General features: G+C 61.9%; 213 protein-coding genes, 1 tRNA gene and 2 pseudogenes (1 of these 216 cut by a window edge). 109 read left to right on the top strand and 107 right to left on the bottom strand.

The features are described 5' to 3' along the window. From F1609_RS01085 to F1609_RS01070, 4 genes are all read left to right on the top strand, one after another. Nucleotides 1-495, top strand: partial view of a GNAT family N-acetyltransferase gene (locus tag F1609_RS01085; RefSeq protein WP_167073827.1) — the 3' portion only. 93 nt of this gene lie to the left of the window's left edge; 495 of the gene's 588 nt are visible here — the last part of the coding sequence; its start codon lies off the left edge, out of view; the stop codon is at nucleotides 493-495. A 1-nt stretch (nucleotide 496) separates the two neighbouring features. Next, entirely contained in the window at nucleotides 497-1666 is a 1170-nt protein-coding gene (locus F1609_RS01080; RefSeq protein ID WP_167073825.1) for a vWA domain-containing protein, read from the top strand. A 129-nt stretch (nucleotides 1667-1795) separates the two neighbouring features. Beyond that, nucleotides 1796-2971 (top strand): cation:proton antiporter, encoded by a 1176-nt coding sequence (locus tag F1609_RS01075; protein ID WP_167073823.1) that lies wholly within the window; start codon nucleotides 1796-1798, stop codon nucleotides 2969-2971. 1 nt (nucleotide 2972) lies between these two features. Next, nucleotides 2973-4094 (top strand): YbdK family carboxylate-amine ligase, encoded by a 1122-nt coding sequence (locus F1609_RS01070; protein ID WP_167073821.1) that lies wholly within the window; start codon nucleotides 2973-2975, stop codon nucleotides 4092-4094. 124 nt (nucleotides 4095-4218) lie between these two features. Here F1609_RS01070 and F1609_RS01065 read toward each other — a convergent pair whose 3' ends face one another. Together F1609_RS01065 and F1609_RS01060 are read right to left on the bottom strand one after the other, a co-directional pair. Next, nucleotides 4219-5229 (bottom strand): gamma-glutamyl-gamma-aminobutyrate hydrolase family protein, encoded by a 1011-nt coding sequence (locus F1609_RS01065; protein WP_167073819.1) that lies wholly within the window; start codon nucleotides 5227-5229, stop codon nucleotides 4219-4221. 68 nt (nucleotides 5230-5297) lie between these two features. Continuing rightward, complete coding sequence (locus F1609_RS01060; protein WP_229421538.1) at nucleotides 5298-6089, bottom strand: response regulator; 792 nt, start codon at nucleotides 6087-6089, stop codon at nucleotides 5298-5300. Nucleotides 6090-6285: 196 nt separating this feature from the next. Between F1609_RS01060 and F1609_RS01055 the strand changes: the two genes are divergently transcribed. The 4 genes from F1609_RS01055 (at nucleotide 6286) to parC (ending at nucleotide 13609) form a co-directional block, all read left to right on the top strand. Next, nucleotides 6286-8283, top strand: a complete 1998-nt coding sequence (locus tag F1609_RS01055) for a DNA topoisomerase IV subunit B (protein WP_167073815.1) — start codon at nucleotides 6286-6288, stop codon at nucleotides 8281-8283. 191 nt (nucleotides 8284-8474) lie between these two features. Further along, the gene (locus F1609_RS01050; RefSeq protein ID WP_167073813.1) at nucleotides 8475-10184 is read left to right on the top strand and encodes a molecular chaperone HscC; all 1710 of its coding nucleotides are present in this window, start codon (nucleotides 8475-8477) and stop codon (nucleotides 10182-10184) included. Further along, nucleotides 10181-11209, top strand: coding sequence for a J domain-containing protein (locus tag F1609_RS34175; protein WP_196785385.1), 1029 nt, complete (start codon nucleotides 10181-10183; stop codon nucleotides 11207-11209). The genes F1609_RS01050 and F1609_RS34175 overlap by 4 nt, the downstream gene beginning before the upstream one ends. Nucleotides 11210-11287: 78 nt before the next feature. Further along, nucleotides 11288-13609, top strand: a complete 2322-nt coding sequence (parC, locus tag F1609_RS01040; protein WP_167073811.1) for a DNA topoisomerase IV subunit A — start codon at nucleotides 11288-11290, stop codon at nucleotides 13607-13609. A 141-nt stretch (nucleotides 13610-13750) separates the two neighbouring features. Here parC and F1609_RS01035 read toward each other — a convergent pair whose 3' ends face one another. Both F1609_RS01035 and F1609_RS01030 read right to left on the bottom strand, forming a co-directional pair. Beyond that, nucleotides 13751-14227, bottom strand: coding sequence for a hypothetical protein (locus F1609_RS01035; protein WP_167073809.1), 477 nt, complete (start codon nucleotides 14225-14227; stop codon nucleotides 13751-13753). Between the two features lie 241 nt (nucleotides 14228-14468). Beyond that, nucleotides 14469-15875, bottom strand: a complete 1407-nt coding sequence (locus F1609_RS01030; protein WP_167074504.1) for an IgA Peptidase M64 — start codon at nucleotides 15873-15875, stop codon at nucleotides 14469-14471. A 145-nt stretch (nucleotides 15876-16020) separates the two neighbouring features. On the opposite strand from F1609_RS01030, the gene F1609_RS01025 reads away from it, so the two are divergent. From F1609_RS01025 to F1609_RS01015, 3 genes are all read left to right on the top strand, one after another. Beyond that, nucleotides 16021-16449 carry a Fur family transcriptional regulator gene (locus F1609_RS01025; RefSeq protein ID WP_167073807.1) on the top strand — a complete coding sequence of 143 codons (429 nt, stop codon included), beginning with the start codon at nucleotides 16021-16023 and terminating at the stop codon, nucleotides 16447-16449. Between the two features lie 146 nt (nucleotides 16450-16595). Next, nucleotides 16596-18689, top strand: coding sequence for a TonB-dependent siderophore receptor (locus F1609_RS01020; protein WP_167073805.1), 2094 nt, complete (start codon nucleotides 16596-16598; stop codon nucleotides 18687-18689). Nucleotides 18690-18697: 8 nt separating this feature from the next. Next, nucleotides 18698-19843, top strand: coding sequence for an acetyltransferase domain-containing protein (locus F1609_RS01015; protein ID WP_167073803.1), 1146 nt, complete (start codon nucleotides 18698-18700; stop codon nucleotides 19841-19843). A gap of 56 nt (nucleotides 19844-19899) precedes the next feature. On the opposite strand, the gene F1609_RS01010 is transcribed toward F1609_RS01015, so the two are convergent. After that, a complete protein-coding gene (locus tag F1609_RS01010; protein WP_167073801.1) occupies nucleotides 19900-21135 on the bottom strand; it encodes a cyanophycinase in 1236 nt (411 codons plus the stop codon). 186 nt (nucleotides 21136-21321) lie between these two features. Between F1609_RS01010 and F1609_RS01005 the strand changes: the two genes are divergently transcribed. Then, entirely contained in the window at nucleotides 21322-22440 is a 1119-nt protein-coding gene (locus F1609_RS01005; RefSeq protein WP_167073799.1) for a succinylglutamate desuccinylase/aspartoacylase family protein, read from the top strand. Beyond that, nucleotides 22437-23822: a YfcC family protein gene (locus F1609_RS01000; RefSeq protein WP_167073797.1), complete on the top strand. Its 1386-nt coding sequence runs from the start codon at nucleotides 22437-22439 to the stop codon at nucleotides 23820-23822. Before F1609_RS01005 ends, F1609_RS01000 begins: the two co-directional genes overlap by 4 nt. Before the next feature lie 176 nt (nucleotides 23823-23998). Here the strand turns inward: F1609_RS01000 and F1609_RS00995 are convergent, their stop codons facing one another. Next, a complete protein-coding gene (locus F1609_RS00995; protein ID WP_167073796.1) occupies nucleotides 23999-24424 on the bottom strand; it encodes a GNAT family N-acetyltransferase in 426 nt (141 codons plus the stop codon). Between the two features lie 157 nt (nucleotides 24425-24581). Here F1609_RS00995 and argH point away from each other — a divergent pair, with 157 nt between their 5' ends. The 6 genes from argH (at nucleotide 24582) to F1609_RS00960 (ending at nucleotide 33454) form a co-directional block, all read left to right on the top strand. Further along, nucleotides 24582-25979 carry an argininosuccinate lyase gene (gene argH / locus F1609_RS00990; protein ID WP_167073794.1) on the top strand — a complete coding sequence of 466 codons (1398 nt, stop codon included), beginning with the start codon at nucleotides 24582-24584 and terminating at the stop codon, nucleotides 25977-25979. A 112-nt stretch (nucleotides 25980-26091) separates the two neighbouring features. Continuing rightward, nucleotides 26092-26676, top strand: a complete 585-nt coding sequence (locus F1609_RS00985) for a TRAP transporter small permease subunit (protein WP_167074502.1) — start codon at nucleotides 26092-26094, stop codon at nucleotides 26674-26676. A 32-nt stretch (nucleotides 26677-26708) separates the two neighbouring features. Next, nucleotides 26709-28451: a TRAP transporter large permease gene (locus tag F1609_RS00980; RefSeq protein WP_167073793.1), complete on the top strand. Its 1743-nt coding sequence runs from the start codon at nucleotides 26709-26711 to the stop codon at nucleotides 28449-28451. 5 nt (nucleotides 28452-28456) lie between these two features. Further along, entirely contained in the window at nucleotides 28457-29680 is a 1224-nt protein-coding gene (locus F1609_RS00975; protein WP_308609335.1) for a M24 family metallopeptidase, read from the top strand. Nucleotides 29681-29887: 207 nt separating this feature from the next. Further along, entirely contained in the window at nucleotides 29888-32044 is a 2157-nt protein-coding gene (locus F1609_RS00965; protein WP_267876759.1) for a DUF1800 domain-containing protein, read from the top strand. A gap of 9 nt (nucleotides 32045-32053) precedes the next feature. After that, nucleotides 32054-33454 carry a DUF1501 domain-containing protein gene (locus F1609_RS00960; protein ID WP_167073789.1) on the top strand — a complete coding sequence of 467 codons (1401 nt, stop codon included), beginning with the start codon at nucleotides 32054-32056 and terminating at the stop codon, nucleotides 33452-33454. A 139-nt stretch (nucleotides 33455-33593) separates the two neighbouring features. Here F1609_RS00960 and paaZ read toward each other — a convergent pair whose 3' ends face one another. Genes paaZ through paaA form a run of 12 tightly spaced genes read right to left on the bottom strand, consistent with a single transcriptional unit; the run spans nucleotide 33594 to nucleotide 45338 of the window. Then, a complete protein-coding gene (gene paaZ, locus F1609_RS00955) occupies nucleotides 33594-35645 on the bottom strand; it encodes a phenylacetic acid degradation bifunctional protein PaaZ (RefSeq protein ID WP_167073787.1) in 2052 nt (683 codons plus the stop codon). Nucleotides 35646-35669: 24 nt separating this feature from the next. Then, nucleotides 35670-36266 carry a phenylacetic acid degradation protein PaaY gene (gene paaY, locus F1609_RS00950; protein ID WP_167073785.1) on the bottom strand — a complete coding sequence of 199 codons (597 nt, stop codon included), beginning with the start codon at nucleotides 36264-36266 and terminating at the stop codon, nucleotides 35670-35672. A 10-nt stretch (nucleotides 36267-36276) separates the two neighbouring features. Beyond that, nucleotides 36277-37491 carry a 3-oxoadipyl-CoA thiolase gene (gene pcaF, locus F1609_RS00945; protein ID WP_167073783.1) on the bottom strand — a complete coding sequence of 405 codons (1215 nt, stop codon included), beginning with the start codon at nucleotides 37489-37491 and terminating at the stop codon, nucleotides 36277-36279. A 14-nt stretch (nucleotides 37492-37505) separates the two neighbouring features. After that, the gene (gene paaK / locus F1609_RS00940) at nucleotides 37506-38822 is read right to left on the bottom strand and encodes a phenylacetate--CoA ligase PaaK (protein ID WP_167073781.1); all 1317 of its coding nucleotides are present in this window, start codon (nucleotides 38820-38822) and stop codon (nucleotides 37506-37508) included. 21 nt (nucleotides 38823-38843) lie between these two features. Next, nucleotides 38844-39287, bottom strand: a complete 444-nt coding sequence (gene paaI, locus F1609_RS00935; RefSeq protein ID WP_167073779.1) for a hydroxyphenylacetyl-CoA thioesterase PaaI — start codon at nucleotides 39285-39287, stop codon at nucleotides 38844-38846. A gap of 3 nt (nucleotides 39288-39290) precedes the next feature. Further along, entirely contained in the window at nucleotides 39291-40838 is a 1548-nt protein-coding gene (gene paaH, locus F1609_RS00930; protein ID WP_167073778.1) for a 3-hydroxyacyl-CoA dehydrogenase PaaH, read from the bottom strand. Between the two features lies 1 nt (nucleotide 40839). Further along, nucleotides 40840-41631 (bottom strand): 2-(1,2-epoxy-1,2-dihydrophenyl)acetyl-CoA isomerase PaaG, encoded by a 792-nt coding sequence (paaG, locus tag F1609_RS00925; RefSeq protein WP_167073776.1) that lies wholly within the window; start codon nucleotides 41629-41631, stop codon nucleotides 40840-40842. 25 nt (nucleotides 41632-41656) lie between these two features. Beyond that, entirely contained in the window at nucleotides 41657-42733 is a 1077-nt protein-coding gene (gene paaE / locus F1609_RS00920) for a 1,2-phenylacetyl-CoA epoxidase subunit PaaE (protein WP_167073774.1), read from the bottom strand. 8 nt (nucleotides 42734-42741) lie between these two features. Continuing rightward, nucleotides 42742-43272 carry a 1,2-phenylacetyl-CoA epoxidase subunit PaaD gene (gene paaD / locus F1609_RS00915; RefSeq protein WP_167073772.1) on the bottom strand — a complete coding sequence of 177 codons (531 nt, stop codon included), beginning with the start codon at nucleotides 43270-43272 and terminating at the stop codon, nucleotides 42742-42744. After that, the gene (paaC, locus tag F1609_RS00910) at nucleotides 43272-44036 is read right to left on the bottom strand and encodes a 1,2-phenylacetyl-CoA epoxidase subunit PaaC (RefSeq protein WP_370661585.1); all 765 of its coding nucleotides are present in this window, start codon (nucleotides 44034-44036) and stop codon (nucleotides 43272-43274) included. The genes paaD and paaC overlap by 1 nt, the downstream gene beginning before the upstream one ends. Then, nucleotides 44033-44317 carry a 1,2-phenylacetyl-CoA epoxidase subunit PaaB gene (gene paaB / locus F1609_RS00905; protein WP_054268390.1) on the bottom strand — a complete coding sequence of 95 codons (285 nt, stop codon included), beginning with the start codon at nucleotides 44315-44317 and terminating at the stop codon, nucleotides 44033-44035. The genes paaC and paaB overlap by 4 nt, the downstream gene beginning before the upstream one ends. A 34-nt stretch (nucleotides 44318-44351) precedes the next feature. Continuing rightward, complete coding sequence (gene paaA / locus F1609_RS00900; protein WP_167073770.1) at nucleotides 44352-45338, bottom strand: 1,2-phenylacetyl-CoA epoxidase subunit PaaA; 987 nt, start codon at nucleotides 45336-45338, stop codon at nucleotides 44352-44354. Nucleotides 45339-45538: 200 nt separating this feature from the next. On the opposite strand from paaA, the gene paaX reads away from it, so the two are divergent. The 3 genes from paaX (at nucleotide 45539) to F1609_RS00885 (ending at nucleotide 48041) form a co-directional block, all read left to right on the top strand. Continuing rightward, entirely contained in the window at nucleotides 45539-46501 is a 963-nt protein-coding gene (paaX, locus tag F1609_RS00895; protein WP_167073768.1) for a phenylacetic acid degradation operon negative regulatory protein PaaX, read from the top strand. A gap of 92 nt (nucleotides 46502-46593) precedes the next feature. Further along, nucleotides 46594-47679 (top strand): TRAP transporter substrate-binding protein, encoded by a 1086-nt coding sequence (locus F1609_RS00890; RefSeq protein WP_167073766.1) that lies wholly within the window; start codon nucleotides 46594-46596, stop codon nucleotides 47677-47679. 101 nt (nucleotides 47680-47780) lie between these two features. After that, a complete protein-coding gene (locus F1609_RS00885; RefSeq protein WP_166887362.1) occupies nucleotides 47781-48041 on the top strand; it encodes a DUF2442 domain-containing protein in 261 nt (86 codons plus the stop codon). Nucleotides 48042-48095: 54 nt separating this feature from the next. On the opposite strand, the gene F1609_RS00880 is transcribed toward F1609_RS00885, so the two are convergent. Further along, nucleotides 48096-48500, bottom strand: coding sequence for a GFA family protein (locus F1609_RS00880; RefSeq protein WP_167073764.1), 405 nt, complete (start codon nucleotides 48498-48500; stop codon nucleotides 48096-48098). 149 nt (nucleotides 48501-48649) lie between these two features. On the opposite strand from F1609_RS00880, the gene F1609_RS00875 reads away from it, so the two are divergent. Both F1609_RS00875 and F1609_RS00870 read left to right on the top strand, forming a co-directional pair. Further along, on the top strand, nucleotides 48650-49795 hold the full coding sequence (locus F1609_RS00875; protein ID WP_167073762.1) for a M14 family metallopeptidase: 1146 nt from the start codon (nucleotides 48650-48652) through the stop codon (nucleotides 49793-49795). Between the two features lie 114 nt (nucleotides 49796-49909). Then, the gene (locus F1609_RS00870) at nucleotides 49910-50524 is read left to right on the top strand and encodes an OmpW/AlkL family protein (RefSeq protein ID WP_167073760.1); all 615 of its coding nucleotides are present in this window, start codon (nucleotides 49910-49912) and stop codon (nucleotides 50522-50524) included. A gap of 49 nt (nucleotides 50525-50573) precedes the next feature. Here the strand turns inward: F1609_RS00870 and F1609_RS00865 are convergent, their stop codons facing one another. The 3 genes from F1609_RS00865 to pmbA form a co-directional block, all read right to left on the bottom strand. After that, the gene (locus tag F1609_RS00865) at nucleotides 50574-51221 is read right to left on the bottom strand and encodes a glutaredoxin family protein (RefSeq protein ID WP_167073758.1); all 648 of its coding nucleotides are present in this window, start codon (nucleotides 51219-51221) and stop codon (nucleotides 50574-50576) included. Nucleotides 51222-51279: 58 nt separating this feature from the next. Then, nucleotides 51280-52365: a TRAP transporter substrate-binding protein gene (locus F1609_RS00860; RefSeq protein ID WP_167073756.1), complete on the bottom strand. Its 1086-nt coding sequence runs from the start codon at nucleotides 52363-52365 to the stop codon at nucleotides 51280-51282. A gap of 188 nt (nucleotides 52366-52553) precedes the next feature. Next, a complete protein-coding gene (gene pmbA, locus F1609_RS00855) occupies nucleotides 52554-53906 on the bottom strand; it encodes a metalloprotease PmbA (protein ID WP_167073754.1) in 1353 nt (450 codons plus the stop codon). 92 nt (nucleotides 53907-53998) lie between these two features. Between pmbA and yjgA the strand changes: the two genes are divergently transcribed. From yjgA to F1609_RS00825, 6 genes are all read left to right on the top strand, one after another. Beyond that, complete coding sequence (gene yjgA, locus F1609_RS00850) at nucleotides 53999-54619, top strand: ribosome biogenesis factor YjgA (protein ID WP_167073752.1); 621 nt, start codon at nucleotides 53999-54001, stop codon at nucleotides 54617-54619. Next, nucleotides 54597-55247 (top strand): molybdopterin adenylyltransferase, encoded by a 651-nt coding sequence (mog, locus tag F1609_RS00845; RefSeq protein WP_167073750.1) that lies wholly within the window; start codon nucleotides 54597-54599, stop codon nucleotides 55245-55247. Before yjgA ends, mog begins: the two co-directional genes overlap by 23 nt. Beyond that, nucleotides 55244-55912 carry an alpha/beta hydrolase gene (locus F1609_RS00840; protein ID WP_167073748.1) on the top strand — a complete coding sequence of 223 codons (669 nt, stop codon included), beginning with the start codon at nucleotides 55244-55246 and terminating at the stop codon, nucleotides 55910-55912. Before mog ends, F1609_RS00840 begins: the two co-directional genes overlap by 4 nt. Nucleotides 55913-56012: 100 nt before the next feature. Then, the gene (locus tag F1609_RS00835; RefSeq protein ID WP_167073746.1) at nucleotides 56013-56279 is read left to right on the top strand and encodes a hypothetical protein; all 267 of its coding nucleotides are present in this window, start codon (nucleotides 56013-56015) and stop codon (nucleotides 56277-56279) included. Between the two features lie 10 nt (nucleotides 56280-56289). Then, a complete protein-coding gene (locus tag F1609_RS00830) occupies nucleotides 56290-57390 on the top strand; it encodes a saccharopine dehydrogenase family protein (protein ID WP_167073745.1) in 1101 nt (366 codons plus the stop codon). A gap of 48 nt (nucleotides 57391-57438) precedes the next feature. Next, nucleotides 57439-57636 carry a hypothetical protein gene (locus tag F1609_RS00825; RefSeq protein ID WP_167073743.1) on the top strand — a complete coding sequence of 66 codons (198 nt, stop codon included), beginning with the start codon at nucleotides 57439-57441 and terminating at the stop codon, nucleotides 57634-57636. A gap of 215 nt (nucleotides 57637-57851) precedes the next feature. On the opposite strand, the gene F1609_RS00820 is transcribed toward F1609_RS00825, so the two are convergent. Beyond that, entirely contained in the window at nucleotides 57852-58310 is a 459-nt protein-coding gene (locus F1609_RS00820) for a hypothetical protein (protein ID WP_167073741.1), read from the bottom strand. A gap of 394 nt (nucleotides 58311-58704) precedes the next feature. Between F1609_RS00820 and F1609_RS00815 the strand changes: the two genes are divergently transcribed. Together F1609_RS00815 and F1609_RS00810 are read left to right on the top strand one after the other, a co-directional pair. Then, nucleotides 58705-59466: a hypothetical protein gene (locus F1609_RS00815; protein ID WP_167073739.1), complete on the top strand. Its 762-nt coding sequence runs from the start codon at nucleotides 58705-58707 to the stop codon at nucleotides 59464-59466. 46 nt (nucleotides 59467-59512) lie between these two features. After that, nucleotides 59513-59764 (top strand): hypothetical protein, encoded by a 252-nt coding sequence (locus F1609_RS00810; RefSeq protein ID WP_167073737.1) that lies wholly within the window; start codon nucleotides 59513-59515, stop codon nucleotides 59762-59764. 176 nt (nucleotides 59765-59940) lie between these two features. Here the strand turns inward: F1609_RS00810 and F1609_RS00805 are convergent, their stop codons facing one another. After that, nucleotides 59941-60495, bottom strand: a complete 555-nt coding sequence (locus F1609_RS00805; RefSeq protein ID WP_167073735.1) for a carboxymuconolactone decarboxylase family protein — start codon at nucleotides 60493-60495, stop codon at nucleotides 59941-59943. A gap of 132 nt (nucleotides 60496-60627) precedes the next feature. On the opposite strand from F1609_RS00805, the gene F1609_RS00800 reads away from it, so the two are divergent. After that, on the top strand, nucleotides 60628-61950 hold the full coding sequence (locus tag F1609_RS00800; RefSeq protein WP_167073733.1) for an aspartate aminotransferase family protein: 1323 nt from the start codon (nucleotides 60628-60630) through the stop codon (nucleotides 61948-61950). Between the two features lie 17 nt (nucleotides 61951-61967). Here F1609_RS00800 and F1609_RS00795 read toward each other — a convergent pair whose 3' ends face one another. The 3 genes from F1609_RS00795 to F1609_RS00785 form a co-directional block, all read right to left on the bottom strand. Continuing rightward, a complete protein-coding gene (locus F1609_RS00795; protein ID WP_167073731.1) occupies nucleotides 61968-63554 on the bottom strand; it encodes a CVNH domain-containing protein in 1587 nt (528 codons plus the stop codon). A gap of 215 nt (nucleotides 63555-63769) precedes the next feature. Continuing rightward, on the bottom strand, nucleotides 63770-64621 hold the full coding sequence (locus tag F1609_RS00790) for a fumarylacetoacetate hydrolase family protein (RefSeq protein WP_167073729.1): 852 nt from the start codon (nucleotides 64619-64621) through the stop codon (nucleotides 63770-63772). 77 nt (nucleotides 64622-64698) lie between these two features. Then, on the bottom strand, nucleotides 64699-65547 hold the full coding sequence (locus F1609_RS00785; RefSeq protein ID WP_167073727.1) for a c-type cytochrome: 849 nt from the start codon (nucleotides 65545-65547) through the stop codon (nucleotides 64699-64701). Nucleotides 65548-65641: 94 nt separating this feature from the next. Here F1609_RS00785 and F1609_RS00780 point away from each other — a divergent pair, with 94 nt between their 5' ends. Genes F1609_RS00780 through F1609_RS00765 form a run of 4 tightly spaced genes read left to right on the top strand, consistent with a single transcriptional unit; the run spans nucleotide 65642 to nucleotide 69832 of the window. Beyond that, nucleotides 65642-66022, top strand: coding sequence for a c-type cytochrome (locus F1609_RS00780; RefSeq protein WP_370661584.1), 381 nt, complete (start codon nucleotides 65642-65644; stop codon nucleotides 66020-66022). Next, a complete protein-coding gene (locus tag F1609_RS00775) occupies nucleotides 66019-66981 on the top strand; it encodes a cytochrome c oxidase subunit II (protein WP_167073723.1) in 963 nt (320 codons plus the stop codon). Before F1609_RS00780 ends, F1609_RS00775 begins: the two co-directional genes overlap by 4 nt. After that, complete coding sequence (ctaD, locus tag F1609_RS00770; protein WP_167073721.1) at nucleotides 66978-69497, top strand: cytochrome c oxidase subunit I; 2520 nt, start codon at nucleotides 66978-66980, stop codon at nucleotides 69495-69497. Before F1609_RS00775 ends, ctaD begins: the two co-directional genes overlap by 4 nt. A 2-nt stretch (nucleotides 69498-69499) precedes the next feature. Next, nucleotides 69500-69832: a hypothetical protein gene (locus F1609_RS00765; protein ID WP_167073719.1), complete on the top strand. Its 333-nt coding sequence runs from the start codon at nucleotides 69500-69502 to the stop codon at nucleotides 69830-69832. On the opposite strand, the gene F1609_RS00760 is transcribed toward F1609_RS00765, so the two are convergent. Together F1609_RS00760 and F1609_RS00755 are read right to left on the bottom strand one after the other, a co-directional pair. Further along, nucleotides 69829-71175, bottom strand: coding sequence for a PQQ-dependent sugar dehydrogenase (locus tag F1609_RS00760; protein ID WP_167073717.1), 1347 nt, complete (start codon nucleotides 71173-71175; stop codon nucleotides 69829-69831). The genes F1609_RS00765 and F1609_RS00760 overlap by 4 nt on opposite strands. A 95-nt stretch (nucleotides 71176-71270) precedes the next feature. Further along, a complete protein-coding gene (locus F1609_RS00755) occupies nucleotides 71271-72644 on the bottom strand; it encodes an MFS transporter (RefSeq protein ID WP_167073714.1) in 1374 nt (457 codons plus the stop codon). A gap of 287 nt (nucleotides 72645-72931) precedes the next feature. Here F1609_RS00755 and F1609_RS00750 point away from each other — a divergent pair, with 287 nt between their 5' ends. Next, nucleotides 72932-73414 (top strand): cache domain-containing protein, encoded by a 483-nt coding sequence (locus F1609_RS00750; protein ID WP_307730485.1) that lies wholly within the window; start codon nucleotides 72932-72934, stop codon nucleotides 73412-73414. Between the two features lie 184 nt (nucleotides 73415-73598). On the opposite strand, the gene F1609_RS00745 is transcribed toward F1609_RS00750, so the two are convergent. After that, a complete protein-coding gene (locus tag F1609_RS00745) occupies nucleotides 73599-74984 on the bottom strand; it encodes a KamA family radical SAM protein (protein ID WP_167073712.1) in 1386 nt (461 codons plus the stop codon). 278 nt (nucleotides 74985-75262) lie between these two features. Here F1609_RS00745 and F1609_RS00740 point away from each other — a divergent pair, with 278 nt between their 5' ends. After that, a complete protein-coding gene (locus tag F1609_RS00740; protein WP_167073710.1) occupies nucleotides 75263-76975 on the top strand; it encodes a methyl-accepting chemotaxis protein in 1713 nt (570 codons plus the stop codon). Nucleotides 76976-76998: 23 nt separating this feature from the next. Here the strand turns inward: F1609_RS00740 and F1609_RS00735 are convergent, their stop codons facing one another. Next, nucleotides 76999-77562: a DNA-3-methyladenine glycosylase gene (locus F1609_RS00735; protein WP_167073708.1), complete on the bottom strand. Its 564-nt coding sequence runs from the start codon at nucleotides 77560-77562 to the stop codon at nucleotides 76999-77001. A gap of 221 nt (nucleotides 77563-77783) precedes the next feature. Between F1609_RS00735 and F1609_RS00730 the strand changes: the two genes are divergently transcribed. The 4 genes from F1609_RS00730 (at nucleotide 77784) to F1609_RS00715 (ending at nucleotide 82218) form a co-directional block, all read left to right on the top strand. Continuing rightward, complete coding sequence (locus F1609_RS00730) at nucleotides 77784-78650, top strand: HDOD domain-containing protein (protein WP_167073706.1); 867 nt, start codon at nucleotides 77784-77786, stop codon at nucleotides 78648-78650. 51 nt (nucleotides 78651-78701) lie between these two features. Then, nucleotides 78702-79883, top strand: a complete 1182-nt coding sequence (locus F1609_RS00725) for a tetratricopeptide repeat protein (RefSeq protein WP_229421536.1) — start codon at nucleotides 78702-78704, stop codon at nucleotides 79881-79883. An 84-nt stretch (nucleotides 79884-79967) separates the two neighbouring features. Continuing rightward, complete coding sequence (locus F1609_RS00720) at nucleotides 79968-80534, top strand: cysteine hydrolase family protein (protein WP_167073704.1); 567 nt, start codon at nucleotides 79968-79970, stop codon at nucleotides 80532-80534. A gap of 73 nt (nucleotides 80535-80607) precedes the next feature. Next, entirely contained in the window at nucleotides 80608-82218 is a 1611-nt protein-coding gene (locus F1609_RS00715; RefSeq protein ID WP_167073702.1) for an alkaline phosphatase D family protein, read from the top strand. Here F1609_RS00715 and F1609_RS00710 read toward each other — a convergent pair. From F1609_RS00710 to F1609_RS00680, 7 genes are all read right to left on the bottom strand, one after another. Next, entirely contained in the window at nucleotides 82215-83987 is a 1773-nt protein-coding gene (locus F1609_RS00710; RefSeq protein WP_370661583.1) for an ABC transporter ATP-binding protein, read from the bottom strand. The genes F1609_RS00715 and F1609_RS00710 overlap by 4 nt on opposite strands. Further along, on the bottom strand, nucleotides 83984-84550 hold the full coding sequence (locus F1609_RS00705) for a TlpA family protein disulfide reductase (protein WP_167073700.1): 567 nt from the start codon (nucleotides 84548-84550) through the stop codon (nucleotides 83984-83986). The genes F1609_RS00710 and F1609_RS00705 overlap by 4 nt, the downstream gene beginning before the upstream one ends. Then, nucleotides 84550-85071: a MauE/DoxX family redox-associated membrane protein gene (locus F1609_RS00700; RefSeq protein ID WP_167073698.1), complete on the bottom strand. Its 522-nt coding sequence runs from the start codon at nucleotides 85069-85071 to the stop codon at nucleotides 84550-84552. The genes F1609_RS00705 and F1609_RS00700 overlap by 1 nt, the downstream gene beginning before the upstream one ends. Next, nucleotides 85068-85952 carry an SDH family Clp fold serine proteinase gene (locus tag F1609_RS00695; protein ID WP_167073696.1) on the bottom strand — a complete coding sequence of 295 codons (885 nt, stop codon included), beginning with the start codon at nucleotides 85950-85952 and terminating at the stop codon, nucleotides 85068-85070. Before F1609_RS00695 ends, F1609_RS00700 begins: the two co-directional genes overlap by 4 nt. Then, on the bottom strand, nucleotides 85949-86947 hold the full coding sequence (locus F1609_RS00690) for an ATP-grasp domain-containing protein (RefSeq protein ID WP_167073694.1): 999 nt from the start codon (nucleotides 86945-86947) through the stop codon (nucleotides 85949-85951). Before F1609_RS00690 ends, F1609_RS00695 begins: the two co-directional genes overlap by 4 nt. A gap of 70 nt (nucleotides 86948-87017) precedes the next feature. Beyond that, nucleotides 87018-87194, bottom strand: a complete 177-nt coding sequence (locus F1609_RS00685; protein WP_167073692.1) for a hypothetical protein — start codon at nucleotides 87192-87194, stop codon at nucleotides 87018-87020. Between the two features lie 89 nt (nucleotides 87195-87283). Continuing rightward, a complete protein-coding gene (locus F1609_RS00680; protein WP_167073691.1) occupies nucleotides 87284-87460 on the bottom strand; it encodes a hypothetical protein in 177 nt (58 codons plus the stop codon). Nucleotides 87461-87683: 223 nt separating this feature from the next. On the opposite strand from F1609_RS00680, the gene F1609_RS00675 reads away from it, so the two are divergent. After that, entirely contained in the window at nucleotides 87684-87878 is a 195-nt protein-coding gene (locus F1609_RS00675; RefSeq protein ID WP_167073689.1) for a type II toxin-antitoxin system VapB family antitoxin, read from the top strand. A 28-nt stretch (nucleotides 87879-87906) separates the two neighbouring features. Here the strand turns inward: F1609_RS00675 and F1609_RS00670 are convergent, their stop codons facing one another. Beyond that, nucleotides 87907-88464 carry a DNA-deoxyinosine glycosylase gene (locus F1609_RS00670; RefSeq protein ID WP_167073687.1) on the bottom strand — a complete coding sequence of 186 codons (558 nt, stop codon included), beginning with the start codon at nucleotides 88462-88464 and terminating at the stop codon, nucleotides 87907-87909. A gap of 79 nt (nucleotides 88465-88543) precedes the next feature. Between F1609_RS00670 and F1609_RS00665 the strand changes: the two genes are divergently transcribed. From F1609_RS00665 to F1609_RS00655, 3 genes are all read left to right on the top strand, one after another. Continuing rightward, nucleotides 88544-88990 (top strand): Mpo1 family 2-hydroxy fatty acid dioxygenase, encoded by a 447-nt coding sequence (locus F1609_RS00665; RefSeq protein WP_167073685.1) that lies wholly within the window; start codon nucleotides 88544-88546, stop codon nucleotides 88988-88990. 71 nt (nucleotides 88991-89061) lie between these two features. Then, the gene (locus F1609_RS00660; RefSeq protein ID WP_167073683.1) at nucleotides 89062-90024 is read left to right on the top strand and encodes a DMT family transporter; all 963 of its coding nucleotides are present in this window, start codon (nucleotides 89062-89064) and stop codon (nucleotides 90022-90024) included. Next, nucleotides 90021-90512: a GNAT family N-acetyltransferase gene (locus tag F1609_RS00655; protein WP_167073681.1), complete on the top strand. Its 492-nt coding sequence runs from the start codon at nucleotides 90021-90023 to the stop codon at nucleotides 90510-90512. The genes F1609_RS00660 and F1609_RS00655 overlap by 4 nt, the downstream gene beginning before the upstream one ends. Before the next feature lie 240 nt (nucleotides 90513-90752). On the opposite strand, the gene F1609_RS00650 is transcribed toward F1609_RS00655, so the two are convergent. The 8 genes from F1609_RS00650 to F1609_RS00615 all read right to left on the bottom strand — a co-directional run bounded on the left by F1609_RS00650 (nucleotide 90753) and on the right by F1609_RS00615 (nucleotide 101402). After that, nucleotides 90753-92270 (bottom strand): ABC transporter permease/substrate-binding protein, encoded by a 1518-nt coding sequence (locus F1609_RS00650; protein WP_370661582.1) that lies wholly within the window; start codon nucleotides 92268-92270, stop codon nucleotides 90753-90755. Nucleotides 92271-92288: 18 nt separating this feature from the next. Then, on the bottom strand, nucleotides 92289-93512 hold the full coding sequence (gene hutI / locus F1609_RS00645) for an imidazolonepropionase (protein ID WP_167073679.1): 1224 nt from the start codon (nucleotides 93510-93512) through the stop codon (nucleotides 92289-92291). A 3-nt stretch (nucleotides 93513-93515) separates the two neighbouring features. Continuing rightward, nucleotides 93516-94100 carry a HutD/Ves family protein gene (locus F1609_RS00640; RefSeq protein WP_167073677.1) on the bottom strand — a complete coding sequence of 195 codons (585 nt, stop codon included), beginning with the start codon at nucleotides 94098-94100 and terminating at the stop codon, nucleotides 93516-93518. Then, nucleotides 94097-95482 carry a formimidoylglutamate deiminase gene (locus F1609_RS00635; protein WP_370661581.1) on the bottom strand — a complete coding sequence of 462 codons (1386 nt, stop codon included), beginning with the start codon at nucleotides 95480-95482 and terminating at the stop codon, nucleotides 94097-94099. The genes F1609_RS00640 and F1609_RS00635 overlap by 4 nt, the downstream gene beginning before the upstream one ends. Continuing rightward, on the bottom strand, nucleotides 95479-96267 hold the full coding sequence (hutG, locus tag F1609_RS00630; protein WP_167073675.1) for an N-formylglutamate deformylase: 789 nt from the start codon (nucleotides 96265-96267) through the stop codon (nucleotides 95479-95481). The genes F1609_RS00635 and hutG overlap by 4 nt, the downstream gene beginning before the upstream one ends. Before the next feature lie 45 nt (nucleotides 96268-96312). Further along, nucleotides 96313-97863, bottom strand: a complete 1551-nt coding sequence (gene hutH / locus F1609_RS00625) for a histidine ammonia-lyase (RefSeq protein ID WP_167073673.1) — start codon at nucleotides 97861-97863, stop codon at nucleotides 96313-96315. Nucleotides 97864-97888: 25 nt separating this feature from the next. After that, nucleotides 97889-99601 carry a urocanate hydratase gene (hutU, locus tag F1609_RS00620; protein WP_167073671.1) on the bottom strand — a complete coding sequence of 571 codons (1713 nt, stop codon included), beginning with the start codon at nucleotides 99599-99601 and terminating at the stop codon, nucleotides 97889-97891. A gap of 130 nt (nucleotides 99602-99731) precedes the next feature. Further along, nucleotides 99732-101402, bottom strand: coding sequence for an amidohydrolase (locus tag F1609_RS00615; RefSeq protein ID WP_167073668.1), 1671 nt, complete (start codon nucleotides 101400-101402; stop codon nucleotides 99732-99734). Between the two features lie 218 nt (nucleotides 101403-101620). On the opposite strand from F1609_RS00615, the gene F1609_RS00610 reads away from it, so the two are divergent. Beyond that, nucleotides 101621-102304, top strand: a complete 684-nt coding sequence (locus tag F1609_RS00610; protein ID WP_167073666.1) for a transposase — start codon at nucleotides 101621-101623, stop codon at nucleotides 102302-102304. A 43-nt stretch (nucleotides 102305-102347) separates the two neighbouring features. Here the strand turns inward: F1609_RS00610 and F1609_RS00605 are convergent, their stop codons facing one another. Then, on the bottom strand, nucleotides 102348-103043 hold the full coding sequence (locus F1609_RS00605; protein ID WP_167073664.1) for a 2OG-Fe(II) oxygenase: 696 nt from the start codon (nucleotides 103041-103043) through the stop codon (nucleotides 102348-102350). Next, entirely contained in the window at nucleotides 103040-104143 is a 1104-nt protein-coding gene (gene ada, locus F1609_RS00600; RefSeq protein WP_167073662.1) for a bifunctional DNA-binding transcriptional regulator/O6-methylguanine-DNA methyltransferase Ada, read from the bottom strand. The genes F1609_RS00605 and ada overlap by 4 nt, the downstream gene beginning before the upstream one ends. Before the next feature lie 150 nt (nucleotides 104144-104293). Between ada and hutC the strand changes: the two genes are divergently transcribed. From hutC to F1609_RS00565, 7 genes are all read left to right on the top strand, one after another. Next, a complete protein-coding gene (hutC, locus tag F1609_RS00595; protein ID WP_167073660.1) occupies nucleotides 104294-105013 on the top strand; it encodes a histidine utilization transcriptional repressor HutC in 720 nt (239 codons plus the stop codon). A 136-nt stretch (nucleotides 105014-105149) separates the two neighbouring features. Next, complete coding sequence (locus F1609_RS00590; protein WP_167073658.1) at nucleotides 105150-109109, top strand: ABC transporter substrate-binding protein; 3960 nt, start codon at nucleotides 105150-105152, stop codon at nucleotides 109107-109109. A gap of 118 nt (nucleotides 109110-109227) precedes the next feature. After that, complete coding sequence (locus F1609_RS00585; RefSeq protein WP_167073656.1) at nucleotides 109228-109707, top strand: response regulator; 480 nt, start codon at nucleotides 109228-109230, stop codon at nucleotides 109705-109707. 188 nt (nucleotides 109708-109895) lie between these two features. Continuing rightward, entirely contained in the window at nucleotides 109896-110222 is a 327-nt protein-coding gene (trxA, locus tag F1609_RS00580) for a thioredoxin TrxA (RefSeq protein WP_126076315.1), read from the top strand. Nucleotides 110223-110368: 146 nt separating this feature from the next. Next, nucleotides 110369-111631 carry a transcription termination factor Rho gene (gene rho, locus F1609_RS00575; RefSeq protein ID WP_054268339.1) on the top strand — a complete coding sequence of 421 codons (1263 nt, stop codon included), beginning with the start codon at nucleotides 110369-110371 and terminating at the stop codon, nucleotides 111629-111631. A gap of 266 nt (nucleotides 111632-111897) precedes the next feature. Continuing rightward, complete coding sequence (locus F1609_RS00570; protein WP_054268338.1) at nucleotides 111898-112167, top strand: type B 50S ribosomal protein L31; 270 nt, start codon at nucleotides 111898-111900, stop codon at nucleotides 112165-112167. 91 nt (nucleotides 112168-112258) lie between these two features. Further along, nucleotides 112259-113980 (top strand): ArnT family glycosyltransferase, encoded by a 1722-nt coding sequence (locus F1609_RS00565; protein WP_167073654.1) that lies wholly within the window; start codon nucleotides 112259-112261, stop codon nucleotides 113978-113980. A 28-nt stretch (nucleotides 113981-114008) separates the two neighbouring features. Here F1609_RS00565 and F1609_RS00560 read toward each other — a convergent pair whose 3' ends face one another. Beyond that, on the bottom strand, nucleotides 114009-115073 hold the full coding sequence (locus F1609_RS00560) for a DUF418 domain-containing protein (RefSeq protein WP_167073652.1): 1065 nt from the start codon (nucleotides 115071-115073) through the stop codon (nucleotides 114009-114011). Nucleotides 115074-115529: 456 nt separating this feature from the next. Here F1609_RS00560 and F1609_RS00555 point away from each other — a divergent pair. From F1609_RS00555 to F1609_RS00530, 6 genes are all read left to right on the top strand, one after another. Further along, a tRNA-Leu gene (locus tag F1609_RS00555) sits at nucleotides 115530-115616 on the top strand. Between the two features lie 175 nt (nucleotides 115617-115791). Further along, entirely contained in the window at nucleotides 115792-117006 is a 1215-nt protein-coding gene (locus tag F1609_RS00550) for a tyrosine-type recombinase/integrase (protein ID WP_167073650.1), read from the top strand. Nucleotides 117007-117029: 23 nt separating this feature from the next. Continuing rightward, nucleotides 117030-117410 carry a hypothetical protein gene (locus F1609_RS00545; RefSeq protein WP_167073648.1) on the top strand — a complete coding sequence of 127 codons (381 nt, stop codon included), beginning with the start codon at nucleotides 117030-117032 and terminating at the stop codon, nucleotides 117408-117410. A 77-nt stretch (nucleotides 117411-117487) separates the two neighbouring features. Further along, on the top strand, nucleotides 117488-117706 hold the full coding sequence (locus tag F1609_RS35310; protein ID WP_167073646.1) for a helix-turn-helix transcriptional regulator: 219 nt from the start codon (nucleotides 117488-117490) through the stop codon (nucleotides 117704-117706). After that, nucleotides 117703-120177 (top strand): DUF3987 domain-containing protein, encoded by a 2475-nt coding sequence (locus F1609_RS00535; RefSeq protein ID WP_167073644.1) that lies wholly within the window; start codon nucleotides 117703-117705, stop codon nucleotides 120175-120177. The genes F1609_RS35310 and F1609_RS00535 overlap by 4 nt, the downstream gene beginning before the upstream one ends. 179 nt (nucleotides 120178-120356) lie before the next feature. After that, complete coding sequence (locus F1609_RS00530; RefSeq protein WP_167073642.1) at nucleotides 120357-120707, top strand: hypothetical protein; 351 nt, start codon at nucleotides 120357-120359, stop codon at nucleotides 120705-120707. A gap of 780 nt (nucleotides 120708-121487) precedes the next feature. On the opposite strand, the gene F1609_RS00525 is transcribed toward F1609_RS00530, so the two are convergent. Next, on the bottom strand, nucleotides 121488-123293 hold the full coding sequence (locus F1609_RS00525; protein ID WP_167073640.1) for an AAA family ATPase: 1806 nt from the start codon (nucleotides 123291-123293) through the stop codon (nucleotides 121488-121490). Nucleotides 123294-123475: 182 nt separating this feature from the next. Here F1609_RS00525 and F1609_RS00520 point away from each other — a divergent pair, with 182 nt between their 5' ends. From F1609_RS00520 to F1609_RS00485, 8 genes are all read left to right on the top strand, one after another. Then, nucleotides 123476-124045 (top strand): recombinase family protein, encoded by a 570-nt coding sequence (locus tag F1609_RS00520; RefSeq protein ID WP_167073638.1) that lies wholly within the window; start codon nucleotides 123476-123478, stop codon nucleotides 124043-124045. Nucleotides 124046-124227: 182 nt separating this feature from the next. Continuing rightward, the gene (locus tag F1609_RS00515; protein ID WP_167073636.1) at nucleotides 124228-125757 is read left to right on the top strand and encodes an Eco57I restriction-modification methylase domain-containing protein; all 1530 of its coding nucleotides are present in this window, start codon (nucleotides 124228-124230) and stop codon (nucleotides 125755-125757) included. Next, nucleotides 125750-126682, top strand: a complete 933-nt coding sequence (locus F1609_RS00510; RefSeq protein ID WP_167073634.1) for a BsuBI/PstI family type II restriction endonuclease — start codon at nucleotides 125750-125752, stop codon at nucleotides 126680-126682. Before F1609_RS00515 ends, F1609_RS00510 begins: the two co-directional genes overlap by 8 nt. Nucleotides 126683-127233: 551 nt before the next feature. Beyond that, the gene (locus F1609_RS00505) at nucleotides 127234-129519 is read left to right on the top strand and encodes a type VI secretion system Vgr family protein (RefSeq protein ID WP_167073632.1); all 2286 of its coding nucleotides are present in this window, start codon (nucleotides 127234-127236) and stop codon (nucleotides 129517-129519) included. Further along, complete coding sequence (locus tag F1609_RS00500) at nucleotides 129519-130709, top strand: DUF2169 family type VI secretion system accessory protein (protein WP_167073630.1); 1191 nt, start codon at nucleotides 129519-129521, stop codon at nucleotides 130707-130709. Before F1609_RS00505 ends, F1609_RS00500 begins: the two co-directional genes overlap by 1 nt. After that, nucleotides 130706-132652, top strand: a complete 1947-nt coding sequence (locus tag F1609_RS00495) for an HNH endonuclease (RefSeq protein ID WP_167073628.1) — start codon at nucleotides 130706-130708, stop codon at nucleotides 132650-132652. The genes F1609_RS00500 and F1609_RS00495 overlap by 4 nt, the downstream gene beginning before the upstream one ends. Before the next feature lie 2 nt (nucleotides 132653-132654). Next, nucleotides 132655-133110, top strand: coding sequence for an SMI1/KNR4 family protein (locus F1609_RS00490; RefSeq protein WP_167073626.1), 456 nt, complete (start codon nucleotides 132655-132657; stop codon nucleotides 133108-133110). A 2-nt stretch (nucleotides 133111-133112) separates the two neighbouring features. Next, on the top strand, nucleotides 133113-133490 hold the full coding sequence (locus F1609_RS00485; RefSeq protein ID WP_167073624.1) for a hypothetical protein: 378 nt from the start codon (nucleotides 133113-133115) through the stop codon (nucleotides 133488-133490). A 1039-nt stretch (nucleotides 133491-134529) separates the two neighbouring features. Here F1609_RS00485 and F1609_RS00480 read toward each other — a convergent pair. Beyond that, nucleotides 134530-135204, bottom strand: coding sequence for a hypothetical protein (locus tag F1609_RS00480; RefSeq protein WP_167073622.1), 675 nt, complete (start codon nucleotides 135202-135204; stop codon nucleotides 134530-134532). Between the two features lie 195 nt (nucleotides 135205-135399). Here F1609_RS00480 and F1609_RS00475 point away from each other — a divergent pair, with 195 nt between their 5' ends. After that, nucleotides 135400-135642 carry a helix-turn-helix domain-containing protein gene (locus tag F1609_RS00475; protein ID WP_167073619.1) on the top strand — a complete coding sequence of 81 codons (243 nt, stop codon included), beginning with the start codon at nucleotides 135400-135402 and terminating at the stop codon, nucleotides 135640-135642. 479 nt (nucleotides 135643-136121) lie between these two features. Here F1609_RS00475 and F1609_RS00470 read toward each other — a convergent pair whose 3' ends face one another. Continuing rightward, on the bottom strand, nucleotides 136122-136406 hold the full coding sequence (locus F1609_RS00470) for a hypothetical protein (protein ID WP_167073617.1): 285 nt from the start codon (nucleotides 136404-136406) through the stop codon (nucleotides 136122-136124). 271 nt (nucleotides 136407-136677) lie between these two features. Here F1609_RS00470 and F1609_RS00465 point away from each other — a divergent pair, with 271 nt between their 5' ends. From F1609_RS00465 to F1609_RS00430, 8 genes are all read left to right on the top strand, one after another. Continuing rightward, nucleotides 136678-137796: a PEP-CTERM sorting domain-containing protein gene (locus F1609_RS00465; RefSeq protein ID WP_167073615.1), complete on the top strand. Its 1119-nt coding sequence runs from the start codon at nucleotides 136678-136680 to the stop codon at nucleotides 137794-137796. A gap of 338 nt (nucleotides 137797-138134) precedes the next feature. Continuing rightward, nucleotides 138135-138593, top strand: coding sequence for a CsgE family curli-type amyloid fiber assembly protein (locus tag F1609_RS00460; RefSeq protein ID WP_167073612.1), 459 nt, complete (start codon nucleotides 138135-138137; stop codon nucleotides 138591-138593). Between the two features lie 48 nt (nucleotides 138594-138641). Beyond that, on the top strand, nucleotides 138642-139073 hold the full coding sequence (locus tag F1609_RS00455) for a curli assembly protein CsgF (protein ID WP_167073610.1): 432 nt from the start codon (nucleotides 138642-138644) through the stop codon (nucleotides 139071-139073). Beyond that, entirely contained in the window at nucleotides 139070-139951 is an 882-nt protein-coding gene (locus tag F1609_RS00450) for a CsgG/HfaB family protein (protein WP_167073608.1), read from the top strand. The genes F1609_RS00455 and F1609_RS00450 overlap by 4 nt, the downstream gene beginning before the upstream one ends. Beyond that, on the top strand, nucleotides 139948-140481 hold the full coding sequence (locus F1609_RS00445) for a hypothetical protein (RefSeq protein ID WP_167073606.1): 534 nt from the start codon (nucleotides 139948-139950) through the stop codon (nucleotides 140479-140481). The genes F1609_RS00450 and F1609_RS00445 overlap by 4 nt, the downstream gene beginning before the upstream one ends. Nucleotides 140482-140518: 37 nt before the next feature. After that, nucleotides 140519-141283 carry a hypothetical protein gene (locus F1609_RS00440; RefSeq protein WP_167073604.1) on the top strand — a complete coding sequence of 255 codons (765 nt, stop codon included), beginning with the start codon at nucleotides 140519-140521 and terminating at the stop codon, nucleotides 141281-141283. Between the two features lie 78 nt (nucleotides 141284-141361). After that, a complete protein-coding gene (locus F1609_RS00435) occupies nucleotides 141362-142324 on the top strand; it encodes a hypothetical protein (RefSeq protein ID WP_167073602.1) in 963 nt (320 codons plus the stop codon). Between the two features lie 75 nt (nucleotides 142325-142399). After that, nucleotides 142400-143440: an RNA methyltransferase gene (locus tag F1609_RS00430; RefSeq protein WP_167073600.1), complete on the top strand. Its 1041-nt coding sequence runs from the start codon at nucleotides 142400-142402 to the stop codon at nucleotides 143438-143440. 48 nt (nucleotides 143441-143488) lie between these two features. Here the strand turns inward: F1609_RS00430 and F1609_RS00425 are convergent, their stop codons facing one another. Beyond that, a complete protein-coding gene (locus F1609_RS00425) occupies nucleotides 143489-144274 on the bottom strand; it encodes a substrate-binding periplasmic protein (RefSeq protein WP_167073598.1) in 786 nt (261 codons plus the stop codon). A 205-nt stretch (nucleotides 144275-144479) separates the two neighbouring features. Here F1609_RS00425 and F1609_RS00420 point away from each other — a divergent pair, with 205 nt between their 5' ends. Beyond that, nucleotides 144480-145490 carry an Rpn family recombination-promoting nuclease/putative transposase gene (locus F1609_RS00420; RefSeq protein ID WP_167073596.1) on the top strand — a complete coding sequence of 337 codons (1011 nt, stop codon included), beginning with the start codon at nucleotides 144480-144482 and terminating at the stop codon, nucleotides 145488-145490. 50 nt (nucleotides 145491-145540) lie between these two features. Here F1609_RS00420 and F1609_RS00415 read toward each other — a convergent pair whose 3' ends face one another. From F1609_RS00415 to F1609_RS00395, 5 genes are all read right to left on the bottom strand, one after another. Next, complete coding sequence (locus tag F1609_RS00415; RefSeq protein ID WP_167073594.1) at nucleotides 145541-146686, bottom strand: glycosyltransferase family 4 protein; 1146 nt, start codon at nucleotides 146684-146686, stop codon at nucleotides 145541-145543. Nucleotides 146687-146717: 31 nt separating this feature from the next. Next, a complete protein-coding gene (locus F1609_RS00410) occupies nucleotides 146718-147866 on the bottom strand; it encodes a glycosyltransferase family 4 protein (protein WP_370661580.1) in 1149 nt (382 codons plus the stop codon). Next, nucleotides 147863-148798 carry a GDP-mannose 4,6-dehydratase gene (locus F1609_RS00405; protein WP_370661579.1) on the bottom strand — a complete coding sequence of 312 codons (936 nt, stop codon included), beginning with the start codon at nucleotides 148796-148798 and terminating at the stop codon, nucleotides 147863-147865. Before F1609_RS00405 ends, F1609_RS00410 begins: the two co-directional genes overlap by 4 nt. A 10-nt stretch (nucleotides 148799-148808) precedes the next feature. Further along, on the bottom strand, nucleotides 148809-149855 hold the full coding sequence (gene gmd / locus F1609_RS00400) for a GDP-mannose 4,6-dehydratase (RefSeq protein WP_166877806.1): 1047 nt from the start codon (nucleotides 149853-149855) through the stop codon (nucleotides 148809-148811). 322 nt (nucleotides 149856-150177) lie between these two features. Continuing rightward, the gene (locus tag F1609_RS00395) at nucleotides 150178-152490 is read right to left on the bottom strand and encodes an NADP-dependent malic enzyme (RefSeq protein WP_167073590.1); all 2313 of its coding nucleotides are present in this window, start codon (nucleotides 152488-152490) and stop codon (nucleotides 150178-150180) included. Between the two features lie 305 nt (nucleotides 152491-152795). Between F1609_RS00395 and F1609_RS00390 the strand changes: the two genes are divergently transcribed. Continuing rightward, nucleotides 152796-154016 (top strand): hypothetical protein, encoded by a 1221-nt coding sequence (locus F1609_RS00390; RefSeq protein ID WP_167073588.1) that lies wholly within the window; start codon nucleotides 152796-152798, stop codon nucleotides 154014-154016. 87 nt (nucleotides 154017-154103) lie between these two features. After that, complete coding sequence (gene thiL / locus F1609_RS00385; protein WP_167073586.1) at nucleotides 154104-155072, top strand: thiamine-phosphate kinase; 969 nt, start codon at nucleotides 154104-154106, stop codon at nucleotides 155070-155072. Nucleotides 155073-155087: 15 nt separating this feature from the next. Here thiL and F1609_RS00380 read toward each other — a convergent pair whose 3' ends face one another. From F1609_RS00380 to F1609_RS00370, 3 genes are read right to left on the bottom strand one after another with little or no spacing between them, the layout of a single operon-like run. Next, a complete protein-coding gene (locus F1609_RS00380) occupies nucleotides 155088-157673 on the bottom strand; it encodes an EAL domain-containing protein (protein WP_167073584.1) in 2586 nt (861 codons plus the stop codon). After that, a complete protein-coding gene (locus F1609_RS00375; RefSeq protein ID WP_167073582.1) occupies nucleotides 157670-159697 on the bottom strand; it encodes a sensor histidine kinase, YfiR-like protein-associated in 2028 nt (675 codons plus the stop codon). Before F1609_RS00375 ends, F1609_RS00380 begins: the two co-directional genes overlap by 4 nt. Next, on the bottom strand, nucleotides 159694-160275 hold the full coding sequence (locus tag F1609_RS00370) for a TOL_0243 family YfiR-like periplasmic protein (protein WP_167073580.1): 582 nt from the start codon (nucleotides 160273-160275) through the stop codon (nucleotides 159694-159696). Before F1609_RS00370 ends, F1609_RS00375 begins: the two co-directional genes overlap by 4 nt. A 321-nt stretch (nucleotides 160276-160596) precedes the next feature. Between F1609_RS00370 and F1609_RS00365 the strand changes: the two genes are divergently transcribed. The 5 genes from F1609_RS00365 (at nucleotide 160597) to F1609_RS00345 (ending at nucleotide 163871) form a co-directional block, all read left to right on the top strand. Continuing rightward, nucleotides 160597-161079 carry a CinA family protein gene (locus tag F1609_RS00365; RefSeq protein WP_167073578.1) on the top strand — a complete coding sequence of 161 codons (483 nt, stop codon included), beginning with the start codon at nucleotides 160597-160599 and terminating at the stop codon, nucleotides 161077-161079. A 130-nt stretch (nucleotides 161080-161209) separates the two neighbouring features. Next, on the top strand, nucleotides 161210-161941 hold the full coding sequence (locus F1609_RS00360) for a P-loop NTPase family protein (RefSeq protein ID WP_167073576.1): 732 nt from the start codon (nucleotides 161210-161212) through the stop codon (nucleotides 161939-161941). A gap of 6 nt (nucleotides 161942-161947) precedes the next feature. Then, nucleotides 161948-162463, top strand: a complete 516-nt coding sequence (locus tag F1609_RS00355) for a hypothetical protein (protein WP_167073574.1) — start codon at nucleotides 161948-161950, stop codon at nucleotides 162461-162463. A 68-nt stretch (nucleotides 162464-162531) separates the two neighbouring features. Next, nucleotides 162532-162849, top strand: coding sequence for an ArsR/SmtB family transcription factor (locus F1609_RS00350; protein WP_166898040.1), 318 nt, complete (start codon nucleotides 162532-162534; stop codon nucleotides 162847-162849). After that, nucleotides 162846-163871, top strand: a complete 1026-nt coding sequence (locus tag F1609_RS00345; RefSeq protein ID WP_167073572.1) for a cation diffusion facilitator family transporter — start codon at nucleotides 162846-162848, stop codon at nucleotides 163869-163871. Before F1609_RS00350 ends, F1609_RS00345 begins: the two co-directional genes overlap by 4 nt. On the opposite strand, the gene F1609_RS00340 is transcribed toward F1609_RS00345, so the two are convergent. The 6 genes from F1609_RS00340 to F1609_RS00315 all read right to left on the bottom strand — a co-directional run bounded on the left by F1609_RS00340 (nucleotide 163868) and on the right by F1609_RS00315 (nucleotide 168121). Next, nucleotides 163868-164359 (bottom strand): hypothetical protein, encoded by a 492-nt coding sequence (locus F1609_RS00340; protein WP_167073570.1) that lies wholly within the window; start codon nucleotides 164357-164359, stop codon nucleotides 163868-163870. The two genes, F1609_RS00345 and F1609_RS00340, sit on opposite strands and share 4 nt — an antisense overlap. After that, nucleotides 164356-165012, bottom strand: a complete 657-nt coding sequence (locus F1609_RS00335) for an SMI1/KNR4 family protein (RefSeq protein ID WP_167073568.1) — start codon at nucleotides 165010-165012, stop codon at nucleotides 164356-164358. Before F1609_RS00335 ends, F1609_RS00340 begins: the two co-directional genes overlap by 4 nt. Then, nucleotides 165009-165557, bottom strand: coding sequence for a hypothetical protein (locus F1609_RS00330; protein ID WP_167073566.1), 549 nt, complete (start codon nucleotides 165555-165557; stop codon nucleotides 165009-165011). Before F1609_RS00330 ends, F1609_RS00335 begins: the two co-directional genes overlap by 4 nt. Nucleotides 165558-165666: 109 nt before the next feature. Next, on the bottom strand, nucleotides 165667-166599 hold the full coding sequence (cysK, locus tag F1609_RS00325) for a cysteine synthase A (protein ID WP_167073564.1): 933 nt from the start codon (nucleotides 166597-166599) through the stop codon (nucleotides 165667-165669). Between the two features lie 28 nt (nucleotides 166600-166627). After that, on the bottom strand, nucleotides 166628-167203 hold the full coding sequence (locus F1609_RS00320) for an FKBP-type peptidyl-prolyl cis-trans isomerase (RefSeq protein ID WP_229421532.1): 576 nt from the start codon (nucleotides 167201-167203) through the stop codon (nucleotides 166628-166630). 60 nt (nucleotides 167204-167263) lie between these two features. Continuing rightward, on the bottom strand, nucleotides 167264-168121 hold the full coding sequence (locus tag F1609_RS00315; protein WP_167073562.1) for a tRNA threonylcarbamoyladenosine dehydratase: 858 nt from the start codon (nucleotides 168119-168121) through the stop codon (nucleotides 167264-167266). A gap of 82 nt (nucleotides 168122-168203) precedes the next feature. Between F1609_RS00315 and pdxH the strand changes: the two genes are divergently transcribed. Continuing rightward, entirely contained in the window at nucleotides 168204-169409 is a 1206-nt protein-coding gene (pdxH, locus tag F1609_RS00310) for a pyridoxamine 5'-phosphate oxidase (RefSeq protein ID WP_167073560.1), read from the top strand. 50 nt (nucleotides 169410-169459) lie between these two features. After that, nucleotides 169460-170716, top strand: a complete 1257-nt coding sequence (locus F1609_RS00305; protein ID WP_167073558.1) for a class I SAM-dependent methyltransferase — start codon at nucleotides 169460-169462, stop codon at nucleotides 170714-170716. A gap of 80 nt (nucleotides 170717-170796) precedes the next feature. Here the strand turns inward: F1609_RS00305 and F1609_RS00300 are convergent, their stop codons facing one another. The 5 genes from F1609_RS00300 to msrA form a co-directional block, all read right to left on the bottom strand. After that, a complete protein-coding gene (locus F1609_RS00300) occupies nucleotides 170797-171153 on the bottom strand; it encodes a hypothetical protein (RefSeq protein WP_167073556.1) in 357 nt (118 codons plus the stop codon). A gap of 131 nt (nucleotides 171154-171284) precedes the next feature. Next, nucleotides 171285-171824, bottom strand: a complete 540-nt coding sequence (locus tag F1609_RS00295; RefSeq protein WP_167073554.1) for a hypothetical protein — start codon at nucleotides 171822-171824, stop codon at nucleotides 171285-171287. 324 nt (nucleotides 171825-172148) lie between these two features. After that, the gene (locus F1609_RS00290) at nucleotides 172149-174485 is read right to left on the bottom strand and encodes a hybrid sensor histidine kinase/response regulator (protein ID WP_229421530.1); all 2337 of its coding nucleotides are present in this window, start codon (nucleotides 174483-174485) and stop codon (nucleotides 172149-172151) included. 6 nt (nucleotides 174486-174491) lie between these two features. Then, a complete protein-coding gene (locus F1609_RS00285; protein WP_167073552.1) occupies nucleotides 174492-175541 on the bottom strand; it encodes an HD domain-containing phosphohydrolase in 1050 nt (349 codons plus the stop codon). Nucleotides 175542-175557: 16 nt separating this feature from the next. Then, a complete protein-coding gene (gene msrA, locus F1609_RS00280) occupies nucleotides 175558-176097 on the bottom strand; it encodes a peptide-methionine (S)-S-oxide reductase MsrA (protein WP_167073550.1) in 540 nt (179 codons plus the stop codon). A gap of 143 nt (nucleotides 176098-176240) precedes the next feature. Between msrA and F1609_RS00275 the strand changes: the two genes are divergently transcribed. The 3 genes from F1609_RS00275 (at nucleotide 176241) to F1609_RS00265 (ending at nucleotide 178761) form a co-directional block, all read left to right on the top strand. Beyond that, nucleotides 176241-176750 carry a flavin reductase family protein gene (locus tag F1609_RS00275; protein WP_167073548.1) on the top strand — a complete coding sequence of 170 codons (510 nt, stop codon included), beginning with the start codon at nucleotides 176241-176243 and terminating at the stop codon, nucleotides 176748-176750. Between the two features lie 99 nt (nucleotides 176751-176849). Next, the gene (locus tag F1609_RS00270; RefSeq protein WP_167073546.1) at nucleotides 176850-178046 is read left to right on the top strand and encodes an acyl-CoA dehydrogenase; all 1197 of its coding nucleotides are present in this window, start codon (nucleotides 176850-176852) and stop codon (nucleotides 178044-178046) included. A gap of 403 nt (nucleotides 178047-178449) precedes the next feature. After that, nucleotides 178450-178761 carry a hypothetical protein gene (locus tag F1609_RS00265; protein WP_167073544.1) on the top strand — a complete coding sequence of 104 codons (312 nt, stop codon included), beginning with the start codon at nucleotides 178450-178452 and terminating at the stop codon, nucleotides 178759-178761. A gap of 46 nt (nucleotides 178762-178807) precedes the next feature. Here F1609_RS00265 and F1609_RS00260 read toward each other — a convergent pair whose 3' ends face one another. The 13 genes from F1609_RS00260 to F1609_RS00200 all read right to left on the bottom strand — a co-directional run bounded on the left by F1609_RS00260 (nucleotide 178808) and on the right by F1609_RS00200 (nucleotide 191839). After that, entirely contained in the window at nucleotides 178808-179488 is a 681-nt protein-coding gene (locus F1609_RS00260; RefSeq protein WP_187362884.1) for an OmpW/AlkL family protein, read from the bottom strand. Nucleotides 179489-179523: 35 nt separating this feature from the next. Beyond that, nucleotides 179524-180903: an SGNH/GDSL hydrolase family protein gene (locus F1609_RS00255; protein WP_167073542.1), complete on the bottom strand. Its 1380-nt coding sequence runs from the start codon at nucleotides 180901-180903 to the stop codon at nucleotides 179524-179526. A gap of 212 nt (nucleotides 180904-181115) precedes the next feature. Continuing rightward, nucleotides 181116-182666: an alpha/beta hydrolase family protein gene (locus tag F1609_RS00250; protein WP_167073540.1), complete on the bottom strand. Its 1551-nt coding sequence runs from the start codon at nucleotides 182664-182666 to the stop codon at nucleotides 181116-181118. Nucleotides 182667-182677: 11 nt separating this feature from the next. Further along, complete coding sequence (locus F1609_RS00245; protein ID WP_167073538.1) at nucleotides 182678-183709, bottom strand: L-threonylcarbamoyladenylate synthase; 1032 nt, start codon at nucleotides 183707-183709, stop codon at nucleotides 182678-182680. Then, entirely contained in the window at nucleotides 183706-184887 is a 1182-nt protein-coding gene (locus F1609_RS00240) for a 5-(carboxyamino)imidazole ribonucleotide synthase (RefSeq protein WP_167073536.1), read from the bottom strand. Before F1609_RS00240 ends, F1609_RS00245 begins: the two co-directional genes overlap by 4 nt. Next, nucleotides 184884-185384 carry a 5-(carboxyamino)imidazole ribonucleotide mutase gene (gene purE / locus F1609_RS00235; protein ID WP_167073534.1) on the bottom strand — a complete coding sequence of 167 codons (501 nt, stop codon included), beginning with the start codon at nucleotides 185382-185384 and terminating at the stop codon, nucleotides 184884-184886. Before purE ends, F1609_RS00240 begins: the two co-directional genes overlap by 4 nt. Nucleotides 185385-185386: 2 nt before the next feature. After that, a complete protein-coding gene (locus F1609_RS00230) occupies nucleotides 185387-186283 on the bottom strand; it encodes a phosphoribosylaminoimidazolesuccinocarboxamide synthase (RefSeq protein WP_167073532.1) in 897 nt (298 codons plus the stop codon). A 17-nt stretch (nucleotides 186284-186300) separates the two neighbouring features. Beyond that, nucleotides 186301-186660, bottom strand: coding sequence for a GFA family protein (locus F1609_RS00225; protein ID WP_167073530.1), 360 nt, complete (start codon nucleotides 186658-186660; stop codon nucleotides 186301-186303). 103 nt (nucleotides 186661-186763) lie between these two features. After that, nucleotides 186764-187828 (bottom strand): class II fructose-bisphosphate aldolase, encoded by a 1065-nt coding sequence (gene fba, locus F1609_RS00220; protein ID WP_167073528.1) that lies wholly within the window; start codon nucleotides 187826-187828, stop codon nucleotides 186764-186766. Nucleotides 187829-187984: 156 nt separating this feature from the next. Then, a complete protein-coding gene (gene pyk / locus F1609_RS00215; RefSeq protein ID WP_167073526.1) occupies nucleotides 187985-189433 on the bottom strand; it encodes a pyruvate kinase in 1449 nt (482 codons plus the stop codon). Nucleotides 189434-189481: 48 nt separating this feature from the next. Continuing rightward, nucleotides 189482-190687, bottom strand: coding sequence for a phosphoglycerate kinase (locus F1609_RS00210; protein WP_167073524.1), 1206 nt, complete (start codon nucleotides 190685-190687; stop codon nucleotides 189482-189484). Nucleotides 190688-190749: 62 nt separating this feature from the next. Next, nucleotides 190750-191079, bottom strand: coding sequence for an AzlD domain-containing protein (locus tag F1609_RS00205; RefSeq protein ID WP_167073522.1), 330 nt, complete (start codon nucleotides 191077-191079; stop codon nucleotides 190750-190752). Further along, nucleotides 191072-191839 (bottom strand): AzlC family ABC transporter permease, encoded by a 768-nt coding sequence (locus F1609_RS00200; RefSeq protein WP_167073520.1) that lies wholly within the window; start codon nucleotides 191837-191839, stop codon nucleotides 191072-191074. The genes F1609_RS00205 and F1609_RS00200 overlap by 8 nt, the downstream gene beginning before the upstream one ends. Nucleotides 191840-192051: 212 nt before the next feature. Between F1609_RS00200 and F1609_RS00195 the strand changes: the two genes are divergently transcribed. The 5 genes from F1609_RS00195 (at nucleotide 192052) to F1609_RS00175 (ending at nucleotide 195448) form a co-directional block, all read left to right on the top strand. Beyond that, nucleotides 192052-192246, top strand: a complete 195-nt coding sequence (locus F1609_RS00195) for a zinc-finger domain-containing protein (protein WP_099874977.1) — start codon at nucleotides 192052-192054, stop codon at nucleotides 192244-192246. A 47-nt stretch (nucleotides 192247-192293) separates the two neighbouring features. After that, nucleotides 192294-192719 (top strand): YybH family protein, encoded by a 426-nt coding sequence (locus F1609_RS00190; RefSeq protein WP_167073518.1) that lies wholly within the window; start codon nucleotides 192294-192296, stop codon nucleotides 192717-192719. A 61-nt stretch (nucleotides 192720-192780) separates the two neighbouring features. After that, entirely contained in the window at nucleotides 192781-193737 is a 957-nt protein-coding gene (locus F1609_RS00185) for a YheT family hydrolase (RefSeq protein WP_229421588.1), read from the top strand. Continuing rightward, nucleotides 193730-194326, top strand: a complete 597-nt coding sequence (locus tag F1609_RS00180) for a DUF2946 family protein (RefSeq protein WP_167073514.1) — start codon at nucleotides 193730-193732, stop codon at nucleotides 194324-194326. The genes F1609_RS00185 and F1609_RS00180 overlap by 8 nt, the downstream gene beginning before the upstream one ends. Nucleotides 194327-194422: 96 nt before the next feature. Continuing rightward, nucleotides 194423-195448, top strand: coding sequence for an Rpn family recombination-promoting nuclease/putative transposase (locus F1609_RS00175; RefSeq protein ID WP_167073512.1), 1026 nt, complete (start codon nucleotides 194423-194425; stop codon nucleotides 195446-195448). 106 nt (nucleotides 195449-195554) lie between these two features. Here F1609_RS00175 and F1609_RS00170 read toward each other — a convergent pair whose 3' ends face one another. Beyond that, nucleotides 195555-197147 carry a beta-barrel assembly-enhancing protease gene (locus F1609_RS00170; RefSeq protein ID WP_502572658.1) on the bottom strand — a complete coding sequence of 531 codons (1593 nt, stop codon included), beginning with the start codon at nucleotides 197145-197147 and terminating at the stop codon, nucleotides 195555-195557. Nucleotides 197148-197237: 90 nt separating this feature from the next. Between F1609_RS00170 and moaC the strand changes: the two genes are divergently transcribed. Continuing rightward, nucleotides 197238-197732, top strand: a complete 495-nt coding sequence (gene moaC / locus F1609_RS00165) for a cyclic pyranopterin monophosphate synthase MoaC (protein ID WP_167073510.1) — start codon at nucleotides 197238-197240, stop codon at nucleotides 197730-197732. Between the two features lie 138 nt (nucleotides 197733-197870). Next, complete coding sequence (locus tag F1609_RS00160) at nucleotides 197871-198854, top strand: site-specific integrase (protein ID WP_167073508.1); 984 nt, start codon at nucleotides 197871-197873, stop codon at nucleotides 198852-198854. A 244-nt stretch (nucleotides 198855-199098) separates the two neighbouring features. Here F1609_RS00160 and F1609_RS00155 read toward each other — a convergent pair whose 3' ends face one another. The 4 genes from F1609_RS00155 to F1609_RS00140 form a co-directional block, all read right to left on the bottom strand. Beyond that, complete coding sequence (locus F1609_RS00155) at nucleotides 199099-199392, bottom strand: hypothetical protein (RefSeq protein WP_229421528.1); 294 nt, start codon at nucleotides 199390-199392, stop codon at nucleotides 199099-199101. A 417-nt stretch (nucleotides 199393-199809) separates the two neighbouring features. Beyond that, nucleotides 199810-200262: a hypothetical protein gene (locus F1609_RS00150; protein WP_167073506.1), complete on the bottom strand. Its 453-nt coding sequence runs from the start codon at nucleotides 200260-200262 to the stop codon at nucleotides 199810-199812. Between the two features lie 29 nt (nucleotides 200263-200291). Continuing rightward, a complete protein-coding gene (locus F1609_RS00145) occupies nucleotides 200292-200513 on the bottom strand; it encodes a hypothetical protein (protein ID WP_167073504.1) in 222 nt (73 codons plus the stop codon). Nucleotides 200514-200540: 27 nt separating this feature from the next. After that, nucleotides 200541-200846 (bottom strand): hypothetical protein, encoded by a 306-nt coding sequence (locus F1609_RS00140; RefSeq protein ID WP_167073502.1) that lies wholly within the window; start codon nucleotides 200844-200846, stop codon nucleotides 200541-200543. Nucleotides 200847-200870: 24 nt separating this feature from the next. Here F1609_RS00140 and F1609_RS00135 point away from each other — a divergent pair, with 24 nt between their 5' ends. Beyond that, complete coding sequence (locus F1609_RS00135; protein WP_167073500.1) at nucleotides 200871-201302, top strand: transcriptional regulator; 432 nt, start codon at nucleotides 200871-200873, stop codon at nucleotides 201300-201302. A 537-nt stretch (nucleotides 201303-201839) separates the two neighbouring features. On the opposite strand, the gene F1609_RS00130 is transcribed toward F1609_RS00135, so the two are convergent. From F1609_RS00130 to F1609_RS00120, 3 genes are all read right to left on the bottom strand, one after another. Then, on the bottom strand, nucleotides 201840-202556 hold the full coding sequence (locus F1609_RS00130) for a hypothetical protein (protein WP_167073498.1): 717 nt from the start codon (nucleotides 202554-202556) through the stop codon (nucleotides 201840-201842). A gap of 35 nt (nucleotides 202557-202591) precedes the next feature. Then, nucleotides 202592-202855, bottom strand: coding sequence for a hypothetical protein (locus F1609_RS00125; RefSeq protein ID WP_167073496.1), 264 nt, complete (start codon nucleotides 202853-202855; stop codon nucleotides 202592-202594). Between the two features lie 401 nt (nucleotides 202856-203256). Continuing rightward, complete coding sequence (locus tag F1609_RS00120) at nucleotides 203257-203583, bottom strand: H-NS histone family protein (protein ID WP_167073494.1); 327 nt, start codon at nucleotides 203581-203583, stop codon at nucleotides 203257-203259. A 363-nt stretch (nucleotides 203584-203946) separates the two neighbouring features. On the opposite strand from F1609_RS00120, the gene F1609_RS00115 reads away from it, so the two are divergent. From F1609_RS00115 to F1609_RS34385, 9 genes and pseudogenes are all read left to right on the top strand, one after another. After that, complete coding sequence (locus F1609_RS00115; protein ID WP_167073492.1) at nucleotides 203947-204906, top strand: DUF932 domain-containing protein; 960 nt, start codon at nucleotides 203947-203949, stop codon at nucleotides 204904-204906. A gap of 75 nt (nucleotides 204907-204981) precedes the next feature. Continuing rightward, complete coding sequence (locus F1609_RS00110; RefSeq protein ID WP_167073490.1) at nucleotides 204982-205983, top strand: YqaJ viral recombinase family nuclease; 1002 nt, start codon at nucleotides 204982-204984, stop codon at nucleotides 205981-205983. 107 nt (nucleotides 205984-206090) lie between these two features. Beyond that, nucleotides 206091-207023 carry a recombination directionality factor gene (locus F1609_RS00105; protein ID WP_167073488.1) on the top strand — a complete coding sequence of 311 codons (933 nt, stop codon included), beginning with the start codon at nucleotides 206091-206093 and terminating at the stop codon, nucleotides 207021-207023. A gap of 657 nt (nucleotides 207024-207680) precedes the next feature. Beyond that, a complete protein-coding gene (locus tag F1609_RS00100) occupies nucleotides 207681-209522 on the top strand; it encodes a type I restriction-modification system subunit M (protein ID WP_167073486.1) in 1842 nt (613 codons plus the stop codon). Further along, nucleotides 209519-210868 carry a restriction endonuclease subunit S gene (locus tag F1609_RS00095; protein ID WP_167073483.1) on the top strand — a complete coding sequence of 450 codons (1350 nt, stop codon included), beginning with the start codon at nucleotides 209519-209521 and terminating at the stop codon, nucleotides 210866-210868. The genes F1609_RS00100 and F1609_RS00095 overlap by 4 nt, the downstream gene beginning before the upstream one ends. 52 nt (nucleotides 210869-210920) lie before the next feature. Next, on the top strand, nucleotides 210921-212651 hold the full coding sequence (locus F1609_RS00090) for a DUF262 domain-containing protein (RefSeq protein ID WP_167073481.1): 1731 nt from the start codon (nucleotides 210921-210923) through the stop codon (nucleotides 212649-212651). Nucleotides 212652-212656: 5 nt separating this feature from the next. Continuing rightward, entirely contained in the window at nucleotides 212657-215758 is a 3102-nt protein-coding gene (locus F1609_RS00085; protein WP_167073479.1) for a type I restriction endonuclease subunit R, read from the top strand. Nucleotides 215759-215796: 38 nt separating this feature from the next. Next, nucleotides 215797-216366, top strand: a complete 570-nt coding sequence (locus F1609_RS00080) for a hypothetical protein (protein ID WP_167073477.1) — start codon at nucleotides 215797-215799, stop codon at nucleotides 216364-216366. A 443-nt stretch (nucleotides 216367-216809) separates the two neighbouring features. Further along, nucleotides 216810-217328: pseudogene (locus F1609_RS34385) on the top strand (HEPN domain-containing protein); the annotation flags it as partial. 89 nt (nucleotides 217329-217417) lie between these two features. Here the strand turns inward: F1609_RS34385 and F1609_RS00070 are convergent. From F1609_RS00070 to F1609_RS00060, 3 genes are all read right to left on the bottom strand, one after another. Then, nucleotides 217418-217735 carry an H-NS histone family protein gene (locus tag F1609_RS00070; protein WP_167074474.1) on the bottom strand — a complete coding sequence of 106 codons (318 nt, stop codon included), beginning with the start codon at nucleotides 217733-217735 and terminating at the stop codon, nucleotides 217418-217420. A gap of 485 nt (nucleotides 217736-218220) precedes the next feature. Further along, nucleotides 218221-220818 carry a phage/plasmid primase, P4 family gene (locus F1609_RS00065; protein ID WP_167073475.1) on the bottom strand — a complete coding sequence of 866 codons (2598 nt, stop codon included), beginning with the start codon at nucleotides 220816-220818 and terminating at the stop codon, nucleotides 218221-218223. Nucleotides 220819-221896: 1078 nt separating this feature from the next. Next, nucleotides 221897-222733 carry a DUF6387 family protein gene (locus F1609_RS00060; RefSeq protein ID WP_167073473.1) on the bottom strand — a complete coding sequence of 279 codons (837 nt, stop codon included), beginning with the start codon at nucleotides 222731-222733 and terminating at the stop codon, nucleotides 221897-221899. Nucleotides 222734-222940: 207 nt separating this feature from the next. Here F1609_RS00060 and F1609_RS00055 point away from each other — a divergent pair. Beyond that, a pseudogene (locus F1609_RS00055) lies at nucleotides 222941-223078 on the top strand (cyclic pyranopterin monophosphate synthase MoaC); the annotation flags it as partial. A gap of 96 nt (nucleotides 223079-223174) precedes the next feature. Here the strand turns inward: F1609_RS00055 and F1609_RS34380 are convergent. From F1609_RS34380 to F1609_RS00005, 10 genes are all read right to left on the bottom strand, one after another. Further along, nucleotides 223175-223618, bottom strand: a complete 444-nt coding sequence (locus F1609_RS34380) for a pilin (protein WP_167073472.1) — start codon at nucleotides 223616-223618, stop codon at nucleotides 223175-223177. A gap of 375 nt (nucleotides 223619-223993) precedes the next feature. Beyond that, a complete protein-coding gene (locus F1609_RS00045; RefSeq protein WP_308609332.1) occupies nucleotides 223994-224449 on the bottom strand; it encodes a pilin in 456 nt (151 codons plus the stop codon). 569 nt (nucleotides 224450-225018) lie between these two features. After that, entirely contained in the window at nucleotides 225019-225474 is a 456-nt protein-coding gene (locus tag F1609_RS00040) for a pilin (protein ID WP_187362883.1), read from the bottom strand. Nucleotides 225475-225677: 203 nt separating this feature from the next. Further along, nucleotides 225678-226271, bottom strand: a complete 594-nt coding sequence (locus tag F1609_RS00035; RefSeq protein ID WP_167073470.1) for an FHA domain-containing protein — start codon at nucleotides 226269-226271, stop codon at nucleotides 225678-225680. Nucleotides 226272-226359: 88 nt separating this feature from the next. Then, nucleotides 226360-227241: a succinate--CoA ligase subunit alpha gene (sucD, locus tag F1609_RS00030; RefSeq protein ID WP_099874964.1), complete on the bottom strand. Its 882-nt coding sequence runs from the start codon at nucleotides 227239-227241 to the stop codon at nucleotides 226360-226362. Between the two features lie 15 nt (nucleotides 227242-227256). Next, nucleotides 227257-228429, bottom strand: a complete 1173-nt coding sequence (gene sucC, locus F1609_RS00025) for an ADP-forming succinate--CoA ligase subunit beta (protein WP_167073468.1) — start codon at nucleotides 228427-228429, stop codon at nucleotides 227257-227259. A 74-nt stretch (nucleotides 228430-228503) separates the two neighbouring features. Then, nucleotides 228504-229070: a DUF2889 domain-containing protein gene (locus F1609_RS00020; RefSeq protein ID WP_167073466.1), complete on the bottom strand. Its 567-nt coding sequence runs from the start codon at nucleotides 229068-229070 to the stop codon at nucleotides 228504-228506. A 411-nt stretch (nucleotides 229071-229481) separates the two neighbouring features. Further along, entirely contained in the window at nucleotides 229482-229679 is a 198-nt protein-coding gene (locus F1609_RS00015; RefSeq protein WP_167073464.1) for a hypothetical protein, read from the bottom strand. A gap of 84 nt (nucleotides 229680-229763) precedes the next feature. Further along, on the bottom strand, nucleotides 229764-230198 hold the full coding sequence (locus F1609_RS00010; protein ID WP_167073463.1) for a hypothetical protein: 435 nt from the start codon (nucleotides 230196-230198) through the stop codon (nucleotides 229764-229766). A gap of 107 nt (nucleotides 230199-230305) precedes the next feature. Then, nucleotides 230306-230686 (bottom strand): DDE-type integrase/transposase/recombinase (locus F1609_RS00005; protein WP_167073461.1); only part of this gene is annotated, 381 nt, incomplete at its 5' end.

Below are 230686 nucleotides of genomic sequence, written 5' to 3'. Positions count from 1 at the left end.
AGCGACGGCGAACTGTGGAACATCCGCGTCACCTCGGTGCCGGAACCGCACAACGTGGAGCAGTACATCCGCCACGCGCTCGAGATGCCCGACCGGCTGGCGTTTGCCGTGATCGACGCCTCCAGCGGGCTTGTGATGGGTTCGACCAGCTACCACGACATCTTGCCCAAGGTCGACCGGCTCGAGATCGGCTGGACCTGGTACGCCAAAAGCCGCCAGCGCAGCCATGTCAATACCAGCTGCAAACTACTGCTGCTCTCGCACGCCTTCGACACGCTCGGCTGCGCGGTGGTCGGCCTGCGCACCGATAACTTCAACCACGCCTCACAGGCGGCCATCGAACGCCTCGGCGCCAAAAAAGATGGCGTGATCCGCCACAGCGCCGTGCGCCGCGACGGCACCGTGCGCGACACCGTCATGTACAGCATCGTGCGCGGCGAATGGTCCGAAATCAAGTCGCACCTGCACTACCAGCTGCAGCGCGCGGGAGCCTGATGTGCTGATCGACTTCTTCTTTACCCTCAAGGACGCCAGGATCCCGGTCACGATCAAGGAGTTCCTGACCTTGCTCGAAGCGATGGAGCGCAATGTCGTCGGCGCCTCCATGGACGACTTCTATTATGTAGCGCGCCTGACCCTGGTCAAGGATGAAGCCCACTACGATAAATTCGACCGCGCCTTTGCCCAGTACTTCAAGGGCATCAACGCCGCCTTCGAGACCAATGCCGCCATTCCGCTCGACTGGCTGGTCAAGCGCATGGAGCGCGAACTGTCGGACGAACAGAAACGCCAGCTCGAAAAATTCGGCTACGACAAGCTGATGGACCGCCTGAACGAACTGCTCAAGGAACAGAAGGAGCGGCACGAAGGCGGCAGCAAGTGGATCGGCACCGGCGGCACTTCGCCGTTCGGGAACGGCGGCACCAATCCGGAGGGCGTGCGCATCGGCGGCAAGGGCGGCAACCGCACCGCGGTCAAGGTGTGGGAGCAGCGCGCCTACCGCGACTACGACGCCGAGCGCGAACTGGGCACGCGCAACATCAAGGTGGCGCTGCGCCGCCTGCGCAAGTTCGCGCGCGAAGGCGCCGAGGACGAACTGGCGCTCGACGCCACCATCCACGCCACCGCCAACAACGCCGGCTTCCTCGACATCAAGATGCGGCCCGAGCGCCGCAACAAGGTCAAGGTATTGATGCTGCTGGACGTGGGCGGCTCGATGGACGACCATATCGAACGCACCGAAGAACTGTTCTCGGCGGCCAAGACCGAATTCAAGAACATGGAGTTCTTCTACTTCCACAACTGCGTCTACGATTACCTGTGGAAGAACAACCGGCGCCGCAACGCCGAGCGTTTTCCGACCTGGGACATCCTGCGCAAGTACCCGGCCGACACCAAGCTCATTTTCGTCGGCGACGCCACCATGAGCCCTTACGAAGTACTGCATCCGGGCGGCTCGGTCGAATACAACAACGAAGAAGCCGGCGCCGCGTGGCTGGCGCGCTTTTGCAATGCCTTCCCCAAATTCGCCTGGCTCAATCCCGAGCCGGAAGGCGTGTGGCAGTACCGCCAGTCGATTGCGGTGATCCGCCAGATTATGAGCAACCGCATGTTCCCGTTGACGATCGAGGGCCTGGAGCGCGCCATGCGCACCCTGAGCAAATAGCCCTGGGTGGCGCTACCCGGAGCGCATGCTTGCGTTTTGGGTAACATTTTTCGTTATGCGGAATCGTGCGCGCGGGCTCGTCTTGTAGAATCTTGGCGCACCCATCGACCGGTGGAACGAAAGGAATTCATGCCCGATCTGCTGACGATCCTCACCAATCTCTCCTGGCCTTTTGCGATCTGCATCGCCTGGATGGCCGGCGAATTCGGCAAGCGCTGGACCGGCCTGCCGCGCATCAGCTTTTACGGCATTGTCGGTTTTGCGCTGGCCAGCACCCAGATCGGCGTACTGCCGGCCACCAGCGGCGGCACCATCCTGCTGATGGCCGACGTGGCCTTCGGCTTGATCCTGTTCGAACTTGGCTACCGCATCAACCTGCGCTGGCTGCGCACCAATCCCTGGTTCGCCATGGCCTCGCTGGTCGAAGCGCTGGGCACCTTTGTCGCCGTGTATTTCGTCGCCCTCTGGTTCGGCGTGACCACCATGACCGCGCTGATGCTCGCCTCGCTCGCCATGTCCACCTCGCCCGCCACGGTGGTACGCATCATCAATGAACAGCGCAGTTCCGGCCAGGTGACCGAGCGCGTGCTGCACCTGTCCGCGATCAACTGCGTGCTGTCGGTGTTTACATTCAACGTGATCGTCGGCTTCTGGATCTTCCACAGCTCGGCGGACATTGGCGACGCCACCATCAGCAGCCTGGTTGCGCTCTTGATCTCGGGCGTGGTCGGCGCCGTGTTCGGCGTGGTGGTGCCGGCGCTGCTGCGCCACCTGGGCAACCTGTCGCAGGACGCCACGGTCGCTTTCGCGCTGGCCGTCATTCTGCTGGTCTCGATCACCTACACCATGAACCTCTCGCCGGTGGTGGCCACGCTGGCCTTCGGCCTGACGGCGCGCCACCGCAGGGTGGCCTTCAGCGGCGCACAGCGCAACTTTGGCGCACTGGGCGAACTGCTCACCGTGCTGCTGTTCGTGTACGCCGCCTCGACCCTGGAATGGCGCGAAGTGCTCGCCGGCGGCGCACTGGCGTTCGCCGTCGTGATCGTGCGCCTGATGACCAAGACCCTGGGCGTGACGGTGTTCTCGCAACTGTCCGGCATTTCGTGGCGCAAGGGCGCGCTGACCGGCCTGGCGCTCGCGCCGGTATCGGTGTTCGTGATTTTGCTGCTCGAGCATGCGCGCCTGCGCGGCATCGACATACAGGAGCTGAGGTCGATGGCCGCGGTCACCATGCTGCTCGAAGTATTCGGCCCCATTATCATCCAGCGCGCCCTGATCTGGGCCCGCGAAACCACGGAGGCCTGAGATGGCGCTTGAACCGTTTGCCAATTCCAAGGCACTGACCTTTGGCGTGGAACTGGAGCTGCAATTGGTCAGTCTGTCGGACTTTGACCTGACCGCCGCCAGTCCCGACCTGCTGCACCTGCTCGCGCAAAAACCCTTTCCGGGCAATGTGACGCCCGAAATCGCCGAGAGCATGATCGAGATTAATTCGAGCGTGCATTCGAGCCACCTGCCGCTGCTGGCCGAACTGCTGGAAATCCGCGACATCCTGGTGGCGGCGGGCGACCGCCTCAATATCGGCTTGTGCGGCGGCGGCACGCATCCGTTCCAGCACTGGTCGGAGCAGAAAATCTATCCCAAGCAGCGCTTCCAGGAACTGTCGTCGCTGTACGGCTACCTAGCCAAGCAGTTCACGGTGTTCGGGCAGCACGTGCACATCGGCTGCGCCTCGGGCGACGATGCAATGTTCCTGCTGCATTCGCTGAACCGGTATATTCCGCACTTCATCGCGCTGTCGGCGTCGTCGCCGTTCGTGCAGGGGCATGACAGCCTGTTCGATTCGGCGCGCCTCAATTCCGTGTTCGCGTTTCCGATGAGCGGACGTGCGCCGTTCACCCTGAGCTGGGACGAATTCGCCAATGTCTATTTTGCGAAGATGGAAGGCACCGGCATCATCAAGAGCATGAAGGATTTTTACTGGGATGTGCGGCCCAAGCCGGAATACGGCACCATCGAGCTGCGCGTGTGCGACACGCCGCTGACGGTGGAACGGGCGGCGGCGCTGGCCGGGTATTTGCAGGCGCTGTGCCGGCACCTGCTGGAGCGGCGCGAAGAGCCGCCGGTGGAAGACGACTATCTGGTGTATAACTTCAACCGCTTCCAGGCGTGCAGGTTCGGGTTGGATGGGGCGATTACGCATCCGAAAACCTACGAGACCATGTCGCTGCGCGAGGATATCCTGACGACCCTGCGCAAGATGGAGCCGCATGGCGAGGCGCTGGGGAGCCTGGGGGCGCTGCGGCATTTGTCGACGGCGGCGCAGGAGGCCAGCGACGCGACGTATTTACGAAGGCAGTATGAGGAACAGGGGAGCGCCGAGGGGATGGTGAATGCGGCGATCGGGCGGTTCAGGGGCAAGCGCTAGCCTGTCCACACCCCATTAGCCGGTGCGCCGTCTCCCCCGCGCAGGCGGGGGCCCATAGCACCTATGAGCAGCGGTGCTATAGACCCCCGCCGAGGGCCGCCTTGGCGCGGGGGAGACGGTAAAGCTACAACCGCGTCTCGCGCGCCGCCCGCAAGAATTCATCCAGGATCGGCGTGCAGTCCAGCAGATCGACCCCACCGGCCCGGTGAAACTCCGGGTGCCACTGCAATCCCATCACGAAATTCGCCCTTTGATACCGGATCGCTTCGATGATCCCGTCCGGATCGGACATCGCTTCCACCACCACATCGCGCCCCAGGTCCTTGACCGCCTGGTGGTGAATCGAGTTCACGACCGGCCGCCGCACATCCGGGAACATGCGTCCCAGCGACGACCCGGACGGAAAAATCACCTTGTGCCGGTGCGCGTCGTAATCGCTGTGCACGTGCGCGTGCGCGGCCGGCACATTGGTCGCCACGTCCTGGTACAAAGTCCCTCCGAATGCCACGTTGATCAACTGGCACCCGCGGCAGATGCCCAGCACCGGTTTACCCGCATCGACGAATTCGTGCAGCAGTTCGAGCTCGTACACATCGCGCGCGCGGTCGCCGCTCCATTCGGGCCGGGTCGGCGTTTCGGAATAGGTTTGCGGCGACACGTCGGCCCCGCCCTGCAGCACCAGCCCGTCGAGATGGCGCGCGTAATGGCGCAAGGTGATGTTACTCGGATGGAGCAGGCCGTTGGTATTGACCGTCGGGATCATAAACACCAGCACATCGCGCGACATGACCCACTGCGCGATCGACTCTTCCAGGTACTGCAAATTCTTGCTGCGCAGTCCCGTCGATCCGGGCTCGGGATGGAAAATGCGCGCCGAGACGCCGATGCGCAAGGTACGGCGCATGAAGTCGCGGCCGATCTTGTCGCGCAGGTTGCGCCAGCGCGAAGCGATCACGCGGCGCGCCAGGGCCAGCGGCGTGTCGCTGTCTTTCTGGTAGCGCGGCAGGGCGTCGGCGGCGCGGCGGTCGGGAACGCGGGGGGCGTGAACACCGCCGTCGGCATCCGTTCCGGGCACGGGCGCGGGGACAGGATCGGGTACAGCGGCTGGCAACAGGGGCTTGTCGGTATCGGGCATGCCTTAAATATAGCGCTCCCATGCGGGCGCACGATTCAAAGTTGTAACAAAATTGTGACTAACACGTCCTAGGGCGGCAGCGACAGCAGCTTTTTCAGTGCCCCCAGCAGATGACGGTCGGCCATCGGTTTGTCGAGCAGGCCGCGCACTCCGGCCGCGCGCGCGCGCGCCGTATCGTAGCCGGAGGCCTGGTTCACCAGCAGCACCACGGCGATCCGCTCGGCCCCGTCCTGGCGCTTGATCTCGCTGCACAGCGCATACGGATCGACGCCGGGCGTGGAGGTATTGATCATCACCACCGCCACCGGCGTCTCGGCGCACAGGCGCAGCGCCGCCGCCGCGCTCTCGGTCCATTCCACCGCCACCTGGTGCGGCGCCAGCAGGCGCGCCACATGGTCGCGCAGCGCGCCGCGCTTGTCGACGATGAGCACCGCGCCGCCCGGGGCCTGGCGCCGCATCTTGATAAAGTCGGCCGGGTCGGTGATGTCGAGATCGAGGCGGATGCGGCGGCGCCGCTCGTGCTGCGGCGCCGCCGCCGGCGCCGGCGCGTTATTGACCGCCTCGGCGCGCTTGCGCCCCATCTCGGCGAGCAGCTTGAACATCTGGAACATGTCCAGTGGCCGCGACAGCTGCGCACAAGGAAAATCCATCCCGGCCGAGCCGATCACCATGCCGGGACGGAGCGCGTCCGGCTGCCACGCCAGCAAGGCGGCCAGCGCGCTCAGGTCGTCGCCGTTGGCGATCATCAGGTCCGGCTCTTGCAAACTGTCGCCCAGCAGGCAAGAATACGACGGCCCGTCGCGCGGGGGATGCGCGAGCGCCGTCCCCAGCTCGGCCCCTTCGGAAGAAGGAAAGCCCAACAGGCGAACACTCAGAGACTGCCTTTTTGCATGCATTTTTATTAACTTATGGAATTGTTTTGACCACACCTGTTGGCGTGCGTACAAATCTAACCACAATTGCCCGGGCTGGCAAGTACATTCAGCGCGCTCAAATTTGGCTTCTTTTCCGGCTGACAAGATAGAATGCGCAGGCATCCGCATAAAGAACTTAGATATGGCCACCAAAAAACCTGCATCCGACTACAGCGAATCCTCCATCCGGGTCCTCAAGGGACTCGAACCCGTCAAACAGCGTCCGGGCATGTACACCCGCACGGAAAATCCGCTGCACATCATCCAGGAAGTGATCGACAACGCCTCCGATGAAGCGCTCGGCGGCCATTGCAAGAACATCGGCGTGACGGTCAATGCGGACGGCTCGATCATGGTCGAAGACGACGGCCGCGGCATCCCGGTCGGCCTGCATCCTGACGAAGGCGTGCCGACGGTGGAAATCGTCTTTACGCGCCTGCACGCGGGCGGCAAATTCGACAAGGGTTCGGGCGGCGCGTATGCCTTCTCGGGCGGCTTGCACGGGGTCGGCGTGTCGGTCACCAACGCGCTCTCCTCGCGCCTGGAAATCACGGTCTGGCGCAAGGAAGACAACGGCAACGGCTTGCACAAGATGGTGTTCGCCGACGGCGAGGTGATCGAGCCACTGGCCTCGATCCCGGCACCGCGCGACGGCAAGAAGAGCGGCACCCGCGTGACCGCCTGGCCGAACCCGAAGTATTTCGACTCGCCCGCGATCTCGCAGGTCGAGCTTGCGCGCCTGCTGCGCTCCAAGGCGGTGCTGCTGCCCGGCGTGACGGTCACCCTGACCATCGCCAAGACCGGCGACGTGACCACCTGGAAGTACGACGAAGGCCTGCGCGGCTACCTCAATGAAATGCTCGCGCAAAGCACCAACGGCGACACCGTGATCCCGGTGTTCGAAGGCGCCCAGTACTCCAACGGCGAGTCGGACGGCTTTGCCGAAGGCGAAGGCGCGGCCTGGGTGGTGGCGTGGACCGAAGAAGGCGCGGTGGTGCGCGAATCGTACGTGAACCTGATTCCCACCTCGAACGGCGGCACCCACGAATCGGGCCTGCGCGACGGGCTGTTCGGCGCGGTCAAGAGCTTCGTCGAGATGCACGCGCTGCTGCCCAAAGGCGTCAAGCTGATGCCCGAAGACGTGTTCGCGCGCGTCTCGTTCGTGTTGTCGGCCAAGGTGCTCGACCCGCAGTTCCAGGGCCAGATCAAGGAACGCCTGAACTCGCGCGACGCGGTGCGGCTGGTCTCGACCTTCGCCAAGCCACCGCTCGAACTGTGGCTGAACCAGCACGTCGAATACGGCCGCAAGCTGGCCGAACTGGTGATCCGCCAGGCCCAGTCGCGCCTGCGTTCGCTGCAAAAAGTGGAAAAGAAGAAGTCCTCGGGCGTGGCGGTCTTGCCGGGCAAGCTGACCGATTGCGAATCGAGCGACATCGGCCGCAACGAACTGTTCCTGGTCGAGGGCGACTCGGCGGGCGGTTCGGCCAAGATGGGGCGCGACAAGGAATTCCAGGCCATCCTGCCGCTGCGCGGCAAGGTGCTCAACTCCTGGGAAACCGACCGTGACCGCCTGTTCGCCAACAACGAGATCCACGACATTGCCGTGGCCATTGGCGTCGACCCGCACAGCGTGGGTGACACGCCGGACCTGTCCGGCCTGCGTTATGGCAAAATTTGCATCCTGTCGGATGCGGACGTGGACGGCTCGCACATCCAGGTACTGCTGCTGACCTTGTTCTTCAAGCACTTCCCGGCCCTGTTCGCGCCTGGCCACATCTGCGTGGCGCGCCCGCCGCTGTACCGGGTCGACGCCCCGGCGCGCGGCAAGAAGCCGATCCAGAAACTGTACGCGCTCGACGATGGCGAGCTGGTGGCGATCCAGGACAAGCTGATGAAAGAAGGCCTGAAAGAAGGCAGCTGGAGCATTTCGCGCTTCAAGGGTCTCGGTGAGATGAACGCGGAACAACTGTGGGAAACCACGATGAACCCGGATACACGGCGTTTGCTGCCGGTATCGCTGGGCGACTTCAGCCACATCGACGCCTCGGCGCGCTTTAACATGCTGATGGGCAAAGGCGAAGCCGCCGCCCGCCGCGCCTGGATCGAAGAACACGGCAACGAAACCGAAGCCGACATCTGATGTTGTTGCAAAGCCGGTGAAAAATTGGGGTCAGACCCCGGTTTTTCACCGGCTTTGCAACAGTTAGTGCACTTTCTGATTGAGTTGTAAAACCGGCTGTCGCGACGCTGGCGATATGTTGCAAAACCGGGGACAGACCCCGGTTTTGCAACATATCGCCGGTCTCCGGCAGCACAAACGGACACTGAACCATGATTATCGGAATCGACCTCGGCACCACGAATAGTCTCGCGGCAGTGTGGCGCGACGGCAAGGCGCACCTTATTCCCAACGCATTGGGCAGCTTTCTCACGCCGTCCTGCGTCGGCATGGATGACGATGGCACCGTGCTCACCGGCGAAGCGGCGCGCGCGCGCCTGCAGACCCACCCGCACATGACGGCGGCGCTGTTCAAGCGCTACATGGGCAGCGAGCGCGAAACCCAGCTCGGGGCGCGCAAGTTCCGTCCCGAGGAATTGTCGTCGATGGTGCTGCGCTCGCTGAAGGAAGACGCCGAAGCCTGGCTCGGCGAACCAGTCACGGATGCCATCATCACCGTGCCCGCCTACTTCAGCGACGCCCAGCGCAAGGCGACCCGGGTGGCCGGCCAGCTGGCGGGCTTGCGCGTCGAGCGCCTGCTCAACGAGCCGACCGCCGCGGCGCTGGCCTACGGCATCCAGGACACCAAGCGCGAAACCAAATTCCTCGTCTTCGACCTGGGCGGCGGCACCTTCGACGTCTCCATCCTCGAACTGTTCGAAGGGGTGATGGAAGTGCGCGCCACCGCCGGCGACAATTTTTTGGGCGGGGAGGATTTTGCCAGCGTGCTGGTGGACGCCTTCCTGTCGCGCAGCGGCCTGTCCAAGGACTTGAACGGCACTGAACTGAACGGCACCCAGCGCCAGCGCCTGCGCGAAGAAGCCGAACGCGCCAAGCGCGCCCTGTCCGACAGCCTCACCGCGCGCATGGTCTACACCAGCGCCGGCAAGGAATACAGCCTGGACCTGACCGAGGACTTGTTCGTGCTGCTGTGCGACCACCTGGTGCAGCGCCTGCGCGGCCCGGTCGAACGGGCGCTGCGCGACGCCACCATCAAGGCCTCCGAACTCGATTCGGTGGTGCTGGCCGGCGGCGCCACCCGCATGCCGCTGGTGCGCAAGATGGTCTCGCGCATGTTCGGGCGCTTCCCGTCGATCAGTCTCGATCCCGACCAGGCGATCGCGCTGGGCGCCGCCGTGCAGGCCGGCCTGATGGCGCGCGACGCGGCCCTCTCCGAAGTGGTGATGACCGACGTGGCGCCCTACTCGCTGGGCATCTCGATCGCGCGCGAAATCGGCCCGAACCAGTACGAGGGCGGCCACTACCTGCCGATCATCGAGCGCAATTCGACGGTGCCGGTCTCGCGCGTGGAATCGATCACCACCATCAACGACTACCAGAACGAACTGGTGGTGCATGTCTACCAGGGCGAATCGCGCCGCGTGTCGGACAATGTCTTCCTGGGCAAGCTGGCCTTCCCGATCGAGTCGAAGCGCTCCGGTGAAATCAGTGCCGACGTGCGCTTCACGTATGACATCAGCGGCGTGCTGGAAGCGGAAATCACGCTCCAGCCAAGCCTGGAGAAGCACACCCTGGTCATCACCGAGAACGCCGGCGTGATGACCCAGGAAGAAGTGGCCAAGCGCCTGGCCGAGCTCAATGAACTGAAAATCCACCCGCGCGACAAGATCGAAAACCGCACCCTGCTGGCCCAGGCCGACCGCCTCTACGAGCAGTTGCTGGGCCAGGAACGCGCCTACCTGGCCGAGCACATCGCCGCTTTTACGGGCGTGCTCAATACCCAGCAGCCGGCGGCCATGCGGCGCGCGCACGAAGTGCTGACGAAAGTCATGCGTGAACTGGGCGGGAGTTCCTTCCTATGAATATCTGGAGCGTGCTCGGAATGACGGCCACCCGCGATGAGCGCGCGATCAAGCGCGCCTACGCGGCCAAGCTGAAGGTCACCCGTCCCGAGGACGATCCGGCCGCCTTCCAGATCCTGAATGACGCTTACCAGGCCGCGCTGCAACTGGCGCGCCAGGCCAATGACCTGGACTGGCCGGATGACGAGCCGGCCCCGCGCGCTGAGCTGCGCGAAGATCCCCGCGAGCAGCCGGTCTACGTGGCGGCCTACGAATTCGACCCGGACGCGCCGGTCTACGTGGCCGCCTACGAATTCGATCCGGATGCGCCGGTGTACACAGCGTGCTACGAATTCGATCCGTCCGCGCCGCCGTCCGAGGCAGGCGCGCCGGCGCCGGCGTTCGAGCTGCCCGCGCCACCGCCGTTGCCGTTGCCGGAACCACCGCCACGCCCGCAGCCCAAGCCCGAACAGTACCGCCTGCCGGAGATCCTGCCGCCTCCCCTTCCCGGCACCGGTCCCGATAGCACGATCATGCAGGCGCGCCGCATCTGGGCCGCGTTCCTGACGCGCGCGCACCGCAGCCCGCGCGAACAGCTGGCGCAGCTGTTCGCCGGCGACGAGCTGCTCAACATCGACGTGCGCGACCACTTCGAAGAGTGCGCTGTCCAGTACTGCGCCGGCGAAGGCTGCGACGACGAGTTCCGCGAAGCGATGGCGGGCCATTTCAACTGGGCCGACGACGCCAGCTTCGTGGACCGCCAGATGCCCGACGAAACCGGCATGATGCTGGCGCGCCTGCGCGCCCAGCGCTCGTACGCCCACTTCTGCCAGCTCGCGCTGGAAGACGAAGTGGTGCGCGCACTGCTCGACGGCGACCCGCGCGGCGTCATCGGCCGGTATCCCGACGCCGCCTTCACGCAGCGCATGCGCGAACTGCTCGAAAACGTCCACTGCCACCATGGCGAGATGCTCGACCTCAAACTCGATGCCGATATCGTCGAACACTGGATCGCGGTGGTGCGCGGCAGGGGCTGGTCGGCGTAGCAGCCGCCCCCCGCCACGCACACCCGACCAACCAACACACTCCTTTTACCCAGCACCTACGCATAAGCACCTACGTACATGTCCTCACAAACCAATCTGTTTGACCCGCCACCGCCGCCACCGCCGGAAGACACCGAAACCTTGACCCTGTCGACCTTCGCCGAGCGCGCCTATCTCGATTACGCCGTCTCGGTCGTCAAGGGCCGCGCCCTGCCTGACGTGTGCGACGGCCAGAAGCCGGTGCAGCGCCGCATTTTGTACCGCATGAACGAGCTGAAACTGGGCGCCAGCGCCAAGCCAAGCAAGTCGGCCGCCGTGGTCGGCGACGTGATGGGCAAACTGCACCCGCACGGCGACCAGTCGATCTACGACGCGCTGGTGCGCATGGCGCAGGACTTCTCGCTGCGCTATCCGCTGATCGACGGCCAGGGTAACTTCGGCTCGCGCGACGGCGACGGCGCGGCGGCGATGCGCTACACCGAGGCGCGCTTAACGCCCATCGGCAAGCTGCTGCTCGAGGAAATCGACGAAGGCACGGTCGACTTCCAGCCCAACTACGACGGCGAACACGCCGAACCGAAAACGCTGCCGGCGCGCCTGCCGATGGTGCTGCTCAATGGCGCCTCCGGCATCGCGGTGGGCCTGGCGACCGAAATCGCCTCGCACAACCTGACCGAAGTGGCGCGTGCCACCGTGGCCATGATCCGCAATCCGAAGATCACCCACGCCGAACTGATGGCGATCATTCCGGGACCGGATTTCCCGGGTGGCGGCCAGATCATCACGCCGCCGGCGCAGATCGCCGACATGTACGCCAGCGGACGCGGGTCGATGAAGGTGCGCGCGCGCTGGAAGATCGAAGAACTGGCGCGCGGCCAGTGGCAGGCGGTGGTGTCGGAACTGCCGCCGGGCGTGTCGTCGCAAAAGGTGCTCGAAGAGATCGAGGAACTGACCAATCCGAAGATCAAGCTCGGGAAAAAAGCGCTCTCGCCGGAACAGCTGGCGCTCAAGCAGACCATGCTCGGCTCGCTCGACTCGATCCGCGACGAATCGGGCCGCGCCGCTGCCGTGCGCCTGGTGTTCGAGCCGAAGTCGAAGAACCAGGACCAGGCCGAGTTCATGCTGATGCTGCTGGCGCATACCTCGCTGGAGTCATCGAGTTCGATCAACCTGGTGATGATCGGCGGCGACGGCCGTCCGCGCCAGAAGGGCTTGAGCGAAATCCTGCAGGAGTGGATCGACTTCCGCTTCGTGACGGTACGGCGCCGCACCGAGTTCAGGCTGGGCAAGGTCAACGACCGCATTCACATCCTGGAAGGACGCGAAGCGGTCCTGCTCAATATCGACAAGGTGATCCACATCATCCGTAATTCGGACGAGCCGAAGGAAGCGCTGATCGCCGAATTCCGTCTCTCCGACATCCAGGCCGAAGACATCCTGGAACTGCGCCTGCGCCAGCTGGCGCGCCTCGAAACCATCAAGATCCAGCAGGCGCTGGCGGAACTGCGCAAGGAAGAAGGCAGCCTGCGCGACATCCTCGAGAACCCGTCGACGATGAAGCGCCTGATCATCCGCGAGATCGAAAGCGACGCCAAGCAGTTCGGCGATGCGCGCCGCACCCTGATCGAAGAAGCGCAGCGCGCGGTGGCCGAGCAAAAAGTGGTGGACGAGCCGGTGACGGTGATCGTCTCCGACAAAGGCTGGGTGCGCGCGCGTACCGGCATCGGGCACGATGTGGCGCAGTTCACCTTCAAGGCGGGCGACTCGCTGTACGCGGCCTTCGAATGCCGCACCACCGACGCCCTGCTCGGCTTCGGCGACAACGGCAAGGTGTATTCGGTGCCGGTAGCCGCCTTGCCGGGAGCGCGCGGCGATGGGGTGCCGATCACCACCCTGGTCGATGTGCCGAACGGCGCGCGCATCCCGCACTTTTTCGCGGGCAGCGCCCAGACCATGCTGCTGCTGGCAACGACTGCGGGCTATGGTTTTTCGGCCAAGGCGGGCGATATGGTCAGCCGTCTCAAAGGCGGCAAGTCCTTCATCACGCTCGACGAAGGCGCGCAACCGCTGCCGCCGCGCGTGATCGCGGCCAATGCCAGCGCGGTGGCCTGCCTGACCGAAAAAGGCAAGCTGCTGGTGTTCGGCATGGATGAACTCAAGACCTTGACCAACGGCGGGCGCGGCGTGATCCTGATCGAGCTGGAAGACAAGGAAAAGCTGCTGGCGGTGCAGCCGATCTCGCAAAAAGGCGTGACCGTGCACGGCACCTGGGCCGGCGCCAAGCCGCGCGCGGTGGACTTGTCGGCATCGGGCCTGGCGGTCCACTTCGGCAAGCGCGCGCGTAAGGGCAAGCCTTTGGCGGCCAAAATCAAGGTGATCTCGCTTCAGCCGATCGGCTGATCCTTGCCCTCCCGCGCAAGGTGCGCGGGAGGGCACAAAACAAAAACGGGGCAAATGTTGCATAACCGGGGTCTGTCCCCGGTTATGCAACATTTGCCCCGCTTTTACATCCATCACCCCGCAAGCGGGGTGATCAGATAATTACTTAGCAGCAGCTTTTTTCACGTCCGAAACGGCTTCAACTTTCGCTTCGTGGGTTTTTGCAGCAGCGGTTGCCTTGTCGGCACCGGCTTCTACAGCAACTTTTTCAGCTTTTTCGTCGGCCTTGATCATTTTTTTCTCGGCTTTCAGATTGGCTTTAGCGACTTTTTTCTCGGCCTTGGCTTCGGCTTTCATTTTGTCTTCCGGATCGGCTTTAGCCACGTCGGTGCTCGCTTCAGCGTGCGCTTTGACTGCTTTCGAGTGGGCTTTGACTTTTTTCTCGGTAGCGTCAGCGGATGCTTTGGTTACTTTTTCGTCCGACTTGGCAACAACTTTGGCTTCCTTGGCTTCGGCTTTGGCGATGTCCTTGTTGGCGCTGGCTTCAGCTTTGACAACCGCTGGGGTTGCTGCTGGTGCTTGTGCGTAAACCGAAGTAGCGAACAGGCCGGCGATCAGGGTAACGAGTAATTTGTTCATGGTGGTAGTCCTTTAGAAGAATGGTTGGGGTTTCTTATTCGTGGACGTTCTGGACCGCAGTCCATTCGCCATCTATCGTTCTCAACTTTATATTTCGTCAAGGAACGGTGTCCAGAATATGTCTTACTGGACACGTGGTCTGTTCGCTAGCGCACGCTGAATAGAGCTAACCAAAAGCAACTTACAATTAGGCGCGCTGAACGCTGAAATGCGCAGATCGCCCGCCGTTGCAGGCCCCAGCCTATTTTGCCGCGCCCTTCTTCGCATACAAATCGATGATCGTGGTGATGCCGTCGTTACAGACGTTACAGAATCTTTCACTTCGGTCGAACATCAAACACTGCATTTCCGACCGGTAATAGCCCGTTGCCTCGTAATTCGCCCCTTCGAAGGCGCCAACGTCATGCCGGTGCGTGGCCTTGGCGAACAGGGTATTGGTGTGGCTCAGGTCTTCGCGGAACAGCGCGCTCATCTCGGACTCGGGCCGGTTGGCGCTGCGCAGCGCGGCGCGGCGTTGTTGGTAGGCGCGCGCGTACTCCTCGTACTGCGCCTTGGGCCAGGCGGTCGGCAGCGGCGTACCGGCCTTGACGTGGCGCTGCCATTTGAGCTTTGCCGGGTCGCGCAGCGCCGTCACGTTCGGCTCCCACGGCTCCATGCGCGCGGAACCCGACTGGTAAGCCACCGGCGAGGTGTAGTACTCGTCGGCCAGGCCGGCGAAGTGGTGGCCGAATTCGTGCACGAACAGGTAGTTGGCCCAGTCGTTGCCGGCCGCCGCGGTGCTGAACTGGCCGAAGATGCCGCCGCCGCCGTAGGTATCGTTGTTGACCAGGATTTCGATGAACTCGTACGGCGCATGCTGGGCGATGTCGCGCAGCGCGCGGTTGTCCAGGGTGAGCACGTAACGCTCGCTGCCAAAAATATCGTAGCGCGTGCCCAGCGGCGAGGCCTTGTGCGCGCCGGTCGACGGGCGCGACACGCCGGACTCAATGGTCGGCACCGCGATGCCCCACACATTGAAGTCGCCGGCGCGCTCCTTGAAGGGCGAGACCGTAAACAGGTGATCGGCCAGGCGGCGCGCATCGGATTCGAATTTTTTCATTTCACCGGCGGTGTAGCCATCGCCCATGACCAGCAGGTCGACCTTGGCCGGCGATGGCCCGCTAACGCGGATCGGAATCGGTTTGGCCGGCGCGGGCGCCTGCTTGCGCACCACCTCCGGCGCGTCCGGGTCCACCTCGACGCTCCACGCCACCGAAAACTGATTGCGCTCGTCGCGCTTGAGCACCCGCACCCTGACCGGTTTGCCGAAGGCCGGAAAGCGCACCGACTCCTGGAAGCCGCGGCTGATGCGGTTGGCTTCCTCGGTGGTGCGCCATTCGCCGAAAATGGTGGAGAACCCGCGCGAATACAGCAGGTCGCCGGTTTTGGCGTCGACCACTTCGACCATGTTCTGGCCACGGTTGGTGGTGTCGAGATTTTGCGACAGGTCGCCCGGCCACGGCAGCGGTTCGATCACCACGCGCTCCAGGGCATATTGATCCGACAGGGCATTGCCGCTGTGCTGGTAGTCGACGCGGACGGTGGCGGGCAGCTGGGCAGACGCGTGGGCGGCGGCGGCCAGCGCCAGCAGGCCCGCGAGGCGGCGCATGAAGCGTACGGGGGACAGCGGGACGGGGGACAGCGGCATGGCGGTTCCTTGCAAGCGTGGATCGTCCCGCATTGTAATACTGCGCGCAGTGGTTGCGGCCAGCCCTGCGTGGTAGCATGTCGCTTCCTTTGAAATCCCAGCCAAGATGGTCACAACGATTGAAAGCCAGGCAGAGTCACTGATCCGCGATACGGGCGCGCGCCTCACCAAGCCGCGCTCGCGCGTGCTGGCGTACCTGCTGGCGCAGAACAAGCCCCTGACCCACCACGACATCCAGGAAGGCCTGGCCGGCGACGCCCTCGATTCGGTCACTCTGTACCGGGTGCTGGAATGGCTGACCGAGCACGAACTGGTGCACCGCATCGCCGGCGCCGACCAGGTATGGCGCTTCAACGCCGGCGCCGGCCAGCACGGGCACCAGCACGCACACTTCCAGTGCACCCGCTGCGAAATGGTGACCTGCTTTACCGACATCGCCCTGCCTGCGCAGATCACCCTGCCCGCCGGTTTTACGAGCCAGCAGGTCGACTTCCTGATCAAGGGCGTCTGCAGTATCTGTAACGCGACAAAGTAATATCGGCTTCACCGTGTCGCCGGCGCCATTGGCCGGACTACTAACGCAACCCTATTGCATTAAAGGGTCATTCGGCCTAATATAGCAACTCAGTTGCATTAACCCCTGCCCTGCCCGGCCCTCCCACGCCTGAAGACATCCCCCGCATGGACATCAAAACCGTCACCGCCGCCCTCCTCGCTACCATCACGCCGCTGGCCGCTGCCGACGACGCCGCCCCGGCGCCCACCGGCACCGTCGTCATCGGCGGCCAGCGCGAACACTATCGCAGCCTGTCGGCCACCGGTGCGACCAAGACCGACGCGCGTCTCCTGGACCTGCCGCAAAGCGTGCGCGTGCTCACCAGCGAGGTGCTGCGCGACGCCGGCGTGAGCACCCTGGCCGGTGCGCTCGACCTGGCCAGCGGCATCTCGCGCCAGAGCGACCTGGGCGGACTGTGGGACAGCTACGCCATGCGCGGCTTCACGGGCGACCCCAATTTCGGCTCCGACTTCCTGGTCAACGGCTTCAGTTCCAGCCGTGGCTACAACGGCCTGCGCGACACCGCCAGCACGCAGTCGGTCGAAGTGCTCAAAGGTCCTTCGGCCGCCCTGTACGGACGCGGCGAGCCGGGAGGCACGGTCAACATCGTCACCAGGAAACCGCGTTTCGCCCCGCAGCGCAGCATCAGCGCTTCGGCCGGCAGCTTCAATACCTGGCGCGCCGCGGTGGACGTCACCGGTCCCGTGAGCGACACGCTGGCCTACCGCCTCAACGCCGCCTGGCAGCAAGGCGAGAGCTTTCGCGACACCGCCCGGCGCGACACGCGGCTGCTTTCGCCGTCGTTCGTATGGCTGGCGAGCGAGCACACCACCGTCTCGTACGAGATTGAAGCGACCGAGCAAAAAGCCCCGTTCGACCGTGGCGTGCCGGCGGTGAACGGCAAGCTCGGTGCGGTGCCGGTGTCGCGTTTTCTGGGCGAGCCGGGCGACGGCCGCATCACCGTCAAGTCGCTCGGGCACCAGCTGTTCGTGCAGCACGCCTTCAACGACGACTGGTCGCTGCAAACGGGCCTGTCGTACCGCGACAGTGAACTGGTGGGCTTTTCGACCGAGGCCAACAACCTGCTGGCCGACGGGCGCACCATGCGCCGCCAGCGCCGCCACCGCGATTTTTCGGCGACCGACATGTCGGGCCGGATCGAACTGCTCGGCAAGCTGACCATCGGCGGCCTGCGCCACAGCGTGCTGTTCGGCGTCGACGCCTACCGCTTCGACGACCGCCGCGTGCAGCTGCGCCGCAATCCCTCCAGCGCCAATCCGTATGCGATCGATATTTTCCAGCCGGTGTACGGCGCCGTGGCCGATCCGTTGACGCTCTCGATCGACACCCTGGAACGCCAGCGCGCCCACGGCTTTTACGCACAGGACCAGATCGACCTCGCTAGCCAGTGGAAGGCCCTGCTGGGCGTGCGCTACGACAGCGCCAACCAGACCGTCACCAACAACCGCCTCAAAACGGGCAGCGCGCAAAGCCTGGGCGCCACCAGTCCGCGCGCGGGCCTGGTGTACCAGCCGACCAGGGCGCTGTCGCTGTATGCCACCGCAGCGCGCGCGTACCGCCCGAACAGCGGCATCAGCATCGACAACAGCGCCTTCGAGGCGGAAAAGAGCCAGTCCTATGAACTGGGCGCGAAATTCGACGCCCTCGATGGGAAGTTGAGCAGCACCGTGGCGCTGTACAAGATCGACAAGAAGAACGTCCTGACCACCAACCCGGCCAATGCCGACTTTGCGATTCCGGCCGGGGAAGTCGGCAGCCGTGGCCTGGAACTGGACGTCTCGGGCGCCGTGGCGCGCGACCTGCAGCTTTCCGCCGCCTACGCTTACACCGACGCCACCGTCACCAAGGGCGACAAGACCATTATCACCGGCAGCCGCTTCCCGAACGTGGCGCGCCACAGCGCCAACGTGCTGCTGGTGTCCAGCTTCAAGGTGGGCGCCGCCGCCGCCAGCATCGGGGGCGGCGCCAGCTACGTGGGCAAGCGCATGGGCGACGTGGCGGCGTCGAGCAGCTTCGCGCTGCCCGCCTACACCACCGTCAAGCTGGTGGCGGCGTACACGCCGTACCGCAAGCTGCGCATCGCCCTCCATATCGACAACCTGTTCAACAAGGCCTACTATACGAGCTCGTACAATCAGGTATGGGTGGCGCCGGGCACCGGGCGCGCCGCCACGCTGACGGCCAGCTACAGCTTCTGAGGCACGCCATGACCGCTCCCGCCATCGCACCCGCCAAGCGCATCGCCGCCATCGATGCGCTGCGCGGCCTGATCATCCTGATCATGACGCTCGACCACGCGCGCGAGACCTTCTTCCTGCACCGCCAGGTGAGCGATCCGATGGACCTGGCAACGACCGAGCCGTCGCTGTTTTTCAGCCGCGTGGCGGCGCACTTCTGCGCGCCGATGTTCGTGTTCCTGACCGGCCTGTCGGCCTGGCTGTACGCCAATCCGCCGTCCGGCCCGCGCAGCCCGCGGGCTTTCCTGCTCAAGCGCGGCCTGTTTCTGATCGTGCTGGAACTGGTGTTCGTCAGTTTTGCGTGGTCGGGGCGCTTTCCGCCGCCGGTGCTGTATTTGCAGGTGATCTGGGTGATCGGGCTGTCGATGATCGCGCTGGCCCTGCTGCACAAGCTGCCGCTGCGGCAGCTCGCGCTGCTCGGCGGCGTGATCGTCGCCGGCCACAACGCCTTGTCCTTCCCCGGCCTGGAACCGGGCAGCGTTGCGCATGCCGCCTGGACGGTGCTGGAACAGCGCGGCTTTCTGGTGACCGATGGTCCGGTGCGCGTCAAGATCAGCTATCCGCTGCTGGCGTGGATCGGGGTGATTTTGCTCGGCTACGCGGCCGGCCCGCTGTTCTCGAACAAGGTGGCGCCAGGCGCGCGGCGCCGCATCCTGCTGCTCGGCGGCGCGGCCTGCCTGTCGCTGTTTGCGCTGCTGCGCGGTTTTAACATCTATGGCGAAACGCTGCCATGGACCGTGCAGGCCGATCTGCTGCACACGGCCATGTCGTTCCTGAACCTGACCAAGTACCCGCCCTCGTTCAACTTTTTGCTGATGACGATTGGCGTGGGCTTGAGCGCGCTGGCGTGGATGGAAGCAGCCAACGAAAGGGTGGTGGCCTTTTGCGCCACCTTCGGCGGCGCGCCCCTGTTCTACTATCTGGCCCACCTGTACCTGCTGCTCGCGCTGCGCGGGCTGACAGCCGCCCTCTCCGGCGGGCAGGCGCACCAGGCGGGCGGGATCGGGGAAGTGTGGCTGTGGTCGGTGGCGGTGATCGCGGCACTGTACTGGCCGTGCCGCTGGTTCGGGCGCTACAAGCGCGCCAGCACCCAGGCCTGGGTGCGCTACCTGTAAGCCAGGCTTGGCTGCGCTACCTGTAAGCCAGGCTTGGCTGCGCTACCTGTAGCGTTTTACTTGTACTGGTACAGCGGCTGGCGGATCAGGATCGGCAGCACGTCGAGGCGGATGTTAAACACCGAGTACATATCCGAAATGGCCGACATGTAGCCGATGCTTTCCTTGGTGCGGCTGAAGCGGAACTCGAAGCCGAGTTCCGGCTGCAGGTCGCGCGGGCTGCCCAGGGTCAGGCCGATGGCGTCGGTCTGGTCGCTGTCGATCAGGCGGTGCATCAGGTCCACCACCGTCGTGTTACCGAGAATATCGGCAAAGAACAGCGGACCGCGATAATACGGCTTGGCCGGATCGAGCTTGTTGGCCAGCTTTTCAGGCGATGGCGTAAAGACACCATTCTGCAGATTGAAGCGGTCGCCGTTATCGAGGTAACTGAGTCTGGCGTTACTGACGTTGAAGTCGCCCGGCGTGAACGTGGCGCCGCTCAAATCGATCATCAGCGCGCCCTTGTAGCCGAGCACTTCCACGTCGCGGTTGCCGTGAATGATCATCGAGGTATTCTCGTCGATCCCCAGTCCCATCTTGTAGCCCTTGGCCAGCATGGCCGGCAGCATGCGCCCGAAGCGGCCGCGCACCAGCAAGTGCTGGTCCACGAAGACATCCTTGCCCACGAAACCGAGGCCCGGCGACAGTTCCATGCCGTCGGCCACGCCGCGCTTCAGGGTCGAGAGCACCGAACTGGCATCGTAGAACATGGTTTCGCTCATGATCGCCGCGCCCGCGCTGGTGCCGGCGATGACGCCGCCATTACGGTACATGGCCCACAAGGCGTCCAGCACGCGGGTGCTGCTGCCGTCTTTTTTACGCAGCGCTTCGGTGATGCGGGCCTGGTTGCCGCCGACGAAATAGGCGCCATCGGCGTGGCGCACCGCGTCCGCAATGGCCTGGTCGTTGGCGGCGATGCGGTAGTCGCTGTCTTTCAGCTTGACCGCCACCGGCACGAAAAAGGCGTCGGCACCGTAGGAATTGAGTACTTCGATATTGTTCTTGCCCGCGACGTCCGGACTGGCCGAGGCCGAGCCGAAAACGGCGATGCGCGCCCCCGGGCCGCCCGCCAGTTCGACGATGCGCTTCCACACCGCCGCGTTCTCGCCGCGCAGCGCGCCGCCGATGATCACCAGCGAGCCTTTCGGCCCGCCCGCCGGCACGCTGGGCGCGGCCGCTGCCTGCGCCTGGCCCGCCGCCAGCAGGACGAGGAACAGGAACTGTAAGTATCGGCGGGCCAGGTTCAGCATCGGTGGTTCTTCCTTTATTCGGTAGGTCGGGCTGCGCAGGCAGGGACGGGCCAGCGCAGCCGATGTTATGTGCAGGCAAGATGATACCCCGCTCACAAATAATATGTCGTATTCCAGAAATGGACCCGGCGCGGCGGCGTTTTTTTATGCCACACTTCCGGCTGACTTCATTTCACGGTCCTGATCATGCAAGCAAACACCCATCGCATTTCCCTCGAAGACAGCAGCATGTCCTCGCAACTGGCCAGTTTCCATTACGGCGCGCCGGGCACCGGCAAGAAGGTGTACATCCAGGCGGCGCTGCACGCCGACGAAGTGCCGCCCATGCTGGTGGCGCAGTTCCTGCGCAAGGAACTCGACGCGCTCGACGCGGCGGGCAAGATCCGCGGCGAGATCATTCTGGTCCCGGCGGCCAATCCGATCGGGCTGTCGCAGGCCATCCATGGCGCGCCGTTCGGCCGCTTCGACCTGTCGACCGGGACCAATTTCAACCGCGCCTACAAGCACGTGGCGGAGGACCTGAAAACCTCGCTGGCCGGCTTGCTTGGCCGGGATGCGGACGCCAACGTGGCCCTGATCCGCGCCCACGCGCGCGACTCGGTCGCCACCTGGGAGCCGAAAACCGACGCCGACACGCTCAAGAAAATCCTGCTCGGGATGGCCATCGATGCCGACATCGTGCTCGACCTGCACTGCGATAACGAGGCAGTGCTGCATATTTATGCGGGCACCCCGCTGGCGGACGCGGTGGCGCCGCTGTCGGCGCTCATGCAGGCGCACAGCGTGCTGCTGGCCCTGGAAGCCGGCGGCGAACCGTTCGACGAAGCCTGTTCGCGCCTGTGGTGGGACCTGGCGGCGCACTTCGGCCCGGACTTTCCGATTCCGCCGGCCTGCCTGTCGACCACCGTGGAGCTGCGCGGCGAACGTGACGTGAACTACCAACTGGCCGAAGGCGACGCGCGCGCCCTGCTGGCGTTCCTGGCGCATGCCGGCGTGCTCGATATGCCGCTGCCGGCGCTGCCCGCGCCCCTGTGCGCGCCGACCCCGCTCGAAGGCGTGGAGCCGATCGCCGCGCCGCATGCCGGCGTGCTGGTGTTCCTCAAGAACCTGGGCGAGAAGGTGGCGGCCGGCGACGCCATCGCCGACCTGGTCGACCCGGTCAGCGGTCGCACCACCACCCTGCGCTGCAGCGTCGACGGCGTGTTCTTCGCCCGCACCGCGCACCGCCATCTGCTGCGCGGCATGGCGGTCGGTAAAATTGCGGGACCCGTGGCTTACCGCGCCGGAAAGCTGCTCAGCCAATGAAACTGCGCATCCCCAATACCTTCGTCCTGCTGTTCCTGATCCTGGCGATGATCGCCGTGGCCACCTGGCTGGTGCCGGGCGGCCAATACGGCACCGTCATGGTCGACGGCAAACCGCGCATCGACCCGGGCTCCTTCCAGTACGTGCAGAGTAATCCGCAGGGCTTCGTGGCGCTGATGATGGCGCCCATCAAGGGCTTCGTCGAGGCGGCCCAGATCATCGGCTTCGTGCTGATCGTCGGCGGCGCTTTCGCGGTGCTGCAAAAGACCGAGGCGCTCGACGCCATGATCCGCAGCGTGGCGCGCGCGCATACCCACTCGGCCTTCGTGCGGGTAATGCTCATTCCCGTATTCGTGACCATCTTTTCGCTGGGCGGGGCCACCTTCGGCATGAGCGAGGAGTCGATTCCGTTCGTGCTCATTTTCGTGCCGCTGGCGCTCGCGCTGGGCTACGACTCGATCATCGGCGTCTCGATTCCGTTCCTGAGCGCGCAGGTGGGCTTCGCGGCCGCCTTTTTGAATCCGTTCAATGTCGGCGTGGCGCAGAAAATCGCCGGCATCCAGATGTTCTCGGGTATCGGCTACCGCCTGGTCGTCTGGTTCGTGGCCACCGCGCTGACCATCGCCTTCCTCATGTGGTACGCGGCGCGCATCAAAAAAGACCCGACCCGCAGCCCCTCCTACGCGCTCGATATCGAAAAGCGCAAGGAAAGCAGCGCCGCCCTCACCGAACTGACCGGCATGACCACCACCCACGCCATCGTGCTGCTGCTGTTCGTCGGCTTCATGACGGCCATGGTGGTCGGCGTGATCCACTTCGGCTGGTACATCAACGAGATCGCCGCCCTGTTCATGGTGATGGCGATCGTGGTCGGCGTCATCGGGCGGCTCGACAGCGACGAATTCGTGGCCGCCTTTTTGCACGGCGCGCGCGATCTGGTCGGCACGGCACTGGTGATCGCCCTGGCGCGCGGCACCATGATCCTGGCGCAGGATGCCAAGATCATCGACACCATGCTCCATTCGCTGGTGCCGCTGGTGCAATCGGCCAATCCGGTGTTCGCGGCGCAGAAGATGTTCATTATCCAGACGGTGATTAACTTCTTCATCCACTCCGGGACCGGGCAGGCCGCGCTGACCATGCCGATCATGGCGCCGCTGGCCGACCTGGTAGGCATTTCGCGCCAGACCGCGGTGCTGGCGTTCCAGCTCGGCGAACTGACCTTGCCGATGATTCCGACCTCGGGCGTGACGGTGGGGGTGCTGGCACTGGCGCGCATTCCGTGGATTACCTGGGCCAAGTGGATGGTGCCGCTGCAACTAGCGTATTTTGTGATGGCGCTGCTGTTGCTGATTCCGCCGGCGTTGACGAATTGGAGTTGAGCTTTATTGTGGTGGCCAACGATTAAGCGCCTTGGCCACCAAACCAAAAACCGTCTTTCCTGCCACTGGCAGAAAAGACTTCCCGCGAAGGCGGGAATCCATAGCACCTTTGCTAATCGTAGGTGCTATGGATTCCCGCCTCCGCGGGAAAGACGGTCTTAAAGGTAACGGTGATTTTAACTCACGTAGATATTCGGGAAATACCGCTCCATGAGCGACTCCGGCCTTTGCGGCGGCGTGAATCCGAACTGCGCATACAAGGCATGCGCGTCACCGGTCGCCAGGGTCAACCTGCGCAGTCCCTTCAGGCTCGGATGCGCCAGCACCGCCTTCATCAGCTCCTTGCTGAATCCGCGCCCGCGGTATTCGGGAATCACAAACACATCCACCAGATTACCAAAAGTCGCAAAATCGGTAATCACCCGCGCAAACGCCACCTGGCGCCCGTCCACATAGCCCCCGAAACACAGGGAATTCTCGATCGCCCGCTCCACCACCGGGCGCGAGATGCCGACCGCCCACGTCGACTGCTCGCTCAGGAAGCGATAAATCATCGGGACATCGAGCTGCGTGCGGTCGGTACTGATCTGTAAATTGGACATGGCTGGACGCATCCCGTGAAAAGAAACAATTCTACCTTCGTTCGCCGCCAGCGCAAGGCCCACGCGCGAATTCGGAACGGCCCAACAACCCCCAACAGGAATTGCCCGCAGCCCGCTTTCCTTGTTTATAATCAGGTAACGTAAAGGAACTATTCACATGACCGCACAACTTTCAAAGAAGGGCGAAGCCTGGTCGGCACGCTTTTCCGAACCCGTCTCCGACCTCGTCAAACGCTACACCGCCTCCGTCTTTTTCGATAAACGCCTGGCCCTGTTCGACATCGCCGGTTCGCTCGCGCACGCCGAGATGCTGGCCGCCCAGCAGATCATCAGCGCCGACGACCGCGCCGAGATCGAACGCGGCATGGCCCAGATCAAGGGTGAAATCGAGGCTGGCAGCTTCGAATGGCTGCTCGACCTGGAAGACGTCCACCTGAATATCGAAAAGCGCCTGACCGAACTGGTTGGCGACGCCGGCAAGCGCCTGCACACGGGGCGCTCGCGCAACGACCAGGTGGCGACCGACATCCGCCTGTACGTGCGCGCCGCCATCGACGACATCGTGGTGCTGCTGAACGGCCTGCGCGCCGCCCTGCTTGAGCTGGCGGAACAACACGCCGACACCATCATGCCCGGCTTTACCCACATGCAGGTGGCCCAGCCGATCACCTTCGGCCACCACATGCTGGCCTATGTCGAGATGTTCGGGCGCGACGTCGAACGCATGCAGGATGCCCGCAAGCGCGTCAACCGCCTGCCGCTGGGCGCCGCCGCGCTGGCCGGCACCACCTTCCCGATCGACCGCGAACGGGTGGCGCGCACGCTCGGCTTCGACGATGTGTGCCACAACTCGCTCGACGCCGTCTCTGACCGCGATTTCGCGATCGAGTTCTGCGCCGCCGGCGCCCTGGTCATGACGCACATCTCGCGCATGTCGGAAGAGCTGGTGATCTGGATGAGCCCACGGGTCGGTTTCATCGACATCGCCGACCGCTTCTGCACGGGGTCCTCGATCATGCCGCAAAAGAAAAACCCGGACGTGCCGGAACTGGCGCGCGGTAAAACCGGCCGCGTGTACGGCCACCTGATGAGCCTGCTGACCCTGATGAAAGGCCAGCCGCTGGCCTACAACAAGGACAACCAGGAAGACAAGGAGCCGCTGTTCGACACTGTCGACACCCTGGTCGACACGCTGCGCATCTTCGCCGACATGGCCGGCGGGATCACGGTCAAGCCGGACAACATGCGCGCCGCCGCCCTGCAAGGCTACGCCACCGCGACCGACCTGGCCGACTACCTGGTGAAAAAAGGCTTGCCGTTCCGCGACGCCCACGAAGCCGTGGCGCGCGCCGTGCGTGCCTGCGACGACCTCCAATGCGACCTGGCCGAGATGTCGCTCGACCAGCTGCGCGCGTTCTCAAGCCTGATCGGCGACGACGTGTTCGCGGTGCTGACCCTGGAAGGCTCGGTGGCGGCGCGCGACCATGTGGGCGGCACCGCGCCGCGCCAGGTGCGCGCGGCGATCGCCCGCGTGCGCGCCCAGCTGGCGGGGTAATCCACCGCCAGCAGTGACCTGTATTGAAGTCGACCGGCGCGCAAGACGCCGGCGACCGTGCTTGTTTTTGAACTTTTTGTTTGAAACTACCGGAGATACCAGCACCATGCTCATGTCACTTTTCATCCCGCTGTCGCGCGCGATCGATACTCTCAATGAGAAGATCGCCAACGCCGTCAGCTGGGCCTTGCTGGCTGCGGTCCTCATCTGCGCCGGCAATGCCCTGATCCGCTACACCTTCAATATCAGTTCCAACGCCTGGCTCGAAATCCAGTGGTACCTGTACGGCGCCATGTTCATGCTGGCTTCGGCCTACACGCTCAAACGCGACGAGCATGTGCGCATCGACGTGATCGTGGGGCGCTTCTCGCGGCGCACCCAGGCCTGGATCGAACTGTTCGGCTTCTTGCTGTTCCTGATGCCGGTCTGCCTGCTGATCCTGTGGTACGGCATTCCGTTTGCGCGCATCTCGATCGTCAGTGGCGAAATGTCGAGCAACGCCGGTGGCCTGATCGTCTGGCCCGCCAAGCTGCTCATTCCGGTCGCCTTTGCGCTCATCATCCTGCAGGGCCTGTCCGAAATCATCAAACGCATCGCGTTTCTGGCCGGCCGCATCGACGCCAGCTCGTTCACCAAGCAGGCCACCACGCCGCAGGACGAGATCGACGCGATCAAAGCCGCCAATAATCTCGGTTAAGCCAAGCACACAGCCACTTCGGTCAGGGACACATGGAACAATTCATCATCGCCAACCTGGCGCCCATCATGTTTGGGGCGCTGGTCATCTTCTTGCTGTCCGGTTTTCCGGTCGCATTTTCACTGGCCGCCAACGGCCTGTTTTTCGGGCTGGTCGGGATCGAGCTCGGTTTGCTCAAACCCGAACTGCTGCAGGCGCTGCCCAACCGGATCTTCGGCATCATGGGCAGCGAAAACCTGCTGGCAATCCCCTTCTTCACCTTCATGGGACTGATCCTGGAAAGGTCGGGGATGGCGGAAGACCTGCTCGACACCATCGGCCAGCTATTCGGGCCGATTCGCGGCGGCGTGGCGTATGCGGTCATTTTCGTCGGCGCGCTGCTGGCCGCAACCACCGGCGTGGTGGCCGCATCGGTCATTTCGATGGGCCTCATTTCACTGCCGGTGATGCTGCGCTACGGGTACGACAAGCGCCTCGCGTCGGGCGTGATCGCCGCCTCCGGCACCCTGGCCCAGATCATCCCGCCCTCGCTGGTGCTGATCGTGATGGCCGACCAGCTGGGCAAATCGGTGGGCGACATGTACAAGGCCGCCTTCATCCCCGGCCTGATGCTCACCGCGATGTACGCCGGCTATGTGCTGGCGCTGTCGATCTTCAAGCCGCACCACGTGCCGGCGCTGCCGCTCGAAGCGCGCAACCTGCGCGAGCCGAACGGCGACAGCGGCGCCACGTCGCTGCTGTCGCTGGTGGTAGGCACGGTCGTGGTGTCGTATGCGTTCTCCCTGCTCTGGGGCGCCAGCCACCCGCAACTGAAAAGTGACGAACTGGGTATCTATTCCGGTGCGGCCGGCGTTGCCCTGACGTTCGCGTTCGCCCTGGCCAACCGCCACCTGAAACTCGGCCTGCTCTCGCGCATGGCCGAAAAGGTGGTGTTCGTGCTGGTGCCGCCGCTGGCGCTGATCTTCCTGGTGCTGGGCACGATTTTCGTCGGCATCGCCACCCCGACCGAAGGCGGCGGCATGGGCGCGCTGGGCGCGATCATCCTGGCCATGCTCAACGGGCGCCTGTCCTGGAGCCTGCTCAAGCAAGCCATGAATTCGACCACGCGCCTGTCGTGCTTCGTCATGTTCATCCTGATCGGCTCGACCGTGTTTGCGCTGGTGTTCCGCGGCGTCGATGGCGACCTGTGGGTCGAGCACCTGCTGACCAGCCTTCCGGGCGGCGTGACGGGCTTCCTGATCGTGGTTAACATCATGTTCTTCGTGCTGGCCTTCTTCCTCGATTTCTTCGAACTGGCCTTCATCCTGGTGCCGCTGGTCGGCCCGGTGGCCAACAAGCTGGGGATCGACCTGGTCTGGTTCGGCGTGCTGCTGGGCGTGAACATGCAGACCTCCTTCATGCATCCGCCGTTCGGCTTCGCGCTGTTCTATTTGCGGTCGGTGGCGCCGAAAGAGGTCAAGACCTCCGATATTTACTGGGGTGCGATTCCGTTCGTGGTGATCCAGGTGATCATGGTCGCCCTGATCATCGCCTTCCCGCACCTGGTCTCGGTCGAGAAAAAGGTCGACATGGACGAACAGATCGAACTGAAGATCGACGCCCCGGCCAGCGAGGCCGGAAAAGCGGGCGACGACAGCACGCCGGACTTGAACTTCTCGACCGACAGCGAGGCCGGCGCCAAAACGACGGGCGGCGACGCCGCCAAGAAGGACGATGACACCACCCCGGAACTGAACTTCTCGACCGATACTGACACGGAACCGAAAAAGAAATGAGCGCATTGAACATTGGCGGTAAAAGCATGGACGAGGCGCTGGCCGCCTTGTCCGACATGACCGGCGGCATGGCCCCGATCGGCAAGCAAGAACACGAACAGCGCATCGCGCGCGCCCAGGCCTTCATGGTCGAACAGGGCGTCGCTGCGGTGTTCCTCAACGCCGGCACCAATATGCGCTACTTCACCGGCACCAAGTGGTATGCCAGCGAACGCATGGTCGGCGCGATCTTGCCGGCTGTGGGCGCGCTCGAATACATCGCACCGGTGTTCGAAGAAGGCTCGCTGACCGACTTCATGCTCGTCAAGGGCAAGGTCAATTGCTGGGAAGAGCACGAGAGCCCCTACCAGCTGTTCATCGACGTGCTTGGGCGCATGGGCATCAAGCCGGATGCGGCCAGTGCGCCGCGCATCGGCATCTGCGAGAGCGCGGCGTTCTTCATCGCCGACGGCATTCGTCCGCTGGCGGCCGGCTACGCGCTGGAAAACGCCAAAAGCGTCACGGCGTTCTGCCGCGCGCGCAAGTCGCCCGCCGAAATCGCGCTGATGCAGCGGGTGAAGGACATGACCCTGGAAGTGCACAAGGCCGCCGCCAGCATCCTGCACGAGGGGATCACCACGGTGGAGGTGAGCGACTTCATCGCGCGCGCGCACCGCAAGGTCGGCGCGCCGGGGTCGTACTTTTGCATCGTGCTGTTCGGCGAGGCGACCGCCTATCCGCATGGCGTGAGCTACGCGCAGACCTTGACACCGGGCGACGTGGTCCTGATCGACACCGGCTGCCAGGTGCACGGCTACATTTCGGACATCACGCGCACCTACGTGTACGGCGACATCAGCGAGCGCCAGCGCTTCGTGTGGAATGCCGAAAAGGCGGCGCAACTGGCCGCGTTCGCGGCGGCGCAACTGGGCGTGCCGTGCCGCGAGGTGGACGCCGCCGCGCGCGCCTCGCTCGAATCGAACGGCTTCGGTCCCGGCTACAAGCTGCCAGGCCTGCCGCACCGCACCGGCCACGGCATCGGCATGGATATCCACGAATGGCCCTACCTGGTCGGCAGCGACAGCACGCCGCTCGATGTGGGCATGTGCTTTTCGAACGAGCCGATGATCTGCATTCCGGGCGAGTTCGGGGTGCGCCATGAAGACCATTTCTATATGACGGCGGCCGGGCCGACGTGGTTCACCGAACCGGCCCATTCGATCGACGATCCGTTCGGCATGGGGCGCTGAAACACATTGCCCAATAATTCAATTCGTACAATCCGGCCAAGCGGTCGCCTTGCTCATATATCAACACCCCGCCGCTTCGCGGCATAAAGCAGTGTTGCAAACAAGGCGAAAATGATGCCCTTGTTACAAAATAAACAAAACCCAACGTTTATTTGTTTCCGCTAATCACCTATTATCTGTGGTCGTGGACACACCGGGAATATCTTCATGCAAGAGCAACAACTACTCGACGCAGGTGTCGAGGATGACGCTAGCGTCGAACTGAACGCCGACATGCTGACAATCCAGCTTGATGTTGCTGGCGATGAATCAATTTCCATGGTCAGGCTGGCCACGGCGGGCACCGCCCTCCTCTCCAGCGCGGCGCTGGCGGCCTGCGGCGGCGGCAGTAGCGGCTCCGCGATTCCTGCGATTCCTGCGGGTAGCGTATCGGCCCCACCGGTGATCGTGCCGACACCGGTGTTGCCGGCGCCCGTCGTGCCGACACCAGTGGCGCCAACGCCGGTCGTGCCGACGCCGGTGCCGACACCGGTCGTGCCGACGCCGGGCGTGCCCGGTCCCGCACCGACGCCGCCCGTGCCAACGCCCCCTGTGCCGGCGCCAACGCCGGTCAAGCCACCCCCGACCGTCCCGACACCGGCCACCCCGACGCCAACGCCGACCGCGCCCAACCCAACGCCTACCGCTCCGACGCCGACGCCGACGCCGCCAACGGCGCCAACGCCCACTCCGACACCGACACCGACGCCAACCCCGGCGCCTACTCCGACGCCCACCCCGACGCCCACTCCGACGCCGACGCCGACGCCAACCCCGACCCCCACGCCGGTCGCTACAAAAATCACCCCCGCCGAAGCCTCGCGCTTCCTGGCCCAGGCATCGATGGGCGCCACGCGCGAGCAGATCGCGCGCGTGCAGCAGGTGGGCTACGCCGGCTGGATCGACGAACAAATCGCCATGCCGCGCGGCGAGTCGCGCTGGGACTATCTGGTCGGCAAAAAGTACAACACGGCCGATCTGAAGAACACCGAAAACGGCCACGACGCCGCCATCTGGCGCAAGATGATCAGCGCGCCCGACACCCTGCGCCAGCGCGTCACCCTGGCGCTGTCCGAAATCGTGGTGGCGTCGATCACCGGTTTCAGCGCCAGCTGGAGCAATTTTTCGGGCGTGGCGCACATGGACTTGCTCGAGTCCCAGGCCTTCGGCAACTACCGCACCCTGCTCCAGCAAGTCTCGCTGAGCGCACCGATGGGCGAGTACCTGACCTATCGCGGCAACGTCAAGATGAATCCGGCCACCGGCGCCCTGCCCGACGAAAACTACGCGCGCGAAGTCATGCAGCTGTTTACCATCGGCCTGGTCCAGCTGAACATCGACGGCACGCCCAAGCTCAGCGGCGGCCTGCAGCAGGAAACCTACGGCCTCGACGACATCAGCGGCCTGGCGCGCGTGTTCACCGGCTTCGGCTACGACCTGGCCGGCGGCGACATGAACTCGCCCGACTACAAACGCCGTCCCATGGCCGTGTCGGCCAACCGCCATGAATCGGGCGCCAAGGAATTCCTCGACAGCAGCATTCCCGCCGGCACCGACGCCCTGACCAGCGTCACCCGCGCGCTCGACATCATCTACGCGCATGCCAACGTGGCGCCCTTCATCAGCCGCCAGCTGATCCAGCGCCTGGTGACCAGCAACCCGTCGCCCGCCTACGTGACCCGGGTCGCCAACGTGTTCAATAACGATGGCAAAGGGGTCAAGGGCAACCTGTCCAAGGTCGTGACCGCCATCTTGCTGGACGACGAGGCGCGCAATCCGAACCGGCTGAGCGACCCCAGCTTCGGCAAGCTGCGCGAGCCGGTGCTGCGCTTTACCGCCTGGGCGCGCGCCTGCAAGGCCAGTTCGCCGTCGGATGCCTGGGCGATCGGCAACACATCCGACCCCGGCACCCGCCTCGGGCAGAGCCCGGGCCGCTCCGGCACGGTATTCAATTTCTTCCGTCCGGGCTACGTGCCGCCCAACAGCGAAATTGCCAATGCGAAGATGGTGGCGCCGGAATTCCAGATCACCAACGAATCGACCGTGGTCGGCTATGTCAATTACATGCAGGGCGTGGTCAGCCGGGGCGTGGGCGATGTCAAGGCCGACTACAGCGCCCTGCTGCCGCTGGCCGAGGTGTCCGAGAACCTGGTCAACGAGCTGAACCTGCTACTGGCGGCCGGACAACTGGCCCCGGCCACGCTCAACCTGATCAAGGGCGGGATCGACTCCATGCCCAAGACTACCGAAGCGCACCGCCTGAACCGCATCTACGCCGCCCTGGTGCTGGTGCTCGCCTCACCCGAATTCATCGTCCAGAAATAGGAAGCAGCCATGCACGAAAAAAATGGAACAAATGCATCGCGCCGCGCCTTCCTGCAACGCGCCTCGGCCCTCTCGGTGGCCGGCGTGGCCGCGCCCTGGGCGATCAACCTTGCCGCCATCTCCGAGGCCAGCGCCGCCACGGCCACCGACTACAAGGCACTGGTGTGCGTGTTCCTGTACGGCGGCAACGATTACGCGAATACCGTCACGCCCTACGACCAGACCAGCCACGCGCTGTACCAGTCGTACCGGCCCGGTTTTGCGCACTCCCGCGCCGCGCTGGCCGCGACCGCACTGACCCCGACCGTGGTGCCGGTCGACTCGGCCGGTTTCCAGCATCAATACGCGCTGGCACCCAACCTGGCGCCGCTGATGCCGATCTTTAATGACGGCAAGCTGGCCGTGATCCTGAACGTGGGCAACCTGGTGCAGCCGACCACCAAGCTCCAGTACACCCAGAAAACCGGGCGCCTGCCGCCCAAACTGTTTTCGCACAACGACCAGCAGTCGGTATTCCAGTCATCAATGCCGGAAGGCGCCACCTCGGGATGGGGCGGACGCATCGGCGACCTGTTCCAGGCAAGCAATACACACTCGACCTTTACCTGTATCAATGTCTCGAACAATGCGGTGTTCTTGTCAGGCAATAACGCTGTGCAATACCAGGTATCGACCAGTGGCTCGGTGCCGCTGGCGGGGCTGAAGAATTCGCTGTTCGGTTCGGCGGCGGCCTCGACGGCGCTGCGCACCCTGATGACGCAGCAGCGCAGCAATGTGCTGGAAAACGAATACAACCGCATCGGCAAGCGCTCGATCGAAGCGAATGAAGTGCTGACCGGGGCCCTGACCTCGACGCCGGCGCCGACAACCCCGTTCCCGACCGGGAACAACCTGGGCGACCAGCTGAAACTGGTGGCGCGCATGATCGCCGCCGGTCCGACTTTGGGCGCGAAACGGCAGGTGTTTTTTGTGTCGATGGGCGGCTTCGACAATCACGACGGCATGGCGACCAACCATCCGGTCTTGATGACTAGGCTGGGCGACGCGATGGCGGCGTTTTACGCGGCGACGGTGGAACTGGGCGTGGCCAACAAGGTGACCACCTTCACCGCCTCGGACTTCGGCCGCACCATGGCGGGCAATGCCGACGGATCGGATCATGGCTGGGGCAGCATGCATTTTGTGATGGGCGGCGCGGTCAAGGGCAAGCGCTTTTACGGCACCGCCCCGATCGTGGCCAATGGCGGCCCGGATGACGTGGGCCAGGGGCGCTTGCTGCCGACCACCTCGGTGGACCAGTTCGCAGCCACCATGGGCGCGTGGCTGGGCGTGTCGAACAGCGAGTTGCTGGCACTGCTGCCGAATCTGGGGAATTACAACGCGAGTACGCGCAATATGGGGTTTGTGTAAGGCCACAGCCCCCCATACCGTCATTCCGGGCCTCGGCGGCCCCCTTGGCGGGAATCCAAGGCACCGTGGCTTAGCAACGACATTGGGTTCCCGCCTCCGCGGGAACGACGGTTTCTGAGCTAGCGCTATTTCACGCCCATCACCCCTTCTTCATCACCAGCGTCAAAATATCGTAACTGGCTACCAGCTCATCATGCTGGTTGGTGACCTGCACATCCCACGCCACCACGCCCTGCCCCACGCCCTTGTCGTCGGTGCGGTTGCGGTCCACCTTGCGCTTGCACGTCAACCTGGCGCGAATGGTGTCGCCAATCGCCACCGGCGTAATGAAGCGCAGATTATCCAGCCCGTAGTTGGCCAGCACCGGTCCCGGCGCCGGCGAGACGAACAAGCCCGCCGCCGCCGACAGCACAAAGTAACCGTGCGCGATGCGCTTGCCGAACTGCGAATCCTTGGCCGCAATCTCGTCGAAGTGCATGTAGAAATAGTCGCCCGAAATCCCGCCGAAGTTGACGATATCGGCCTCGCTCACCGTGCGCCGGTGCGTGAGCAGCGAGTCGCCCATCTGCAGTTCTTCGAAATACTTGCGGAACGGGTGCAGGTCGCTCTCGCGCACTGCCGCGCCGCGCACGTACTCGCCCGTGATCGCGGCCAGCATGGTGGGTGAACCCTGGACCGCGGCGCGCTGCAGGAAGTGGCGCACCGCGCGAATCCCGCCCAGCTCTTCGCCGCCGCCGGCGCGTCCCGGACCGCCGTGCTTCAACTGCGGCAGGGGCGAGCCGTGGCCGGTCGAATCGACCGCCGCTTCGCGCTCGAGCACCAGCACGCGGCCGTGCGAAGCCGCCGCTACCGGCACCGCGCGCGCCGCGATCGCCGTATCCCTGGTCACCAAGGTGCTGACCAGGCTTCCCTTGCCGCGCGCGGCCAGTGCCAGCGCTTCGTCCAGATCGGAATAGGTCATCATCGTGCTGACCGGGCCGAAGGCTTCAATATCGTGGACGGCGTCGTTGTTCATGCCGTCGCGGCACAGCAGCAGGGTCGGCGAGAAGAACGCGCCATTGGCCGCACCCTCGCCCAGCGGATTGAAGCCATCCCTGGCGCCGAACAGAATCTCGTTGCCGCGCGCGAGCAATTCGAGGCGCTCGCTCACATCGCGGTGCTGGTCCATCGACGCCAGCGCGCCCATGCGCACTTCTTTCACCGACGGGTCGCCCACCACGATTTTCGCCAGGCGTTCGCGCAGGCGCTCGCCCACCGCGTCCACATGCTGCTTGGGCACGATGATGCGGCGGATCGCGGTGCACTTCTGGCCGGCCTTGCCGGTCATCTCGCGCGCGACTTCCTTGACGAACAGGTCGAACTCCACATCGTCTGGCGTCACGTCCGGCCCCAGGATGGCGCAGTTGAGCGAATCGGCTTCGGCGGTGAACGGCACCGAGTGGGCGATCAGGTTTTTGTTCACGCGCAGCTTGGCGGCGGTATCGGCCGAGCCGGTAAACGTCACCACGTCGGCGCCGGTGAGGCGGTCGAGCAGGTCGCCGGTGCTGCCGATGACCAGTTGCAGCGCCCCCGCCGGCAACAGGTTCGATTCGTGCATCATGCGCACCACGGCTTCGGTCAGGTAGCTGGTGGCGGTGGCCGGTTTGCCGATGCACGGCATCGCCGCCAAAAAGCTCGGCGCGAATTTTTCGAGCAGGCCCCAGATCGGGAAGTTGAAGGCGTTGATGTGCACCGCCAGGCCGCCGCGCGGCACCAGGATGTGGGTGCCGGCAAAGCCGCCGTTCTTGCCCAGCGCGAGCGCCGGGCCTTCATGCAGCACATTGCTCGACGGGAGCTCGCGGCTGCCCATGCTGGCGTAGGCGAACAGGGTGCCGATGCCGCCTTCGATATCGACCCAGCTGTCCGGGCGGGTGGCGCCGGTCAGGTGCGAAATCGCGTACAGCTCTTCCTTGCGCTCCATCAGGTACAGCGCCAGCGCCTTGAGGCAGGCGGCGCGCTTCTGGAAGTCGAGCGACATCAGCGCCGGCACGCCGGTGCTGCGCGCATAGGTGACTGCCTCGTCGAAGTCGATTTTTTCGGCGTGGGTGTGGTAAATCAGGCTGTTATTAAGTGCGCTGTGCAGTGGCACCGACGCTTCGGCGCCGAGCCAGCGGCCGCCGATCAGGCTTTGCAGGGTCGATATGGTTTGCATGGTGTCTTCTCCTAGTTCTCTGTTCTATTCTTTATGCGTATGCGGGTCGGGGCCAAGGTCGATCCGCGCGCGGTTCGGCTCGACTTCGGTCAAGGCCTCGACTTCGCGCATGGTGTCCATCGAACGCACCGCCAGGTCGTGGTACTGCCTGGTGCCGAAGCTCTTCCAGTTCACTTCCTGCTCCGTCAGTTCGCGCATGATACGCGCGGGCATGCCCATGACCATGCTGCGCGGCGGGATGACCATGCCGGCCTTGACGAAACTCATGGCGGCCACGATCGATTCCTCGCCCACTACGGCGCGGTCCATCACCACAGCGTTCATGCCGACCATGGCATTGCGCTTGATGCGGCAGCCGTGCAGCACCGCGCCGTGGCCGATGTGGCCATCGGCTTCGACCACCGTGTCTTCGCCGGGGAAGCCGTGCATGACGCAGGTGTCCTGCAGGTTGGCGCCTTCTTCCAGGATCAGCCGGCCAAAGTCGCCGCGCATCGAGGCCAGCGGGCCGACGTAGCAGCGCGCGCCCACGATCACGTCGCCGATCAGCACCGCGCTCGGATGCACGTAAGCGGTGGGATGCACCACCGGCGTGACGCCATTGATTGCGTAGACCTTGACCATGGCGCGCACCTTATACTTTTTCGATGACCAGGGCAATGCCCTGCCCGACGCCGATGCACATCGTGCACAGCGCATAGCGCCCGCCGGTGCGGTGCAGCTGGTTGACCGCCGCCAGCACCAGGCGCGCACCGGAGGCACCCAGCGGGTGGCCGATGGCAATCGCCCCGCCGTTCGGGTTGACGTGGGCGGCGTCATCGGCCAGGCCCAGGTCGCGCGTGACCGCCAGGCCCTGCGCGGCAAAGGCTTCGTTCAACTCGATCACGTCCATCTGGCCGATGGAGAGGCCCGTCATCGCCAGCACCTTTTTGGTGGCCGGCGAGGGGCCGAAGCCCATGATGCGCGGTTCCAGGCCGGCCAGGGCCATGCCGACGATGCGGGCGCGCGGCGTGAGGCCAAAGCGCTCGGCTGCGCTGCCTGAGGCGATCAGGATGGCGCAGGCGCCGTCGTTGATGCCCGAGGCGTTACCGGCGGTGACGGTGCCATCCGGCGTGACCACGCCTTTGAGCCTGGCCAGCATCTCGATGCTGGTGTCGGGACGGGGATGCTCGTCGGCGTCGAACACGCGCGCTTCACCCTTCTTCTGCGCGATGGTGACGGGGACGATTTCATCCTTGAACACGCCGGCGGCGTGGGCCGCAGCCCAGCGCTGCTGGCTGCGCAGGGCGAATGCATCCTGGTCGGCGCGGTTGATGTTGAATTCCTTCGCCACGTTTTCAGCCGTTTCGGGCATCGAGTCGATGCCGTATCTGGCCTTCATGAGCGGGTTGACGAAGCGCCAGCCCATGGTGGTGTCTTCGATTTTTGCTGCGCGCGAGAACGCGCTGTCGGCCTTGCCCATGACGAAAGGCGCGCGCGTCATGCTTTCCACGCCGCCGGCAATGATCAGGTTCGCTTCGCCGGCCTTGATGGCGCGCGCGGCGATGCCGACCGCGTCCAGGCTGGAGCCGCACAGGCGGTTGATGGTGCTGGCCGGGACTTCCGGTGACAGGCCCGCCAGCAGCGCGGCCATGCGCGCCACGTTGCGGTTGTCTTCGCCGGCCTGGTTGGCGCAGCCGAAGAGCAGGTCGTCCACGGCCGTCCAGTCCACGCCGGGATTGCGCGCGATGAGGGCGGCGATCGGCAGCGCGGCCAGGTCGTCGGCGCGTACGCCCGACAAGGAACCGCCGTAGCGGCCGAATGGAGTACGGATGGCGTCGCAGATGAAGGCGTCGTTCGGTTTGTTCACAGGTGCTCCTTGATTCAATGCGATTTTGGACGCTGGTCGATCACGCGCCGGGCCTTGCCGGTCAGGGTGCGCTCGATGCCGTTGGCGGGCAGCAGGTTCACGCGCGTGGTCACGCCAACGTAGGTCTTGATGCGGTGTTCGAGGTCGCGCGCGAGTGCTGCCGCGCCATCCTGGGATTGAGACCCGTCGCGCAGTTCGGCCACCACATCGAGCTTGTCCAGATGGCCGTCGCGCGAGACCACCAGCTGGTAATGGGGCGCCAGCAGCGGCATCTGCAGGATCAGTTCTTCGATCTGGCTCGGGAACACGTTCACGCCACGGATGATCAGCATGTCGTCCGAGCGGCCGTTGATTCTCCCCATGCGGCGCATAGCGCGCGAGGTCGGCGGCAACAGGCGCGTGAGGTCGCGCGTGCGGTAGCGGATGATAGGCAGCGCTTCCTTGGTCAGCGAGGTGAATACCAGTTCGCCCTCCGCGCCGTCGGGCAGCACTTCGCCGGTGTCCGGGTCGATCACCTCGGGGTAGAAATGATCCTCCCACACCACCGGGCCGTCTTTGCTCTCGATGCATTCGCTGGCCACGCCCGGCCCCATGACTTCGGACAGGCCGTAAATGTCGACCGCGTCGATCCCGGCGCGTTGTTCGATCTCGCTGCGCATGCCATCGGTCCACGGCTCGGCCCCGAAGATGCCGACCTTGAGCGAGGACGCCGCCGGATCGAGTCCCTGGCGCGTGAATTCCTCGATGATGTTGAGCATATACGAGGGCGTGACCATGATGATCTCCGGCTTGAAGTCGCAGATCAGCTGCACCTGCTTTTCGGTCTGCCCGCCCGACATCGGGATCACGGTGCAGCCAAGCCGCTCGGCGCCATAGTGTGCACCAAGCCCGCCGGTGAACAGGCCGTAGCCGTACGAGACGTGCACCATGTCGCCCGCGCGCCCGCCGGCGGCGCGGATCGAACGCGCCACCACATTGGCCCAGGTGTCGATATCGTTCCGGGTGTAGCCCACCACGGTGGCCTTGCCGGTGGTACCGGACGAAGCGTGGATGCGCACCACCTTTTCGCGCGGGACCGCGAACAGGCCGAAGGGATAATTGTCGCGCAGGGTTTTCTTGTCGGTGAAGGGGAATTTGGCCAGGTCCGCCAGCGTGCGCAGGTCGTCCGGATGCACGCCGGCGGCGTCGAACGCGGCGCGGTAGTGCGGCACGTTGTCGTAGGCGTGTTTCAGCGACCACTTCATGCGTTCAAGCTGCAAGGCTTGCAGTTCGTCGCGGCTGGCGCGTTCGATCGGCTCCAGGTCGCCAGGGACTGGTGTGCGTTGGACCATGGTGTTCCTCCTTTGCAGCAGTTATGACACGAGCGGCAGTTCAGCCACGTTGCCCGTCACGCGATGCGATTTACCTCGGAACAGGGCGACCGTGCGGCCGTCCTGGTTGGTGACGGTGATGTCGTAGACGCCGGTTTTACCCGACAGCGCCTGCTCGATCGCGACAGCCGTCAGCAGATGGCCTTCGCGCCCCGGCGACAGGTAGTCGATGGTGCAGCCCGCGCCCACGGTGTTGAGGTTGTGCGAATTGCAGGCGAAGGCAAAGGCGCTGTCGGCCAGCATGAAGATGTAGCCGCCGTGGCAGGTCTGGTGGCCGTTGAGCATGTCGCGCCGCACCGGCATGGTCATGCGCGCGTAGCCGGGACGGATCTCGGCGAGCAGCATGCCGAGCGCCTGGCTGGCCGGATCGCGCTCGAACATGGTTTTGCCGGCCAGTTCGGCCAGCGTCTGAGGATCAATGTGCATTTGTCAGAAGGTGCTTCCATTGGCGAGTTTGCGGCGCAGCAGCGGCGACACGCGGTAACGGTCTTCGCCATACGCGGCGGCCAGGTTGGCCAGCACCGTGACGATGTGTGGAATGCCGACCGTACTGGCCCAGGCCAGTGGCCCGCGCGGGTAGTTGACGCCCTTTTGCATGGCAATGTCGACCGCTTGGGCGGTGCAGACGCCCTGGTTGACGGCGTCCGCCGCTTCGTTGGCCAGCATGGCCACCGTGCGCATGACCGCCATGCCCGGCACGTCGTCCAGGCGCGTGACTGCGAAACCGGCCGCCTGGAACAGGCCGACCGCCGCGTTCCAGGCCGCATCGCTGCATTGGTCCGCGCGCGCCAGCGCGATGCGGGTGGCCTTGCCGTAATCGAGCGCGAGGTCGAACAGCACCGTATCGGGATGGTGGTTGGCGCTGGCGCGCTCGGTGGCGCTGCGCCCGTCGGTCAGGAAAATGGCGGCGCCGTTGCAGTGGAAGGCCGGCGCTTCGTTTTCGCCGGCGTGCGACAACGGCGTGCGGTGGCCGACCGTGTAGCCCGCGCCAGCCAGGCGCTGTTCGAGCGGCTGCGTGAACGAATCGGCCACGTCGGCGTCGATGCTGATGCTGACCACTTCCGGGCGCACTTGCGCCGCCTCGTCGACAGCGGCCGCCTTGGTCGCGCCCTCGCCATACTGGTAAAAGCCACGGCCCGATTTGCGGCCGAAGAAGCCGGCGTTGACCATCTCTTGCTGTAGCACCGACGGCGTAAAGCGCGGGTCGCCGAAGTAGGCGTTGAACACCGACTGCGTCACCGAGAAATTGACGTCGTGGCCGATCAGGTCCATCAGCTCGAAGGGGCCCATGCGGAAACCGCCGCAGTCGCGCATCACCGCGTCCAGCGTGGAAGCGCTTGCTGCCTGTTCCTGCAACAGGCGCAGGCCTTCGGCATAGAACGGGCGCGCCACGCGGTTGACGATGAAGCCGGGCGTGGACCTGGCGTGCACCGGGTTCTTGCCCCAGGCCGCCGCAGTGGCGTACACCGTGTCGGCCACCGCCGGATCGGTGGCCAGGCCGCTGATGACTTCAACCAGCGCCATCAGCGGCACCGGATTGAAGAAGTGCATGCCGACCAGGCGTTGCGGGCGGCGCAGCGGCGCGGCGATTGCCGTCACCGAAATCGACGAGGTATTGGTCGCCAAAATGCAGTCGTCGCCAACCACGTTTTCCAGGTCCGCGAACAGCATGCGCTTGACGTCCAGGTTTTCGACGATGGCTTCGACCACCAGGGCGGCATCATTCACTTCTTTGAGCGTGGCCACGCTGTGCAGGCGCGCGCGTGCCGCAATGGCCGCCTCGCCGCTCATGCGGCCTTTTTCGACCAGCGTGGCGTACACCTTGCCGATATCGGCAATCGCCTTGTCGACCGCGCCGGGGCGCGTGTCGAACAGCTTGACCTGATAGCCCGATGCCGCCGCCACCTGCGCGATGCCGGCGCCCATGGCGCCACTGCCGATGACGGCGACGATGCTGCCTTGTTCCAGTGCTGCCATTTCATTCCCCCATAAAGTGCGGCGCGCGCTTTTCGATGAAGGCGGTCACGCCCTCGCGGTAATCGTGGCTGTAACCGAGTTCGCGCATCATCTCGCCTTCGAGCTTGAGCTGTTCCGGCAGGCTGTTGGCGTAGCTGGCCTGGATGGCGCGCTTGGTGAAGGCCAGTCCTTTGGTCGGCGCTTGCGCAAAGTGTTCGGCCATGGCGATCGCGTCTTCCATCAGGGCGGTGTCGGGCACGCACTTCCAGATCAGGCCCCACTCCTCGGCCAGTTCGGCCGGGATTTTTTCGCCCAGCATGGCCATGCCCATGGCGCGCGCGTGGCCGACCAGGCGCGGAAGGTGCCAGGTGCCGCCGGTGTCGGGAATCAGCCCCAGTTTGCAGAACACTTCGACAAAGCTGGCCGATTTGGCGGCCAGCACGATGTCGCAGGCCAGCGCCAGGTTGGCGCCGGCGCCGGCGGCCACGCCGTTGACGGCGCAGATGACCGGCATCGGCAGCGAACGCAGGCTCAATACCAGCGGTGCGTAGTAGGTTTCGACCGAGTGGCCCAGGTCCACGCCTTCGGCGCCCGGTTCCACCGCGCGGTCCGACAAATCCTGGCCGGCGCAAAAGCCACGCCCGGCGCCGGTGAGCAGCAGCACGCGCACGGTGGGGTCGGCCTGCACCGCCGCCAGCGCCGAGCGCACTTCCAGGTGCATCGCCTGCGTGAAGCTATTGAGCTTGTCGGGACGGTTCAGGGTCAGGGTGGCGATGCCGCGGTCGATCTGGAACGTGATGTTTTCGTAGTTCATGGCGCGTCCTGTTCTTTCAGTTGGATTATTCGGCCTGGTCGAAATCGACGACCACTTTGTCTGTCACCGGAAAACTCTGGCAGCTCAAGACGAAACCGCGCGCGATTTCGTAGTCTTCCAGCGCGTAGTTCACGTCCATGTCGACCTTGCCGTCGACCAGTTTGCAGCGGCAGGTCGAACACACGCCGCCCTTGCACGAGTAGCGCATGTCGATGCCGGCGCGCAGGCCGGCGTCGAGGATCGATTCCTTGTCCTTGTCCATCGTGAAGCTGGTGTGGTTGCCGTCCAAAATGACGGTGACCTCGGTCTCGTGGCGCACCAGCGCGTCGAACTGGCGCGGTTTGTGCTGGTGCTTGGGGATGCTGGCGGCGAACAGTTCGACCTTGATATTCTGCTTGGGCATGCCGGCTTCCTGCAATGCCGCCGAGACGCCGAGCATCATGTCTTCCGGGCCGCAGATGAAGGCGATGTCCACATCCTCGATGCGGATCCAGTGCTTGATGAACTGCTCGACCTTTTCTTTGGTGATGCGGCCGTTGAACAGCTCAATGTCCTGCTGCTCGCGGCTCATCACATAGGCCAGGTTGAGGCGCTCCATGTAACTGTCTTTGAGGTCGGTCAGTTCTTCCTTGAAGATCACCGACGACGAGGCGCGGTTCCCGTAGAACAGCGTGAAGCGGCTTTTCGGCTCGGTGAGCAGGGTGGTCTTGATGATCGACAGGATCGGCGTGATGCCGCTGCCGGCCGCAAAGGCAAGGTAGTGGCGCGCGTTATCCGCCGCCAGCGGCACGTTGAAGTGCCCCATCGGCGGCATGACGTCGAGCACCGCGCCGGGTTTGATATGGTCGTTGGCCCAGCTCGAAAACAGCCCGCCCGGCGTGCGCTTGATGGCCACGCGCAGCGCGCCGTCCTGCACCGCCGAACAGATGGAGTAGGAGCGGCGCACGTCTTCGTCGCCGATCTGCGCGCGCAGGGTCAGGTGCTGGCCCTGCTGGTAGGCGAAGCTGGCGGCCAGTTCGTCCGGCACGGTGAAGGTGACGGCGATGGTGTCGCGCGTTTCGTTGCGCACCCTGGCGACGGTCAGTGGGTAGAATTTGCTCATAGTCTGCCTTAGTGGCACTTGAAATAGTCGAAAGGTTCGCGGCAGTCCAGGCACTTGTAGAGCGCCTTGCACGGCGTCGAGCCGAATTGGCTGGTCAGCTCCGTATGGCCAGAACCGCAATTGGGGCAGATCACGATCAGCTTCGGCGCCGCGCCGCGCTTGACGCCTGTATGCAGGACGCTGCGCAGTCCACTGATATCGATCACCTGCTGCGCCGGCGGCGCAATGCCGTAGCCTTTCAGGGCGAGCTTGCCGGCCTCGCTCATCCAGTCGGTGGTCCACGCCGGCGAAAGCTGGTTCACCAGCCGCACATCAAGCACGCCATGGCCATGCAGCGCGTCCTTCACCGAGTCGGCGATGACCTGCATCGCCGGGCAACCCGAATAGGTCGGCGTGATGGTGACGACGCACGTGGCGTCGTCCCAGTCCACGGCGCGCACGATGCCGAGGTCCACGACCGAGATCACCGGGATCTCGGGGTCGCTGACCTCGCCCAGCCAGGCCCAGACCTGTTCCGTGCTGGCCGGCTGCGTGCTCATTACCACTCGGCCCCGGGGTAGGAGCGCTGCAGGAACTGCATCTCGGCCAAAATGAAACCCAGGTGCTCGCTGTGGCGGCCCGTTTTACCGCCGCGCTGCATCCACACGGAAGGATCGGGCATCGCCAGCGTGGCTTCGGCAAAAATCTCGGCCACGTGTTCGACGAAGGCGGCGCGCAAGCCCTCGCTGGCGGGCGCCACACCCTGCTCCACCATGGCGTTGTCGACGGCGTCATAGAGGAACATCTCGCCGCTGTACATCCACAGTTCGTTCACCGCTGCCTGGGTCCTGGCGTGGCTCTCGGGCGTGCCGTCGCCCATGCGCACGATCAGGTCACCGCTGCGGCGCAGGTGATAGGTGATTTCCTTGATCGACTTTTCGGCGATCTGCGCGATGCGTGGGTCGCTCGACTTGGTCAGGCCAAGCATCAGGAAGTAGTGCCAGGTGTCGAAGTAGAACTGGCGCACCATCGTGTCGGCGTAGTTGCCATTGGGCTGTTCGACGATCAGGCAGCAGCGCAGGTCGTGGGCGTCGCGCAGGAAGGCCAGCTGGTCTTCGGTGCGGCCGCGCCCTTCCAGTTCACCGGCGTAGGTCAGCCACATGCGGGTCTGGCCGAGCAGGTCGAGGGCGACGTTGGTCAGCGCCATGTCTTCTTCGAGCGCCGGGCCTTTGCCGCACAGTTTGGAGAGCTGCTGCGACAGGATCAGGGCGTTGTCGCCCTGGCGCAGCAGGTAGTCGATTTTTTGATCCACTGGCGCGCTCACAGGTTCTTGACTTCTTCCGGCATCGGGAAGAAGGTCGGGTGGCGATAGACTTTGCTGTTGGACGGCTCGAACAGGGCCGACTTGTCGCCCGGGCTGCTGGCGACGATGTCGGCGGCGCGCACGACCCAGATCGACACGCCTTCGTTGCGGCGCGTGTAGACGTCGCGCGCGTTATTGACCGCCATTTCGGCGTCGGACGCGTGCAGGCTGCCCACGTGCTTGTGCGCCAGGCCGTGCTGGCTGCGGATGAAGACTTCCCACAGGGGCCATTCTTTACTCATGTTGTTCTCCGTGAAAGTGCTTCCAGTGCTTCGATTACGCGGCGGCGCGCGCGGATTTCTTGTCAGCGTAGGCGACCAGCGCATCGCGGAACCAGGCGCCATCTTCATAGGCCTTCACGCGGGTGCGCAGGCGCTCGCGGTTGCACGGGCCGTTGCCCTTCAAGACGTTCTGGAACTCGCTCCAGTCGATCTCGCCGAATTCGTAGTGGCCCGTCTCGGCGTTGAACTTGAGGTCGGGATCGGGCACGGTCAGGCCAAGGTACTCGGCCTGGGGCACGGTCTGGTCGACCATGCGCTGGCGCAGTTCGTCGTTCGAGAACAGCTTGATGCGCCACTGCGCCGACTGCGCGCTGTTGACCGATTCGGCGTCCGACGGGCCGAACATCATCAGCGACGGCCACCACCAGCGGTTGAGCGCATCCTGCGCCATCGCCTTTTGCTCGGGCGTGCCCTGGGCGAGGCTCAGCATGATGTCGTAGCCCTGGCGCGCGTGGAACGATTCTTCCTTGCAGACGCGGATCATGGCGCGCGCGTACGGTCCGTACGAGCAGCGGCACAGCGGGATCTGGTTGATGATGGCCGAGCCATCGACCAGCCAGCCGATCGCGCCCATGTCGGCCCACGACAGGGTCGGGTAATTGAAAATGCTCGAATACTTGGCCTTGCCCGAGTGGAGAGCGGCGAGCAGTTCGTCGCGCGAGACGCCCAGCGTTTCGGCGGCACTATATAAATACAGTCCGTGCCCGGCCTCGTCCTGGATCTTGGCCAGCAGGATCGACTTGCGCTTGAGCGTGGGGGCGCGCGTGACCCAGTTGCCCTCGGGCAGCTGGCCGACGATTTCGGAGTGCGCATGCTGGGAAATCTGGCGGATCAGGGTCTTGCGGTAAGCCTCGGGCATCCAGTCCTTGGCTTCGATCTTGACGCCGGCATCGATGCGCGCCTGGAACTCGCGCTCCTGCTCATCCATGTCCTCGGCGCTCTGGACTTTCTTGAGGCCGGTTTCTACGAGTTGTGCGTACATGGTGCTTCTCCCATTGCAAAGGCGATCAACCGATAATACGATACGTAAAATCAGATGTACACAGTTTAATTGAGTCGTATTGTATACCTGTATCCGATTCCAATTAAACCGATGGCAAAAAACCATGCTGCGCCCAACACGCGCTAAAGTAAACGGCTGCTTTGCTTGACAATCACCCCACCGCGCCAGACCATGCATCCATGAAACAACTTACCAGCACAGCATGGATCGCCGATTTTCTCGCGAGCGATCCGCCCCGTTCCAAGTCGCTAGTGATGACCATCTTCGGCGACGCCATCGCCCCGCACGGCGGCACCATCTGGCTGGGCAGCCTGATCGAGTTGCTGGCGCCCTTCGGCGTCAACGACCGCCTGCTGCGCACCAGCGTGTTCCGGCTGGCGCAGGAAGGCTGGCTGGTGGCCAACCGCGACGGGCGCCGCAGTTCGTATGCGATCCTGCCGCAGGCCCTGCCCCGCTTCGAACGCGCCAACCGCCGCATTTACGCGCCGCTGGCGGCGCACTGGGACGGCAACTGGACCCTGGTGCTCTCCGGCGCCGGCAACATCGACGCGCCCGAACGCGCGCTGCTGCGCAAGGAGATGCTGTGGGAGGGTTACGCCATGATCGCGCCGGGCATGTTCGGGCATCCGGCCAGCGACGCCGGCGTGCTCGAAGAACTGCTGGCGCGCGTGGGCGTGAAGGACAAGCTGTTCGTGTGCCGCGCCAGCGCGCTGCCGGGCGTGTCTAGCCGCCCGCTGCAGGACCTGGTGCACGATGGCTGGGATTTGTCGGGCGTGGTCGAAGGCTACCGCCACTTCATCGCACGCTTTGCGCCGCTGCTGGACCTGTTGACAAGCGATGCCGCGCTGGCACCCGAGCAAGCCTTCGTGATCCGCACCCTGCTGGTCCACGCCTACCGCCGCGTGCAGCTGCACGACCCGATGCTGCCGATCGAACTGCTGCCCGATCCCTGGCCCGGCAGCAGCGCGTACGAACTGGCGCGCGCGGTCTATGCGCGTACATACGCACTCGCCGAAACGCACATCATGGCGACCATGCGGCGCGAGGACGACAGTGCGCCGCAGCTTGACGCCGGCTTCTTCCAGCGCTTCGGCGGGCTGGCCGGCGAGGCGCAGCGAAATGTAAAACCCCTGGTGCGTTAGCGACGCTACAATTACATGAAACTTTGGCGCGAACAAGCGGCTACAATGGGTCGCACGTCCCTCAGATAGTTTAAAAAAACTCGGAGACTGTCATGCAACGTCGTTCCTTCCTTACCAAAAGCGCCATCGGCGCGACGGCCGGCGTCATCGCCACGCCGGCGTTCGCGCAAATTAATCCTGAAGTCAAATGGCGCCTGGCGTCGAGCTTTCCCAAGTCGCTCGACACCATCTTCGGCGCGGCAGAAGCCTTCACCAAGCGCGTATCGCAACTGACCGGCGGGCGCTTCCAGATCCGCCAGTTCGCCGCCGGCGACATCGTGCCCGGCTTGCAGGTGATGGACGCGGTGCAGGCGGGCACGGTGGAGATGGGCCACACGCCGTCGTACTACTACTTCGGCAAGGACCCGACCTTCGCCTTCGATTGCGCGGTGCCGTTCGGCCTGACCTCGCGCCAGCAGACCGCGTGGTTCGACCAGGGCGGCGGGCGTGAACTGATGCGCGATTTTTTCAAGGACTACGGCATCATCAACTTCATGGCCGGGAACACCGGCACGCAGATGGGCGGCTGGTACCGCAAGGAGATCAAGTCGCTGGCCGACGTCAAGGGCATGAAGATCCGCATCGCCGGTTTCGCCGGCCGCGTGATGGAGCGCATGGGCGCGGTGCCGCAGCAGATTCCCGCCGGCGACGTGTATGCGGCGCTCGAAAAAGGCACGATCGACGCGGCCGAGTGGGTCGGCCCGTACGACGATGAAAAACTCGGCCTGGCCAAGGTGGCGCCGCACTACTACACGCCGGGATGGTGGGAAGCCGGACCGCAGCTGTCGTTCTACATCAACATCAAGGAATGGGAAAAGCTGCCCGCGCAGTACAAGGCGGCGGTGGAAACGGCCAGCTTCGAGTGCCACGTGACGATGCAGGCCGCCTACGACACCAGGAACCCGCAGGCGCTGGCGCGTCTGATCAAGAACGGCGCCAGGCTGCACAGCTTTTCCAAGGCCATCATGGACGAGGCCTACAAGATCTCGACCGCGGTCATGGAAGAGGAGGCTGCGAAGAATGCGAAGTTCAAAAAAGTGTACGAACCATGGAAGCGGTTCCGGCAAGACCAGAACATGTGGGCCTCGGTATCCGAGCAGACGATGCAAAACTATCTGATTTCGATAGGACGGAAGTAAATTCAGGGTCATTTGAGCCAGGTCAAAGGAATTACCTGGCGCATTTGATACCTTCGATGCGGGCAACCCTGCCTGGGTAACATGCTTAACGGGGATTGACTATGAATGGCATCTATTTTTCATGCGCCGAAGTGACGAGCCTGAGCCCGCACGGCTTCTGGCTGCAGTGTGGCGAGGAAGAGTTGTACTTGCCGTTCGTGGAGTTTCCCTTGTTCGAACACGCGACCATTGCGCAGATCTGCCGGGTCAAGTGCGTGAGCACCGGGCGCGTGTACTGGCCGGAGCTCGACCTCGATCTGACGCTGGAGGCGATCCGCAACCCCATGGCGTATCCGCGCGACAGCATGAATTACGATTGCTGAGAAGGACCGGCGGCCCCGGCGCGGGAGCGCGGACCTTGCCGGTCGAACCCCTTCCTACAAATGCCGCGTCTCCGCCGGCGGATTGCCCCAGTTATCGTTCAAGCCGTCCAGATACGCCACCGGCGCCGCGAGCAGCTCTTCCGGCGTCACATCGTCGAGCGCGGCCATATTGACCGATACCAGCGCCCCACCGAGAAACTCCACATAGCCGCGTCCGAACGAGTGCACGCCGCACTGCCTGCAAAACAGATAATGCCCGGTCCTGGTCGCAAACTGGTACGTGGTCAACTGATCCTCCCCGGTGAGCAGGCGAAACGCGTCGGGCTTGATGACGGCGTTCCAGTTGCGCGTCTTGGCGCAGATCGAGCAGTTGCACTTGCTGGTGCCCCGGCTCAGGTCGATATCGGCTTCATAGCTGACCGCGCCGCAGTGGCAACTGCCGTGATAGGTCTTGTTCATCGTGGTTCTCCTTCGCTGTTTTCAAAACAACAGGGTAAGGCGCAATGCGGGCGATTTTCGCCCTATTAACCGGGTTTAATCCGAAGGCGTATCATGACGCCTCGCGCGCGCAGCAGCCGCGCCTCTCATTCACCAGCCAAGGACACACCATGTCTATCAAAATCAGCAGCCAGTTCGACGCTGGCGCCATCGAACTCGTGAGCGCCACCAGCGCCTCCTCGATCGACCTGAACATCCGCCGCGACTCGCACGCCGACATCAGTCAGTGGTTCTACTTCCGCCTGCAAGGCGCGCAGGGACAGGCCAGCACCATCCGCTTCCTGAATGCGGGCAAAAGCGCCTATCCGGCCGGCTGGGACGGCTACCAGGCCATGGCCAGCTACGACCGCGTGGAGTGGTTCCGCGTGCCCACCAGCTTCGACGGCGAGGTGATGACGATTTCCCACACGCCCGAGATGGACAGCGTCTACTACGCCTACTTCGAGCCCTACTCGTGGGAACGCCACCTGGAACTGCTGGACCGCGCGCAGCTGTCGGAACAGGTGCGCATGCTCGATCTGGGCAGCACGGTGGAAGGGCGCGACATGAACGTGCTGGTGATCGGCGACCCGGCCGCCGGCTCCCCGGACGGCAAGAAAAAAGTGTGGGTGATCGCGCGCCAGCATCCGGGCGAAACCATGGCCGAGTGGTTCGTCGAGGGCATGCTCGACGCCCTGCTCGACCCGGCCGACGCCTTTGGCCGCCAACTGCTCAAGGAAGCGGTGTTCTATGTGGTGCCGAACATGAATCCGGACGGCTCGGTGCACGGCAACCTGCGCACCAACGCGGCCGGCGCCAATCTCAACCGCGAGTGGAATACGCCAACCATGGAGCGCAGCCCCGAGGTATTCGTGGTCAAGAACAAGATGCTGGAAACCGGCTGCGACCTGTTCCTCGACGTGCATGGCGACGAAGGCTTGCCGTATGTGTTCGTGGCCGGCAGCGAATCGTTGCCGACCTTCACGCCGGCCCAGGCCGCGCAACAGAAGCGCTTTTCCGACGACTTCAAGATCGCCAGCCCCGATTTCCAGGACATGCACGGCTACGGCGACTCGCCCTACACCGACGAAACCCTCACCATGGGCTCGCCGCACATCACGCACGCCTTCGGCTGCCTGTCGCTGACCCTGGAGCTGCCGTTCAAGGATAACGCCAACGATCCCGATCCGATCTGCGGCTGGGACGGCGCACGCAGCGCACGCCTGGGCGCGGCGGTGCTGCAACCCATCTTGCAGGCGCTGCGCAACCCGGCTTGAGGCGATACGGCTTTTCATCATTGCTTCGATTTTTTTGATTCACATCAACGATTTTGTTGAGGTCAATCAATAAACTTCAGTCATACCCAATGACAAACGAAGAAGGAAGTTGTGATGAAGAGCAAATTGTTAGCAGCAGTAGCAGTCAGCATGCTGGGCCTGGTGGCCGTTGAAGCGCACGCGCAAGATGGACAATGGCTGGTGCGCGCACGCGCCGCGCATCTGAGCCCGGCCGACAAGTCCTCGCCGGTTGGCGGCGTGGGCGCATCGGACCGCATTTCGGTGTCCGACAAGACGATTCCGGAACTCGATGTCAGCTATTTCTTCACGCCGAACCTGGCGGCCGAACTGGTGCTGACCTACCCGCAAAAACATGACGTGATGCTCGACGGCGCCAAGATCGGCACCTTCAAGCACCTGCCGCCAAGCCTGCTGGGCCAGTACCACTTCAACCCGATCGGCCAGTTCAAGCCTTACCTGGGCGCCGGTATCAACTACACGCGCATCTCGAAGGTGAAACTGCTGAACGGCGCGGGCGACCTGGAAAACGACAGCGTGGGACTGGCCCTCCAGGCCGGCGTGGATTTCAAGATCGATAAAAACTGGTCGCTCAACCTGGACGTCAAGCGCATCAATATCCGCAGCGATGTGATGATCGCCGGCGCCAAAGTGAGCAGCGTGAAAGTCGATCCTGTGCTGATCGCCGTCGGTGTCGGTTACCGCTTCTGATTGACCTGGGCGTCCTGCGGGACGCCCTCTTTCTTTGGCCCGTTCGCGCTCAGCGCAGGCCGGCCTGCGGCTTGTCCTTCAGTTCCTTGATGGCCGCCAGGATATCGTCTTCCCGCAATCCGTCGAAACGCCGGTAGCCCACGTAGGTGAGCGGATAACCGCTGCCTGCGAGCGCGTTGTAAGCCATCAGGCCCGCTTCGGAGGCCTCGACGTCGACATCGTCGAACGGGATATTCTTTTCTTCAAACAGTTCGCGCTGCGCCTTGCAGTAGCCGCACCATTTGGTCCCATACAGCACCACCTTGGGCTTGTCCTGCTCGTCGAAGTGATTGGCCAGCACGATGCGTTCGCGCCGCGTCAGCGCCTCCTTGCCCAGCACCTCGCCCAGCATCCCGGCCAGCTTGTGCACATCGTCGCCCACGCTGCGCTGCTTGCCGGCGATGACGGTGGGCATGGCGTTCACACGGTATTTGCTGTTCGGCTCGGTGAGGATCACTTCCTCGAAGCTGGCGACGCGCTTTTTCAGCTCAGCACGGATCTTGTCGCACGGATCACCGCACTCGGCGCTGGTAAACAGCATCACGGCCGGCTTGCCGTCCTTGTCGAACGCGCCGTCACCGCCGCCGCCGAGGCGCCCGGTCTTGTAGGCATAGAAGGCGCCGCCGGCGATGAGGGCGAGGAAGAGGATTCGTTTCATAATTTTTTTCGTACGCCCGCCGTCACCGGCTTTGCCGGAAACAACGGGACGCTTCAGCTTATTTCCGCCCGGCCTTGATCATATAGTCAAGCATGGCCGCTTCCGACACCGAGGCCCACATGTTCTGGTCCTGGCGGAATCGCTTCCATGGCTCGTAGATGGTCTTGAACTTGGCGTTCTTGGCCGCTTCCTCGTTCATCACGTCCTGCGCCGCCTTGTAGCAGCCATCCATGATGTCTTTCGAGAAGGTGCGCAGCTTGACGCCGTTCTTCATCAAACGCGCCAGCGCGGCCGGGTTCTTGGCGTCGTACTCGGCCTGCATGCCGATGTGCGCCTCGTAGGTGGCGCATTCCAGCGCAGCCTGGTATTCCTTGGGCAGCTTTTCCCACTCCTTGATGCCGACGTAGAACGAGAAGCTCGCGCCCGCCTCCCACCAGCCCGGCGCGTAGTAATACGGCGCCACTTTGTAGAAGCCCAGTTTTTCGTCATCGTAGGGACCGACCCATTCGGCCGCGTCGATCGTGCCTTTTTCCAGCGCCGGATAAATGTCGCCACCAGCCAATTGCTGCGGCACCAGGCCGAGGCGCTCGAGCACCTTGCCGGCGAATCCGCCAACGCGCATCTTGGTGCCCTTCAAGTCTTCCACCGACTTGATTTCTTTGCGGAACCAGCCACCCATCTGGGTGCCGGAGTTACCGCCCAGGAAGTTGACGATGCCGTAGCCCTTGAAGAAGTTGCGCGTCAGTTCGCGTCCGCCGCCTTCCTGGTACCAGGCGGTGTGCTGGCGCGAGGTCAGGCCGAACGGGACCGCGCAGTCGAAGGCGAAGGTGGCATCCTTGCCGAAGTAGTAGTAGGACGCGCTGTGGCCGATTTCCACAGTGCCGGCCTGGACCGCGTCGAGCACTTGCAGGCCCGGCACGATTTCGCCGGCCGCGAACGAGCGGATGTTGAACTTGCCGCCGGTCAGTTGCGCGACACGTTTGGTAAGGATGTCCGACGCGCCAAAAATGGTGTCGAGCGATTTTGGAAAGCTGCTGGCGAGGCGCCAGTTGATGGTAGGCAGCGACTGTGCCAGCGCCGGTGCGGCGACTGCGCCGGCCGCAGCGCCGACTGCCGCTTTTTTAATAAAGGAACGACGTTCCATATGTCTGTGTCTCCTGAAGGGTTTACGTCACGGAAATACCACCAGTGTCATGGTGCCTGGGCTAGTGTATTTGCGTCTAGGCAAGCATGCAACGTAATTTATCTTACAGGAGTCTTACAGGGCAAAGCGCGGGATGCGTAAGGGGTAAGGCGTGGGCACTGCGGCCCACGCGCGAACAACAAGGCCGGTCAGCCGCCGGCGACGACCATCTTTTCGATCAGGATCGAGCCGGTCTGCTTGTTGCCACGGATGAGCACGTCATTGCCGATGGCCACGATCTGCTGGAAAATATCCTTCATGTTGCCGGCGATGGTGATTTCTTCGACCGGATATTGAATTACGCCATTCTCGACCCAGAAACCGGAGGCGCCGCGCGAATAGTCGCCGGTCACGTAATTGGTGCCCTGGCCCATCAGTTCGGTCACCAGCAGGCCGCGCCCCATCTTCTTGATCATGCCGGCAAAATCGTCGCCGCGCTTGGTTTGGGTGGAGCTCATGGTCAGGTTGTGCGACCCGCCCGCGTTGCCCGTGGTTTTCATGCCCAGCTTGCGCGCCGAGTACGACGACAGGAAATAGCCCTGCACCACGCCATCCTTGACCACGTTGCGGCGCACGGTGCGCACGCCTTCTTCATCGAACGGGGCCGAGCCGACGCCGCCGATCACGTGCGGGTCTTCCAGGATCTGGATATGCGACGGGAATACCGATTGCCCCAGCGAATCGAGCAGGAAAGTCGACTTGCGGTACAGCGCGCCGCCCGAGGTGGCTTGCACGAAGGAACCGAGCAGGCCGGCCGCCAGCGGCGCTTCAAACAGCACCGGGCAGGTGCGCGTATCGAGCGTGCGCGCGTTCAGGCGCGCCAGCGCGCGTTCGGCGGCGTAACGGCCCACCGCTTCGGGCTGGGCCATTTTTTTCGGGTCGCGCACCGAGGTGTACCAGTCGTCGCGCTGCATCTTGCTGCCCTTGCCGGCGATCGGCGCCACCGACAGGGTATGGCGTGAAAACGGATAGCCGCCCGCGAAACCGCGCGAATTGGCCGACACGAAGTGCGACTGCTGCACGTGCACGCTGGCGCCTTCGCTGTTGGTGATGCGCGGGTCGACGTCGAACGCGGCCGCTTCGGCGCGTTGCGCCAGCACCACGGCCTCTTCGGTCGAGATCATCCACGGGTAGCACAGGCGCAGGTCGCGCGGCTTGGTTTCCAGCATGTCGGGGTCGGCCAGGCCGGCGCAGTCGTCGTCGGCCGTGAAGCGGGCGATGTTGTAAGCCGCGTCGACGGTGGCGCGCAGGGCCGCCGGGGAAAAGTCGGACGTGCTGGCATTGCCGCGTTTTTGACCGATGTACACGGTCACGCCCATGCCTTTGTCTTTATTTTGCTCGATCGTCTCGATTTTGCCACGTCGCACCGACACCGCAAGCCCGCTTCCCTCGCTGATGTCGACGGCGGCATCGGTGCCGCCCATCTCCCTGGCAAAGGCCAAAACGTCGCGCGCCAGCTGTTGCAGCTGATCCTGGGTGTGGATAAAGACGGAGTCGTTCATGTGTGGTTTTCTTCGGCTGTCCGGTTAAACGGGTATGATAGCAGTCGTTTACAGTTTTCACTGATCGGCTTTACGCCTATCGGAACCATATCATGCCAAATCCAAACCGGGGCGCCTGCGGCTTCCAATCCTCCGAGTTCGAACAAGAATACGAACGCCCTTCCAAGTCCGAGCTCAAGCGCCAGATGAGCGAGCTGCAAAAGCTCGGCGAAGAACTGGTCGCCGAAGCGCGCGACCGCGTCAAGCGCGTGCCCATGCCGGAAGACGTGCGCGACGCCATCCTGGCGTGCCAGCTGATCACCAACCACGAGGGACGCCGCCGCCAGATGCAATTCGTCGGCAAGAAGATGCGCACCCTCGACGAGGAAGAAGTGGCCGTCATCCAGCGCACCATCGATAGCTGGAAAGGCATGTCCAAGGCCGATACCGCCGCCCTGCACGCGCTCGAACGCCGCCGCGACAAGCTGCTGGCCGACGACAAGGCCCTGACCGTGTTGCTCGAAGAAAATCCGGAACTCGACGTGCAGCACTTGCGCACCCTGATCCGCAACGCGCGCAAGGAACAAGCCGAGAGCAAGCCGCCGAAGGCTTACCGCGAGATCTACCAGATCCTCAAGGATATCGACAAGAAGCGCAAGGCCGCCGCCAAGCCGGCCGGCCAGGACGAGGACGAAGACGGCGAGCCGATCGATGACGAGTCCGACGACGCGTAATCTGCCCGGGCTGGCGGTTGAGCTCGTGATCGGCCTGGTGTCGGTCTCCGACCGCGCCAGCGGCGGCGTGTACGAAGACAAGGGCTTGCCGGCGCTGGCCGACTGGCTCGCCAGCGCCCTCGCCACGCCGTATCGGCTTGAAACGCGCCTGATTCCCGACGAACGGGCGCGGATCGAAGCAACCCTGGCCGAGCTGGTCGACGTGGCGCGCTGCCACCTGGTGCTCACCACCGGCGGCACCGGCCCGGCGCGGCGCGATGTCACGCCCGAAGCGACCATCGCCATTGGCACCAGGGAAATGCCCGGTTTCGGCGAGCAGATGCGCCAGATCAGCCTGCAGTTCGTGCCGACCGCGATTCTGTCGCGCCAGACCGCCGTGATCCGCGAAATCGAGGGCCACGCGGCGCTGGTGATGAACCTGCCGGGCCAGCCCAAAGCGATCAAGGAAACCCTCGAAGGTCTTAAAGATGCTGACGGCAAGCAACTGGTCGGCGGCATTTTCGCGGCCGTGCCCTACTGCGTCGACCTGATCGGCGGACCGTATATGGAAACCAACCCGGCCGTGTGCAAGGCATTCCGGCCGAAATCGGCGCTGCGTCCGGCGCCGCCAACCGAGAACAACGCATGAGCGAACTGTTAGAAACCATCGAAGTCCTCACCGCCCCCAACCCGACGGTGGCGATCATCTGGATGCACGGCCTGGGCGCCGACGGCAACGACTTCGTGCCGCTGGTCAATGAGCTGGATCTGGCCGGCCTGCCCGGCATCCGCTTCGTGTTCCCGAATGCCAACACCATGCCGGTGACCATCAACAATGGTTACGTGATGCGCTCGTGGTACGACATCGTCCACGCCGACCTTGGCCGGCGCGAAGACGAAGCCGGCCTGCGCGCGTCGCAGCAGCAGGTCGAAGCCTTGATCGCGCGCGAAAAAGCGCGTGGCATTCCGGCCTCGCGCATCGTCCTGGCCGGTTTTTCGCAGGGTTGCGCCATGACCTTGCAGACCGGCTTGCGCCATCCTGAAACGCTGGCCGGGCTGATGTGCCTGTCAGGTTACGTGCCGCTGGCCGACAAGGTGGCCGGCGAGCGTTCGGAAGCGAGCCTGGCGACCCCGATTTTCCAGGTGCATGGCCAGCACGACGGCGTGATTCCGATCTCCCGCGCCGTGGCCTCGCGCGACTTGCTCGCCGCGCTGGGCTACCAGGTCGAGTGGCACGATTACCCGATGCAGCATTCGCTGTGCCAGGAAGAAATCGACCACATCGGCGCCTGGCTCAAAAAAGTCCTCGCCTGATCAAAAAGTTGCAAAACCGGGGACAGACCCCGGTTTTGCAACTTCCGTCCGCCGACCGCCAGAGAGCGTAGAATGCGTTCTTTGATAGCAAAGGCAGACAATGAAAAAAACCGGCATGGCAAAGAGTGACGCCAAAAAATTGATGGGCAAGATGGTCGCCCCTGGCGCAGCCGGCTTCGGCAACGCCGACAACGCCGTCGTCGACCGCCGCGAACAGCGCAAGCGCGACCAGGCACTCGGCCTGGTTCCCTTCGCCGTCAAGCTCAACAGCGACCTGGTGCTGCAACTGCAAACCCTGGCCAAGGAACGCGACGCCGACCTCAACGACGTCGTCGCCGAATTGCTGGCCAAGGCCCTCGCAGCCTGATCCACCCAGCATGAAAACGGTCGTTCTCGGCGGATACGGTAACTTCGGGGCCCGCATCTGCCGTGCCCTGGCGCCCAGCCCGGGCATCGAACTGATCGTCGCCGGGCGCGACCTGGACAAGGCCAGCGCCCTGGCCCGCGCCTGCGGACACGGCGCCACCGCCGCCCGCATCGACATCCACGATCCCCAACTGACCCAAGCGCTGCGCGCCCTCGGCGCCGAGCTCGTGATCCATACCGCCGGCCCGTTCCAGCAGCAGGATTACGGCACCGCCCTGGCCACGGCCGCGGCCGGCGCGCATTACATCGACCTGGCCGACGGACGCCGCTTCGTGTGCGACTTTCCAGCCGCGCTGGACGCTGCCTTCCGCCAGCAGCAACGCGTGGCGATCACGGGCGCGAGCAGCGTGCCGGCCATGTCCTCGGCCGTGGTCGACCATCTCACGGCGCTCTGGCGCAGCATTGACTCGATCGAGATGTGCATCGCCCCGGCCCAGACCGCGCCGCGCGGGGTGGCGACCATGTCCGCCGTGCTGAGCTATTGCGGCGCGCCGATCCAGGTCTGGCAGGACGGGCGCTGGACCACCCAGCTGGGCTGGGCGGCGCCGGTCACGGTGGCCTACGCGCGCCTGCGCCCGCGCCTGGCGTCGCTGTGCGATATTCCCGACCTGGAACTGTTTCCGGCCCACTATGCGGGCGTGCGGACGGTGATGTTCCGCGCCGCGCTGGAAACCGGCATCAGCCAGCGCGGCATGGCGGCGCTGGCGGGCCTGCGCCGCTTCGGACTGGTGCGCCATCCGGAACGCTTTGCCGGCCTGCTCAACCGCGCCGCCGACGGGCTCAATTTCCTCGGCTCGGCGCTGGGCGGGATGGTGGTGCGCGTGCAGGGCGTGGACGCGGCCGGCGCGCCAGCGCAGCGCGCCTGGCATATCGCGGCCGACAACGACCACGGGCCGGAAATTCCGTGCATGGCGGCGGTGCTGCTGGCGCGTCGCCTGGCTGCGGGCACCTTGGAGGCGGTTGGAGCGCATACCAGCGTCGGCCAGCTGACCCTGGCGGAGTTCGAACCGGAGTTCGCCAAGTGGGGCATGGTCACCGACCTCGGCGAGTGATCGGTTATCATCCTTTCTCGGACAACAAACGCTGAAAGAGGTGGCAACATGGCCAAGAAAGAAGAACTCGACGAGGAAACCCTGGCGCTGATTCACTGGTGCATCGAGGTGGAAGGCTTCCTGGTGGCCGGCGGCGCAACCCAGAAGCAGGCGCAGGACCATATCGAGGAACAGGTCGAGTGGTTTACCGACCAGTTCTATGATGGACTGAGCCCGGAAGAAGCTGCGAAGGAAGCGCTCGCTTAAAGCGGCGCTTCATTGTTTGACGCGGCCGGTGCCACGCATCGGCCGTTTGATTGTTCCCCTCCACGGCACCACTGCGAACCGCAGGCCGCATAAGTTCCCTATCCCCGCTCAATCCTTGAGCCATATCCAGCAGGCGCCGCCTGGCATACGGGCGGCGTGCCAACTCGATGCCTGATTGCCCTGCCCCCCGACGATGCTGCGAAAGATGCGTTCGCTTAACGAGGCGCCAGGTCCTCCAGGGCGTCCGGCGCCTCGCAAGGCGTCCACTGTACGCGCTGGCCGTCCCACAGGTCAGCCGGGTCGGCTGGCGCTGCCGGCGGCCAGAAATCGGCCTTGAAGCGCTTGCGGTTATCCGGGTCGGTCGTGAGACGATCCCCAATGGCCAGTTCGAGCGCGTCATGCCGCTCGCGATCGCAGGCCAGCGCCGGATGCTGCGCAGCGGCCGCTTCCGGTGTTCCGCTCGCCGCAAGATAGCGGCGCCAGATGGCCCAGTCTTCCATCACCAGCGCCAGCAGCTCGGGCCCGATCGGCGACAGAAAATACACCGACGCGTCGTCATCGAGCGCGTATATATAGCCATTCTGGTAGATGTGCGGTACCCCGTCGAACTCCGCGATACCGAGCAGCGCGCCGTCGTAATATGCGTCGACGGTCAGAAGACGATCCAATTTCATTTATCCCTTTTCCTTAGCTTGCCCATAGTCCTCCAGCGCCGGCCGGTGCCACTCCCGACGCCGATTGCCGGTCGCCTCCGCTGCGCCGCTTTTTTACTATCCCCGACCGCCGCACTGCCGGGTCCGGATGATGGCGTATCGGTACTGGAATGACGAAAGTTCCATATGACAGGACGAAATTTTCAATAATCGGGCAATCATTGACCACGATACAGTGACCGCCGGTTTCCTTCAAAGCGCCCTGTGCGCCCGCGCCAATGGCGAGTACGCTGGGTGAACTCATCCCTGCAATCCGCGCTGCCGCGAACTCGCTTTCCTACGCTGACGTTCGCACCCGAGCGTTACGGTCTTGCGCTGATGAACTCGTCCATCAACACCACATCAGAGGACCATCATGATTATCGAGCCACGGTTCGACGAATACAATATCAGGAAAATCGAGACCCTCCTGCTCGCCCATCCCATCGCACGCGACTACTTCCAGGGCGAACTGTATGACAGGCGAGGCCAACGGCTCGATGGTTTCACGCTGGAGCGACACGATGGCGAACAACTTGAACTGACTGAACAACAGAGCGCACACCTCTTCATGATTCCGGACGGCTCGACTGCATGGGCCTTGCGGGTAAACGAACATGGCAATGCACCACCGGGCATGAACGTTCAGTTCATCAACCCATTCATCAAGGGCGGTGGGCAGAACAGTGTGATTGCGTTTCGCTCGGAACCAACGCCGGGCGTGGGGAGCGATGCCCTGCATATCGGCAGCATGATGCTCTCTCCCGACACCCCGCCCAGGTTTTGTACTGTGGCGTTCGCCTTGATGGCGATCGCGGCGTATCGCCTGGGCTTCTCGCATATCCAGTTGTACGGCGCCGGCTACGGCCCTTTGCAGCCCGGGGATCCGGACGCGCTGATCGGCTACTGGGTCTGGCCCAAGCTCGGTTTCGATGCCCCGGTGCACGTGGCGGAAATGACCCGGCATCCCGATACTGCGATGCACGGCCTGAGTACGGTGCAAGAAGTCTTGGCGTGCTGTCCCGCGTGGTGGAAAACATACGGTAGCGCGCGGCCAATGCAGTTCCATTTGCGCGCGAACAGTCCATCATGGTCCATTTTGCTAAACTATATTTGGAAGACGCTGGCAGCACGTTAGCCGCTTTTACAAACACAAAAGCAATTTTCCTGCAACGACACTTAAAGTGAACACGATGAAGACACCGGGTAAACAGCAAGCTGATGAGCTCGCTACATACAAGCGTGCTTCGGCGGCCTTGCGAAAGAAAACAGCCGCCGCCGCGATTCCTGACGAGCGCGAAATCCTTCCTGTGAACGGAAGAATTCGCCTGACCCTGACCGGCCAACCTCTAAATTTTGAGCAGCAAAAAGCCCTGTTCGGCGAATCGACATTTTCCCCGGCAGTGATGCGGGAACTGGCCGACGACGGCACCTGAAAATGGTGTTGCCCGCTTCGACTGCCGTTGCAGCCTGGCTACGGCGCGTCCCCACGGCGGACGCTGCTTGCCAGTCGAAGAAACGCGCGTGGAAAATTTCAGCGACCATTCATGCACTCATGCTCATCCAATCGCGTTCAATCCCGGACTAGTTGCGCCGCCGGCCTGCCCGGGCCCTACACCGGCAAGGGCGCTGCCGTCGATGCCGGCGCCGGCGTCTGCGCCGCGTTCATCACCATCGCCAAAAAAGTGTAATAGCCATTGATCCCCATCAAATCGACCACCCCTTGTTCGCCGAACAGCGCCAGCGCATGCGCATAGGTCGCGTCGCTCACCCGCTTGCTGCGGTGCAGCTCCACGCAGAAATCGAACACCACCGCTTCATCGGCCTGCAGCGCGGGTGACTTGCGGCGCTGGGCAATGGCGTCGATGACGTCCGGCGCGATCCCGCTGCGCCCGGCAATCGGCGCATGGATCGCCCACTCCACCTGCTGGTCCCACTCGCGCGCCGTGACCAGGATGGCGATTTCCGACAGGCGCGTGCCGATCGCGCTGCGATAGCGCAGGTATTCGCCCATGCGCTGCGCGCACTCCATCAGCTCCGGACTGCGCAGCAGCGGCACGAACGGGCCGACCAGCGCGCCCCTCGGGCCATCGATGACCGCCTGCGCCGCCGCCCGCTGCGCCGCCGTCAGTTGTTGCGCTGCCAATGGTCCGAGCCGGTCGATCATGCGCTTCCCCTTTTCATGTGTTGCGTTTTTTCCGCAGGCAAAAATATTCGCACGCGGCCGGAGTTAGATCAACAGAATGGCGACGTTCTCCGCTTATTGTTGATCATCAACAATTTTCATGATGAGGACAGTATGAGCCACATGATGCACCGCAACCTCCGGCAAACCCCGCGCGTTGCCGTCAGCGCCCAGGGGATGCTGGTGCGCGACAGCGAGGGCAGGACCTATATCGACGCCTGCGGCGGCGCGGCGGTGTCGTCGCTCGGGCACGGCCATCCGGACATCCTCAGTGCGATGCACCGCCAGATCGACCGCAACGCCTACGCCCACACGGCCTTTTTCACCACCGACGTGGCTGAGGAACTGGCCGACCGCCTGACCGCCGGCGCGCCGGAAGGCTTGACGGAAGTGTACCTGGTCTCGGGCGGATCGGAGGCGATGGAAACGGCGATGAAGCTGGCGCGCCAGTATTTTGTCGAAACCGGGCAAGCCGGGCGTACCAAATTCATCGCGCGGCGCCAGAGTTACCACGGCAATACGCTGGGGGCGCTGGCCGTGGGCGGCAACGAATGGCGCCGCCGCCATTTCGGGCCGCTCCTGATCGAGGTGGCGCGCGTTGCGCCCTGCTACGAGTATCGCGACCGCCTGCCCGACCAGACCCAGGACCAGTACACCAGCGCCCTGCTGCGCGAACTCGACGAACAGATCCAGGAGGCCGGCCCGCACAACATCATCGCCTTCGTGGCCGAGCCGGTGGTGGGCGCGACCGGCGGCGCGATTGCCCCCACGCCCGGCTACTTTCGCGGCGTGCGCAGCCTGTGCGACCGCTACGGCATCCTGTTCATCGCCGATGAAGTCATGTGCGGCATGGGCCGCACCGGCACCATGTATTCGATCGAGCAGGATGGCGTTTCGCCCGACATCATCACCATCGGCAAGGGACTCGGGGCCGGCTACCAGCCGATCGGCGCGGTGCTGGCCCAGCGCGCGCTGGTCGACCAGTTGCGCAAGGGCAGCGGCGCGTTCCAGCACGGGCACACCTACATCGGCCATCCGGTGGCCGCCGCCGCCGCGCTGGCGGTGCAGAAGGTGATCGAGCGCGACGACCTGCTGGCCGCGGTGCGCCTGCGCGGCGAAGCGCTGCGGCGCATGCTGCAGGCCGAATTCGGAGCGCACCCGAACGTGGGCGACATTCGCGGACGCGGTTTGCTCATCGCCCTCGAACTGGTGCGGGACCGGCCCAGCAAGGAGCCCTTCGATCCGGCGCGCAAGCTGCACGCGTCGGTCAGGAACAAGGCCATGGCCAATGGCCTGATGGTCTATCCGATGGGCGGCACCATCGATGGCGTGCGCGGCGACCATATCTTGCTGGCGCCGCCGTTCATCGCCACCGATGCCGACTTGTCGGAAATCGTCTCGCGCCTGTCCGATTCGCTGGCGGCGGCGCTCGACTGAGCCGCAAGACCCGCGCCTTAATTGGCCGGCGTCTTGACGATCAGGTCGACGATGGTCCACGAAAAGTCGGAGCGCAGCGTGTTGTCGAATACCGGATCGGTAATGCTCATGTAAAAGTCCGTGGCGTACGGCATCATGGGTTTTGGCGCCGGCACGTAGGCCGCCATGTTGTGGCAGGTGATGCAGTTCGACTGGATGCCGGTATTGGCATTGATCGTGCCATTGATCGGACGGCTGATGCCGGCGAACACATCCGGCCCGAACCCGGCTTCCAGGTAGGGGTTGTAGCCATACACCGGCGCGCCCACGTTCTTGCCCCTGGTGATCGGCTGCGCCGGGGTAACACTGGAGTACGCCAGCGACATCGCATAGTGGCGCGCCGCCCCGTCCAGGTAAGCCAGCGGACGCGCGCTGGCAATCGCAGGCGAACTGGGCGCGAGCGGACGGTCGGGATCGGCCACCCACCAGAAGGTTTGCCAGGTCCACATCTTGTTTTCACGCGAGGTGATGTGCATGCCGATCAAGATCGCGATGTCGCCCGCCACCACCGGCTTCTTGAGCTGGGCCGACAGGAAGGGCGCGTTCTCGGCCGTGATACGCGTGTGGATGAAGTCGCTCAAATAGAAGGTGTTGGCCGGCGTGCGGCGGTCGCACCCGGCATCGTTGCTGTTGCCGCCGATGCCGATCGGACGGTTGATGTCCACATACACGCAGCTGTTCCAGGCCTCTTCGCCAAAGCCGCTGTTCGGCCTGGCGCCGCCCGGCCCCGGCCAGCCCGGAAAAGCGTAGATGCCGCGATCCACGTTCTTGGGAATGATCTTGAAAACGGGCTTGATCACAATCGCGTTCGCCGGAAAATTCGGCACTTCCGAGTAGCCCTGCGCCATCAGTTGCTTGAGGGTGCTCTCGTAGAACAGGCGGTTGCTGATCGCGTGCTGCGCGGCCGGCGGATTGTAAGCGACCGACACCACGATCGCCGTGTCCGGTCTGCCGGGGCCGGGGGCCGCGGCCGATACCAGGTTCGCGTTCCTGTCGGGCCGGTGGCCATGCTGGAACTGGCGCGGCAGGTGCAGGTCGAGCGTCGGACGCTCAAGCGGCCCGATCTTGCTTTCCTCGCGCTTGCGCTCGGCCGCGCTGCGGAAAATGATGTTCCCCGGCGAGGTCCAGGTTTCGAAAGCGCGCACCACGGTGCCGTCGACGCTCCCGACCGGCTGGGTCAGCCCGGCCCACAAGCCCCAGCCATGCTGATGGATCTGGCTGTCCTGGCCGCTGAAAATCCAGTTGTTCAGCTGGGTCTCGGCCTTGGGAAACACAAACGCCGGATTCGGGCGCGGCAGGTCCGGCAGGCACACCAGGTTGCCGTCGAGGTTGCCGATATCGCCGTACTGGCGAATCGCGTTCATGCAGGTATCCAATTTGTCGAGCGTGGTGCTCTGCTGCACACCGCTGAGTTTCCTGCAGTTGGCCCTGAGCTTGTCGCCGTTGACCGAAATATTGCTACAGGAAAGTTGATAACTACCGTTAGGAATCGTCTGGGCACTGGCGGACAGTGGCAGCGCCCAGCTCGCGAGGGCGAGCAAGAGGGAAGTGCGATAGCTGGTCATGGTCTCTTTCTTCCGGGTTGAAAGGAGAAAGACCGGCATGGCGGGAACAAGCCGTCCATGCAGGCCGCGCACGCCGAATGTTGGCATGCTGGACTGCATGGTGTGCCCTTTTTCGCATTGCAATCTTACGAAAAGTCACCGGGCATCAAGCTGCGCCTTGACGCAGCAGAAGCATCCTCGCCAGCGTTGCACGGGCGGCGCCGGCACTGCCTGGCTCAGGTTTTTGCGTAGGCAATCACGTCCTGCTGCTGCTCGCCCAGACCAGCGATACCCAGGCGCAAGGTGTCGCCCTTTTTCAGGAAGCGCTGCGGGCTGCGCGCCACGCCCACGCCCGGCGGGGTGCCGGTGGCGATGATGTCGCCCGGTTCGAGCGTCATGAAGCGCGACAGGTAGCTGACGATCTGCGCCACGCTGAAAATCATGGTTTCGGTGCAGCCGGTCTGCATGCGCTTGCCGTTCAGTTCCAGGTACAGGTCGAGGCGCTGCACGTCGATCACTTCATCGCGCGTGACCAGCCACGGGCCGACCGGGCCGAAGGTGTCGCAGCCCTTGCCCTTGTCCCACTGCGGGCCGCGTTCGAGCTGGAACGAGCGTTCCGAGACATCGTTGACGACGCAGTAGCCGGCCACGTAAGCGAGCGCCTCTTCTTCGCTCACGTACTGCGCGCGGGTGCCGATCACCACCCCCAGTTCGACTTCCCAGTCGGTCTTCTTGGAACCCTGCGGCAGCATCACCGGATCGTCCGGGCCGGACAGGCAGGTGACCGCCTTCATGAACACGATCGGCTCAAGCGGTGGCGTGGCGCCGGTTTCGGCGGCGTGGTCGGCGTAATTGAGGCCGATGCCGATGAATTTACCGACGCCCTTGATCGGCACGCCCAGGCGCGGCGTGCCGCGCACCAGCGGCAGCGTTTTGTAATCGATCTTGGCCAGCTTGCGCAGCGCCTTGTCCGACAACAGCGACGCATCGATATCGGCGACGACGCCGGACAGGTCGCGCAGGCGTCCTTCTTCATCGAACAAGCCGGGTTTTTCCTTGCCGGGACGGCCGTAACGAACCAGTTTCATGTGTATTCCTTCAGTGGGGGACAGCGTAAAGTCGCCCGCGATTGTAGCGCAGGCCGGCCCACAGGCCTGGCGCAGGGTCAGCGCAGGGTGTGCAGATAGGCGCTGATGTCGACCGCGTCGGCCTCGCTCACGTCCTGCACCGGCATGGCGGTGAGCGGGTCGATGGCGTGCGGATCGCGGATCCAGCGCACCAGGTTTTCCTGCGTGTTGGGCAGGTGGCCGGCGATGAAGCGGCGCTTGCCAAGGCCGTCCAGGGGCCGCCCGACATAGGTCTCGGGGCCGGTCACGCCGGGTACCACGTGGCAGGCGTTGCACGCGTACTGGGTCAGCGCGATGCGCCCGCGCTGCGGGTTGCCCGGCCAGCGCGCCGGCGGCGCGGGCGCCACCGCTGCGCGCGCGGGCGATGCGGTCATGGCGGCGTAAGCGGGCGGCGCCAGTTCCGGCAGCTTGACCATGAAGGCCACCAGCGACCAGATTTCATCGTCGGCCAGGTGGTACTCCCAGGCCGGCATGCCGCTCATCTTGATGCCGTTCCTGGTAATCCAGTATAACTGCGCCGGCTGCCAGCGGCGCGCCGCGTCGACCAGCGGGCCTGGCACCGGCTGCATGCTCTTGCCAAAGTCCTGCTGCGCCACGCCGGGCGCGCCGTGGCACTGCACGCAGTGGTCGCGGTACACCAGCGCACCCTGGGCGATGCGCGCCGCGTCGAGCCTGGGCACCGTCACCTCGCGCGCGTGAAAGCGCACCGAGTCGCGCATGCCCTGCTCGAGCAAGGTGTGCACGAACTGGAAATGCTGGTCGGTCGCGGCCACGTTGTACCAGCCGCTTTTGAGCACCAGCGCGGCGCCGGTGGCGCCTGCCACGGCGGCGATAAGCACAGTCGCGGCAGCGGTCTTGAAGATGAGGCGGACGCGGTTGGAAGGCATGGTCTAGCGCCGCCGGAGGGCGCGTTCTGTTGAAAAAATGATAGCAAATTTTCTTGTATTATATCGGTCCAAGTCGCTTTCGCAGGATCGTAACGTGCGCGTGTTTCCCCTTCCGATCGCCGTGGCGGCCGTGCTGTGCACGGCCCTGGCAGGCTGCGACAATCGCGCCGAACCCCTGCCCCTGGCGCTGGCCGGCGGCGACGCGGCCCTGGGCAAACGCCTCATGGAGCAGTACCAGTGCGGCGCCTGCCACGCCATCCCCGGCGTGGGCGCGGCCACCGGCAGCGCCGGCCCGCCGCTCGACAAATTCGGCCGCCGCAGCTACATCGCCGGACGCTTTCCCAATTTGCCGGGGCCGCTGGCCGACTGGCTGGTCGATCCCCCCGCCATGAAACCCGGCACCACCATGCCCAACGCCGGCGTCTCCAAAGCCGAAGCGCGCCACATGGCGGCCTACCTGTATACCTTGCGATGAGCGCAGCCTCGTCGCCGCCCGTGCTGGCGCCGGTCCTTCAATCGGTGCTGCACCCGGCCGGCCCGGACGCGGCCATCATCAGCCAGTTCGCCTGGGTCCTGTTCGGCGGCGGCGCGCTGGTGTTCGCGCTGGTGATGGTGCTCACCGCGCTGGGCCTGGGGCGGCGCGCGCGCACGGTGCGGCCGATGGCCTGGATCGCCGGCGCCGGCGTAGCCTTTCCGGTGGCGGTGCTCACCGTGCTGCTGGCGTGGAGCACCTGGCGCAGCGGCCAGATGGCGGCCCAGACCTCGCAGCACGCCACCCGCATCGCGGTCAGCGCCAACATGTGGTGGTGGGAGGTGCGCTACCCAAACCCGGCCGGCGGGCCGGACATCGTCAGCGCCAATGAAATCCATATTCCCACCGGGACCCCGGTGTACCTGGGCCTCACCGCCAGCGACGTGATTCACAGTCTGTGGGTGCCGGCGCTGGGCGGCAAGATGGACATGGTGCCGGGGCGCGTCACCGGATTGACCTTGCAGGCCGACAAACCCGGCGTGTACCGCGGCCAGTGCGCCGAATACTGCGGCGAGCAGCACGCGCGCATGGCGCTGCACGTGATCGCCCACGCGCCGGCCGATTACGCCGTCTGGCTGGCGCGCCAGGCCAGGCCGGCCAACCCGGCCAAGCCGGCCAATGACGCCATCCTCGCGCGCGGACGACAAGCCTTCATCGACCAGCGCTGCGTGGTGTGCCACACCATTCGCGGCGTGAGCGACGTGACGCGCCTGGGGCCCGATCTGACCCACGTGGGCGGACGGCTGCACATCGCCGCCGGCACCCTGCGCACCCATCGCGGCACCCTGGCCGGCTGGATCGCCGACCCGCACAGCATCAAGCCCGGCGCGCGCATGCCGCCGGCCAGCATGGACGGCGGCACCCTCAACGCGCTGGCCGCCTACCTCGAACAACTCAAATGACCAGCACCGCATCGCTTCCCAACGCACTTCCCAACGCTTTGCCGCGACCTCCCGGCGAACTCGAACGCCTTGAAGCGGCATGGAAGACGCCGACCGGCTGGCGCTATCTGACCACGGTCAACAACACCAATATCGGCCTGCTGTACATCGGCACCTCGCTGCTGTTCTTCCTGCTGGCCGGTATCCTGGGCCTGTTGATGCGCATGCAGCTGGCGGTCCCCGAAAACACTTTTTTAAGCGCCTCGACCTACAACCAGGTGTTCACCATGCACGGCACGGTGATGATGTTCCTGTTTGCGATTCCCGTGGTCGAAGCGATCGCGGTCTACCTGCTGCCCAACATGCTGGGCGCGCGCGACCTGCCCTTCCCGCGCCTGTCGGCCTATGCTTTCTGGGCCTACGCCATCGGCGGGCTGGCGTTTTTCTGCACCCTGTTCGTCGGGCTGGCGCCGGACGGCGGCTGGTTCATGTATCCGCCGCTGACCGGCAAGGCCTACTCGCCCGGCCTGAACGCCGACTTCTGGCTGCTCGGGATCGGTTTCATCGAAATCTCGGCCATCGCCGGGGCGATCGAACTGATCGTCGGCATCCTGTTTACGCGCGCGCCGGGCATGACGCTCGGCCGCATGCCGGTGTACGCGTGGGCCATGCTGGTGGTCGGCCTGATGATCGTGTTCGCCTTCCCGGCGATTATCGCCGGCACCGCGCTGCTCGAACTCGAACGCGCCTACGACTGGCCGTTCTTCATCGCCGACCGCGGGGGCGATCCGATCCTGTGGCAGCACCTGTTCTGGTTCTTCGGCCATCCCGAGGTGTACATCATCTTCCTGCCGGCCGCCGGCATGGTCTCGACCATGATTCCGACCATCGCCGGGGTGCCGCTGGTGGGCCGGCGCGCAATCATCGTGGCGCTGGTGGCGGTGGGCTTTTTCAGCTTTGCGCTGTGGGCCCACCACATGTTCACGGCCGGCCTGGGCGTGCTGAAAATGAGCTTCGTGTCGGCCGCCAGCATGGCCGTGGCGGTGCCGACCGCGATCCAGGTGTTCGCCTGGATCGCCACCATGTGGCGCGGTCGCGTGGCCATGACGGCGCCGGCGCTGTTCCTGCTCGGCTTCATGTTCATTTTTGTTCTCGGCGGACTGACCGGGGTCATGGTCGCCGTGCTGCCGTTCGACTGGCAGGTGCACGACACCTACTTCATCGTCGCCCACCTGCACTACGTGCTCATTGGCGGCATGCTGTTTCCGGTGTTCGCGGCGCTGTATTACTGGATCCCGCTGATCAACGGTAACCAGCTCTCGGAGCGCCTGGCGCGCTGGGTGTTCGGACTGATGTTCGGCGGCTTTAACGTGGCCTTCTTCCCGATGCATATCACGGGCCTGTTGGGCATGCCGCGCCGGGTGTACACCTACAACAGCGAGATGGGCTGGGATGGGCTGAACATGCTCTCGACCGTGGGCGCCTTTGTGTTCGCCTCCGGGGTGCTGCTGTTCCTGTTCGACCTGGCGCGCACCCTGCGCATGGCCGGCAAGGACGTCGGCAACCCGTGGAACGCGGCCACGCTCGAATGGCTGCCGTCGGAAGACTACGGCAACCGCAGCATCGCGCGCATCACCTCGACCGATCCGCTGTGGGAGCAGCCGACCCTGGCGCGCGAGGTCGAGGCGGGAGAGCACTACCTGCCGGGCACCGTCAGCGGACGGCGCGAGACCATCGCCACCAGCGCGCTCTGCGCCGTGCCGCGCTACCTGATGATCCTGCCCGGCGACAGCTGGTGGCCCCTCATCGCCGCCACCGGCACGGCCGGCTTCTTCCTGCTGCTGACGGTCAAACTGACCTGGACCGCCTGGGCCTGCGGCATCGCGGCCATTGTCGGCATTGTGGCGTGGCTGTGGCAGTCGGACCGCCCGCCGCCGCTGGCGCATGCCAGGGTGGGCGCGGACCTGACCCTGCCGGTGGGCGCGCGCGGCACCGCCTCGCATTCGTGGTGGGCGACCCTGATCATGCTGGTGGTCGATGCGACCATCTTTGCCTCCTTCGTGTTCGCCTACATTCATATTTCGATGCGCCTGACCGTGTGCCCGCCGCCGCAGGCCGCGCTGGCCGCGCCTTTGTGGCCGCTGCTATCGAGCGCCCTGCTGATCGCCAGTTCGGCGCTGATCTGGCTGGCCAGCCGCGCGGTGGAGCGGCGCCGCCTGACCCCGCTGGTGCTGGCGGCGCTGGTGTGCATGCTGGCCGCGTTTGCGTGCGACTTCAACGGCCAGCGCCTGGCCGGGCTCGCGCCCACCGCGCAGGCCTGGAGCGCCACGGTGGCGACCCTGCTCGCCTACCAGGGCCTGCATGTGCTCACCCTGGTGCTGGCGGCGCTGTATCTGTGCGCGCGCGCCTGGCGCGGGCATGTGACCAGCGCCAGCCGGGCGACCCTGGATAACACGGCGCTGATGTGGCATTACACCAGCCTGCAGGGCATCGTGGCGGCGGCCGCGATCCACGTGGTGCCATGGGTGATGGACTGATCATGCGCGAACGCCTTTTCAGCAAACTGCTGCACGCCTGCGCACCGCTGCTGGTGTGGGCCCTGCATTTTTTCTTTTGCTATGTGTGGGTGGCGGCGCTGTGCGCCCCAGGCCTGATCGACGGCGAGGCGCCGCGGCGGGCGGTGGTGGGACTGGCGTCGGCGCTGGCGCTGGGGGGGGGCCTGTGGCTGGCGTGGCGCGCGCGCCATGTGCTGGCCAACGCGTCGGAGGCGACGCGCTTGCTGGACTGGGCCAGCGCCGGCAGTGCGGTGCTGGCCGTGGCCGGCGTGGCCTGGACCAGCCTGCCGGCCTTGATGCTGGACGGCTGCGGCTAATTGGCCGCGACGGGCGCGGCCGCCGGTGCCGCCGGCGTCACGCGCCAGATGACATTACCCACATCATCGGCCACCAGCAGCGCGCCGGCCTTGTCGACCGCCACGCCGACCGGACGCCCATAGGCGTCGCCCGCTTCGTTCACGAAGCCGGTCAGGATCTTGACCGGTTTGCCTTTCGGCGCACCGTTTTCGAACGGCACGAACACCACGTTATACCCGCTCAGCGGTTCGCGATTCCACGATCCGTGCTGGCCGATAAACGCGCCGCCCGCGTACTGCGCCGGGAACAGTTTGCCCTCATAGAATACCATGCCGAGCGGCGCCACATGGCTGCCCAGCGCGTAGTCGGGCACGATGGCCTTGGCCACCAGCTCCGGCTTGGGCGGCTTGACGCGCTCGTCCACATGCTTGCCGTAGTAGCTGTACGGCCAGCCGTAAAACCCGCCATCCTTCACCGAGGTCAGGTAATCGGCCACCAGATCGCTGCCCAGCTCGTCGCGTTCATTGACCACCGTCCACAAAGCGCCGCTCTGCGGCTGCCAGCCCATGCCGTTCGGATTGCGCAGGCCCGAGGCGAACAGGCGCGTGGCCTTGCTGGCCAGGTCGACTTCGAGGATGGCGGCGCGGTTGACCTCGTTCTCCATGCCGTTTTCGGCCACGTTGCTGTTCGATCCGACCGTCGCGTACAGCTTGCTGCCATCCTTGCTGGCGATGATGTTCTTGGTCCAGTGGTGGTTGATCGGCCCGCCCGGCAAGGCGGCCACCGTTTCGGGCGCGGCGGAAATCGCCGTCTCGCCGCTGCGGTAAGGAACCTTGACGATGGCGTCGGCATTCGCGATGTACAGCACGTCGCCCACCAGCGCCATGCCGAACGGCGAATTGAGGCCCTTGAGGAATTCGGTGCGCACTTCGGCCACGCCATCCCCGTCGGCGTCGCGCAACAGCGTGATGCGGTTGGCGCTGGGCACGCCCGCGCCGGCCTTGGCCATCACCTTTTTCATCACGAAGCCCTTGATGCCCTTGCCGTCTTCGGGCTTGGGCGGGGCGTTGGTTTCGGCCACCAGCACGTCGCCGTTGGGCAGCACGTACAGCCAGCGCGGATGGTCCAGCCCGCTGGCCATGGCCTTGACCGCCATGCCGCTGGCGGCGCGCGGGGTCACGCCCGCCGGCCAGCTCTTGGCGGGTGCGATATTGACAGTGGGAATGAGCGTCTTGTTCGGCGCGGGAATCACCGGGGCCGGGCCGACATCGGCGGTGGGCGGCAGGGTGGACTTTTCGCCGCAGGCCGCCAGGCCCAGCAGCATGCAGCCTGCGAGCAGGCGAACGGACGGATGGTCGCGCATGGGAAATCTCCTTGGATTGGAACGGAAAGCGGTCCCGGCGATTCTAGACGAATCGTCCAGTTTTGCTCGCCCGTTACGCCGCGCCATCCTCCCCTTCAGGCCGTCTTGCCGAAATCCTCCTCAACGACCAGGATCGGCGCCACGCCGCTGGCCGCGCGCCGTTCCAGCGCATACATCACCAGGCCCGGCAGTTGCAGCAGCACCAGCACGCCGAACCCGACCCGGTAGGCGATGGCCGGATAGTGGCCTACCGCGTCCGGCGCCCACAAGCCGATCAGCTGGCCGAAACCGGCCTGCACTAGGAAGGCGCCGATAAAGATCAGCATGTTCAGGCAGGACGAAGCCGGTCCGGCCAGCTCGCGCGGCAGGCTTTGCTGCACGATTGTGTATTCGATGCCGGTGATGGTGCCCACCAGGGTGAACAGCACGGCCAGTTGCGCAAAGGTCGGCGAATGGTTCAGCACGACCGCGCACTGGACCAGCACGAACCCGGCCACCCCGACCGCCGCCACGTCGAGCGGAGCGATCCCGCGCCGCTTGGCCCATTCGGTAATCATGCCGACCGCGATGGCGCCGAAGATGACAGCGGCCATGCTCAGGTACAGCAGGTAGGCCACGGTGCCCTCGGGAAAACGGGCGACGTCGGACAGCCAGCGGCCGATCCACAGTCCCTGCATGCCCCAGTAAATGGTGTGCGACAGCAGCACCAGCATGATGGTCTTGCGAAAGGCGCGGTTGCGCCACACGTCCAGCAGCGCCTGTGCGGTCGGCGCCTTGCCGGTCGGTGCGGCGCTTTTGCGCGGCCTGACCATCCAGGCGAACACGGCGATGGCGGCGGTCAGCACGGCCAGGGCGATGAACAGGCCGCGCCAGTCGGTGAGCTCGAGCACGCGGCGCACCGGCAGCGTGGCCGAGGCCGAGCCCAGGCCGCCGAAGGCGATCAGGAAGCCGACCGACGATGGCAGCCGTTCCGCCACCACCCCGGCCGAGATGGCCTTCACCGCCACCATCATCGTGCCGCCCACGCCAAAGCCGATCACCGCGCGCGCGGCTACCAGCTGGGTCAGGGTTTGTCCGTAGGCGAACATCAGCGCGCCGAGGGCCGCCAGCAGCAGCATGGCCAGCTGCACCTTGTGCGGGCCGTGACGCTCCAGGGCGTAGGCGGTGGGCAGCTGGGCCAGCACCACCGAAAAAAAGAAGGTACTGGTGAGCAGGCCGAGCTGGCCCGGGTTGAGCGAGAGCGACGCAACCAGGTCCGGCACCAGCACCGCATTCACATTGCGCAGCAAGGCATGCATGTACTGGCCGAGTGCGAACGGCAGGAATACCGTGAAGAACAGCGCGGCACGCGGTTGCCAGGCCGTTTTTTGCACATCGCTCGTGGCAGGTTCCAAATCCGGTGCCGGGCTGGCGGCCGGGTCCGCGTCCTTGCCGCGCCAGAAAATGCTGCGGATGGTCTCAGTGCGCATTGCGGACTCCGGTGAACGATGAATAGGTTGCAGGCTCGCCGCCAACGACTTTTCGCTTCAAAAAATTGTCGACAGGAATTAATACTAAAAGCCTGCACCCGATCCAAATTGTCTTGCGTCAACTTACCCGGCAAAAACTTCCCCAGAGGAATCTATTTCCCAGAGAAATGCCCAGTGTTGTCTTTGGGGCGTGCCGGGCCTGGCGGATAGCGCTGGCTTGACCTGGCGCAATTGGCAGCGCGGTCGCGGGCGTACATTGGGAAATGCGTCAAGGCAATATTCACCCAATGAAATTCTCCCTGAAGGAAGTCACCATGAAGCTGCTGTTCACCGCTACCACCCTGGGCCTGGCCATTGCGGCCGGGCATGTCTGCGCTGCCGAGCCGGCCGAAAAAGATGCCATCGCCCTGGTCGAAAAAGGCGTCGCCCTGGTCAAGTCGGATGGCAAGGCCGAGATGATCAAGCGCATCAACGCCAAGGACCCCACCTTTGTGCAAAGCGCGCTGTATATCTATATGTCGGACGCCAAGACCGGCGTGATCCTGGCGCACCCGATGAACCCGGCCCTGGTGGGCAAGGACCTCATCGACGTGCCGGACACCAACGGCAAGCCGTTCCGCCGCGCGGGTGTCGATCTGGTGGCCAAGCAAGGCAAGGGCTGGATCGACTACACCTACAAGAATCCCGCCTCCGGCAAGATCGAGCCGAAGACCACCTATCTGATGCGGGTCGACGATGTCATCTTGCAGGCCGGCATCTACAAGAAATAAGTCAACATCCTCACCTGACACGCGGGCCGCGCCGGAAGGCGGGCGCGCCGTGTCCAGCCCGATGCCGGCGGGCGCCCCGCTCGATCCGGCGCGCTGCCCGGCAATCGATGCATTGAGCCAATTCCTCGCACACCCGAACGCGCCGGCAAGGCCGCCGCGCTGAAGGCGGCGGCCCTGGCAAGGCTTACTGCCGGCAGCGGCCGGCGTCCGCGCGCAGCGCCTCCCTGATCGGAATCACCTTGGCGGACCGCGCCTGCACGATGCCATCGTCCGCGCCTTCGAAGAAGAACTTGCTCTTGCCAAAGGCCGGCACCAGGTGATCCAGCCAGGTCGCCCTGTCATCGTATTTGGCGAAGAACGGTTTGCGCACCCAGTCCGGATTGCGCGCCTGCAAAAATTGCAGCGCGAACAGTTTCTCGCCATTGATGGTGACCACGCCATCGATCACGACCTTGCCGGGAAAGGCGCTCATGGAGGGCCCGCGCACCGTGCGCGACAAGCCCGAGACCATCTGGAACGCCGCCTGGAAAATATCGTGCGCGCGCGCCAGCGGCAGCGAAAAATACTCGCTCGGCCCGGTATCGCGTTCGACGAACATATAGTAAGGAATCGCGCCCAGGCGCACGCCGGTGGTCCACAGCTCGGCCCAGCTGGCGGGGTCTTCGTTGATGTGGCGGATCAGCGGACCTTGCATGCGCAGGGTGGCGCCGGTCGAGACGATGCGCTTGACCGCCTTTTGCGCCATCTCGTTGCGCAGTTCGACCGCGTGGCTGTAGTGGCCCATGATGGCCAGGTTCTTGCCGGCGGCGACCACTTTTTCGAACAGGCGCATCAGGTCGTCGGCATCGCGGTCGGTAACGAAACGCTGCGGCCAGTAGGCCACCGCCTTGGTGCCGATGCGGATGTTCTGGATGTGGGCCAGCTCGGGCACCAGCAGCGATTCGAGGAACACCGCCAGCGAACGGGTATTCATGATCATCGGGTCGCCTCCGGTGATGAGCACGTCGGTGACCTCCGGGCACGTTGCCAGGTAAGCCACCAGTTCGGTCGTTTCGCTGGCATCGAACTTCAGGTCGTCCATGCCGACGAACTGCGGCCAGCGAAAGCAAAAGGTGCAGTAGGCGTGGCAGCTCTGGCCGGCGCTGGGAAAGAACAACACCGTTTCCTTGTACTTGTGCTGCAAGCCGCGCAGCGGCGCGTCGTTGACGCGCGGCACGTTGTGGGTCATCTGCCCGGCCGGATGCGGGTTCATGCGCATGCGGATCGTCCGCACCAGCTTGTCGATGGCCGCCTCGTCCTTCTTGAACAGCACCAGCTCGCGCAACTGGGCGTACTCGTGCGGCTGCAACATGTCGCGGTGCGGAAACACCAGGCGGTAGATCGGATCGTCCGGAATCTTGCTCCAGTCGATCAACTGGTCCATTACATACGCATTGGTGCGAAACGGCAGCACGCGCGAGACCACTTCCACCGCTTCGCGCAGTTCGGGCGACATGAATTGCCACTGGCGCGCCTGGGCGATCGACTGGCGGGTATAGGGCTTGAATTTGGGGGGCACGGCATCGGTCACGGTGGGCTCCTGGAGAAAGGCGGAAAGGGGATGCCATCAGCGCTTTCAGGAACGGAATGGCAGGCAGGAAACCATCATATGCTTGCATTATGGAACTAAATTGTCATAGATCAACATGACGCGCCGCCCCGTCCCTTGGGGCGCCCGCGCGGCTGCGGAGTGTGGCGTGGACGCATCCTTTACCTCGATGTTGATGTGGCGCAACCGACGCCATGAGGGAGGGCATAAATTACGCCATACACGAAAGCGTCCGCCGGACGTTCTGTCGGGAGTCAGGCATGTTGAACAAATTGCGTATTGGGCCCAAGCTGTTGTTGGCCCCCGGACTGGTACTGATTCTGCTGATGCTGGTGGCCGCGGGCGCCTGGTACGGCATGGTGCGCCAGAATGAATCACTGGAAAAAATGGTGCAGGTGCACGCCACGCGCCAGAAAGCGGCGGCCGACGTGGCCGGCGACACCAAGCATGCGCACGCCAACATCTATCAATTGCTGGCCTGGATCAACGGCAGCTTCGCCCAGGCGCGCGTCGATGCGCTGAGCGCCGACATCGGCAAGAAGCACGCCGCCATCGCCGCCCAGCTGGGCGCGCTGGCGCGCACGGCGCCCCCGTCCGGGAAGAAGCTGATCGACGCCTCCACCGTGGCGCTGGGCGCCTACCGCAAGAGCGTGGTCGAGACCATCGAAATGGCGCAGATGGACCAGTCGATCGCGACCAATTCGATGCAAAAGGCGGAGAAGGAATTCGTCGCCCTGAGCGCGGCCCTGGGCCAGCTGGCCGACCTCGAAAAGCAGTTGGGCGAGCGCGCCTACGCCGACGCGCGCGAGGAATTCCGCGCGCTGGTCGGGGCGATGGGCGCGCTGGTGCTGCTCTCGATCGGGCTCTCGCTGCTGGCCACGATGCTGGTGCGGCGCGCCATGCTGGCCGATATCCGCGCCATTGCCGGGGTGGTGGGCGCGCTCTCGAACGGGCGCCTGACGGTGGGCGCGCCCAACCGCGGCCGCGACGAAATCGCCGACACCTCGCGCGCGCTGGACCAGACCATCGGCACCCTGAACCAGACCTTGCGTTCGGTGCTGGACTCGGTGCGCTCGATCGACACCGCCTCGCACGAAATCGCCACCGGCAACATGGACCTGTCGAACCGCACCGAAATGCAGGCCGGCTCGCTGGAACAGACCGCCAGCGCCATGGAAACACTGACCCTGGCGGTCAAGCAGAACGCCGGCAACGCGCGGCGCGCCAACGAACTGGCCTCGCGTGCCGCCACCCTGGCCGCCAGCGGCGGCAAAGCGGTGAACCGGGCGGTGGATACGATGGCCCAGATCAAGGCCAGTTCGGCCAAGATTGTCGACATCATCAGCGTGATCGACGGCATCTCGTTCCAGACCAATATATTGGCGCTGAACGCGGCGGTGGAAGCGGCGCGCGCCGGCGAACAGGGGCGCGGTTTCGCGGTGGTGGCGGCCGAAGTGCGGATCCTGGCACAGCGCTCGGCGGCGGCGGCCAAGGAAATCAAGGCCCTGATCGCCGACTCGGCCGCCATCATCGACGGCGGCAGCGCCTCGGTCAACGAAGCGGGCAGCAGCATGGGCGACATCGTGGCCTCGGTCATGCAGGTCAACGAGATCATCGAGCGCATCAGCCTGGCCAGTTCCGAGCAGGCCGAAGGCATTGCCGAGGTCAACATGGCGGTCGGCCAGATGGATTCCATGACCCAGCAGAACGCGGCGCTGGTCGAGCAGGCCGCGGCGGCGGCCGAGAGCCTGCACGAGCAGACGGTGAACCTGTCGAAGGCGGTATCGATCTTCCAGATCGATGCCGATCCGCAGGACGCGGCGCACGGCGAGCCCCCGGCGCTGCATGGCGACCCGGACGCCGCTCACCGCACACCGGCCGAGCGGCGCGCGGCGGCCAGCCGGATGCGGGCGGTGGGCGCGCGCGGGCTGTCGCCGGCGGCGCGCGGGGCCGCCGGAAAGCGCGTCAACTGAGCAAGCTGCTGGCGGTACCGGTCTTAGCGGAACGGTTTGCTGAGAAAGCGCGAGCCGGCCAGGCCGAAGCGCCAGGGCACCTCCATGGCCTTGGAAATGCCGATGCGCGGCCCGGCCACCACGGTGGCCGGCGCGGCCGGGGCGATGAGGGCGAACGGCGGCGCATCCAGCGCCAGCGCGTTGTGCAAGCGCGTGATGCCCAAAGCCTGGCTCAGCTTGCCGGGACCGGAGCACAGCAGGCGCACATCGTCCAGGCCGCGCCGCGCGCGCATCAGGGCGATGCCTTCGAGCGGCTCGATGGCGCGGATCAGCACCCCGGCGCCATGACCATCCTCGCGGCACACGAAGTTCAGGCACCAGTGGATCCCGTACGAACGGTAGACGTAGGCATGCCCGGGCGGGCCGAACATGGCCAGGTTGCGCTCGCTGGGGCCGGAAAAGCTGTGCGACGCCGGATCATCGCGGTCGTAGGCCTCGGTTTCGACGATGCGCCCGCCCACGCCATCGACCAGCAACTCCACGCCGATGAGCTGACGCGCCACCTCCTGCGACGGCGCGCCAAAATCGACGCCCGCCAACTGTGTCATTGTCTGCATTTTCATAAGAAACAATTCTACTACTGCGGTGTCTGACACCGGCGCTTGGTTTTGCGGCAAGCCTGCCGCTTTGCCCACGCCGGGTGTGACGGCGGGCCAACACTGAAGAAAGATTCCTTTTGGATTGAGAGAAGATGAGCCGCTGCACGGCATCCTGGTTTATAGTGATGCACTGCAAGAGATTCCACACGGAAATTAATCTTCGATATCATATGAGCAACCCAGCCCTAGCCAACCCTGCCGACGACCCGGTCGATGCCCTGATCAAGTCGATCCGGATACCGCCGCGTCCGAGCCTCTTGGCCGACCTGCAGCGCGAACTGATGTCGGAAGATCCCTCGCCGGCGACCATCGGCCGCATCATCGCCAGCGATGTCGGCATGTCCGGCGCGCTGCTCAAGCTCGCCAATTCTTCCTTTTACGGCGGCAAGCGCAAGGCCAAGTCGATCGAACAGGCCATTTTGTTCCTGGGCATTAACCAGGTCGCGGCCCTGATGACGGGCCTGCTGGCACGGCGCAGCATCGGCACCGACCACGCTTCGCTGGCCAGTTTCTGGGACCTGTCGACCCGGCGCGCCCAGGCCATGGTGTACCTGTCGCGCCGCCTGCGCATCGGCGAAGCCGACGTGGCCCATACCTTCGGCCTGTTCTGCGACACCGGCGTGCCGCTCCTGATGCAGCGCTTTCCCGCCTACGCCTCCACCTTCGCCGAAGCGGCCAACGACCCGCTGCGCCCGTTCACCGCGCTCGAAGATGAGCGCCACAGCACCAACCACGCCGCCATCGGCTGCCTGCTGGCGCGCAACTGGGGCCTGTCGAGCGAAGTGGCCTGGGCCATCCTGCACCACCAGGATTACACCGTGCTCGAAGACGAAGCCACCGACGACGCCGTGCGCGCCCTGGTGGCGCTGTCGCTGCTGGCCGAAAGCGCCATCCAGCAGTACCAGGGCCACGGCGGCTCGCTCGAATGGGACAAGGGTGGTGCCCGCGCCAGCGCCTATCTGGGCCTGTCCGACGACGACATCACCGACCTGCTCGACGAACTGCACGATTCCTTTCACGGCGAACACGAGCACTAGACTTTCGGCCTGCCGGCGACGATACTGAAAGTCAGACTTCAGGAGGCTTCGATGCGACACCTTGCCAGCTTGGCCATCCTTACCTTGGCGCTGCTGGGCAGCGGCTGCGCCAGCATGCGCGTGCCGCTGCCGCTGCCGGCGGTCCTGAGCGACACCTCGTTTGCGCCAGCGCCGGCGCCGGTAGGCCCGGACCAGCTGTTCGCGCTCAGTCCCGCCATGCGCGCCTATCTCGACAGCCCTGAATTTCGCAGCGTGCTGCGCCGGCTCGGCCCCGAACGCGGCCTGGTCGAGGCGCTCTACACCAAGGGCGAGCTCAAACTCGAATACGACGCCAGCGTCACCCGCAACGCCGCCGAAACGTTCGACGCGCGCATGGGCAACTGCCTGTCGCTGGTGGTCATGACCGCCGCTTTCGCCAAGCACCTCGGTCTCGAAGTGCAGTACCAGGACGTGATGATCGACGAAACCTGGACCCGCAGCGCCAGCCTGTATTTCGCCAGCACCCACGTCAACCTGTCCATGGGCAAGCGCCGCACGGCGCAGGCGCGCACCATCGGCGGCGAGGAGCGCATGCTGACCATCGACTTCCTGCCGCCCGAAGACAGCGCGCGCTACAACACGCACGTGATCGAAGAGCGCATGATCGAGGCCATGTTCATGAATAACCGCGCGGCAGAAGCGCTGGCCGAGAACCGCCTCGACGAAGCCTACTGGTGGGCGCGCGCGGCGGTGCTGCACCTGCCGACCTACTCGACGCCCTACAACACGCTGGGCGTGATCTACCAGCGCCACGGCGACCAGCTGCTGGCCGAACGCGCCTTCAAGGCCACATTGACGCTGGAACCGGAGAGCACGATCGCCATGCACAACCTGGTGCCGGTGCTGTCCAAACTGGGCAAGAAAGAGGAATCGGCAGCGCTGGCGGCGCGCCTGGCCACGCTCGAACCGACTCCGCCCTACCACTACTTTCACAAGGCGATCAAGGCGCTGGAAGAACTGCGCTACGCCGACGCGCGCGATTTGCTGAACAAGGAAGTGCGGCGCGCGCCGTTCAACCACGAGTTCCACTTCTGGCTGGCGATCGCGCACTGGCGCCTGGGCGAAGCCGGTCCCGCGCGCGACGAACTGGCGCTGGCGCTCGACAACAGCACCACGCACGCGGCCACCGAACGCTATTCGGCCAAGCTGGCCTTCTTGCGCTCGCAGACCGGAAAACGCCAGCGCGCTTACTGAATCCGGCGCTACGTAGTAGTCGCAACTGGCGCGCCCCACACGGCCGGCCTATACTCGTTACTCGTCCATTCTTAACGAGCCTCCATGCGCTGCGACCTGCCCGCCCTGATCATCATCGATATGCAAAAAGCCATGGCCAATCCCCACGCCGGGCACCGTAACAACCCCGAAGCGGGCGAGTGCATCGAACGCCTGCTCGCTGCCTGGCGCGCGGCCGACGCGCCGGTGGTCCACGTGCGCCACATGTCGCGCACGCCGGGCAGCCTGTTCTGGCCAGGCCAGGCCGGCGCGCAATTCCAGCAAGCGCTGGCGCCCCTGCCGCGCGAACACGTGGTCGAGAAAAACGTGCCCGACGCCTTCGTCCATTCAGGGCTGGAACGCTGGCTGCACGTGCGCGGCATCGAACGCGTTGTCATGGCCGGCGTGAGCACCAACAATTCGGTCGAAGGCAGCGCGCGCAGCGCCGGCAACCTCGGTTTTGATACCACGGTGGTGGCCGACGCCTGCTTCGCCTTTGCCTGCACCGACTACGCCGGCCAGGCGCGCAGCGCCGACGAGGTGCACGCCATGGCGCTGGCAAACCTGGCTGCCGACTACGCCACCATCAGCGACAGCGCCAGCGTCCTGCACGCCCTGTTCGACGCAACATGATTTGCCAATTAGCAATTCATCAATAGGTAACAAACAGGCTCTAGACTTCCAGCCATTCTTCACTGGAGCCTTCATGACCTCAACACTTTCACGCCGCGGTTTCCTCACGCGCGGCGGCATCATCGCCGGCGGCACCGCCCTCAATGGTTCGCTGCTGCTGTCGGCCTGCGGCGGCTCGGACTCCCCGGCCCCGGCCATCGTCCCGAGCGAAGCCGAACGGCCCAAGCTGCCCTCCGGGATCCAGTTCGGCGACGTGACCGGCGAGCGCGCCGTGATCTGGAGCCGCAGCGACCGCAATGCCCAGATGATCGTCGAATACGACACCAGCGAGCGCTTCACCAACGCCAGCCGCATTATCGGCCCCACCGCCACCGAGGCCACCGACTTCACCTCGCGCGTGGATTTGTCCGGCCTGCCCGCCGGCCAGACCGTGTTCGTGCGCGTGAAGTACGTCGACCCGGCCAATGGCCGCATCGAGAGCGAAGCTGTGTCGGGCCAGTTCCGCACCATGCCGCAGGCCGACGGCAAGCGCGCCATCCGCTTCCACTGGAGCGGCGACCAGGCCGGCCAGGGCTGGGGCATCAACACCGACTTCGGCGGCGTGCGCATGTACGAATCGATGCGCAAGCGCGATCCGGATTTCTTCATCCATAACGGCGACACGGTCTACGCCGACGGCCCGATCGCGGCCGAAGCGAAGGCCGAAAACGGCCAGATCTGGAAAAGCATCGTCACCGAAGAAGTGAGCAAGGTCGCCGAGACGCTCAAGGAATTCCGTGGCCGCCACTCGTACAACACGCTCGACCTGAATTTCCGTAAATTCGCCGCGCAGGTGCCGCAGATCTGGCAGTGGGACGACCATGAAGTGACCAACAACTACAGCGGCGCCAAGGACCTGACGTTTGATGCCCGCTACAAGGAAAAGAACGTCGCCACCCTGGCCGAACGCGGCCGCCGCGCCTTCCTGGAATACGCGCCGATGCGCTTCTACAAACAGGCCGAACCCCAGCGCATCTACCGCAGCATTGGCTACGGTCCGCTGCTCGACGTGTTCGTGATCGACATGCGCAGCTACCGCGGTCCGAACAGCACCAATCTGCAAACCGAGGAAAACGCCAGTTCGGCCATCCTCGGCTCGGCCCAGGTGGACTGGCTGATCGCCGAGCTGACCGCCTCGAAAGCGACCTGGAAGGTCATCTCGTCGGACATGCCGATCGGGCTGGAAGTGGCCGACGGCAAGGACGCCAAGGGCGTGGCGATGTGGGAAGCGGTGGCCAATGGCGTGAGCGGCCCGGCCTCGGGACGCGAACTGGAAATGGCGCGCCTGCTCAAGGGCATCAAGGCGGTGCCGAACGTGGTCTGGATCACCACCGACGTGCATTACTGCGCGGCCCATTACTACGACCCGGCCAAGGCGCACTTCACCGACTTTGCGCCGTTCTGGGAATTCGTGGCCGGCCCGATGAATGCCGGCGCCTTCGGTCCGGGCAAACTCGATATGACGTTCGGCCCGACCGAGGTGTTTGCCAAGGCGCCGCCGATCCAGAACTCGTCGCCGTTCGCCGGCTACCAGTTCTTCGGCGAAGTCAATATCGACCCGCAGTCGAAAGCCATGAAGGTCGACCTGTTCGACTTGAATGGCGTATCGCAGTTCAGCAAAACGCTGCCGGCAGCGGGGGTTTAAGCAGCTGCCGGTTCCGCTGCCGGTTCCGTGCCGGCGCGCGCCAGCTGGTGGCGCATCAGGTGGAAGTACAAGCCCTCCTGCGCCACCAGTTGCGCGTGCGTGCCCTGCTGCGCCAGCCGGCCCTGCTCCAGCACCAAAATGCGGTCGGCCTTGACGATGGTGGAAAAGCGGTGCGCGATGATGATCGTGGTGCGCCCCTGCATCAAGGTGTCGAGCGCGCGCTGGACTTGCAGTTCGCTGGCCGAATCGAGCGCGCTGGTCGCTTCGTCCAGAATCAATATGCGCGGATCGCGCAGCAGGGCGCGCGCAATCGCAATGCGCTGTTTCTGCCCGCCCGACAGTTGCGCGCCACGCTCGCCGACCACGGTGTCGTAGCCATCCGCGAAGGCGCTGATGAAATCGTGGGCATAGGCCAGGCTGGCCGCCGCCTTCACTTCGTCCAGGGTGACTTCCCGTTCCGCCACCGCGAACGCGATGTTCTCGAAGATGCTGCCCGAGAACAGCGATGGCTCCTGCTCCACGATCGCCAGCTTGCTGCGAAGGCCCGCCAGCGGCATGGCGCGCGCGTCGACGCCGTCGAACAGGATGCTGCCGCGCTCGGGCTGGTAGAAACCGAGGATCAGGCTGGCGATGGTCGATTTGCCGGCGCCCGATGCGCCGACCAGCGCAATCGTCTCGCCGGCGGCGATGGAAAAATCGATGCCGTTCAGTGCCGCCGTATCGGGCCGCCCGGGATACGCGAACACCACGTTCTCGAATGCCAGCCTGCCCTGCACATGCACATCGGCACCGGGCGCGGCCTCCTGCGCGCGTTCGCTGTTGATGACCTTGAAGATCCATTCGGTGGCGCCGATGGTGCGCATCCACGTATTCCAGAATTCGCCGATGGCGCCCGCCGCTTCGGTCACCATGCTGGCGTACAGGATGAAGGCGGTCAGCTCGCCCACCGTCAGCGCGCCCTGCCCGATCAGGCGCGCGCCGAACCACAAGGTGCCCAGCAGCGCCAGGTACACCAGGAACGACGAGCCGCCGCGAAACAGTGCAAACAGCGCGCTGCTCGATACCGATAGCGACAACGCGTTTTCGGTCGCGCCGGCGTAGCGTGCGCGCGCGGTACCTTGCTGGCTGAAGGCGTGCACCAGGCGGATATTCGACAGGTGTTCGTGGGCGACCTTGCCGCAGTCGGCCTGGCCGTCCTGCATCAGGCTGGCGCGCTTGCGGTACACCTTGCCCGTCATTTTGCCGATGAACAGGGTCGCCGGCAAAAAGACCACCAGCATCAGGGAGAGGACCGGCGAAATCGTCAAGAGCATCACCACGCCGCCGATGAACACGCACAGGCAGCGCAGCGACACGGCCATGCCCATGGTCAGCGTGTCGTGCAGGATGTCGACATCGGCCGTGAGGCGGTTGGTCAGTTCGCCGACGTGGTGCTTGTCGTAGAAGCGGATCGGCTGCGCGATCAGCGCCGCATACAACTGGCGCCGGATGCGCGTGACGATCATGTAGCCGGTCGACTCGAAAATGTAATAGCGCGCGGTGGCCGCCACGGCCTGCAGCGCCAGCACGGCCAGCATGGTCAAGGCCAGTGAGCTGAACCACGCCATGTCCTTCCTCATGTTGATGTTATCGATGAAGTACGACAGCGCCTTCGGGTAGGCCAGCTGGATCAGCACCGTCACCGCCATGCACGCCAGGCCCGCGCACAGGCGCCCGGCGAAGGGGCGCAGCAGGCGCAGGCGGTCCAGATGGGGCGACGGCCTGCTCACGCGTTTGCCTCTTGCGCCATCGGCAGCTCGTCCATCTGTTCGCAAAAGCTGCGCCAGTCGTCGTCGCCGATCATGCCGCGCGCGTCCAGCGTGCCGGCCTGGCTGACGAACAGGTAGGAAGGCGACGACATGAGCGGGTTGAGCATCTCGTAGTCGGCGCTGGAGACGCGCACGGTGCTGCCGGCCAGCGCGGTCGCTTGCAGGAAGCGGCGCAGGCGCCAGCCCGGCTCCAGGCTGACCAGCCAGAGCGCCACGCCGGCCTCGCGCGCCAGCGGCGCCAGGCGCGCGATTTCGGGCAGCTTGTGGCGGCATTTGGGACAGGCGCTGGACAGGAACAGCAGCACCGCCGGCTGGCCGTCGTCGCCCACCGTGAGCGGCGCGCCGTTGGCCAGGCGTTTGCCGCTGAAGGCGTCGAGCGCTTCGCCCAGCGGCAGCATCGATGCCGCCTTTGCGGCGGCACTCAGACCGTTCACGAGGTTCAGGAGTTGCAAGGACAGCTTGAGGTTGAGGGCCACGCTCAGCGCCAGCAGCAGCAGGATGACGGCCAGGACGTCGCTATCCATCAGGCGCTCCGCTTGAAGGTACGGGCAAGGTCGTGGAAGCCGATCGCGCCGATGGTGGCAATTGCCGCCAGCGCGGCGGCCAGCACGCTTTCCTTTTTGCCGAAAACGGCGCCGCCGGAGAATGCCAGGCAGGCGCCGATGCTGGCGATGACCAGGCCATTACGCAGCAGATCGTAGCCCGATACCGGCCGTTCACTCTCGCCGAAGCAGCTGCATTTGACGCTGCCTTCGACCACGTAACGGTAGCCGACGAGCGCCGTCAGCAGCACGAACAGCACCAGGGCGGCCGCCATGCCGAAGCGGCCGATGCCGCCGCCGGCCAGGATCAGGCCCGCCAGCAGGGCCTCAAGCGCGATGACGGCCGGTGCCAGCAGCGCGGCCGCCTGCCGCTTCACGCCGAACGACTCGACCAGATTATGCGCGAACGCGGCCAGGGTGCGCAGTTTGCCGATGGCGGCGCACACCAGAAAAAACGCGGTGAAGAAGCGGATGATCTCCGCCAGGTAGGCTGCGGCGGTCATACGGCCAGCTTGCTCCAGCGCGGCAGAAAGGCGCCGCTGTGCTGTTCGCGCAGCATGCCGCCGTCGCGCGTGGCCAGCAGCACATCGTTCCACGGTGCCTCGGCCGATTCGCGCAGGCCGCCGCCGACGATCGTTTGCAGCACGCGCGACATGCGCCAGGCGCAGTCTTCCACCTGTGCTTCGCGCCGGATGTTCAAGCCAAGTTTCGCCAGCTCCTCGCGCGTGAGCGCGTAGTTATGCGAGTAGTAGCCGAACATCAGTTCCTTGACCACATCCTGGCGGAAGGCCTCGGGTTTGTCGGGCATGTGAAAGCGCAGCAGCTCTTCGCCGATCCGCATGACTTCCTGGGTGCTGCGGTAAAACGCGGTGAGGGTCGGCGGGAAGATGCTGCTGCAAAGTAGACCAAGCGACTGCAGGCGCGCTTCATCGGAACTGACGCCGAACCACTCCTCGCTCATGGCGCCGAACATCTTGATGTCCTGGCACGAAAACGACGAGGCGGCGCTGTCGTCGCCGCTACCGCCGTGCAGGTGCGGGTCGATCGGCGAAAACATGGCCAGGTCGCCAGCGATGATTTCATCGGCCGCCAGCGCCAGGATGGTGGCCGAGGACTCGCAGTGATACGGCACGATGAACGCCAGGTGCTCGCTGAACTGGCGCAGCAGCAGCGCGATGCGGCGCGCCGCGTTGACGATGCCGCCGCGGCATTGCAGCACCACGTCCAGGCGCGCCACCCGGCCAATGCCGCGGCACTGTTCATACAAGGCCGGCAGGATTTCCATGTCCAGGTTCGAGGCCGCCAATACCAGCACGCGGCTGTTGCGCAGCGCTTCGATCTCCTTGATCTGCTCACGCACGGGAAAACGGTGTGACTGGGTCATGCGCACTCCTCAATGAGTCGGTCGGCCAGCGCGTCGAGCATGGCGAATGCGGGAATCAACTGTTCGATGTAGAGAAACTGGCCGACCGGATTATTTTCCAGGAAAACGATGTCCTCATCGGGCGTGACGATCAGGTCCAGCGCACTGTATGGCAAGCCGTAGCTGCGCACGAACGCCAGGCAGCGCTCGCGCAGCGCGTCCGGCAGGACGGTCGCCTCGTACAGGATATCGGCCGACATATCGCGCGAATCGATGGCGGTGCGCTCGTCGTCCTGCGAATGGATCCTGGCCGCGAACACGCGCTCGCCGATGATCGTCACGCGCAGTTCGTACAGTTTGGGAATGTACTCCTGAAAATGGCAGGCCAGCTCGCCCACCGAGTCCAGTTGTTCCAGCATGGCGTCATCGACCAGGGTGGTGCCGATGCCCTGCGCCACGCGCTCGTCATCGTCCAGGTCTTCGCCGCCCAGATTGGGGCTGGACAGGGCCTTGAAGATCATCGGGCCGTCAATACTGGCGCGGAAGGCTCTTACTTCGGCGGGCGAATTGGTGGTCAGCGACGCGGGAATGCGAAAACCCATGCGCGCGGCGCGCTGCAATTGCTCGCCCTTCCACATGGCGCCGCGCAAGGCCAGCGGATGGCTCATCCAGAAGCAGTCGAGCGTGTAGAGCATGCCGAACAGCGCCTGTTCGGTTTCGGCCCTGGCGTAGATGCGTTCCTGCACGCCCAGGTCGGGACTGAGAAAACTGAATTCGGCCGGCTTGCGGCTCCAGATCGCGCCCACCTCGGCCAGGTCGAGCGCCACGCCCGAGGGCAGGTGGCGGATCCACTGGCGCAGGCTGCCTGCGGCAAACCATTGCGCGCTCTGGTAATCGCGCGGGAAGCAATCGAGGTCGATGCGGAAGGCCGCGCATCCCTTCGCGTGCAGGATGGGGATGAGCAGGTCGACATGCAGGTCGGCGCTGTTACTGACAATCAAAACCTTTTTCGCCATATACCGCTTTGAAGAGGTCAACGGAAAACGCCCTGCCCGAGAGAGCAGGGCTTGCTGCGATATCAGGCGATCAGCACCAGACGCCCAGATCGCGGCCCCAGTAACCATCGGCACGCTGGTCTTCGCCCGAGCAGCCGGCGCTGGCGACGCCGTCGCGCAGTTTCCATTGCGGGGCTGGCTTGGCTTCTTTGGCTTTCTTTTCAGCGAGCTTGAAGGCAAACAGCTTGGTGTTCTCTTGCTTTTCCATGGATCGGTCTTTCAAAAAGTGATGTGGAGGACAGCAGTTCGGATAAAAAAAGCCTTGCGGTGAGCAAGGCTGTTTATCCAGCGAATCTGTCAGCAATAGATACCGTTGTCGCGGCCTGGACGGCGGTCGCCGCGGGCATCCGGACCGGAGCAGCCGGCGCTGGCGACGCCTTCGCGCGCTTGCCACTGTGGTGCGGGTTTTGCTTCCTTGGTTTTTTTCTCGGCCAGCTTGAACGCGAACGTTTTCATTCCATTTTGATTTTTCATTTTCGTATCTTTCAAAAAATAGCGAAATTCAATCCAACGGTGTACCGCTTATAGCGGCAAGGAAATCCTAGTCGCATGTCAAAATTGCGTCAAGATAAATATTATTCTATGGTTAATGCAAATTGCATAAGTGGTATTGTGGCGCGACACGTAAGAGCGAAACGCCATTGCGGCGCGTGCCACTCAGGTCTAGCATAGGTAGACCTGATCAAGCGAGACCATCATGCGAACGAGCATTTTGATTGATGAAAAGTTGTTGGAGGAAACGCTCCAGTTGACCGGACTGAAGACCAAACGTGAGGTGGTGGAACCAGGATTACGAACGATTCTACGCCTTCATCAACAGGAAAAAATACGTCAACTTCGCGGGAAGCTGATGTGGGAAGGCGACCTCGATGCCATACGGACTGACCGGTGACGCTGGTCGATTCAAGCGTGTGGATTGATTATTTCAGGCTGCTGCTGGCCGGGCGAGTCACATCATCTTCCAGCGTCCGCCACACCAGCAATTTCTCCGCATACGGCGCCGTGTACGCCGGACTGCTCGACGGCAGGTTGACGATGCGATAGCGCTGCGCCAGGTCGCCCAGCGCCTTGATGCCCAGGCGCGCCGCCGTGCCGCCATTGAAAGCAATCGTCGTCAGCTGCGGCAGGCTCAGCACCAGCCCCGCCAGGTCGTTGCCCACATGGCCGCGAATCTGGCTGTCGAGACTGCCCTCGCGGCGGGCTTGCGCCACCACGTCCCACAGGCCGATGCCGTGCGCCAGCAAGGCCGCCAGGCGCGCCTCGTAATCGCGCGCCACCAGGTCGACGCCGGTGACTTCCGACATCAAGGCCCAGAAGCGGTTCTGGCGATTGCCATAATATTGCTGCTGCGCGAGCGAGCGTTCGCCCGGCAGGCTGCCGAGCACAAGAATACGGGTGTTGGCATCGGCCACCGGCGCAAAACAGCGCTTGAGCGCATCGCCATCGGCTTCGACATTGGCAGGCTGAAAATCGTTCATGGCGCGATTCTAGCAGGCCGCAAGAGAGGTGTAGAATCGTCCGGCAAGCCAACCACAACAACAAAATCCGGAGACTCCCATGGACCAAGCTTCCCAGCCGCGCGCCATCGATACCTTGCTCGCCAAATACAGCGAAAGCCACCTGAACCACACCAACGAGCTGATTCACTTCGTCTGCGTGCCGGTGATCGTGTTCACCCTGCTCGGCATTATCTGGTGGGTCCACCCGTTCGCTGCCGTGGCCGTTACTGTGCTGTCGCTGTGCTATTACTTCCAGTTATCGAAGCCGTTTGCGGCCGGCATGCTGGCGATGTCGGCCCTGATGCTCGGGCTGCTCAGCCTGATGCCGCCGGCCACCGTGCTGCCGCTCTCGCTGGCGATCTTCGTACTGGCCTGGATCGGACAGTTTATCGGCCACAAGATCGAGGGCAAAAAGCCATCGTTCTTTGACGACCTGCGCTTCCTGCTGATTGGCCCGCTGTTCGTGCTGAGCTTCCTGTACCGGCGCCTCAACCTGGCCTGGTAGGCATTTTTCCGCGCCCGATGGCGAATTGAGGATGACCGGCAGAAAGTTCCGAATCACCGTATACTTTCCGCATGTCATCTCCACTCCTCTTCGCGATCGCGGCCCTGATCTGGGGCTCCACCTTTTTTGCCATTACCTTGCAGCTGGGCGAAGTCGCGCCGGCGGTGTCGGTGGTGTACCGCTTCGGGCTGGCCTCGGCCACCCTGTTCACCTGGTGCCTGCTGCGCGGCGACAAGCTGCGCCTGCCATGGCGCGCCCAGCGCTGGGTGATGCTGCAAGGGTTTTTCACCTTCGCCCTGTCCTACGTGTGCACTTATGGTTCCGAGCAATATTTGGTGTCGGGCCTGGTGGCGGTGCTGTTCGCGCTGATGGTGTTCTGGACCCCGATCTGCAGCCGCATCGCGTTCGGCACGCCGATTTCCTGGCGCACCTGGGCGGCGGGCATGATTTCCGTTGTCGGCGTGACGATGCTGTTCTACAACTCAATCGCGGGCGCCTGGAAAGAAATCGCCGGCGGCGGCACCGGCCATTTCCTGCTCGGCCTGATCCTGGCGCTGGTCGCCACCATTGCCAGCTCGGCCGGCACGGTGGTGGTCGCCAAAGTGCGCGAACAATCATCGAACCTCATGCTGACCATGGCCTGGTCGATGTTCTGGGGCACCGCGATGGTGGTCGCCTGGGCGCTCGCCACCGGCCAGCCATTCGTACTGCCGCGCGCGCCGCGCTACTGGATGGCGCTGCTGTACCTGTCGCTGTTCGGTTCGGTGATCGCCTTCAACGCCTACTTCACCCTGATCAACCGCATCGGCTCGGCGAAAGCCGTGTACATCGGCGTGGTCACGCCCGTCATTTCCGTGCTGCTGTCGATCCAGCTTGAACATTACCGCCCGGGTCCGGTCGAATGGCTGGGCATGGCCGTCTGCCTGGCCAGCGTGGCGTGGGCACTGCGCGCGCCTGCCGCAGCGTCGGCCCCTTCCCCTTCACCCCAACCCGCGCCAGCAGCAAGCCTGGCCGCCATTCCCGAGGTTCCATGACGACCGATCACACTTTTACCATCCGCCCGGCGCAGCCGTCCGACGTTGCCCACATTTACGGCATGATTGTCGAGCTGGCCGTGTTCGAAAAACTCGAGCACCTGGTCGTGGCCACCGAAGCGCAGTTGCACGATGCGCTATTCGGCCCGCATCCATCGTGCGAAGCGCTGGTCGGCGAGGAAGATGGCGAGGTCGCCTGTTTCGCCTTGTTCTTCCACAATTTTTCCACCTTCCTCACGCGCAAGGGCCTGTACCTGGAAGACCTGTACGTCAAACAAGTCCATCGCGGCAAGGGCTACGGCAAGCAGATGCTGGCCGCGCTGGCGCAACTGGCGGTCGAACGGCAGTGCGGGCGTTTCGAGTGGTCGGTGCTGGACTGGAACGAGAATGCCATCAACTTTTACAAGAACGTCGGTGCGCAGATCTTGCCGGACTGGCGCATCTGCCGCGTCGACGGCGAGGCGCTGGCCAAGCTGGCGGCGGCCTGAAAAAGAAAAAGCCCACGGGATAACATCACCGTGGGCAAACCCATTTGTTTAGAATGGGGAGGGGAGACTGGAGACAATCTACGGCTTCACTATAGTTGCCGCTTGCAACGATTGGGCGGGCCTTTACAATTGCTTACCTCTGTTTAGATACGTAAGGTGTTGTAAGCAATTATTACCCTCTGAGATTCTTCGCATTTGACGCCGCGCAAGCCGCAGCGCTGATGGAACAAGCCCGCAACACTAATTGCGGCGCGCAATCAAGCGTTCTCCTGCTTCAAACAGGCCCTGCGTCAGCAAGGCCAGCAGCGCCGCCGGAATCGCCCCAGCCAGCAACATATCGTTATCGTTGAGCGCGAGGCCAATCGTGATGCGCTCGCCAAAGCCGCCCGCGCCGATAAAGGCCGCGATCGTCGCCGTGCCCACGCTCATCACCGCCGCCGTCTTGATGCCCGCCAGGATCACCGGCAGCGCCAGCGGCAGCTCGACATCGATCAAGGTGGCGCGCCGGCCCAGTCCCAGCGCCTGCGCCGCCGTGCGCAAGCCCTGTGGCACGCCCAAAAGGCCAGTGCAGGTATTGCGCACGATCGGCAGCAGCGCGTACACAAACAGGGCGACCAAAGCCGGCACGGTGCCGATCATGCCCAGCACCGGAATCAGGATCGCCAGCAAGGCCAGCGACGGCACCGTTTGCAGCACCCCGGCCAGCGCCAGCACCGTTTGGCGCAGGCGCGGCGCAAAGGCGGCCACGATCCCGAGCGGAATGCCGACCAGGCAGGCCAGGATGACGGACGCCAGCACCAGCAGCACGTGCTGGCGCGTCAGGGTCCACAGGCTGGCGTCGAACATTTTGGCCATCAGCCCAAGGCGTGCAGGACCTTGCGCGGGACCTTGCGCAGGACCTTGCACAGCGCTGGCCGGGGTCAGCCAGTTCTTCGCCACGGCGGCAAAACTCTTCCCTTCCAGTTCGACCTGCGCGTTCATGGCGATCATCTGTTCGGCGCTGATGCGCCCTTCCAGCCTGGCGATGGCGGCCCACTGCGTCGGGAAGCGCTGCGGCGCGTCGAGCCGGTACAACAGCATGGCGTCGTAGCGTGGAAAATAGCCCAGGTCGTCCTTGAGCACGCGCAGGCCGTATTGACGGATCTTGGCGTCGGTCGAGTAGATGTCGATCAGGTCGACCTGGCGCTGCGCCAGGGCTTCGTAGGCGATGCCGTGATCGAGCCCGCGCGGGGTGTGCGGCAAGCCATAGCGCTGCCTGAGGCCCGGCCAGCCGTCGGCGCGGCCGATGAATTCGTGCGACAGGCCCAGCTTGAGCCCCGGCTGGCGCGCCAGGTCGGACAGGCTCGCGACATCCTTGCTGTCGGCGCGCATGGCCAACGCGTAGGTATTATTAAACCCGAGCGGCACCGCCACGCCCAGGCCCATGGGTTTCAAAGCGGCGCGCATCTCGTCGAGCGAACTGGCGCTGGCGTTCTTGAGGATTTCGAGGTCGATCGTGCCCATATATTCGGGGTACACGTCGATGCTGCCGGCCTGCAGCGCGGCCAGCACGATGGCCGTATTGCCCAGGCCCTGGCGGTGTTCGGCCTTGCCTTGCGCGTTCGCAGTCTGGGTCAGCACTTCGCCCAGGATGTACGACTCGGTAAAGCGCTTGGACCCGACGCGCAGGGCGTCGCCGCCGGCCGCCGTGGCGGCGCCCCCGACGAGGAGCGTAAAGATGGATAGCGACCGCAAGGCCGTGGCAAAAAAGGTGCGCACGGCACTCTCCCGACAAAATTAATCGGGCAAGCTTACCACCGGTTTGCGCAGCACGCCCGCATTGACGACAGCGCGGCAGGGGTTAAAGCCGATCGCGTATGACAGGTCGGCCGGGCGCGCGATGTCCCACAGCGCGAAATCGGCGCGCTTACCGGGCGCCAGCGAGCCGATCTCCGCCTCCAGGCCAAGCGCGCGCGCGGCGTGGATGGTGGCGCCGGCCAGCGCTTCCCGGGGCGTGAGGCGCCACAGGGTGCAGGCCATGTTCATCGCCAGCAGGATCGAGGTCATCGGCGAGGTGCCGGGATTGCAGTCGGTGGCCACCGCCATCGGCACGCCGGCCGCGCGCAGCGCCGTCACGGGCGGCTGCACGGTATCGCGCAGGAAGTAGTAAGCGCCCGGCAGCAGCACCGCCACCGTGCCGGACGCCGCCATGGCGTCGATGCCCGCCAGGCTCAGATGCTCCAGGTGATCGGCCGACAGGCCGCCGAAGCGCGCCACCAGTTCGGCCCCGCCCTGGTCCGACAACTGCTCCGCATGCAGCTTGACCGGCATGCCGTGGCGCCGCGCCGCCTCGAAAATGCGCTCGGTCTGGGCAGTGGTGAAGCCGATGCGCTCGCAAAAGGCGTCGACCGCGTCGGCCAGGCCCAGGGCTGCCAGTTGCGGCAACATGCGCTGGCAGATCTCGTCCACATAATCGTCGGCGCGGCCGGCAAATTCGGGCGGCAGCGCGTGCGCGCCCAGGAACGTGGCCGACACGCTAACCGGCAGCACCTGCGCCACGCGGCGCGCCGCGCGCAGCATCTTGGCCTCGTCGTCCAGGGTGAGGCCGTAGCCGGACTTGATTTCGAGCGTGGTCACGCCTTCGGCCAGCAGGCTTGCCACGCGCGGCAGGCTCTGGCGCAGCAGCTCGTCTTCGGAGGCGGCGCGGGTGGCGCGCACGGTGGACATGATGCCGCCGCCGGCGTTGGCGATGTCTTCATAGGTGGCGCCGTTCAGGCGCGCTTCGAATTCGTCGCTGCGGTTGCCGGCGTGGACAATGTGGGTGTGGCAGTCGATGAGGCCGGGCGTGAGCCAGCAGCCGCCGCCATCGTGCACGCTTGTCGCCGGCGGCGCGTCGGCGCGCGGCCCGAGCCAGGCAATCCGTCCATTGGTTACCGCAATGGCGCCGTCGCGCAGTTCGCCGTAGCCCTGCTCCATGGTGGCCAGGTGTACATTGGTATAGAGCGCGTCGCAAAGCGTCATCGGTCAGTCCTCGTGAAAGTAGATATCGACGATGAAGATCGTCGCCTGGCCGGCTTCCAGGGTCCAGGTGGCGTCGCCATCGAACAGCATGGCGTCGTAGCGCACCATGCCGATGCGCTGGTCGTCGCTGCTCACTTCCAGGCTCTCGCCCTCGGCCAGGAACAGGATGGTCAGGTCGGCGCGCGTGGCAAAGCCGGACATGCCCGACAGGCTGCGCTTGCCCAGTTGGTGCGAGCAGCGCGCGCGCCGCGTCATGACGTTAAAGTCGGTGGTCGGCTGCGCGCCGACGGTGGCGAGCACCTGTGCTTCGCCGGCGAATTCGAGCACCGGTTCGTCTTCGCCGAGCACAAAGCGGCCGTCGCCCTCGATATCGAGCGTCACGCCCGGGCCGTCGACCAGCGCCAGGGTGCGGTCGATGCCCTCGAAGACCGAGAACGGCCCGCTTGCCGCGATGGTGGCCAGGCTGATGCGCCAATCAAAAGAGTCGAGCCCCGCGCCAGGGGGCGAGATGGCGATTTCGGTGGTGCTGCCGCCGCCGTTCTTCCACGGGGTCGCTTGCAGGCTGGCGTAGGGGATCAGGATTGTCATGGTCGTAGCTTGCGCAGTTCGGCGATGGTCTGTTTGTAGCGCTGCGCAATCGCCATTTGCGCAATGTGCTCGCGATGGCGCACGACCCAGCGGCCGCCCACCATCACATCCCTGACCAGATTGTCGTTACCGCAGAAGACAACAGTGCCCAGCACATCGTCCGCGCCGATGCCGGCCAGATTAGGATGCTCGCTGTCGAGCACCAGCAGGTCGGCCCGTTTGCCCGCCGCCAGCACGCCGACCGGGCGTCCGCTGGCTAGCGCGCCGCCCTGCAAGGCACTGTGCCACAGAAAGTCGCCCACGCGGCGCTGCGTTGGCGACGCCGCCACGTTGCGCTTCTGGTGCAGCAGGCGCTGGCCGTATTCGAGCCAGCGTAATTCCTCCACCGGCGACTGCGACACATGGCTGTCGCTGCCGATGCCGATGCGCCCGCCCGCCGCCAGGAAAGGCGCGAGCGGAAACAGGCCGTCGCCCAGGTTGGCCTCGGTGGTCGGGCACAGGCCGGCCACGGCGCCGCTGGCGGCCAGCGCGGCGGCTTCGCCCTGGTCGAGGTGGGTGGCGTGCACCAGGCACCAGCGCGCGTCGAGCGCCACCTTGTCCATCAAATAGCGCACCGGGCGCTGGCCGGTCGCCGCCAGGCACTGTTCGACTTCGCCCTGCTGCTCGGCGATGTGGATGTGCAGCGGACGGGCCGCCGGCAGCGCCGCCAGCACCTCGCGGATCTGGCCCAGCGAGGCCGCGCGCAGCGAATGCGGCGCCACCCCGACTTCGACCTGGCTGCCGCGCAAAGGTTCAAGCGCTTCCACGATGCGCAGCACGTCGGCGGCATCGGTGCGAAAACGCTGCTGCTCGGGCGCGAGCGGCTTGTCGCCGAAGCCGGCGTAGCTGTACAGGACCGGCAGCATGGTCACGCCGATGCCGGTGATCTGCGCGGCGGCGACCACGCGTTCGGCCGTGTGCGCCGGACGCGCATACATCGCGCCACCCTGGTCGCGCTGCACATAATGAAATTCGCACACCGAGGTGTAACCGTGGCGCAGGCATTCCGAGAACAGCTGCGCGGCGATGGCCTCGATATGCTCCGGCGTGATGTTGCGCGCGAAGCGGTACATCAGCTGGCGCCAGGTCCAGAAGCTGTCCGGGCCTTCGCCGGCGGTTTCGGTCAGGCCGCCGAGGGCGCGCTGGAAGGCGTGCGAATGCAGGTTGACCATGCCGGGCAAGACGATGTCCGCCACCGGCTCGTCCTCGTGCCGCGCGCCCGGCGTGACCGCCAGCAGCGTGCCGCCGGCATCCCATTCCAGACGCACGTCACGCTGCCAGCCATCGGCCAGTAACGCCTGGCGCGCAAACAGGACGCGCGGCTCGCTGATGGCCACCTTCACTTGCGCACCCAGCCCACCGCCGCTTCGGTCAGTTTGCGCAGCAGCGGCTGGACCGCGGCCGCGACATCGGGCCGGTAGGCGAACGGCGCGCTTTCGTCCATGTACAGCACCTGGCACATCTCCAGCTGGATGGCGTGCACGTTGACGTCCGGCTGGCCGTAGTGGCGCGTGATGTAGCCGCCCTTGAAGCGGCCATTGACGGCCACCGAAAAACGGTCCTGCGTTTGCGCCACGCCGACCACGGCCTGCTCCAGCCCCGGCGCGCAGGACGTGCCCTGGGCGCTGCCGAAATTGAGGTCCGGCAGGCGGCCCTCGAAAAAGCGCGGCACCCTTGATGCGATCGAATGCGCATCCCACAGCACCACCTTGCCGTGCAGCGCCAGCAGGCGGTCGATTTCGGAGCGCAGCTGGCGGTGGTAGGGCTGCCAGTAGCGCACCAGCCGTCCGCGCACGTCGTGTTCGTCGGGCGCCTGGCCTTCCAGGTACAGCGCCGTATTGGCGAAGGTGTCGACCGGACACAGCCCGGTGGTGTCCAGACCCGGATACAGGTTGGTGTCTTCGGGCGGGCGATTGAGGTCGATCACGTAGCGCGACCAGCGCGCCGCCAGGGTCGAGGCGCCCATCTCGCCCAGGAAGCCATACAGCTGCGCCAGGTGCCAGTCGGTATCCGGACGCGCCAGCGCGTCGGGCGAGAGGCGCGCCGCGATATCGTCCGGGATGTCGGTGCCCACGTGCGGCATCGACACCAGCATAGGGATACTGCCCGCCTTGAAGTCAAAATCCATGATCGCCCACCTTTACCTTTTTTGCATGTTTGCTTGATTAGCAGCTCAAGTGTACAGCGCCGCGAACAGCACCTTGCAGGACGCACTCAACTCGCCGTTCAGCACCATCTGGCGCGCGGCCTCGATATCGGGCGCGAAGAAACGGTCGGCATCGAAGAACGGCACTTTCCGGCGCAATTGCTGGTGCACGTGCTCCAGGTGCGGCGAGGAGGTGAGCGGCCGGTGGAAATCGATGCCCTGCGCCGCCGCCAAGAGCTCGATGGCGACAATCACCGCCGTATTGTGCGCCATCTCGTCCAGGCGGCGCGCCGCGAAGGTCGCCATGCTGACGTGGTCTTCCTGGTTGGCCGAGGTAGGCAGGCTGTCGACGCTGGCCGGATGCGCCAGCGACTTGTTTTCCGAGGCCAGCGCGGCGGCGGTGACGTGGGCGATCATGAAGCCCGAATTGACGCCCGGCTCGCGCACCAGGAAGGGCGGCAGGCTTGACAAGGTGGCGTCGATCAGCAGCGCGATGCGGCGCTCGGCCAGGCCGCCGATTTCGGCGATCGCCAGCGCCAGCGTGTCGGCCGCAAAGGCGACCGGCTCGGCGTGGAAATTCCCGCCCGAGATGATCTCGCCCGTGTCGGCGAAAATGAGCGGATTGTCGGTGACCGCATTCGCCTCGATCAGGAGGGTGCGCGAGACGTTCGCGATCAGGTCCATGATCGCGCCCATGACTTGCGGCTGGCAGCGCAGGCTGTACGGGTCCTGCACGCGCTCGTCGCCGACCAGGTGCGAGGCGCGGATCGCGCTCGAGGCCACCAGCTGGCGATAGATGGCGGCCGCCGCAATCTGGCCCGGCTGGCCGCGCACTTCATGCACGCGCGCGTCGAACGGCGCGTCGCTGCCCCTGGCCGCGTCCAGCGACAGGGAACCGGTCACCATGGCCGCTTCCAGCAGGCGCTCGGTCATGAACAGGCCATGCAGCGCCAGCGCGGTGGACACCTGGGTGCCGTTGATCAGCGCCAGGCCTTCCTTGGGGCCGAGCACCACCGGCGCGATGCCGGCCGCCTTGAGCGCATCCGCCGCTTCCACCAGCTCGCCATTGACGCGCACCTGGCCCACGCCCAGCATGGCGAGCGTCATGTGCGCCAGCGGCGCCAGGTCGCCCGAGGCGCCGACCGAACCCTTGGCCGGGATGGCCGGCATGATGCCGGCGTTGTACAGCGCGATCAGGGTGTCGATGATGAGCGGGCGCACGCCGGAAAAGCCGCGCGCCAGGCTGCCGATTTTCATCAAGACGATCAGGCGCACCACCGAATCCGGCAGCAGCGCGCCGGTGCCGACCGAATGCGACAGGATCAGGTTGCGCTGCAGTTCTTCCAGCTTGTCGTCCGGGATGCGGGTCTTGGCCAGGATGCCGAAACCGGTGTTGATGCCGTAGGCGGCATCGCCCTTGGCGACGATGGCGTCGACCGCCGCCGCCGAGGCCAGGATGGCGGGGTAAGCCGATGGCGCCAGGGTGAGCGCGCCCGGCGCGGCCCAGACGGCGCGCAGGTCGGCCATGGTCATGGCGCCGGGAGTGAGGGTCCAGCCCTTGTTCGAAGTCGTGTTCATGTGTGCTCTTCAGATGTCGTCGGGATTAGGGAACCATCGGCAGGTTCAGGCCATTGCGCTTGGCGCAGGCGACTGCCGTCTCGTAGCCGGCATCGGCGTGGCGCATGACGCCCGAACCGCTGTCGTTGACCAGCACCCGCGCCAGCCGCCTGGCGGCGGCGTCGGTGCCGTCGGCCACGATGACCACGCCCGAATGCTGCGAGTAGCCCATGCCCACGCCGCCGCCGTGATGCAGCGACACCCAGGTGGCGCCGCCGGCGGTATTGAGCAGCGCGTTCAGGAGCGGCCAGTCGGAGACCGCGTCGGTGCCGTCGCGCATGGCTTCCGTTTCGCGGTTCGGGCTGGCGACCGAGCCGGTGTCCAGGTGGTCGCGCCCGATGACGATGGGGGCTTTGAGTTCGCCGCTGCGCACCATCTCGTTGAACGCCAGGCCGGCGATGTGGCGCTCGCCCAGGCCCAGCCAGCAGATGCGCGCCGGCAGGCCCTGGAAGGCGATGCGGTCGCGCGCCATGTCGAGCCAGTGGTGCACCTGTTTCTGCTCCGGGAACAGCTCCTTGATCTTGGCATCGGTCTTGTAGATGTCTTCCGGGTCGCCCGACAGCGCCACCCAGCGGAACGGACCGCGCCCTTCGCAGAACTGCGGCCGGATATAGGCCGGCACGAAGCCCGGAAAATCGAAGGCGTTGGCCACGCCCTGGTCCTTGGCCACCTGGCGGATATTGTTGCCGTAGTCGACCGCCTTCACGCCCATGGCGTGGAAGTCGAGGATCGCCTGCACGTGCACCGCGCACGATGCTTGCGCGTCGGCGGTCAGGCGCGCGTGCTGCGCCGGGTCCTTCTGGGCGGCCTTCCACTGCTCGACCGTCCAGCCGCGCGGCAGGTAGCCGTTGATCAGGTCATGCGCCGAGGTCTGGTCGGTCACCATGTCGGGCACCAGGCCGCCGGCTTTGGCGCGCCGCACCAGCTCCGGCAGCACGTCGGCCGCGTTGCCCAGCAATCCGATCGACACCGCTTCGCGCGCCGCCGTGTGCTGCTTGATAAGGGCGATGGCATCGTCGATGTCCGTGGCCTGCTTGTCCAGGTAGCGCGTGCGCAGGCGGAAGTCGATGCTGCTTTGCTGGCACTCGATATTGAGCGAGACCGCGCCGGCGAAGGTGGCCGCCAGCGGCTGCGCGCCGCCCATGCCGCCCAGGCCCGCGGTGAGAATCCAGCGCCCGCCCCAGTCGCCGCCGAAATGCTGGCGGCCTGCTTCGGCGAAGGTTTCGTAGGTGCCCTGCACGATGCCCTGGGTGCCGATGTAGATCCAGCTGCCGGCGGTCATCTGCCCGTACATGAACAGGCCCTTGCGATCGAGCTCATTGAAGTGCTCCCAGTTGGCCCATTTGGGCACCAGGTTCGAGTTCGCGATCAGCACGCGCGGGGCGTCGGGGTGGGTCTGGAACACGCCGACCGGTTTGCCGGACTGGATCAGCAAGGTCTGGTCGTCTTCCAGTTCGCGCAGGGATGCCAGGATCTGGTCGTAGCAGGCCCAGTTGCGGGCCGCGCGGCCGATGCCGCCGTAGACCACCAGGTGCTTCGGATTTTCCGCCACCTCCGCATCCAGATTATTCTGGATCATGCGGTAGGCCGCCTCCGTCAGCCAGCTTTTGCAAGCCATTTCGGTGCCGCGCGGGGCGCGGATCGTGCGGCTGGCGTCGAAGCGGGGATCATCATCGAAACTGGTCGGATCGGTGGTCATGGCATCTCCTTCAAGAGTTTAGGGGCAGGCGCATGCGCAACCGCCACGCGCCTGCGTGCAGCTTCAAAGTCTAAGTTGTATATACAACCAAGTCAAATCATTTATGCGCCCCGCCGTCCCCCGTGCCGGCCTACTCTTTTTTGAACACCTGACGGCCCCCGACCCAGGTTTGCAGCACGCCGACCTTGTGAATATCGGCCGCAGGCATGGTGAACAAGTCCTGGTCGACGACGATGAAATCGGCCCACTTGCCCTTTTCCAGCGAGCCGGTGGATTTTTCCTGGTGGCCGGCCCAGGCCGCGTCGAGCGTGAAGCAGCGCAGGGCCTCCTTGAGCGTCATGGCTTGGTTGGCATACCAGCCGGCGGCCGGCCGGCCCGCCGCATCCTGGCGCGTGACGGCCGCGTGGATGCCGAAGAACGGGTTGGACGACTCGACCGGGAAGTCCGAGCCGCAGGCGATGCGCGAACCCTGCTTGAGAAACGTGCGCCAGGCGTAGGCGCCCTTGATGCGTTCCGGGCCGACGCGCTGTTCGGCCATGTTCATGTCGGACGTGGCGTGGGTCGGCTGCATCGACGGCACGATGCCGATGGTCTTGAAGCGCCCGATGTCGGCGGGGGCGACGACCTGCGCGTGTTCCATGCGGTGGCGCAGGGAAGCACCTTTGTAACGTGGGAGCAGCTGCTGGTAGCCGTCCAGGATCTGGCGGTTGCCGGCGTCGCCGATGGCGTGCACGTTGACCTGGTAGCCGCGCTGCATGGCCTTGTCCATCATCGCGACAATATCGGCGTTCTGGCGGAACAGCAGGCCATGCGACTTCGGCTCGTCGCTGTAGGGCGCGATCAGCGCGGCGCCGCGGCTGCCCAGGGCGCCGTCCGAATACAGCTTGACCGCGCGCAGCGCATACAGGTCGTTGGCGTAGCTTGTCAACGGGCCCTTGGCCGAGAGCTGGTCGAAGTCGGCGCCGACCTCGCCGATCATCGCGTACACGCGCGCCGTGAGCTTGCCCTGGTCGGCGTAGCTGCGGTAGAGCGCATCCTGGCTGACGTTGATGCCCGCATCATGCACGCTGGTCAGGCCCATGTGCGCGATCTGCCTGAGGGCGCGCTCGAGGACGACCCGGGCCTGGGCTTCCGCTTGCTTGGGCAGGACCTTGGCGACCAGGTCCTGGGCGGCGTCGATCAGGACCCCGGTGGGATTGCCGTCGGCATCGCGCAGGATTTTTCCACCGGCCGGATCAAGCGTGTCCCTGGTGATGCCGGCCAGTTGCAGGGCGCGCGTGTTGGCCCAGCCGGCGTGGCCGTCGACCCGTTCGAGCCAGATGGGGCGGTCGGCGACGGCGCCATCGAGTTCGGCGGCGGTGGGGAAGCGGCCCAGCTTCCAGATTTCCTGGTTCCAGCCGCGCCCGCGCAGCCAGGGGTGCGAAGGATTGGCGCGCGCGTACTCGGTGGCCGCTTTGAGGGCGTCGGCCAGGGTGGCGCTGCCGGCCAGGTCGAGCTGGGTGAGCATCTCGCCGAGTCCGAACACGTGGCCGTGGGCGTCGATCAGCCCGGGGAGGACGGTTTTGCCCTGCAGGTCGATGTGGCGCGCCTTGGGCGCCCTGGCGCGGGTCTGGGCGGCGCTGCCGACGGCCAGGATGCGGCCCTTGTCGTTGAACGCCAGGGACGTGAAGCGCAGCAGCTCGTTGCGGCTGTTGAGGGTGTAACCGTTGGCGTTATCGAGGACGGTGTCCGCCTGCGCCGGCGCGAGCGCCCCGAGGGCGGCGAGGATGGCAAGGGAGCACTGCAGAGGGATCGGACGCATTATTACTCCATTCGGTGGGCAAGGCCAAAGTGTAGCGCGCTTTGCCTGCTCGTCAACGTGTTGCTTAACCGGGAATATGATGCAAAAGTGAACATGTTGCAAAACCGGGGACAGACCCCGGTTTTGCAACTTCAGATGCATGACTTTTGATCATGACGGACGTAATGCACCGGAATTTACGATAGCGTTACTTCCCATGTTTCCGGCTGGAGAATCCTGTGTCCCGACAAGCTCGCTTAGTGTTGAGTGATGTTCCACTGCATATCATCCAGCGGGGACATAACCGCTTGAATTGCTTTTTCACAGAATCCGACTATCTTGTTTACCTGGATCTGCTCGCGCTGTACGCCAGGGAAAGCGGCTGCAAAGTGCATGCCTATGTGTTGATGACCAACCACGTCCATTTGCTGATTTCGCCGACAAGCCAAACGGCGCCAGCGATGATGATGAAATTTCTTGGCCAGCGTTATACGCAATACGTCAATCGGCGTCAGCAGCGCTCCGGGACACTGTGGGAAGGGCGATTCCGCTCATGCCTGGTTGATGAGGCGCGCTACCTACTGGTTTGCCACCGCTACATCGAACTTAATCCTGTACGTGCGCACATGGTGGCGCATCCTGGCGACTATCGCTGGTCCAGCTACGCTGTCAATGCGCTGGGAGCGCCGACATCACTCATCACGCCCCATCCCCTCTATCTGGCGCTCGCTGGAACAATCGCCGAGCGCCGGACGTCATACCAGGCACTATTTAACGACGAGCTTCGCACTGACGATTTACAGGCCGTCCGACGCGCCACAAACGGCAATTTCGTACTTGGAGACGAATGCTTTTCCGATGTCGTATCTGGCGCCCTCGACCGCATCGTCGTGCCTCAAAAAGGTGGACGGCCAGAAATTTGAATGGGCGATGTTGCAAAACCGGGGTCTGTCCCCGGTTTTGCAACTATTCGGCGTCGTGGAAGATGATGCCGAGGGTGTGGCGTTGCCCGGAGCGCAGGCGGCTCACGCCATGGCGCATGGCGACGCGGTAGACGCCGCGCGTGCCGTTGACCGGCCGCTGGTTCACCGGAAAAATCACGGCGTCGCCCTGCTCCAGCCCCACCACTTCGACCCGCGATTGCATGCGCGGGCGCTGTTCGGTCAGCACGAATTCGCCTCCCGTGAAGTCCTGCCCCACCCGCGACAGCAATACCGCCACCTGCAAGGGGAACACGTGTTCGCCGTACAGATCCTGGTGCAGGCAGTTGTAGTCACCTTCGCCATAGCGCAGGATCAGGGGCGTGGGCCGCTGCTGGCCGGCCGCGTGGCAGCGCGCCAGGAACTGGCCATGCTGCGCCGGAAAGCGCTCGCCCAGCCCCATCGCTTCATGCCAGCGGTTGGCAATGCGCGCCAGCGGTCCATATAGCGCGTTACGCAGCGCGGCGAGACCGGCCGGCAGCGGGTAGCCAAAGTAGCGGTACTCGCCGCGCCCGAAGCCGTGCCGCTCCATCACCACCCGGCTGCGGTAGCGCGCGTCGTCGTCGTACCCGGCGGCATAGGCACGGCAGGTCGCGGCGTCGATCAGGCCCGTCACCACCGCGCAGCCGCGCGCATCGAGAGCGGCGCCGGCCTGGTCCCAGTCAATCGCAGCGACGCTCATGCCCCGCCCCCGCCTTCCCTCTCGCGATCGAGCAGGATGCGCTTGCGTTCGACGCCCCAGCGGTAGCCGGACAGCGCGCCGTCCGTGCGCACCACCCGGTGGCAGGGAATGGCGACCGCGACCGGATTGGCGGCGCAGGCCCCGGCAATGGCGCGCGCCCCCGTCGGCATGCCGATGCGCGCGGCCAGTTCGGCGTAGCTGAGGGTCTGCCCGGCCGGGATCTCGCGCAAGGCTTGCCAGACGCGCTGCTGGAAGGCGGTGCCGCGCACGTCGAGCGGCAGGTCGAGCCCCAGAGCGGGCGCTTCGACCAGGCCGACCACGCGCGCCACCGTCGCCTCGAAGCCGGCGTCGGCGCCGCGCAGGTCGGCGGCGGGAAAGCGGTCTTGCAGGTCGCGCGCCAGCAGGTCGGGGTCGTCGCCGATCAGGATCGCGCAGATGCCTTTGTCGGTGGCGGCCACCAGGATCGCGCCGAGCGAGCAGGCGCCGATGGCGAAGCGGATCACGGCGCCGCTGCCGCCGGCGCGCCAGGCGGTGGGGGTCATGCCGAGGCGCGCGGGGGCGCTGGCGTAGAAACGCGCGCTGGAGTTGTAGCCGGCCGCGTAAATGGCTTCGGTGACGCTGGCGGCGCCGGCCAGCTCAAGATCGATCTTGCCGGCGCGGCGCGCGGCCGCATACGCCTTGGGGGTAATGCCGGTGTGCTGCTTGAAGACGCGGTGAAAATGAAAGCGGCTCATGCCGCAGGCGAGCGCCAGACTGTCGAGATCGAGCGCGGCGTCGCTGGCGTCGATCAGGCGGCAGGCTTGCGCCACCACCTGCGCGTGGCGCTCGGCCAGCGGCGGCTGGTCGGGCTTGCAGCGCAGGCAGGGCCGAAAGCCGGCCCGCTCGGCGGCGGCGCCGCTGGCGTGGAAGGCGACGTTGGCGCGCAGCGCGGCGCGCGCGCCGCACGAGGGCCGGCAGTATACGCCCGTGGTGCGCACCGAGTAGTAAAAGCGGCCGTCGGCGCCGGCGTCGCGGCGCTGCACGGCGGCCCAGCGCGCGTCGTCGTTATCGAAGGCGTCAATAGTATTGTCGACGCTGACCGGGTTAATTGCTGTTTTCATGGCTGTGCTCCTGCTGTCGTTCGCGATCGGTTTCGCAGGCATCCATCGTAGGCGGCGCGCCGCGGGCGGTCATCCCGCTGCTTGCTTTTGAATCCGGGCACGCGGCCACGGTGCTAAAATCGGTGTTTGAGCCGGCTTTCGGAGAGTAGTTTGGAACAGCAGATTGCGCAAGACACGACGCCGATTTTCCAGCGCATCAAGGATTATCTGCTCGGCGAGATCGCCGCCGGCCGCTGGAAGGAGGGCGATGTGGTGCCGTCCGAGCAGGCCCTGGTGCGCCAGTTCGGGGTCTCGCGCATGACCGTCAACCGCGCCGTGCGCGAGCTGACCGCGGAACAGGTGCTCACGCGGCGCCAGGGTTCGGGCACCTACGTGGCGCCGCAAAAGTACCAGGCCACCCTGGTCGAGATCAAGAGCATCGCCGACGAGATCCGCGCGCGCGGCCACGCGCACCGCAGCAGCCTGCATCTGCTCGAAAAGGGCCGCGCCAGCGAGCTGCTGGCGCTGCAGTTCGCACTGGCGCCCGGCCAGCCGCTGTTCCATTCGGTGATCGTGCACTTCGAGAACGAGGTGCCGATCCAGGTCGAGGACCGCTGGGTCAATCCAGCCTGCGCGCCCGATTACCTGGCCCAGGATTTTTCGGCCATCACGCCCAACGAGCACCTGACCCAGGCCGCGCCGCTGCAAAACGCCAGCTACAGCATCGAGGCCCTGCCCGCCCCGCGCGAGATCGCGAACATGCTGGCGGTGGGGCCGCGCCAGTGCTGCCTGGTGCTCAAGCGCCAGACCCGGGCCCTGGGCCAGGTGGCGTCGGTGGTGACAATGTGGCATCCCGGTCAGTTATATCAGTTCACCGGCAAGGTCGGCTGAGCGGCACAAGCGCGTCCGCGCAGCAGAAATACGACACTTTTACCCGCACGATAGGCGAAGATTCCTATTGGTAAATTGCCTGCGCCGAAAAATGGCTACTATGGAGCTTAGCCTAAACCTCGTCGATGGCCCCGCCATGCCCGTTCCGATCTCGTTCACCCGTCACCGCGCCGCGCTGCGCTGCTGGCGCGCGTGCGCGCTGCTGGCGGCGGCGCTGGCCGGGGGCGATGCGCTGGCGCACGCGCTGCGCTGCTGGCGCGCGTGCGCGCTGCTGGCGGCGGCGCTGGCCGGGGGCGATGCGCTGGCGCTCGAAAAGGTGGTGGTGCAGCTGAAATGGCAGCACCAGTTCCAGTTCGCCGGCTATTACGCGGCCCAGGAGCAGGGCTTTTACCGCGAGGCGGGGCTGGAGGTGACCTTGCGCGAGGCCGAGCGCGGCGACGACGCGGTGTCGGCGGTGACCTCGGGCGCGGCCGAATACGGGGTGGCCAATACCAATCTGCTGGTGGCGCGCGGGCGCGGCAAGCCGGTGGTGGTGCTGGCGTCGGTGTTCCAGCATTCGCCGGCGGTGCTGCTGGTGCGCGCCGACGCGGCCGGCCAGCCGCAGCTACCCGCCAGCGGCACCGTGATGATTTCGCCCAACAGCGTGGAGCTGCTGGTGTTCATGAAGAAGTTCGGCGCGCCGCTGGCCGGCTATGCGCAGGTGCGCCACAGCTATAACGTGGGCGACCTGGCCAATGGGCGGGTGGCGGCCATGTCGGCTTTCAGCACCGACCAGCCCTACCTGCTGGAACGCGACCATACCCGTTTTGCCACGCTCACGCCGCGCGCGGCGGGCATCGATTTTTACGGCGACCTGCTGTTTACCAGCGAGGCCGAACTGCGCGAGCATCCGGCGCGGGCAGCGGCCATGCGCGCGGCCACCCTGCGCGGCTGGCAGCACGCGCTGGCGCACCAGGCCGAGACGGTGGACCTGATCCGCGCGCGCTATCCGCATCGCCTCAGCCGCGAGCATTTGCTGTACGAGGCGCACGGGATCGTGCCGCTGATCGAGGCCGACATGCTCGAACCGGGTTACAGCAATCCGGCGCGCTGGCGCGCCATCGCCAGCGCCTACGCCAGCCTTGGCCTGCTGCCGGCCGATTTTTCGCTCGATGGTTTCCTGTACCAGGAGGCGCGGCCCGATGCGCGCTTCGCCTTGCCCGGCACGCTGTCGGCGCTGGCGCTGCTGGCACTGCTGCTGGCGGCAGCGGCGGCGTGGTGGCGCGCGCGGCGGCTGGCGGCGGCCTTGCAAGCCGAACGCGCCCTGCTGGCCGACACCCGCGCGCGCCTCGAAAGCAGCGAAAACCTGCTGCGCTTTGCGCTCGATGGCTCGGGCCACGGCACCTGGGAGTGGACCCAGCAAAGCGGCGCGCTGGCCTTGTCGGCGCGCTTCAAGGAGCTGCTGGGCTATGCGGCCGATGAATTCGCGGTCGATTTCAACGCCTGGCTGCTGCATGTGCACCCGGAAGACGTGGCGCGCCTGAAGGCCGACCTGTCGGCTTGCCTCAAGTCGCCGGCGGCCGGCAGCAATGTGCTGGCGTGCGAGTTCCGCATGCGCTGCAAGGATGGGCGCTGGAAGTGGATGCTGGGCCGCGGCATCGTGATCGGGCGCGATGCCAGGGCGCGCGCGCTGCGCGTCTCGGGCACCATGGCCGATATTGGCGACCGCAAGGAAGCCGAGGATGCGCGCGTGCGCGCCGTGCTGGAAGCCTCGCCCGAGGCCATGCTGATCCTTGACGCCGATGGCCGCATCCGCTACGCCAACCATTTGTGCGCGAGCAGTTTCGGCTATGCGCTCGAAGCGCTGGTGGGCATGCCGGCCGAGCGCCTGGCGCCGGGCGTGCGCGAGCCGGGCGCGCCGAACCGGGTGATCACGGCGCAGCGGCGCGACGCCAGCCAGTTCCCGGCTGAAATGAACCGCACGCCGATGCTGTCGCAGGGCCATACGCTGACCATCGTGTCGCTGCGCGACATCAGCGAACGCCAGCGCGCCGAGCAGGCCCTCAAGGCGCTGGCGGCGCGTCTGCACGAGATCTTGCAGATGATGCCGATCGGCCTGTACATCAAGGATACCGAGGGCCGCGTGACGCTCATGAACAGCGCCTGCGAAACCCAGTTCGGCCTGACCCTGGCGCAGTTGAGCGGCGACGGGCAGGGCGCCACGGGCACCCTGAACGCGCGCGAGCGCGCCGCCTTTGCCGGCGGCGCGATGCTCGACGATGTGGAGACGGTGTACAACGCGCGCCTGCAGCGCGAGCTGCATGTGCGCACCATCCGCAAGACCGTGTGCAACGAGCAGGGACAGTGCGAGTACCTGATCGCGATGATGATCGATATCAGCGCCAGCATCGGCACCGAGCAGCAGTTGCGCGAATTGAACGAGCACCTGGAAGAACGGGTGCAGCAGCGCACCGCGCAGCTGGACCAGGCCAAGCAGGTGGCCGAGGAAGCGAGCATGGCCAAGGGCCAGTTCCTGGCCAATATGAGCCACGAAATCCGCACCCCCATGAATGGGGTGATCGGCATGGCTTACCTGGCGCTCAAGACCGACCTCAATCCGCGCCAGCGCGACTACATCGAAAAAATCCGCTTCGCCGGCGAGCACCTGCTGGGCATCATCGACGACATCCTCGATTTTTCCAAGATCGAGGCGGGCAAGCTGGAAGTGGAGATGGTCGCGTTTACGCTCGACCATGTGATCCAGACCCTGTCGACCGTGGTCGCGCCCAAGGCGGCCACCAAGGACCTGGCGCTGGTGTTCGAGCTCGATCCGGCACTGCCGCGCGCGCTGCAGGGCGATCCGCTGCGCCTGGGCCAGGTGCTGATCAACTATACCCATAATGCCATCAAGTTTTCCGACAGCGGCAGGATCACGGTGCGCATCGACAATATCGACGACCGCCCGGACGATTGCCTGCTGCGCTTCCAGGTGTGCGACAACGGCATCGGCCTGACCCCCGAGCAGACGGCCAAGCTGTTCCAGTCGTTCCAGCAGGCCGACACCTCGACCACGCGCGAGTACGGCGGCACCGGCCTGGGGCTGGCGATCTGCAAGCAGCTGGCGCAGCTGATGGGGGGCGAGGTTGGCGTCGAGAGCCATCCGGGCAGCGGCAGCTGCTTCTGGTTCACCGCGCGCGTGGGCAAGCTCGATCCGGGCGCCGTGCACACGGGCGCCGTGCACACGGGCGCCGTGCAGGCGGCGCAGGAGCAGGGGCCGGATGCGGCGGCCGGCGCGCGCGCGCCCGGCCAGGATGCGCTGCTGCGCGGCGCCCGCATCCTGCTGGTCGAGGACAATACCTTCAACCAGCAGATCGCCCTCGAAATGCTGGAGGAAGCCGGCTGCGTGGTGTGCCTGGCGCAGAACGGCCTGGAGGCGCTCGACCTGCTGGCCAAGACCGGCTTCGACGTGGTGCTGATGGATGTGCAGATGCCGGTCATGGACGGTTTGCAGGCCACGCGCCTGATCCGGCTCGATCCGCGCCTGGCCGGCCTGCGCGTGCTGGCCATGACCGCCACCGCCACCAGCGAGGACCGGGCGCGCTGCATGCAGGCGGGCATGGACGATTTCATCAGCAAACCGATCCAGCCGGCCCTGTTGTGCGATGCGGTGGCGCGGGCCATGCCGGCACGCGTGCCGGACGCCAGCGCGCCGGCGGCCTTGCCGGCCCAGCCGGGCTTTCGCACCGTGGCCGGCGACCCGGAGGTGATCGACCTGACGGTACTGGCCAAGCTGCTCAGCTACAACCAGGACAAGGTGCGCAAGTTCGCCTTCAAGTTCCTGCAGACCACCCAGGCCGGCTTCGAGGAGATGGAAACGGCGCTGGCGGCCGGCGACGTCGCCCGCGTGCGCGAACTGGGCCACCGCATCAAGTCGTCGGCGCGCACGGTGGGGGCGATGGGCATGGGCGAGCTGTGCCTGCGCCTGGAAAACCTGCCTCGCGGCAGCCCGGCCAGCGAACGGGCCGAGGCGGCAGCCCTGGTCGCACAGCTGTGGCCGCTGCTGGCGCGCATCACCGAGCAGATTATGCAAAACACCACGTTTGCCAGCGAGGCCTAAAAAAACCTGCGCACAGCTGCCGCTGGCAGGCGTTCTCCATGATAATAGTGGCGCACGCGCGACGACCTTGAGCCTAGCGCGCTGCCAATAACGACAATAACAGCTGCTAAAGACAACCATGGACGAGAGCGCAACACAGGCCCCGCCGCCACGCATCCGCGTGCTGCTGCTGGACGATGATCATTTCATGCTGGAACTGCTGACCGACATGCTGGCCGATCTGGACGGCGCCGACAGCGCCCGCGCCTTCGAGGTGCGTACCGAATCGGATGCGCGCCGTGCCCTGGCCAGCCTGGCGCTCGACCCGCCGGGCCTCTTGATCTGCGACCTGTCGATGCCGGACATGGATGGCATCGAGTTCATGCAGGCGGCGGCCGCGGCCGGTTTCGGTGGTGGCGTGATGCTGCTTTCGGGCATGGACAGCGGGGTGCGCAAGGCGGCCGAACGGCTGGCCAGGGCGCACGGACTGAACGTGCTGGGCGCCTTCAAGAAGCCGATCAGCGCGGCCGAACTGCAGGCCGCACTGGCGCCGCTGAGGGGGCAGGAAGCCCTTGGGCACGAGAATTTGTACAATCTCTCTCCCCTTTCGGAAAAATAGGTTATTATTTCGGCTAAATCCCCGCCTGATACCCTCTGCCGCCCTTCCCTATATTGAATTTGTGCACACCGTCACCACCATAGTGTTGCAAGATAAAAAGGAACTGGCTGGTGACAGCGATGGTCCCCGAAGCAGGGTCGGCTTATCCTCCAGGCGTTATTGACCCCCTACCTCATTTAGAGGAAAACATGAGCGAAAATATTAAATACATTAGCGATGCATCTTTCGAAGCGGACGTCCTCAAGTCGGACCGTCCCGTGCTGGTCGACTTCTGGGCTGAATGGTGCGGTCCGTGCAAGCAAATCGCTCCGATCCTCGAAGAAATCAGCCAGGAATACGACGGCAAGGTCGTCATCGCCAAGATGGACGTCGACGCCAACCAGCAGGTTCCGGCCAAATTCGCCATTCGCGGCATTCCAACCCTGGTTCTGTTCAAGAACGGTGTTGAAGCGGCCCGCATGGTCGGCAACAATGGCAAAGGCAAGCTGACCGCTTTCCTCGACAGCAATATCTGATTATGTAAGTACAACGTGACGCCGGCGCGCCCGCGCTGCCGTCTTGTCCGGCCGGGAATCGAGTTGGCCTCGACTGACTTCTTCCCGGATGATTAACCCACGCAGTTCCCTCCCCTACCTTTACTTCCCGTCACGGGACTCAACTCATGCACTTATCTGAACTGAAGGCCATGCACGTCTCCGCACTACTGGAGATGGCGATTGGCCTCGATATCGACAACGCAGCCCGCCTGCGCAAACAAGAACTGATGTTCGCCATTCTCAAGAAGCGCGCGAAATCAGGCGAACAGATTTTTGGCGACGGCGCTCTCGAAGTGCTGCCGGACGGCTTCGGCTTCCTGCGCTCGCCGGACGCCAGCTACATGGCCTCGACCGACGATATCTATATCTCGCCGTCGCAAATCCGCCGCTTCAACCTGCATACGGGCGATTCGATCGAGGGCGAAGTGCGTACCCCGAAAGACGGCGAGCGTTATTTCGCGCTGGTCAAGGTCGACAAGGTCAATGGCGAATCTCCGGAAGCGAGCAAGCACCGCATTCTGTTCGAGAACCTGACCCCGCTGCACCCGAACGAGCCGCTGCGCCTCGAGCGCGAAATGAATGGCCAGGAAAACATCACCGGCCGCATCATCGACCTGATCGCCCCGATCGGCAAGGGCCAGCGCGGTTTGCTGGTCGCTTCGCCAAAGTCGGGTAAATCGGTCATCCTGCAGCACATTGCGCATGCGATCACGGCCAATCACCCGGACTGCACCCTGATCGTGCTCCTGATCGACGAACGTCCTGAAGAAGTGACCGAAATGCAGCGCTCGGTGCGCGGCGAAGTGGTTGCCTCGACCTTCGATGAACCAGCGACGCGCCACGTGCAAGTGGCCGAGATGGTGCTCGAAAAGGCCAAGCGCCTGGTCGAAATGAAAAAAGACGTGATCATCCTGCTCGACTCGATCACCCGCCTGGCGCGCGCCTACAACACCGTCATTCCCGCCTCGGGCAAGGTATTGACCGGTGGCGTGGACGCCAACGCGCTGCAGCGTCCCAAGCGTTTCTTCGGCGCCGCGCGCAATATCGAAGAAGGCGGCTCGCTGACCATCATCGCCACCGCCCTGATCGAAACCGGTTCGCGCATGGATGACGTGATCTACGAGGAATTCAAGGGCACCGGCAACATGGAAGTCCACCTCGAGCGCCGCCTGGCCGAGAAGCGCGTCTATCCGGCCATTAACCTGAACAAATCGGGTACCCGCCGCGAAGAATTGCTGATCAAGGCCGACCAGCTGCAGAAGATCTGGATCCTGCGCAAGCTGCTGTACTCGATGGACGAGATCGAAGCGATGGAGTTCATCCTCGACAAGATGAAGGCCACGAAGAACAACAATGAGTTCTTCGACATGATGCGGCGCGGCGGGTAATTTCCGCTGAAGGCATCAACAAAAGGACAGCTGCGGCTGTCCTTTTTCGTTGTTGGTTCGCTGGCGCTGACGCAGGAATATCGTAAAAGCAACACCGGGGTCAGACCCCTCACTGAAAAACCGCGGTCTGACCCCTCCTGCCCCCTAAAACGCTGTATAATCGCCGGTTGCAGTATTTAACCCCTGGCAAGTGAGCGGCAATCGGGTCACGAGGCAAGACGACCGACGAAGTGCAGTTTGGCTACCAAACTAACCGAGGCAAGACCATGCGTAAAGATATCCATCCAGAATACCGCGACGTTGTATTCCACGACCTGTCGTGCGATTTCAAATTCGTTACCCGTTCGACCATCCAGACCCGCGAAAAAATCACCCACGAGGGCGCAGAATACCCACTGGTGAAGATCGAGGTATCGGCTGAATCGCACCCGTTCTACACCGGCAAGCACAAAATCGTCGACACCGCTGGCCGCGTCGAGAAGTTCCGTCAGAAATTTGGTGCCGTCGGCTCCAAAACCGCAGTTGCAAACGGCTAAGTTTTTGCCTTGCACTCCTAAAAAGCAGCCACGGCTGCTTTTTTTTCGTTGATACTACCTCCTTTCCCCATTGCCGATGCCGCCGTTATCGATGAAACCCGTCCGTCTTTCCGCCGCCGCCACCCTGGCGCTCCCGCGCTGGGCCCTGTTTGCGCTGGGCCTGCTGTACATCCTGCCCGGCCTGATCGGGCGCGCTGACTGGAAAGATGATGCCGGCAGTTTCGGCATCATGTGGACCATGGCCCACGGCAGCCTGTCCGACTGGCTGCTGCCGAATATTGCCGGCATGCGGGTGCCGGACGACGGACCGCTGGCCTTCTGGCTGGGCGCGCTGTGCATCAAGCTGTTCGGCTGGTTGATGGGCGACATGATGGCGGCGCGCATGTCGACCATCGGCATCTTCGTGGCCGGCACGGCCTCGGTCTGGTGGACCGCCTTCCACCTGGGGCGGCGCCAGGATGCGCAGCCGCTGCGCCTGGCCTTCGGCGGCCAGCCCGAACCGGACGATTACGGCCGCACCCTGGCCGACACCGCCGCCCTGATCTATCTCGGCTGCCTGGGCCTGCTGATGTTCAGCCACGAAACCCTGGCCGTCACCCTGCAGGGCGGCCTGGTCGCCTACTTCCTGTACCGCGCGGTGCGCTACGTGGAAGCGCAGACAGTGCGCAATGCGGTCCTGATCGGCCTGTCGCTGGGCGCGCTGGTGCTCACGCGCGGCCTCTTGACCCCGATCACCCTGCTGCTGGCCCTGTTCGCATGCACGCGCTTCCTGTCGGTGCCGCTGGCGCCGACCCTGCGCCATCTCGGCCTGGCCGTGCTGACGGCAGTGGCGATCAGCATGCTCTGGGTGCTGCCGGCCGTGTCGATCCAGCCCTACGGCGTCAATCCCGTCAGCGGCTGGCTGGCCTGGACCGCCAACCAGATCGGCCTGCCGGGCTGGGTCTCGATCAAGACCTTCTTCCGGGTCGGGATCTGGTTCTTCTGGCCGGCCTGGCCGTTCGCCGGCTGGGCCATTTACGCGTGGCGCCGCCAGGACCACCTGCTGCACATCGTGCTGCCGCTGTTTTTCGTCGGCGCCCTCACCTTGCTGATCCTGTGCGATCCGCTGCCGGAAAACGGCGACCTGCTCAAGCTGCTGCCGCCGCTGGCCATCATGGCCGCGTTCGGGCTGCCGACCATGAAGCGCGGCGCCATCAACGCCATCGACTGGTTCTCGGTGATGGTGCTGACCATGCTGGGCGCGATCGTCTGGCTGTTCTGGATCGCCAAGCTGACCGGCTGGCCCGCGCAGCTGGCCAAGAACGCGCTCAAGCTGCTGCCGGGCTTCCGGCCCGAAGTCGAGGTGCTGGCCTTCGTGGTGGCGCTGGGCGCGACCATTGGCTGGATCGCGCTGGTCCACTGGCGCATCTCGCGCCAGCCGGCGGTGCTGTGGCGCGCCGTGGTGCTGTCGTCGGGCGGTCTGATTTTACTGTGGGTGCTGCTCATGACCTTGTTCCTGCCCGACTTCAATTACAGCAAGAGCTACGCGGTCGTGGCGCGCCAGATCGCCAGCTCGCTGCCGCCGGGCGCGGGCTGCATCAATTCGAACGTGGGTGCGCCGCAACGCGCATCGCTGGCGTTTTACGGCAAGCTGCCGTTCGATCACATCGGCGCCGGCAAGTGCGACCTGATCCTGCTGCAGGACAGCGTGAAAGTGCACGACGAGCGCGAACTGGCCAAGCCGCCGCCGGGCGCCGAGTGGCGCCTGCTGTGGGAAGGCCGGCGCGCCGCCGACCGCGACGAGCGCTTCCGCCTGTACCAGCGCGCGCCCTGAGTCGCCAGCCGCGCAAGTAAGCGCACGCTTACCCCGTACAGCGCCGCATCAGCCACTCGACCGGGCCAAGCGCGAAACGGCGGCGCCACAGATGCGCGCCCAGCACCGCGCCGGCCGAGAACACCAGCGCACTGCCGACCGCGAAGGCAAGCGTGCGGCCACCAAGCAGGCCGAGCGCTTCGAGCACGCCCATGCCGATGACGACGTGGGCGATGTACAGGGTGAGCGCGAGCTGGCCGGTATGCACCAGGGGCGCCAACCAGCGCGCGTCATGCCAGCGCCGGCCGGCCCAGACGCAGGCCGCGATCACCGCCATGGCGTCGCCGGCGGCGGCGATCCAGTACAGCGGCAGGGGCGGCAGCGGGCCGGATGACCACAGGTGCGACCAGACGCCGCTGCCCGGCGCGCCCAGCAGGACGCCGGCCGTCATCGCCAGTTCGGCCACGATGCCCATGAGCAGGCCGCTGATGAAGATCCGGTACAGCACGGTGCGCGACTGCATGTCGGCGCGCCCGAGCGCCATTCCCAGCAACAGGAAGCCAGTCCACGGGAACACCGGGTGAAAACCGTTGAAGAACAGGTTGCGCACAAAGCCGGCGGGCGTCCAGAAGCCGGTGTAGGCGAGGGTTTCCCAGTTCCAGCCGGCGCCGTAGTCGAGAGTGGCGGCCAGCACCACAAAGCCGGCCACCATCGCCAGCGCGGCGGCAACCAGGGCGCCGCTGCGCCACGACAGCGCCAGCGCGCCGATGACCATGTAGGCGCCGTAGTAATGGAGAATGTCGGCCGGCCACACCTGCACGTACAGCAGGCCCGCGCAGAACAGGAAGGCGGCGCGTTTCAGGATGCCGGCGCGGTCGGCGCGCAAGGCGGCCGGGTCGCCCGCTTCGCGCGCCCGCTTCGACAGCAACGACAGCCCGACCCCGGCCAGGATCACGAACAGGGCCGAGGCGCGTCCGTCGAGCGCGTCGAAGATGGCCAGCCACCACGGCGCATCGGGCGCGCTGGCGTGCATCACGACTTTGAAATTGACGATCACCATGCCGATCACGGCAAGGGCCCGGGCCAGGTCGAAGCCGGCGATGCGTTGTTTCATGGAGGACCATATTGAAAAAAACATAATGTAGCATGGGGCCTGGCGCCTGTTGAAAGCGGCGCTTCGATCAGCTTGGACTTATGAATCGCCGAGTGTTGCAAGCAGCTTATCCGGCTGGATGAGCAAAGGCGCCCTGCAAATTACTCGCTGGGGGAACCCGTTCATCAATGAGGCTTCACATGTTGCGGAACAAACGGCTGCGGCGTATGTCTGCATTCGTGACGGAGTTGCTCCGAATTCGCTTCCGGCGCCAACGGCTTGAGCCGGCTTAACTAAGGAGCGAGGAAAGAACCGAAGGAATGTCTGGATATGGAAGAGCGCATCGTCAAACTTGAAGATGTTGCCGTGGACACGCGGGAGCGGCTGATGCGCATAGAGACGCGCCGGCGCTGAAATAGCCTGCAACGCGAAATAGTTGCCTGAACCGGGCAAATGGGCCATAATGCGGGTCGCGTTGCCGGGATGGCGGAATAGGTAGACGCACGGGACTCAAAATCCCGCGCTGGAAACAGCGTGCCGGTTCGATTCCGGCTCCCGGCACCAAAACCTTGTTTTACCCTGTATCACCCCATATCAGAACCCGCATGCCTCATAGGCAGAGCGGGATTTTTTTCGTCGAATAGTGTCGCACCCGATATCATTTCATCGCAACAAGATACCGTAACTTTTTACGGTATCCCGCAGGATGAACTTTTTAGATACCGTAACAGGGGTGGAAATGGCACTGACAGACACGTTCGTAAAGCAAGTTAAGCCGATCAAACTTTCGGGCGACAAGTACGCCGATGGCCACAACATGTACTTGTTCGTGAAGGGCGCGGGCAAATACTGGCGCATGGACTACCAGCACCTGGGCAAGCGCAAGACGCTGGCAATGGGGGTGTACCCTGCTGTCAGCCTCGCGAAAGCGCGGGCCCGGCGCGCGGAAGCGCGGGAACTTCTCGCCGACGGCATTGATCCGGCGCAGGCAAAACGTGAGCATAAAGAAGCGCTCACCATCGCGGCAGTACATACATTCGAGGCAGTCGCACGTAGCTGGCTGACGAAGACGGCGGCTGAACGTGCAGACACCACGCAGATCAAAGTGACCGGGTGGCTGGCGAAGGACGTTTTTCCATACATCGGGGCGATGCCCATCTCCACTATCAAACCGCGTGACGTGCTCTCTGCTGTTCAGAAGATGGAAGCTCGTGGCGCGGTTGAATCGGCGCATCGGGTCAAGCAGGTCTGCGGCCAAGTCTTTCGATTTGCGGTCGCGACTGGTTTGGCAGAGCGCGATGTGACTGCCGACCTCAAAGGGGCACTGTCCACGGCGGTCAAAACCAACTACGCGTCAATCACCGAACCTAAGGAAGTCGCGAGCCTGTTGCGCTCGATATACGGCTACAGCGGCCACCCTTATGCCGTTGCCGCATTGAAACTGTCCCCACTCGTTTTCGTGCGGCCGGGCGAGTTGCGGGGTGCGGAATGGATGGAAATCGACTTGGACGGAGCAGAATGGCGCATTCCCGGCCACAAGATGAAGATGAAGAGCGATCACATCGTCCCCCTGTCCGAGCAGGCAGTTGCGATTTTGCGCGCGGTCCATCCGATGACGGGCCATCGCAAGTACGTTTTCCCGAGCATCCGCACGGACGACCGATGCATGAGCGAAAACACGGTGAACGCTGCTTTGCGGAGCATGGGCTACGCCAAAGACGTGATGACCGCGCACGGGTTCCGCGCGATGGCGCGCACTATTCTTGATGAAGTCCTTGAGGAGCGAGTGGACTTGATCGAACACCAACTGGCGCATGCTGTGAAAGACCCAAATGGCCGCGCTTATAACCGTACCGCTCACCTGCCGGCCCGCCGAGTCATGATGCAGCGATGGGCTGACTACCTTGATGAACTGCGCAGCGGCGCAAAACCCATCCCGTTGCGGGCAGCATAACCTCTAGATATTCAAAGAATAGAATGGCTCATAAAAAATCCCTTGGCCGGAAAGCCTCCGATGAGGCTCGCCGGGCAGCACAGGAACTCGTTGACACCTATGGCCCCGCATTGAGCAGTCCAGATGGCCAATATTGCATTAACCCGAGCGACCTTCCCGAAGATCAAACCGTTGTCACTGCCGAACAAGCCGCCCATGCGCTTCTTGAAGCGCTGACGCTCCTGGCAAGTACAGGTTGGCTGGTCGACACAACAGTAAGTTTGGACCGCTTTGTGATGAGGGAAGACTACCAGTCTATTCGGAAAAAAACTCAAACGACCAAGGAAGCACTTGAGGAACTGGGGAAGAAACATCATCGCAGCGTTCGGGACCTCCAGCGCCAAGTGGGTAGCGCCAAACGGTGACACCGGCTGTCGGTGTTTTTAAGAAGGAAATTTGAAATACTTCAGTATCGTCATGAGACGTCATACCGGAGTAAAAGATGGCACCACGCGTTATGCGGGTCGCAGACATTGCGACCACAAAAAATAAAGTCGGCGTTCTGCCCGTCAGCCCTGCAACCATCTGGCGTTGGGTACGCGACGGGAAGTTCCCGAAGCCTTTCAAGATCGGCGCCAGTGTCACTGTGTGGCATGCAGCAGAAGTAGAAGCATTTGTCGCGAACTGCGCCGCATCGGCCCAGCCGAGGGTAGTTGCATGATCGCTCACGCCACTCCAATCGCAAACTTACCGCGAATCCCGGACGGCGTGAGCAGCGCAAGCGGCGACTTCGTCGCCAAGTACGATCCCACGTCGCCGGACCGGGCGACTTACCCATGCAGCCACAGTCATCCGATCCGGGATCGTGCATTCGCCCCATCACGGCCGATCCCGGCAACCCACACCACGTCCGCCGATGCGCTCGAAGTCGAAAAAGCCGTCGCTGGTGAGATCAGTGTTCAATCACCCGTACAAACACGCGTGCATGGCTTTGTCGCCCCACAGGTGAACAATATCCCCGAAGCCCTTCGCGTGCTGCCACGATGGATGACTTGGCGTGCAGAACAGCGCGACGGTACGAAGTCGACGAAAGTGCCGTATAACCCAACCTTGCACAACTCGCGCGGCAGCTCGACTGACCCCGACACTTGGGGGACACTCGATCAAGCGGTAACCGCTTATGAAGAAGGCGATTACACAGGCATTGGATTCGCGCTGAACGACGATGGCCTCGTTGGCGTGGACATTGACCATTGCGTGCTCGATGGCGAAATCCATCCTGACGCCTTGGCATTGCTCGATGCCTTGGGCGCAAGCTACGTAGAACTCTCGCCATCCACTACCGGCTTGCGCGCCTTCGGCTACTCGTCAGTCTTGGAAAAAGGATGCGCGGGCACTGTCAACGGTCTGAAGGTGGAACTCTACTCCTCGAAGCGTTTCTTGACCGTCACGGGCAAGGTCATTAAGGACGGGGCTGTTTCCGGCTTGCGCGGGTTCGTCGAGCTTGCAGAGCGCATCCGCGCTGACCGCAAAATCGACCCGAACACGGGCGACCTGAAAGCGGCGTCACAAAGCCAGCATCACGCTGCGCTGGTGAGTCGCATTCACGCAGGCGACAATTACCACGATAGTCTGCGCGACCTTGCAGCCTCCCTCGCGGCAAGTGGAATGAACGGCGGGGCAGCGGTAAATCACCTGTACGGCTTGATGGATGCATCGGCTGGGTCGCACGACGAGCGTTGGGCTGCCCGCCGTGCGGATATTCCCGCCCTCGTTAGCAGCGCAATGGGAAAATTCGCGCCAAGCAGCGTCGATATCTCCGCGATCATGCACACTCAAGCGCCACGGGCCATGTCGAACCCATGCACCGAGCTCGGCACCAATAAGACCCGACACGTACCAGAACATCTGCTGACCGTTCCGGGAATACTCGGCAAGATGGTCGATTGGACCAATCGCACAGCAAACAAGCCACAGCCCAATTTCGCAGTACAAACCGCGCTCGCACTTGGCAGCGTCGTCCTGGGGCGTAAATTCTGCACAACGCAGCGCAACTGGCCTAATCAGTTCTTCTTGAACATTGGCGTGACTGGCTCTGGCAAGGAACATGCGAAGACGGCGATTGAAGAATGCTTGCGCCTCGCTGGTCTGGGTCAGTTGATCGGCGCTTGCGACTACACCTCAGACGCGGCCGTCGACTCGATGTTGTTGGCTAGGCCAACGCACATTTCGATCATGGACGAATTCGGCATGCTGATGGAATCGTCACGCTCTAAGAGTAACCATCTCGGCGCAACGGTACGCAGGAGGCTGATGGAGGTGTTTGGCCGAGCTCACTCGACGCTACAACCGAAGGCATACTCCACTGCGGGCCTTACCGCAAAGCAGCGAGGGGAACTTGGGACCCGCGAAGTAGTGAATCCGTCCCTGACGCTCGTCGCGATGACGACACCGGGCACGTTCTTCAATGCTATCGGGTCTGGCTCTATGCAGGACGGCTTTCTGAACCGCTTCATTATTGTCCAGACTGACCTCGGCCGCCAGCTCAGCCAAGATATCGACAACGCTCCGCCTCCACAGGAGTTGACCGACTGGGCGAGATCGCGTCGCGTCAGCGGCGAGGGAAACATGAGCGAGTTGGACATTGACGGTCTGCACAACGAACGTGCTACGCCGACGATTGTGCCGTTTGATGAAGCAGCCAGTGTCATGTTCAAGGACCTTGAACAACAATGCCTCGTCCGCATGGATGAACTGGAACAGGATGGCATCGCGGATATGTACTCGCGGGTGCGTGAGATCGCCATGAAAGTGTCATTGATCGTGTCGCAATCGTGCGAGTCCAACACTATCACGGCCGAGCATGCCCGCTGGGCGATTGATTATGTTACGTACTGGGCGGATCGTTCGCTGAGTGACCTGATGAACCATATCGCCGACAGCCCGTTCGGAGCGCTCTGCAATGATGTTGCAAGGTTTATCAATGCAGCAGGTCCCAACGGCCTGACAGAGGCAGACTTGGCGCGCAAGACCGCGCGCTTCAAAGAAGCCGACGAACGCATGCGACAGCAGGTCTTCAAGAACCTCATCGGTGATCGTGGATTCCAGAAGGTTGACTTCCTCCCACCGTCCGGGCGCGGTAAAAAACGCGTGGCCTATGTCGCGGCGGAGTTCGGCGACCAACCGCAATAAAATCAACGAAACAAACCTCTGTCCTTCCGTAGTGTAAATAAGAAATAGTATGGAAGGGGGGGTATCTCTTTATATTGAATTCTCTTGAAAGCCGCCTCCAGTCTGGGTTTCAGCCCGCAAGACAAGTTGTTTTTGGTTGCGCTTTTAGAGACATTACCCTTACAAAAAAGGACCCACACATGTTTGCTAATCGCATCCGCCTCACCCCACACCAAGCCCTCAGCTTCATCAAGGAGTTCCAGCACGTCTATGGCATCGTTGCCGTGAAAGCGGACCGAGGCTTGCGCAATTTGACATACGCAGATGTCAGTGGGCTGGACCACTTTGATCTAAGCACTGCCATCTTCGCCATGTTCAAAAAGCGGAAGAAGTGTGCGGATCAGTCCAAGGTGTTCCCCTTCCCGCTCTACGAAGAAAGCGCCTTGTGGACGCGATTCGATGCCTCCTTCGGCGATATCACTCAACACCTCACCGTCCAGATCGGCAAAATTCAGCGCGACTGGCACCCGATGATGTTGATCTCGTCGTAACAACGTACATATGCGCTGCCTGCTACTCCCCAGCAAAGTGGGGTGCAGCGGGCACTTTGATTTTTATTTCGGTACGGGGAGCAAAACAGCAATGAAAGATATCCGAGTTCCAGTCCTCGAAGATGCGTTCGAGATCAACTTGGCGAAATTGATGGCCGTGTGGAGCAGCACAGGGCAGTCGCTACTGGCAGTCGGCGACGGCGCAACAACCGGCCTGATAATGCTCTGCCCAGACCGTTTGACAGCCTTTTTGGACGGTGCAACGTACCGAGTCGATATTGTGGCCATACCATGCCTAAAAGGACGGGTACGCCCCCTCCTGAAGTGCCCTCGCGCGCACGAGGGGAATTTCCAGTCCTTGTATTGGTCAGGCAGCGAAGTGGCATGCCGCCATTGCCTGGGCCTGCGGTATCGCTCCTCAGTGGCAGCTACCGCGACGGACCGGGCTCGCTTTGCCCGGCACAAGCTCTTGAGAAGGCTTGGAGCTACCCCGGAGGCCACGATCCCCTTTCGGCAGCCCTACAAGTGGCGCAAGCGCCATCGGCGCCTCACGGCGCGCTTAACCGGACTGACAGACATTCACTACGCCTCACTGCGGAAGTGGTTAGAGCGGAACAACATTGGCTGACATCGATTAAAATTTTCGGTAGCCGCTTGGTTTCGACCTACCGTGCGACTGTAGGTAAATGTCACGTCGAGGAGGACCAATTAACCCGTATTTAGACGTAACTACTCTGCCGCATGTCGCATCACCAGCCCATGCAGCACGGCAGAGTACGTTTACTGAGCGGCAGTATCGTCTCGCACAAATATTGTCGTTAAACATGCTCCTAATGGGGTGAGAAAATCTGGATCATTTTCCAGTAGCCAAGTGATTAGAGAAGGCACATCACGTGTTTTACGGAACTCATGCCTTGCCTCAGAAATAACCAAAAATACTCTAGCAAGCGTGTTTGCAGCGGTCTCCTCTACACTTGCTTGACTCAGCAGGGACTCGACTTGACCGTCGGTGCAAGACTCGCCGAGCGAATTTAGCCTGGCAGTGATCGCTGGTGCATTCAATACGTAATCTTCCAGCATCGCGCGATCAAGGAGACGCAGTACTCCTTTGCATTCGGCAATCAATCGTTGGCACTCTTTCTCGCTGCGACTTTCACGATCAAGCAAGATTGCGACCATCGGCGGGACAAGCGCCGACGATTCACTGAGACGTCTATATATGTTTGCCACCTCAGAAACAACGACGCCTTTTTTCTCGAAAGTACCAGTGTGTTCGACTCGAAGCACGGCAGTGCCGGCAGCTAGTTCTGGACAAAACCGCCGCAACAATTCGGGCAATACTAGCTCTTCTGTTTGGCCCTCAACCCAAAGAACGCGATCGCGACCGTGTAGATCGGTCATACGGATTCCAAGATCTGATAGGTCTTCGCGGAGATGGACAATATCGCCTCCAGCAACCTGTCGGATGGTTGTCCGCCCGTCCGGAGCTGAAAACATTGTTACAAAACTCGGAGATACAGCAGTAAGCACATCAGGTGAGTGGGCCGTCAAAATGTATTGATGCTGACTCCCTTCAACTGCCAGAATTTGAAGAAGTTCGCGCAAGGCTCGCGGATGAAGAAAGGAATTGGGTTCGTCTATCGCGATAACTTGAGGCTGCCGTGATACGAGTACTATGAAAAGGATAGCTATTACGTTTCCAATGCCAGTACCCATTTGATCCAGCGTTACCGCGAGGTCGTCACGTCTCTCCACGGGAGGGCGGGGCAGGCACTGGATGTGCCACTGATTGTTCGAGACTGCCGGTGCCTGCACCCATCGAACGGATGGAAATACTCGATGAACCCAGTCGCATAGCAGGCTATGTCCGTGCGCGTCGTTCAATTGAAGTTGGCTTAAGCAAAAGGCGAGATTTGAAGCGTCAGGTGACAGGACGGCTGGAGCGCCGGTGAATCCAGATTGCACAGCAGGGTTTCGCTGAGCCGAAAAACGGTAGAAAAATCGTTTGAAGAAATCGCTAAGTCGAATCCCCGTTGGCTGTCCTACCAGGTTAACAATGTGACACTCGGGAATTGTTGCTTGGCGATCCGGGAATCGAAGTTGCAAGACGTGGTTGGCAGTGCTCTCATGTTGCAGTGTCAGTGCGGACTCACCAAAGATGGTTCGGGCTGACATGTATTGTTGTTCATTTCCATTTTCCCAAACTAGAGTGATTTCTGGGGCATCTAGAAGTCTCTGATATGCCGCCTTGGCAACATCGTTAACTCCAGTAGGAAGCATGTTCCGAAAGTTTTCCGGAATTGGTATTAATACCGTCGTTCCCAGCAGTTCTTTTAGTTCCTGAAGCGAAGTTTTGACAGAAATCTGGAGGCTGCTTCGTCCTTGTGTCTGATCGCCGTATTCCGGCAAGCTCCAGATAGAGCGGTGAAGCATCGTTTTGTCTGTACGGAGGTCGAGTGCTTCTAGCATTGTAGTCTTGCCAGAATTATTTGCTCCTATAAATAGATTGAAGCCAGCTCCAATCTCGACAGTTCCAGCGTCCATGAAGGACTTATAGTTGCTTACGGTAATTGACGTCAGGCGCATGAAGGAAAGTGAAAAAACCTAACCATATCATCGCCCCCCAAAATAGACCAGCTGCACAGAAACCGACCGATTTCCAACAGGGAATAACAAGCCTAAATTCAAACGTTGGAAATATAGGGTTTACACATATCAACATGTTGATATATAGTTGCACCGTTTTTCAACACAACATGGAGTGATTGATGGCAGTATTTGGGTATGGACGGGTATCTACAGCGGAGCAGACTGTTGACAATCAGCGACTTGAGGTGGAGAGAGCCGGCTACGCAGTAGAGTATTGGTTTGCCGACACGGTTAGCGGGAAGGCGCACGCTGCTCAACGTAAGCAGTTCGCGGAAATGCTGAGCAAACTGCGCGCGCGCGATACTGTTGTGGTTTCCAAGCTTGACCGATTGGGCCGGGATGCGCCTGATGTCCTGTCAACCATCAAGGACCTTGCAACTATGGGCGTGGAGGTGGTTGTTCTTCAACTTGGCAAACTCGACCTGACCTCGCCAGCTGGCAAGCTCATGCTCGCCATGCTGGCCGCCGTCGCCGAAATGGAGCGGGATTTAATCGTTGAACGGACTCAGGCGGGCTTGGCTCGGGCAAAAGCGGAGGGAAAGATTCTGGGCAGACCATCTAAGACCACGCCAGAGCAGCGCCAAGCAATGATTGACGGCTATACGAAAAACGAGAGCGTGAGCGCCTTAGCTCGGCGCTACGGAATTTCCAGGGCCACGGTTTTGACCGTAGTAAAGCCGTCCGATTAGGAGCACTCCGACGCGAGGGATACCAGGACAGGGTACTGAAGCTGCTGCGCCGGCAAACTCAAAGCTCATGCACTTAGGGATGTAAATTTGTGCCCCTATGTGCCCTTCGTTTGGCGTCTTCAGCACTATTACTGTAAGCTCACGAAGCAAAAAACGCGGGAAATTTCCCAGTAGATAAATTTATGAAAGACCGGATGAACTTGACAGTTGAGGCCACGAGCGACCTCTCCGACGAAGCCATTGACGCGCGGCGGGAGGCAGTCGCGCGGGTGACCTCCCAGAAGCACAAATCGGCTTTTGGACAATTCATGACGCCAAGTGTCATAGCAACGTTTATGGCCTCCATGTTCCACCCGCTCGCAGAGAAGACCGTACGGCTCCTCGATGCTGGTGCCGGCATAGGCTCGCTGACGGTAGCGCTCGCAAAGAGGGCGGCAGCGGAGCACGCGTCGTCGCTGGAATGCACCGCTTGGGAAATCGACGACCTGCTTCACGAGCAGTTGAGCACAACCCTCGACGCCTGCGGCGATCTGATGCGAGCGACAGGAGCGCAGTACAGTTCGACTATCAAGTCGACCGACTTCATCCTTTCCTTCTCTGACGAGCTAACCAGTCGCGGCGAGACGCTTGGGCCAACTCATGCCATTCTCAATCCGCCGTACAAAAAAATTAGTTCGGCGTCTGCACATCGTAAAGCACTCCGTGTTCTTGGAGTTGAAACCGCCAACCTGTACTCCGGTTTCGTCGCCTTGGCATTGAAAAGCTTAGCCGACGGTGGCGAAATGGTAGCGATTACACCTCGTAGCTTTTGTAACGGCCCTTACTTCAGGCCCTTCCGTGAACTATTACTTACAACGTCAGCAATCACCCGGATTCACGTTTTTGAAAGCCGTACCCATGCGTTCAAAGGCGACGAGGTGTTACAAGAGAATGTAATTTTCCATCTCGTCAAAGGTCGCAGGCAAGGCCCGGTCGTCATATCGTCAAGTCAGGATGCTACGTTTTCAGAAGTCCGTGAACGAACAACGCCATTTGATAACGTCGTCCTTCCAGAAGATCGGGAGCAGATATTTCACCTTGCCACGGAGGACGAAGGAACTGAAACGGGAAAGGCGATGGCCCGCTATCACTTTACTTTGGAGGAACTTGGACTGGGCGTAAGCACTGGGCCTGTCGTGGATTTTCGCATGAGGGACCACCTGCGAGTAGCACCTGGGCCTGGAACCGCCCCGATGATTCATTCGCACCACTTCGAGAGCGGTTTCGTTGTCCATCCAAAGCTCGACGTAAAAAAGCCCAACTATATCGAGGTAAATGACGATACCCGGAAATGGATGATGTCGACAGGTTGCTATGTAGTCGTCCGCCGACTGTCGTCGAAGGAAGAAAAACGGCGCATAGTTCCAGCGGTTTTTACCCCGGTTGCGGCCCCCGGCTCGCTTGTTGGGTTCGACAACAAAACCAACATCGTGCATCAATCAAAGCAGGGCATGGAGGATACTTTGGCAAAGGGGATGGCAGTGTACCTCGCATCGACGTTTGCAGACAGATGGTTACGTCGATTCAGTGGACATACGCAAGTCAATGCGGGTGACCTCCGGGCTTTGCGATATCCCAACGCCGCGACACTACACGCTTGGGGCAAAGAAGTGGGGACGGCTCTACCGTCACAAGAACAAATTGATAAATTCGTAGGGGGTGTGGATGGGTAAAATTGACGAGGCCATTGAGATCATTGCTGCGCTCGGCTATCCGCGCACGCAGCAGAATGAGCGTTCTGGGCTCACGCTTTTGGCACTCGTGCAGTTAAAAGAGGAGGGCTCGTGGCAGACACTAAGTGAGCCGCTATTAGGTGTGCGGGCTATTCTCGACTACTGCCGCAACGATTACAACAAACCGTATGCGGAGAATTCTCGCGAAAGTTTCCGGAAGGAGACGCTTCACCAATTCGTTTCAGGCGGCCTGGCACTCCAAAACCCTGATAAGCCGTCACGGCCGCCCAATAGCCCGCAATGGAACTACCAGATTGCCCCCGATGCAAAACAGCTGCTCTTGACCTACAAGACTCCCGCATGGGACGAGGCATTAGCCGCCTACCTATCTCAAATTGGTTCTCTGGCAGAGAAGTACAAAGCGCATCGCGACCTCGCCATGATCCCTTGCAGATTGCCAGACGGTAGCCTTTTTGAAATGTCGCCGGGTGGTCATAGCGAGCTTATCCGAGACATCATTCAAGAATTCGCGCCGCGCTTCGCACCTGGCGCGCAAGTCCTATATTTGGGGGATACTGGCAATAAAGGCGTAGTAATGGACCTTGCAGCGTTAGAACTGCTCGGCGCGCCCCTGCACGAGCGTGGGAAGATGCCGGATGCGATTCTCTATGCGAAGGATAAGGACTGGCTTTATTTGGTAGAGAGCGTGACCTCGGTCGGCCCAGTAGATGGGAAACGACACGCCGAACTATCCTATCTGTTCCGCAACGTTAGCGCTGGATTAGTGTTCGTAACCGCGTTTCCCAACCGCCAAATAATGGCACGCTTCCTTCCAGTAATTGCATGGGAAACCGAGGTATGGTGTGCAGACAACCCCACCCACTTGATTCACTTCAACGGTGATCGTTTTATGGGGCCTCACTAGCCACTGGCTACACTAGTTTGTTCTTAATCGGTTCACTTACCAAAATCTCTTATCGATACCCCCCTCCGGGGGGGAGCAGAAGTGCCCCCTGCTCTTCTTGCAATACATAGACACGGTCGTCAAAAAAAATTTTGGGACGGAAAACATAACGCATTGTTTCACATTTAACAACCATTCCGCAGTAACATATTGCCCCAGATAATTAATATGCTGCACTTGCCAGTAAAGAATACGTTCTCGATTTGAGAAAGTATTTCGCCTGCGCCCATCCCAGTTCCAAGTCTAAATTGCGGAGCGTCGCCTACTTGACGGTTTGTTGTTTCCGCTCGTTTTCGTCGGAATTTTTTACCGCATTGAGTTCGGCCAAGATCGACATCGCCCGTAGTGGCATGATAACCCGGCACACAAATAATCGTACCAAAACAACAACAAATGTTTAGTTTAAACATTTGTATTATGATAATAATGGTAAAATGAAACCGTTGTTCTAGCGTTCACATGAGTGCTTGTGTAAAACGACTTCGATCCCGTCTTGCAATATAGGAACCAGTATGAGCATAGCTATGAGTGCTTTTCAAAATATTGTCGCTGAAAGACAGCATCGGCGTCTGTTGCGGATATCGTTTCCCAACCAAGATGGACCGGCCGGCCAGTTGCTCGTGAACAAGCTCGATGCGTTTGAGAGCTTGTCTAAGCCCTTCGAGTACCGGGTCGAACTGCTATCAGACAATCCCGATATCCCGCTCAAGGATATGCAGGGCAAGATGCTGTGCGTTCACTTGGTGCGCGGGGATGGAACACTGCGCTACTTCACGGGGATCGTTTTCAACTTCGCGTTGAAAACAGTCGATGGAGGGGTGTCGTATTACGAAGCATTGCTCGGTCCCTGGTACAAGTATCTTCAGATGCGCAAAGATAATTACCTGTTCCATTACACGACTATGTACCAGCAGACCGCAAGCATCTTCGGCGACTATGGCAGTCTTGCCGATTGGGACTGGCGCGTGAGGGGCGCGGCCGATGTGCTCACAGACTGCTGCCAGTTTGACGAGAGCGACCGCAATTTTCTTGAGCGACGCTGGGTCGGCAACGGCATCGTATATTGGTTCGAGCACTCGGAAAACGGTCACAAGTTAGTCCTGTCGGATGATACAACCAGCGTCGAGCCAATCGATGGCGGCCCTTCCGTACGCTTCCAGCGCCATGGCGGCGTGACCGAAGAGGACGGCGTGGGCGAATGGTCGCCATCGCGGCAAATCATGCAGGGAGCCGTATCGCTCGCATCCTTTGACTTCAAGTCACCTAAGCCCGTTCACAGTTCATTGCCAACGGTGAGCCAACAGGGAAACGTCTTGGCCATTGAATCTTACGAATACACTGGGGCATATGGTTTCACAGGTGGAGGCAGATCCTTGGCGCAGTTGCGAATGGAAGAATTCGAGGCTGCTGGCAAGCAGTTTGAAGGCTCCGGAAATAATCGCTACATGCTGCCGGGGCGTTGGTTCAGGCTGATCGATCACTTCGACGTTAGCGCAACCGGAGACGACACTCAAGCGCGTGAGTTTTTGATTCTTGAAGTGATTCACAGCGCGTCGAACAACTATCACGTTAAAAACGCGACCGAATCTCATTACGAAAACCGACTGCGCGCAATCCGCAAGATCATCCCTTATCGAGCCGGGCGTGACCATAACAGCGTCGAGACGAAAGTCCACGGCATCCAGACCGCAACAGTTGTGGGGCCCCTAGGAGAAGAAATTCACACAGATGAATTTGGGCGCGTGCGCGTGCAGTTCCATTGGGACCGGGCAGGTAGCAACGATGAAAAGAGTTCCGCATGGATTCGCGTGGCCACGCCATGGGCCGGCGCTAACTTTGGCATGACCTCGATTCCCCGAATCGGAACCGAAGTTCTTGTGCAATTCATGGACGGAAATCCAAATCGCCCCATTATCACCGGTATGGTGCCCAACGCAGACACGATGCCGCCATGGACACTGCCAGCCAACAAGACTCAAAGTGGCATCCTCTCACGTTCCACGCCGGGCGGAAGCTATGACAACGCCAATGCACTGCGTTTTGAGGACAAGAAAGGAAGCGAGCAGCTCTGGCTGCATGCGGAGAAAGACCAGCTCACCGAAGTCGAACACGATGAAGACAAGTGGGTGGGCAACGACCGACGAAAAACGATCGATAGGGACGAAACCACGCTGGTCAAGCGCGACCGGACCGAGACGGTCAATCGTGACGAGACCATCACAGTGCACCATGATCGTACCGAAACTGTCGACAACAACGAATCGATCACGATCCATAACAATCGCAGCGAACGGGTCGACCACGATGAAAAAATCAGCATCGGCGACAACCGCGCGGAGGATGTGGGAAAAAACGAAACCATCGATATCGGTGGTAACCGTTCCAAGTCGGTCGGGAAGAATGAGAAGGACACGATAGGAAAAAACTGGTCGATCAATGTAGCAAAAATGAAGACGGAGACGATTGGCATGGCCTACATGCAAAACGTTGGCATGGGGCGGATGGAGAACGTGGGAATGGGCTATAGCCTGAACGTTGGAATGATTATGGCGACGGTCGTTGGCCACAACCAAACAACCAATGTCGGAAACACTGTGACCATCTCCGCCGGCAGCAAGATTGAGCTCGTTTGTGGCACATCAAAAATCGTCATGACCCCAGATGCCATTTTTTTAAACAGCAAAGACATACACATTAAGGCTGGAAGTAAGGTCCACGTTGATGGGCCGGACGACGTGATGCTCAACTCTGGAGGGGCGAAAAGTCCACCTGGGAGCAGCAGCGAATCGGAGGAGTAATGGCTGAAACTACCCGCGTAGCGAATGAAACACTCCGTTCAAGTAATCACCGCGAGGCCAAGATAGAGAACCATACTGGACTACCGCATTTTTGGTTTGAGCAGTCCGGCCCTGAAGGGCAAAGGCTGGATGTACTTGTTGTACGCGGCACGTTCAATTTTGCGAGCGGTGGGTCGCCCCTCACCTTAGCTCGGCATCAAAGCGAAATCGCCTATGGAGATCAGTTTGATGGAGCGTTGGAAAGCGAAGTCATGCGGGCAATCATCGCTAACGATGGCGATTTGGTACCGTACAAGCCAGGCACGGATATCCTGGTCTATGGCCATGCTTCCGCACCGGGTGGCAAGCCGCACGCAAGTTGGATCGCCGGGCTTCGAGTAGGCCCATGCCAACAGTTCGTCCGGCTTCATGGTCCTCGTTCGTTCAGACGCGGCATTTTTGGATGGAGCGTGACTTCACCAAAGGCAGTAACGCGCATCAAGATGGATTTTCGCTTGGCCTACGGAGGGTGCGTTGACGTCCCGGCCAATTTGACTTCTGACGGGCAAGCGGACTGGGTGAGGTTGCCATCAAATCCGGCGGGTCGCGGGTGGTTGCCCGACTCCCAATCCTATGCCCATCTACCAAGCAAAGCCCGCAGATTCGTCGCTAAATGGGTCCGTGACCAGCACGAAATCCCTGCGCCCCAGATCGAGGATGCCTTAACTCCAGTGCGCACCCCGTTTTGCAATGTCCCCGCGCGTGGACTAGGTCCGATTGCACGGTGGTGGCAACCACGGATCGCGTATCAAGGGAAATATGATGAAACCGTTCTGAAGTCAGGTATGGCTCGCCTTCCAGTGAATTTCGATACGCGTTTTTTTCAAAGCGCAAATGCAATGATGGTCGCGACCCCACATTTGGTCGGGGACGAGAACATATCATTCGTTGGCTTACTTGCGGACAAGACTGATATGCGTCTCCCTGGGTGGAAGATCATAGCGGTCACAACGCATGCTAGCGGTGCCTGCAATATAACTTTTCCTCTTCTTGACACCTTACGCCTGGATCTAGACCGTACTTTAGTGTCCTTAGTCTGGCGCGCACACTTTAGTTACAACGATCCCGTTATCAACGTCGTTGTGGGCGCTACGACAGCTGCAATTGTCAATACTGAGCCCACTAGTAGCTCTGGCGAGGAGATTATATGAGCGGCAATGGAGCTGACAAACTAAGGCTTACCACCCTTAAGACCCCACTTACCGGTGTTCTTACAGAGGAAGAAAAAATTGCGGCTAAAAGGTTTGTTGAGGAAAGTAAAAAGAGGATCAAAGAGCTGGAACGCAATATCTCGGATATAGAAAAAATTAATGCTAGTAAAACAACCCTCCCGCCCAAAAAAAGTCCGCCTCAACACGGCTCACCACTTCATGTCGCACACGCGAAAGGATGGCTAGCTCTTGCGACCGAGCCGGACCTGTGTCGAGTGGGGAAGGATATCGTTGCCTTTAACAGCTTTGCGACATTGGATCGGAAGCACTGTGCATCGGAAAATGTAAAGGCGCAAGGAACATCGGTCTACCGAAAGGGCGATCTTTTTCGGAACATTCAGGCGGATGCCGGGGCACACATTATTTCCCAGACGTCACTAAGCTCAGGGTACGTATTGATTTCCGAAGGGCACGATAACGTCGAGGCAAATAATAGGCCGATTGCCCGTCACGATAGCCGATGCCGCATTAATACTGACGCGGCGGGAAGTGGTGGATGCGCGGGAAAACTGGTAACGGAGAAAAAAAGCGCACTCGCAGTAGTCGCCGCCCCACCCGAAAGCGAGGTTCCGCCTGGTAAGAGAACTAGCGAGCTGCTTGAAAAATTGAAAGCCCAAGCAAAAGAGATCAAGGATCGCCAACTTGACTTAGATGCGCTAGACGAGTACGTCCCCTTCAAAGACGCCAACGCAACGCTAGATGACTTGATTGCATTGGATGAGGGAATACCGGGCACACTCGGAGACTACCAGGCACAAGTTAGACGAGGACTTTTCGGCTTCGTCAAAGACGCGGTTATGGGTGTTGGGGAGCTTACCTATGAAGGTATAAAAGGTATTCCGAAATATTTCCGAAGCCAAGTTACACTCGACGGTAAGATGCTGGGTAGTTTAAACGGGCAGATACTTGCCGAGAATATTAGGCTAGGAAATATCTCTGCGAGCACAATTGGAAGTGATATTGTAAATATAGCCGGTGCTGTGGTGAAGCCAGTAGTAACTCCGTGGAAAAAGGGTGACTACGTTGAGGCTATAACGCGTGGCGGTGCAGAGATCGGCACGGCGCCCTTTGCATACATTAAGGGGGTACGCGCTGCAAGAGCTGCGAAGGTCGCAGAAGCTTTGGAGCAAGCTAAGGCTGTAGAGGCTGCTGCCGAAGCTGCAAGAGCAGCAGAGGCGGTCGCTGACGCGGCAAGGGCGGCAGAAGCTGCGGCGCAGACCGCAAGAGCGGCTGAGGCGGCTGCTGAAGCTGCTGCCGAGGCCGCTAGGGCGGCTGATGCTCTTGCCGATGCGTCAAGAGCTGCTGAGGCGGCTAGAGCGGCGGAGGTTTCTGCTGAGGCTGCGAGGGTGGCAGCGGCAGAGGCAGCGAGAACTGCGGAGGCTGCTGATGCGGCCCGCGCCGCTCTACCGCAGCCTGATCCAACAATCATCCCACGAGGACCTGACGACGGCGTCTACGTAAAAGCGCAAGGTGGAGGCTGGAACCAAGCCCCCAACAGAAAAAAATGGATTGAAGAAAAAGGTGGATCTGTTATTGACCATCCTGACGGCTCTGTCACTTACGTAAATAGGGACGGCGTGAGGGTTACCTATGACCCTGCGGGCTACCCGGATTTTTCACCTTTTACGAGCCATCCTAGTGGGCTCACGGATGTAAAAGTGGATGGATTGATAGGCGATCACTACCACGACTTCAAGAATGCAAATCAAGCTGCGCATGAAGCCTTGGGCGGAGTGGGGGATTTCAACACGTATGGTGGAAAGTCTCCGCCCGGATGGACTTGGCATCACATGCCAGACGGTGAGACAATGCAGCTCGTCCCGTACGGCATTCACAAGGAATTTACCCATTCTGGCGGAGCATCAATATTGAGAGGGCAATAAGCATGAAGTTTGAACAGAAAAACTTAACGCAAATTAATCCAGACGACGTGATTGCGTTTGAGAATCGGATAGACCGTGATCTCCCGGCGGATTACAAATCTTTTTTGCTTTTAAATAACGGTGGGCGTACCGATCTGTGTGTGTTAACCGTGGAAAAATTTGGGACGGTTATAGTCAATGATTTTTTTGGCTTGGAAGACGGATCATCGTTAGATCTTGACGATAATCTGGAGACGTTTCGAGGCCGGATACCTGATGGCTTCCTTCCTTTCGCAAACGATCCAGGAGGCAACTTGTTTTTGCTGACCCTAAACGGCACTGCGCCGGGCGGCGTTTTCTTTTGGGATCACGAGAATGAACCTCATACCGCACCTCTTCATTGGAACGAATTTAAAAATGTGTATAAAATTGCAGATTCTTTTCAAGATTTCGTACAACAGCTCAAACCGGATAATTAAGTATGCAGAATAAACTATCAATTATCAGAAAAGGAATGGACTTAGCTAAGGTTCAGTCAACGGCCAACATTACTTCATCGCCGATTTCGGAGACTATCGATTCACGCACGTTTTCTGTAATTAAATTCCCAGCCGATGGCGTTCAGATCTTTTTCGATAAAAACGTTGTCTCATCCGTGCGCTTTGAGCGCCCATTCAGTGAGGCTGTTGAAGGAGTTCGTCTTGGCTCTTCAAAAGATGAAGTTGTTAATATAATGGGAAAACCAGACAGACTTTGGCCCATCGATGATGGGGTTGAACGTTGGCTATACGACAAACCAACTTTCATGCGCCTTGATTTCGATCCACTGACTAATGTTGTGAGCACTATTTTTCGCTAATGTGGAATTGTGCCATTTTTGATTCGATGCGCAGTTCACGGTTCACGGTTCACCAAGACCGTAAAGCAAAATTTGAAGGCGCTATCGGTATGCGAGAAACGCTGGCTCGACAGGCGCATGACGTCATTATCATTCGCTCCAACCGATTAGCATTGGTTGGCCTCCTTCGATAGCACTGGTTTAAAACCTAGATATTTCACGCTTCGGGTCCGCTGGCGAGGACTTTTAGCTGTTTGACCGTGTTACTTTTAGATTTCTATCACTGTCCAATATCCAGGATTGGATTTCAAGGTTTTTCCCAACAAGCCGACCTATTGGATTTGCCGTGTGCTTCAGAAGCGCGATTGCCTCATCGAACCTGCCCAACATCCGCAGGAGTTCTACGCGGAGAATTGGGGCCTGGTCATTCGCTTCGAGCAATTCCAAGAGCGCCATCATGTTTTCCTCACGTGCGGTATTGGACATCGCAGGCTCACGCCTGCAACGCGTTCCGTCATCGAGCACACGCTCATGATCGTTACTCAGCCACCAAAGATGGCGCCGTAGAAATAGTCCGCGGGAGTGGCTAAGCATATGCGCGAGTTCTATCTTGCTATCCACACTGAGCTCCCGCAGTGGCCTGCCAGGCTCTACGACTTTCCACTCGGCCGGAACATCGCGCCACGTCTGCTCGGCGTTAAGGTGGCCGTGCTTATCCCCGTTCCACTTCGCGATCACGCGCGCGAGAGGCCCAACTTCAGGCGGCTTGCGGGGCAAAATTCCCACAGGATCGTAGTCATCAGTCCACAAAATTATCGAACATTCGGGGCAACCTATAACCGAGCACATATCAACCAAACCGCTCTCTGCCTCGCCACCATCTGACCATGTAGTGCCCGCGCCCATAGGGCGAAATGAAGCGAACCGTGCCCAGGTGAAGAGACTCCCGCACGACGGGCATTTATATACAGCCGGAGGTGCAAAGCGAGTCATGGTGATGTGGATGAGAGCAAGCAAAAAGACAGCAGCAGGTAACGAACCTGTCTTTGACGGTACATCATCACGATGGGACCTTTTTTTCCTCATATCGTTCTAGCCCTGCCCGCAGCGCAAACCCGTCAATAACTGCGCGAAGTCGTGGGACAGTGCCTAATACCCATTCAGGATAAGACCACAATGGTTCGACGCCCAGGCTTCCACCCTTCTGCGAGAGAGGGGTGAGAATCTTGCGCGTGCTTCCAAGCGTATTAAAACCGTAAATGGTGACCGTAGTGCCCCGTAGTTCGAGCTGTGGCATCGGCCGCAATTGACCAGCTTTTCCCTGCTTACAGTCGTGCAAGAAAACGGGCTGATTTTGTTGCCAAATCGTTGCAATCTCTGTGTTAAGCGCGTCAATTAATGCCGGCCCATCACGTTTGACAAGAAGACCGAAGAATTCTTTATCACGGACGTGTTCTCTGAGCAGTGACTTCTGGCGAGCCTGCCGCTCTATGTAGGCTAAGCGATCCTGCTCCTCACGCTGTTGACTGGCAAGCCGATGAGCTTGGGCTTCCTGACTGTTGTCGAAAACACCACTAACGTAAGCCGGGAGCGGTCCATCCCAACTGTCTTCTTCCGTTTGACCGTCAGTTAGCCGATCATCGGAGACAATAAAAGCGCGGGAGTCGGTTCCATCGCTGACATTCAACTCCGCGTCGACGGGCGTGCGCGACGATGTTGTGGGCACGATGGTCAATTCGCCCTTTACCGAACACGTGATGGACCCCGCGTGCGCTCGCATGAGGTCTAAGGCCTCAACTAACCGCTGTTCCGTCAAGAATCCTTCCAACCGAATCTTCACTGCTACCCCCTCGATAAAAGCAATGCCGCACTAGCCAAATGGGGAAGATCACCCGTGGAAAGATTGGCATCATAGCGGGACTATGGCAACATGCCAATAGCCTCCCCGAAAACCCACGAGCCTGCGCTAGTAGCTTTCGGTGCGGCAGTGCGTGCGGCTCGAAGAAACGGTGGGGTCTCCCAAGAAGAACTCGCCCATCTTAGCGGCATTGATCGGTCGTATCTTGGGGCGATTGAGAGAGGGGAGCAAAATGCAGGGCTACTGCATTTGGTGCGCATCGCTGACGCGTTGAATATGACGCTGGCGGAGTTGATGACCATTGCGAAACTTTGACAGTTACGCTTGTAGGCAAAGGAACAGATGCGTTCTTGTCTCGCCGTTGCGTCCGGCTTCCAGACATCAACCCATGGTCGCTCAGGTGCGGCGTTCGGCGCACCGCAAAAAGCTTGCGATTTCCCTTATACGTTCTTGCGGGACCCCGCTGACCGATTTCGCGAGCATCTAAGAGTGCAGAAAAACAACACTAAGCAAGCCGATCATTCTAGCGGTATTTTTCCCGGTATATGAACTTTTAAAAACGCCAAGAGTGAGCATCCATGCGGGTCTTGAGTAGAAATTCGATTCCGGCTCCCGGCACCAAAGAACAAGCTTCAGCAAGTACAGCAAGGCCCACTGACCCGCGATTCTCGCCTTGAGAACGCGGGTTTTTTGTTGTCTGCGCGTGCTTGAGGCGCGCCATGCCGGCGCGCCAACAACAGCGCCGCTCTGCCGATACCGGCCACCATGATGGTGGCCCACGCTCAGCCGATCAATTATCTCCCTTCACGCCACCAGCGGCGCACCAGGGCCTTGGCCTTGTGCCGGAGCGGCTGCGGCCAGCGGCTTTTCTGTCCGATCTCGATCAACAGGTCGACCAGTTCCTGGTCGAGCGGCACCCCCTGTTCGATCCATGAGACTGCCAGCGAAGGCCAGGAATCGGTAACCCACGTTAACCCGGCGATGACCACCTCGCGTGCCGGTGCGGGCACGTCGCGATATCCGGCCAGCGGATGTTGAAGCAGGACCACCAGGGAACGCTGATCGATCTTTGTACTCATTGGGTCCGTTGGGCCTGGCTGGCGCCATGAATGGATGATGAGGGACTCTACCATGCTGCCAGCGCGGCCTCCATCCTCCCTCGCCGAGGCAGACGACAGCCGGTTTACCCATCAATTAACCATTTCAAATTGAAAATATTTCTTACCTGTCGGAATTTTTTACATATAGCAGGCAATATTTTTTGTGATCTCAGTAAAAACAAAGAGTTACGAAACTGGCACGATCCATGCTCGCCCATGCAATAAGAATAATCACAAAGGGATGCCTGAAATGAACTCGATCACACGTCGTTGCGCCGCACTTGCGTTGCTGGGATTGGCCGGCAGCGCCTCGAACGCGGTATTGGCAGGACCGCTGCCAAGCTACTCCAGCACCTACCCCTCGCCCAACGCCGCCTGCGCGACCTACGGCAATTTTGTCTCGTGTTCGACCGGCGTACTGAACTACCTGTCCGGCAGCGGCGCTGGCGGATTCACGGGCGACTACACCTTCAGCGCGGCACAGGGCGCGCTGCACGATGCGATCGTGGTCGCATCGAACGGCGGCGCCACCCTGGCCAATGGCGATGCGGCGCTGCCATCGGAAAATGGCTTCACGACCATCAACGGCGGCCAGAAGGATTACTTCTTCACGGGCGAGAGCAACGATCCCGCCAACAACGGCGCGCTGGCCAACGACACCGCGTTCAGCTGGGACATGGGCCTGTCCACGCTCAACAGCAAGCTGACCTTCGACGGCGATTACCACCAGATGATGATCGCTTTCGACTTCAATAATCCGCAGAACAGCACCGCCAGCCTGCCGATCTGGGCGCTGGTAACGATACGCGATAGCGCAGGCACGCTGGCCAACCAATATTTTGAAACGCAGCAACTAGACGCCCTGGATATTTTCAAGGATCCTTCGCTGTTTCAATCGACCAAAACCTTTAACGGCAGCGGCGTGACGACGCCAGGCTCGCTTGACTTTGCGCTGACGGTCGGCGCAATCTGCGTGGTCAGCGACACCGTATCGTACCCGTCCCCGAACGGCAGCAGCTGCCCCACGGGCGGGCAGCTGATCAACACGAACCAGGCCTCGAACGCCGTGGAATTCATCAATTACATCCCGAGCCTCGACCTGAAAGGACTCGAAGGCGCCGGCTACGACACGCTCTCGGTGCAGGTGTGGATGGGCTGCTTCGGCACCGGCGGACCTGCTTCCGGCCCGACCCTGGCCGACGCCAGACCGGTCGGTCCGTGCGACACGGGCGGCTACGGCGATATCTTCCTGATCGCAGGCGCCGCCCTGCCCGACCGCAACACCGTGCCGGAACCGGACATGCTCGCGCTGGCCGCGCTGTCCTTGTGTGGCCTGTACGCTGCACGCCGGCGCGGTGCACTACGCTGATCCGCGTTCCATGGCGGGTAGCGCCGACCCGCGACGGTGCCCGGCCAACACAAGCCTGCCGCCCGCCCTACATGGTCACCATCGTCGCCTCCTCTCCGCACCGTGATCGCGCCGCCTGAAAAGGCCGCGCGATTTTCTTTTGGGACAGCTCCTGTCCCGTTCAAATTTCCACGCGCCAGTATTGATTTTTAGCAAGCCGAAGCGCTTGACATCCGGTCCTTGAATTTTTGACAGCCATCAAAGCCAGCGGGGTCTCGCTCGATAAACTCACATCTCATCAGCACCGTCATCACCGATTTTTCTGGCCACAACACAAGAACAACAAACCGCGAGGCCGTATGCCCAAGACCACCCATCTACTCGCCCTGTGCGCGCTGTCGCTCGGCTGCGTGCCCGGCGCGGCAGCCCGGCACGCCGCGCCGCAAGACGCGACGGACGCTATCCACCAGGCGCGGCGCGCACTTGTTGCCGACACCGACGGCGGGGTCGTCACGAGCCAGGCCATCACCGTTGCCGGTCACGATTTCTGCCAGTATTTCATCGCCGCATGGCGCGAAAAAGAAAGCAGTGAACGCTTTACCCTTGCCATCGTCGAGCGCCCGTCGGCACGACGCGGCAGCGAAGTGCGCATCGACTTCGCCCAGCGCCGCGTGTTCGAAACACGCCTGCCCGCCGCCCGCGCGGCCATCAAATCGCTCAGCGAAGACGCCGTCGAAAGAACCTGGCAAGCGGTGCTGGACGCCGATGCCGAACGCAAGCGCATCAACGACGCCGACCTGGCGCCCGACGAACTCTGACGCTGTCTCCATCCACGCTGTATCTCTGAATATGTAAGGAAATCAGCCATGTACCTCCCTGTCATTTCTCGCGCGGCCACGCTGTGCCTGGCCCTGCTGGCGGGCAGCGCCAGCGCGACCGAACTCGTGTATCAGCCGGTCAACCCGTCGTTCGGCGGCTACCCCGCCAACGGTCCCAACCTGCTGGCCAGTGCAACGGCAACGACCAAGCACAAGGAGAGCTCGGGCCTGGGCGGCTCTTCCTTGTTCGACCAGTCACCGCTCGCACAGTTCAATCAAACGCTCGAACGCACTGTGCTAAGTCAACTCGCTTCGGCGGCCACCTCGAAATTGCTGGGGCAAGATGGCAAGCTGGTGCCTGGAACGTTTTCAACCGCCAACTTCACCATCACCGTCATCGACCTCGGCGGCGGCATGTTGCGCATCACCACGACCGACAGGACCACCGGCGCCACCACCACCTTCGAGGTGGCGCAATGAACGCCCGGCACTGGGCCATCGCCGCCGCCAGCGCCAGCCTGCTGGCCGGCTGCACCTTCCGCCATCCGCCGTCGGCGGTGACGGCCGGGGCGCAGCTGGCGCCCGCCACCCCGGTCACGCGCGACCTGCTGAACCTGCCCGCGCCTAAGGGCAAGGTGGCCGTGGCCGTCTATGGCATCCGCGACCAGACCGGGCAGTACAAGCCGGCCCCGGACAGTTCGTTCTCCACCGCCGTCACGCAGGGCGCCTCGTCGATGCTGGTCAAGGCCCTCAAGGAATCGGGCTGGTTCATTCCGGTCGAACGCGAGAACCTGCAAAACCTGCTGACCGAACGCAAGATCGTGCGCGCGCTGGAAATGCCGCAGCCGGCCGATGCGGCGCCGGTGCAGATTCCTCCGCTGCTGGCGGCCTCGCTGCTGATCGAGGGCGGCATCGTTGCCTACGAAAGCAATGTGCGCACCGGTGGCGCCGGCGCGCGCTTCCTGGGCATCGGCATGAGCACGCAGTACCGGGTCGACCAGGTCACGGTGAACCTGCGCAGCATCGATATTCGGGGCGGACAAGTCCTGCAAAGCGTCTCGACCACCAAAACCATCTACTCGTATGAGATCCATCCGAGCGTCTTCAAGTTCGTGAATGTGAAAAATTTACTTGAGCTGGAAGGCGGCATGACCCGTAACGAGCCGACCCAGCTGTGCGTGAGCGAAGCGATCGAAGCCGGCGTGGCCCACCTGATCGTCGAGGGCGTGCGCGAAGGCAGCTGGGCGCTGCAGGACGAGTCGCAGTGGAGCAATCCAGTGCTGCAACGTTACCTCGCCGAACGGGCGCCGTACGCGCCGGCGAAACAGGCCGCCAGCGGCGCCGGAGCGCAGCCATGAACGCGCCGCTCACCACATGGTGGCGCGCCGCGATCGCCCTGGCCAGCCTGTGCGCGGCCAGCCTGGCGGGCGCGGGCACGGGTGCGAACGACCTGGCGCCGTCCGAACTGCCCGCCGCGGCGCCGCAAGGCCATGCGCTGGCACTGCGCCAGCAAGGCACGGGTAACGGCGCCGCCATCGAGCAGTCCGGACAGCAGCACGTGTTCGATGGGGTCCAGGCCGGCGCCGCCCAGCGCATCAAGGTCGCGCAGCGCGGATCGCTGCAGCGCGCCACGCTGCTGCAGGAAGGCAGCGCCAACACGCTGGACTTGCTGCAAAGCGGCGACGGCAACCACGCCAGCGTCGCCCAGGTGGGGCAGGACAACCAGGCCAGCATCGTGCAGGATGGCATCGGCCACCGCGCCGATGTCGACCAGCACGGCAGCCTGAACACGGCGCGCGTGGCGCAGTACGGGCGCGAAGGCAACGCGCGCATAAGCCAGTCGGGCAGTGGAAAAACCGCCACGCTGATCCAGCACCAGGGACGCTGAACGCAGCGCACCGCCCTTTCTTTCCCGGAGCACCTTCATGAAAACCATGTTCATCGCGCTCGCCGTCAGCTGCGTCGTCTCGTTGCGGTCCGATCCGGCCCATGCGGAGCGCAGCGTCGTCGCCAGCCAGACCGGCAACGCCAATACCAGCCGCATCCGGCAGGATGCGGAAACGTTCACCAACGCCGCCGTGCAGCAGCGCGGCAATGCGAACGGCGGCGCGCTGGTGCAGGATGTCGTGTATTACACCGTGGCGCGCCTCGGGCAGGACGGAGCAAGCAATAGCGCGCGGCTCGCGCAAAGCCATGCCGGCCATACCCAGCTAGGGGCCGTGCAAAGCGGCAGCGCCAACCTGGCCGACATAACCCAGCGCGAAGGTTGCCATTACTCCGGCATGCGCCTGATCCAAACCGGCACCGTCAATATGGCAGCGCTGCAGCAGCACTATTACCTCACATTTTCCCAAGTCCGCATCGAGCAGTCGGGCCACGCAAATCGGGCCGCGGCAAGCCAGTTCTTCACAGAGCGCACCGACCTGGCGCTCTGGCAAAGCGGCACCGGCAATCGCGCCAGCAGCGAGCAGGACGGCGTCGACAACAACAGCACGATTGTTCAGAACGGTACCAATAATACCGCCGTGCAAAGCCAAAGCGTGGGCGCCAACGACGCTGGCATCCTGCAGGCAGGCAGCCACAACAAGGCAAGCGTCAACCAGGGCGGCGCAAGCCCGGACGGCGACAGATTCATGGCGGCGCTGGCGCAGACCGGCGTTGCCAACATCGCCGGCGTGCACCAGTACTGACAGCGCATCGACCGTATTCAGCTACCGGGGTCGCTGAATCGTATCCATCCTGACCCCGTCCACTCTCGGAGGCATTTCATGAAACTTCATTTATCCGCCCTGGCAAGCGCACTGACGCTGGCCTTTGCCGCTACCTCGGCCCAGGCTGAACTGAACGCCGTCACCGCCCAGAAAGGCGCCGGCAACAGCGCCTATACGGTGCAGCAAAATTCAACCGGCCTGATCAAGGCCTCGATCTCGCAAACCGGCGATAACAACAAGGCCGGTGATGCTGCTGCGAAAACCGGCGGCATTGTCCAGATCGGGGTCAACAAGGATATCAGCGCCTCGATCGCCCAGCAGGGCAACCAGAACAACGCTGGCATCCGCCAGGAAAAGGCGTTGACGACGACGGCATCGCTGGCGCAAACCGGCAATCAGAATACTGCCACGGTGCGTCAGAACAGCGCCAGCAAGGCGAATGCCGCGCTGTCGCAAAATGGCCAGAAAAACAGCGCCACGCTCGACCAGCAGGGTGTGACCGACTTCGAGATCCTGGCCAAGCAGACCGGTAGCGACAACAAGCTGGCCGTCAACCAGCTCAACTCCGCCAACCAGGGTGCGTATGTGACCCAGAACGGCGTGAACAACGGCGTGACGGTGTCGCAGTCGCAAACCGCGTATGCCGGCGTGACGGTCAACCAGTCCGGCACCGGCAATAACGTCAAGGCGACCCAAAAGGACGCCAACAACGTCAACTCGACCATCGCCCAAAACGGCACGGGCAACAATGCGCTGACCGACCAGTCGGGTAACAAGAACCTGAGCGCCATCAATCAGAAAGGCAATAACAACCTGACCACGCTGACCCAGAATGCCAACGCCAACCAGTCGCAAGTGACCCAGGACGGCCTGGCCAACAAGGCGACCGTGTTCCAGACCGGCACCAATGCCAACAATTCGCTGGCCAACGTGTCGTCGATCATTCAAACCGGCAACGGCTATACCGCGAGCCTGACCCAGAACGGCAGCAATAACCAGTCGGGCATCGTGCAGTACTGATGGCCGCGCGGCGGCGCGGGCAAGCGGGCCATCGTCACCGCTCCTGTGCATCGCGTTATGCAATAAAATAGCGCGATGCAACTTACAACGATCCGCCAGCGCCTGCGCGCCCTGGGCGCCCTGCCCTTGCACGAACAACGCATCCTGCGCGACTGGGTCCAGGGCCGCCCCTACGACCAGGGACGGCGCCGTCCCAACGATTTCCTGCCGCTTGGCGTACGCACTGCCCTGCCCGCGCTCGACGCCGAGCTGCACGGCATGGCGCGTCTGATTTCCTCGCATCCGGGCGAAGATGGCTCGGCCCGCTTGCTGGTCGGGCTGGCCGATGGCCAGGCGGTCGAAAGCGTGCTGCTGCCGCGCGACGGGCTGTGCGTGTCGAGCCAGGTCGGCTGCGCGGTCGGCTGCCAGTTCTGCATGACCGGGCGCGAAGGCTTGATCCGCCAGGTCAGCAGCGGCGAAATCATCGCCCAGGTAGTGCTGGCGCGTACCCAGCGCCTGGTCAAAAAAGTGGTGTTCATGGGCATGGGCGAGCCGGCCCACAATCTCGACAATGTGCTCGAAGCCATCGAGCTGCTCGGCACGGAAGGCAATATCGGGCACAAGAACCTGGTGTTGTCGACCGTCGGCGATGCGCGCGTGTTTGAACGTTTGGCGCACGGCGTGGTCAAACCTGCACTGGCTTTGTCGCTGCACACCACCAAGCCTGCCTTGCGCGAGCAGTTGCTGCCGCGCGCGCCGCGCATCACGCCCGAGCAACTGGTCGAGGCGGGGGAAGCGTATGCGCGCCTGACCGGCTATCCGGTGCAGTATCAGTGGACCTTGCTCGACGGCGTGAATGATGGGGACGACGAAATCGACGGCATCGTGCGCCTGTTAAAAGGCAAGTACGCGGTGCTGAACATGATTCCGTACAACACCATCCCGGACCTGGCCTTCAAGCGGCCCAGCTGGGAGAGCGCGCGCGCCATCGCCGCCACCTTGCATCAGCGCGGGGTGCTGACCAAGCTGCGCGATTCGGCCGGACAAGATGTCGACGGCGGCTGCGGGCAATTGCGCGCCCGCGCCGCGGCACCGGCTCGCCGCACCATTGCGCTCAAGCGCGCCGACGGCCCCTGACCGTCTCGCTCGCCCCGTTCGCGATGGCGCCGGCCCGCGAAGGCGCTTTCAGCGCGCCGGAGCGGCCTGCGCGCCCTCACCGTCGGCCGCCTTGCGCGGGGTCCAGTTGTCGTACTTGCGCTCGATCCGGCGCGCAGTCCCGTCGCGGTTCATGGCGTCGAGCGCGGCGTTCATCTTGTCGATGAGCGCGTCGGGCACGGCGCGGTTGCAGGCAAGATATCCCTTGACCCGGTTGAATATCAGGACAGGAACAATCTTGCCGGCAAAGCCGTGTTGTTCGAGCATGCCGCCACCGGGACGCAGGCCGGTGGCCCACAGGTCGATCCGGTTCATCAGCAGCTTTTGCGGGTTGAGCAGGTCGCTCGGCGCCGGATCGACCGTAAAGCCGCGCGCGCGCAGATAATCGTCGCGCACATCGCCATTGTAGGTGCCGATGCGTAGCCCGCGCGCATCTTCCAAGGTGGTCAGCTGATAGTTGCGGTCGGCCCGCCCCAGCAGTACCCAGGCGCCCTCGTCGGTCGGTCCCACCCATTTGAACAATGCCTCGCGCTCGGGCGTGCGCGTGGTTGCGTAGACGCAGCCGTTGGGACGCTGCACGGCCGAGGTATACGCGCGTTTCCAGGGCAACACGTCAATCGAATAGGTCAGCCCGGTGCGCGCCATGATCTCGTGGATCTTGTCGGAGGAGTAGCCCAGCACGCGCTCGCCTTCCGCCATGATGGCCGGCGGCGCATGTTCGGTCGTGATGAAGAGCTGCGGCGGCGCGTCCGGCAAGCCGGCATGGCCATGTGCCCCGGCCAGCAATCCCGCAACAAGTAATAACTGCTTCACCATGGCCGGCCTTTGCGAATCCTTCGTCAAAGCATACCAGTTCCCGGGATTTGGCGGCAATCGTGCTGCTGAGCACGAATTTGTGCGATGTCGATACAAAAAACCTGTTGCAGGCCGCCCCAGTACGCACAAAGCGCTTCATTCCCGCGGCGGCGCGCACGACTGATGCAGCGCAAAAGCAGGGCGGATTCGCTGGCTAGAATGCCTCATGCCCGCCTATAACGACCTCGGTTACCGTGCGCTGTTCGCCCACCCGGAGATGGTGCGTGAACTGGTCACGATGTTTACGCCATTCAAGCTTTTCGACAATATTGCGCTGTCGTCGTTCGAGCCGGCCGATCCCGTCTACGTGGGCGACGGTCCGGCGGCGCGCCAGAACGACATCGTCTGGCGGGTGCGCATCGGCGAAGAATCTCTGTATGTCTATATTCTGCTCGAATTCCAGTCCGGCGTGGACCGCTGGATGGCCTTGCGCATGCAGAGCTACGTCGGCCTGCTCTGTCAGAAGCTGGTCAAGCAGCATGCGGTGTCGCCGCCCCTGCTGTTGCCGCCGGTGCTGCCGCTGGTGCTCTACAACGGCGTGCCGGAGTGGAACGCCAGCCGGAATTTGTCCGAGCTGCTCATGGAAGCACCGGCCGAACTGCTGCCGTTCCAGCCATCCCAGCGCTACCTGCTGATCGACCAGCAGCGCCTGGACGCGGCGGCGCTGGAAGCTAATTCCACCCTGCTGGCGCTGCTGTTTCGGATGGAACTTTCGGGCGCGCCCGCGGTCAGAGACAAGGTCTTGCCCGCGCTGGTCACCTGGTTTGCCGATGCGCCCCAGGCCAGCCTGATGCGCTCGGTGGAAGTATGGCTGGAGTGCCTGGCGAAGCGGCGCGGCGAGCCGGCATCGTTCACGTTTGACAGTGCAAAGGAGTTTGCTGACATGGGACGCAAATATGCAACCTGGGCCGAGGAGTTCGAAGATATCGGCTTTCAGAGAGGAACTGAAAAAGGAAGGGAAGAAGGCAGGACAGAAGGGCAATTAAGCGCCCTGCGTGGCGTTCTCACGCACCTGTTGTGCAAGCGCTTTGGTCGCCTGCCGGAGCCGGCTGCACAGCGCATCGGCCAGGCGACCGCGGCGCAGCTCGAACACTGGTGCGGGCGCAGCCTCGACGCGCCTGGCCTGGATGCGGTATTCGGCGACGACGCGTTGTCGACCCAAACGGGTCCGGCCTAGCCGGTATGGCCTGCTTGGCCGGGCCCGGCCAAGCCGCCCGCCGGGTAATCTTAAGCCTGCACCTGCGCCAGCGCCACCGTTGCATGGCGCGCCACCAGCTCGTGATACAGCGCGGTGTAGCTCTTGGCCATCTGCTCGGCGGTAAACAATTCCCAATAGCGCGCCTCGGCGCGCTTGCCCATCGCTTGCGCCAGCTCCGGGTTGTCCCACAGCTTGCGCATGGCCTCGCCAAACGCTTGCGGATCGCTCGGCGGCACCACCAGCCCCGTTTCGGCATCGATATTGATATACGTCGTGCCCGTGCCGATCTCGCTCGAAATCATCGGCTTGCCGTACATAGCCCCTTCCAGCAGCGAAATGCCAAACGCTTCCGAGCGCAAATGCGACGGAAACACCAGCGCGTAGCACAGGGTCAGCAGCGCCACCTTGTCGGCCTCGTCGAGCGCGCCGACGAACAGCACATGCGTCAGGCCCAGCCGTTCGGCGTGCGCCTTGAGCTCGTTCTCGATGGGACCGGCACCCACGATCACCACCGGATAATCGGTATTGGCGACCGCGTCGAGCAAAATATGCAGGCCCTTGTAATAGCGCAGCACCCCGACGAACAAAAAGAAACGCTCGCCGATCTGGGTGCGCCATTTGTCCATGCGCGCCTGGTCCGGTTCCGGATAAATGGTCTTGTCCAGCCCGTAGGTGATCACGCGCGTCTTGTCGCGATAACGGTCCAGCACGGCCGACGACGCCATGTAGTTGGGCGAGGTGGCGACGATGGTGTCCACGCTTTGCAAGAAGCGGTGCTTGAGCGGCTGGTACAGGCGCAGCAACTGTTTCTGGCGCACGATGTCGGAGTGATAGGTCACCAGGCTCGGTTTCTTGATGCGCGAAACAAAATGCGCCAGGTCCATGAAGGGCCACGGGAAGTGGTAATGCACCACGTCGGCGTCTTGCGCCATGCGCGCCAGTTCGCGGAACGCGGCCACCGAAAACCCGGTCGACGAAATCTCGAAGTCGAGCGGCAGCAGGCGTACCTTGTGGCCTTCGAACTCGACGTCGCGCCGTTCTTTCTGGCGGGTCAGGGTCAGCACTTCATTGCGCACGCCGAGGCGGCCGGTGCCGACGCACATTTGCCGGATGACCTGCTCGACGCCGCCCACCGATTCCGGGAAATAGGTTTTATAGAAATGTAGGACACGCATAGTTTCGCAAATGGCAAAGGACGACGTCGGATTATTGGGAAAGGACGGCACGATACACGGCGGCGGTCTGCAGCGCGGTGTCGTGCCAGGTCAACTGGGCTGCGCGAGCGCGGCCCGCCGCAATGCATTGCTGCCGCAGCGCGTCGTCGCGCGCCAGCGCCTGCATCGCCGCGGCGATCTCGCCGGTGTTGCCCGGATCGACGTCGAGCGCCGCGCCCCGGGTTACTTCCGGCAAGGAACTGCTGTTCGAGGCCACCACCGGCACCCCCGACGCAAATGCCTCGACCACGGGAATACCGAAACCTTCATACAGGGAAGGAAACACAAACACCCCCGCGCCCGCATACACATGGCGCAGGCCGTCGGCGCCGGTCAGCTGGTTCAGCCACACCACCTGCTCGCCATCGTGCCGCGCCGCCGCGATGCGCGCGATCAGTTCGTCGCAGCGCCAGCCGGCGCCGCCAACGATGACCAGCTGGCGCTCGGCGCGCAAGGCGTCCGGCAAACTCAGATAGGCACTCAGCAGGCGCTCGACGTTCTTGCGCGGCTGCAAAGTACCGACAAACAGAAAATAGCCCGCGCGCAGGCCGTTCTCGAGCAAGGTGTGCGCCACGGCCGCCGCATCGGGTGCTTGCAGCCACGCCGCGTCGACGCCGTTGGGCACCACGCTGATGCGCTTTTCATCGACCCCGAAGCATTCGACCAGTTCACCGATCGCAAAGTTCGACACCGCGATCACATGTTGTGCCTTGCGCGCGGCTTTTTGCTGCATCCAGTTCTTGGCGCGCCGCATGCCGGGGCTGCACCACTGCGGATACTTGATCGGCAGCGCATCGTGCAGGGTCGCCACCACCGGGCAATCCATGCGCACGATGCGGTAATCGGTCGCGTGAAACAGATCGGCCGGCATGTGCACCCGGTGCGCGTGCGGCGTGAGCAGGTCGGTCAGGCTGGCCGCTTCAAACGATTGCGGCATGGCCTGCCCCACGCTGATCGCGCTGGCGTCGCCGCGCGCAGGCGGATACGAATACGCGGCCACATCGCAGCCGGCCTGCGGCAAGTGCCGCAGCAGCGCCTGGGTGTACACGCCGATCCCGTCCAGCCGGCCGCCGGTCAGGCCCGGTTCGATCATGGTCGTTCCCAGGCCGACGCGCAGGCGGCTCACGCCTGGCGGGATCACGCTTGATACATCCAGCGCAGCGTGTCCGCCAGCGGAATCGGGGACAGGCCACCGATCGCGCCGCGCAGTTTTTCATTGTTGCCCATCAGGACCAGCACATCCTTGGCGCGCACGAAGGCCGGGTTGACCTTCACTTCGATCTTGTAGCCGGCAATCGACGCCATCAGCGCGATGACGTCGCCCAGCGAGTGCGCCTGGCCGGAACAGATATTGAAGGCCTGGCCGGCCACATCAGCCACCAACAGGCGGCGGTAGCTGGACGCCACCATGCGCACATCGGAAAAATCGCGCGCGATGGCCTGGTTGCCCAGTTCGATCACGGGCGCGGCCTTGCGGAAATGGGAAACGATCTTCGGCAGCAGGAAGTTCTCGTCCTGGCCGACACCGGTATAGTTGAATGGCCGCGCGATGATGACCGGCAGCTTGTCGCTCCACAACTGGGCCATGTGTTCCATGGCCAGCTTGCTGACGGCGTAATCGTTGGCCGGCGCGGGCGCGAGCGACTCGTCGATCTGGCCGACGCTGGCGTTGCCGTAAACATTCGCCGACGACGCCAGCAGCACCGCCGATGGCGCCTGGCGCTGGGCGGCCAGCGCTTCGAGCAGGTGACGGGTGCCGACGATGTTGACGCGGTAAATCAGTTCGGCGTTGGCATGCGCCACGAACGCGATGCCGGCCAGGTGCACCACGACATCGGGCTGCACCTGTTCGACCATGGCGGCCACGCCGGCGCGGTCGAGCAGGTCGACCGCGAACACATCGGCGTCAAGGGGACTGTCGCCATGGCCCGGCACCACGGTACCGAACACGCGGTAGCCGGCGGCGGCCAGTTCGCGCGCCACGTAGCGCCCCGTGAAGCCGTGCAGGCCGGTGATCAGGGCACGCTTGCCCTGCCCTTCGACGCCAGGGGCGGGGGACGTTTCCGTGACCATGGCCGTCATATCAGAACGAAAAACCCTGTTCGTTGCGGCGCATGTCGGCCTCGACCATCATCTGGCACAACTGCTCCAGCGTGGTTGTCGGGGCCCAGCCCAGCTCGCGCAAGGCCTTGCCCGGATCGCCGATCAGCAATTCCACTTCGGCCGGACGGTAGAACTTGGGACTGATGCGCACCAGCAGCTTGCCGGTGCGGGCGCAATGGCCGGTCTCGGCTTCGCCCTTGCCCGTGTATTCGATGTCGATGCCGGCGCCCTTGAACGCCATGGTGACGAAGTCGCGCACGGTTTCGGTACGGTTGGTGGCCAGGATGAAGGTGTCAGGCTGTTCGGCCTGCAGGATGCGCCACATGCCTTCGACGTATTCCTTGGCGTAACCCCAGTCGCGCTTGGCGTCGAGGTTGCCCAGTTCCAGCACGTCGAGCTTGTTGAGCACGATCTTGGCGACCGAATCGGTAATCTTGCGGGTAACGAATTCACGGCCGCGCAGTGGCGACTCGTGATTGAACAGGATGCCGCTGGAACCGAAAATGCCATACGACTCGCGGTAGTTAACCGTCATCCAGTGGGCGTACAGCTTGGCCACACCGTACGGGCTGCGCGGATAGAACGGGGTATCTTCGACTTGCGGGATAGCCTGGACCTTGCCGAACATTTCGGAAGTCGATGCCTGGTAGAAGCGCGCTTTCGGATTGACGATGCGGATCGCTTCCAACAGGTGGACTGCGCCCAGGCCGGTAATGCTTGCGGTAGCGACTGGCTGCTCGAACGACACGCCGACGAAACTCTGGGCCGCGAGGTTGTACACCTCGTCCGGTTCGGCGCTCTGGATCAGGCGAATGCTGGACGACAGGTCGGTCAGGTCGTATTCGACCAGGCGCAGGTTCGGATGTGCCTGGATGCCCAGCTCTTCGATACGCCAGAAGTTCACCGAGCTCGTGCGGCGATAGGTTCCGGTGACCTCGTAGCCCTTTTCAAGCAACAACTGCGCAAGGTAGGCGCCATCTTGCCCGGTGATTCCGGTAATCAGGGCTTTTTTTGTTGTTTTTTGCATAATTCGTGATATTCGTGTGTAGTTGGAGTGCCGTAATCTGCACGTCCGACTCGCAGTTAACAACTCAGCATTGTAACAGAAGCGCTTTGACTATTCTTTACGCAAACCGATTTCGTGCAATATAAACAACGACTTGCGTGCATATTATGCCTGTTTTCTATGCACAATGGCAGTACCTTACGGATTGTTACGCCTATCTTGAACTGTAATGAAATGTAGTAATGCACGTCAATCCGCATCATTTTTACTACAAAAAAGAACGGCCGCGATCAGCAACGATGGCGGCCGTTCCAGCGAAAAAACGCGCTCTTTTACAGGACGATCAGCGCTCCGACACCGCATCGACCACGCACAGCGCGGTCATGTTGACGATGCGGCGCACGGTGGCCGATGGCGTCAGGATATGCACCGCCTTGGCGCAGCCGAGCAGCACCGGGCCGATCGCGATGCCGTTGCCGGCCGCGGTCTTGAGCAGGTTGTAGGCGATGTTGGCGCTGTCGATATTCGGCATCACCAGCAGGTTCGCTTCGCCCTGCAAAGTCGAGTGCGGCATCATCTGCTTGCGCAGCTTGGCGTCGAGCGCCACGTCGCCGTGCATTTCGCCATCGACTTCCAGCTGCGGCGCCTTTTGCTGCACCAGCGCCAGCGCCGCCCGCATCTTCTGCGCCGAGGCGCTGTTGGCCGAACCGAAATTCGAGTGCGACAGCAAGGCCGCGCGCGGGATCAGGCCGAAGCGGGTCATCTCGTCGGCCGCCATGATGGTGATCTCGGCCAATTGCTCGGCGGTCGGGTTTTCGTTAACGTGGGTGTCGACGATGGCCATCTGGCGTTCCGGCAGGATCAGGAAGTTCATGGCCGCGTACACATTGGCGCCGTCGCGCTTGCCCAATACCTGGTCGATATAGTGCAGGTGCAGATTGGTGGTGCCGAAGGTGCCGCAGATCATGCCGTCGGCGTCGCCCTTGTGGATCATCATCGCGCCGATCAGGCTGTGGCGGCGGCGGATTTCCAGCTTGGCGTATTCCTGGGTCACGCCCTTGCGCATGGTCATCGCGTAGTACGTCTGCCAGTAATCGCGGTAGCGCTCGTCGTGGTCGGGGTTGATCACGTCGAAATGCTCGCCTTGCTTGAGGCGCAGGCCGAACTTGACGATGCGCTGCTCGAGCACGCTCGGACGGCCGACCAGGATCGGACGCGCCAGTTTCTCGTCGACCACCACTTGCACGGCGCGCAGCACGCGCTCTTCTTCGCCCTCGGCGTAGACGATGCGCTTGAGTTCCGGCGGCGCCGCCTTGGCCACCGCGAACAGCGGCTTCATGAAGGTGCCGCTGCGGTAGACGAACTGCTGCAGGCTGTCGGCGTAGGCTTCCAGGTTGGCGATCGGACGCGTCGCCACGCCGGACTCGAAGGCGGCCTTGGCCACGGCCGGGGCGATGTGGATCAAGAGGCGCGGATCGAACGGCATCGGGATCAGGTATTCCGGGCCGAACGAGAGGTTGCTGATGCCGTAGGTGGTGGCGACCACGTCCGACTGCTCGGCGTGGGCCAGGTCGGCGATCGCGTGCACGACCGCAATTTCCATCTCGCGCGTGATGGTGGTGGCGCCGCAATCGAGGGCGCCGCGGAAAATGTACGGGAAGCACAGCACATTGTTCACCTGGTTCGGATAGTCCGAACGCCCGGTGGCGATGATGGCGTCGCCGCGCACGGCCTTGACTTCTTCCGGCAGGATTTCCGGGGTCGGATTGGCCAATGCCAGGATCAGCGGATTGGCCGCCATTTCCTTGACCATCTCCTGCTTGAGCACGCCGCCAGCGGACAGGCCCAGGAAAATGTCGGCGCCCGGCATGACTTCGGCCAGGGTGCGGAATGGGGTGTCTTGCGCGAAACGCGCCTTGTCCGGGTCCATCAGTTCGGCGCGGCCCTTGTAGACCACGCCAGCCAGGTCGGTCACGTAGATGTTCTCGATCGGGAAACCGAGGTCGACGATCAGTTCCAGGCAGGCCAGCGCCGCCGCGCCCGCGCCCGACACCACCAGTTTGCACTCGCGCAGATCCTTGCCGACCACCTTGATGCCGTTCAGGATGGCGGCGCCGACGATGATCGCGGTACCGTGCTGGTCATCGTGGAAGACCGGAATCTTCATGCGGCTGCGCAACTGGCGCTCGATGTAGAAACACTCGGGCGCCTTGATGTCTTCCAGGTTGATGCCGCCGAACGTCGGTTCCAGCGAGGCGATGATGTCGACCAGCTTGTCCGGGTCCTGCTCGTTGATTTCGATATCGAACACATCGATGCCGGCGAACTTCTTGAACAGCACGCCCTTGCCTTCCATCACCGGCTTGGATGCGAGCGGACCGATATTGCCCAGACCCAGCACGGCGGTACCGTTGGTGATGACCGCCACCAGATTGCCGCGCGCCGTGTATTTATAGGCGTTGCCCGGATCCTTGACGATCTCTTCGCACGGCGCGGCCACGCCCGGCGAATACGCCAGGGCCAGGTCGCGCTGATTGAGTAACTGCTTGGTGGGGGTGACGCTGATCTTGCCGGGACGGGGGCACTCGTGATATTCGAGCGCGGCGAGGCGCAGTTGCTGGCGCAATTCTTCCTTCTTGTCTGGTGACGAATCCATGCTGGTACGGCCTTCCTGTGTACTGTCGGGGACTGACGATTTTATCAGACGTGATCTTTCAACAAGGTACGTATTTTCACCAACACCGGGTCAATTGCCGTAAAACATGACTTTTTTGCGTCCAGAAAAACAAAGCGAACGCTCGCTCGGCGTCTCGTGGCGGTACAGATTGCCGACAGTTGATACAAATCCAAGACAGAAACGCAATAGACCCCGGGCCTGGCTGGCCAGAAAATGCAGGGCATCGCGGCCGCGGTCACAGACCCGCGGCGCGCCCTTGCCAACCCAGCCGAAAAGAGTGCCCCATGAACGATATCCAGAAATGCCTACCCGCCGGCCTGATCACCGCCGGCCTGATCGCCGCCACCCTGCTTGCCGCCTGCGGCGGCGGAGGCGGCGACGCGGGCAAGCCGGCCCCTCTGCCGACGCCGGATCCGGTGGCCCGCGTCGACGTCCTGATGAGTAACGAGCGCGGCATGAAAGCCATCACCATCGACGACAAGAACGCTTATGTTGCGCTGACCAATACCGAAGCCGAGGGCAGCGCGGTCATCGCCACCGCGCGCGGCGTGAGCGCCAGGTCGGCCTGGCAAAACGTGGCGCTGGGCGCCTGCAAGCTGCCGGCCAGCGCGCAGGTCGAAGTGCGGCGCGCGGCCGACCTCAAGCAGGTGGATGGCAAGACCGTCCTGGTGCAGCCGGCCTGGGGCAGCGCCGAGGAACACACTTTATGCGAGCTCGACCAAGCCAAGATGACCTTCGTTCCCAAGGACAAGGACTTCCGCATCTGCTACGCCACCTATTGCGAACGCATGGAGGTCAACGACGTCAAGGCTGTCGGCAAGCGCTGGTTCGCCAATGGCGGCGCCGGCCAGAACGTGCAGGTGTCGAACGACCAGGGCCTCACCTGGAAGCCGCTCATGGGCAGCATGGACAGCATGAGCTGCACGCACCAGGCCTTCGAGGTGGTGGGAGGACGCCTGCTGACCGGCGGCGAATGCCCGCTCGACATGGCCTACGTGCGCGCCTACAGCATGAACGCCGACAATTCCGCGCTGGCGTCCGCAGTCCCGGTGCCGATCAACGTGCCGGAGCTGGAAAACCGCAATGTGCACCTGATCACCACCCTCGGCAAGAGCGAGCGCGTGTTCATCGGCGTCGAAGGCGGCCTGCTGCGCAGCGACGACAGCGGCAAGAGCTACAAGTTCGTGCTCAAGCAGCCCTTGTCGGGCGGCGCCGGCTATCCCTACATCACCGAATTGCTGTCGCCGGCGGGCAAGCCAAACGTGATCGTCGCCGCCGGGTTCGACAAGGCGCATGGCCTGCCCTACCTGGCGTGGTCGAACGACAACGGCGACAAATGGACCGACCTGTCGAGCCTGCTGCCGGGCTACAAGCGCGCCAATGCCGACGCCACCAGCGAAGTGACCTCGATGGCGGAAGACGCCCAGGGACGCATCCTGGTGACGGTGAATGAAGAGTTCAAGAAAAAAGGCCGGCTGGTCGAAGTCACCCTGGGCAAGCTGTAAGCACCACACCCGGTGTCAGGTCTGATACCGGGGTTGGCACCGGGGGTTGGCACCGGGGGTTGGCAGAGTGCCGGAGTACAATTGTGCATGCTCTCTGAATTCGACCTTATCAAGCAATACTTCAAACGTCATCGGCCAGGCCGGGCCGCGCTCGGCATCGGCGACGATTGCGCGCTGCTCGCGCCCTCCCCCGGCATGCAGATGGCCATCTCGTCCGACATGCTGGTCGAGGATCGCCATTTCTTCGCCGGCGCCGATGCGCGCATGCTGGGCCACAAATGCCTGGCGGTGAATCTGTCGGACCTGGCGGCGATGGGCGCAAGGCCGGTCGCGTTTACGCTGGCGCTGGCGCTGCCGGCGGCCGAACCGGCTTGGCTGGGGGCGTTTGCCGCCGGCCTGTTCGCACTGGCCGACCTGCATGGCTGCGAACTGATTGGCGGCGATACCACCAAAGGCCCTTTGACTATCTGCATCACCATCTTCGGGGAACTGGCGCCGGGTCATGCGCTGCGGCGCGATGCGGCGATCGCCGGCGACGATATCTGGATCTCGGGCACCCTGGGCGATGCGCGCCTGGCGCTGGCCGGATACCGCAAGGAATATGCACTCGACGATGCCGCACAGCGGATGGCAGGCACGCGCATGCACATGCCCACGCCGCGCGTGGCGCTGGGCCTGGCCCTGGCAGATGCGCGCCTGGCCCACGCCGCGATCGATATCTCCGATGGGCTGGTGGGCGATCTGGGGCACATCCTGGCTGCGTCGAACGCCGGCGCCAGCTTGAATGTGGATGCGCTGCCGGCCGGCCAAGTGCTCGCCGCGCAGCCGCAAGCGCTGCGCCGACAGTTCTGCGCCGCCGGCGGCGACGATTACGAGTTGTGCTTCAGCGCTGCGCCGCAACAGCGCGCGGCGATCCTGGCCGCGGGCGCGGCGAGCGGCACTGCGGTCACGCGCGTGGGCACCATCGATGCCGCGCCGGGCCTGCGCCTGATGGACGCGCAGGGGCGCCCGCTCGATTTGCAGCTGGCCGGTTTCGACCACTTCGCCAATGCCTGATTACGCGCCTTCCGCTTACTCCGCCGCCACCTGCGCCGCATCGGCAAAGTGCGCATTATGCGGATCGTCCTTCGGCCCGTTCATCAGCCAGTAATGATGAAACGCCAGGCGCACGTTGTCGCGCAGCTGGGTCTCGTCCCACGGCTTGGTGTAGAAGCGGTAAATCGCCCCGCGGTTGATCGAGTCGAGCACCGCTTCGAGCCCGGTGTAGCCGGACAGGATAATCCGTATCGTGTCCGGATACAGTTCCTTGACCTTGCTCAAAAACTCGGTCCCGCTCATGACCGGCATGCGCTGGTCGCACACGATCACCTGCACCGTATGCAGCGCCAGTAGCTCGAACCCTTCGGCCGGCGACACCGCCGTCAGGATCCGGTAGTTATCGCGCTTGAACAACCGGTGCAGCGCCGACAGCACATTGACGTCGTCGTCGACGATCAGCAAGGTCTGGCGGTGATCGTCGGGCGCATCAAGCTCCTGCGGCTGCGCCAGGTTGGCCAGCACCATGGCGCCGAACTCCTTGACCGGCAGCGGGCGGCTGAAATGAAAACCCTGCACTTCGTCGCAGCGATGACGCCGCAAATAGGCCACCTGCGCCGGCGTTTCCACCCCTTCGGCGATGACCTGCATGTGCAGCGAATGCGCCATGCCGATGATGGCCAGCGCGATGGCCGCGTCGTCCGGGTTGACCGTCACCTCGCGCACAAAAGCGATGTCGATCTTGAGTTTGTCGATCGGGAAGCGCTTGAGGTACGCCAGGCTCGAATAGCCGGTCCCGAAGTCGTCGATGGCGATCGTGATGCCAAGCTGCTTGAGGTTGCCCAGCACCTTGATCGTATGTTCGGCGTTGGACATCAGCGCGCTTTCGGTCAGTTCCAGTTCGAGCAGCGAAGGCTCGATACCGTGCCTGCCGATGGCCGCGCGGATGTCGCCTTCGAGGTCGCCCTCGACGAACTGGCGGCTCGACACATTGACCGCCACGCGCACGTCGCCAACCTCGCTGGCCGACCACTGCGCGATCTGGCGGCAGGCTTCTTCGATCACCCATGCGCCGACGCGCACGATCAAGCCGGTTTCCTCCATCACGGGCACGAATTCGGCCGGAAACACCAGGCCGAAGCCGGGCCGGTTCCAGCGCAGCAGCGCTTCGGCGCCGGCAATGCGGCCGGTGCGCAAATTGACCTTGGGCTGGTAGTACAGCAAAAACTCATTGTGTTCGAGCGCGTGGCGCAGCGCCAGTTCGAGGTCGAGCCGGGCCAGCACCTGCACGTTCATGCCGGCGGTGAAGAAGCGGTAGCCGTCGCGCCCCGCTTCCTTGGCGCGGCCCATCGCGGTATCGGCGTACTTGATCAGCGTTTCGGGGTCAAGGGCGTCGTCCGGATACATGGCGATGCCGATGCTGGCCGTCAGGCCCGCCTGGCGGCCGTGCAGGTCGAACGGCGCGCGCAGGGCGTCGCGCACTTCGTTGGCGACGTTGACGGCGTCCTGCTGGTTGCGCGTCATGGTGAGAATGAGCGCGAATTCGTCGCCGCCCAGGCGCCCCACCGTATCGCGGATGCGCACGCACTGCACCAGGCGCGTGCTGAACTGGCGCAGCAACTCGTCGCCCAGCGCCGAGCCGAGCGAATCGTTGATGGTCTTGAAGCGGTCGAGCGCGATGAACAGCACCACGATGCGCCAGTGCTTGTCCTGCGCCAGTTCGATCGCTTCGCGCAAGGTCTGGTAGAACAGGGTGCGGTTGGGCAGGCCGGTCAGGCTGTCGTAGCTGGCCAGGTGCTTGAGGCGCTGGCGCGCGGCCAGCCGTTCGCTGATGTCGCGCGCCACCGCGATCAGCATGCGCATGCCGCCCACGCTCTGGGTCTGCCAGTAGATTTCGACCGCCACTTCGCGCAGGTCGGCGCGCGTGAGCTGGTCTTCGACCAGGTCCGGGTAGCGCAGCACGTCGCGCGCCGGGTCGGCCTGGCAGGCCAGCTGGCCGCGCGCGGCCAGGCCGTACACGGTGGGGTCGAGGCGCAGCAGTTCGGCGCGCCGGTAGCCGAGCATGCGGCAGGCGCCGTCGTTCACATCCACCACGTGCATGGCGACGATATCGATCAGGAAAATGGCGTCGTCGGTGGCGTCCATGGCGCTGCGAAAGCGCTGCAGTTCGGCGGTGCGCTCGCGTACCGTCTGCTCCAACAGGGTGCCGTAGTTCTTCGATTCGCGGTGCAGCAGGCGCACTTCGAGCATGTTGCGGATGCGCGTGAGCACCTCGACCGGGTCGAACGGCTTGCCGACGAAGTCGCGCGCGCCGGCGTCGAGCGCGGCCAGCTTTTTGTCCGGTTCGGCCGTCACCACCAGCACCGGCAAATACGCTTCGGTTTCCATGGGCGCGAGCGCCTCCATCACCTGGAAGCCGTTCATGCCCGGCATGTGCAGGTCGAGGATGATCAGGTCGTAGCGGTGCTTCATGTGCAGCGCCGCCACCTCGCGCGGGTCGGTGGTGCTGCTCACGTTGGCGTAACCGGTGGTGGTGAGCAGGTACTCGAGCAGCTGGACGTTGACCAGCTGGTCGTCGACGATCAGGATGGCGGCGTTATGGATGTCATCGAGAGATATCATGGATTCCGCGCTTTCTGCGCAAGCTGCCGCGTGTCGGCGAATGCGAGGGTGGTGTCGATCGCCTCGTTGAATTCGTCGATGTTGATCGGTTTGGTGAGGTAACGTGCAAACCCGCTGGCCAGCCCGCGCTCGACGTCGCGCGGCATCGCGCTGGCGGTCAGCGCAATGACAGGAATGTGGGCCGTGCGCGGGTCGCTGCGCAATTCCTTGAGCGCGTCGGACCCGCTCACGCATGGCAGGTTCAGGTCCATCAAAATCACGTCCGGCAGGTGCGCCTTGGCCAGTTCGATGCCGATGTGGCCATCGGGCGCGGTGAGCAAATGCAGGTCGGGCCGGTAGCGCACGATCTCCTGCACCAGTTTCAGGTTGGCCGGGTTGTCTTCGACATACAGCAAGGTATGCTCGGCCAGCGGCGCGGACGCCGCCTTGGGTTCGAGCGCCAGCACCGCCGCCTCCGGCGCCACCGACGGCACGGGCTGGGTCAGCCCCAGTTCGATCCAGAACACGGTGCCCACGCCGACGCTGCTCGAGACGCCGATTTCGCCGCCCATCAGTTCGACCAGGCGGCGCGTAACCACCAGGCCGATGCCGGTGCCTTCTTCGCTGCCGTTTTCCTGGCCCAGGCGGTTAAACGGCTGGAACAGCGCATCGATCTGGTCGGCGCGCAGGCCCATGCCGGTATCCTGCACCGACAGGCGCACGCGGTTGGCGGTGACGACGCTGCAGTCGCACACCACCGCGCCCATCTCGCGGTTGTACTTGATGGCGTTCGAGAGCAGATTAAGCAGCACCTGTTTCAGGCGCGTGCGGTCGGCCTGCACCACGGCCGGCGGCGCGTCCGGGAACAGCATGCGGATCTTGCGCTGCTGCGCCAGCGGCTCGGTCATGTTGCGGCACTCAACGAGCATGTCGGCCAGCGCCACCGGTTCCATCGACAAGGTCACGGTGCCCGATTCGACCTTGGCCAGGTCGAGGATTTCGTTGATCAGGGTAAGCAGGTGGCGCCCCGACTTGAGAATGTGGCCGGCGAATTCCTTCTTTTGCGGCAAGGTCGAGGGCAGCGATTCGGACGTCAATATCTGGGCGAAGCCGAGAATGGCGTTGAGCGGCGTGCGCAGTTCGTGGCTCATCGACGACAGGAAGGCCGACTTGGCCTGGTTGGCGTTCTTGGCCGCGGCCATGGCCACTTCCAGTTCGGCGTTGGTCAGTTCCAGCTGCATGGTGCGTTCGTGCACCCGCACTTCCAGCCGCTCGTTGAGGTCCATGATTTCCTGCTGCGCGCGCGCGCGTTCCTCGGCTTCGCGCGCAATCGCGTGGTGCGACGTTTCGAGCGCGCCGGTGCGCTGCTCGATCTCGCCCAGCATGGCGTTGAAGGAGTCCACCAGTTCGCCCGCTTCGTCGTCGCTGATGCGCGGGGCGCGGCGCGAGTAGTCGCGCGTGCTGACCACTTCGCGCGCGGTTTCGGTGAGCGCGACGATCGGCGCGGTGACGATGCGCCCCAGGCGGCGCGTCATCAGCCAGGCGATCAGCATGGCCAGCGCGATCACGCCGGCGGCGATGCTCAGGTAGTCGACCGCGCGCGCCACCAGGGTGTATTCGGCGCGCAGGTACACGGTGCCGAGCAGTTCGCCGTTTTCGACCACGCGCCGGTACAGCAGCAGGTCGTCGCCGGAGACGCGCAGGTCGTCGTTCTGGGGGCTGACCGGGAAGGCCTGCTGCTCGCCCGGCGCGCGGTAGGAAGCGAACAGCGCGCCCTTGGCGTCGTAGATGGCGCCGGCCCGCACCGACGGGCGGATGCGCAGCAGCGCCAGGTTTTCGGTGGCCAGGCGGGCGTCGTCAAACGTCAGCGCGGCCGAGGTCATGTGCCCAATCAGTTCGGCCTGGGTGGCCATGTCGCCCAGCAGGGCCTTGTGGTAGTTGCGCAGGTCGTAGGCGATCACGGTGCCGATCGAGACCAGCAGCGCCGCCAGGGTGGTGAGCATGACCACCGTGACCAGCTTTTCACGGATCGAGCGCACGATCATGAGGCCCCCTGAACACGGTTGGCGGCGGCCAGCATGCGCGCGCTGATGCGCAGGCGGCTGGAGTTGACCTGGCCGAGGGCGACGTCGAAGCGCAGCCGGTCTTGGGCCACCACGAAGGCGATCATGCAGCCCAAAGCGATGCTGTCGTCGGCGTCGGAGACGGTCAGCACCGACTGGCCGCGCGCGGCGGCCAGCATGTCGATCACGGCGGCGCGTTCGCCGGCGCCGATAAACAGCATGTGGATGCCGCTGACGGCGTCGCCGCGGCGCAGCTTGCGCACGGAAATGGCGTGCCCGCCGACGGTGCGCCCGGCCACCATTTGTTCAAGCTGGTCGGCCAGGGCGTCATTGCCGCTCACGCCGATCTGGAGCGGGCTGTCGGCGCGCGCAAAGGCGCCGTCGGGCCACTCGACGAAGCCGGCGAATTTGAACAGGTAGGCCGCCTTGACCTGGTTTTCGACGCTGGACGGCGCCTGGGCCGCGGCAACACCGCTCCAGGCCAGCAGGGCGAGCACGATCGGCAGCGCCAGCACCCGTCCCGCGCGCCGGCGCACTGCGAACCGGCTCAGGCCCGCCATGGCAGTTCGGCCAGCAAAAGAATCGGGGACATGGGACTCCAATCCGGATCAGACAAAAAGCAAACTCAGCGGTAAAGGCCAGCATATCAGAGCAACAGGCCGGTGGCGCACGGCAGGACGGCCGGGCCGGCACGACGATTTCCCCAGATCTACTCTACGCTTTTTTAGCTCACTTGGATATCCCTTGTGAAACATTGCAACAGGGTGGACGACCAGTGTTGCAGAGGGCATGGTAAAGTAGAATCGCAGGGCCGCGCGGTGGCGCGCGCCCTCCCCTGATCCGCATTCCGATCCCCGATCACCGTCCAAAAGGAGCAACACGTGACGAACGACATTCTCGATCTTTCCGCCAAAGTCGGCCGCGCGCTGCAAGCGAAAGGCTTGCTGCTGGTAACCGCCGAATCGTGCACCGGCGGCGGCGTGGCGCAGGCGGTCACCGAGGTGGCCGGCTCGACCGCCTGGTTCGACTGCGGCTTCGTGACCTATTCGAACGCGTCCAAGACCGAACTGCTCGATGTGTCGGCCGCGCTGATCGCGCAGCTGGGCACGGTGAGCGAGGAAGTGGCGTCCGCCATGGCCACCGGCGCATTGGCAAACAGCAACGCGCACGTGGCGCTGTCGACCACCGGCATCGCCGGCCCGAGCGGCGCGGTGCCGGGCAAACCGGTCGGCACGGTCTGCTTCGGCTGGGCCAGGGGCGACACGGTCCAGACCGAGCGCCTGGTGTTTGCCGGCGACCGCCAGTCGGTGCGCGAGCAGACCGTGGTGCATGCGCTGCAAGGGCTGCTGCGCATCATCGAATAGCGCGAACAAGACCCGGATGGCTGCGGTTCCATCGCCATCTTCACCCCTTAGTCTGATGCAAACGCCGCTAACTTAAGCGCCGTCATTCCTGCGCGGGAATGACGGGTGAGTCATTTTCTGGAGCAACTCGATGCACAATACGGTTCATTTCATCTTGCAGGGCAAGGGCGGCATCGGCAAGACCCTGGTCTCGACCATCCTCGCGCAATGGCTGGCGGGCAAGGACGAGGAGCGCCCCCTGCGCTGCTACGACACCGACCAGGAAAACGCCACCTTTTCGCGCTACAAGGCGATGGACGTGAAACACGTGCCGGTGATGACCGACTCACGCAACATCGACCCCAAGCGCTTCGACGCGCTGATGATCGACCTGCTGGAAGAAGAAGGCAACTGCGTCATCGACAACGGCGCCAACACCTTTTCGCCGCTGATGGGTTACCTGCTGGAAAACGATTGTTTCGATTTGCTCAAGGAATCGGGGCGCAAGGTGTATATCCACACCATTGTCGGCGGCGGCGACACCCTGCACGATACGGCCATGGGCTTTGTCTCGACCGCCAAGTCGACCAGTGTGCCGCTGGTGCTGTGGGAAAACGAGCACTTTGGCCCGCTGCAATCGGCCACCGGCAAGATCTTCACCGAGTCGCAGACCTATGCCGATCATTCCGCGCGCGTGTGCGGGAGGGTGGTGCTGTCGCAACGCAATGCCGATACCTTCGGCGCGGATATCAAAAAAATGAATATCGCGCGCCTGACCGCCAATGAAGTGCGCGAAAGCGACAAATTCAACGTCATGGAAAAGCAGCGCATCAAAGTCGTGTTCCGCGACCTGTTCGAGCAGCTCGACAAAGTGCAGTGGTAGGCCGGCATGGACCAGCAAAAACTGCGCACCCTCGTCTTTGAAAAAACCGGCGTGCGGATCGATATCGACGATCCGATTTTCGCGCTGGTGGCATTGAACGACGCGGTGCTGGCCGAAGCGGTCGAGCGCCACGTGGCATTGTTAGACGACGCGACCGCCGACCTGGCCGACCAGGTCCAGGCGCTGCAGGAAAGCGGCTACCTGGGCAACGGCGCCACGCCCGCCGCGCGTCCGGCGGCGCTGGTCTCGACACCGTTACCCGTTGCGCACGGCGTGCCATTGCAGGAAAAACGCATCATCGCCATCGCCGGCGGCGCCGCGCTGCTGTGCGCGTTCATCGTGCTGGCCGGCCAGGCGCTGCTGCTGCGCCCGCTGCCCGCCCCGGCACCGGTGAGCGTCGCCAGGGAACTTACGCCGGAGCAAAGCAGCGCCCTGCGTGATGGCGACAAGCTGGCCCGCGCCGTGGCCAAACTCGATTCCAAAACCCGCGCGGCGATTGCCGCCGAGATGCAAAAACCCTAAATTCCGGCGAGCGCAGCCGTGTGCGCCAAATATGCGCTATCATATCTACATATCTTCACATGTTGACTATGAAACCTTCTCCCGATAACGACGCCTCGATCGCCCAACTGGCCGACCTGTTCCATCTGCTGGGCGACCCGACCCGGCTGCGCATTGTATTGTCCTGCCTGCCAGGTCCAATTGCGGTGGGCGACATTGCCGCCGGCCTGCAACTGAGCAGCTCGCTGGTCAGCCACCACCTGCGCCTGCTGCGTGCCGCGCGCATCGTCAAGGCCGAGCGCCAGGGCAAGCAGGTGTTCTATTCGACGGCGGACGCCCACATCAGCGGCGTGCTGACCGACATGCTCGAACATATCGCCGAACCCACCAATGGAATCGACCCATGACCAGCGCCCACGACCACGATCACGACCATGACCACGCCGGCCACGGCCACCCACACCCGCCGGCCAAGGCGGCGAAGGCGGAACCTAAGCACGACCACGGGCACGACCATGGCCCCGGCCACCATCACCACCAGCTCGATCCCAACGGCAACGGCCGCGCCTTCGCCCTGGCGATCGGCCTGAACACGGTGTTTGTCGGCATCGAATTCTTTTATGGATTCCTGGCCAACTCGACCGCCCTGATGGCCGACGCCGGCCATAACCTGTCCGATGTGCTGGGCCTGATGCTGGCCTGGGGCGCGGCCATGCTCACCAAGCGCGCGCCGGACGGACGCTACACCTACGGCCTGCGCAGTTCATCGATCCTGGCGGCGCTGCTCAACGCCCTGCTGCTGATGCTCGCCTGCGGCGCGATCGGCTGGGAGGCGCTGCACCGCTTCGCCAATCCGGCGCCGGTGCAGGGCATGACCATGTCGGTGGTGGCCGGCATCGGCGTGCTGGTCAACGGTTTTTCGGCCTGGCTGTTCATGGCCGGCAGCAAGGACGACCTGAACATCCGCGGCGCCTACCAGCACATGGCGGCCGACGCCGCCATTTCGCTGGGCGTGGTGGTGTCGGGCGTGGCGATCATCTTCACCGGCTGGACCTGGCTCGACCCGGCGGTCAGTATCGTGATCGTGCTGCTGATCCTGGTCACCACCTGGGCCTTGCTGCGCGAGTCGCTCGACCTGGTGCTGGCGGCGGTGCCGGCCAATGTCGATGCCGCCGCGGTGGGCGATTTTCTGCTGGCGCGGCCGGGCGTGGCCGGCATGCACGACCTGCATATCTGGGCCATGAGCACGACCGAGACGGCGCTGACCGCGCATCTGGTCATGCCCGGCGGCTATCCGGGCGACGCGGCGCTGGACGCCATCGTGGCGGCGCTCAAGGCCGATTACGCGATCGCCCACTGCACCTTGCAGGTGGAACTGGGGACGAGCGATCACAGCTGCGCGCTGCATGCGCAGGAGGCACAGGCTTAGAACAGGTGCGCGGCCAGGCTGAACTGCTGGTCGGGCGCGCGCGCGATAAAGCAGTCGGGTGCGATGGTGTCGCCATAGGCGACGTTGTAGATCACTTCGGAATATTCCTGGCCGATATACGACGCGTGGCGGCCGTTGAGGATCAGGCGCGCAGTCTGTCCGGGGGCAAGCCGGAGCGCCGTGCCGGACGCCGGACGGCGCGGCTGGCCTTCGGACGGGTCCCATTTCAGGCCGAGCACCAGCACGCCATCGTCGCGCGGGCGCAGCACCAGGCTGCGCTCCTTGAGCGGGGCATGGTCGACCTGTTTTTCCTTTTTTAGAACAGCGGCAAAACCGTCGCGCTCATGCATCAGGTAGTTCTGGTAGACATACTGCGCGCCGGTCTGCAACAGCGCAAAGGCGCGTGGCAGCACCGCCCGCTCGTTGGCGCGCGGGGCGCCACGGGTGGCTTTGGTCCAGCGGATCTCGATGACCTGGACGGCAATCATCGCGCGCCTTCGGCCTGCAGGCGCAGGTAGTCGAGGAAGTGGGTGGCGCCATACGGGCCCACATTCGCGAGGCTGAACCCGTCGTCATACTCATCGACCATCTCGTATTCGCCGTTTTCGTACAAGCCGAGCAGGCTTTCCAGGAATGGTTCCAGGCTCGCGCCGGCCTGCACGCGCGTGAACTCGCGGCATCCGAACGAGATCACCTGGCCCACGCTGCCCGCCGCGTCCGGGTCGAGATCGATGCCAAGATAGGCGCCGCCGCCATCGTCCGCCAGCGGAATCCAGTCCCTGCTGGCGGCGCACTGGCGAATGGTGCCGGACGGCAGGCAAGTGTAGTTGGCGGCGTAAGCGGTGAGTTGTTCGGCGGTACATTCATCGAGTATATCGGTGTCTCTCTTCCAGTGACGCAAAGCGTCGTCCAGACTCAGGAAGGGCAGGCCAAAGAACAAACCAAGGACATAGTGGCCGCCCGCGCCGGCGCTGCCGTCATGCCAGCGATACAGCGCGCGCACGGATGCCGGCAGCGGCCGGCCGATGGCGTGCTCGAAGGCATCGATGGCGGCCTCGCTGGCGCCCGGATTCAGGTTCGCTGCCATGGCCGGGAAACGTGATTCGATGCAGCTTTGCAGCCGCTCCAGCAAGTCGTTCATGGTGATTTTTCACTCCGGTACATGGTGGATGGCGTGCCCGCCTCAGGTGCAACAACGCGGCGGCAGGCTTCGGCCGGCGACATATCGATATCGCCCAGGCGCACCGTGCGCGGGCTGTATTCGAACCAGGGCAGCACGGGCGACTGGCGCTTGAGCGTGACCTCGTAGGCTTCCTGGCTGGTTTCCCGGTCGTCGACCAGATCGACATAGCAGCGCAGGCGCGGCGCCAGCTGTTCGGCATGCCGCGCGGTGATGCCGGCAACGGCGCCCATCAGTCCCATCGCGCCAACGGTGGCGAACAGCACTCCGGCGATGGCGGGAATCGCGGCAAGCGAGCCAAGCAGGTAGCCGAGCAAGCTGGGACGCAGGCGGAAAGCCGACATGCCGAGTACCGCGAACGCCAGCCAGGCCACCATTGACAAGACCGCGTTGAGCGCGACGCTCGCCGTGGACAGATTGAGCGCCAGCGCGCCCACGACCACGACGACACTGGCGGCGAGCAGCGCCAGCATGCGGCGCTGCAGCGGCGGCGCCTGCCGCGACACACACCACGCCGCCAACGCGCTGCCAAACGGCGTCGCGAGCAAGACGCAGAAAAACAGCCAGAACACGCAGCGCGCGCCGGATCAGCTAACGCTGGCGCCGCTCGCCACCTCAGCCCGCCAGATTGGCAAACAGCGGCGTGGACAGATAACGTTCGCCGAACGACGGGATGATCGTCACGATCACCTTGCCCGCATTTTCGGGACGGCGCGCCACCTGGATCGCGGCCCACAGCGCCGCACCCGACGAAATGCCGACCAGCAGCCCTTCTTCGCGCGCGGCTGCCCGTGCGGTCTCGAAGGCATTGTCGTTGCTCACGCAAATGACTTCGTCGAAGGCGGCGCGGTTGAGCACCTGCGGCACGAAACCGGCGCCGATGCCCTGGATCGGATGCGGCCCCTTGGTCCCCTTGGACAGCATGGGCGAGGCTTCCGGCTCGACCGCGATGGCCTGGAAGCCCGCTTTGCGCGCCTTGAGCACTTCGCCCACGCCGGTAATGGTGCCGCCGGTGCCGACCCCGGCCACCAAAATATCGACCTTGCCGTCGGTGTCGCGCCAGATTTCTTCAGCCGTGGTGCGGCGGTGCACATCGGGATTGGCGGCATTGTTGAATTGCTGCGGCATGAAGTAGTTGGGATTGGCCGCCACCAGTTCTTCGGCCACCCTGATGGCGCCGAGCATGCCTTCAGGACCCGGCGTGAGCACCAGCTCGGCGCCGTAGGCACGCAACAGCATGCGTCGCTCGCTGCTCATGGTTTCGGGCATGACCAGCTTGCAGCGGTAACCGCGCGCCGCGCACACCATGGCCAGCGCGATGCCGGTGTTGCCGCTGGTCGGCTCGACGATGACGGTGTCCGGGCCAATCTTGCCGGCCGCCTCGGCCGCTTCAACCATGGCCAGGCCGATCCGGTCCTTGACGCTGTGGGCCGGATTGTAGAACTCCAGCTTGGCGAGGATGTCGGCCCCGGCGCCGTGCGCCAGTTTGCGGATCCGGACCAGCGGCGTGTTACCGATTAACTCAGTGACGTCGTTTGCGATTCTCATGCTTACTCTCCCGCTGTCATGGTTGGATTTACTTGACGTTGACAAGTTCCACGTCGAAGATCAAATCGGCGTCCGGCGGAATGCCGCCGCCTGGCGCGCCGCGCTTGCCGTAGGCCAGGTAGCTCGGAATGACCAGGGTGCGTTTGCCGCCCACTTTCATGCCCAGTACGCCCTGGTCCCAGCCCTTGATCACGCGCCCGGTGCCGAGCACGAATTCGAGCGGCGCGCCGCGCGAGAGCGAGGAGTCGAACTGGCGCCCGCGCTGGCGCGTCGCCATCGGCTTGTACAGCCAGCCGGTGTAGTGCACGAAGACCTTGCTGCCGGCGGTCGCTTCGGCACCGGTGCCGACCTTGGTGTCGGTGGCGACCAGCGGATCGAGGACCGGCTCGGCCAGCAGCACGGTGCCTGGCGGCGTGGCAGGCTGGGCTTGCGCGGGCGGCTGGGCCGCCGGCGTCGCAGGCACTGCCGGCGCGTCGGCCGCCGCTGGGGTAGCCGGCACGGTCGCCGCCGGCGGCGTCTCGGGAGCGGGCGGCGTCTGGCCGGCGGCCTGGGCCATCGATGCCGCGGCGGCGCACATCAGGAATACGGAAATAGGACGGCGCATGATGTGATCTCTTTCAGTAAGATTCAGTGAACAACGGTCAAACTGGGTAATTCTGCAACGCTATGATAGCAAGGCCTCGGGCGCCTGCACAGAAGGCACGCCAATGGCACCGTCGGCAAGACGGCGCAGCAGGTGGCCGGCGGCCAGCATGCCGAAGGTGGCGGTGACGACCATGCTCGAGCCGAAACCGGCGCAGTTCAGGCCGGTGATGCCGTCGCCATCGCCATCTACGCCGCAGCTCTCGCCCTCGGGCATGCTTACCGGTTCCATCGAGAACACGGCATCGACATTGAACTTGGTTTTCAGGCTGCGCGGAAAGCCGTAGTCGTTGCGCAAGCGCTTGCGCACCAGTTTCAGCAGCGGCTCCTGCTCGGTTTTGGACAGGTCGCGCAGTTCGATGCGGGCCGGGTCGGTCTTGCCGCCGGCGCTGCCGATGATCACCATCGGCAACTGGTGGTCGCGGCAGTACGCGATCAGCGCCGCCTTGGCCTTGACGTTGTCGATGGCGTCGACCACGTAGTCGTACTGGTGGGCGCCGATCATCTGGTCGAGGTTGCCCGGATCGATGAACTCTTCGATCAGGTTGACCTTGCAGAAGGGATTGATCTGGGCGATGCGCTCGGCCAGCGCGCCGATCTTGGCCTGGCCGACAGTGTCCGACAGGGCCTGGATCTGGCGGTTGATGTTCGATTCGGCCACGTTGTCGAGGTCGATCAGGGTGAGCTGGCCGATGGCGGAACGCGCCAGCGCCTCGACGATCCAGGAGCCGACGCCGCCGACGCCGATCACGCACACATGGGCGCAGCGGAAGCGCGCCAGCGCGGCGGCGCCGTACAGGCGGCCGATGCCGCCGAAGCGGCGCTCGAAGTCGACCTCGCTGGTATCGACGGGAAGTGAGGAGGTAGTGATGGTATTCATGCCGCCATTTTAACGGACGCGGCCGGACAGACTGCTCTAAAATGAGCGATATGTTCCCATCAGCCACAAGCGAGAAATCTCCATGAGCAACCTCCTGCCCGACAGCGCCCCCGGTTTCGACCAGCCGATCGCGGTGCTGAAACACTGCCACGACCGCATCCGCAAACAGCTGGCCACCCTGGAAAAATTGCTGCCGCACCTGGCCAGCCATGGCGCCGACGAGGAAGCGCGCCAGGCCGCGCGCGCGGTGATGAAATATTTCGACCAGGCGGCACCACTTCATCACGAAGACGAAGAACAGAACCTGGTGCCGATGCTGCGCAGCAGCGCCAGCGGCGCCGACGCCGACCTGCTGGCCGAACTCTTGCCCGGCATCCTCGACGAACACCGCCAGATGGACGGCATGTGGCAAGACCTGCACGAGCAACTGGCCGCCATCGCCGACGGCAGCGCCGCCGTGCTGCGCGAGCACGACGTGCAGCGCTTCGCCGCCATGTACCGCGCCCACATGGAACGCGAAGAAGGCCACATCGCGCCGATGGCCAAGCGCCTGTTCAGCGCCGATCAGATGGCAACCCTGGGCCAGGCCATGCAGCAACGGCGCGGCATCACGCCCAGCGCCGCCCCGGCAGCGCCGGCGGCATCGACCGGCGACGCCGTGGCCAGCCTGCGCAAGGATTACGGCCAGGCCAGCCTGAGCGAGAACGACGTGGCCGGCGATCCCTTCGTGCAATTTACGACCTGGTTCGAGGAAGCGCTCAAGGCCCAGGTCAACGAGCCGAACGCGATGAGCGTGGCGACCGTGGACGAGCAGGGCCGGCCCACCTCGCGCATCGTGCTGATCAAGCAGTTCGATCCGCGCGGCTTTACCTGGTACACCAACTACAACAGCCAGAAGGGCCGCCAGCTGGCCGCCAACCCGCATGCGGCATTACTGTTCTTTTGGACGGAACTCGAACGCCAGATCCGGATCGAAGGAAGGGTAGAGCGCACTTCTGCGGAAGAAAGCGACAAGTATTTCCACAGCCGTCCGCTGAAAAGCCGGCTGGCCGCGATTGCGTCCGCGCAAAGCGAGCCAATCGCCAACCGGGATGCGCTGGAACAGAACTATGACGCTGTAGCCAAGCAATACGGCGAGGAGCCGCCACGTCCCGAGAACTGGGGCGGCTTCCGTCTGGTACCCGAACGCATCGAGTTCTGGCAAGGACGCCGCTCGCGCTTTCACGACCGCATCGTGTACACGCTGCAAAGCGACGGCAGCTGGGCGCGCGAACGGTTGCAACCTTAACCGGCCAGTGTGCACGCACACAGGCCGGCAACCATCGTCCGGAGGTGTGCGTGTTCAACCAGATCAGACTGAGGGCCTGGAGCGAAGGATTGCGCAGCCAGCCCTCGCTTCCTTTGCGGGTGGAGCTGTGGAACGGGCAGCGCTTCGATTTTTCGCCCGATCCGCCGCGCGTGACCGTGCGCGTGCCGCGCGCCAGTGCGCTGCGCTACCTGCTGTCGCCATCGCTGTACAAGCTCGGACGCGCCTACGTGGAAGGCGCGATCGAGGTCAGCGGGCGCGCCAACGACATGATTGCCGTGGTCAATGCGCTGGCCGCCAATTCACTGGCCGGCAATATGCGCGGCGTGCTGCCCGCACTCGGGCTGGCGCGCCTGTCCGGCATGCTCGGCCTGCTCGGCAACGCCATCGGCGGCGGCCATACGCGCCAGCGCGATGCGCAGGCGGTGCGCTATCACTACGATGTGTCCAACGAGTTTTACGGCGCCTGGCTCGATCCGAACATGGTGTATTCGTGCGCCTATTTCGAGAACGGCAACGAAACGCTGGCCGAGGCGCAGCTCAAGAAAATCGACCATATCCTCAACAAGATCGGCGTGCGGCCCGGGCATCGGCTGCTCGACATCGGCTGCGGCTGGGGCGCGCTGGCGATCCGGGCGGCCCAGCGGCACGGGGCGCGCTGCGTCGGCATCACCCTCTCCGACAACCAGGCCCGGCTGGCCCGCGAGCGGGTCGAGCGGGCCGGCCTGGCAGGGCAGGTCGAGATCCGCGTGCAGGACTACCGCGACGTCGGCGGCCAGTTCGACCGCATCACCAGCGTGGGCATGTTCGAGCATGTGGGGGTGCGCCAGCTGCCCGCGTACTTTCGGCGCATGGCAACGCTGCTCACGCCAGACGGGGTGGCGATGAACCACGGGCTGACCAGCACCGATCCAGACAGCCATGGCGTGCCGCACGGAGGCGGCGACTTCATCAGCCGGTATGTGTTTCCGCACGGCGAGCTGGCGCACCTGGGCACGGTCATCAAGACCATGCAGGAAGGCGGGCTGGAGGTGCGCGATGTGGAGAACCTGCGGCGCCATTACGCGCGCACCTGCGCCCTGTGGACCGACAATTTCGAGGCCAACAGCGAGCGCATCAAGGGCTTGACCGATGCGCGCCGCTTTCGCATCTGGCAGGTGTACCTGGCCGGGTGCACGCATGCGTTCACGCATGACTGGATCAGTTTGTACCAGATCGTATGCGGCAGGGCGGGGCGCGATCCGGCGGCGCTACCGTGGTCGCGGCGCTACATGTATGCGCACGCATGAAGGCGTTCGGCTACCTGTAGCCTGTCCCGCAGATGCCCGACAGGAGCGGCATGGTGCCACTCCCACCGGGCGCAGTCTGATTACTTTTGTTTGAGTTTCGCGTTCCTGGCAGCGTCGTCGTCGCCCTGGCGCGCCATCGACCTGGCATCGGGATTCACGGCATTGCCGTCATGCGCATCACGCGACATGTCGCCCTGCAGCGCACGCGCCTGTTGGCCGGGCGCCCCGACCTGCCGGTAGCTGTCCTCATGCACGACCAGGCATGCCAGTCCGGGCACCACGTTCAAGGGCTGATAACCGTTGTTCGCGCCACGCGAGATGACGTTGTACACTGGTACGGCGCTGACCTCCTGGCCCAGCACCGACTTGATCTGCGCCGACTGCTCGCTGCTCAGGGCCAGCCATCCGGCGGGAAAAAATACCTCTGATGAATTCACAATAATGCTCCCTTGTTGACTCTGTGGGGTTGAAGTAGAACGCTGCTGGCGCGCGCGGCGCGACGCCGCAGAAACGGCCTGGGCAATGCCGGATCCCCCAGGCCATCGGACACGTCCGCTAGCCGGTCAGCTCAATAACGCTGATACCCTTGCGAACCGGGGAACGCCTGGAAGCCCTGGCCGGGGAAGCCCTGGCCCTGGAAGCCGAACGGTCCCTGGAAGCCCTGTCCACCTTGATAGCCGAAGTTGCCCTGAGGTCCCTGGTAGCCCTGCTGTCCTACGAAGCTCTGGAATCCAAGCGGCCCGATGAAGCCTTGCGGCCCCTGGAAGCCGAACACCGCTTGCGGCCCCTGGTAACCTTGCTGTCCCTGGCCGCCCTGGAACCCGAACGGGTTGAAAAAGCCCCCCTGCCCCTGCGCGCCCTGGAAGCCGAACGGTCCGAAGAAACCTTGCGGTCCCTGGAAGCCGACCATTGCCTGCGGCCCCTGGAAGCCGATCGGCCCGACCGAGCCCTGGAAGCCGAGCGGGCCAACGACAGCCTGCGTCCCCTGGAAACCACCGGACACTTGCGGCCCCTGGTATCCCTGCCCGCCCTGATAACCCTGCACCGACTGCGCACCCTGCCCACCCTGCACGCCAGGGAAGTCGGGGACGATGCGGATTGACGTCATCCGTTGTCCGCTCAGGGCGTGAATTTGACGAATCTGTTCTTCGTTCAGCGCTAATACCAAGCCTTGTTCATTCATGTCCGTGCACTCCTCTGGATTTGAAAAAATCAACAATGACGCGTTGAGAAAAATTGCTTGCGACGACCGGCAGGCGTGAACCAGAATAAGCTGGCGCCGTTGCCGCAGTACCTGACGATTCGAATAGTGTCCGCCCTATCCGAAACAACAGGCGACAAACGGGCAGGCGCGGCATCGCGCGCGCAGCGGTCGTGGAAAAGAATGGAAAGGGGAATCAGGCGTTGACGGGGACACACCGCCGGCGGCGCGTCAGGCGCCGCCCAGATGTTCGCCCAGCGCGGCCATGACGTCTTGCAGTTCGGCGGCCAGCTCATGCGCCAGTGCATGCGTCAATCCAGGCGCCAGCGCGCCTGGCGCGCCATCATGCAGGCTGTCGGCCAGCCGTTCGGTGCAGGCGATGGCGCGCTGTGCGCCAAAATTGACCAGCACACCTTGCAGGCTGTGCACGGCGCGCTGCGATGCTTCGCGCTCGCCCGCGGCCAGCGCCTGGTCGAGCGCGGCCAGCAGTTGCGGACCGTCGCCGATGAACAGCGCGGCCAGTTCGAGCAGCAATTCGCGGTCGCCGTCGAGGCGCAGCAGGGCGCCGCGCCAGTCCAGTACCGCGCCGGCGACCCGGCCATGAAAGCGCGCCACCACCTCGCGCAGGCGCGCGCTGTCGATCGGCTTGGACAGGTAATCGTCCATGCCCGCCTCCAGGCAGCGTTCGCGGTCGCCCTGCATGGCGCGCGCCGTCATCGCCACCACCGGCACATGGCCGCCAGCGGCCGCTGTCGCTTCCCACTGGCGCAGGATGCGGGTGGCCGCAAGGCCGTCCAGGCCGGGCATCTGCACATCCATCAGCACCAGGTCGACGGCGCCGTGCAGCGCGTGTTCGAGCGCGTCGACACCGTTGTCGGCCAGGGTCACCCGGTGGCCCATTTTTTCCAGCAGGCGCAGCGCCAGGCGCTGGTTGACCGGGTTGTCCTCGGCCAGCAGGATGTGCAGGCGGCCCGCCTTGTGCGCCGGCGGCGCGGGCACCGGCGGCGCGCTCGCCACCGCGTCGGTGACAGGTGCTGGCAACGCGCCGCGCGCCTCGGGCACGGCGCCCGCCACCCGCCCCAGCGGCACGCTAAAGCGGAATACGCTGCCGCTGCCAGGCTCGCTGCTGACGGCGATATCGCCCTGCATCAGGATCACCAGGCGGCGGCAGATGGTCAGTCCCAGGCCGGTGCCGCCGTACTGGCGCGTGGTGGAGCCGTCGACTTGCGAAAAGGCGTCGAAGATCAGTTTCTGCTTGTCGGGCGCGATGCCGATGCCGGTGTCGCGCACCGTAAATTCGACCTCGCAGCGCTGTGCCACAGTGGGCCGCATGGCCACGCCGAGCGTCACCCCGCCCTCGCTGGTGAACTTGATGGCGTTGCCGAGCAGGTTGATCAGCACCTGGCGCAGCCGCCCCGGGTCGCCCTTCAGCATCGGCGGCAGCTGCGGCGGCAGTTCGCACTCCAGCGCCAGCCCCTTGCGGCGCGCCGGCAGCGACAGGGAACGGACCGTGTCCTGCACCAGCGCGCGCAAGTCGAAAGGCACGTCTTCGATCTCGAGCTTGCCGGCTTCGATCTTGGAAAAATCGAGGATGTCGTCGATGATGGTCAAGAGCGCGTCGGCCGAGCCCTTGACCAGCGCCAGGTCGTCGCGCTGCTGCGGATCGAGCTGCGATTCGAGCACCAGTTCGGTCATGCCGAGGATACCGTTCATCGGCGTGCGGATCTCGTGGCTCATGTTGGCCAGGAACTCGCTCTTGGCGCGGCTGGCCGCCTGCGCCGATTCGACCGCGTGCTGCATGGCGTCGCGCGCGGCGCGCTGTTCGCTCACATCGATCGAAAAACCCAGCAGGTAGGGCTCGCCGCCGCTGCGGATCACGACCCGGTTGACCACCACGTCCATCGGCGGATCGCGCTGCGCCAGGCGGCGCTCGCTGGTGACCATGCGCCCGCTGCGCCAGGCGCGTTCATCTTCCTCGTGGGTCAGGCCGGCCCAGGTGCGCGGGACGATGTCGTCGATGGTGAAGCCCTCGATCTGCGCGCGCGGGCGCTGCGCGAACTGCTCGAACTGGCGGTTGCAGCGCACAAACCGCCCCTCGCGGTCTTTCAGGAACACGGGAATCGGCAGCTGGTCGAGAATCTGCTCGGTCAGCTCGCGCGCGCTTTCGCGCTGCTGCACCAGCTGTTCGAGCGCGTGCGTCAGGCCGAGCAGGTCATCGGTAACGTCAGCGCCGGCGGCGAAGGCGGCGAAGGCGGACGGCATGGCCAGGCGGTCCAGGCTCGCTTGCAGCGAGCGCAACGCCTCGCCCTGGCGCGCCGCTTCCGCGCGCAGCTGGTCGTTGGCGCCGGTCAGCTCTTCCGAACTGATGTCGAGCATGCGGGTGCGCACCTGCAGATCGCGCTCGTCGTCCTGGTAACTGCGCGAGACGGCGTCGAGCAAGGCGGACAAGCCCTCGGCCAGGGCCGCGTCGCCCAGCGCGCGCAAGCCGCCCAGGCGCTCCTGCAAGGCGCGTTCGCTGTTCACGCCCAGCGTGCGCCGCAGCTGGCGCAGCAGTCGCTTGTGCCGCATGGCGCCTTACGCCGCGTCCTGGCGGGCGCAATCGCGGAAGCGCTCGCGGATTTCGAGCACCGCCGGCCAGCGCCGCAGCAGCGCGTCCACGCACTGCGGGTCGAAATGGCTGCCGCTGTTATCCATCAGGTAGGCGCGCGCCGCGTCCAGCGTCCAGGCGTTCTTGTACGGGCGCACGCTGGTCAGGGCGTCGAACACGTCGGCCACGGCGACGATGCGCCCGACCAGCGGAATGGCCTCGCCCTGCAAGCCGTTGGGGTAGCCCTGGCCGTCGAAGCGTTCGTGGTGGGTGTGGGCGATCACGGCGGCCAGTTGCAGCATGCCCGCTTCGCTGGCCTTGAGGATGTTGTAGCCGATCGCCGCGTGCTGGCGCATGATGTCCATCTCGTCGGGCGTGAGGCGGCCGGGTTTAAGCAAAATGTGGTCGGGCGTGCCGACCTTGCCGATGTCGTGCATGGGCGCGGCGTTGAGAATACAGGCCTGCTCCTCGTTCGACAGCCCCAGTTCGGCCGCGATCAGGCAGGAGTAATGGGCCATGCGCTGGATGTGGGCGCCGGTTTCGGGGTCGCGGTATTCGGAGGCGCGGCACAGCAGCAGGATGGTTTCCTGCTCGCGCGCGCGCAGTTCGGCGGTGGCCTTGCCCACTTCGCTGGCCAGCCAGCTGGCGCGGCTTTGCAGGGCCAGGGTGGCGCGCCGCAGGTCGAGCATGTTGCGGGTGCGCGCCAAAAATTCGACCTTGTCGATCGGCTTGATCAGAAAATCGTTGGCGCCGTTTTCCAGCGCGCGGTGGCGCACTTCGACGTCCTGGCTGGCCGTGACCATCAGCACCGGCGGGCGCTCGCGCGCCTCGCCCCCGAGCGCGGCGATGAAATCGAGCCCGTTCAGGTCCGGCATCATGTAGTCGAGCACCAGCAGGTCGCAGGGGTTGGCGCGGCACCACGCGAGCGCTTCGCGCGCCGACTGGAAGGCCACCGTCTCGACGTCCGGGAGCTTGTCCATCAGGCGCGACATCAGTACCAGGTTGATGTGCGTGTCGTCGACGATGACTACCTTCATGGGCTCTCCGCGCGGCTCAGGCCAGGCGCCCGGCGTAGGTCGCCAGGAACTTGCTGACCTTGGGCGCCACGACCAGGGCGCAATAGCCTTGCAGCGGATGGCGGCTGAAGTAATTCTGGTGTTCGTCTTCGGCCTTATACCAGCTTGTCGCCGGCTGCACGGCGGTGACGATGGGCGCGTCCCAGACGCAGGCCATCTGCGCGATCACCTGGCGCGCGCTCGCTTCCTGCTCGGGCGAATCGACGAAAATGACCGAGCGGTACTGGGGGCCGGCATCGTTGCCCTGGCGGTTCAGGGTGGTCGGATCGTGGATCGTGAAGAACACTTCGAGCAGGTCGTGGTACTCGATGGCGCCCGGATCGAACACGATGCGCACCACTTCGGCGTGGCCGGTGGCGCCGGTGCTGACCTGTTCGTAGGTCGGATTCTCCTCTGGTCCGCCCATGTAGCCGCACTCGACCTTCAGCACGCCGCGCGCTTCCAGGAAGACCGCTTCCAGGCACCAGAAGCAGCCGCCGCCCAGGATGGCCACCTGGGTCGCTGATTGGTTTTTCATTGCTCGCTCCGGTTACGGATAGATATAAGAATCACTGTAACGCAAAGCGTGCCCGCATGCACCTGCAATCGACGCGGCTGCCTGCGCGGGAAAAGCCGGAGGACGCCAAAATTTGGCATAATGTCATAAACCACAGGGCAACAATGAACACTAGCTCCCCCCGCGCCGATACGCGCGCATTCGACACGGCGCAGTTTCGCCAGGCACTGTCGCAGTTTGCCACCGGCGTGACCGTGATCACGACGCGCCTGGCCGACGGCACCTTCCGTGGCCTGACGGCCAGCTCCTTCAACTCGGTCTCGCTCGACCCGCCGCTGGTGTTGTGGAGCCTCGGCAACGTTGCCAACAGCTTGCCTATCTTCAGCGGCAATTCGCACTACGTCATCAACGTGCTCGGCGCCGACCAGGCGCACCTGGCGCAGCGCTTCGCCAAGCGCAGCGAAAACCCGTTCGGCGACATCGAGTACGAGCTTTCGCGCACCGGCCAGCCGATTTTGAAGGGTGTCTCGGCGTGGTTCGAGTGCCACAACCGCAGCCGCTATCCCGAGGGCGACCACGTCATTTTCGTGGGCGAAGTCGAAGAGTGCGCGGTGCATCCGCAAGCCTCGCTCATTTTTCACGCCGGGCAATTCGGCAGCACCCAAACGCGGTAAAATCCGGACCACCCAAAAAGCAGTCTATACAAGTTTGGTGTATCCAGCCATTCGCACCATTTTCCAATTTCCAATACTAAAACAGAGACAGGAACCGCCATGACCCGATCCGATGCGCCGAGCAAAGCCAAATTTCACTGGGACGACCCGCTGCTGCTCAACCTTCAACTGAGCGACGATGAACGCATGGTGCGCGACGCCGCCGCCGCGTACTGCCAGGACAAGCTGGCGCCGCGCATCCTCGAGGCCTTCCGCCACGAGCGCATGGACACGAGCATCTTCCGCGAAATGGGCGAGCTGGGCCTCTTGGGCCCGACCATTCCGGAACAGTACGGCGGCCCTGGCCTGAACTATGTCGCCTACGGCCTGATCGCGCGCGAAGTCGAGCGCATCGATTCGGGCTACCGCTCGATGATGAGCGTGCAGTCGTCGCTGGTGATGGTGCCGATCTATGAATTCGGCACCGAAGAACAGCGCCAGAAATACCTGCCGAAGCTGGCTACCGGCGAGTGGATCGGCTGCTTCGGCCTGACCGAGCCGAACCACGGTTCGGACCCGGGCTCGATGATCACGCGCGCCAAGAAAGTAGCCGGCGGCTACGCCCTGACCGGCTCCAAGATGTGGATCACCAATTCGCCGGTGGCCGATGTGTTCGTGGTCTGGGCCAAGGACGATGAAGGCGCGATCCGCGGCTTCGTGCTGGAAAAAGGCATGGCCGGTTTGAGCGCGCCTGCGATCCACGGCAAGTTCGGCCTGCGCGCCTCGGTCACCGGCGAAATCGTCATGGACAATGTGTTCTGCCCGGAAGAAAACGCCTTCCCGGACGTGCGCGGCCTGAAGGGACCGTTCACCTGCCTGAACTCGGCCCGCTACGGCATTGCCTGGGGCGCGCTGGGCGCGGCCGAAGCCTGCTGGCACACCGCGCGCCAGTACACCATGGACCGGGTGCAGTTCGGCCGTCCGCTGGCCGCCAATCAGCTGGTGCAAAAGAAACTGGCCGACATGCAGACCGAAATCACGCTCGGCCTGCAAGGCTGCCTGCAACTGGGCCGCATGAAAGACGCCGGCACGGCGGCGGTGGAAATCACCTCGATGATGAAGCGCAATTCCTGCGGCAAGTCGCTGGACATCGCCCGCGTGGCGCGCGACATGCTGGGCGGTAACGGTATTTCGGACGAGTTCGGCGTGATCCGTCACATGGTGAACCTGGAAGTGGTCAACACCTACGAAGGCACGCATGACATCCATGCGCTGATCCTGGGACGCGCGCAGACCGGCATCCAGGCTTTCCAGTAACTTCCCGATCGCATTGCCGACGCGCCGCACCGGCAGCGTCGGCGTGCCCACGGGCCGCCTGCGGCCTGTGACGTCCCCGTCTACGCGAACATCACCATCGTCCCCATCAGGGCGACGACCGCCACCACCACAATCAGGATTCCCAGAATTCCCCGCTGCCAGCTCCGCAGGCTGTCCTATTGCGTCGACACCTGCTGGAACGGCCAGCGCCATCACCCTGGGGCGGGAGACCTGCCCCCCAAGCAACACCAGAGCACCATTCCAGCCGCACCTGCCGTTCGTCGTTGCGGCCACATCGGTCCACGTGCACGGAGCGTGACGCAGATTAAGCGCCGGACGTCGTCCTTTTCTATGATTTGCTATCGGCCTGTCCTACCGGCCTGAACATTTCAATGGAGAAGACATGGACACAATCATTGCCAAAAAAGATGCCCTGGAACGCTTGCACGGTGTGCGCTTCGACGAGAAATACCTGGCCATCTGGGTCACCTCGACCGGTTGCACCGGCAAGGAAGACTTCGAGATACGCGTGGGCAAGGGCACGACGGGGAAAATCAGCTTCAGCATGGAAATCTTGCGTATCACGCCAGACCTGTGCAAGACGACCACGCATGTGGTCGAACTCAATTTTTCGTGGGAGGAACTTGGGCTTGACCCGGCGCAGCTCAAGAATGCGTCGGTCAAGGTGGCGAACCCGTTTGGCGTCTTGCGGTAAGAACGGCCCGGCCAGAAAAAAACCCGCCGAGGCGGGTTTTTTATTATCAGAACTTGTAGCCAATCCCGACACTGATCACCTGCGGATCGAGCGTGATGTCCTGCGTCTGGCCGGACGAGAAGTCGACCTTGGTCTTCAGGAAGCTCTTGATGTACGCCACGTCCGCGAACCAGCGGTCGTTGATGTTGTACACCAGGCCGGCCTGCAGGCTGGTGGCCAGCTTGTTCTTGACCTTGAAGGTGGTGGCCGGACCGCCGATGTCGCTGATCGCGGTCAGTTGGCCCGATCCGGTCTCCTTGGCGAAATACGCATAGGTCACGCCCGCGCCCACGTACGGACGCAGCATCGCTTCCGGCTTGAAGAAGCGGTACTGCACCAGGAAGGTCGGCGGCAGTGCCTTGACCGTGCCCAGCTTGCCCGTGCCCTTGATGGCCCCGTCGCCGTACAGGGTGTGCTTGAACGGCATGCCCAGGTCGAGCTCGGCCGAGACGTTGTCGGTCAGGCTGTACGAGAACGAAAAGACCGGCTTGGTGTCGGAACCGATGTCCGCCTTGGTGCCCGGCAGCGCCGGAGCGCTGACGTCGCCGCTCTTGACCTTCGGCGTGATTTCGGCAACGCCGACCTTGGCCGTCCACTGGCCGGCCGATTGCGCCGATGCGCCCGACGCGAGCGCCATCACGGCTGCCGTGGCAACTGCCTTGCCGACACTACTCATACGTAATTTCATTTTTTCTCCAGATTCTTATTATGGGTGCGTCCGGCTTACAGCCAGCCTTTGACGATCATCTGCTCGGCCACGTATTTCGCGATCAGCGAATTTTCGAACGGGGTCGGATGGACGTCGTCGGCGAACATATAGCGGCTGACGTCGCCAGCGATCGTGTTCGCGGTGGTGCAAGCGAGCGAGGTGGTGCCCAGCTTGTTGGCAGCGCACGCGGCCTGGGTGGTGTTGCTCAAGCCGTAAGGCGCCGGATTCTTGATCTGGTCGTGGCTGATCGCGTACAGATCGACGTACAGCACTTTCGACTCGCCTGCAACGCCGGCCTTGAGGTGGGCATTGAAGTTGTCGACCATGGCGATGATCAGCGCCTGCGGCGAGGTCGGCTTGGTCGAGGCCGGAGCGTGGCCCAGGTCAGGCAGGTTGTTCAGGACCACGTAGTTGGCGCCCTTGCCGACCATCTGGGTCTTGACCAGTGCGGCCAGCTCGTCGCCCGCCACACCCATGGCAGCGATCATTTTCGGGCCTTCGGCGGCAGCGAAGGCGGCACCGGCCTTGGCGCCGGCGGCTTCGCCGTCGGCGGTGGCGGTGGCCTTGGCCTTGGCGGCCATCGGCAGGTACACGCTTTCCGACGCGGCTGCGACGTTACCCTGGGCAACCGCTGCCTGCACGGCCGCGCCGATGATGGTCTGGTCGTTGGCGCCCGGACGCTGCGATGCGGCCAGGATGGCGCCGCCGATGGCGGGTCCCGCCGCGGCAGGGTTGGTCGCGCCAGCGGCGAGCTGGGCGGCGAAGTTGGTGGCGAAACTCTGGGCGCCCACCTTGGCGCCTTCGGCTGCGCCGGCTTGCTTGGCGTGCACCGACAGTTCGGCCAGCAATTCGAGGGCGTCGTTGCCGCCGGCGATGACGATCACCACTTCATCGCCCTTGAACTTGCCGCCATTGCGCGACAGGTGATTGGCGACCTGGGTGACGACCGGCACGGTCAGCTGGCCGATCGAGGCACCGGTGGCCTTGTTGCCAGGACCGACAGGGTTGGTCACGCGCGCGCCGCCCTGGGCATAGCTCAGGCAGGAATTGTTGTTGACCACGGCAACCGAGAAGCCGAGGCTGGCGTCGCCGTCGAGGCCGCTCTGGGCCGGGCATGGCGCCGGCAGGCCGAACTGGGCGGCCAGGTATTCGGTGAAGTTCTTGCCGGTCAGGGCAGGATTGGTCGCGCTGCCGTTGCCGTTGATGGTGTACTTGCCGCCGCCGAGCAGTTTGACGGTGCCGACGTTGTAGGTGCCGAGGTCGGCCAGGCTGTCGCCGAACGAGACCTGGGACGAGAATGTGGTTTTCAGTTCCTGATTACCGGTCTCGCTGCCGCCGCAGGCAGTCAGGACGGCTGCGGTGAGCAAAGTCAGCGCAAAATTGATGTGACGCATTGTGTCTCCTGGTGAAATATATAGTTTTTATAAACGAACGGCCGTGCTATTCCCTACCCAACTAATATGCCAGTCTTCCACCTACTTGTATAGGAAAACACCTTAGCAAAATGTCAGTTGAATGCAACAGATCGCGCCATAAAAAAAGTTGCCGGATTATATCAATCGTATCCGGCAAGCGTGCGGCATTGTAAGGCGGGCTTACCTTGGGATCAAGGCGCGAGGGCAGCGTTGAAGAAACCGCGCGCGGCGCTCAGGCAAAACGGCGGCACCAGGCCGGCGTGGTAGTTGCCGGCCACGGCGCGGTCGCCCGACTCGCCGCTTTTGATGGCGTTGAGCTTGACGGCCAGCTTGGCGGCGGCGAAGTTGGTCTTGACCGAGCGGTAGGGATCGGTGCTGCCCGGGGTATCGTCGACGTCGACTTCGGTTACCAGCGCGCTGCCTGCGCCGGCGCGGAAATAATCGACGGCGGCGCGCGTGTTGCTATACGCCACGGTGCGGTCTTCATGGCCGCCGCACAGCAGCAGCGGCGCGCTCGGTACGAAGGTGCGCAGGTCGTTCTTGACGAACAGTTTGCGCAACGGATGCCCGGGTGCGCAGGCCAGCGGCGCGCCGGCCGTCACGTTGCACGGATGGGCCTTGAGGTCGGCCAGGTAATCGTTGCGGTAGCTGGTCTTGAACAGGTTGCCGGCGCCGAAATAATCGCCGTAGCCGTCCGCCTGCGGTTGCGACTCCTTGGCGAACAGGGCATTGTCGGGCCAGCCCGGGGTTTTCAGCAATGCTTCCACGGTGATGGCGCCGCTGGCGAATTTGTCGACGGCGGCGGCGAACGGGGCTTCGTACAGGTCGCTTGATGCGGCATACACGCCGGCGCCGGCGCGCTGGCCGGCGTTGACCAGGGCCGGCAGGAAGCCGGTGGCGCCCTGCCCTGGCTTGCCGTTGAACATGTCGTCACCGAACTGGGCCAGGGCGTACGGGCCTGACATGCCGGCCACGGCGCGCACTTTGAACTCGCCGGCCAGGCCCTGCATGGCGCGCTGGGTGGCGAGCGCCACGTAGCCGCCCTGCGAGTAGCCGGTCAGGAACAGCTTGCCGGAGTCGGCGGTCTTGATGGCGCCGAACACGCTGCGCGCGGCGCGCAGGCCGTCGATCATGTCGTTCGATTGCTGGGCTGCGTCAAGGTAAGGATGGTAGGCCAGCGCGGAATCGGCGTAGCCGACGTAGTTCGGGGCTACCACGATGTAGCCGCGGGCGGCGAACATGGCGGCGATCAGGCGCGATTCGGTATTGGCCAGGGTCGACATGTCGTAGTTGCGTTCGGGCGAGGTGCCGTGCGCATACAGCACCACCGGGCGCGGTCCGCTGCACTCCGGGGCGCTGCCGGACGGCACCATGATGGCGGCGCTGGCGTCGGCCGCTTCATTGGCGCCGCCGACGGTGTTGTAGCGCACCTTGTAGGTCGTCACCGAGCACTTGAGCTCGCCAGTGACAGCGGTGGTGCCGGCCTGGAGCGAGTCGAGCAGCTTGCCGAACACGGCCGGGTCGAGGGTGGTGACGTTGGCGCCGTTGGCGCTGACCGGCATGACGGCCGCGCCGCCGCCGATGACGCTGCCGCGCGCCGCCGGGGTCGGCGTGGGGACTGGCGTCGGGGTCGGGGTGGGCGTCGGGGTCGGGGTCGGGGTTGGCGTCGGTGCAGGCGCGTCGTCGCTGCCTCCACAAGCCGTTAATGATAGGGTGAGGAGTGCAGCGAAAGCGAGGCGCATGGTGGAGTCCGTCAGGAAAAGGGTTCGTGGTTGAGCAGGCCGTGCACGATGCCGGTCGATCCATGCGCTGCGCGGCGCAAACGGTCGTTTACACCCAGCCAGGCGTCGTCCTGCGGCGGCGCCTCGACCAGAATCAGGTCGGCCCCAGCCGCATCCATCGCGCGCAACGCCGCATACAGTGCGTGTGCGAAACCTTCCGGGCTTGTGGGAAGCTGGTTTTCAGCGAACACATCCGGGAAGTGCGAGTAGTGTATCAAAGCTACTTTCTTTCCCGCATTCTTCAATCGTGCGAGGGTGTCGCCAATCCCGGCGCTGGCCTGCATCGCCACCGGCGTATGGGGCGCGTAGTGCGATTCCAGGGTGCCGGACGCGCGCGGCGCGGCGGCGTCGGGCGCGGCCGGCATGGCGTCGATGACGGCCGCGATCGCTTCGGCGCTGATGTGGCCGGGGCGCAGCAGCACCGGGCCGTGGGTTGCCAGGCGCGACAGGTCGACAATGGTCGATTCGATCCCGACCGCGCTCTGGCCCCCGTCGAGCACGGCGTCCACCGTGCCGTCGGCGCCGAACTCGTCGATGACGTGGCGGGCCGTGGTCGGGCTGACATGGCCGAACTTGTTGGCCGACGGCGCCGCCACCCCTCCCCTGCCGCCCTTGAACGATCGCAAGAGCGCAATGGCGACCGGGTGCGAGGGGCAGCGCAGGCCGACCGTATCCTGGCCGCCGGAGACGGCGTCCGGAATGTTGGCGGCGCGCTTGAGGATCATGGTCAGCGGGCCGGGCCAGAAGGCGGCCGCCAGTTGTCCGGCTTCGGCGGGAATGTCGGTCGCCCAATAGCCAAGGTCGGCGTCGGGCGCCACATGCACGATCACCGGGTGGTCTTGCGGACGGCCCTTGGCCTGGTAGATGCGGGCCACGGCGTCCGGGTTTTCGGCGTCGGCGCCGAGGCCGTAGACGGTCTCGGTCGGCAGGGCCACCAGGCGGCCCTGTTCCAGCAGACGGGCGGCGGCGTCGATGGCGGCCAGGTCGAGCGCTACGTCACTCATGCCGCGATCCCGAGAATGGCGCAGGCGGCGGCCAGTTGGCTTTGCGCTTGCGCCAGGGTCGGGGCGATGAAGGTCACGTGGCCCATCTTGCGGCCGCGCCGCGCATCTTCCTTGCCGTACAGGTGCAGGCAGGCGCCGGGCAGCGCCAGCAGCTCGGCCCAGGCCGGTTCGGCCGGGATGTCCGAACCGTCGGCAAACCAGATGTCGCCCAGCAGGTTGAGCATGACGGCCGGCGAATGCTGGCGTACATCGCCCAGCGGCAGGCGCGCCATGGCGCGCACCTGTTGCGCGAACTGGCTGGTGACGCAGGCGTCCATCGTGTAGTGGCCGCTGTTGTGCGGACGCGGCGCCATTTCGTTGACCACCAGCGAGCCGTCGGTGAGCACGAAAAATTCGATGCACAGCACGCCGACGTAGGCAAGCTGGTCGACGATGACCCTGGCGGCCTGCTGCGCCCTGGCGGCGCTATCAAACGACACGTTCGGGCCGGGAACGGTGGTGGTGAACAGGATGCCGTCGCGGTGCACGTTTTCGGCGATCGGGTAGACCACCGACTCGCCATCGGCACCGCGCGCGGTCAGGACCGACACTTCGTAGGCCAGCGGCAGCATTTTTTCGAGCAGGCAAGTGACGCCGCCCATGGCATCGAATGCCGCGCGTACATCGTCACGAGTGCGGACCACGGACTGGCCCTTGCCGTCGTAGCCCATGCGCACGGTTTTCAGGATACCCGGCAGCAGCAAATCCTCGATGCTGTCGATATCCATCAGCGTGGCGATGGTCTTGTGCGGCGCCGGAGGAACCCCGGAATGCGCCGCGCAGCCGGCCAGGAAACGCTTTTCGGCGATGCGGTCCTGGGCGACCGCCACGCAGTCGGCGCCGGGAGCGACAAAGGCGTGGCTGGCCAGCAGGCGCAGGCTGTCGGCCGGCACGTTTTCGAATTCGGTGGTCACGGCCACGCACGACTGCCCGAGCTGGGCCAGCGCCTGCGGGTCGCTGTAATCGGCCGCGATCAGGCTGTCGGCGGCATGCCCGGCGGGACTGTCGGGCGCCGCTTCCAGCACGGCCACCTTGAAGCCCATGGCCTGGGCGGCGTGCACGAACATGCGGCCGAGCTGGCCGCCGCCCATGACGCCGAGCCGGGCCGGTGGCAAAAATGGAAAATGCTGTTGCGTCATACCGGCAATACCGAAGCCTTGGCGGCGGCTGTCTGGCGCGCGCGGAATTGTTCGAGCTGCGCGGCCAGGGCGTCGTCGCTGCAGGCCAGCATGGCAACGGCGGCCAGCGCCGCGTTGGCCGCGCCCGCTTCACCGATGGCGAAGGTGGCAACCGGAATGCCCTTTGGCATCTGCACGATGGACAGCAAGGAATCCTTGCCCGAAAGATAGCGCGACGGCACCGGCACGCCGAGCACCGGCACGATGGTCTTGGCGGCGATCATGCCAGGCAAGTGGGCGGCGCCGCCGGCGCCGGCGATGATGGCGCGCAAGCCGCGCGCGCGGGCGCTTTCGGCGTAGGCGAACATTTCATCGGGCATGCGGTGGGCCGAAACGACCTGGGCTTCGAACGGCACGCCGAAGTCCTTGAGCATGTTGACGGCGTGCTGCATGACTTCCCAGTCCGACGAGGAACCCATGACGATGCCGACCACGGGTTTGTTTTCAGTAGCGCTCATCATCAAGCCTTCAAGGTGTCGCCGGTGAGGCGCTCAAGCGCTTCGACGTATTTGGCGCGGGTGTTGGCGATGACCTCATCGGGCACGCTCGGGGCTGGCGCGGCCTTGTTCCAGTCGGTCAGGGTTTCCAGGTAGTCGCGCACGAACTGCTTGTCGTACGACGGCGGCGACATGCCGACCTGGTAGCTCGACATCGGCCAGAAGCGCGAGGAGTCGGGCGTGAGGATTTCATCGATCAGGTGCACGGTGCCGTGCTGGTCCAGGCCGAATTCGAACTTGGTGTCGGCGATGATGATGCCGCGCGTGGCCGCGTATTCGGCGGCGGCGGTGTAGAGCGTGATCGCATAGTCGCGCACCTGGGTGGCGATGTCGGCGCCGACGATCTTCTGCGCTTCTTCGAACGAAATATTTTCATCATGCGCGCCGGCCGGGGCCTTGGTCGATGGCGTAAACAGCACACTCGGCAATTTTTGCGCTTCCTGCAGGCCAGCCGGCAGGTCGATGCCGCAGACCTTGCCGGTCTTCTGGTAATCTTTCCAGCCGGAACCGATCAGATAGCCGCGCACGATCGCTTCGATGCCCAGCGGGGTCATTTTCTTGACCACGATGGCGCGCCCTTCGACCTGCGCGCGTTCCTCAGGCGAGACCAGCGAGACCGGGTCGATGCCGGTATCGTGGTTGGGCATCAGGTCCTTGTACTTGGCGAACCAGAAATTGGACATGGCCGTCAGGATCTTGCCCTTTTCGGGGATCGGCTCATTCAAAATGACGTCGAAGGCGGACAGGCGGTCGGTCTGGATGACCAGCAGTTTGTCGTCGCCGACGGCGTAAATGTCGCGTACTTTCCCACGGTGCAGGAACGGCAGGGACTTCAGGTTTGTTTCGAGAACGCCAGACATGTGAATCCTTGAGGTGGTTAGGGCAGCCAGCCCGGCTTGCTTTCGGTGTGCAATTCATGCGTTACCCGGCCTTCGTAGGGCGTGTCGAAGGTGCCGAGGGTAACGGCGATACGGTCGCTGTGATCCATCATCTGCCAGGTCAGGTTCGATCCGCACACGCCGCAGAACGCGCGCTCGACACCGGGCGAGGACGCGTAGCGCGTGATCGCATCGAGTCCGGCGACGATGCGCAGGTCGCTTGACGCCACGTTGACGTAGGGGCCGTTGGCGGCGCCATGCTGCTTCTGGCACATGGTGCACCAGCAGATGCTGGCGTAGTCAACGTCGCCGTGGATGTCGTAGCGGACCGCGCCGCAGAGGCAGCTGCCTGTGTACATGATGAAAGATGGTCAAAAAAACAGCAGTTGTGACAGGACAAAAACACACGCGCCCAAAAGGCGCGTGCGGGTACTACGTGTGTTCAGCCTACAGTTTACTTGTTTACTTCACGATCTGTGCCAGCTCGCCTTTTTTGTAACGCTCGGCCATCTGGTCCATGGTCATGACCTTGATCTTGGCGGCCTGGCCTTCGCAGCCGAACGCCAGGAAGCGCGCCTTGCAAATCTCGGTCGCCGCTTCGCGGGCCGGCTTGAGGAAGTCGCGCGGGTCGAACTTGGACGGGTTCTCGAACATGTACTTGCGCACGGCGGCGGTCATGGCCAGGCGGATATCGGTGTCGATGTTGATCTTGCGAACGCCGTGACGGATGCCTTCCTGGATTTCTTCAATCGGCACGCCGTAGGTTTCTTTCATGTCGCCGCCGAATTCGCGGATGATCGCCAGCAATTCCTGCGGCACCGACGAGGAACCGTGCATCACCAGGTGGGTGTTCGGGATGCGCGCATGGATTTCCTTGATGCGGTCGATGGCGAGGATGTCGCCGGTCGGCTTGCGCGTGAACTTGTAGGCGCCATGCGAGGTGCCGATGGCGATCGCCAGCGCATCGCACTGGGTGCGCTGCACGAAGTCGGCGGCCTGGGCCACGTCGGTGAGCAGCTGCTCGCGGGTCATCAGGCCGTCGGCGCCATGGCCGTCTTCCTTGTCGCCCTTCATGGTCTCGAGCGAACCGAGCACGCCCAGTTCGGCTTCGACGGTCACGCCGATCGAGTGCGCGAACTTGACCACTTCACGCGAGACATCGACGTTGTACTCGTAGGAAGCGACGCTCTTGCCGTCGGCTTCGAGCGAGCCGTCCATCATCACCGAGGTGAAGCCGGAGCGGATCGCGGTCATGCAGACCGCTGGCGACTGGCCGTGATCCTGGTGCATGACGACCGGAATGTGCGGATAGGCTTCGACGGCGGCGTCGATCAGGTGGCGCAGGAAGGCTTCGCCGGCATACTTGCGCGCGCCCGCGGACGCTTGCATGATGACCGGGGAACCGACCGCGTCGGCGGCAGCCATGATGGCCTGCACCTGTTCGAGGTTGTTGACGTTAAACGCAGGCAGGCCATAACCGTTTTCGGCGGCATGGTCCAGCAGTTGACGCATGGATACGAGGGACATGGTAATACTCCAAACAATAGAAAGCTGTGTGCCGCCAGGGGAGCGCAGACCGCGCGGGTAGCGCGCAACGCCTCCAGGCGGCGGCGGGGGCTGTGATTCAGCCGCGGCCGCAAATTCGATGCTTGCCGCGCCCATGAGGGACGCGGCCAGATTACATTAACTAAATTCGCCGACGCGCACGATCTTCAGTGCATTGGTGCCGCCGACCTGCCCCATCGGCTCGCCCCAGGTGACGACGATCATGTCACCTTTTTTGACGATTCCCTTGGCGACCATCAAATCCTCGGCCTGCTTGAGCACCGCCGTGCTGTCGCCTTCCTGCATCAGGTTGTAGGCGCGCACATTGCGGTACAGCGCAGCCTTGCGGTGCGTGGTGGTGCTCGGCGTGAGCGCGTAGATCGGGGTGTCGATGCTGTGACGGCTCATCCACAAGGCGGTCGAGCCGGACTCGGTCAGCGCCACGATGGCTTTTACGCGCAGGTGGTGCGCGGTAAACAGGGCGCCGTAGGCGATCGACTGGTCGATGCGGGTAAACGTCACGTTGAGGAAGTCGGCGTCGAGCTTGTTGTACTCGGACTGCTCGGCTTCCAGGCAGATCGCGGCCATCATTTCGACCGTTTCGATCGGGTAGCGGCCAGACGCGGTTTCGGCCGAGGTCATGACCGCATCGGTGCCGTCCAGCACGGCGTTGGCGACGTCCGACACTTCGGCGCGGGTCGGCACGGCGTTGACGATCATCGACTCCATCATCTGGGTCGCGGTAATGGCCAGCTTGTTGGAGGCGCGCGCCATGCGGATCATGCGTTTTTGCAGCGCCGGCACGGCAGCGTTGCCAACTTCCACGGCCAGGTCGCCGCGCGCGACCATGATGCCGTCGGAGGCGTCCAGGATTTCCTGCAGCACAGGAATCGCTTCGGCGCGCTCGATCTTGGCGATCATCATCGGCTTGTGGTGGAACGGTTCGCCGGCGATATTGGCCAGCTGGCGCGCCATTTCCATGTCGGTTGCGCTTTTCGGGAAGGAAATGGCCAGATAGTCGGCCTGGAAACTCATGGCCGTCTTGATGTCTTCCATGTCCTTGGCGGTCAGGGCCGGCGCGGTCAGGCCGCCGCCCTGGCGGTTGATGCCCTTGTTGTTGGACAGCTCGCCGCCGACCTTGACCACGGTGAAAATCTCGTGCGCCAGGATGCGCTCAACCACCAGCACGATCAGGCCGTCGTTGAGCAGGAGCTTGTCGCCGGTGCGTACATCGCGCGGCAAGGCTTTGTAGTCGAGGCCGACTCTTTCCTGGTTGCCCAGTTCGCCGTTCTCGCCCCACTTGGCGTCGAGGATGAACTTGTCGCCCGTTTCCAGGTTAATCTTGCCCTGTTCAAATTTCCCTACACGAATCTTGGGACCCTGCATGTCCGCCATGATCGCCACTTCGCGGCCGCACTGGGCGGCAGCGCGCCGCACCAGGTTGGCGCGGTCGATGTGATCCTGCGCCTTGCCATGCGAAAAATTCAGCCTGACCACGTCGACACCCGCCTCGATCATGCGGACGAGAATATCGAAGTCGGTCGAAGCCGGGCCAATCGTTGCGACGATCTTGGTACCACGAAACATAGAGAGTCCTTGAAGTGAAAGCGCAGCCGGGAAGGCTGCGCTGTGGGCTTACTGGGAACTGCGTTGTAACAGGATTTCGACTGCCGGCAGGGTTTTTCCTTCGAGGAATTCGAGGAAGGCGCCACCGCCCGTGGAGATATAGCCAATTTTATCGCTGATCGCGTATTTTGCAATCGCGGCCAGGGTGTCGCCGCCGCCGGCGATGGAAAACGCGTTGGAGTCGGCAATCGCCAGCGCCAGCGTTTTGGTGCCTTCGCCGAACTGGTCGAATTCGAACACCCCGACCGGGCCGTTCCAGACGATGGTGCCGGCCTTGGCGATCTGCGCGGCCAGGGTGGCGGCGGTTTTCGGGCCGATATCCAAAATCATGTCGTCATCCTGCACGTCGGCCACGTCCTTGACGGTGGCAAGCGCCGTTGGCGAGAATTCCTTGGCGCACACCACGTCGACCGGAATCGGCACCTGGGCGCCGCGCGCGGCCATCATGTCGATGATGGCTTTCGCTTCGGTGACGAGGTCGGCTTCGACCAGCGACTTGCCGATGTTCAGGCCGACGGCTTTCATGAAGGTGTTGGCGATGCCGCCGCCGACGATCAGGTTGTCGACCTTGTCGGCCAGGGCTTTCAGAATCGACAGCTTGGACGAGACCTTGGAACCGGCCACGATGGCCAGCAGCGGACGGTTGGGTGCGCCCAGCGCCTTGCCCAGTGCGTCGAGTTCGGCGGCCAGCAGCGGACCGGCGCACACCACTTGGGCGAACTTGGCGATGCCGTGGGTGGTCGCTTCGGCGCGGTGGGCGGTGCCGAAGGCATCATTCACGTAGATATCGCACAGCTTGGCCATTTTCTGGGCCAGTTCATCGGCATTCTTCTTTTCACCCTTGTTGACGCGGCAGTTTTCCAGCAGCACGACCTGGCCCGGAGCCACGTCGACACCATCGACCCAGTTCTGCTTGAGTTCAACCGGCTGGCCGAGCAGTTCGGACAGGCGCGCGGCGACCGGCGCCAGGCTGTCTTCGGGCTTGAATTCGCCTTCGGTCGGACGGCCCAGGTGCGAGGTGACCATGACGGCGGCGCCGGCCTTGATGGCGGCGGCGATCGCCGGCACCGAGGCGCGGATGCGGGTATCTTCGGTAATGTTGCCGGCGTCGTCCTGCGGCACGTTGAGGTCGGCGCGGATGAACACGCGCTTGCCCTGCAGGGCGTGCTGGTCGATCAGGTCTTGCAAACGGGTGAAGTTCAGAACAGCGTGCATTGGCGATCCACGAGTCAAATGATGAAAGAACGCTATTTTACCGCAAGCCCAGCCCGAAAACCCTACTGTAACCAGATACGCAGGACCGTAAAGAACAGCATGCCGAAAATGATGGTTTCAAGCATATTTCTTCTCAGCAGGTAATAACCCGTCGCGGCAATACCAGCGATGAATTTGTAGTTGTCCAGGCCCAGTTGCAGTTGCCCGGTATTGCCCAGCACCAGGTCAGGCGCGATGATGGCCGCCAGCGCGCAGGCCGGGGCGAAGCGCAGCATTTCCTGGACTTTCTTGGGAATGGTGATGTGGTGGCCGATCAGCCAGAACGAGCTGCGCGTGGCGGCGGTGGCAAAGGCCAGGGCAATGATGGTGATCCAGATTTCGACGTCAGACACGTGGCTCTCCCTTGGCGGCGCGGCGCTTTTCGCGCTTTTCGTTGAGCGCCTGGACCGCCATGGCGGTCAGCATGCCGAGCAGCACCGCAGCGAGTAAACCCAGCTTGTACGGCAATTCGTAGGCCAGCACGGCGGTGGCGCCGGCGACCAGCACGCCGCACAGGGCGGCGCGGTTAATCGTCAGGGGAATCATGATGCACAGGATCGCCAGGGTGCCGGCAAAGCCCAGGCCCCATTCGGTCGGCACCGCGCTGCCGAGGAACACGCCGGCGATCGAACCGACTTGCCAGGATACCCAATTAGGGTAAAGCAAGCCCTTCAGATACGACACCTTGCCCAGGGCCGGCTCTTCGCTTGGAAAACGTTGCAGGAACAGTGCCACGGTCAGGTCGCCCGCCGTATAGCCGAGCAAAAAGCGCTTTTGCCACGGCAGATGGGCAAAGTGCGGCGCCAGCAAAGCGGAAAAGATGACAAAACGTAAATTGACCACCAGCGCGGTGGCGAATACCACCCAGATGGGAGCGTCGGCCACGATCAGCGGGAGAGAGGCGAGCTGGGCCGAGCCGCCGAAGACGATCAGGGTCATGCCCAGCGCTTGCGGCACGGTCAGGCCACTCTTGACCATGGCGATGCCCACCACCAGGCCCCAGGCGCCGATGCCGAACAGGGTCGGCAGGCCGGTCTTGAAGGCTTCGCGCCAGATGGCCTGGTCTTCATCGGGAGGACGCAAGGCGGCCGGGGGCGGAGTCACGTCATTCATGTGGTTTTCTTGCCACAACAGGGCCGGGCGGGTGGTGCAAATGAAACAATGCAGTGTGGCATGAAGCGCAATCAGTGTGAGCGCCGGCATGCCTGTTTTCATAGGGAAAGAAGCGAACGCGGCCGTAATGGGGTGAGACTATTTTACCGATCATTTCGGCTAATTGCCCGAATCCGCTAAAATCGAGGTTTTGCATGCCTGACGGAGAATCCATGAACGCCACGAAAACGCCAGCGGTTGAACTCGGCGACAAAGACTTGCCGGCCCATTGCCCGAACCCGGCGATGACGCTGTGGTCGTCCCATCCGCGCGTCTTCCTCGACTTCGGCCATGACGGCCTGGCCAAGTGTCCGTACTGCGGCACCGAGTACCGCCTGAAACCGGGTACGGTGATGGCGCATCACTAAGCAGTCCGCTTCCCAGCAATCCCCTTCCCCTACTTTGCCGAGGGCGCATGAAACGAGTCAAACAACTCAACGGTAGCGCGGCCGAGGTCGAAGCCGCGTTCTATGAAGCGCTCAACCGCGGGGACATCGACGCGCTGATGCTGCTGTGGGCCGACGACGAGGAAATCGTCTGCATCCACCCGGGCGGGCCGCGCCTGCACGGGCATGCGGCGATCCAGGCTTCGTGGGAAGCGATCCTGGAACGGGGCGGCTTGCAGATCCGGCCGTCGCAGCTGCACGAGACCCACAATTTGATGAGTTCGGTGCATACCGTCATCGAAGGCGTGAGCTCGAGCGGCGGCGAGCCGGCGCACCTGATCGCCACCAACGTGTATATCAAGACGCCGCAGGGCTGGCGCATCGTGCTGCACCATGTGTCGGTCGCGCCCGGCGCGGTGCCGGCGCACGAGCATCCGAGTTCCAGCCTGCACTGATTCCATTTTGCCGACACTGTATACAGCACCGCTGTGGCTGCCCGGCGGGCACCTGCAAACCATGTATCCGGCCGTGGCCATCGCCAGGCCGGCGGTGGCATTCCGGCGCGAACGCTGGGAAGCGCCGGACGGCGACTTCGTCGATGTCGATTTTGTCGATGGGGAGCCGGGCCAACCGCTGGTGGTCCTGTTCCATGGGCTGGAAGGCTCGTCCGCCAGCCACTACGCGCGCGCCCTGATGGCGGCCGTAAGCGCGCGCGGCTGGTCGGGCGCGGTGCCGCATTTCCGCGGCTGCTCGGGCGAGCCGAACCGGGCGCCGCGCTTTTATCACTCGGGCGACGCGAACGAGGTCGACTGGATCGTGCGGCGTTTGCGCGCGCGCGCGCAAGGCAGGCTGTACGCGGCTGGCGTCTCGCTCGGCGGCAACGCGCTGCTGCGCTGGCTGGGCGAATCGCAATCCCGGGCCGGGATTGTCGATGCGGCGGTGGCGGTATCGGCCCCGCTCGACCTGGCGCGCGGCGGCGAGGCGCTCTCCTCGGGCGTGAACATGGTCTACACGCGCATGTTTCTCAAGACGCTCAAGCCCAAGTGCCTGGCCAAGCTGGAGCAGTTTCCGGGCCTGTTCAAGCGCGACGCGCTGATGAACGCGCGCGACCTGTACGCTTTTGATAACGTGGTCACCGCGCCGCTGCACGGCTACCGCGATACCGACGATTATTGGAACCGCGCCAGCGCCAAACATGTGCTGGGCGATATCACCGTGCCGACCCTGGTGCTCAATGCGCGCAACGATCCGTTTTTGCCGAGCAGGTATCTGCCGGCCAGCGCTTCGCACGCGGTGACCCTGGAGTATCCGGAGCATGGCGGGCATGTCGGCTTTGCGGTGGGCAATCCGCCGGGACGGCTGGACTGGCTGCCGCGCCGCATCCTGGGATTTTTTGATGCGGCAACGTCGACGCGCGATGCGACGCGCGCGCCAGACGCGGACGAACTATGCGAAGCTGCCGCCCATGGATGATATTGTAAAAAAAGCGATGGCCAAATGGCCGGACGTGCCGCATTGCTACGGCTGGCTGGCGCTCGACGCGCGCGGCAACTGGCGCATGCGCGACGAGCGCGCGCAGCATCTGAACCTGCCGGGCGACAAGGTGGTGCAGGTGGCGCTGCTGGGTTTTATCAACCGCAATTACCTGTCTGATGAGCGCGGCTGCTGGTTTTTCCAGAACGGACCACAGCGCGTGTTCGTCAACCTGGAAGCGACGCCGTACATCGCGCGCACCGATCCAGCCCAGGGGCTGGTGCTGCACACGGGCGAGCCGGTGGCGTCGATCGCGCGCGCATGGATGACCGAAAACGGCGAGCTGATCGTCGAGAGTGCGGGCAAGATCGCGCAGGTCGACGACCGCGACGTGGCGCAACTGATGGCGACGCTCGAAATCGACGGCAACAGCGCGTCCGACGAAGCGCTGATGGGCTGGCTCGATGGCGGCCCCGGCCGGCTGACCTTGCGTTACAGGGACCAGGCCGCGCCGGTCGAGCGCATCGGGCGCGACGAGGTGGCGACGCGCTTGCAGTTTGTCCGGATGCCGGCGCCAGCAGGCGTTTAGCACTGGCACAGATCGCGCAGCGGCGGCTTGACGGCACGCCCTGCGCACGACTGATGCAGCGCAAAGCCTGGGCAGGCTCGCTCGCTACAATGCCCCATGCCTGCCCAACAACACGACCTTGGATACCGCGCGCTGTTTGCCCACCCGGAAATGGTGCGCGAACTGATCACCGGCTTTACTCCCTTCAAGCTGCTTGACGGGGTTGCCCTGTCGGCCTTCGAACGGGTCAATGCGGACTACGTGAGCGAGCGGCCGTCGGCACGCCAGGGTGATGTGGTCTGGCGCGTCCGGCTCGGCGATCACGTCCTCGACGTGGTCATCCTGCTCGAATTCCAGTCGGGCGTGGACCGCTGCATGGCGCTGCGCATGCAGACCTACGTCGGCTTGCTGTGCCAGGACCTGGTCAAGCGCCATCAGTTGCCACCAGGATTACTGTTGCCGCCAGTGCTGCCGCTGGTGTTCTACAACGGCACCACGCCCTGGAACGCCCCCAAGGATCTGACCGAGTTGCTGATGGAGTGCCCCGCCGAGCTGGCGGCCTTGCAGCCATCGCAACGCTACGCGCTGATCGACCAGCGGCGCCTGGACCGGGCGGAACTGGACGCGAATGACGATTTGCTGGCGCTGCTGTTCCGGATTGAACTTTCGCAGTTCCTCGATGTCTTAACGACACATGTGCCGGCGCTGAAAACCTGGTTCAGGACAACGCCCCTGACCAGCCTGCGGACCTCGGTCTGGGCGTGGTGGAAATCGCTGCTGGCGCGTAAAGCGGCCGATACGCAATTGTTTAACCTGGATAGTGTAGAGGAGAGTGACATGGACATGGACATGGACCTGTCAGCGTTAACCTGGGCCGAGCAGATGCAGCACCTCGGCTTTCAAAAGGGCTGCGCAGAAGGCAAGGCCGAAGGCATCGAGGAGGGGCAGGCAATCGCGCTACGCAGGGCGTTGGGCAGTGTGTTGCACGGGCGCTTCGGCAAGCTGCCGGAGCCGGTGGCGGAGCGTATCGGCCAGGCTTCGCAGGCGCAGCTTGAACAGTGGTTCGAGCGCAGCCTTGCTGCGCCGAGCCTGTCCGCGGTATTTGACGTAGATGGCGGGACCGTCGAAGGCACGTCCGGCTGACATCGCCGCTGCGCAAAGGCAGCGATGACGGCTGCGCAGAGTGCCATGTGCGGCTGCGGCGGCTCGTACCGCAGCGCCACAAAATGGTTTCGACCGCGTCGCGCCGTTACTTCTTCGCTTCTTTCATTTCTTCGCGCCGGCGTGCCTGCAATTCGCGTTCGCGCGCGTCGATCACGGCCATGTCGTAGAACGAGGCATCGCTGGCCTTGCGTGCAATGGTCAGCTGGTCGAGCGCGGCCAGCATGCCGCCGCTGAGCGCGTACGATTCTGCCAGCGCCAGATGCTGCAAGGCGATCTTGCCCTGCGCGGCGTAGGTCTTGGCCAGCAATTCGTGCAACTTCGGCTCTTCGCGGTACAGCTGCGCCTGGTCGCGCAGGAAGCGCGCTGCATCGTCGAGCTTGCCGTTGACAATCATCGCGTCGGCGTACTGGCGCGCAATGCCGCGCGAGAGCGGATAGCGCAGATGCGCCTGCTCGGCCTCCTTGAGCGCCAGCTGCTTGACCGACGCCGGCTGGCCGGCCGCCAGCTTGATTTCCAGCGCCATGCTGGCAAACATGGCGGCGCCGTCGGAACTGGCTTGCCCGGTCGAAAACACCGCGCCCTCGGCCGGACGCATGGTGCCGCGCGCCTTCTCGAGCCAGCCCTGGGCCTTGGCCAGGTCGCCTTTTTTCAGTGCCAGGTAAGCCAGCCCGTATTGGGCGCCGGCCTGCTGCTGGCGGCTTTGCTGGGTCAGCTGCGCGTCGAAAAACGCGGCCGCCTCCACCCTTCCCTGCGTGCTTTCGTCCTGCAGCACGCGGGCGCGCGCGCGCACCAGATGAAACTCCAGGCTGTCGACGCGCTGGCGATAGGGAATTTCGCGGATGCGCGCCTGGATGTCGGAAATGCGCTCCGAGGTCAGCGGGTGGCTGCGCAGATAGGCCGGCATCAGGTCGCTGTAGACACGGCTGGCCGCCTGCATGCGCCCGAAAAAGGCCACCATGCCGGAAGTGTCGTAGCCGCCGGCGCCCATGATCTGGAAGCCGATGCGGTCGGCCTCGCGCTCGGCGTCGCGGCTGAAATTGAGCTGGCGCTGGATCTGCAAGCCCTGCCCGCCCATGAAGACGCCAATGGCGGCGTCCGAGCCCCCCTTGGAAGCGAGCGCGGCCAGGATCATGGCCGCCAGGGGAATCAGCGCATCCTGCTTTTGCTGGCCCAGCATGCGCGCGATGTGACGCTGCGCCACGTGGCCGATTTCGTGCGACATGACCGACGCCAGTTCGGATTCGCTCTGGGCCGCCAGCAGCAGCGCCGAGTGCACGGCGATGAAGCCACCCGGCAGCGCGAAAGCGTTGAGCATCGGATCGCGCACGGCGAAGAAGTAATAATCGGCGTTGGTCTCGCCGCGCGCGCCCGGGTAGGAGGCGACCAGGCCGCTGCCGAATTCGTTGAGGTATTCGAGAATCGGATCGTCGTCGAGGAAATCGTGGTCGCGTTTAATATCGCGCATGATTTCTTCGCCAAGGCGGCGTTCGAGCACCGGAGAGAGATCTTCGCGCGCGGTGTCGCCCAGGGTCGGCAGGCTGGTGGCGTTCAGATTGTTCTGGGCCGGCGCCACTGGCGCAAGCGCGCCCAGCGCCGTCGCCAGGGCGACCGACAGCAGCGCGCGCGCATAGGGGCGGCGCGGCGGGCGCAGGTCGGCGGGGGCGGTTTTCGATTTCACGGTGCTATGATAACCGCAAGTGCGCCGCCCTTGCAGCGGCGCCGCAAGCGCCACCGATAACCTGATTAGCTCCTACCTCCCTTCGATCCGATGACAACCTCCCAAAACGACCAGCTTACCCACTTCGACGCCACCGGCCAGGCCCACATGGTCGACGTTGCCGGCAAAAGCGACACGCACCGCATCGCGGTGGCCGCCGGCACCATCCGCATGCAGCCGGAAACGATGGCGCTGGTGCTGTCCGGCAGCGCCAAAAAAGGCGACGTGCTCGGCATTGCGCGCATTGCCGCCATCATGGGCGCCAAGAAAACCAGCGAGCTGGTGCCGCTGTGCCATCCACTGGCGATCACGCGCGTGGCTGTCGACTTCGAGGTCGACCAGGCGGCCAACAGCGTGCACTGCCGCGCCCAGGTCGAGACAGTCGGCAAGACCGGAGTCGAGATGGAAGCGCTCACTGCGGTCCAGGTCGGCCTGCTGACGATCTACGACATGTGCAAGGCGGTCGACCGCGGCATGGTCATGACCAACGTGCGCGTGCTGGAAAAACAGGGCGGCAAGTCGGGCAGCTGGCATGCCGACGTATAAGTCTCTGTTTTTTAAAAGATTTGCATGTCCAGCACTTGAACCGGATACCCTTGTTCGATCTTGTGCTAGCTCGTCGAGGTCGCAAAAAATCATAGTTAAATTCTTGTCCTGTCCCACGCCTGTCCCACTGGAAGGCATATGGCAACGTTCAGGCAACGATCAGGAACATGGCAAGCCCGTGTTCGAGTAAAAGGTTTTCCCGTAGAAACAAAATCATTCGATTCAAAAGCTGCTGCACAAAGATGGGCAAGAGAGATTGAGTCCTCTATGGACAACGGAGGGCACCAGCACAGCAGCAAAGGGGCTGAAATCTTGCTTCGTGAAGTGTTACAGCGGTATATGGAGGAAGTAACGCCAACCAAAAGAGGGGCCAAGCGGGAAGCCGAAGGCATAGCATTCATGCAGCGGAACAAGGTGGCCTCGTACAGCATGGCAAAGTTGAGCCCCGCTGTCGTTGCGACTTACCGTGATCACCGCTTAAAGACTGTAGGGGCTGGCACAATAATTCGTGAGCTGTGCATCCTGTCAAGCGTGATAAGCCATGCCAGAAGAGAGTGGAGTCTTCCTATCAGCAATCCCTGTGAGCTGGTTCGTAAGCCAGCAACACCGCTAGGACGAAGTCGCCTGCTGAGCGTCGACGAAGAGGTAAAATTGCTTGACGAGCTTAAACCACGGGGGCGGCGAAGCCCGTGGATGGTGCCGTTAGTGATGTTGGCGTTGGAAACGGCAATGCGTCGAGGCGAACTGCTGGGCCTAAGGTGGGAACACATCGACTTGGAAAAGCAGACCGCTTTCTTGCCGTTGACGAAAAACGGTACTGTGCGGACAGTTCCCCTGTCGAAAAGAGCTGTAGCGATCTTGGCGGATCTTCCTCGTTGCGTTGATGGCCGGGTTTTTCAACTTACCGACATGGGAATGGAGGCAGCGTTCCGTAAGGGATGCGCTCGTGCTGAAATCGTCAACTTACACTTCCATGACCTCCGCCACACGGCCACAAGTCGCCTGGCAGAGAAGCTACCGAATGTGATCGAACTGGCAGCGGTGACCGGGCATCAGACAATTCAGATGCTTAAGCGTTACTACCACCCAAAGGCGGAAGCCTTGGCAAAAAAATTGGATTGAAATAGCAGGAGGGGACCCACGGAAAACGAAAATTTGGTGGGTTTCACCTGCGTTTCTTCGCCTCTATCTACTTGAACTTTGGCCGGTTCAATTTTCTTATAGATAGAGGAAGATACAACCAGCGATATCGCCTGCTTCGCAGCAAGACAGCGTTGCAGGCCATCACTCTGGACGTCTCCCACCGCCCTTCTGGTCCAGCCATTCCTCGAACAAGAACAGTAACCAGGTCACCAGTACGGCCACTTCAAAGGCCATATCGCCCCACTACAGCGTTGATTTCAGATCGAGCTTGCGGGCTCCACAGATAAGTTCTGATGAGCCTGTAGAGGTTCATGTCAAGAATCGACCCTCCAGATAGGTTGCAGTGGACCACCAGTGCTACGACGCCCTGGTCAATTTGCTCTCGGGACAGGTCGGCGTAGTTTCCCGAGGAGATGACCTTCTTTGGCTCCTTGACATACGATGGCCCTCGCAAAATCTTCATGGCGTCTGCGATGATTTTTCTTGCCGTCTCTTTGTTGAGTTGGTCCAGGGTCATTGGGTGCTCCTCAACTGCTGAACTTCGAGCCCAGAAAGCTTCGCCATTTGTGTCGCCTTGTCGATGCTACCGATACGAGCTCGCTTAATCCACTCATGGATAGTCGTCCCGGACACAGCCATTGCGGTGGCTGCTCTAGTGGGGCCGCCGAGTCGATCGACAGCGGTCCTTACGTAATTTGTTGCTAGTTGAAACATTGGGTGTCCTTGTTATTTTTGTTGTTGGACAGTGCTGTGAACTGTCAATCCTTTGACAGATGCATGATATCTATCTGTCAGACTATTTTAGTTCGTTTTCTCTGCTGCGATGAAAACAGACGCCGAGCAATGAAAAAAAGCTCACCAAAAGTGAGCTTCTCAATTTCGTCGTCGCCGCTTGTTACGTGGCCCCAGCAGGCCCGTTGTGCTGTTCTGTTTCCTAGTCCACTTTTCGCTTGAGCGCAGGGTCATTGACCCAAATTACTGGATGATCTGCATAGAGACCCATGGCTTTTCCCTTTACTGCGCCGACTTGACCAGAATTAAGTGAAAGTAAGAATTCACGAATATTGTCGGTGCCGCCAACGATGATGGATTCTCGATTGACTGATTCGCAAACGATCGACGGAATGCCATCACGTAGCTTTGGTGCATAGCATCCCGACGCCTGGGCATAGACCCAAGCACCACGAGCTCTACCCGCTTGAAGATCTAGAGTTAGACCGACCAGATCAGGATGCGTTGGAGGGAATTCCTTGTTGCCCATGTACCGATAGGGAAATTCTGTCTCTTTCGGGCCGCCGATTCCGACTTCAACCCAGTCCGTCGAGTTCGAACGAGACTTGGCCCAAAAGAAGAGGATGCCTAGCAGGACCACGGCGACTACGACCAAGATCAATGGCCTTCGTTTAAAACGCGCCCTCACTTCTTAGCCTTAAGCATCGCATGTCGTGATTTTTCAAGCCCTTGGTAGTCCCTACTCGTCGCCCGGTCGTAGCCCCGGTCTGTCCAGTTGCCGCTGGCGTCAGCATAGCCAAGCCGTCGTTGAGTCGTTTCAGACATGCTGCCAAGTGGCTTGAGCTTTGTGTCGAACGATGAGCCTTTGACCATGCGTCCGCCGTTGAGAAAATCCTTCAAACCCATGAAGTCCCCTTTAATATTTTCGGTAATTTATGTGCGATTACGGTTCATCCTAGCCTCGGCAGCGGCGTGTCCATGTGCCCCAGCATATGCGCTTGCGTAGGCTGCGATCATCATCCCCGCTAAGGCGAGGCAATACCCACTAACTTGTAGGCCATAGCCCTTCATCGCTTCGATCCGTGCGGTACGCTCCTCACGTCCACGGGATTTCACTTCGCTGTCGTCAATGTCTTCCATGCTGCCCTTCCAGTAGTTGGAACCCATGCACGGGTCTCCATAGGTGCTCAGCATAAACCATGAAGTATTTTTACACAACCGGATGGTTGTCAAAATCATTGACATCTCTTTCACACTGATGGGATGCCTCTCACCGACGACAAACACGCATTCTCCCAACGACTAACCCAAGCCCTCAAACGAAGTGCGAAGAAGGTCAGCTCGGCAACGGACCTGGCGCTTCAGTTCAATCTGCGACACAAAAACGAGCCGATCACGATGCAGGCAGCGCAGAAGTGGCTTACAGGGCAAGCAAGGCCAACACCGGACAAAATCGAAACACTTGCAGCTTGGCTCAACGTATCAGCTCAGTGGCTACGCTATGGAATCGCTGAAGATCGCCCGACGGTCACGGCTAAGAAGCTCCCAAAAAGCAGGGGTGAGGCGCCAGCACCTCTTACAAAGGACGAAGCGCTGTTCTTAGGTCGGATTCGAGCAATGCCTGAGCATCGCCGCAATCTGGTTATTGAGATCGTCGAACAGTTTTCGCTGGAGCAGGAGATGTGGCGGGAGTAGGCGGCGACGTTGATGTCCCCTCATGTAAGAGATGGCTGAGCCTTGCGCTGGACAACTTGGGAGTTTGGACGAACGTGACCAGTAATTCCGGTATCGTGACCAGTCATTCCATTTGAACGTGACAGCCTATTCCGGGCGAACGTGACAGATTTCGAGCTTCCTCGAGAATTAAAGGTCACGATACCGAAATTACTGTCACGATGCCGGAGTATGCAGACAGCCCACGAAAAAGAGAAAAATGGCAGGTGAAATTTTCAAGGCATACCTGTTGCTGGGCATCTGCCTTGTTTGAATTTTTTATAGATAGAGTAAATATGTACCGATCTTTTGGTTCAAACATAAATTTAGTTGCATAGCCAACAACTCGGGCGGGACGAACCAACGTTGAGTCTTAAAAAATCAGGGGTACAGCTCCTTTACCGAGCTTGGTCGCCATAGGTTGCAGTACCTTTATTAAATGGCCCATTACTGCACGCTTACGAGGGTAAAGAGAGCCAATGCGTCACATAACGTCTCTTCCCGAATCGCAATTTAATTCTAATGAGGCGTATTTTTTTCCTGAGTAACGGTGTTATTGAACTTTGGAACATCTGCTGGGTTGGAAAAATAGATTAACAGAAATGTAGCTGCGGCACCTAGCGCAGTAATTGCAATGCCTTTGTGCTTATAATTAAGCGTTATATGACTCTTGGCAAAGGCGGACAGAATCAATCCTGCCCCTAATGAAATTAATACCCTGACAAGTAAGTATTGGATTCCGTCAGAAACCTTTAGGTAAAAAACAGAAATCGCTGCTAAAGCCAATAGGATGATTCCAGCTGATGCAGCTGGCCAATCGACTTTTTTCTCTTTTAAATCTACGCGACTTGCCATATATCCACTCACAGGTAAATTTTTTTCGATGTACAATTGTCTGAGAACTATCGCTGTAGGTTTTTTGTGTGATTTTAGAATTGACTGTGCAGTTGAAAGAAAATTGCTAGACGGCTCAATTTGCAGATTTTTCTTTTGCGCTAAACCACGAAGACACTCCCAGAAATCAGCCCCCGCTCTGAGGACGTTCTCGATGCTCGTACAAACATCGTTCAACTGCAATTTAGTTAACCCCGAGCTCGAACATTTCGCCAAATATTTTTCAAAGTTGGAAAAAAATTCACATCCAATTAAATGAATTTCATTGATTTCTGAGTTTTCAAATATCCCGATTTGCAGCAAAGAATGGAGGCGCATGTCAAATGCCTTCTTCTCGCTCAAAAATAGTCTCGATAGCTCTTCGAACTCCTCACTGCTCATTTTTGTTGCGCGGCTGCATCTAATATTTGTTTCAAGACGCTAACAGTTCCACTCATATCAACTGAATCGATAACAAAACTGCGTGTATCTTGTACATTTCTGTAAATGACATCATGAATAGTCGACTCATCAACCCGCTTACCCGACAGTTTAATCCGATTTATTTCAGTAAGAATCGAACGAACTTCGCTATCCATTGGGCGCTTAACAAAACGATAGCAATGTCGAATTTCCTCAGCTAAATTTCTTACGTCGTCCATATAATATCCAGTAAAATTTAGAATTAGTCTAGTAATACGAATACATCACGAGAAAATGTATGCAAATCATTTAAATAAAACAGCAAGTGCCTCGTTCGTAAGGGCTCACCCTAAAAAGTACTGAACTACTAATTTTCTAAAAAGCACGCACTTTAAAATCAAAGAATTACAAAGGAAAATTTTAGAAATATTGAATAAATCAGCGCTTCCCTAATAGCTTTTCGAGTCCCAAGCGAAAAGATGACATATAGCGACTTTTAAGCGCTGATTATAGAAGTGCAGGAATAAGACAACGTATCCTCCTAGCGTAACCACCGCTCATCTAAAAAGTAATGGATTGCAACTCTTATTAATTCCGTACTGAGGGTTTTTCTTGGATTAAAAATTCCAAGACCCCCTTCTCAGTCAATCTTGTAACTATCACGATTCTCAGGCGTCAACCATCTAGGCGTGCGGCCGCGCCCCGTCCACGTTTTCCCTGTTGCGTCGTCACGAAACTTCGGCGCGACCGCCCCACTTGCCTTGCCCTTCTTTGCTGGCTTAGCAATTGCAAAATCTGCTGAGGAAAGGCCATGCTGGGCCATGAGAGCCTTGATTTTGGCCGTGGCTTCCACTTGTTCGGTCTTGCGAGCAGCTTCGATTTGTCTAACGAGGGCACCGAGTTGATTATTGAAGTCGTTCTCAAGCTTTGCATATTGTTCGGTGAGTTCTGCAACTGTCTTGGTCATTCTGAAATCCTGTACGTACGGAAAAGGTAAGATGAGCTACGGCTCACACAAATAGTATCCCAACAAAGCTTACAAAAGCGCATCCAGGCCTAAATTCAATTTCTCGCCGTGTCCTTGGTATAAGAAGAGTACATAACAAAACCTTCACCTAACCCGCCAAGGAGCAGTTCCATGAATAACTCAACTATCGACAGTGTTCTCTCCCTGGTGTTCGAAGTGATCATCGTCGTCGCTCGGATGCTTAAGCGCTGGTTTGCCAGCCGCGCCACCCCAGCCTGATACCCAACTATAGCAACACCCAAGCCTTGCCGCCGGTAGCTACGGCAGCACTGTCACGACCATCACAAACGAAAGGAACTACCCATGGCTCACCTTGTTGAAACGATGGCCTTTGCAAACGACGTACCTTGGCATGGCCTCGGAAACCGCATTGATGCTCATCAACCCATCGAATTCTGGCAGCGTCAGGCAGGGATGGCATTTAGTATCGAAGAGACACCTGTTCGCTTTATGACTGAAAGCCCAGCGATACTCGGACCCATCATGTCATTTCCCCAGCAAAAAGTGCTCTATCGTAGCGACACAAAGGCCGCGCTCTCGGTCGTCTCGGCACGCTACAAGGTCGTGCAGCCCAAGGAGATACTGGAGTTCTATCGTGACTTGGTCGATGTCTCAGGCTTTGAGCTCGAAACCGCTGGCGTGCTAAAGGAAGGCCGCAAGATCTGGGCTCTGGCTCGCACCAATCAATCTGCCACCATGAAAGGCAACGACATCCTCAACGGCTACCTGCTGCTCGCCACGGCCTGTGACGGCACCTTGGCAACCACTGCTCAGTTCACAAGCATCCGAGTGGTCTGCAACAACACACTAGCAGTAGCGCTTTCCGATGGCGCTGGAGCGGTCAAAGTTCCTCACAGCACGAGCTTCGATCCCAACAAGGTCAAGGCGCAGTTGGGCGTATCGGTATCGCAGTGGGACACATTCATGTACAAGATGAAGGGCCTCGCCGACCGCAAAGTGAAAACCACTGAAGCGTTCAACTACTTCCTGCGTGTCTTCACGGACCCAAGCAATCCCGCTACTGGACTCACGAACGAACGTGCCATGACGAAAGCGATGAGCCTGTACGAAGGCCAAGGGAAAGGCGCTGAACTGGCATCGTCGAAATCCACTGCGTTTGGTCTGCTCAACGCTGTCACTGAATTCGTTGACCACGAACGGCGGGCTCGAAGCCCTGACTACCGCTTGGAATCAGCATGGTTCGGACAGGGCGCTTCCTTGAAGAAGAAAGCTCTCGACGAGGCATTGATCATGCTCGCCTAAAATCTAACCCGCTACAACGAAAGCCCGGCATGAGTAACCGCTCTGCTGGGCTTTTTCAATTTGAGGAGCAACGGCATGAACATCGCAACAGCAGTGGAAAAATCGAGAAGCCCAGCTTTAAGGCTGGTGTCCACAAAGGACTTGAGCCGTAATGACTGGCTGAACGTTCGAAAAGGAGGCATTGGTAGTAGCGATGCAGCCGCAGCGGTGGGACTGAACCCTTACCAATCCCAGCTCGAACTGTGGATGATAAAGACAAGCCGTGATGCGAAGCTGCCCAAGGTCGATCCCAATGACGAGACCAGCCCGATGTACTGGGGTAGCTTGTTGGAGCCCATCGTTGCGGCCCACTACACGAAGCGCACTGGCAATAAGGTTCGTCGCATCAACTCGGTCCTTCAACATCCTGATTCCGATCGCCGATGGATGCTGGCCAACCTCGACTATGTGATCGTGAACGGCGGTGACGCACAGATACTAGAGTGTAAAACGGCTGGCGAGTTTGGCGCAAGGCTCTGGAAAGACGGGGTGCCTGAGTACGTTCAGTTACAGGTTCAACATCAACTTGCGGTGACGAACAAGATCGCCGCTGATGTCTGTGTGCTGATCTGCGGCCAAGAAATCCGAGTCCATCGTATAGAGCGAGACGATGCTTTGATCAACCGCCTGATCGAGCTTGAACAGAAGTTCTGGATGTACGTCGAAACCGACACGCCACCCCCAGCAGATGGCTCAGAGTCGGCGGCCACAGCTTTGAAGTGCCTGTACCCGAGCGACAGTGGTAACACGTTGGATTTCGTCGGCGACACCGAGATGTCCAGCACCTTCTCCGACCTGGTTGCAATCAGGGCCGATATTGAAGCTCGGGAGAAGCTCGAAGCCGAGCTAAAGCAACGTATCCAACAACGTATGGGCGATGCCAGTCGAGCAAAGTTCGGGACAGGAACCGTTTCGTGGAAACGCAGCAAGGACGGGCTCATTCTCGATGTCATCGCACTTATGAAAGATCAACCAGCTCTGTTGTCTACGTACCCGTTGATCCGAGCTGGGACCCGCAGGTTCCTCATCAACACATAGCAGTCCTCGCAGTTCAACCGAAGTCTATTGCCCGAATAAATGGGCTGCCTGCGCTGCCGGTCCCGTTCGAGAACTTCGGGCAGGCGGCGCTGGCAATAGGAGAGAGAATGATCAAAGGCTTAGCAATAACGCCGCCGATATTGGGGCGGATCAGTATTGGCAAGATCGTGGAAAGGAACGGGAAGCGGTTGCCCGAAAAGGACGATCAGTTTACCGTCACCTCGCAAGTACAAGGCAAGGATGGCTGGGTGCTGCATCCGTTCGATGAAGGCCTGCGTAAGGCATCCGTCAGCGGGAAAATCCGGTCTATTCCGGTCCGGGTCTTATTTGACGATCCCGACCTCAACTTGCGGGCCGAGTACAGCATGTTTGATCGCAGTAGCGGGCGTCCGCTGTGTGTTGGCAATGGCGAGGTTTGTAGACGCTACACGGCCTCGGGGATACAAACGCTGCCTTGCCCCTCACCGGATGGCTGTCAGGTCGCCAAGGGCGGCCTATGCAAGCCGTACGGCCGTTTGAACGTGAAGATTGGAGATGATGATGAACTGGGAACCTTCATGTTCCGCACAACTGGGTTCAACAGCATCCGAAGTCTGGCAGCACGACTCAGCTACTACCGGGCCGTTTCCGGAAACTTGCTGGCCTGTCTTCCGCTTGAACTTCGCCTTCGTGGAAAAAGCACGACGATGAGCCACCGGACTCCTGTCTACTACGTGGATCTTACTGTAAGGGAAGGTATGACGCTGGAAGAAGGTATCGCCGAGGCCAGGTCGAACGATGAACGACGCAAGGCAGTCGGCTACGACCAAGCAGCGCTGGACGAAAGCGCCAGGCAGGGCTTCGCCAACGGTGCGTTCGAGGAATCTGGCGAGGAAATTCCGGAGGTCGTGGAAGAGTTCTTTCCTGATGCCAATGCCAATGGCGGAACTGCCGGAGCTGATGACATGGCACTTGGTCAGGCGCCCAAAACGGCCAAACCGACTCTTCGTGAGAAGCTGGACAAAAAGGCCGGCAACGACAAACCGGGAGCATCGCCATGATCCTGATCGGTATGATCGCAGTTTGCATCGGCGTGCCGCTACTCAAAATTGCCTTCGGCTTGGCGTCGCTCTTGCTGGGGAAGGCGGTTGCTGGCAGCGTCTTCTTTGGTGGCTAACCGCCGCAGTGGCTCCCTGTCGGTGAGAGAGCCACTTTTTCGTAAGGGGCGCAAAGAAGTTAATCCTAGTCACGAGAGTGATCAGTAGTGGCCGCTGGTCTCCAAAGCCGAATCATGGTCAATAAGGCCCGCTTCACCGTAATATTTTTCCATAGTTTCTGCGATGAAGTGTGCCACTATTTGCCACGTATGTTGTCGTGGTAGTATTTTCTGTCGCTGGACGGCCTTCACTCCGGGCCTCAAATACAGAAGTAGATCCGGTGGCGGCCTGACCTTGCGTACAGTGATGGCGTAGCAACGATGTCGTGCTGCGGAGCAGTACTCTTCGTTTCCTGTCTCTACTACTATGTACAATAAAATAGGACGGGCCGGAATCACAACGGGGACAAGCTGTTCATCGAAATCGGAACCCACCAAATTTCAATTTTTCGTGGGTTCTAGTGACGAAAATCCGACTAGATCTCTCAGGTTACTTTTCTTCCAGCTCCCGGACGCTTGCCTTTACAATGCCTGATAGAAATTAACTCTCAGGATCAATACAGTGGCTTCAAACTATTCCGAAATTGCTTCTTTCACATGGTCGGTGGCCGACTTACTACGAGGCGACTACAAGCAGTCCGACTACGGGAAAGTCATTTTACCGTTCACCTTGCTACGCCGCATGGATTGCGTGCTTGAAGCCAACAAGCCTGCCGTCCTGGCTGAAGTCGAAGCCAGAAAAAGCCAAGGAATCGACCTCAAGACGTTTCTGACCAAGCGTGCGGCTCAGTCGTTTTACAACATCTCACTCTTCGACTTTGCCAAGTTGCAAGGCGACCCGGCGCACATCAAAGCCAACCTGATCGCATACATCAACGCGTTCTCCGACAACGCTCGTGACATATTCGAAAGATACGATTTTTTCAAGCAGATCGAGAAGCTGGACGACAACAATCTGCTGTTTTTGATAGTGCAGAAGTTCGCTGCGATCGACCTGCATCCGAACGTGGTTTCAAACGCAGACATGGGACTAGTCTTCGAGGACCTAATCCGTCGATTTGCTGAGCTCTCGAACGAGACCGCAGGTGAGCATTACACGCCACGAGAGGTCATTCGCTTGATGGTGGACCTACTGTTCACCACAGATGACGAAGCACTGACTAAGCCCGGCGTTGTTCGTTCCATCTATGACCCAACAGCGGGAACTGGCGGAATGCTGAGCATCGCTGGCGAACACTTGCATGGTCTGAATCCAAAAGCTCGCCTCGTCATGTTTGGCCAAGAACTTAACGATGAGTCATACGCCATCTGCAAGGCGGACATGCTCATCAAGGGTCAGGACGTGGGCAATATCATCATGGGCAATACGTTGTCGGATGACGGTCATGCAGGAAAAGACTTCGACTACATGTTGAGCAATCCGCCGTTTGGCGTCGAGTGGAAAAAAGTTGAGAAGGACATTCGCAAGGAGCACGAGCAACGAGGTCATGCCGGTCGATTTGGCCCAGGCTTACCTCGTGTGTCGGACGGTAGCTTGCTGTTCCTGATGCATCTGTTGTCAAAGATGCGGCCATACGACAAGATTAAAGACACCGGTGGCTCCCGTATCGGCATTGTCTTGAACGGCTCGCCTTTGTTTACGGGAGGGGCAGGTTCGGGGGAGTCCGAAATACGTCGTTGGGTCATCGAGAACGATTGGCTCGAAGCGATCGTTGCTCTTCCCACCGACATGTTCTACAACACCGGCATCTCTACCTATGTTTGGATACTGACCAACAAGAAAAGCACATCCCGCAAGGGTAAGGTTCAGTTGATCAACGGTGCGGAGTATTACCGCAAGATGCGGAAGACACTCGGCAGCAAGCGAAAGGAACTGGCCCCGGCTGACATCAAGCGCCTTGTCGAGTTCCATGGCCGTTTTGAAGAGCTGCGCCATGTGAAGAGCTTTGATGCCGACGGCAAAACGATCAGCGACAGCATCGTCCCTGCTGCCGAGACAATCCCGACTGCACCCGAGGGCGGGAAGGTTGAGACGTTCTTGGTCTCCCGAATCTTCGACAACAATGACTTTGGCTACAGCACCATCACGGTCGAGCGCCCGCTCACCGACGAGCACGGTAAGACAGTGGCCGACAAGAAGGGCAAGCCCAAGGCGGATACCAAGTTGCGTGATACTGAAAACGTGCCGGTAAAGGAGGACATCGAGGCCTACTTCAAGCGGGAAGTGCTGCCTCATGTTCCCGACGCCTGGATCGACCATGAGAAGACCAAGCTTGGATATGAGATCCCGTTTAATCGATTCTTCTATCAGTACACGCCACCACGTTCGCTGGAAGAGATTGATGCCGAGTTGAAGGCGGTGACGAGCGAGATTTTAGCGTTGCTGAACGAGGTGACTGCGTGACGTTCAAGCCATATCCCAAGTACAAGGCATCGGGCGTGGAGTGGCTGGGGGATGTACCTGAAGGATGGAAGGTTGCGGCCGTAGGCTATCGATATGAGGTTGCTCTCGGGAAGATGCTGGATCAAAAAAACATCGTCGGCAATCGTCTGGCACCATACCTAAGAAATACTGACGTTCAGTGGGGCCGAATTAATACTGCCGCATTGCCAGAAATGGATTTTAATAAAGTTGATCGTGTTCGCTATTCGCTCAGGCCGGGCGATTTGTTAGTTTGCGAGGGTGGTGACGTTGGACGGTCTGCAATTTGGAATACCGACGGGGAATACTACTACCAGAAGGCGCTGCACAGATTGCGCCCTCTCAGCCCTACAGCAGACTCTCCGGCGTTTATGTATTACCTTCTTGTTTGTGCAACGGCACAGGAACGTTTCACTGGTCCCATAGGGAAGTCAACTATTGTCCACTTACCCGCCGAGGCGTTGCGTGCATGTAGATTTGGATTCCCCCCATCCCGCCATGAGCAGGCGGGTATCACCGCCTTCCTCGATCGTGAAACGGCCAAGATCGACACCCTGATCGCCAAGCAAGAAGCGATGATCGGCCTGCTCAAAGAAAAACGCCAGGCGGTAATCTCGCATGCTGTGACGAAGGGCCTCGATCCGAGCGTGCCGACTAAACCGAGCGGATTAGCGTGGCTAGGGGACGTGCCTGAGCATTGGATAACGATACCGATGAAGCACATCATGACCATGACAAGTGGTGGCACACCAGCAAAGGATCGACCCGACTACTGGAACGGCAAGCATCCATGGGCATCGGCGAAAGATTTAAAAGTTGACGTTCTAGATGACACACAAGATCATATTTCCGATCTGGCGGTTTCCGAGGGCGGGGCTACGTTAATTGCACCGAACGCAGTTCTAATCGTAGTCCGGGGAATGATTCTGCTCCACACACTGCCAGTTACTGTCAATGCCGTACCGATGGCCATCAATCAGGACCTAAAAGCATTACGCGCCAATTCAAATTGCGACCCGGAATACCTCACCGTTCTTATACGTGGCTTGAGCAAGGAAATATTAGGGCGAACGGATCAAGCAGCGCACGGCACCAAAGCCCTGCGGGAGGATGATTGGACTGGCATGCAGGTGTCTTTGCCTCCAATGACTGAACAGATAGCAATCGCCCGGTACATTTCTTCCACAAATCAAAAAATCGACATCCTCATCGCCAAGGCAAAACAAGCCATCGCTCTGCAAAAAGAACACCGCACCGCTTTGATCTCAGCTGCTGTGACTGGCAAGATCGATGTTCGGATAGATGGCCGGGAGAGAACGGCAGCCTGAAATCGGCGCCGCAAACTCAAGAGTTAGAACGACAACTTCAATGGATTTTTAGATGACGAAGACATTAACAGCTCACGAACAGGCAATCTCAAAAATCTTTAGCGATGACTACATCTTCACAATACCCGGCTATCAACGGCCTTACTCTTGGAAGGTTGAGCAGGCGAGTGAACTCGTGGAGGATCTGCTCGGTTTTATGCGTAGCTCTATAGGCGAGCTCAGCGAACTTCCTCCGTATTTCCTAGGAAGTATTGTGCTTGTGAAAGCCGAAACGCAGCCAGACGCTACAGTAGTTGACGGTCAACAACGCCTCACGACGCTAACGCTCTTGCTCTCAGCAATTCGAGCGCACGCTGAAAACGGAATGGCAAGGGCTGGGATCTCAAAAATGATCTACGACCAAGGCGACATCATCCTTAACACAGAAAATCATTACCGTCTAACGCTGAGAAGTAAGGATGAGGCCTTCTTTCAGGACTATGTGCAGCATGAAGGCGGGGTGGAAAAGCTCGTTTCCTTAAATAGCGAACTTTCGGACAGCCAAAATCGACTGAGGGATAACGCAAAGTTCTACATGAAGTATCTATCCAAAATTGGGATCGGCGAGCAACTTCGCCTTGCTCAGTTCATAGCAACGCGTTGCTACTTAGTAGCGGTATCTACGCCGGATCTCGACTCGGCATTTAGAATATTTAACGTACTAAATAGTCGGGGCCTCGACCTAAGCGCTACTGACATTCTTAAGGCCGAGATCACGGGGAAAATCAGCGAAAAAATTCGCCCGATCTATACTCAGATGTGGGAGGAGCTCGAAGAAGACTTAGGCCGTGATGAATTCAACGATCTATTTGGGCACATCCGAACTGTTTATCGAAAGATAAAACCGCAAGAAACGCTTCTTAAAGAATTTCGTGTGCATGTGAAGTTCGCTAAAGCAGAACAATTTATCGACGAAATACTGAAGCCAATGGCTGTGGCGTTTCAAGAGATCGGGGACTCATCGTACACTTCTCAACAGAACGCTGAAAAAGTGAATGCGTCTTTAACTTGGATCAACAAAGTCGAATTTAGAGACTGGATGCCACCGACGTTAACCTACTTCGTTCGCCATCGAAACGACTTTGATTTGATATTGCGGTTTGTCTCTGATATGGAGATTCTAGTGTATTCGATGCTAATTCGCAGGGTTGGAGTAAACGATCGTATCGACAGGTTTTCAAAGCTAACGACATCGATTGAAGCTGGAGAGGATTTGTGGGCTAGCAAGTCGCCGCTAGCACTTTCGCCTGTTGAACAGTACTCAACCTATGAAGCACTGTCGGGGCCGATTTACGACACGCACTCTGCGAGAGCCGTATCTTTGATACTCGTACGGTTGGACTCGCTCCTGTCTGGTGGCGGAGCGATATATTCCTACAACACAATTAGCGTCGAACATATTTTGCCTCAGACTCCCATGGCGAAGAGCCAGTGGCTAGAGTGGATTCCAGAAGCTGAGAAAAGACGGGCATTGGTCCATCGACTCGGTAACCTTGCGCTTCTGACCCGGAGGAAGAACAGCGCAGCTCGGAACTTTGATTTTGCCAAGAAAAAAACTGCGTACTTCACCAAAAACGGAATTTCACCGTTCGTATTAACCACACAGGTCCTAGCCGCTGCCGCCTGGACCGAAGAAGTGATCTTGGCGAGACAGGATGTCTTGCTTTCAAAATTCGAACAGCATTACCGTCTTCAGGATAGGAAATCACCATCCGACGCAATGCTTGCAGCAATCGGTGGATAAACGCTATGAACGCCAACCCACACAAAGAGATCCACTTCGAAGGTGATATCGTCGCTCACCTTACCGCCAACGGATGGCTGGAAGGTGACGCGGCGAAGTACGACCGTGAACTGGCGTTGTATCCTGACGATGTGATTGGCTGGATTCAGGACACGCAACCCAAGGCGTGGGACAAGCTGAAATTGACGCACAACGGAGCCACCGAGAAGACTCTACTGGCGCGGTTGACGCAAGTTCTCGACAGAGAAGGATCATTGGCGGTGCTGCGCCAAGGCTTCAAGGACGTCGGGTCCGGAAAAATCGACATGTGTCAGTTCAAACCGGCGCAGTCGATAAACCCCGACGTCTTGGACCGCTACAGCAAAGTTAGATGTCGGATCGTGCGTCAGGTCCGCTACAGTTTGTCGAGTGAGAACTCCATCGACCTGGTTTTCTTCATCAACGGCATCCCGGTGGCCACGGCGGAACTTAAGACCGACTTCACGCAAACGATCGACGACGCCAAAAATCAGTACCGGTACGACCGCAACCCGAAGGACCCCGCCAGCAAGCGAGAAGAGCCCCTGTTGGCGTTTAAGCGGAGGGCGTTGGTCCACTTCGCTGTTTCGACGGACGAGGTCTGGATGGCCACTGAGCTGCGTGGCAAGGACACGTTTTTCCTTCCGTTTAACCTTGGCAATGACGGCGGCGCAGGCAACCCTGCGAATCCCCAAGGTTACCGCACATCATATTGGTGGGAGCGCACACTGGACCGAGATGCCTGGCTAAATATCATCGGGCGCTTTGTTCACCTATCAAGGGAAGAGAAAAAGACCGCCGAGGGCAAGAAGGAGATCAAGGAGAAGCTGATCTTCCCACGCTTTCATCAATGGGAAGGCGTCACATCACTGATCGCCGCAGCCAAGCAGGAAAAGGCCGGTCACAAGTACTTGATCCAGCACAGTGCGGGCTCGGGAAAGACAAATTCTATTGCTTGGCTAGCGCATCAGCTCTCAAACCTGCACGATGACTCCGACAACAAGGTCTTTTCATCGGTTATCGTCATCACGGATCGAACAATCCTCGACCAGCAGTTGCAGGACGCCATCTACCAGTTCGAGCACAAGCAAGGCGTCGTCTGTCGAGTGACAAACGAGGGGGTGAAGTCGGCTCAGTTGGCGCAGGCGCTTAAGGACAACGTGCCGATCATCATCGTTACAATCCAGACTTTCCCATTCGTTCTTGAGGCAATCCAGAAAGAGACCTCACTCAAGAACCGTACATACGCCATCATCGCAGACGAGGCCCACTCATCGCAAACAGGCGCAGCTGCTAAGAACCTTAAGAAGGTATTGACTGCCGAGCAGATCGAGGAGGGTGAAGAGTTTAGCAACGAGGATTTGTTGATCGCCGAAATGGCGGCACGACCACAGCCGAGCTCCTTGAGCTACTTTGCTTTCACCGCTACACCCAAGAGCAAGACGCTTGAACTATTCGGGCGTGTCCCGGACACGTCTTCGCCTGCATCGGATACCAATCTTCCCGAGGCATTCCATGTTTACTCAATGCGCCAGGCCATTGAAGAGGGATTCATTCTCGATGTCCTGTTGAACTACACGCCATACAAGCTGGCGTTCAAGCTAGCCCACAACGGTAAGGATTACGACAACGATACCGTCGATCAAAGCGAGGCACTGATTTCGCTTATGCGTTGGGTTCGGCTCCATCCCTATAATATTTCGCAGAAGGTCCAAGTCATCGTTGAGCATTTCAAGGCGCATGTGGCGTGGAGGCTAAGTGGCCAGGCAAAGGCGATGGTGGTGACGTCGTCGAGGAAGGAAGCCGTACGCTACAAGCTGGCGATCGACAAGTACATCAAATCACAGGGCTACCAATCCTTAGCCACGCTCGTTGCCTTTTCGGGCGAGGTTGTGGACAGTGATAGCGGACCAGGGGAGTTCACCGAAGCGAATATGAATCCAGGCCTTAAGGGGCGAGACCTGCGAGAAGCTTTCGACACCGACGAGTTCCAGATCTTACTTGTGGCGAACAAGTACCAGACCGGCTTTGACCAGCCCAAACTTGTCTCAATGTACGTCGACAAGAAGTTGGCTGGCGTGGCCGCAGTGCAAACCCTCTCCCGGTTGAACAGGACCATGCCCGGAAAGGACCAGACGTTCGTCATCGACTTCGTCAACGATCCCGAAGAGATCAAGGCAGCGTTCCAGCCATATTTCGAGACTGCCGAGCTAGCCGACGTTTCGGACCCAAATTTAATACATGACCTTCAGAGCAAACTCGATGCCGCACGAATCTACACTCCCGAAGAAGTGGAAGGGCTTGTTGCAGCCTATTTCAAGGGCCGCCAAGGCGATATGCAGGCCAAAATCGCGCCAGCGGTCGACCGATATCGTGTGCAGTTCAGAGAGGCCATAGAGGCCGCTGACGACGAGGCGATTGATGAGCTACAGATCTTCCGCAAGGACGTTGGCGGATTCGTCCGTGCTTACGACTTTCTGTCTCAGATAGTGGACTTCGCCGATACCGACTTGGAGAAGCGGTCGATCTACTTCAAGCATCTGCTGCCCTGGTTGAAGGATGAACGTAGCCATGACCCTGTTGATCTATCGGCTGTGAAGTTGACCCACTACAAGTTGAGTGACACTGGCAAGCAGGCCATTAAGCTTGGACAGGACTTGGCCGACTATAAGCTGAAGCCCCTGACGGATATTGGATCAGGAAAATCCCACGATCCCGAGGTAGCGATGCTGTCGGCGATCATCGCCAAGATGAATGATCTCTTCGAGGGGGACTTGACGGACAATGACCTGCTTGCGCTGGCGAACCACGTCGGTGGACTGATGATGGACAACGAGATGTTGGCAGAGCAGGCCGCAGCAAACACGAAGGAACAGTTTGGCGCCAGCCCGGACTACAAGAACGTGATGCTCGACTCAGTTGCTGACGGCCTGGACAAGTATCAGGAAATGGCCAAGCAGGTGCTAAATAGCCCACGAATTCAAGACGGGCTCTCCGAGATATTGCTGGACCTCGTGTTTGCAGGTTTTGCTAAGAGGCGGGGAGACGGTCAAACACTTACCGAAAATCTTCCACCTGCTAGCCGCTGAAATCAGCAATATTTTTTTTATTCACAAATAGGACGAGAATGACGATTCTATTCATTGTGCTGTTGCATTCGATTCCAGTGTGGTTAATCGGAGCTAGATGGTTGGACAGCAAAATGGCGACCATCATTGCCGCGATAATCAGTGGCGCAGTTGCCGTAAGTACTGGGAATGTCGCTTTTGTTTTTGCGGATCTTCTAGGGATATCCGTAGCTACGTGGCTAAGTTTCTGTGCAATCAATGCGCCCAATTCTGCGGTTGCGGCTCGAAGGTTGTTGAAAAATTCTCAAAGGAAAGATGCGTTGTTTGCGAACGAAAGACATATTCGGAGCATGCTAAATGAAAGATTTTATTCCGAAACAGCTTTGAAGACGAGGCGAAGCAAGCGGAGGATTTCGGCGGTGTCATTTTGCTTGTTGCTATTTATCGCTTTGATTTATTTATTGATGAGCGAGAAAATTCACGGCTTTAACGAATTTGCCATAGCTTTAGCCGTCGGAGCAACTGGAGCTGCATTGTTGTGGGGTATTTTGAATGCTGAATGGGGTAAGTCTGACTTAGAGTTGCGACTCCAAAAACTTCGGCGAGAGATTGAAACGCTAAGCAAGTGAGTACTAGCATATATATTAGGAAACGAACACTAAAGTCTACCTCGGCATTTGTTGATGGTATGGAACGCTAAATCCAGCCAGAGTTCTGGTTTTGGGCAAGGCAAATTGGTACAACCTTTGTCAATTTTTATCGCATGAAAAAGCGAGCCCATATGCTGCCAACATCGTCGTCGCATCGAGAATTTACCGGATAGCGTTTATCAATCATCCATCTTCTAGCTTGTTATATTCAACTGGCAACCTATATGTAATGCTTTGTTGTTGACTTGATACGAACATTGTTGAGCAGAGATCAGTCATTTATTGCTTCGACACAGTCTAGATCTAGAACCGCTTGCCTAATCGACAAATTTAATGATTTGCTCGAACTTTTGTACGAAATTGCTGAGGTTCGGAAATTGGATTATTATTACTGATGAATCAACTACCGGGTACAAAAAATCATGTCGAGAGCAGTCCAAAATTTTGAATATGGCATAAAAGATGCCGAAGAGTTGCTTGCCCATTTTGATGCCTTGAACGGCAATCCCCCGCCGGGCAACGCTGAAGTTTTGAAGCGTGCAGGACTAGTGATGGCCTTAACGGCATGGGAAACGTACGTCGAGGATAGGCTGGTTGAGGCGATGGAGAAGAAGCTGGGGGCGGTTGAGGGAAGCTACGTCGGAGATTTTGTTTCGAGAAAATTGACTCAAGATTTAAAACAATTTCACAATCCAAATTCCGAGAAAACGAAGCGAATATTCCAAGAATATCTGGGTGTGGATGTAACCATGGGTTGGTCTTGGCAAAACCACGATCCGGAAAAGGCGAGAACAACTCTTAACGCCTGGATAGGGAAACGTGGTGATGCCGTACACCGCTCAAGACCGGCCAATATTGGAGCACCAGTAGCGCATCTAATTAAGAGAGATGAGCTCGAAAAAGTGATTCGATTCGTCAAAGATCTGGTTAAAGCGACTGATGCGTTCGTCGAAAAAAATACCTGGAGATTATCTTCCAAGAGACGAGCTTTTCTAATTGCGCCATTTCAGATCGTAGGCGCCCTCGATGACTACACTGTCAAAGCATTTAGACTCTTTCCCGCTTCGAGCCATGCTCTGACCCACAACGGTTGCCGCCCACGTCCAGTCCATGCTTCGGTGGAATTCTCAGGGTTACGGTATTTGACGGCCACAGAAGCCGCTTTGACACGGTTCGGGACTTTTGTGTTCAGAATATCTTCAACAGATAGACCAGCGCTTTGGGCGATGTGTAGGATCTGCTCACGGGCCTTGCTGATCGCCAGGAAGTGGCGGGTCTTGAGTGCTTCCTGAACTTGTGTTTCGAGGGTGCGGAGGTCTCGTAGGGAGAGCTTTGACAGGTTGTTCATTTTTTTCCTTTGGTATTCGTTTTGAATTATTGTTGCGCCGGAGGATTGTGTGGACTTGGCCTGGACATCATACTTTATAGATTCAGGTTGAATAGGCTTGAGCTGGCGCTTCGGGCCCAGTTCCAATTGGAAAGCGAACCCGAGCATTATATTCAGATACCTCCACGTGATACTTCGCATGTCGGGTAGCAACGCAATAGTGTCGGGTATCTAGTTGCCCGTCAAGGTGGGAATGCCAATAAACGCAATAAAAGGAATAGGTAATGTCGGGCATGTCGGGTATGGACGAAAGATTCTGGGAACCTCGGCTGTGGCGCATTTCGATTTCAATCTGAGCTACATTTCTTCTCCTTTTCTCTTTCTAATAAGTTTAGAAAAATACCCGACATACCCGACATGGACTTCTTAAAAGGTCAAGTTCGATTGACCATATAGGCATGTCGGGTACACCTCACACCCGACACTAACCCGACACCACCCGACACTTATACAATGAAGTTATTAGCTATTTCTGAGCTAGTCGCTGGGGTTGTTGGAAGTGATTGGAGAAACGGACAACGATACTCTGCGTTCCATCGGCTACCTGCGCTGATTCTTACCTTTTCAAATCCAACTCCTTGTAGTCGGTTTGCGAACGTATTGGACGCCAAATGTTGAAATCCGTTTTCGGTACTCCACTCTCGGAATTTCTGATAGAGCGTATATCCACCCGTCCACTTTGCCTTTTCGGCGGTCGCAATTAGGTGGTCCTCGGCAAACTGACGGACCGGATCGGAATTGATACGATACTCCTTCAGTTCAACCTCGGAGCTTACGGGTTTCACATAGTCCCCACGGACTTTTAAATTTCGCAACCCGGCCAATGCCCAGTTCAAAATGCCTGGCAATTCCTGCACCAATTTCGCCTCTCGGTTAACGTCCTTCTCGGCGTCTTTGAACTGCCTGTTGAAACGCATGATTACTGCACGGCGGGTGAAGCCGTCCGAATGGTCAAGCAATCTCGGCAACGTATTTGTAGCTCCAATTATTCGGCAGTATGGCCTGAACGAGAAGGAATCCTTGAACTTGCGTTCAGCTTGAATCACATCTCCCGAAGTGATAGCCTTCAGGTAACTATCGGACTGCGTAGCGCTGGCGGACATCTCCGCAGAGATGTTCACAAGTTTGCCCTGCAGCTCGGCACGGACGAAGGCTTTGTCCAGGTTCTCGATTTGGGCATAGCTGATGTTCGCCTTACCGATCAGTGCTGTAATGATCGACAGAATGAGCGACTTTCCATTGCCGCCTGCGCCGACGAGCCAGAGAAACTCGGTGTGGACCGTGCTTGGGATAAGGCAGTACCCGATAAACTCCTGGAGAAACTGGATCTTCTCAGCCTTGTCGGTGTCAGGTGAAAAGATCTCTCCCAATGTCTGAAGCCAGAGCGGACACTCGGCGCCAGCGTCGTACGTAATATCGACCTTGTTCGTCAGGTAGTGATCGTATGAATGTCCCAGCAGTTCATCCCTGATCGGGTCGAGCGTACCATTATTCAGGCAAATCAACGACGTGCTTCGCTCAAAGGTGTCAGGTGATTTGGCATATACGATTTTGATCAAATCGGCAATGCTAGACGTACTGCTGGCCGTCGCCTCTGGTCCCATCATCTTCAGTAGAGGTTGCTTGATGTGCAGATCCTCGATCAACGGAGACCAACTTCCATGGGCGTAGGCAACTACTTGACCGTTAAAAGCGGCCAAGTGCCCACCATGATTTACCTGCGCAAATGCACGAGCAATTTCCTGTTGCGTCCTCTTCTTTGGCGCGGAGGCTATCATTGTCGAGCTGTCATTTGACGTAGCGTTAGGCTTCGATGACTTCGAAGTGTTGTTGGGCGATATTCTCAACGCTGTCGTAAACGTCTCAGTATTTGTGGGTGGCAATGGCGGCAGCGGATCATCCTTAGGCATTACGCCTATCCATAGTGCGCTGCCAAGAGCGCTCAATCGTTCAGCCGTCCAGCCGTGCGCTTCGGCGTCGGCGAGATCGTATCCTGAATTTTTTTGGTCTTCGGGAACGCCCGCCAGCAGCAACGACAAGTTCATTACTGCTTCCACGTTTGCACCTGCGGTTCGCAATAAATCGATGAGCTTGTCCTTGTATGCTTGACCGGGCTCGTCGTCGTCTGGTGCAATTAGGATCGTTCTCCCGGCGAAAGGCGTGAAGTCGGTCTTCTCTGGAGCCTTCGCTCCGTTCAACGTAGTCACTACGGCAAAGAAGGGAAACAAACGTTGGGCAGCATCAGCAGCTTTCTCGCCTTCTGTGAACAGTATGGGCGCATCCGGTCGAGCCGCCATGCGATCCAGACCGTAAGCGGGGCGTGGCGAAGGCGGCAATGAGTGCTTCCACATCATATAGCCGGACGTATCCTTCACACACGAAAGTGGTCGATATTGCTTTCCCCTCTTCGTATTGAAGCGATTGACGTAGAACATCGGCGCGCCGGTTGCGTCACAATATTCCCACGTGTGCGATGGTGTGCCAAGGTCTGGCCCAAAGAATGTCGGGCGGCTCCTCATTGCTGTCGTTGGGATCGGCATGATGAACTCGAATTCTTCAGGCGATACGTTTTTCACGGTCATGGTACGTTGAACAACAGCAGCGCAAGCCTCAGGCGTAAACCCAGATACGAACTGAAGGATCTTTTCCGCAGCATCAACCTGACGAATGTTCTCGACGTATGCCACGAGGCTGACCAGGTCGCCACCTTTGTCCTCGGTTGAGAAATCGCTCCACATCCCGGTGTCAATGTTAATGGTGAACGATCCCAGACTGGTGTCGTTGCGTGTCGGGTTAAGGGCAACGTACTGCCTGTGACGCTGTTCGCCATCGGGAAGCCAATGTTCCAGCAGATCGTCGACACATTCCAACGCTAACGCTTTGGTTGCTTCGAAGTTCATACCGTTCGGCATCGACTGGTGCAGTTGCAACAAGCCTTGGGCCACGCATGCAGGGTTTTCGGTGCTACTAGCATTGGCGCCATTGTTGTTCATAGGTGCTGTTTGAGGCTCAATTTCGCCTTCTTTTTTTGAATTAAAATACATCTAGATACTTTCATTTATTATTTATACGATTTACATCGTTACTGGCCCGACAGAAGATTTCCCTCTTCTACGGGCCTTTCTTCGTTGATCACCCCAATGGCCATCAACAAGCAGGGGCGTTTTCCTAGATTGCCTTCTGCTCAAACCTTGGCCTCAGCGAAGCAAGTGAGAACCCGCTTTCCTGTGCGACCAATTGTGCTTTCTCCAAGTTCGGTATGACTCCATTCCTGGCCCACTTTCCAATTGCGCTGGTTGAGACGTCCAAGAATTGTCCCGCCATCTTGGCGCCACCCATGTTGAAAATTGCTTTTTTTACAGCTAGCTCGTCTCGCATTTTTGTATTCCTTTTTCGTGAAATTTCGGTGATTTTTTCATCACCTTGACTTATGTTAACCTCCGATTCTTGGCTGGATTGAAAAATCAAAAATATTTTTCTTGCGACTCCGCCGTGGGCCCTGTCATTCGACTCCCACTAGTTGGTGTGCGGCGCTCAGATCACAATATCAGTGAAGTACCTCACTTAGCCCTCTCAAACGCAAATTTTTAAATTGATCTATTTCATTGATTCTTTTTACCGGGAAGCCAAGACCTGACTCATAAACTTCTAGTTCAACTAGGTAACGATCGCCGAATGAAAGCGGAGGAAAGCTCCCATAGTTTTCGATGCAATAACCCCGTTCGATGATGACTCTCGCCAATAAATGAAGTTGAGCGTAGTTCTCCTCAGTGTTGACACGGGGCAAGTGCGAGTACATGGCTTTAAACCAGGCCAGTGCCTCTAAATAGGGAGTGGCATGAAGCGCCCAGTTGACTGCTGAAGAGTAAGTATCTCCTACAGCGTCTAGAAATCGCTTACTCCCCGGGAAAATTTCACTGGAAGTAGTTCTTGCCCATCTTGCGGACTTGGTCTTTGTGACGCAAGATTCGCATAGAATTCGTCGAAATTATCGTTTATGCTTGATCCCCGATGGTCTGTACTGTGGAAGGCTGAAGTGCCTACCGATGGGATCAATTTTGAGCGAACAGATGAGACAAAGACACCCTCTGATTTTGGTGAGAAAGCAGTGGGTTGACTTTTCTATTTTTTTGATGTAGACGTTGCTGAGTAAGACTTCAATCTTCGAAGGATTAACGGGGAGATTGCGTCCTTGAAGTCTCGCTTTGTTCCGAACAGAGGATCATCAGCCTCAAATATTTTCGCGTCGTCTCCTTCGAAGAGTAGATTTCTTAAATCAGAATCGGTGAGCTTTATCCCCGTCAATTTAGACCAAAGCATCAAATCTGCATACGGAAGCACCTTGTTTGAGCACCACAGCGCTACACGAGAAATTGTCGTGGACGGAATCCCTTTTTTAAGCCGTTTCCTGGCCGCTGCAATCGCCGCCTTGAAGTCTTCCCGCAAAGTTGCATCGTCAGCGGAAAGGTCTACTCTAAAGTTCGCAAAATTATCCAGGTTGTAGTACCGTGATTTCGCCAAGAGCTCATCAATAGGTGCTTCGTAGTTATCAGCTGTAAACTGCGCATCCGACGCCGCATCTCCGGGCGTCAATGGGGCATCACGAATGTGCTCTCTCACTTCGAGAACTGCATTGTAAAAATGGACAACGTCGATGGCTTTCACTGCCTCAACTGTCGACTTCTGTCTGCTGCGCTCCGAAAACCGCTTGAGAAAGCCGTGACCAAACGGAACAAGAGGCGCCGCAATCAGGCAATCGAGCTCAGCCTTTGCATAGTCACGGAAAGGGTTGGGTGCGATTTCAGTATTGGTGGGCCGGATCCCCAACTTGTCGATGATCGATCCCAAGTGCAATCGAGATTCGATAAGTGGAATCCATTGATCTGGCGAGAAGGTGCTAAGTATGGAATATTTTTCAAGGTGGAAGCCCTCTAGGCCACTTGGTCGGGTATATTTCATTCGGGGGTATCTGCCTACGGTCTGATTGTGCATTGAACTAGAGCAACAGCATACCCTTCGCATAGGCCTCATACCAGTGCCTTGATGGCGCGGCGGATTGCGTATATCCTCTTGCAAGGACAGGGCAAAAATCCTGTCCCAATTTTGTCCCACTGCGTTGGGCCAAGACAGGGAATTAAGCTGATTTTTGGGGGTGCGAAGCACACAGCGTCTTCTGCGGTCCAGGTCGGCCTGCTGACGATCTACGACATGTGCAAGGCGGTCGACCGCGGCATGGTCATGACCAACGTGCGCGTGCTGGAAAAACAGGGCGGCAAGTCGGGAGACTGGCATGCCGTAATCTGATTCTTGCAGGACCAGCGCGCGTCGTTTCTAGGCACCCCAATGCGCGGGTGCTGGATAAGCAAGGTCTTGAGCTGCGCTGGCGGCGGGGCCACCTCGTCACACACCCGTGCAAGCTACCCCGGCATGCTTTTTTAACACTTCTGTCGTGCATGTCCACGCGCCTTCCCCGCTGCGCGCCCATGTCACTTTTTTGCCATCGACGCTGCTCGGCCCCCCAATGATCGTACAGATCAGATTGGTTACCCCGGCAGTCGCCTCCGCGGTGGTAAACGTACAGTTGGACGTCGTGGTCCGCAGCTTGCTCGCTTCCATCACATCAGCAGCTGGCAAGTTCGGCTTGAGCACAAGCTCGGTATCGATACCGGTCTTACCTGCCGCTGCCTCGCCGATTGCCACACCCACTTTCGCTTTCGCGACATAATCCTGATAAGCGGGGATGGCCAAGGCGGCCAGTATGCCGATGATGACCACGACGATCATCAGTTCGATGAGAGTAAAACCGCGCTGCGGCGCTGGACCGCACGTTCCTGTCGACTTCATGAGAACCTCCACGTTATTGTTGTGCAGCTTGAAATTGGCGACCGCAAACGGTCATTGTTTTTACCACGCTTGTTCGACCTGATCCTGCAATGAGGAGTTCCGTCACTACTCGCGTCTTCAGGTCCGCCTTGTGCTACATCATCAAACGTGGCGTTCCGGGGGCCGCATGAAACGCGTTTTTTGCAGAGTCGGATGGCAAAGCAGGGATGGCGGGCGGCACAGGTGGCCAAAGCGGGAGGCGCAGACCGCAATTTCCTGCGACTGAAGTACGACTGAGTCATCGTTAGCAACGCCATTTACACATATGAAAAGCCCCGCAGCGTCTTCGACGCTGCGGGGCTTTTCAGGGACTTATCCGAACTGGGTCAGTCTAGATTACACGCCTGGGCATTCTTTTGGCGTCAGTTTCTTTGCAACGGTCGAAGCGCACGACCATGCGCCGGTGATGCCGCCGTCAGGAGTGTCAGCAGCACGGGTCCAGGTGATGGTTTTGGTAGCAACGTTGGTGTTACCTTTCAGCGTGCACACGATGGTGCTGGCACCGTCGGTACCGATGCTGGTGGTGATAGCGCAACGGTCGGTCGATTCACGCAGGCCGATTTCTTTAACATCGGTGATTGCTGTTTCCACGCCTTCGGCCAGTTTCGCTTCAGCTTGCACTTTACCTGGGCTGATTTCTGCCAGGCCGGATGCGACTTGCGATTTCGACACATAGTCCTGGTACGCTGGCAGTGCAACAGCAGCCAAGATACCGATAATTGCAACAACGATCATCAGTTCGATCAGGGTAAAACCGGCTTGCGCTTTTTTCATCATTTTCATCGATTTCATTTTTACTACTCCTAGTTGTGATTAATTCGGAACTTGTGAACCGCACTTGAGTATATGCAAGCGCCGTGCCAGCTCTCACAGCATCGTTTTCCCAAGCCAACTTCTGAAATCAATGCAGTTTTGACAATTTCTTGAATGAGAAGTGACATAGTTTGGCATTGCCATGTGCCACTTTTTGTCAGATCGCCGCGTTATACCGCCGCTGGACAAAAATGGTTAGTCAGTAGAACGGCATGTGCCTGCAGGGTCGAGTACTGCCGCTTTTCACCACGAGTCAGGCGAGGAGCAAGCGACAGAGGCACTCATAGTTACCCTCTTGGGGCTCGATGACCAGAACCGCTCGGCAGGTAGGCGGCACGCGCTAACACGCGCACGAACAGCTGCCATCTATTCGAATGCATACGCCAGTCCGGCTCCGCATGTGCGCGTATTGGATATGCTTTCGGGACGATACGGTTTATCCATACCAACGGCGTCAACAATAGGGCCAACCCGGTAAGGATAAGCAAAAAGGCTCGCCAGAAGCAAAAAGCCCCCTTATCAAAGGGGGCTCGACTGAAAACAGTATATTAACTGCATTCTTTCGGTTTAATTTTGGCATGCAGCGTAGAGCTGCACAGCCAAGCGCCCGAGGTATCCCCAGCGTCCTGACTGCGGGTCAGCGTAATAATCCTGCCTTCCACGTTGGTGCTGCCTTTGAGCGTGCACTCTAGCTTGCTGTCGCCTGCGGAGCTGATGAAGACGGTAATTGCGCAGCGCGACGTCGTCGATTGGATACCGAGCGCTTCCGGTTCCGTCAGGGCCGTCTCAACGCCTTCTGCCAGTTTCGCCTCAACGATAACCTTTCCAGCAGTAATTTCCGCCAGTCCAGTAACCGCCTGCGCTTGTGCCACATAGTTCTGATACGCTGGCAACGCGACGCTGGCGAGGATACCGATAATGGCCACGACAATCATCAGCTCAATCAGGGTGAAGCCCGACTGAGCGCTTTTCAGCTTGCTCGTCACTTTCTCGATTTTTCTCATTGCAAACATAATTTCCTCGCATTAACATTACGAAGAACGTTGCAATTGCCGTGCCAGACTGTTTTGCGGCTATTAGGGAGGTTTTTATTGGTTTGTACAAGAATTCGTCAGTTTCCCTGCCGGTAAGCACAAAAATTGTCACGTGGAAACGACAATTTCTGCCATCGCGCCATTGCCTCCCGCCGGACCAATGGAAGGCGCATTCAGGCAGGCGTGAGGTGAAACACCATATCTGCCCCTGCTAACCCGATCGCGTCGCCGTGTTCCAAGCGGCGCGGAATCTTGCCAGGCGCTACGCCGTTGACCAGCGGCGCCACATCGCCATCTACATGAGCCAAGTAATACGCCCCACTCTGGCGCGTAATGGCCACTACCTGCACGCCCGGTTTGCCAAGCGTCGACAGCGGTTTGGTCAAGGTCAGCCGCTTGCCGGCACTCGGCCCGGTCCTGACCTCAATCGAACCGACCATGGCGGCTGCCGGACCATCTGCTGCGGCTGCAAGCCGCCGCGGCCCACCGATAAATTCCAGCTGAAAGCGCGCCACGACAATGGTGTCGTGGTCTTCCAGCATGTGCTTGGCCACCCGCTTGCCGTTGACATAGGTGCCATTCGTGCTGCCCAGGTCTTCCACGAACACATCGTTCATGATGAAGTTGAACGCCGCATGCGCACCGCTCATGGCCGGATGCGGCAGGACGATGTCGTTGTCGGGCCTGCGCCCGAGCGTCATGCGGTCCTTGTCGAGTTCGACCTCGCGTATCACCGCATGATTGCGCGATATGATAATTTTCGCCACGCTTGCCCTTTCGGTGGGTGACCCGCCAACGAGAACGGGGAGCTTGCGCTCCCCGTCATTATTCACTACCTTTGCCTTGGCTTACAAATTACAGCATGGCTTTCAGCAAACGCGCCATTTCCGACGGGTTTTTGGTTGCTTTAATACCGCAGGCTTCCATGATGTCGAGCTTGGCTTGCGCGGTGTCGGCGCCACCGGAAATCAGTGCACCGGCATGGCCCATGCGCTTGCCCGGAGGGGCGGTCACGCCAGCGATGAAGCACACCACCGGCTTTTTCATGTTGTCTTTAATCCAGTAAGCCGCGTTGGCTTCGTCAGGACCGCCGATTTCGCCGATCATGATGACTGCGTCGGTATCTGGATCGTCGTTGAACATCTTCATGACGTCGATGTGCTTCAGACCGTTGATCGGGTCGCCGCCGATGCCCACTGCCGACGACTGGCCCAGGCCCAGCGCGGTCAACTGACCAACCGCTTCGTAGGTCAAGGTGCCCGAACGCGAGACCACGCCGATGCGGCCCTTGCGGTGGATGTGACCCGGCATGATGCCGATCTTGATTTCGTCAGGGGTGATCAGACCTGGGCAGTTAGGACCGAGCAGCAGGGTCTTGGAACCGGCCTTGGCCATGCGGTCCTTGAGCGCCATCATGTCACGGACTGGAATGCCTTCGGTGATGCAGATTGCCAGGTCGAGTTCGGCTTCGACGGCTTCCCAGATCGCGGCGGCCGCGCCTGCTGGCGGGACGTAGATGACCGACACGTTGGCGCCGGTTTCTTTTTTCGCTTCAGCAACGTTAGCGAAAATAGGAATGCCTTCGAAATCTTCGCCGGCTTTCTTCGGGTTCACGCCGGCAACGAAGCATTCCTTGCCATTCGCGTAATCGCGGCACATGCGGGTGTGGAATTGACCGGTCTTGCCGGTAATCCCCTGGGTGACTACTTTTGTATCTTTATTGATCAGAATCGACATGTTTGTTCCTTCGAATTAGGCTTTATGAGCAGCAGCAGCGGCTACCACGGCCTTGGCTGCGTCTTCCATCGTATCGGCGGCGATGATCGGCAGGCCGGAGTCGGCCAGCATCTTCTTGCCGATGTCTTCGTTGGTGCCCTTCATGCGCACAACCAGAGGTACCGTCAGGGAAACCGCTTTCGATGCGGTGATCACGCCTTCGGCGATCACGTCGCAGCGCATGATGCCGCCGAAAATGTTGACCAGGATGGCTTTCAGGCCTGGATTCTTCAACATGATCTTGAACGCTTCGGTGACTTTTTCAGCCGTTGCGCCGCCGCCCACGTCGAGGAAGTTGGCAGGCTCGCCGCCGAACAGCTTGATGGTGTCCATGGTGGCCATGGCCAGACCGGCGCCGTTCACCAGGCAGCCGATGTTGCCGTCGAGCGAGATGTAAGCCAGGTCGAATTTCGATGCTTCGACTTCGGCCGCGTCTTCTTCGTCCAGGTCGCGGTAAGCGACGATGTTCGGCTGGCGATACAGGGCGTTCGAATCGAAATTGAATTTGGCGTCGAGCGCGATGACCTTGCCGGAACCGGTCAGGATCAGGGGGTTGATTTCGGCCAGCGATGCATCGGTTTCCCAGTAGGCTTTGTACAGGCCCTGCAGCTGAACGCGCGCGTCGGCGATCGATTCAGGCGGCACGCCGATCTTGGCCGAAATGTCGTCCGCTTCGGCGTCGGTCAGGCCGACCGATGGGTCGATCGCGATCTGGTGGATTTTTTCCGGGTTCGAATGGGCAACTTCTTCGATATCCATGCCGCCTTCGGAGGACGCCATCAGCACCACGCGCTGGCTGACGCGGTCGGTGACCATCGACACGTACAGTTCTTTCTTGATGTCCGCGCCTTCTTCGATCAGCAGGCGGCGTACTTTCTGGCCTTCCGGGCTGGTCTGGTGCGTGATCAGCTGCATGCCCAGGATCTGTTCTGCGTATTCCTTGACTTGTTCCAGCGACTTGGCGACCTTCACGCCGCCGCCCTTGCCGCGACCGCCAGCATGGATCTGTGCCTTGACTACCCAGACCGGACCGCCGAGCGTCTCGGCTGCTTTTACAGCCTCTTCCACGGACAAGCACGGAATGCCGCGCGGTACCGTCACTCCATACTGCCGGAGGATTTCTTTGCCTTGATACTCATGGATTTTCATGCTGGCTTCCCTTCTTCTGATACTGATTTGTAGAAAATACGGTTGAAATGCGGAAAAAAAACGGGCAAGCGGGGCTAACCCGGTACAGCTTTTGCCACCCAGCGCGGATAGTACACCGCGACGGCGGGACCGTCGGCGCGCAGGGCATGGCATTTATCGATCTGGAACGGCCGTTCCGGCAAGGGATCGTGGCCGGGCCCGTCGCGGGTCTGGATCACGTCGTTGGCGTAGGCCTGGATCGCCGCCGTCGGCAGGATCTGGGCCAGTTCGCTCAGGTGCGTGCAGCCAAGCACGCCGGACAGCCGCTCTTTGACGCCAAGGCGAAAGCCCTTCATCAAGGACAGACCGATCAATTTTTTGTAAGCGGGGGCTATGGTATCGCAATAGCCCGGGTACGGAACCGCATCGGACGCGGCTTCGGCATCGACAATGGTCAGTTCGCGGTTGATGGTGATGCGCAGGTGCAGGTTATGCAAGGGGATGCCGCCGCTCCGCACGCCGGACGCCAGGGTCACGTCGCGCACCTTGACGTCGCTGATGCGCGCGTCGAGATCCCACAGGCCATCATCGCGCGCGTACGCTGCGACTTCGATGGCGCGCGTATGGCGCAGGGCGCGAGGGACGGGAGAAGACAGGGGCATGAAGACAAGACCAATGCCGGAAAATGCGGCGTAAATAGTTGCAGCCGGTGTACACATCGTGCACGTTGCCGCAGCTTCTACGGCAACAACCGCTCATGCGGCGCTGCTTAAACCCCAAAAGTTTAGCACATGCCGGAGTCCAGTTGCGCTGCAACATAGTTTTTTGGGGCAAGATGCGCGAAATTTCATCAGTTGGGGCGTTTTTTGGTATCGGTTGCGCGGGTGCGGCGGATGGGTGAAGGGGACTGATATATATATAGAGGGCGGCGTACTGCGCGGACGACCTTGTCGCGGCACGGGACGCTACGTTGTGATGTTGCGCCCGAACCAAACCACCACGGGAACGGGCAGGACGAAGCCGAGCCAGCGCAGCTTGACCAGCCAGTTGCCGGCGACGATCTCACGGCGGCTCTAGAGGGCCAGCACGATCATGTTGAGCGCGACGGCGATGCAAGCGCCTTTGAGGATCCACCAGGTGGCGACGACTTCCATCATGTTGTGAAAGGCATCCGGGGAACCCTTGAAGTCGGAGTCGGGGGCGCTTTGCCAGTCCAGCGACATCTGGCCGAAGTGGATCGCCAGGGCGACTGTCAGCCATTGGACGGTCAACAGGGCCCTCAAGCACGCCGGACTCATCCTCGGCTCGTGCTGTTGCATGTTCCACCGTGACCTTTCACGTAGCGCCGTTTTGGTTCAAGGGAAAAATTCAATTCCCAACGTTATCCCCAGCGAGGCGAATAACATCATATCGGCCGGTCTAAGAATATCACCAACGTTTTTTGGCTGTAAAACGTCAATATACAATCCCACTATGCCCCCACTCTTCACGACTGAGGTAAGAAAATCTGCGTGAATACTCATTGATCTGCCAAATTTGGTCGCGGCATCGAAAAAATGGAGCTCATCAACAATATCTGGGTTGCATCCCCAAAAAGTTTCATTATTAAATCCCGGTAGAGATTTCCCATCGGGAGTCATCCGAGAGTCGCCTGTGCTCCATCCAAGATGCGGCTGCAGCCCAAGCTTGGCGGTTATTAAATCCATCGGAATGTGGGGATGCTTGATTACGAATCTGAGCTTAAACAGCGGCAGATTGCCCTTGAGATTCTTCTTTTTCTCGTTGACCACAGTCGAGCCTTCTCCTTTTCACTGCCCTTGCGGGCCTGAGTCAGGGCGGGAAGTATCTGTCCCTATGCCCCATCCTGGCGACACCGGGCCGGCCCGCTCTGCTGTGGTCAAGTAATTTCGGACACCACGATAGGTTCGCGTACTGCCATTTTCCGTTCGTAGACGGCGGGCGACAGATTGCCCAATGCTGAATTGATGCGTTTGCAGTTGTAGAAGCCGACGATGTAATCGGTGATGTCGGCCTTGGCCTCGGCATGATTGGCATATTGGCGCTGCCAGACGCGTTCCATCTTGAGGTTCAAGAAGAAGCGCTCTGCAACGGCATTGTCCCAACAATTTCCCTTGCGGCTCATGCTGCAAACGAAGCCGTGTTCTGCCAGCAGATCCTGGTAAAGCGCGCTCGCGTACTGGCTGCCCCGGTCCGAATGGACGACGAGTCCCGGTGCCGGTTGCCGCTGTTGAATGGCCATGTTCAACGCGTCGCAGAC

It is taken from the genome of Massilia aquatica (genome assembly GCF_011682045.1).
Lineage (GTDB): Bacteria > Pseudomonadota > Gammaproteobacteria > Burkholderiales > Burkholderiaceae_D > Telluria_A > Telluria_A aquatica.
The sequence above is the reverse complement of the archived record's forward strand: the minus strand, read 5'-3'. Positions and strand labels throughout refer to the sequence as shown.

Bases quoted from the DNA above. Each gene is read 5' to 3' on its own strand.
- F1609_RS01075 (WP_167073823.1), top strand. From the start codon at position 1,796: ATGCCCGATCTGCTGACGATCCTCACCAATCTCTCCTGGCCTTTTGCG.
- F1609_RS01070 (WP_167073821.1), top strand. From the start codon at position 2,973: ATGGCGCTTGAACCGTTTGCCAATTCCAAGGCACTGACCTTTGGCGTG.
- F1609_RS01065 (WP_167073819.1), bottom strand. From the start codon at position 5,229: ATGCCCGATACCGACAAGCCCCTGTTGCCAGCCGCTGTACCCGATCCT.
- F1609_RS01055 (WP_167073815.1), top strand. From the start codon at position 6,286: ATGGCCACCAAAAAACCTGCATCCGACTACAGCGAATCCTCCATCCGG.
- F1609_RS01050 (WP_167073813.1), top strand. From the start codon at position 8,475: ATGATTATCGGAATCGACCTCGGCACCACGAATAGTCTCGCGGCAGTG.
- F1609_RS34175 (WP_196785385.1), top strand. From the start codon at position 10,181: ATGAATATCTGGAGCGTGCTCGGAATGACGGCCACCCGCGATGAGCGC.
- parC (WP_167073811.1), top strand. From the start codon at position 11,288: ATGTCCTCACAAACCAATCTGTTTGACCCGCCACCGCCGCCACCGCCG.
- F1609_RS01035 (WP_167073809.1), bottom strand. From the start codon at position 14,227: ATGAACAAATTACTCGTTACCCTGATCGCCGGCCTGTTCGCTACTTCG.
- F1609_RS01030 (WP_167074504.1), bottom strand. From the start codon at position 15,875: ATGCGCCGCCTCGCGGGCCTGCTGGCGCTGGCCGCCGCCGCCCACGCG.
- F1609_RS01025 (WP_167073807.1), top strand. From the start codon at position 16,021: ATGGTCACAACGATTGAAAGCCAGGCAGAGTCACTGATCCGCGATACG.
- F1609_RS01020 (WP_167073805.1), top strand. From the start codon at position 16,596: ATGGACATCAAAACCGTCACCGCCGCCCTCCTCGCTACCATCACGCCG.
- F1609_RS01015 (WP_167073803.1), top strand. From the start codon at position 18,698: ATGACCGCTCCCGCCATCGCACCCGCCAAGCGCATCGCCGCCATCGAT.
- F1609_RS01010 (WP_167073801.1), bottom strand. From the start codon at position 21,135: ATGCTGAACCTGGCCCGCCGATACTTACAGTTCCTGTTCCTCGTCCTG.
- F1609_RS01005 (WP_167073799.1), top strand. From the start codon at position 21,322: ATGCAAGCAAACACCCATCGCATTTCCCTCGAAGACAGCAGCATGTCC.
- F1609_RS01000 (WP_167073797.1), top strand. From the start codon at position 22,437: ATGAAACTGCGCATCCCCAATACCTTCGTCCTGCTGTTCCTGATCCTG.
- F1609_RS00995 (WP_167073796.1), bottom strand. From the start codon at position 24,424: ATGTCCAATTTACAGATCAGTACCGACCGCACGCAGCTCGATGTCCCG.
- argH (WP_167073794.1), top strand. From the start codon at position 24,582: ATGACCGCACAACTTTCAAAGAAGGGCGAAGCCTGGTCGGCACGCTTT.
- F1609_RS00985 (WP_167074502.1), top strand. From the start codon at position 26,092: ATGTCACTTTTCATCCCGCTGTCGCGCGCGATCGATACTCTCAATGAG.
- F1609_RS00980 (WP_167073793.1), top strand. From the start codon at position 26,709: ATGGAACAATTCATCATCGCCAACCTGGCGCCCATCATGTTTGGGGCG.
- F1609_RS00965 (WP_267876759.1), top strand. From the start codon at position 29,888: ATGCAAGAGCAACAACTACTCGACGCAGGTGTCGAGGATGACGCTAGC.
- F1609_RS00960 (WP_167073789.1), top strand. From the start codon at position 32,054: ATGCACGAAAAAAATGGAACAAATGCATCGCGCCGCGCCTTCCTGCAA.
- paaZ (WP_167073787.1), bottom strand. From the start codon at position 35,645: ATGCAAACCATATCGACCCTGCAAAGCCTGATCGGCGGCCGCTGGCTC.
- paaY (WP_167073785.1), bottom strand. From the start codon at position 36,266: ATGGTCAAGGTCTACGCAATCAATGGCGTCACGCCGGTGGTGCATCCC.
- paaK (WP_167073781.1), bottom strand. From the start codon at position 38,822: ATGGTCCAACGCACACCAGTCCCTGGCGACCTGGAGCCGATCGAACGC.
- paaI (WP_167073779.1), bottom strand. From the start codon at position 39,287: ATGCACATTGATCCTCAGACGCTGGCCGAACTGGCCGGCAAAACCATG.
- paaH (WP_167073778.1), bottom strand. From the start codon at position 40,838: ATGGCAGCACTGGAACAAGGCAGCATCGTCGCCGTCATCGGCAGTGGC.
- paaG (WP_167073776.1), bottom strand. From the start codon at position 41,631: ATGAACTACGAAAACATCACGTTCCAGATCGACCGCGGCATCGCCACC.
- paaE (WP_167073774.1), bottom strand. From the start codon at position 42,733: ATGAGCAAATTCTACCCACTGACCGTCGCCAGGGTGCGCAACGAAACG.
- paaD (WP_167073772.1), bottom strand. From the start codon at position 43,272: ATGAGCACGCAGCCGGCCAGCACGGAACAGGTCTGGGCCTGGCTGGGC.
- paaB (WP_054268390.1), bottom strand. From the start codon at position 44,317: ATGAGTAAAGAATGGCCCCTGTGGGAAGTCTTCATCCGCAGCCAGCAC.
- paaA (WP_167073770.1), bottom strand. From the start codon at position 45,338: ATGTACGCACAACTCGTAGAAACCGGCCTCAAGAAAGTCCAGAGCGCC.
- paaX (WP_167073768.1), top strand. From the start codon at position 45,539: ATGAAACAACTTACCAGCACAGCATGGATCGCCGATTTTCTCGCGAGC.
- F1609_RS00890 (WP_167073766.1), top strand. From the start codon at position 46,594: ATGCAACGTCGTTCCTTCCTTACCAAAAGCGCCATCGGCGCGACGGCC.
- F1609_RS00885 (WP_166887362.1), top strand. From the start codon at position 47,781: ATGAATGGCATCTATTTTTCATGCGCCGAAGTGACGAGCCTGAGCCCG.
- F1609_RS00880 (WP_167073764.1), bottom strand. From the start codon at position 48,500: ATGAACAAGACCTATCACGGCAGTTGCCACTGCGGCGCGGTCAGCTAT.
- F1609_RS00875 (WP_167073762.1), top strand. From the start codon at position 48,650: ATGTCTATCAAAATCAGCAGCCAGTTCGACGCTGGCGCCATCGAACTC.
- F1609_RS00870 (WP_167073760.1), top strand. From the start codon at position 49,910: ATGAAGAGCAAATTGTTAGCAGCAGTAGCAGTCAGCATGCTGGGCCTG.
- F1609_RS00865 (WP_167073758.1), bottom strand. From the start codon at position 51,221: ATGAAACGAATCCTCTTCCTCGCCCTCATCGCCGGCGGCGCCTTCTAT.
- F1609_RS00860 (WP_167073756.1), bottom strand. From the start codon at position 52,365: ATGGAACGTCGTTCCTTTATTAAAAAAGCGGCAGTCGGCGCTGCGGCC.
- pmbA (WP_167073754.1), bottom strand. From the start codon at position 53,906: ATGAACGACTCCGTCTTTATCCACACCCAGGATCAGCTGCAACAGCTG.
- yjgA (WP_167073752.1), top strand. From the start codon at position 53,999: ATGCCAAATCCAAACCGGGGCGCCTGCGGCTTCCAATCCTCCGAGTTC.
- mog (WP_167073750.1), top strand. From the start codon at position 54,597: ATGACGAGTCCGACGACGCGTAATCTGCCCGGGCTGGCGGTTGAGCTC.
- F1609_RS00840 (WP_167073748.1), top strand. From the start codon at position 55,244: ATGAGCGAACTGTTAGAAACCATCGAAGTCCTCACCGCCCCCAACCCG.
- F1609_RS00835 (WP_167073746.1), top strand. From the start codon at position 56,013: ATGAAAAAAACCGGCATGGCAAAGAGTGACGCCAAAAAATTGATGGGC.
- F1609_RS00830 (WP_167073745.1), top strand. From the start codon at position 56,290: ATGAAAACGGTCGTTCTCGGCGGATACGGTAACTTCGGGGCCCGCATC.
- F1609_RS00825 (WP_167073743.1), top strand. From the start codon at position 57,439: ATGGCCAAGAAAGAAGAACTCGACGAGGAAACCCTGGCGCTGATTCAC.
- F1609_RS00820 (WP_167073741.1), bottom strand. From the start codon at position 58,310: ATGAAATTGGATCGTCTTCTGACCGTCGACGCATATTACGACGGCGCG.
- F1609_RS00815 (WP_167073739.1), top strand. From the start codon at position 58,705: ATGATTATCGAGCCACGGTTCGACGAATACAATATCAGGAAAATCGAG.
- F1609_RS00805 (WP_167073735.1), bottom strand. From the start codon at position 60,495: ATGATCGACCGGCTCGGACCATTGGCAGCGCAACAACTGACGGCGGCG.
- F1609_RS00800 (WP_167073733.1), top strand. From the start codon at position 60,628: ATGAGCCACATGATGCACCGCAACCTCCGGCAAACCCCGCGCGTTGCC.
- F1609_RS00795 (WP_167073731.1), bottom strand. From the start codon at position 63,554: ATGACCAGCTATCGCACTTCCCTCTTGCTCGCCCTCGCGAGCTGGGCG.
- F1609_RS00790 (WP_167073729.1), bottom strand. From the start codon at position 64,621: ATGAAACTGGTTCGTTACGGCCGTCCCGGCAAGGAAAAACCCGGCTTG.
- F1609_RS00785 (WP_167073727.1), bottom strand. From the start codon at position 65,547: ATGCCTTCCAACCGCGTCCGCCTCATCTTCAAGACCGCTGCCGCGACT.
- F1609_RS00775 (WP_167073723.1), top strand. From the start codon at position 66,019: ATGAGCGCAGCCTCGTCGCCGCCCGTGCTGGCGCCGGTCCTTCAATCG.
- ctaD (WP_167073721.1), top strand. From the start codon at position 66,978: ATGACCAGCACCGCATCGCTTCCCAACGCACTTCCCAACGCTTTGCCG.
- F1609_RS00765 (WP_167073719.1), top strand. From the start codon at position 69,500: ATGCGCGAACGCCTTTTCAGCAAACTGCTGCACGCCTGCGCACCGCTG.
- F1609_RS00760 (WP_167073717.1), bottom strand. From the start codon at position 71,175: ATGCGCGACCATCCGTCCGTTCGCCTGCTCGCAGGCTGCATGCTGCTG.
- F1609_RS00755 (WP_167073714.1), bottom strand. From the start codon at position 72,644: ATGCGCACTGAGACCATCCGCAGCATTTTCTGGCGCGGCAAGGACGCG.
- F1609_RS00750 (WP_307730485.1), top strand. From the start codon at position 72,932: ATGAAATTCTCCCTGAAGGAAGTCACCATGAAGCTGCTGTTCACCGCT.
- F1609_RS00740 (WP_167073710.1), top strand. From the start codon at position 75,263: ATGTTGAACAAATTGCGTATTGGGCCCAAGCTGTTGTTGGCCCCCGGA.
- F1609_RS00735 (WP_167073708.1), bottom strand. From the start codon at position 77,562: ATGACACAGTTGGCGGGCGTCGATTTTGGCGCGCCGTCGCAGGAGGTG.
- F1609_RS00730 (WP_167073706.1), top strand. From the start codon at position 77,784: ATGAGCAACCCAGCCCTAGCCAACCCTGCCGACGACCCGGTCGATGCC.
- F1609_RS00725 (WP_229421536.1), top strand. From the start codon at position 78,702: ATGCGACACCTTGCCAGCTTGGCCATCCTTACCTTGGCGCTGCTGGGC.
- F1609_RS00720 (WP_167073704.1), top strand. From the start codon at position 79,968: ATGCGCTGCGACCTGCCCGCCCTGATCATCATCGATATGCAAAAAGCC.
- F1609_RS00715 (WP_167073702.1), top strand. From the start codon at position 80,608: ATGACCTCAACACTTTCACGCCGCGGTTTCCTCACGCGCGGCGGCATC.
- F1609_RS00705 (WP_167073700.1), bottom strand. From the start codon at position 84,550: ATGGATAGCGACGTCCTGGCCGTCATCCTGCTGCTGCTGGCGCTGAGC.
- F1609_RS00700 (WP_167073698.1), bottom strand. From the start codon at position 85,071: ATGACCGCCGCAGCCTACCTGGCGGAGATCATCCGCTTCTTCACCGCG.
- F1609_RS00695 (WP_167073696.1), bottom strand. From the start codon at position 85,952: ATGACCCAGTCACACCGTTTTCCCGTGCGTGAGCAGATCAAGGAGATC.
- F1609_RS00690 (WP_167073694.1), bottom strand. From the start codon at position 86,947: ATGGCGAAAAAGGTTTTGATTGTCAGTAACAGCGCCGACCTGCATGTC.
- F1609_RS00685 (WP_167073692.1), bottom strand. From the start codon at position 87,194: ATGGAAAAGCAAGAGAACACCAAGCTGTTTGCCTTCAAGCTCGCTGAA.
- F1609_RS00680 (WP_167073691.1), bottom strand. From the start codon at position 87,460: ATGAAAAATCAAAATGGAATGAAAACGTTCGCGTTCAAGCTGGCCGAG.
- F1609_RS00675 (WP_167073689.1), top strand. From the start codon at position 87,684: ATGCGAACGAGCATTTTGATTGATGAAAAGTTGTTGGAGGAAACGCTC.
- F1609_RS00670 (WP_167073687.1), bottom strand. From the start codon at position 88,464: ATGAACGATTTTCAGCCTGCCAATGTCGAAGCCGATGGCGATGCGCTC.
- F1609_RS00665 (WP_167073685.1), top strand. From the start codon at position 88,544: ATGGACCAAGCTTCCCAGCCGCGCGCCATCGATACCTTGCTCGCCAAA.
- F1609_RS00660 (WP_167073683.1), top strand. From the start codon at position 89,062: ATGTCATCTCCACTCCTCTTCGCGATCGCGGCCCTGATCTGGGGCTCC.
- F1609_RS00655 (WP_167073681.1), top strand. From the start codon at position 90,021: ATGACGACCGATCACACTTTTACCATCCGCCCGGCGCAGCCGTCCGAC.
- hutI (WP_167073679.1), bottom strand. From the start codon at position 93,512: ATGACGCTTTGCGACGCGCTCTATACCAATGTACACCTGGCCACCATG.
- F1609_RS00640 (WP_167073677.1), bottom strand. From the start codon at position 94,100: ATGACAATCCTGATCCCCTACGCCAGCCTGCAAGCGACCCCGTGGAAG.
- hutG (WP_167073675.1), bottom strand. From the start codon at position 96,267: ATGGATTTTGACTTCAAGGCGGGCAGTATCCCTATGCTGGTGTCGATG.
- hutH (WP_167073673.1), bottom strand. From the start codon at position 97,863: ATGAACACGACTTCGAACAAGGGCTGGACCCTCACTCCCGGCGCCATG.
- hutU (WP_167073671.1), bottom strand. From the start codon at position 99,601: ATGACCACCGATCCGACCAGTTTCGATGATGATCCCCGCTTCGACGCC.
- F1609_RS00615 (WP_167073668.1), bottom strand. From the start codon at position 101,402: ATGCGTCCGATCCCTCTGCAGTGCTCCCTTGCCATCCTCGCCGCCCTC.
- F1609_RS00605 (WP_167073664.1), bottom strand. From the start codon at position 103,043: ATGAGCGTCGCTGCGATTGACTGGGACCAGGCCGGCGCCGCTCTCGAT.
- ada (WP_167073662.1), bottom strand. From the start codon at position 104,143: ATGAAAACAGCAATTAACCCGGTCAGCGTCGACAATACTATTGACGCC.
- F1609_RS00590 (WP_167073658.1), top strand. From the start codon at position 105,150: ATGCCCGTTCCGATCTCGTTCACCCGTCACCGCGCCGCGCTGCGCTGC.
- F1609_RS00585 (WP_167073656.1), top strand. From the start codon at position 109,228: ATGGACGAGAGCGCAACACAGGCCCCGCCGCCACGCATCCGCGTGCTG.
- trxA (WP_126076315.1), top strand. From the start codon at position 109,896: ATGAGCGAAAATATTAAATACATTAGCGATGCATCTTTCGAAGCGGAC.
- rho (WP_054268339.1), top strand. From the start codon at position 110,369: ATGCACTTATCTGAACTGAAGGCCATGCACGTCTCCGCACTACTGGAG.
- F1609_RS00570 (WP_054268338.1), top strand. From the start codon at position 111,898: ATGCGTAAAGATATCCATCCAGAATACCGCGACGTTGTATTCCACGAC.
- F1609_RS00565 (WP_167073654.1), top strand. From the start codon at position 112,259: ATGAAACCCGTCCGTCTTTCCGCCGCCGCCACCCTGGCGCTCCCGCGC.
- F1609_RS00560 (WP_167073652.1), bottom strand. From the start codon at position 115,073: ATGAAACAACGCATCGCCGGCTTCGACCTGGCCCGGGCCCTTGCCGTG.
- F1609_RS00550 (WP_167073650.1), top strand. From the start codon at position 115,792: ATGGCACTGACAGACACGTTCGTAAAGCAAGTTAAGCCGATCAAACTT.
- F1609_RS00545 (WP_167073648.1), top strand. From the start codon at position 117,030: ATGGCTCATAAAAAATCCCTTGGCCGGAAAGCCTCCGATGAGGCTCGC.
- F1609_RS35310 (WP_167073646.1), top strand. From the start codon at position 117,488: ATGGCACCACGCGTTATGCGGGTCGCAGACATTGCGACCACAAAAAAT.
- F1609_RS00535 (WP_167073644.1), top strand. From the start codon at position 117,703: ATGATCGCTCACGCCACTCCAATCGCAAACTTACCGCGAATCCCGGAC.
- F1609_RS00530 (WP_167073642.1), top strand. From the start codon at position 120,357: ATGTTTGCTAATCGCATCCGCCTCACCCCACACCAAGCCCTCAGCTTC.
- F1609_RS00525 (WP_167073640.1), bottom strand. From the start codon at position 123,293: ATGCGCCTGACGTCAATTACCGTAAGCAACTATAAGTCCTTCATGGAC.
- F1609_RS00520 (WP_167073638.1), top strand. From the start codon at position 123,476: ATGGCAGTATTTGGGTATGGACGGGTATCTACAGCGGAGCAGACTGTT.
- F1609_RS00515 (WP_167073636.1), top strand. From the start codon at position 124,228: ATGAAAGACCGGATGAACTTGACAGTTGAGGCCACGAGCGACCTCTCC.
- F1609_RS00510 (WP_167073634.1), top strand. From the start codon at position 125,750: ATGGGTAAAATTGACGAGGCCATTGAGATCATTGCTGCGCTCGGCTAT.
- F1609_RS00505 (WP_167073632.1), top strand. From the start codon at position 127,234: ATGAGCATAGCTATGAGTGCTTTTCAAAATATTGTCGCTGAAAGACAG.
- F1609_RS00500 (WP_167073630.1), top strand. From the start codon at position 129,519: ATGGCTGAAACTACCCGCGTAGCGAATGAAACACTCCGTTCAAGTAAT.
- F1609_RS00495 (WP_167073628.1), top strand. From the start codon at position 130,706: ATGAGCGGCAATGGAGCTGACAAACTAAGGCTTACCACCCTTAAGACC.
- F1609_RS00490 (WP_167073626.1), top strand. From the start codon at position 132,655: ATGAAGTTTGAACAGAAAAACTTAACGCAAATTAATCCAGACGACGTG.
- F1609_RS00485 (WP_167073624.1), top strand. From the start codon at position 133,113: ATGCAGAATAAACTATCAATTATCAGAAAAGGAATGGACTTAGCTAAG.
- F1609_RS00475 (WP_167073619.1), top strand. From the start codon at position 135,400: ATGCCAATAGCCTCCCCGAAAACCCACGAGCCTGCGCTAGTAGCTTTC.
- F1609_RS00470 (WP_167073617.1), bottom strand. From the start codon at position 136,406: ATGAGTACAAAGATCGATCAGCGTTCCCTGGTGGTCCTGCTTCAACAT.
- F1609_RS00465 (WP_167073615.1), top strand. From the start codon at position 136,678: ATGAACTCGATCACACGTCGTTGCGCCGCACTTGCGTTGCTGGGATTG.
- F1609_RS00460 (WP_167073612.1), top strand. From the start codon at position 138,135: ATGCCCAAGACCACCCATCTACTCGCCCTGTGCGCGCTGTCGCTCGGC.
- F1609_RS00455 (WP_167073610.1), top strand. From the start codon at position 138,642: ATGTACCTCCCTGTCATTTCTCGCGCGGCCACGCTGTGCCTGGCCCTG.
- F1609_RS00450 (WP_167073608.1), top strand. From the start codon at position 139,070: ATGAACGCCCGGCACTGGGCCATCGCCGCCGCCAGCGCCAGCCTGCTG.
- F1609_RS00445 (WP_167073606.1), top strand. From the start codon at position 139,948: ATGAACGCGCCGCTCACCACATGGTGGCGCGCCGCGATCGCCCTGGCC.
- F1609_RS00440 (WP_167073604.1), top strand. From the start codon at position 140,519: ATGAAAACCATGTTCATCGCGCTCGCCGTCAGCTGCGTCGTCTCGTTG.
- F1609_RS00435 (WP_167073602.1), top strand. From the start codon at position 141,362: ATGAAACTTCATTTATCCGCCCTGGCAAGCGCACTGACGCTGGCCTTT.
- F1609_RS00430 (WP_167073600.1), top strand. From the start codon at position 142,400: ATGCAACTTACAACGATCCGCCAGCGCCTGCGCGCCCTGGGCGCCCTG.
- F1609_RS00425 (WP_167073598.1), bottom strand. From the start codon at position 144,274: ATGGTGAAGCAGTTATTACTTGTTGCGGGATTGCTGGCCGGGGCACAT.
- F1609_RS00420 (WP_167073596.1), top strand. From the start codon at position 144,480: ATGCCCGCCTATAACGACCTCGGTTACCGTGCGCTGTTCGCCCACCCG.
- F1609_RS00415 (WP_167073594.1), bottom strand. From the start codon at position 146,686: ATGCGTGTCCTACATTTCTATAAAACCTATTTCCCGGAATCGGTGGGC.
- F1609_RS00405 (WP_370661579.1), bottom strand. From the start codon at position 148,798: ATGGTCACGGAAACGTCCCCCGCCCCTGGCGTCGAAGGGCAGGGCAAG.
- gmd (WP_166877806.1), bottom strand. From the start codon at position 149,855: ATGCAAAAAACAACAAAAAAAGCCCTGATTACCGGAATCACCGGGCAA.
- F1609_RS00395 (WP_167073590.1), bottom strand. From the start codon at position 152,490: ATGGATTCGTCACCAGACAAGAAGGAAGAATTGCGCCAGCAACTGCGC.
- F1609_RS00390 (WP_167073588.1), top strand. From the start codon at position 152,796: ATGAACGATATCCAGAAATGCCTACCCGCCGGCCTGATCACCGCCGGC.
- thiL (WP_167073586.1), top strand. From the start codon at position 154,104: ATGCTCTCTGAATTCGACCTTATCAAGCAATACTTCAAACGTCATCGG.
- F1609_RS00380 (WP_167073584.1), bottom strand. From the start codon at position 157,673: ATGATATCTCTCGATGACATCCATAACGCCGCCATCCTGATCGTCGAC.
- F1609_RS00375 (WP_167073582.1), bottom strand. From the start codon at position 159,697: ATGATCGTGCGCTCGATCCGTGAAAAGCTGGTCACGGTGGTCATGCTC.
- F1609_RS00370 (WP_167073580.1), bottom strand. From the start codon at position 160,275: ATGGCGGGCCTGAGCCGGTTCGCAGTGCGCCGGCGCGCGGGACGGGTG.
- F1609_RS00360 (WP_167073576.1), top strand. From the start codon at position 161,210: ATGCACAATACGGTTCATTTCATCTTGCAGGGCAAGGGCGGCATCGGC.
- F1609_RS00355 (WP_167073574.1), top strand. From the start codon at position 161,948: ATGGACCAGCAAAAACTGCGCACCCTCGTCTTTGAAAAAACCGGCGTG.
- F1609_RS00350 (WP_166898040.1), top strand. From the start codon at position 162,532: ATGAAACCTTCTCCCGATAACGACGCCTCGATCGCCCAACTGGCCGAC.
- F1609_RS00345 (WP_167073572.1), top strand. From the start codon at position 162,846: ATGACCAGCGCCCACGACCACGATCACGACCATGACCACGCCGGCCAC.
- F1609_RS00340 (WP_167073570.1), bottom strand. From the start codon at position 164,359: ATGATTGCCGTCCAGGTCATCGAGATCCGCTGGACCAAAGCCACCCGT.
- F1609_RS00335 (WP_167073568.1), bottom strand. From the start codon at position 165,012: ATGAACGACTTGCTGGAGCGGCTGCAAAGCTGCATCGAATCACGTTTC.
- cysK (WP_167073564.1), bottom strand. From the start codon at position 166,599: ATGAGAATCGCAAACGACGTCACTGAGTTAATCGGTAACACGCCGCTG.
- F1609_RS00320 (WP_229421532.1), bottom strand. From the start codon at position 167,203: ATGCGCCGTCCTATTTCCGTATTCCTGATGTGCGCCGCCGCGGCATCG.
- F1609_RS00315 (WP_167073562.1), bottom strand. From the start codon at position 168,121: ATGAATACCATCACTACCTCCTCACTTCCCGTCGATACCAGCGAGGTC.
- pdxH (WP_167073560.1), top strand. From the start codon at position 168,204: ATGAGCAACCTCCTGCCCGACAGCGCCCCCGGTTTCGACCAGCCGATC.
- F1609_RS00295 (WP_167073554.1), bottom strand. From the start codon at position 171,824: ATGACGTCAATCCGCATCGTCCCCGACTTCCCTGGCGTGCAGGGTGGG.
- F1609_RS00290 (WP_229421530.1), bottom strand. From the start codon at position 174,485: ATGCGGCACAAGCGACTGCTGCGCCAGCTGCGGCGCACGCTGGGCGTG.
- F1609_RS00285 (WP_167073552.1), bottom strand. From the start codon at position 175,541: ATGAAGGTAGTCATCGTCGACGACACGCACATCAACCTGGTACTGATG.
- msrA (WP_167073550.1), bottom strand. From the start codon at position 176,097: ATGAAAAACCAATCAGCGACCCAGGTGGCCATCCTGGGCGGCGGCTGC.
- F1609_RS00275 (WP_167073548.1), top strand. From the start codon at position 176,241: ATGAACACTAGCTCCCCCCGCGCCGATACGCGCGCATTCGACACGGCG.
- F1609_RS00270 (WP_167073546.1), top strand. From the start codon at position 176,850: ATGACCCGATCCGATGCGCCGAGCAAAGCCAAATTTCACTGGGACGAC.
- F1609_RS00265 (WP_167073544.1), top strand. From the start codon at position 178,450: ATGGACACAATCATTGCCAAAAAAGATGCCCTGGAACGCTTGCACGGT.
- F1609_RS00260 (WP_187362884.1), bottom strand. From the start codon at position 179,488: ATGAAATTACGTATGAGTAGTGTCGGCAAGGCAGTTGCCACGGCAGCC.
- F1609_RS00255 (WP_167073542.1), bottom strand. From the start codon at position 180,903: ATGCGTCACATCAATTTTGCGCTGACTTTGCTCACCGCAGCCGTCCTG.
- F1609_RS00250 (WP_167073540.1), bottom strand. From the start codon at position 182,666: ATGCGCCTCGCTTTCGCTGCACTCCTCACCCTATCATTAACGGCTTGT.
- F1609_RS00245 (WP_167073538.1), bottom strand. From the start codon at position 183,709: ATGAGTGACGTAGCGCTCGACCTGGCCGCCATCGACGCCGCCGCCCGT.
- F1609_RS00240 (WP_167073536.1), bottom strand. From the start codon at position 184,887: ATGACGCAACAGCATTTTCCATTTTTGCCACCGGCCCGGCTCGGCGTC.
- purE (WP_167073534.1), bottom strand. From the start codon at position 185,384: ATGAGCGCTACTGAAAACAAACCCGTGGTCGGCATCGTCATGGGTTCC.
- F1609_RS00230 (WP_167073532.1), bottom strand. From the start codon at position 186,283: ATGTCTGGCGTTCTCGAAACAAACCTGAAGTCCCTGCCGTTCCTGCAC.
- F1609_RS00225 (WP_167073530.1), bottom strand. From the start codon at position 186,660: ATGTACACAGGCAGCTGCCTCTGCGGCGCGGTCCGCTACGACATCCAC.
- fba (WP_167073528.1), bottom strand. From the start codon at position 187,828: ATGTCCCTCGTATCCATGCGTCAACTGCTGGACCATGCCGCCGAAAAC.
- pyk (WP_167073526.1), bottom strand. From the start codon at position 189,433: ATGTTTCGTGGTACCAAGATCGTCGCAACGATTGGCCCGGCTTCGACC.
- F1609_RS00210 (WP_167073524.1), bottom strand. From the start codon at position 190,687: ATGCACGCTGTTCTGAACTTCACCCGTTTGCAAGACCTGATCGACCAG.
- F1609_RS00200 (WP_167073520.1), bottom strand. From the start codon at position 191,839: ATGAATGACGTGACTCCGCCCCCGGCCGCCTTGCGTCCTCCCGATGAA.
- F1609_RS00195 (WP_099874977.1), top strand. From the start codon at position 192,052: ATGAACGCCACGAAAACGCCAGCGGTTGAACTCGGCGACAAAGACTTG.
- F1609_RS00190 (WP_167073518.1), top strand. From the start codon at position 192,294: ATGAAACGAGTCAAACAACTCAACGGTAGCGCGGCCGAGGTCGAAGCC.
- F1609_RS00185 (WP_229421588.1), top strand. From the start codon at position 192,781: ATGTATCCGGCCGTGGCCATCGCCAGGCCGGCGGTGGCATTCCGGCGC.
- F1609_RS00180 (WP_167073514.1), top strand. From the start codon at position 193,730: ATGGATGATATTGTAAAAAAAGCGATGGCCAAATGGCCGGACGTGCCG.
- F1609_RS00175 (WP_167073512.1), top strand. From the start codon at position 194,423: ATGCCTGCCCAACAACACGACCTTGGATACCGCGCGCTGTTTGCCCAC.
- moaC (WP_167073510.1), top strand. From the start codon at position 197,238: ATGACAACCTCCCAAAACGACCAGCTTACCCACTTCGACGCCACCGGC.
- F1609_RS00160 (WP_167073508.1), top strand. From the start codon at position 197,871: ATGGCAACGTTCAGGCAACGATCAGGAACATGGCAAGCCCGTGTTCGA.
- F1609_RS00155 (WP_229421528.1), bottom strand. From the start codon at position 199,392: ATGACCCTGGACCAACTCAACAAAGAGACGGCAAGAAAAATCATCGCA.
- F1609_RS00145 (WP_167073504.1), bottom strand. From the start codon at position 200,513: ATGGGTTTGAAGGATTTTCTCAACGGCGGACGCATGGTCAAAGGCTCA.
- F1609_RS00140 (WP_167073502.1), bottom strand. From the start codon at position 200,846: ATGATTTTGACAACCATCCGGTTGTGTAAAAATACTTCATGGTTTATG.
- F1609_RS00135 (WP_167073500.1), top strand. From the start codon at position 200,871: ATGCCTCTCACCGACGACAAACACGCATTCTCCCAACGACTAACCCAA.
- F1609_RS00125 (WP_167073496.1), bottom strand. From the start codon at position 202,855: ATGGACGACGTAAGAAATTTAGCTGAGGAAATTCGACATTGCTATCGT.
- F1609_RS00120 (WP_167073494.1), bottom strand. From the start codon at position 203,583: ATGACCAAGACAGTTGCAGAACTCACCGAACAATATGCAAAGCTTGAG.
- F1609_RS00115 (WP_167073492.1), top strand. From the start codon at position 203,947: ATGGCTCACCTTGTTGAAACGATGGCCTTTGCAAACGACGTACCTTGG.
- F1609_RS00110 (WP_167073490.1), top strand. From the start codon at position 204,982: ATGAACATCGCAACAGCAGTGGAAAAATCGAGAAGCCCAGCTTTAAGG.
- F1609_RS00105 (WP_167073488.1), top strand. From the start codon at position 206,091: ATGATCAAAGGCTTAGCAATAACGCCGCCGATATTGGGGCGGATCAGT.
- F1609_RS00090 (WP_167073481.1), top strand. From the start codon at position 210,921: ATGACGAAGACATTAACAGCTCACGAACAGGCAATCTCAAAAATCTTT.
- F1609_RS00085 (WP_167073479.1), top strand. From the start codon at position 212,657: ATGAACGCCAACCCACACAAAGAGATCCACTTCGAAGGTGATATCGTC.
- F1609_RS00080 (WP_167073477.1), top strand. From the start codon at position 215,797: ATGACGATTCTATTCATTGTGCTGTTGCATTCGATTCCAGTGTGGTTA.
- F1609_RS00070 (WP_167074474.1), bottom strand. From the start codon at position 217,735: ATGAACAACCTGTCAAAGCTCTCCCTACGAGACCTCCGCACCCTCGAA.
- F1609_RS00065 (WP_167073475.1), bottom strand. From the start codon at position 220,818: ATGTATTTTAATTCAAAAAAAGAAGGCGAAATTGAGCCTCAAACAGCA.
- F1609_RS00060 (WP_167073473.1), bottom strand. From the start codon at position 222,733: ATGAAATATACCCGACCAAGTGGCCTAGAGGGCTTCCACCTTGAAAAA.
- F1609_RS34380 (WP_167073472.1), bottom strand. From the start codon at position 223,618: ATGAAGTCGACAGGAACGTGCGGTCCAGCGCCGCAGCGCGGTTTTACT.
- F1609_RS00045 (WP_308609332.1), bottom strand. From the start codon at position 224,449: ATGAAATCGATGAAAATGATGAAAAAAGCGCAAGCCGGTTTTACCCTG.
- F1609_RS00040 (WP_187362883.1), bottom strand. From the start codon at position 225,474: ATGAGAAAAATCGAGAAAGTGACGAGCAAGCTGAAAAGCGCTCAGTCG.
- sucD (WP_099874964.1), bottom strand. From the start codon at position 227,241: ATGTCGATTCTGATCAATAAAGATACAAAAGTAGTCACCCAGGGGATT.
- sucC (WP_167073468.1), bottom strand. From the start codon at position 228,429: ATGAAAATCCATGAGTATCAAGGCAAAGAAATCCTCCGGCAGTATGGA.
- F1609_RS00020 (WP_167073466.1), bottom strand. From the start codon at position 229,070: ATGCCCCTGTCTTCTCCCGTCCCTCGCGCCCTGCGCCATACGCGCGCC.